Raw genomic sequence first — 230686 nt, forward strand, 5'->3', positions numbered from 1 at the left:
GATTCCAATGAAAAGACTGGACAACCCAAAAACAGTGCCGGCGAAACGAACAACCAGAATACCGAACAAGCGGAAACACCCCCTGCAGGAAAGCTGATTAAAGGAAACATCAATTCCAAAGGGGATAAAATCTATCATGTGCCTGGGTCGCGAAATTACGACCAGACCAAGGCGGAAGTCTGGTTTGCAACAGAAGAGGAAGCGCAAGCAGCGGGCTATCGTGCGCCAAAGCGCTGACCATCAGGAATACGGCAACGCAGGTTAGGGAAAAATGGGGATGATTGTCTCTGAAAGGAGTGTCCCCATGAAAAAAGAAAAATCCATGCGTCTGGTTTATCGCCTGCTGCTCCTGATTGGTGTCGTCGCCGTGATCGAGTTTGCCCTCTACGGCACGCGAGATGCGGAGACGGGAGGAGTCAAACAAGCGGCGGAACAGCCCGAGAAGGCCCCTACGCTAGAGGTGACGCACAGTCTGCAGAAAAACGACCTCCACCTGAAGATGAAGGTGACAGGCTTCACGTATTCAATCGAGAATATGGGCAAGGAAAACCGGCCTGGCGAGGGCCATATTCACATCTATCTGGATGGGAAAAAAGTCGCCAAAGCGTTTGAAGACAATTATATCGTAAAAAATATTCCCAGCGGCTCGCATGACGTCGTCGTAGAGCTGGCGCATAACAATCACGAGTCCTACGGCATCAAGCAAGAGTTCCGGGTTGAGGTAAAGCCCTAGAGGAAGGCGCAAATAATCGGGCACAAAAGCAGAAAGCCGACATCCGGCACTGGCGCTGGATCGTCGGCTTTTCTATTCTCGTGATTCCTAAAAACTAGCGGAACAATACGGTTACTTGTGCTTGCTTGTCTGGGACAGAAACGACCAAGGTCGGATAGCTGATGACCTGCGTCGCCATGGAACCGGCAGCAGGCTTTTGCTCGCGGACATGGATGACATACCCGTGTGTCCCTTTGCGTTCCACCTTGTCAGCAACCAATCGGTACCCGCCTGTAGGACGTTTTCCGGCACCGATGACGACATACGTTTTTTGATCGGCGCGGACGACAGAGTGACCGCCGTTTTTCCGAACCGAACGAAGCGCATCCTGTACCGCTGGCGGATACGGGGCCGATACGCTTTGCAATTCATCTGCGCCTACCACAGCAGCTTGTGTTGGGGTAGGATGATCTATATGGAACGGTTGGCCTGTCAATGACAAAGATGCAGCCAAAAGTAAACTGTACCATGCGTGTAACACAGGCATCCCTCCTAGATGTAGTTTTATCAATTGAGCAAACGAGGTGAACGGCGTGCGCATCCTGCAGGGTGTCGAGTTTCTTTCACAAACAACCCAAGAGCATATGCTAGAAGAGCATGCCAAACGTTTCGGCATCAAGGACGGTCGGACATTGACTGACCTGTTGACCGATCCGCTCTTTATCGATACATACTGGAAACAAGCCGACGATAGCGAAAAAAAGGTAATCCGTCTTTTTGTCACTACTGCGGCAAGAGGATTTTTGCGTAAAAAAGACTGGGAAAAGATCGTTTTGCACCAGGGGCGAATACTGTCGGTCGGGTTAAATAAGCTTCGCCGACTCGGATTCATTCTCACCGTCCGAAAAATGTGGGGTGAGATCGGCTACATGATGCCGAAGGAAGTGAGAGAAAGGCTTACCCTTTGTCTCATCACCGAACGTCATTGTACGCCTGCTCCTGCAAAGACGCTCCCTTATTATATAACGGCAGGCAGGGGGATACATCTGGATCTTTTTGGCGTCCTCTCCTTTTTACGGGAAACGGATGTTCCTCTGACCGTGAAGGGCAGTATTCACCGGCGAATTCTCCAGAAAATGACGCCGCTGCTTACACTTTCCGATGAACATGTCGAGGGATGGGCAAGCTATTCGATCCCCGAATCAAAGGAAGGTGAAATGGCGCTTGCGGTCGTGATCGACTTGGCGATCCGGCTTGGATTGATTCGCGCCCGGGGAGGTCAGCTTGTCCTGGAGAAGCTAAGCGTTGCCAAGTGGCTGGAAAAAGGCCAGGAGGCAAGGTGGAACGAGCTTTTTCAACTGATTGCGGAGGAGTATTTGCCGCATGACAGCTGGTGGGATGGACTGCTTGTACTGATGATGGAGAGTAAATCCGACGAATGGCATAGTATAAATGATCAGATCAAGACATTAGCTGACACAGGCTTCCGCGTTCCGGATGATGCTGCCAGCTTGGCAGTAACCAGATGGCTCCACCTGCTGCTCGGTTTCGGTTGGCTGCATATGGGAACGACAGCCGAGGGAGAGGTGTACTGGCGTTGGAACAGCCTGCCTCGCCTGGCGATTGAGGAGCGCTGGTTTATCGATCCTGCAGGAGTCTTGACGATACCGCCGCTCGTTCCGCTGAAAGCTGTGTGGGAGGTCAGCAGGTTTTGCCCGCTGGTCTTCACCGGGGATTTGATTCAAGGCGAGCTGCAGGCAAAGCCGCTGCAGTCCTATCTGGCGGCTGGGGGAAAAGAAGAAGATGCCATGGACATCCTGCAGCAGTATTGCGCTCATCCACTGCCTGAATCGATCGGGCAGATGATCCGGCAGTGGGGAAGGGAGGCCCGTCAGATTCAGTTCGAACCGATGGTCAGGGTCCGTACTGCACATCCCGGGATTTTGGAGGAGCTGAAGACCCTTGAACAGTTTCGTCCTTTCCTCGGATTCCCAATTTCCTCGACCGATTTTCTGATCGCACCGGAGCAGGAAAAGGAAGTAACCGCGCTGTTGCGAAAATACGGATACACTCCGTATATGCCCAAAAAATCTACAGAAGATCAGGCTGCTCGCAGTCATGCCGCGGAAGGGGGGCCTGACGGGCTATTCACGATCCCCCGCCCTTGGGATGGGTTTGCTGTTGAAAATACCTTCCCGGATAGCCTGGAGGGCATGCATCAGCTTTCTTCGTTGCCGAAGATGTGGACCCAGCATTTTCAATCATACCACCCGCAGACGATGCGCACGCTGCTGCAGCGGGCATCCGAGCTGGGATTGGAGATCGAAGCGGAGATGCAGGACAAAAAGGTAAGGGCGGGAATTCCGCGCCAAGTATCGATTGAAATGGGTTATTGGTATGTTTTTCTGGAAGTGGGAAACAAAAAACAAAGATGCCGTCTGGACGACATTCATCGGGTGCGCATTGTACTGCCCGAATATCTGTACTAGCCCGCTTGCTTCGTGGTACAATAAGAGGCGACTTACGTATAAACAAAGGAGGTCTCGATGATGGAAGCGTTGAAAACAGTGGATATGACTGAGCTCATTATCCATTCGCATGAGCTGTCGACGATGATCAACCAGTCCCGCGAGGTCTCAGAATATATCCTTGCCAAACAGGCCATGGAGGCAGACGAGGAAGCGCAAAGGCTGCTCGCCCTGTTTGAGCGGAAAAAAGACCAGTACGAGGATGTGCAGCGGTTCGGGAAATATCATCCCGATTACGATCAAATATCGAAAGAAATCCGGCAGTTGAAGCGTTCGATCGAAATGCTGGATTCTGTCCAGGCATTCAAACGAGCAGAGGACAGCCTTGACCAGCTTTTGTACGAGGTCAGCCGAACCATCGCGGATTCCGTGTCGAGCTCGATTAAAGTGCCCAGCAATAATCCGTTTCTGGAAGCGAAGAGCAGCGGTTGCGGCGGCGGCGGAAGCTGCGGCTGCAGCATCAAGAAACATTCATGACCATTTAGAGCGCAAGAGGTAGCAATCGTCACACAAATTTCCGCAGCAAAATTTCTTGTCCTCGGGAATGAGAAAACGAAATCGGAAGACCCGCTCCATACCCGCCGTCCGGACATACGTACATTCTGGGTGTATGATTGTCCCGGATGCAATTCGCTCCCCCGCCTCCGTCAAATAATCGCCAAGCTGCGGAGGAGGGAGCGGACTGGTTACATACAAAAAGCGGTTGCCGGCGTATTCGCGAAAGTAGGCATGAAGGACGACACCCTCATCTCGAAGCAAGCAAACAAGTTGAGCATAAAGCTGATCGATAAGCATGTGATGATCTACCTCCGTTTTCATGGAGCCGATACATCCTATTCTACCTTGCAAGGAAAGGAGCACGACGACCGTTATGAGAGAAAGACGTCTGGGAGTTGCGGTATGGGTAAAAAACCCGCGTGCTGCCAAGAATTTACGCAAATTTGGAACCATTCATTACATCTCCAAGCGGTTAAATTACGTCTCGATGTATGTGGATGCCGACCAAATCGACGACATCATCCGCACGATGGAACGGCTTCATTTTGTGACGAAGATCGAGCGTTCCCATCGTCACGAGATTCCGATTGAATACAACAATGCCAAGCCAGACAAGGCGAAGGAATACGATTATAAGCAAGAGAAGCATCAGTTGATGGCCCTGGCCGATACCCTTCTGGGGGAAGACAGTTTGCAGCCGGCAGGAGCCTCGACAGAATCAGTGCACTAAGCTGCCACATTTCGGCAGCTTTTTTGCTTTTGCTGGACCCCCGTACGTGATATGCTAAACAATAGATACAACCCTGTAATGATGCGAATGTTTGCGCTTTCATTGGCATCAAATAGAGAGAAAAGGGAAGGGCGGGTGCGTGATGATACGTTTGGATATTAACTGCGACCTGGCAGAAGGATACGGTCGGGGACGCCAAGCTGAAGATTTGGGGATCATGAAGTGGATAACGTCCGTGAACATTGCATGCGGACTTCATGCCGGAGATCCTCATATTATTGCCAGGACCGTAGAGGCGGCGATTCGGAACGGAGTCAAGATCGGTGCCCATCCAGGCTATCCGGATGTTCAGGGCTTTGGCCGCCGTTCGATGAATCTGTCTGTACGAGAAGTATACGAGCTGGTTCTGTATCAAGTGTCTGCTCTCGACGGAGTCAGCCGCGCGCTTGGCGGGGAGCTTCACCACGTAAAACTTCACGGGGCGCTCTACAACGAAGCGGCGGAAAGCCCGGAGCTGGCCGAGGCGGTGGCTCGTGCTGTTTCTGATATTAATGAAGAACTGATTTTGTACGCCTTGTCGGGAAGTGCTCTGGTCGAAGCTGGTCTGGAATACGGCCTCCAGGTGGCAGAAGAAGTATTTGCTGATCGAGCGTATTTGCCAAATGGACGACTGGCGCCGCGTGAATTGGAAGGCAGTGTGCTGATCAGCAAAGAAGAGCAGATGGAGCAGACCAGGCAACTGGTTCTGAATCAAAAGGTGCAGACGGTCGATGGAACGAGCATCGCATTGGCCGCGGATACGCTGTGTGTGCACTGCGAGAGTCCGGACGTGCTCCAATTTTTGATCGAACTGCATCGTTGGGCTAAACAAAACGATGTGAAGCTGGAAGCGATCACCCCACGCTAACATAAAGAAGCTCAGAATTGGAAAAAGCAAAGCCATGCCTGCTCTGTGCCGTCTTAGGACGGCTGGGGCTGGCATGGCTTTTTTAATCGAGGCTCCAGTGGCCGTCTCTATTGGTCAGGATGAGATCACCCAGCCGTTCCGCTTCGTCCCGGTCGTGGGTCACCAAAAGAAAGGGGATGCGCCACTTCTCGTGAATGCGCAGCAATTCAGCCTGACACTGGCGTCTCGTATCCGCGTCCAGGGCTGATAGCGGCTCATCCAACAACAAAATATCGGGCTTGGTCGCGAGCGCTCTGACCAAGGCCACTCTTTGCTTCTGTCCGCCCGACAATTGATGGGGATATTTTTGCAGGAGATGGTCAATCCCTACCGACTGCAGCAGCTCCTCTACTTGCCCCTGAGCATCCCGCTGCATGCCGTAGCGGATATTTTTTTCCACCGTCATATGCGGAAAGAGGGCGTAATCCTGAAACAGGTAGCCGACATTCCGCTTCTGTACAGGCAGCTTGATGTTGTCTTTGTGATCGAAAAAAAGACGGTCAGCCAGCCGGATCGTTCCATACTCGGGGTGAGCAAGCCCGGCTATGCAATTCAGGATCGTTGTTTTTCCCGAGCCCGACGGTCCGAACAAGACGAGAATCTCATCCTTTACCGCAAACCGGGCGGACAACTGAAATTCCGGCAGACTTTTTTGAAAGTCGACTTGCAGCATGTTCCATCCCTCTCTCCTCACTTCGTGTTGGCAAAACGGCGCATGCTTCGGCGGCTCCACCAATTCAGCCAGACGGTTGTCCCCATACCAAGCGCGACGATGACGATCACCCAGAACATGGCCTTGTCCATCTGTCCGGCTTCAACCGCAAAGTAAATCGCTACCGGGATCGTGTCTGTTTTTCCCGGGATGTAGCCGGCCAGCATCAGCGTCGCTCCGAATTCACCCAAGCCTCTGGCAAAAGAAAGGACAAGCCCCGCCAGCAGACCGGGCCAGGCGAGGGGGAAGGAGATGGTCCAAAAGACGCGCCATTCCGAGGAGCCCATCGTCCGTGCTGCATCCTCAAACCGGCGATCAATTCCTGTAAAGGCAGCCTGGGCACTCTGATACATCAACGGAAACGAAACGACAATAGATGCGATCACAGCTCCGGTGAGGGTAAACACAATCTGTATCCCGAACATGTCGTAGAGCAGCTGGCCGAGAAAGCCGTTTTTTCCAAAAGCGAGCAAGAGTCCAAAACCGACAACGGTCGGCGGGAGGACGATCGGCAGCAAAATGAGCGATTCCAGAAAATGTTTTCCCCAGAACTCCTTTTGCGTCAGAAGCCGTGCCATCAACAAACCAACAACAAACACAACAGAAGTGGAGATGGCGGCCACTTTTAGGGAGAGAAGCAAGGGTGTCAGATTGGAATCCACGTACCGTCCATCTCCTTTAGCTGAATCCGCATGATCTATTATTGAAACCCGTATTTCTGCAAAATCTCTTTTCCTTTTTCACTGCTCAGGTAAGCGATGAATGCTTTGGCAAGATCAGCATGCTCCGTAGAGGAAGTGATTGCACCCGGGTAGACAATCGGCTTGTGCCATTCCTCATTTGCTTTGGCCGCAACCTTGACTTTTTCCGAGATGGCGGCGTCGCTGGCATACACGATACCGGCTTCGGCGTTCCCCGACTCGACGAAGGTCAGCACCTGGCGGACGTCGCTTCCGAATACGAGCCGGTCTGCAAGAGGCTCCCAGAGCTTCAGATGCTCCAGCGCTTCCTTTGCATAGCGTCCGGCTGGTACGCTATCCGGCTGTCCGACTGCCAGATGTTTGATCTCGTCCTTGGTCAGGTCCTCGAAGGAGCCCACAGAAAGCGTACTTTCTTTTCCAACCACGAGAACCAACGCATTTTTGGCGAAATCGGTGCGGCTGTCTTTCTGTATCAATTGTTTCTCTTCCAGCTTGTCCATGTCCTTCTTGCTGGCGGAAAGAAAGACATCGGTCGGGGCTCCTTGTTCGATCTGGGTAGCCAGCTTGCCAGAGCTGCCCAGCACGTATGTAAGGGTTACACCGGGATGCTCCTGCTCAAACAGCGGCTTGATCTCGTTTAAGGCGTCCGTCAAGCTAGCGGCTGCAGAGACCATCAACTCGATTTGGAGCGGTTTTTCTGCCGGCTGGGAAGCGGTATCCGGCTGTTGACTTTGCGGCTGAGCGGTCTGTGTCGAACAGCCGGCCGCCATAAGCAAGAGAATAGCAAATAGCAGAGTCGAGAGATATTTCCTAAATTGCGGGTACATAAAAGAACCTCCAATTCATATTTGGTTATAATTAAATATAACTAGTTATAACTAGATTATATGGAATTGAACTGGATAATCAATTGCGAATTTCAAAAAGTTAAAGGAAAATAGAAAGAACGACGATAGGAATAAGAGGGAGTTCGAGCGATGAAATACGGGAGGCAAGCATGACTCACGATAATTCATATACGACAGAAGAAATAGCCAAGCTGCTGCGGATATCCAAATTGACCGTCTATGATTTGATCAAAAAAGGAGAGCTTCCGGCCTACCGGGTAGGCAGACAAATGCGCGTGGACGCGTCTGATCTGGAAGCCTACAAGCAACGGGCCAAAGGGGAATACCGGAGTGTACATCCATACCCGCACCAGTCGGCAAGCACTCCGGCAGGCACGACCTCCCACGTTCCGACTCAGCACGGGCAGGCGACACGTTCTGTCATTATCAGCGGGCAGGACGTCAGTCTGGACATGCTGGCCAATCATTTGGAAAGGAATGGAGACAGCATTAGGCCGCTCCGCTCCTACGTGGGAAGCATCAACAGCTTGTGGGCCATGTACAGAGGAGAGGCGGACATCGTCAGCACCCACCTGTTCGATGGAGACACGGGAGAATACAACATCCCGTATGTACGGAGAATGCTGATCGGTCACAGGTACCTCGTTATCAATTTGCTTTCGCGCTGGGCCGGTTTTTACGTCCAGCCAGGCAACCCGAAAAAGCTGTCTGTCTGGGAGGATTTCCGCCGAGCCGGGGTTCGCATGGTCAATCGGGAGAAGGGCTCGGGGATTCGGACCTTGATCGAAGAACAATTCCGTCTCCACGGCATCGCCGGTCATGAGGTAGCAGGGTATGAACGGGAGGAAGGGAATCATCTTGCTGTTGCCGGGGCTGTCGCAAGGGGAGAAGCGGACATTGGCGTTGGCATTGAAAAAGCCGGGCAGCTCGTCGGGGTCGATTTTTTGCCTGTCATTCAGGAACGATATGATCTGGTCATGCTAAAGACAGATGAAAACAAAGCGCTGATTCGACAGGTGCGTGAAACCCTGCTCTCCGAAGAATTTCAAAATGAATTGGCTGCGATTGGAGGCTATGATCTGGCTTCCACCGGAAAGATTATGTACGAGACTTGGTGAGAAGCGGGCGCGCTAGCTGGAATCGATTGTCTACGATTTCTGCACAGTTCTGCAAATTTCTACTCAGTTGAATTGTTATTTGATACAATAGCAGGATAAAAATAGACGCTTGTCGCTCAAAAGTTGGGGGCTGGCATGAAACCTTTGCATAAAACAAGCTTGTTGATTTGTTTAGCCATATTGATCCCGTTTGCCTCGGCAGCAGTGGTTCTCAATTGGCAGACGATTGCCACCTGGATCTCCGCTCTGGAAAAACCGGAGGTAAGGCCGGAGACCGGTGTAGACCCGTTTTCCTATGATCCTCCGATTCCGTCACTCGTGAAGGATTTGAAGCCTCATTACCGGATACGAGCCGAGCTTCATACATCGGAAGCGAAAATCAAGGGGACCGTTACTCTTGATTTTGACAACCCGGGAACGAAGGATCTCCGATTATTCATCTACGATTATAAGTGGAGCCCGATGTCGATAACCTCGATTCGATACAAGGACAAGTCCTTGCCATTTAACAGGCGCCAGGCGGTTGTCCAATTCGCAAATCCGCTGGGGCAGGAGAAGAGAGGCACGCTCACCATCCAGTTTGAAAACTCTGTTCCGCGCCGCGGTACAAGATTTGGGGTAAAGGACGACATTTGGACGCTGACCACCTGGTATCCGATGCTGGGTGCTCAGAATCAAAGCGGGCAGTGGTACGAGCCTCCGCAGCGTATCGACTTCGGAGATCCGTTTGTCTATCATTACGGCGATTACGACATTTCATTCATATCTCCGCAAGGCTACAAGTGGGTAAGCACGGTCGGGATCGGCGAATCCAAGCCGCTGGAAGGAAACAGGCAGGAAGTGCATTACAACGGGAAAAAGCTGCTTAACTTTGCCTTGGTAGGCAGCCCGCTGTACCAGATCGAGACAGTCACGTTTGCGCCGAATCTCACCGTCGATATTGCCTCGATCGACAAACGCAACATCGCTCGGATCAAGAATATCGCGGAAACGGTCATTCCGACCTATACGGAATGGTACGGTCCGCTGCCGTACCAGCGCGTCTCGATCGCCGAGACGAGTACGGGAACGACCTACGCCATGGAATACGCCAACATGGCAATCTTTAAAAGGGACCTGCAAAGAAACAGCTTGATCGAGCACTGGCTGCCCCATGAGATTGCCCATCTCTGGTGGTACAACAGTGTAGCAACATTGGAGGCCCGCTACGGCTGGCTTGACGAAGGACTCGTCGAACGCAGTGTTGTCCACTATCAGCAGGCGCGGTACGGCGATTCGCAAGCGGAATCCTTGCTTGCTGATTACAGAAAAGACGTCGAGAGGCTCTCGCAGCGCTTTCCATACGGCAAGCTGGGGAAAGAGCTTCATCAATTTACGACTCAGGACGAATTTCATTGGACCTGGTATTCCAGAGGAGCGCTCCTGTATGAAAACCTTCGTCAGCAAGTGGGGGATGACGCGTACAAACGCTTCTTGCAGCGGGTACAGCGCTCCTATCACGGCAGCGTGATCGGTCCTGAGCATCTGGATCAGGCTTTGGGACAGGTTCTGCAAGGGGAAGCCCGCTATTTCGTTCCCAATATTGAAAAGCACAACAACGAGCCGTTTGCGCCCGTAACCTTGGTTCCTTATGTGACCACGGTCGTAAATGGCGTGAGCTTCTACCCGCAGGTCCCTTCGCGCATAACGGACCAAACTGCGTACTTGCCGCTCCGCGATGTTGCCGAAGAGCTCGGTTACAAAGTCAACTGGTCGGAGGAAAAGGCAGCGATTGAAGTAAAGGGGTACGGACGAACCATCTGGATCAAGGAAAAAAGTACATACGCCGAGCTGGACGGAAGAAAAGTGGAGTTCGGGAAACGGATGATCGAAATCGAAGGACGAACATTGGCGCCGCTTGCCTTTTTTGATCAGGTACTGGGCAGCGAAGCCGAATTGGACGAAAAGTCCAGGACGGTAAAATTGCGGTTTCCATCCGGAAAAACAGGTGGAGGGAGGTAGGCCATGCGAAACAATCTGATTCTTGTCGGTTTTATGGGGACGGGCAAGACGACTGTAGGAGCCGCTCTGTCGGAGGAGCTGGGCATGATTCATCGGGATCTGGACGAGGGGATTGTAGAGCGCGCGGGTTGTACGATTCCGCAGCTCTTTGAACAAAAGGGAGAGGCATTTTTTCGCGACATGGAGGCGGCTGTGCTCGCCGATCTCCTGAAGCAGCATGGTTTGGTGCTGACGACCGGAGGAGGGGCCGTTCTGCGGGCGGAAAATGTGCAGCGAATGCTCGAGGGAGGGCTGGTCGTCGCCCTGTCCGCGACAGAAGAAGAGCTGGTGCGGAGACTGGAGCGGGATCAAAACCGACCGCTTTTGGCCGGGGGAGTAGCACAGCGGGTAAAAGCATTGCTTGAGCAGCGCAAGGACTCATACACATTCGCACCGGTTCAGATCGATACGACTGGAAAAGAGGTAGCTGAGATTGTAGCTGAAATCCGCCTGGCGATGGTTGAAAAGGGTCTCATCGGGAAAGACTAGGGAAAGGAAGCGCTCTTCTGTTAGTACGGGGCGATCCGCGCGTACGAAGGAGGCACGTGCGATGTCGTTTCAAGAATACCTGAAATTTTTGACCCGCCTGTTTGTCCAGTACGTGGAAACGCCGAAAACGGAGCGGAAGATGAAAAAGGCTCCGCGCGAGTCTTGGTCTGCCCGCTGGTTTGGGGCGATTCCGATGTCCATCAAGCTTCTGTGGCGCAAGTAACCATCCAAACGGAGGTAGCAAAATGGCGAGAGTTGCTGTGGAAGGTTCCCTTACCCAAATTTCCAAGATGCTTCGTGACAATGGGTATCAGGTCGTCGAACTGGGTAACTGGCAAAATACAGTGGATGCCGTCGTCATTACAGGTCAGGATGTCAATGTGCTGAATGACCAGAGCAAGACGATTACTGGCGCCCCTGTGATCAATGCGTCGGGCATGACCCCGCAGGAAGTATTTCATGCGGTACACGTCAGATTGTCTCCTACCGAACATCACTGATGATCGGGGCGGGTCTGCGATTTTTCCAAACAGGCCTCCTCGGGAAAAATGTTGAAAGCTCTCTGCGAATGATTCGACAGAGAGCTTTTTCGTTTGCAGACATTTACTTTTGAATATGAAATTTTCCCACCTTGCTCGCATAGGCGTATGGGAGAAAACGCAATCCCTCGTCCCAGACGCCGATGTACGGTTTTTGCCCATTCCACACATGCAAAGACCCGACAGAGAAAGGGGAGAGCACCTCGGAGTGGTACAAGCTGACTGCCAACGTAATGTCCTTCGCGTTCTTTTGCCACAAATCTTCCCATGTTACGGTCTTGCCGGGAGTGGGAGCATAGACAAGGGGAGTAAACCAGCTGATATTGTCAAACGGATTCACTGCTTCAGCGTGAATGACACGGGTAGCCACGAGTTTCTGTCCAGGAGCAGCCAAATCCTGCTCCTGCAAGCTTTGAATGACGGATTCCTCAGTACGAGTCGTGCTTAGATACCGCTCACCCGTCTTGGCATCGACAACTTGCTTTTCTTTTGGCAGCGAGACCAGCCAGTGCGAGGCAAAGCCGTCGTACACCGGCTCGGCGGCAACTTCACGCGGGGCAAATGTATCGTCGAATAAAATGTACTCGCCTAGCCCGTACTCGAGCAGGACGAACGTTGGATTGCCTTCCGTCGAAGGAACTTCTCCCACGACCATGTACCCCACCTGCTTGCTGCCTTGCGTCAAGCTGACCAGCCACTGATGTTGATTGGCACCGAGCGTTTGGACGTCGATGCGGGCATTCCTCCAGTCGGCAAACTGGGGATCTTGTCCGACTATGCTATTTTTCCATTCTCCGATTTGTGTTTGAAAACGTTGATCCCATTGCCCTTCTTCCGCCAAGACGGTTGTCTGTCCGGGCAAGCAAAGGGCCAGTGCGACAAGCAATGCGCACAGAGAGCGGGAAACGGAGGTTTTTCCAGTCACAGTCAAGCACCACCTTTGTGGAAAGGCTTTCTATGGTACCTATTGTAACCAGAATGGGAGAAAAGATTTGTTGGTTATTGTCTCTTGCCGTTCGTATTTTCTCGCTGTCCTTTTACATTTTTCGCCCGTTGCCGTGCGGAGGGGCTGAGGGCGGAGCGGATTGCAGATAAAAAAGGCCGCCATTGATGAACTGAACCGATATTCTCGGCTCGTATTGCCAGCGCATCTCTTCCATGCGACGCCGCTTTTCCTCCTCGGGTGTACTGGCCACCCATTCGGTCTGGTCGATCTTCTCGCGGGGCGTCTCTTGAAAGCTGTTGGCCCGCAAAAAGTCGAGAATTCTTCCGCCTGCCGAGCGATGCTCCTCCAATGACGGACTGACCGCTTGAATCGCAGTCGTTTGGCGTTCGGTTTCCTGTTCCAGGAGAAGGTTCAGGGAGCCATTTGGCTCGGCTGCAGCACTCTCAACATTATCTGCTGCGCTGCTTGCTGAACCTGTTGATTTCCCGGAGTGCCCGTCTTGCAGCTCGTCCCCGCCCTTATCAGCTTCGTTGGCAGCCTCATTCCCATCATCAGCCGTTCGGCGTTGCCTCTCCTCCAGCTCCCGGTAATACGCCTCCAGGATTTGCAGCTCTTCTTCCAGTCGCTGTTTCGCTGCTGCCGCCCATGTCTGGTCTTCCTGAGCCAGAATGCGGCGGATCTCTGCTTCCATCATCGCAAACGCCTGGCTGATCGTAATGCGGCGGTCAAGCGTATAGTGATAATCCGGGATGGAGGGGGCAAGTTGACGCTGCAGCAGGAACGGATAAAAGTCCCGTACGATGTGCGGCTGGTGTAAATTCACCCCGAAATGCAGGATGAGATCACGCTTTTTGTCGCAAATAAATGAGACCTTCCAATTCACCCCAAGCCAGGGGACCAGCGGCACCGATTGGCGGGAAGAGGCTTGAGCGCGGGTTTGCGGCAGCGTTTCGTACATGCAGACAAAGCTGCCGTGTTTGCGCGTCGACTGAAAAATCTGCTGCAGACGAGCTGCGCCCAAATGCAAATGCTCCGCCCGCCTGTCGTCCGGCATGCGGTCTGGATCGAAGCAAAAAGTCAGCACCAGCGGCTGGTAGGGCAGGTTCATCTTTTCGACCCAGCTCCAGTAGAAAGGGCGGTTTCCGATATCCTTGTCTACCTCGACCGGCAGTTTGACAGTCAGAAAATCTGGATGTGTCTCCATGATGTGTGAAGAAAAGGCGGACAAGTACTGCTCCACATACTTGCGGACTCGCTGCTGGTTCATCGTTCTATCCCTCCCGAGACTGCAGGTTGCAAGATGAGCTTACTGTTCGGCTGTTTCCGGCAGCGGCTCCTTGGTTTTCCTGGCCAACCGCATGGCACGGATGGCTTGGCCCATGTTGTCCAGCTTGAGAGCCATCTCTTTCTCCGACGAAGAGTCCATGATGATGCTGATCAGATTTTCCTCCAGGGATTGCTTGAGGTTCAGCCGTTCGACGATGTCATCGAGCTCGCCGATCACCATTTCAAACAGGTCGATTTTTTCATAGAGGAGCTGGAGGATATGCTCTTCGATGGTGCCTACTGTAGACAAATTGTAGATGTGTACGTCCCGCTGCTGGCCCAAGCGATGGACCCGGCCGATCCGCTGCTCGACCCGCATCGGATTCCAGGGCATGTCATAATTGATGACCTGATTGCAGAACTGCAGGTTGATCCCCTCGCCGCCGGCTTCCGTGGCGATCAATACCTGTGCGCGATTTTGAAACAGCTCGGTCATCCAGTCCTTTTTGCTCCGTTTGAATCCTCCGCGAAACGGAACAGAGGTGATGCCGTGATCGTGCAAGTATTTTTGCAAGTAGTTTTGCGTGGCCCGGTACTCGGTAAAGATGATGACCTTGTCGTTGATTTGCTGAATGAGCTCGACTGCCTTGGCAGCTTTGGAATGTGACTCGATTTTCTTGATCATCTCGACGAGCTCCATGATTTCCGCGCGGACAGGGGAGTCTTCTGCTGCCCGTTGATGCATGTTGTAGAGCGTGAGAAAGGCGGCTTCCCGGCTGGAGCAAACCTCGCGCTGCAGCGTGATCAACGCAAGCGAGTTATAGCCGCCCGATCCGGTGTGATACTGTTCTTTGACGAAGCGCGTTACGCCCTGATACAACGCGGCTTCCTCGGGGGAAAGCTCGATCGGAATGGACTGGACGCGTCTGCTGGTGAAATGCACGCCTCCGTCGCTGCGTCTGTTCCGGATCATCACTTTGTCCAGTTCGGTCTTGAGCTGCTCATTGTTTTTTGCCTGCCGCTTGCCTTCCACATAGGTTGTGGAGAAGCTGGACGTGTGTCCGAGATGGCCGGGCTTTAAGAGGTTGATCAGATTGTAGAGCTCATCCATCTCGTTCTGGATCGGAGTAGCGGTCAGCAGCAGGCAGTATTTTTTGCGAATCTCCTTGACGAACTGGTAGTTGCGCGTTTTTTTGTTTTTCAGCTTATGGGCTTCGTCAATGATCAGCATGTCGTAATCGATGTCCAGGACGTGACGGCGGTGGGGATCGCGTTTGGCTGTATCGATCGAGGCAACCACGACGTCGTATTGCCGCCACATATACTCCTTCTTTTGGGCGACAGCGGGTATGCCGAATTTTTGATTCAATTCTTTCGTCCACTGGATTACGAGCGATGCCGGCACGAGGATAAGTATTTTTTTCGCCAGCCCGCGGATCATGTACTCTTTCATGATCAGCCCGGCTTCGATTGTTTTGCCCAGGCCCACCTCGTCAGCGAGAATGGCCCTGCCGCGCATTTCGTTCAAAACGCGCTCCGCCGTCTGCAGCTGATGGGGAAACGGTTGGAGCGTAGGCAGGTATTGCAAGCACTGAAGCTGGTCAAACTCGCGGATAGCCATCGCCTCTTCGGCTTCCAAAGTAAGCTGGAACAGCTCCCATTTGTCCCAGGGGCCGTCCTGCTTCATTCGTTCATTTAGCAAATCCATCCAATCGGTATCGAAGGAAACGGGAACGTTCGGCATATGACTACCTCCGCTTTGGGGTTTTGTCATGAAAATGCTATATCGTAAATCAAAGGTGAACGTTATTCTTTTTGATCAAAAAATTTGTTAGTGATTTTCCGAGTTAATTCGCAATTTGCATATTTTCAAGAATGCGCTCACGTGGTAGGATAAAGAAGGAGTTCATTCAACTAGTATGGAATGTATTTGGAACATTTATGTATCACCCAGTATCCACCGCGAATGAAAGTAGCAGGGAGAGACTGCTTGTAAGGCAGCGCCGAAGGAGCAAGCCGGGTATGGTGAATCTCTCAGGCAAAAGTACCTCTACTGGACGCATCTCTGGAGAGAGCTTCTTCGGGAGCCACCAAAGGGGAAACTTGCAAGCGATGCCAAAGGAACGGCTCGCATCAAGCGAGGCAACTCTCAGGTACCAAGGACAGAGGAGGAGAAATGGGCGCCTTATTTGGCGTATTCATTTCTCTTGTTCTGTCCTTTTTTGCATGAAAAAAACAGGAGGTGCCCGAAATGACGACACTGAAACGCACGCCGCTGTTCCCTGTCTATGAAAAATACGGGGCCAAAACGATTGATTTCGGCGGATGGGATTTGCCCGTGCAATTTTCCAGTATCACGCAGGAGCATGAAGCAGTGCGGACGAAAGCAGGCTTGTTTGACGTCTCTCATATGGGAGAGGTTGAGGTAAAAGGGGAGGGAGCCTATCTCTACCTGCAACGCCTTACAACCAACGATCTTTCCAAGCTGGAAGCAGGGCAAGCGCAATACAGCGTGTTCTGCTATCCGGACGGGGGCACGGTGGACGACCTTCTTGTCTACAAATACGCCGACGATCACTACCTCTTGGTGATTAACGCGGGAAATATCGACAAGGACTACGCATGGATGCAGCAGCATCTGAGCGAGGGTGTACAGATCGAGAATATCTCACCGCAAACAGCACAGCTGGCGATCCAGGGGCCGCTTGCCGAATCGATCCTGCAAAAGCTGACCGACACGAACCTGACGGAAATCGGTGTTTTCCGTTTCAAGCGGAATGTCGTGATCGACGGCATTGCGACTCTCGTTTCGCGCACCGGCTATACCGGAGAAGACGGATTTGAGATCTACCTGGACAGCGACAAAGCGATTCAGCTATGGGACCGCCTCCTCGAGGTCGGCAAGCCGGAAGGGCTGGTACCATGCGGCCTCGGCGCCAGGGACACGCTTCGTTTTGAAGCGAAGCTGCCGCTCTACGGTCAAGAGCTCGGCAAAGACATCTCGCCGATCGAAGCGGGTATCGGCTTTGCAGTAAAGGTAGACAAAGAAGTGCCGTTCATCGGACAGGAAGCCCTCAAGGCGCAAAAGGAAAACGGCGCTCCCCGCAAGCTCGTTGGGATTGAAATGATCGACCGCGGCATCCCGCGTACGCATTACCCTGTTTTTGTCGGGGAAGAGCAGATCGGCGAGGTTACGACGGGCACTCAGTCTCCGACGTTGAAAAAGAATGTGGGACTCGCGCTGATCAAATCCGAGTATGCAGCTGTAGGCACCGAACTGGAAGTAGAAATTCGCGGCAAGCGGCTGAAGGCTGTCGTGGCAGCCACACCGTTCTACAAACGTCCCAAAAAGTAAACCAACCAATCCAAGATCCGATAAACAAGGAGGACAACGTTCGTGAAATACCGTTACCTGCCTCAAACCGATCAGGATAAACGCGAGATGTTGGACACCCTGGGCATTTCCCGGGTGGAAGAGCTGTTCGCGGATATTCCGGAAGAAGTTCGTTTCAAAGGTTCCCTGCAAATTCCCGAGGCTCTGTCCGAACCGGAGCTGGTCAAATATTTTTCCGGTCTTGCTAATAAAAACGCCAACTTCAGTACGCATGCAAACTTCCTGGGAGCGGGTGTGTACCAGCATCATATCCCGAGTGTCGTCAACCACATGCTGCTGCGGGGCGAATTTTTTACCGCATACACCCCGTATCAGCCGGAAATCAGCCAAGGGGAGCTGCAGGCTATTTTTGAGTTTCAGACGATGGTATGCGAAATGACGGGCATGGAAGTGGCCAACTCCTCGATGTACGACGGCGCTACTTCTTTGGCAGAGGCAGCAATGATGGCGGCAGGCCACACGAACAAGAGCAAGGTCGTGGTTTCCCGTTCCGTCCATCCGGAAGCGCGGAGCGTGCTGAAAACATACGCGTACGGCCAAGGCGTAGAGGTCGTGGAAGCAGACCTGAAGGACAATGGAACCGACACGGCAGCACTGGACGCGCTTGTTGACGACCAGACGGCAGCTGTCATCGTTCAATACCCGAACTTTTTCGGTCAAGTAGAAGACCTGTCCTCCATTGAGCCGATTGCACATGGAAAAGGAGCGCTTCTGATCGTTTCCTCCAATCCGCTCTCGCTCGGCGTGTTGGAAGCGCCGGGACGTTTGGGCGCAGACATCGTTGTTGGCGATATGCAGCCATTCGGAATTTTCGCTTCATTCGGTGGACCGCACTGCGGGTATTTGGCCACCACCTCCAAGCTGATGCGCAAAATGCCCGGCCGGATCGTCGGACAGACGAAAGACGAAAACGGCAAGCGCGGATTCGTTTTGACCCTGCAAGCGCGCGAGCAGCACATTCGCCGCGAAAAAGCGACATCCAACATCTGTTCCAACCAGGCTCTCCTGGCTCTCGCGGCCTCTATCGCGATGAGCGCGTACGGAAAGCAGGGCGTACAGGAAATCGCCATGCTCAACCTGCAGAAAGCTCATTACGCCAAGCAAGCATTGGCAGCAAAAGGACTTGAGATCGTAGGCAGCGCACCTACCTTCAATGAATTTGTAGTGAAATTGAATAAACCGGTAGCGGAAGTAAACAAGAAGCTGCTGAAAAAAGGGATTATCGGCGGCTACGACCTTGGAATCGATTATCCCGAGCTTTCCGGCCATATGCTGCTTGCCGTAACGGAACTCCGAACAAAAGCAGAAATCGACGATCTCGCGCAGGAATTGGAGGCGATCACCCGTGCATAACGACAAAGAAAAAGCGTTGATCTTTGAATCGAGCAAGCCTGGTCGCGTAGGGTACAATCTCCCGGCGCTTGATGTGCCGGAGGTAGAGGTAACCGATTTGCTGCCGAAGCACTTGATTCGCGAAACCCCAGCAGAACTGCCGGAAGTATCCGAACTGCAGCTAGTTCGTCACTACACGGAGCTGTCCCGCAGAAATCACGGGATTGACAACGGCTTTTATCCGCTCGGCTCCTGCACCATGAAATACAATCCGAAAATCAATGAAGACGTTGCCCGTTACGCGGGCTTTGCCCAAACCCATCCGTACCAGCCGGAAGAATCTGTGCAAGGCGCGCTGGAACTGATGTATAACCTGCAAAACGAACTGGCGGAGATCACGGGCATGGATGCCGTCACTTTGCAGCCGGCAGCAGGGGCAGCAGGCGAATGGACGGGACTATTGATGATCCGCGCTTACCATGAAAGCCGCGGCGAAAAAGGGCGGACCAAGGTAATCGTACCGAACTCCGCACACGGAACGAATCCGGCTTCCGCTGCTGTAGCGGGCTTGGAGACAGTTACGATTCCGTCCGACGACCGCGGGCTGGTAGACATCGAAGCTTTGCGCCAGGCAGTAGGACCGGACACGGCGGCATTGATGCTGACCAATCCGAACACGCTTGGATTGTTTGAAGAGGACATCGTCGAGATGGCAAAGATTGTACACGAAGCTGGCGGCCTTCTCTACTACGACGGCGCCAACGCCAACGCCATCCTGGGCATCGCTCGTCCCGGCGACATGGGCTTTGACGTCGTTCACCTCAATTTGCACAAGACCTTTACCGGCCCTCATGGCGGCGGCGGTCCCGGTGCCGGCCCTGTCGGTGTGAAAAAGATTCTGGAACCGTTCATGCCAGCTCCAATCGTAGGCAAAAAGGCAGATGGCACTTTCTTCTGGGACAACGACCGTCCGCAATCGATCGGCCGCGTAAAAGGGTACCATGGCAACTTCGGCATTCTCGTTCGCGCGTATGCCTATATTCGCTCCATGGGACCAGAAGGTCTGTTGCAGGTTTCGCAAAATGCGGTGCTGAACGCAAACTACATGATGCGCAAGCTTGCAGAAGCCTACGAGCTTCCCTATGACCGTGTTTGCAAGCATGAGTTTGTCCTGTCCGGCGTTCGCCAGAAGAAGCTGGGCGTGCGGACGCTGGATATTGCAAAACGCTTGCTTGATTTCGGGTTCCATCCGCCGACTGTCTACTTCCCGCTGATCGTAGACGAGTGCCTGATGATCGAACCGACAGAGACTGAATCCAAAGAAACACTCGATGAGTTTATTGACGTAATGCTGCAGATCGCTCGCGAGTGCGAAGAAACACCGGAACTCGTGCAGGAGGCTCCTCATACGACAATCGTGAAGCGTCTGGATGAAGCCACTGCTGCACGCAAGCCGGTACTCCGCTACCAGCCGGAATAAGAACGCAAACGAGGCTGCCGAATGTTTCGGCGGCCTTTTTGCATGCCGCATTGTTGCCGTTTCATCATCGGGAGAAGTACAATGGAGAGGGTGAGAGGAGGACATGCGCAGCATGGAAAAATGGCGATTTATCGTGACCGAGGGGATGTCCCCGGCAATGAATATGGCAGTAGATGAAGCAATCCTGCAGCTTCACAGCGAGGGCAAGGTTCCTCCAACCGTCCGGTTTTACACATGGAACCCGGCAACCTTGTCGATTGGGTATTTTCAAAAAGCGGCAAAGGAAATCAATTTGGAGCTTGTTCAAGAAAAGGGCATCGGTTTTGTGAGGCGTGCTACGGGAGGAAGGGCTGTCCTGCACGACCAGGAGCTGACTTACAGTGTTGTCGTGTCGGAAAGCCACCCCGAGATGCCTTCCAGTGTCACCGAGGCGTACAAGGTGATCAGTCTGGGACTGCTACACGGTTTTCAAAACCTCGGCCTGGATGCGGAAATGGTTTCACTGGCAAGCGAAGAAGAAAAAGAAAAGTACAGCTCGCCGGGATCGTCCGCCTGCTTTGATTCCCCCTCCTGGTACGAATTGGTGGTGGAAGGGAAAAAGGTGGCAGGCAGTGCGCAGACCAGGCAAAAGGGCGTCATCCTTCAGCACGGCTCCATTTTGCTGGATATGGATGTCGAGCTGCTGTTCTCCTTGCTTCACTTCTCCTCAGACAGGCTAAAGGAACGCATGATGGAGAGCTTCCGGAAAAAAGCGGTGACGATCAACGAGGTGAGCAATAGACCGGTATCGCTTCAGGAAGCGATGGAGGCATTTCGCGACGGCTTTGCCACAGGCTTGAAGGTAGAGCTCGTAAAAGGCGAATTGACTCCAGAGGAGAGGGCGCTCGCCGAAGAGCTGGCCGCTTCGCGCTACTCGACCGACGAATGGAACCTCCGCCGATAGTTCAATATGCGAAAGGTAAGTGGATAAACAAAGAAGGCTCTCTAGGAGCGAAACTCCTGTGAGAGCCATTTTTTCGGATTAGACCAATGCGTTTGCGTAAATATGTTCTTCAAACAGCTGTTGCAGCTTTTCCACGACGGGTCCGATCTTTCCGCCGCCTACAGCCTGGCCGTCGACAGAGATAATGGGCATAACCTCGACAGTTGTCCCTGTCGCAAAGACTTCATCCGCCTGCTTCAGGAAGTCGACAGTAAACGGCTCCTCATGAACGATAATGCCGTTTGCTTTCGCGAGGGCGATGACGTCCAGCCGGGTAATGCCGTTCAGAATCAGGTGGTTGGCGGGATGCGTGTACAGCTCGTTGTCTTTTACGACAAACACGTTGGCTGCGCTGCACTCAGTGACGATGCCGCTGCGGTGCAGGATCGACTCCTGGGCGCCGGCGTCTTTGGCGTACTGCTTGACCATGACAGCGCCAAGCAGGTTCAACGTTTTGATGTCGCAGCGGAGCCAGCGAATATCCTCGACCAGCTGAGCGCTCAGTCCCTTTTTCATATCGGCCAGCGGGCGTTCCTTGCGGCGGACAAAGCCCATGATCACAGGGCGAATGCCTTTTGGTATATCGTGTACACGTGGAGACACACCGCGGGTCACCTGCAGGTACAGGGTGGCATCGTCTGCGGATGTAATGTTGTTTTTCGCAAGCAGCTCATGCGCAATCGCCGACAGTTCTTCTGCCGTCCACGGCAGGTCGAGCATGATCTCGCGAGCGCTGCGGAACAGCCTGGTCAAATGACCTTCCCATTGATACATGTTCCCTTTGTAAATGCGAACCACTTCGTAAACACCGTCACCAAAATTGTAGCCGCGGTCTTCCGGGTGAACAGTCAGCTCGTCTGTGCCGACCCATTTGCCATCCACGTAAAGCATGGTGAATCCTCCTTCTTCAGTTACGCAAATATTATGTCTTTTTTCGTTTGAACCTGCCAGTTGCAAACGTACAGCCCCCGCCGCCTTTTCCTGAAATCAGCGTCGAGTGATGTATGAGACAACCTTAACAAATACTGGGTCGAGGGTCAATTTCAAAATGAATGGAGGGGAAACTTGTCACACTTCGGTTGCTTGCTGTCGTCAGATGGCGCCACGTATCTTTATTTGACGGACTATTCTGACTAGACGTTTTCCTGAATTGCCGCCCATAATAAAAAGAGGCCATTTGGAAAGGGGAATGGGATGAGAGCCGAAATGAAATGGTTGATCACTGTCTTCATCGCATGGGGATCGTTGATGTTCTTCCCAGGTCCGGCGGGTGCGGAAGCCGGAGGGCAAGCGGACACGGATCGCCTCCTCGAACACGTGGAAAAACTGTCGACAGCCCCGCGAATTCCAGCAACAGAATCGGAGTTTCGCGCCGTAGTTTACATAGAAGAGTGGCTCCGCATTTTCGGTTATCAGACAAAGCTGCTGCCTTTCTCCTATTACGTTTATACGGAACCCAAACAGATCTCCTTGCAGATCCCCGAGATCCGCGGGAAGACATGGGCCCCCAGAAGCGTTTTGTTCGGGCCGGCAGGAGAGGCGACGGGAGCAGTTCTCGACGTCGGTACAGGGACACAACAGGATTTCGCGAGAGCCGATATCGAGGGCAAGATCGTCTTCGTACGTCCGGGGGGAATGTCAGAGGCGGAAAAAGTGCGTCACGCAGCGGCGGCGGGGGCCAAAGGGATCATTTTGACGCAGGGAGCAAATGCACCAAGGCCATCTCTCGGGGGACCGCTTGATATGCATGTACCCGTACTGGCCGTCTCACCAGCCGAGGGAGAGCAGCTCGGACAGCTGCTGCAAAAAGGGGAGAAACTGACAGCCACCTTGAAGGTGTCGGGCGCTTCGATCATCAAGAAAACGTCCTACAATCTCACTGCGGAGTTGAAACCCAATAACGGGAACACCGGACAGATTGTGCTGGTGGCTGCCCATCACGACGCTTCCTTCGCCGCGCGGGAGGAAAATGATGCTTCAGGAATCGCTGTGCTGCTGGAAACGGCACGCCTGCTGACTGCGCAACAGCGAGATACCGAAGTGCGTTTTGTCAGCCTTGGCGCCGCCTCTGACGGAGGGCGGGGGCTCGACGATTATGTGCGGTCTCTGACGGATGCAGAGAGAACCAAAATAGCGGCATTTTTGTATCTCGGCAATGTGAGGCAGCAAGACGGTGAACTGGCGGTGTACACCTCAAATGGCAAGCGCAATCTGGCAGCAGATCTGCTGGACGCAAAAGGAGCCGGCTTTTCCTCTGCCGCTCCGCAAGAGGTGCTGAGCCGGTTGGGTCGAATCGCTCAAGCTAACATCCCAAATGCGGTGCAGATCGTACGTGTTGCAGCTTCACAGAGCGGGAAAAACGTTCCTGAAAAAAAGAGCGATGGCGAGAAACTGACAGACGCGGTCCGTACCGTGGTCGATGCGATTACAACGATGACAGATCCGGGGTCGGGTCCTTATCCATTGCCAGACTCCCGTTGAAAAAAGCATATGGGAAACAAGCAGCAGCCTTCTGCCCCCTGCAGAAGGTTTTTTTGTCTAAGAATGTCATGATCTGTCGATTAGTAAAGAATGGTAAGAAGCGCTGCAAGGGAGTATAATTTTTACGAATACTTTGACAAAAGAATAAATCGTGCAGAATGGAATGCCTTACAACCTCATCATCTCGACCTACAAGCTATCATTTACGAGATCTAAGTCATGGAGGTATGGATGAAACGAACTGGTATCCAACTCGTTGTCGTGTATGGGTTCGCATCTCTTGCTTGGCTGGCGCTAACTGCTGCATGGCTTGTCCATCATACGGAAGGCATTCAATATTGGGGATTGGCTGTGCTTTGGACAGGTTTTGTTGTAGGCACATATTTTTTCATCAGATCGTGCGTTCGTTCCATCCGTCAATCAGAACAGGACGTCCAGATGAAATCAAAGGATCGGACTGCAGAGGGCGGAGACAAAGAAGGAGTCAGCATGCATTGGGACGACCTGGCCTCAAAGGATTTGCTTGAATCCTTTATGAGGCAAACGCCAGACGCTATCTCCATGCTGGACGTTCACGGAAATGTTTTTCGCGTAAATGAGGCTTCGGAAATGATTTTTGGATACACGGAAGAAGAATTGATCGGAGCACCGATGCCATTTGTCCCGGAATATTTGAAAGAAGAAGTCGATTACTATCACCGGCAGGTGCTCGCTGGAAAGAGAATCATCGGACTTGAGACAGTCCGCTACCACAAGGACGGACGGCTTCTTCACATATCGCTGTCGATGAGTCCGATTTATTCGGATAACGGGCAGGTGATCGGCATTGCAGGGAGCGCCCGAGACATTACCGAGCAAAAGAAAGTAGAGCAGCGTTTGAGGCAAAAGGAAGCGAAGTATCGTCTGATCACGGAAAATATGACGGATATGATTTGCATTTATCAGCCGGACGGTACAGTCGCGTACGCTTCGCCTTCACATGAAGCTGTCCTGGGATACCCGAACGAGAGGTACAAGGAGTTGTACAGACGGTTTGAGCTTGTACATCCTGACGACTTGGAAATGGTCAGGAAAGCCTTTCGAAATATACAGACACAGAACGAGATGATTACCCTTGAATATCGTTTCAAACACAAGCTGGGGCACTGGGTTCATCTGGAGACGAGAACGAAGCCGATTGTCGACGAGTCTGGCCGGCTGTTGGGCGCATTGATGGTAACGCGGGATATATCGGAAAACAAGCGGGCTGAAGAGCTGCTTCGCCAGTCGGACAAGCTTTCGGTCATCGGCAAACTGGCGGCTGGCATCGCTCACGAGATACGCAATCCGTTGACCGCTTTACGAGGCTTTATCCAGTTGATGCAGTCTACTGCGGAGGACAAGCGCTACGGGGAAATCATGCTTGCGGAGATGGACCGGATCAATGGCATCGTCAGCGAGCTTTTGATGCTGGCCAAGCCGCAGGCTGTCAAATATCAGGCGCGAGACATCAGAGACATTATCAGAAACGTGCTCTCTCTGTTGGATAGTCAGGCGATTCTCAACGACATCCAGATTCACACACATTTTGACAAGGAACTTCCCTTGATCTCCTGCGAAGATAATCAGCTAAAGCAGGTATTGATCAACCTCTGCAAAAACGCGATTGAATCGATGCCAGAGGGAGGCGACCTGCATGTGGAAGCGAAATCGCTGTCAGATGGGACGGTCAAGGTACGAATCCGCGATACGGGTTATGGCATCGAGTCTGCACGGATACCAAAGCTGGGGGAACCCTTTTTCACCACGAAGGAGAACGGAACGGGACTTGGCTTGATGGTATCATACAAGATTATCGAGGAGCATGGCGGCAGCATCAAGATACACAGCGAGCCGATGCAAGGTACGATGGTGGAGGTTATCTTGCCGGCCTTATCATCTGTCCCCATTTTTCCATTAAAAGATGAAGCCCTGGATGCAGTCTGATCCAGGGCTTTACGTTTTGCTCATTTTCCAGCATAGCCAAACGACCAGGAAAAGTCCGGAGTAGGTGAGGGCGCTTGCAATCACATATCCGACGCTTGGCCAGGCGACTCCAAGGAAAGCGAAGATGGAAACGGCGATCATCATGACAACGAACAAGGCGGTCAGGCTGATGTCGTAACGCAAGGCTACAGGTGAAGCGAGGGCGTAAACGGTGATTGCCAGCACGATTCCGGAGCAGCCGAGAACTGCAAGGGCATGGATCCATTGTCCGCCTGGCCAGATAGATGCAAGCACGGTCTGGAGCGGCAGCGAAGAGGAGTGGATATCATGCCAGTAGCCGAGCAAGATCCCCTGCATCAGCAATGTGGTGAAGAAAAAGAGAAGACTGCCGAGGACAACGCCGTGTGAAATGAAGTGTGCACGGGATGCCCGTGAAGCCAATGGAAGGCAAATGACCAAGATCGAAATGAAGTGAAGCGAAAAATAATAGAGGGAATGAACCAACCACTGGAGGTTTAATTGATAGCCAAGGGATGGAACATCGATATGCCTCTGCTCGATGTAGGCGGATGCGATCATGAGAAGTCCGATCCCAAGAAAAATAGTTACGCCGCGAATGAATACCGGCCAGCCTTTTCCCAACAGAAACACGGCCACAAGGACAGGGACGAGTGCAAAAGCCCAGGCGGTGTTGCCGTTGTTTAAAAGTAGTGCCATTTCTCCAAGCGAAGTACCTGCCCAGGCCAGCAGGAGCAAATGCAGCAGCACAGACAAGCCAGGTGCTGCCTTTTCGCCGAACCAGTAACAGAGCAAATCATGAAGCGAACGAAAACCGAGATGATGACTGAGAGTCAGGATTCGGTAGCTGAGCCACCCCAAGCCCCCACTGACCAATAAGATTCCCAGTATGCCCCATGAGCCGAAATATGCAAAAAAACGCAGGCCGTCAGCCCCTCCCAAGTATGTCCCGCCAAGTGCAGCAGCTGCAAATAGAACGGCGATTCGCCAGGAACCTCTGTCCATGAGCATCATCCTTTTCCCAACCTTGGTACAAGTGTATGTGGAAAGGGGGCTTGTTCAGAACATCAAGCAATTTAATAAACATAACTATTTACTAAGTGTGATAAATGGGATATACTAACAGTAATCAGCTATAATAGGGTATGAGGTGAAAAATAATGAAAATTCTCGGCATTTCTGGAAGCATGAATCCCGATTCTACCACAAAAAAAGCAGTGGCGATCGTACTTGCCGCAGCACAAAAAGCTGGGGCTGATACGGAGCTGATCCATCTGGCGGAATGGCCGATGCCCATTTATGATGTGAGAGATGATTTCTCCACCTATCCGGAAACTGTCCATCGCTTCGTTCGCAAGGTAACGGAAGCGGACGGGTTGATTATCGCTTCTCCCGAGTATCACGGCACCATCAGTGGAGCGTTAAAGAATGCGCTCGATTTCTTGGAAGGACGTTATCTGCGGGATAAACCGGTCGCTGTCCTGGGTGTAGCCGGGGGCAGCATGGGGGCGACTAACACGGTAAACACGCTGCATTTGATTATGAGAAATTTGCACGCCTGGGCACTGCCGGCAAGTCCTAGTGTTCCGAATGCATACAGCGCTTTTGATGCCGATGGAAAACTGAAAGATCCGCGTCTTCAGGAGCGATTGGAGACCTTGGGCGGTCAACTCGTGCAGACCGTAAATCTAAAGAGTGCGGAAAAACAGCTAAAATAGAGTTTTTCCTTGCAACTCATCCTCAATCCACGGTATGATAAATCTACGTGCTTTTTTTGCCATGCCGAAATACCGTTTGGAAACGAGGGATACATATGCCAACTCCCAGCATGGAAGACTATTTGGAACGTATTTACAGCTTAATCGAGGAAAAAGGATATGCTCGTGTCTCCGATATCGCGGAAGCGTTGGAGGTGCATCCCTCTTCTGTCACGAAAATGGTTCAAAAGCTTGATAAAGACAAGTACCTCGTCTATGAGAAATATCGCGGTCTGATTCTTACGCCAAAGGGTAAGAAAATCGGAAAACGGCTTGTCGATCGCCACAGTCTCCTGGAGGAGTTCATGCGTTTGATCGGCGTAGACGAAGAACATATTTATAAAGATGTGGAAGGAATCGAACACCATCTGAGCTGGGAGTCAATCTCGTGCTTTGAGTATCTGGTCCGCTACTTTCAGGAGGATCCGAAGCGTGTCGAGGATCTTCGCCGGATCCAGCAGGAAGAGGAACAAAAAGAAGAAGAGTTGTCCTAGAAACGCAGGCCTTCGGGCTTGCGTTTTTTCTGTGAAGCGTGCCCAGCAAGCCGTTAATTGCTAGTTGGTGAAAGTCCAACCGAGGCAGGAGCCAAGTCACCTCGTAGCTGACAGGCAACTGGTGGAGAAATCCTAAGGTTGAAGCCCTGTGACAAAGTAACTCGAAAGAGTGCGAGCAAATCAGCAGGCCGTAACATAAAGTGAATCCTGCAGCCTCGTTAAGAAAGACCACCGAGAGGTGGACAAAGGGAAGCCGAGCTTGTTTCATATGGGCGAAGGCCAAGGACGGTGTGGAGAACTTGGAATACAGCACCTATGAATCCCTCGGGGTATGGGGAGCGGTATGTTGAGAAAGTAGTTAACGGAACTGGGGAGACCCTACTCTGCACGCCCCGTCAGGAGCGTAAAACGGAAACCTATAACCGTAAGGGAAGTGGTGGATGGCAGAGAGGGAGTCGGAGGGGTTCATAGTACCGATGAACATAAGGACAACACAACCTTATGGAGGGAAGGAGCCCTGCTTTGTTCACGGGTCGAAGGAGGTAAGAGTGAGTGAATGCAAGTAAACTTGCTAACTACACCGATGTAAAAGCTCGACAACTTTGGACAACCCTATATCTTTGTGCCAAGGCAAACTCAAAACGGCGATTTCATGCCTTGTATGACAAAATCTACCGCCCGGATATTCTAGCGACAGCTTGGAGGAGAGTAAAAGCAAATAAAGGGAGCGGAGGAATCGACGGACAATCCATCGCACAGATTGTGGAGGAGTATGGGGAGAGCCGTTTTCTTAACGAGATCTATCTAGATTTAAAAGAAAAGCGGTATCGTCCACATCCGGTTCGTCGAACTTACATCCCTAAACCGGATGGCAAGAAACGTCCACTCGGCATCCCGACGATCAAGGATCGGGTGGTCCAAATGGCTACTAAGCTAGTCATTGAACCGATCTTTGAAGCTGATTTTCGGGACTGTTCTTATGGCTTTCGGCCAGGAAGAAATGCTCACCAGGCAATTGCACAGATACGCAAAGCAAGCAAGAGGTGTTATTGGGTCGTAGATGTTGACATTAAAGGGTATTTCGACAACATCAACCATGAGAAGTTGATGAAACTGGTCGAAATGAGAATCAGCGACAGACGTGTTCTGAAACTTATCCGACAATGGCTGCAGGCTGGGGTCATGGAAAATGATCAATTCCATGAAACAGAACTGGGAACTCCGCAAGGAGGGGTAATCTCGCCTCTTCTTTCAAACATCTATCTAAACTACATGGACACCATTTGGGAAAATCAATTCTCCCATCTTGGCACACTTATCCGCTATGCGGATGACTTCGTTATCATGTGCAGAACCAAACAAGAAGCATTGGAAAGCATTCAAGTGCTGATGGCTATTCTAAACAAGCTGGAGCTTAGTCTCAGTAAAGAGAAATCTAGACTCGTTAATATTTGGGACAATTCCACTGGGTTTGACTTTCTTGGGCTGCACCATCGCAAATTCCCCGTGTTCAACAAAGGGGGGAGCAAGGTATTTGCTATGTCTCATGTACCAGCTAAGAAAGCAATGAAGGAAATGAGACGTAAAATTAAGGAATACACTGCACCAAGGAACAAACTGTTTCTGTCTCTAGAAGAGCTAGTGAAAGGGCTAAATCGCAAGCTAAGGGGGTTCAAGAACTACTACTTCATCTCGCCCATCGCCAAACGATGGGCAAGACGGATAGACTGGTATGTGATTGAACGCCTTACAATCTTCTGCAACAAGAAAAGAAGCAAGCGGAATAAACATGCCGGAAAGCTGAAGGTCATACAAAACACGCAGGGTAGTTTATTGAAATTAGCCGGATAAAGTAAGCCGAATGCCAAAGAAAGAAGAACATCGGAAAGCCGTATGAGGGAAAACCTCACGTACGGTTTGATGAGGGGGAGCTGAAATGAGCAAGGCGACCATACGGTCGCCCGAAAGTTTCAGTTCTCTACTCTACCGAACAGTCGAAATCCGGTGATGACTTACGGATGTGTTCAAGGTATCGCCAAATAGCGCATGCATAACCAGCTTTCGAATCGCATTCGACAAGCACTTCGTCTATATATTGGTAAAAGGGGGGCAGTGAAGGTCCGAGGAGGAATCAGGATGAAGGCGGATGCAGTGTTTGAAGGAGGCGGAGTAAAGGGCATAGCCTTTATTGGCGCCTTGCAGGTGATGGAAGAGCACGGCTTTGTCTGGGAAAGGTTGGCGGGGACTTCGGCCGGGTCCATCGTGGCGGCATTGCTCAGTGCCGGCTACACAAGCAGGGAATTGCGTCCCATTTTTGAAAAGCTGGACTACTTGTTTTTTCTTGAACGGAGAGGATTGGGACGTCTGCCGATAGTCGGACCCTTATACGAATTGCTATTCCGTGAAGGGATATACCGGACTGACAGGCTGGAGAGATTTATCGATGATTTGCTTCGCCAAAAGGGGATTCGGACCTTTGGAGACTTGCCAAAGGATAAGCTCCGCATCATCGCTTCTGACATTACGGGCGGAAAGATGCTGATATTGCCGGAGGACTTGAGCCATTTCGATATTGTCCCCGAACGATTTTCCATCGCACGCGCTGTTCGCATGTCGTCATCGATCCCCTTCTTTTTTCAGCCGACCCGTTTGACCAAAGACGGTGAAGTCCATTTGATCGTGGATGGAGCGCTTTTGAGCAATTATCCGGTCTGGCTGTTCGATGTGCCGGGGGTTCCCCTCTGGCCGACCATCGGCTTCCGGCTCCATGACAGCAAGGTGGATCGGGAGGCCTACCGGATCAGGGGATTGTTTTCATTCTCCAAGCAGTTGATCGCTACTATGCTGGATGCCCATGACCGGCTTTACGTCGATCGGGCCCAAGCTCTCCGCACCGTGTTCATCAATACATTGGGAGTGCGGACGACGCAGTTCCAGCTCTCAAACGAACTTCGGAATCGACTGTACGAGTCCGGACTGCAATCCGCAACCCGCTTTTTGGAACAGTGGAGCTTTGAACAATACGTAGAGGTATTCCAAAAAGGTACACCCCCGACAGACAAAACAGGCTACCTTGTATAGGCAGCCTGTTTTCTTTATTGCGAAATATGATTATGAGGATCTTGGTCGCCTTGATTTTCCTTCGATTTGCCTTTGTTTCCGTCAATCACCCGGAACGGATGGTTTCGCCTTGCCTGTTGTGCATTCTTTTTCAGGGGAGCTCTCGAAACCGGCGTTTTCGGTTTTGCCTGTTTTTGCTGCTTGGGAGCTCCGGGAAGGAATTTGCCGCTCCTCAAATAGTTTCTGACCACCACGAACAAAAGGACAGACAAACCGATGATGACCAAGGTTTGCAGAGGCTTCTCAATGATCCGATTCAACAGACCGTATACAGCAAACAACAAGATGATCAAGATGATTGGGGGAATCCGGGGAAACATAGCGCCTCACCTCATCGTTATCTAAATGCTTAACCGGCAGAAACCAACCCTGGATTGGTCATCTCATGGTCGCGTTCGCGCATTTTGTTAAATGCGGCAATCGCCACCTCCACCTGGCTGTCATCAGGTTCCCGTGTTGTGATTTTTTGCAGCCACAACCCCGGATAACCGAGAAACCGCAGTACGGGCGTGTCACGCAATTTGTTGGTAAATTGCAGGACCTCATAGGATACACCGAGTACAACGGGCAGGAGCACGATCCGCTGAACCACTCGCTCCCATAAGCTGTCATACGAGAAGAATGAATAGATCACGACACCGATGATCACGGTGAAGATCAAAAAGCTGCTTCCGCAACGGTAGTGCAGGGTGGAAAATTTTTGCACATTCTCTACGGTTAAGTCTACCCCTGATTCATAGGCGTTAATCACCTTATGCTCAGCTCCGTGGTATTGGAACAGCCGTTTAATGAGCGGAGCCTGCGCGATCGCGGTGATATAGCCCAGGAGCAGAATCAGCTTGATTACGCCTTCCAAGATGTTTTGGGCGTATTGATTGGTGATCCACTTCCCGAACAGAAAATCGGCGAGGAACACGGGTACCAGGGTGAATACAAATTTCCCGAATAGAAACGACAAAATACCCACGACGGCCACACCCAAAATCATCTGCAGTCTGGACGGACCAGCCGAAACCTCTTCATCTGATTCCATGCTGTATCGGTCGGAGGCGAAATTCAGGTGCTTTGCTCCGTTGGCGCTTGCTTCAATCAGGCCGACGATTCCCCGCAGGAAAGGAATTTTCTTCAGTGCCTTGACCCACGGGATCTCGTTCCGCGGAGCTTCGAAGTATTCAATCTCTTGGTTTTTTCTGCGTATCGCTGTGACGGTTACCTGCTTACCGCCAAACATGACGCCTTCTATGACGGCTTGACCGCCGTAGCTAGGTACGTTTTGTTGCGCCAATCCTATCACCATCCTTATTACATATTCTAACGGAAACGGAGCGCGGAGGCTACTGGCAGTTCCAATCCCCGTCAAAATGTCAACCGTAAGTGAAAATAATAGGTTCGGCACATACTAGATACGGGGTGATGACGATGGGTTTGACAAAGACAAGAGGGCACCTGCGGGGCAGGTTTACAGAGGAAAGAAGAACTGCCCGTGCCGATGTGCCTGGCAAAGCGAAGACGCTGCCTTTTGCAAAGCTGGTTGAAATTGCTTTTTGGGGAACGGTATTTTGGGGAATCGTCAGGCTGGCTGCACACTTTCTCAATTTTACGCCTTACGGTTTGGGAGCCTATGCCCGTCCCTTTCTCTGGGAGGCAGATGAGGACTCCTGGTCTGCCACTGGCCTGGGAGTGATCCTGCTGTTTTTTGAAAGTGTGATCGCAGTGTTTTTCTACTCTCTGCTGTTCCAAAGGAGCAAAATGTGGTGGAGCGGCTTGCTCTACGGCCTGATGCTGTTAGTAGTGGCAGGTTTCTTCTTTCGCATGGGCAATTGGGACGTGGCGACGCTTGCCACGGAAGCGGCCTGGTTTCTCTCCTTCGGGATGTTCGTGGGCATGACCATCACGCTGGAGAGCCATGACGAGGCTTGAGGCTATTCAAGCTCTTTTCCCTTATGGTAAAATTATTCTCTAGTAAAAATGTTTTTACAAAAAGGGAAGCGGAAGTGTCATAAGGGAGGAATGAACCGTGCTATCCGTCCTGTTGCTCAATGGCCCCAACCTCAACCTGCTGGGGCAAAGGGAGCCCGATGTGTATGGAAGAGAGACACTTCAAGACGTTGTCGCTCGGCTCGAAAAGGTCATGGAAGAGTGGAACGGTCGCCTCGAGCATTGCCAGTCCAATCATGAAGGCGTTCTCATCGATGCCATTCACCGGGCAAAAGGCGTGCATGACGGCATCATCATCAATCCGGGTGCATTTACGCATTACAGCTATGCGATTCGGGATGCGATCTCAGCCGTGGAATTGCCGACGATTGAAGTCCATATTTCCAATGTACACGCGCGCGAATCATTCCGGCACCATTCAGTCATTGCTCCTGTTGTTATCGGTCAAATCGTCGGTCTTGGCATCGACGGTTATGAGTGGGCGCTGAGATCGCTGGCAAACAAAATCGGCAAGAAATGAACGGAACCGGGCAAGTGAGCCGGTCTGTTCGGGAAGCGACAGATCGGTTGAACGGCAGACAAAGAAAGGGAGAGGAAAATGAACAATCGCTTGAGCAAATTGCGCGATGCCTTGGCACAGATCGGGGCTGACGCACTGATTACGGAAGAAACGGTGAACCGTCGTTATCTGAGCGGTTTTACCGGCTCGACGGGATGGGTTATCGTCACCGAAAAAGAAGCGTTTTTGGTAACGGATTTCCGCTATGTCGATCAAGCCCAGGAGGAGTGCCCGCACTTTACCGTGGTCAACAATGAGCGCAAGCCTCTGGAAGCGATCGCGCAAGTCCTGAAAAAGGCCGGCGTCAAACGGCTTGCTTTTGAAAGCAGCCTGTCTTTCGGAACCTATTCCAATTGGAGCAAGAGCTTTGAAGGTGTCGAGCTGGTTCCGACCAGCGGCTTTATGGAAAAGCTGCGGATGTACAAGGAAGAGTCCGAAGTGCAGGTGATCAGACAGGCGGTGAAAATCGCCGAAGATGCCTTTGAGCACATTCTCGGATATATCAGGCCTGGCGTGACGGAAATCGAAGTGGCGCTGGAGCTGGAGTTTTTCATGAGAAGACAGGGGGCGTCTGCTTCCGCGTTTGACATTATCGTCGCTTCAGGCCACCGCGGTGCGCTGCCGCATGGAAGAGCGAGCGAAAAGGTGATTGCAGCCGGTGAAATGGTGACGCTCGATTTTGGCGCGGCCTATCAGGGCTACAACTCCGATATTACCCGGACGGTCTCTGTCGGGGAGCCCCATCCTCGCATGAAAGAAATTTACGAGATTGTCCTCAAGGCTCAGATCGCTGGTGTCGAAGCTTTAAGACCGGGAATTTCGGGTAAAGAAGCCGATGCGGTTACCCGCGATATCATCACGGCTGCCGGCTATGGAGATGCGTACGGACACAGTGCGGGACATGGCCTTGGCATGGACGTTCACGAACTGCCAAACTTGTCGACCGCAAGTCCGTTTATCCTTGAGCCGGGAATGCTGGTCACGATGGAACCAGGCATTTACATCAGCGGCTTGGGCGGCGTTCGGATCGAGGACGACGTATTGATTACGGCGGATGGTCATGATGTCTTGACCCAATCCACGAAAGAGTTGCTCATTTTGCCCGTCTAATTTATACTATTTGTGTTATTTGTTGATTTGGGAGGACTAACATGATCTCTGTTAATGATTTTCGTACCGGCCTGACCATCGAAGTGGATGGCAATATCTACCAAGTGCTCGAATTCCAACACGTGAAACCAGGAAAAGGTGCAGCCTTTGTTCGTTCCAAACTGCGCAACCTGCGTAACGGCAACGTGGCAGAGATGACGTTCCGCGGCGGTGAAAAAGTAAGTCCTGCCCGCATCGAAACCTCTACCATGCAATATCTGTATGCCAGCGGCGATGAGCATACCTTTATGAACACAGAAACGTATGAGCAGCTCACCTTTACAAGCAAGCAGATCGAGCGCGAGCTTAACTTCCTGAAAGAAAACATGAACGTGCAAATCATGCAGTACAACGGCGAAACCCTCGGGGTGCAATTGCCGAATACAGTTGAACTGACTGTTACTGAATGTGAGCCGGGCGTAAAAGGAGATACTGCCTCCAACGTTACGAAAAAAGCAACCCTGGAAACGGGTTTTGTGGTAAACGTGCCGCTTTTCGTAGAACAAGGAGACAAGTTGATCATCGATACGCGTACCGAAGCATACGTATCTCGCGCATAAAGACGAGAGAACGAATAGCGAGCGACGGAAACGAGCCGTACCTGCCATGGGTACGGCTCTTTTCGTTTCTCTTGGGAACCTTGCGTCAAGACGAAGCGTCCGCCGCTCAGCGTCCGCCAAACCACTCCCACAGCTTCAAGACAAAGGCGGTAATGCCGGCGGCCATTAGCGGGCCGACGGGAATTCCGCGCAAAAAGACAATTCCAATGATCGACCCAATGACCAAACCAACGATGATGGACGGCTCAGTTCGAAGCAAATCGAGTCCCTTTCCGTTCATCCAGGTGGCGATTGCCCCTCCGGCGAGTGCCATCATTCCGATCACCGTCGTGAAGAGCGGAGTAATGTCACGCCACGATATTTTTTCGCTGGCGAACGGAACAAGTACGGAGATCGTCAAAAACAAAAGACCCAGCTCAAGCCCCCGCCGCTCAACTACAGGAAACAGGCGTTCGAGTGCGGTCAGCTTCAAAACAAGCAGAATGCTCGCTGCAGTCGCAATAATTGGCGATCGCCCGATCAAGCCTATGACGATCAAGATGACAAGCATGATTTCCCCTGATACCATCGGCATCAAAACCCCTGTCCACGTCCCTAGTCTTCTTTCACTTTATGAGACAAGGTGGGGAAGTATTCGCTTCTCTCGTACAATCGGGACCAGGCGATAGTGGTCAATCTGTGCACAAAAGGCAAGATCATCGGCAAAATGATGCTGGACCAGTCTTCTGCCCGTCGTCGTGTGGGGCAAAAGCTGCGGCAATCGGTCCGACAGATGCAAATAGCTGGCCCGGAGCGCTTCTCCCAAATCGCAGAGTTGAACCTGCGGCTGCAGCAGCTTTGCTCTGTGAATCATGAGGCCAGCAGCCAGACCGTCTTCGAGAGCAAATTCGGATCGTGTTCCGGCACAGTACAGGGTGATGTCCAGACGTTGTGACAGTGCGTACTGGATACAAGCGGTTGCGTTGAGAAAACAGCCGATCAACAGGGAGGAGGCACGTTCCGCTTTTTGGATCGCACGTGTTCCATTCGTGGTAGTGAGGATAAGAACGCTCCCTTTTTGCGAGTGGCCAGCCAGTTCGGTAGGAGAGTTGTTGTAGTCGAAGTCAGGGATTTTCCGACAATGTCTTTCACCGGCAAGAAAGCAGTTTTCTGTCCGCAGCGCGTTGGCCTGCCCGATGGTCTCTACGGGAACGACAACCGAAAAGCCGGTTCCCAGCGCGGTCACGATCGAACTAGACGCACGCAGTACATCGATGACGATGACGACGCGGTTGCCGATCTGATCGTAGCGAATTTCTTCAACGGTGGGAACGACATCTATTCGCACGTAGCGGCCCTCCTTTCGGCCATCATCGCGGCAGTGTCACCCCTCAGCCCCCTTCGCAGCGTCTCGACGGCTAATACGTCGGCACCAGCAATATTCCCCAGATTTACGCTGGCGCCCAGCGTCTGAATCAAGGCGACCTGCTGTTCCTTTTGGGGAGCTTCCCAGATTAGCCGGTCTGCCAGGGAGCCGGCGGACTTATGAATATCCAGCAAAAAGCTGGTCTCCACTTTTCCTTTCCCATCAAATACGCCTACCGTCCCACTCTCGCGGGCTTCTACGATCACGTAGCTGGCGCCTGCTAGAAGATCAGCCTCCAGTGTACGCAGCAGCTCGTCTTGCTCGGCACGGAAATCTGCCGATTTTTTGCCAAATTCCGAGTAGACGATCAGTCCGGCATCTGCCGCCGTACTGATCGCCCTTTTTCTGAGGTCGGCGGGGAGGGGGAAGGTTCCGTCGGAGATTTCGACCGCATTAAACCCGATTGCTTTCACTTGTTCGATATATGCCTCCAGAGTGGATTGGCAAAGGGCAATTTCAAAAAGGGTTCCGCCTGGCATGATGTGCAGATTCCACGTTTTGGCCTCTTCCACTTTTTGTTGCAGAAATTTGCCGGGGTAGAGGACGGATGTACCAAAGCCCAGCTTGTAAATGTCGATGTAAGGGGCAGCCAGCTCCATCAGGTCGTAAAATGCTGCGCGACCCATTCCTTTATCGATGACCATGGTTAATCCGGTCGCGCGTGGTTTGGGTTGTCTTCGCCGGGACGGGTCCGACCATCCATCGGGCCAGAAGGGAAGATCGCGGTTAAACATGGCTGTTTTCCTCATTTCTTCTAGGCGTTTGCTTTTAGTCTATGTGCGGGTGAGGTTGGGAGTGAGCCGCAAGCCTATAGGCGATTGCCCAGCTTTCAGTGATGAATCTGCCCGGGACGAGCATAGAGTGATAGGGAGGAGGGCGAGGAGTGATGTGGGAAAAAGCGATCATAGGGATGGCTACACTAAGAGTGATGTCTGGTACCATTGAAGTGCTGGCGGCCCTGTTTATTTTAAAAGTAAACGAGGTGGAGAAGGCGCTGCTGATCAATTCGGGACTTGCCATTGTAGGTCCGCTTGTACTGCTGTCGACTACGACAATCGGACTGATCGGCATGTCGGACCGGATCAGCTTCGCAAAAATCATGTGGATATTTGCGGGCATCGTCTGTATATTCATCGGGGTCAGAAAATGACGGATACGATTTGGCATTAGTAACCCTCCCGACTTTCGGGAACAATAGCGAAAGTAAACGGATAAAGGAGGGTTCCTCGTGCTTGAATCATTGGCTAATCGAATTTCGTATCTGCGCGGCTTGGCAGATGGGTTGGACCTGACACAGAACAGCAATGAGGGAAAGGTACTGTCGGAAGTAATTGAGGTACTGGACGAAATGTACGGTCAGTTCAGGGAATTGCACGCCAGGATCGAGGAAACCGAAGATTACGTAGAGGCAATTGACGATGATCTCGACGATGTGGAGTTGTACCTTTTCGGCGATGAGGATGATCTGTACGAGATGGTGGATGACTGTGACGAAGACGACGACAGCGTCCTCTATGATAAATTTGCGGATCAGGACGACGAGGATGCCTCCACTTACGAGCTGGATTCTGACGACAATGTGATAGCCTCTTATGAAATCGAGTGTCCCTCGTGCCATGAGATCATGTTCTTTCAAGAGGGGGAGGATGATGAAGGGTACCATCATTACATCATCGAACCCTATCCGCAGGACAGGCAATATGAACCGATCAATGCCACCTGAAAAACATCGAGCGAACAAATGGTGAACTGGCTTTCATCCGGACCGACCGGTATGGAAGCCGGTTTTTTTGTTTGAGAAATGATTGCGTTGATACGCGTAGTACTCGTGCGGTTCCCGCGACTTTCGCTAGCAAGCGTTTCTCTGGCGTTTTCTTGGCATAAAACTCGTCCAGACCCGCATAGGATGGAGGTAAGTCGACGTGGACAAAGGCTGAAGTGTCAAAGACACGAAGGAGGGATAAGTCGTGAACGAGATCATGGCGATTTTGCCGGCGACCATCCGCAGCATTCTGACTGCATTGCCCTCCGCCGTCAGAGAGCATCTGGAGGAAATCCGCCTACGGCAAAATCAGCCGCTGGAAATAAGATTTGGGCAGCAGTCGAGCTACGTGACAGCCGCAGGACAGCTGACAGCCAATGCCAGACAAGGGTGGACCTTCACTGAAGAACAGTCGGTCAAGCTGTTGAACCTGGTCAGCCAGCACTCTCTGTACACTCTGGAAGAAGAGCTGAAACGCGGCTACATCACTGTTACAGGGGGACACCGGATCGGCATTGCCGGCAAGGTCGTCCTGGAACGGGGAGAAGTAAAAGGGATTCGCGACGTTACCAGCTTTAACATCCGGATCGCTCGCGAGAAAAAAGGGACGGCACAGAAGGTCCTGCCCTATCTGTTCGAAAACGGACGAATCCTGAATGCCCTGATCATCTCGCCTCCACAGTGCGGAAAAACAACGCTCCTGCGAGATATTGCCCGCTCCATCAGCTATGGGAACGAATGGTCCTCCAGCCGCAAAGTGGGCATTGTGGACGAGCGTTCCGAGCTTGCCGGCTGCTTGAACGGTGTTCCGCAGCGGGATGTCGGCCCGAGAACGGACGTGCTGGATGCTTGCCCAAAAGCAGCAGGAATGATGATGCTGATCCGTTCGATGTCACCCGATGTCCTGATCGTGGATGAGGTGGGGCGGCCGGAAGACGGCGAAGCCGTATGGGAAGCCGTCCATGCCGGTGTTTCCGTAATCTGTTCTGCGCACGGCGCAGAGATCGAAGAGGTGGCGAGGCGTCCGGCACTGGGAAAATTGATTCAAAGCGGCGTCTTCTCCCGCTATTTTGTTCTGAGCCGCTCGAAGGGCGTAGGGACGATTCAAGGCGTCTACGACCGGAGTCTCGAACCGGTCGATAAGGGGGAGGTCGCATGGTTAAGCTGATCGGAGCCGTGCTGATCCTGTTCTCGGCTTCCATGGTAGGGTGGCAAATTGGTCGGTTTTATGCGTATCGTCCCGTGCAGCTCAGAGCCCTTCTCGTAGGGCTGCAGATGCTGGAGACGGAGATCGTGTACGGCCTGACCCCGTTGCAGCCTGCCCTGCTCAAAGTGGGAAACCGGCTGCCGACAGAGATTGGACAGCTGTTCCAGACCGCTGCGGGCAGCCTTCGCGAGGAGCGGGCACAGAACGCCGACGAAGCGCTCAGACTGGCCATCGATAGACACTGGCAGCAAACGTCGCTTCGCAAGCAAGAGCGGGATGTGTTGACCAGTCTGGGACAGGTGCTCGGATCATCTGATCGGGAAGACCAGCAAAAGCATTTGCGTCTCGCCGTTACACACCTTCGCGGGTTGGAGGAAGAGGCGCGAGCGGAACAAAACAGGTACGAGAAAATGTACAAAAGCCTCGGCTTCCTGTGCGGGTTGTTGGTCGTCATCCTGATGTTCTAAAGGCGAGGTGTTCACTGTGGATTTTGATTTGACACCTGTTTTTCAGATCGGGGCGGTGGGATTTATTACAGCCATTCTGCACACGGTTCTGAAGCAGGCTGGCAAGGAGGACATCGCACACTGGGCGACGCTGGTGGGGTTTATCATCGTGCTGTACATGGTAGCTCACTATGTCGGCGACCTGTTTTCCGAGGTAAAACGCGTCTTCCTGTTTAATTGAGGAGGGAAGGCGAATGGAGATCGTACAAATCGTCGGACTGGGATTGGTGGCTACGATTCTCGCGCTGGTCATCAAGGAACAAAAACCGATGTTCGCCTACCTGCTGGCCATCGCGAGCGGCGTTGTCATCTTTTACTTTCTGATCGGTAAAATAGCGGAGGTCATCAGGATTCTGGAGCGTCTGGCGGTACAAGCTGACCTCAATCTCGTATTTTTGGAAACCATCTTGAAAATCATCGGAATTGCCTATATCGCTGAATTCGGGGCACAAATGACCAGAGACGCCGGTCAGGGAGCCATCGCTTCCAAAATCGAGCTGGCTGGGAAAGTGTTGATTCTGATCATGGCCGTTCCGATCATTCAGATCATTATCGAAACGGTCATAGACCTGTTGCCGGCGTAGTTGGGGGAGGGGTGCAAGTGACTCGTGCGGGCTGGTCGCTCTTCTTGTTTCTGCTGTTTGTCTTCCTGCCGTCAACCTCTCTCTCGGCTGCCGTGACGACACCAGCACCTTCTGTCGATTACCTGATCAAGCAGCAGGTAGACGATTTGCAGGTTGACCGGGTCGAAAGGTTTTGGACAGAGCTGCAGCGCGATTACAAAGGGTATCTTCCTGATCTGCAGGCTCCCGGTTTTCTCCAGTTGTTGATGCAGCAGGGGGACTTTAGTCTCTCCGGGTTTCTCAAGGGCTTCGGCAAATTTGTTTTCCATGAAATTTTGATGAATGGCAAACTGCTCAGCTCGATCATCATTATTACGGTTTTTGCCATGATTCTGGAGACGATGCAAAACGCCTTTGAACGCAACACCGTGACGACGGTAGCCTATTCGATTGCCTATCTCGTGCTGATGGTGCTCGCCATTAACAGCTTCCATGTGGCCATCACGTACGCCAAAGAAGCGATCAGCGACATGTCCGACTTTATGCTGGCCATGATTCCTCTGGTCATCGCTCTGCTCGCTTCTGTAGGAAATTTGGCGTCAGCGACGATGTTTCACCCGCTCATCATCTTTCTCATCAATACCAGCGGGATACTCATTTCCTACGTCATATTTCCGCTCCTGTTTCTGTCCGCCATGCTGTCGATCGCAAGCCTCTTTTCGGAAAGATACCAGGTCACGCAGCTTGCTTCCCTCTTGCGCAATATTGCAATGGGAGCGCTCGGGTCCTTTCTTACCATATTTCTGTCGATCATCTCCATCCAGGGGGCTACGTCGGCAGTAGCTGACGGGGTAACCCTGAGGACGGCCAAATACATTACCGGCAATTTCATCCCGATTGTCGGCAGGATGTTCTCAGATGCGGCAGACACAGTGCTCAATGCTTCTCTTCTGGTCAAGAACGCAGTCGGATTGGCAGGGGTCCTGATTCTGCTCCTCCTGTGCGCATTCCCGGCCCTCAAGATCCTGATTTTGGCCATGATCTACAATCTTTCCTCCGCCGTCCTGCAGCCTTTGGGCAATAGTCCGATCATCGCGGCACTCGGAGCGATCGGGAAAAATCTAATCTTTGTCTTTGCGGCTTTGGCCACGGTAGGGCTGATGTTCTTTTTGGCCATCACCATTATCATTGCGGCGGGCAATATCTCCATGATGGTTCGGTAGGTGAAGCAGATGACATGGCTTACGCTCTGGCTGAAAAAGATCATCTTACTTGTTCTCCTGGCTGCGTTCCTCGACCTCATTTTGCCCAATACCAGCATGCAGCGCTACGTCAAAATGGTGATGGGACTGATTATTTTGATGACGATCATCTCCCCTGTGTTCGCCCTGTTTCAGCTCTCTCAGGATGATCTGGCGCTTAAGCTGGACCGCTACCAGGAGCAGATGAACCGGCCCTCCGACACCGAGTGGAAGCGCATCGCCGAGAGGCTGGCCGGAAAGCAGGAAAAGCAAATAGACGCCTACGTGCAAAGTCAGGTGGAGGCATCCATTCGAACGAAGCTCAAGGAGGATCACGGAGTGGAGGTAACGGCAGTCAAGGTTCTGTTGGACAACAAGAATGCAGACCAGGCAAAATTGCAGCGCATCGAGGTAGCGATCGCCCCAGAAGGGAGCAGCGGGGAAACAGCAAGCGCGATCAAGCCGGTCGAACCGATCGAACCGATACGCATCGAGGTAAACAGTCAAAGCCAGGGGCAAGAAGAAAAGGAGCTGCCGGCTGCTGCAAAGCAGAAAGATGCCCTGTCCAAACGGATTGCCAGTGATCTGGCAGCGCAATGGGGCTTAAGCGAGGATATGGTAGTCGTTACCAGGGATCAGGACAAGATTGAGAAGCGGTGACATGCAGTCGTTCAAGGTGAGGTGAGCAGGGGTGTTTGGGAAGCTGAAGCAATGGTTGGCCGCAGATTCAGATAAAAAGAAGCTGAAGCCGATCCACTATTTTATCGTCATATTGGGAATCGGGATGGCCATCATGATTTTGACCGATTTCCTGAATGTTGAACGCGATCAGCCGATGGGTTTCGGGATTGGAGGCAATGAACCGACCGGACCGCCTGGAACCGAACAGTCGGCGCCGATGCTCGGAGGAGCCAATCCGCCCGACATCATCGCAGAATACGAAAACATGTATCAAACGCAGCTGAAGGAAATATTGGCCAGCGTAGTTGGTGTGGGAGAGGTTGAAGTCATGGTCAATCTGGATTCGACGCCGGAGCTGGTCGTCGGGAAAAACACCAATACCCGTTCCTCTACCAATCAGGAAACGGACAAGGAGCGAGCCACGCGGAATCAAAATGACCAATCCCGCGATGAACAAGTGGTCGTGGTCCAGGGAGGCAAACAGGATCAGCCCGTTATCCTCAAAACGCTAAAGCCAAAGGTAAGAGGGGTTTTGGTGGTGGCAAAAGGCGCCGACAACATACAAGTCAAAGCGTGGATCACCGAAGCGGTTCAAAAAGTATTGGATGTGCCTGCCTACAAAATTTCGATATTGCCTAAAAAAGGTTAGGAGGTAATGACAAATGATGCTTCGCAAGCAAACGGTATGGTTGTTGACAATGCTGGCCGTGATGGTGGTCCTCTCGGGCTACTATTTGGTCAAAGGGCCGGACAGTCAAGTGTCGACGCTGGGGCAGCAACAGTTGCAGCAGCTGCAGCCTGAGCAGGACTCGCTTTCTGGTGTCGTGGTTGAGAGCAAACAGACAGAGACGCCAGCCACTGACGCAGCTCCTGTCGAGGGCAAGCCAAAAACGGAACCTGCGGCAGCAGATACGGCAAATGCCAACAAGGAGCAGCAGACAGATACCAAGGAAACGGCGACGCTGGCTGATACCCCGAGCGAAATTTTCACCGGGTACAAAATGAAGCGGGAAGCCCAACTCCAGCAGCAAAAAGACGAGCAGATGAGCATCATGGGCAGCCCGGATGCGACCCCGCAGGCAGTAGCAGAGGCGAAAGCGAAGTACGAAGAGCTCTCTACGATGGAGAGCGCCACAATGGCCGTAGAAGAAATGCTGAAAACAAGCGGCTACAAAGACGCTGTCGTGTTCACGCAAAATGACAAGGTGACAGTAATCGTGCAAAAAGACAAACTGGGCGCAGATGAAGTGGTGGACATCATCTCCAATGTAAAACAGCATCTGAACGTCCCGGCAACCAATATCACCGTACAATTCAAAGCTTCCTGACGAGGTACTAAGGATCATTGAAAACGGGCATGCTGGTAAGGGTTTCTCCTCGTTTTTCGCTGGAAATGAGGGGAAATCCTTTCTTGACGTTGGGGTGGTGACAAGCTACCATGATTGTTAGACCTCGATACATACCATACTCCCTGGTTATCTTTCGAAATGAAGGAGTGCTTACCTGTGTTCAAAATTCATGAAATCCGTGAAATTATCAAGTTGATTGATCAGTCGTCCATTAACGAATTCGAGCTTGAAATCGATGGAGCAAAGGTAACAATGAAAAAATCGGCCGGGGAAACCGTCTACGTTTCGCAACCGGTCGTACAGGCTCCAGTGGCTCCGGTCGCCCAAGCAGCGGCTCCCGTAGCAGCTGCACCGGCAGTGGCAGAAGCTCCTGCGGCGCCGGTTGAGGCTCCGAAGCCGGCAGCAGCAGCCGTAGATGAGTCGAACCTGCACAAAATCGTGTCCCCGATGGTGGGAACATTCTACCGTTCCCCTGAGCCGGGCAAGCCTGCCTACGTCCAAGCGGGCGACAAGGTGACCCCGAACAAGGTTGTTTGCATCGTGGAAGCGATGAAGCTGTTCAACGAGATCGAGGCAGAAGTATCCGGGGAGATCGTGAAAGTGCTGGTTGAGGATGGTCAGCTGGTGGAATACGGCCAGCCGCTGTTTTTGGTGAAGCCAGAATAGGTTGGAGGAGAGCGTAATGTTTCAAAAAGTATTGATTGCCAACCGGGGCGAAATTGCTGTCCGTGTCATTCGCGCCTGCCGCGAGTTGGGCATTCGTACGGTAGCTGTGTACTCCGAAGCAGATCGCGAAGCGCTGCACGTAAAATTGGCTGACGAAGCTTACTGCATTGGACCCACAGCATCGAAAGAAAGCTACCTCAACATTGCGAGCATCATGAGTGTAGCCACCAAGGTTGGGGCAGACGCCATCCATCCCGGCTACGGGTTTTTGGCAGAGAACGCCGACTTTGCCGAGATTTGTGCCGCTTGCAACATCACATTTATCGGGCCTGACCCGGAGGCCATCGTCAAGATGGGCGATAAATCCACCGCCAAGGATACGATGAAATCAGCCGGTGTACCGACTGTTCCGGGAACAGATGGCCTTGTCGAGGATATCGCCGATGCGATCAAGACGGCCAATGAAATCGGCTATCCGGTGATGGTAAAGGCAACCGCCGGCGGCGGAGGCCGCGGGATGCGCGTTGCTGTAGACGATGAGGATCTGGAAAAGGCGATCCGTCAAGCGCAAAACGAGGCGAAAACTGCCTTTGGCAACCCGGGCGTTTATCTCGAAAAATTCGTCGAAGGACCGCGCCACGTCGAAATTCAGATCATGGCAGATAAGCACGGCAATGTCGTGTATTTGGGTGAGCGCGACTGTTCCATTCAGCGACGCCATCAAAAATTGATTGAGGAAGCGCCATCTCCCGCCCTGAGCGAGGAACTGCGGAGAGAGATGGGGGAAGCGGCCGTAGCTGCAGCCAAAGCGGTAAATTACCACGGCGCAGGAACGGTTGAATTCCTTCTGGACAAACACGGGAAGTTCTACTTTATGGAGATGAACACCCGCATTCAGGTTGAACATCCGGTGACAGAGCTTGTAACCGGATTTGATTTGATTAAAGAACAGCTCACGGTAGCTGCAGGCCAGCCGCTGTCGTTTACACAGGACGACATCAAGCTGAATGGCTGGGCCATCGAATGCCGGATCAATGCGGAAAATCCGGTCAAGAATTTCATGCCATCCCCTGGGAAAATCACGACGTATCTCGCTCCGGGCGGATTCGGTGTGCGCGTCGACAGCGCCGCTTATACCGGCTATGTCATCCCGCCTTATTACGACTCGATGATCGCGAAGCTGATCGTCTGGGGCAAAGACCGCACGGAAGCGATCGAACGCATGAAGCGGGCGCTCGGCGAGTTTGTCGTGGAGGGTGTGCACACGACGATTCCGTTCCATCTCAAGGTGCTTGACCACGAAGTGTTCGCCAGCGGTCAGTTTGACACGAAATTCCTGGAGATTCATGAACTGAATCTGGACGAAGCTTGATTTGTAAAAGTGGAAGCTGCTTGTTATAATGGGTTACAAAACCATAGGGAGGTGCGAAGCGTGGAAGAGTTTACACCGGATCTAGAAAGAACAGAGCTTGGTAAGGTGCAGATCGCTCCCGAAGTCCTGGAAGTAATCGCCGGTATGGCTGCCTCTGAGGTAGAGGGTGTAGCACAAATGAGCGGTGGTTTCGTAGGTGAGATTGTCGAACGGCTCGGCCGTAAAAATATAGCTCGCGGCGTACGCGTAGAGGTAGGCTCGCGCGAAGCGGCAGTTGATGTATCGATTATCGTAAAATATGGACACCGTATCCCGGATGTCGCTCGAAATATTCAAGATAGTGTGCGCAACGCCATCGAAAGCATGACGGGTCTGTCGGTCGTGGAAGTAAACGTACATATTGTGGACGTAGAGCTGAAGCCCGAAGAAAAAGCGCCGGCTGCCGTGGAAGATTTCCAGCGCGTCCGCTAGTTCATCAGCAAGTTTGGATGCCCCCTATGCCTCAGGGGGCATTTTTCCTCATCTAAGAGTAACGGCCTCCTTGTTACCTTTGCACCAAAGGAGAGATGCTTGTGAATTTGTTTGACCGCTTTATCCTGACTTTGTACAGTTTTGCGCTGATCGTCCTCTCTGTCGGCGTGATCGGAGCCTCGAGCGGACTGATCCCAGCTGAATACATACGCCCCTATTTAGAGCAGCTGCTTGGCGGTTTCCAGCCTGCCTATCTGATCACGGCGGTGATTTTTTTAATTGTCAGCTTGCGGTTCTTTTTCAGTTCTTTCCGCCGCTCCAAGAAACCGAAAACGGAGAAGGGCATTCGCCAGCGCAGCGACTTGGGTGAAGTAAACATAACCCTGCAAACCATTCAGACAATCGCCGAGAGGGCGGCCAGAAGAGTGAAGGGGGTCCGCGATTTAAAGACTGTCGTACGGGCGCTGGAAAGCGGAAACACGATCACAGTCCGCGTCTCTGTCGACGGAGAGACGCCCTTGCCGGAGCTGACCCAGAAGCTGCAGACCGATATCAAGGAGCAGGTGGAGGGTATTGCCGGCGTCATCATCTCCGAGGTGGCGGTCGTTGTGACGGAAGTAGCCCAGCATGAGAATTACGCGGCTCGCAAACGAGTGGAATAGTAGGTGAAAGTCATGATATGGGAGTTGTTGTGGGAACACAAGGGGAAACTACTGGGGGTAGCCGCCGGACTTTTTTTCGGCATCATCTACCTTCTCGTCGGTTTTTGGGATACACTGGTGTTTGTCGTCTTTGTCTCCACCGGTTATTACATTGGACGCAAACTGGATCACAAAGAGGATTTGCGCGAAATTCTTGATCGTATCCTCCCTGGGAAGTTTCGCTAAGCGGGGCAGGGACCTCAATTTTATGAGTAGGTGAACGTGATGAAACGTAGGACAGCACGAGAAAAAGCAGTTCAATGCTTGTTTCAGATCGACATGGCAGATGTAAGTATGGAAGCTGCCCTCGAACTGGTTATGGAAGATAGCGAAGAAGACGCCTCTTACCTTCATTTTCTGGTAAAGGGCGTACTTGATCGTCTGCAAGAGATCGATGCCGAGATCCAAAAATATCTTCGCGGCTGGCGTCTGGAGCGAATCGCCAATGTAGACCGGGCCATCCTTCGTCTTGCATTTTTTGAAATCATGTTTGAAGAGGACATTCCGGATAAAGTGGCGTTGAATGAGGCGATCGAGATTGCCAAACTGTTCAGCGACGAACAATCTTATCGGTATATTAACGGCGTTTTGTCCAGTTATTTGAAAGCTCGCCAAACTGCGAACGCGTAGAGATGGGTGAAGCAGCATGACAAAGGTATTGTTGGGAATTGATACGAGCAACTACCGGACATCGTTGTGCTTGGCAGCGGAAGACGGCCGGATTGTGGCAGAAGCGAAACGACTTCTTCGAGTAAAAGAAGGCAAGCGTGGTCTGCAGCAATCAGAAGCCGTCTTTCAGCATGTGATGAACCTCCCCGAGCTGAGCAATGAGATGAGATGGACCGAATACGATATCGTTGCCGTCTGTGCAAGCGAAAAGCCGCGTCCGGTGGATGGCTCGTACATGCCGGTGTTTAAAGTGGGGGAAGGCTTGGCGAAGTCACTGTCAGCCTACATGAAGGTACCCGCCTTTTTGACGACTCATCAGGAGGGGCATATCGCAGCGGGCGAGTATACCGCAGCAGAGCGGCCGCGTGAAAACCGGTTTCTCGCGGTTCATTTGTCTGGGGGAACGAGCGAACTGCTCTTGTGCGAAAGAAAGGAAGACGGATACCAGATCGAGAAAGTGGGCGGAACGACGGATCTGCACGCAGGTCAACTGGTTGATCGGATCGGCGTGGCGCTGGGGATGTCTTTCCCGGCCGGACCACAGTTGGAAAAGCTCGCCTTGCAGGCGTCCGGAGATTTTCGCGTCTCCTCCTCAGTGCAGGGGAAATCATTCAGCTTCTCTGGACCGGAAGCGGCACTGTTGCGGGCGATTGAGGGCGGAAGCGTACCGGCCGCAGAGATTGCCAGGGCGACGGAGCAATGTATAGCAAGCACGCTGGAAAAAGTGCTCCGTCATGCCGTAGAGGAGGGTCTTCCTCGGGAAATTCTGATCGTTGGCGGTGTAGCGGCAAATCAGTACATACGAGAGCGGTTGACCAAGCGTTTGGAACATCCTGCCGTCAAGGCGCGCTTGTACTTTTGCGATCCAGTCTATTCTGGAGACAATGCGTACGGAGTGGCCATGTTGGGCTGGCAAAAACTAAAACACGAACATTAAACAATTGTTAACTTTATAAAATTCGGCTTTACATCATCTCCTTGAATCGGTACACTTAACGTAGTGATCCAAACGAAGGAGGGTTCTTCGCCATGGCAGCAACTATTTTGTATGGCAAGGAAATTGCAAAAGATATTCGGGAACAATTGGCTGGCGAAGTTGCAGAACTGAAGCAAAATGGAATCGTGCCGGGATTGACCGTCGTTCTTGTGGGAGATGATCCCGCTTCGCATTCCTATGTCAGAGGGAAAGCTCGCGGTTGTGAAGAAGTGGGAATCCGCTCGGAAATCATTTATAAGGACGCATCCATCACCGAAAAGGAATTGTTGGAGATCGTCTATCAATTGAATGAAAATCCGAACGTTCACGGCATTTTGGTACAGTTGCCGCTTCCGGCTCATATCTCTGAAAAGGCAGTCATCGAGGCGATAAGTTCGGAAAAAGACGTCGACGGGTTCCACCCGGTCAATGTCGGGAACATGATGATCGGATACGATTCTTTGCTGCCTTGTACAGCCAACGGTGTAGTCGAGCTGATCAAGCGCACTGGCATGACGATCGAAGGCAAACACGCAGTCGTCATCGGCCGCAGCAACATCGTCGGAAAACCGGTATCGTATTTATTGCAGCGAGAAAATGCGACGGTGACGATGTGCCACTCGCGGACTGTTGATTTGCCGTCCTACACACGTCAGGCAGATATTTTGATCGTCGCGGCCGGCAAGGCGCACATGATCGGAAAAGAGGACGTGAAACCGGGAGCAGTGGTGATTGACGTCGGGGTAAACCGCATTGAGAGCGGCAAGCTCGTCGGAGATGTCCGCTTTGATGAAGTAAAGGAAGTAGCGAGCTACCTCACACCCGTTCCGGGCGGTGTCGGTCCGATGACGATTACAATGCTGCTGAAAAATACAATTGAAGCGGCCAGAAATCTCGCCAGGTAGTTTCTGCAGACGATTACAGGTACAGCTACCACGAAGCATGCAGAAAAAACGGTTCAGGCGAGCGATTTTTGCGTCCGTGATGAAACTTACCAAAACGGGAGGTACGCATGACGAGTCGTCAAATTTTTTCAGTCAGCGACCTGAACCGCTGCATTAAGCAGGTGTTGGAGCAGGATGTCCGCTTGCAGGACATTTGGGTGCGCGGTGAAATCTCCAACTTTGTTCATCATACAAGCGGTCACATGTACTTTACCTTAAAGGACAGCCAGTCGCGGGTCAAGGTGGTCATGTTCGCCGGCTACAATCGTTTTCTTCGCTTTCTGCCCAAGGATGGAACCAAGGTGATCGTGCGCGGTTCCATTTCTGCCTATGAACGGGACGGCGCTTATCAATTTTATGCCAAGGAAATGCAGCCGGACGGAATCGGTTCTCTTTATCTTGCCTTTGAGCAATTAAAAGCAAAGCTTGCGGGAGAAGGGTTGTTTGCCGCAGAGAGAAAACGTCCGCTGCCAGCCTTTCCGAGAAGAGTCGGGGTAGTCACGTCGCCTACCGGAGCGGCCATCCGCGACATTTGCACGACGATCAGGCGCCGCTATCCACAGGCGGAAATCGTCTTGTCCCCGGCTGTCGTCCAAGGGACAGAAGCGCCTGCTTCCATCGTTGCAGCGATTCGGATTATGAACAGTCAGCCAGACATCGATGTTCTCATCGTCGGACGTGGAGGCGGGTCGATCGAGGAGCTGTGGGCGTTTAACGAGGAGCAGGTCGCCCGTGCCATTGCAGCTTCCTCGATTCCCGTCATTTCCGCAGTCGGGCATGAAACCGATGTCACAATCGCCGATTTTGTAGCAGATGTTCGCGCTGCGACGCCTACAGCGGCAGCCGAGCTTGCTGTTCCCCATTACCTCGAATGGCTGGAGCGGGTGAAGCAGCTGGACACCCGGATGAGTCGAGCGCTGCATGGACGGCTGGCCTCGGAGCGAAAGCGTCTGGAGGGACTTGCCCAATCCTATGCGATGCGGCGACCACAGAGACGGGTGGAAGAAGCGCAGCAACGGCTCGATGAGGTTTCCCTGCGGCTGGGTCAAGCGGTCAAACACCTGATGAAAGGACGCAGGGATCGGTACAATCAGCTGTCCGATCGGGTCAGGCGGTATCGGCTTACAGATGTGGTCGAACGACAGAAAAAGGCGATTGGGCTGAGCCGTGCCCGGCTTGACGAGTTGATGAAGCAGCGTCTGGTCAAGAGCAGGATGTCTTTTGCTTCATCCGTTGCGCAGCTGGATGCATTAAGCCCGCTGAAAGTCATGCAGCGCGGATTTTCGCTCGTGTACGCTTCCGGACAACTGGTAAAATCGGTTGAGCAATTTGCTCCAGGCGAAGAACTCATGTTACGATTAAAGGATGGAAGTGCTACTGCACGCGTGGAACAGATTTACCGGGAGGAGAAGCGAGATGGCACGGAAAAAGACGGACCAAGAGGCTGACATTCAGTTTGAAGAAGCGATGAAACGGCTTGAAGAAGTGGTGAATCGGCTGGAGGAAGGAGAGATTCCTCTGGAGGAAGCGATCCAGCTTTATCAGGAAGGCGTTACGCTCTCCCGAATCTGCGGCCAAAAGCTGGATGCGATCGAAGCCAAAATCACACAACTGATCGAAGAAGACGGCCAGCTGAAGCAAAAGCCGTTTCGTGTGGAGGGGGAAATCTGATGGCCGTATCCCTCCAATCCTATCTGGAAGAAAAGACAAGCTTCATCGAGCAGCATCTGACATCGCTGTTGGAGCGGGAGGGTGTTCCGGCTACACTGTACGAATCCATGGCGTATTCGCTGATGGCAGGGGGAAAACGCCTGCGCCCGATGCTGGTTCTGGCCGTTCTGGAAGCCCTGGACAAGCCCGTAAAGCGCGGCATCCCCTATGCGGCTGCTTTGGAAATGATACATACGTATTCGCTCATTCACGATGATTTGCCTGCGATGGATGATGACGACCTGAGGAGAGGCAAACCGACGAATCATAAAGTGTTCGGCGAAGCAACAGCAATCCTGGCCGGCGACGCCTTGCTGACGCGCGCCTTCGGTTTGATTGCCGAGCGGTATCTGAACGATCCCGATGTAAAGGCGGAGACGGTTGTACGACTGGTTGCGGAGCTTGGAAAACGGGCGGGAGCAACCGGCATGGTCGGCGGACAGATGGCTGATATTGAGGGCGAAGGCAAACAGCTGAGTCTGGCGGAACTGGAGTACATCCACAAGCATAAGACAGGCGATTTGCTGATTGCTGCGCTGCGGGGCGGAGGCTATTTGGCGGAAGCGACAGAGAAGCAGATGGATGCTTTGACCCAATACGGAAGAAACATCGGACTGGCCTTCCAAATTCAGGACGATATTTTGAATGTAGAAGGGGATTCCTCTCAGCTCGGCAAAGCCGTCGGAAGCGATGCGGATCGGCAAAAGGCTACCTATCCGGCGCTGATCGGCATGGATGAATCGAAGGCGCGTTTGCTGCAGCTTGTCGCCGAAGCCAAGCAAGTGTTGAGAAGCGCTGGAATGGATCACTCGGCCCTCATGCCACTGGCTGATTACGTCATGGAACGGAAAAAGTAAAAGACGCGGAGCAGTTGCTTCCGCGTCTTTTTTTCGTCATTAGATTGACAAGGTTGTTACACCTACAAAGCCTTGTCATCCACGCCGTCCAACCATTTTTTGATATCCCCGATCACGGAAGACACACAGCCGTCCTCAAACGGCGAATCCAGCTTCGCTACTTTTACCAGCTCGGTAAACGACTTGCTGCCGCCCTCCTTGCAAAGGGTAAGGTAATCGTCCCACGCCTCTGCCGGATTATGCTGGGCCCGCTTCCAGAATTGGAAGGCGCAGATTTGCGCAAGCGTATAATCGATGTAATAGAAGGGGTCCATGAAAATATGGCCCTGCTGTTGCCAGTACCCTCCGTTTTCGAGGAAATCATTGTCTTCATAATTGAGATGAGGCAGATACTTGCGCTCGATTTCGCGCCATGTCTGTTTCCGCTGCGCGGGAGTCATATCCGGATTTTCATAGATGGCGTGCTGGAATTCGTCAACCGTTACGCCGTAAGGAATGAACTGAAGCGCATCGGCGAGATGGGAAAACTTGTACTTTTCCGTATCTTCCTGAAAAAACAGCTCCATCCACGGCCAGGTCAAAAACTCCATGCTCATGGAGTGAATTTCACAAGCCTCATAGGTAGGGAAATGGTACTCCGGAACGGCGAAGTCCCTGCTCATGTAAACCTGAAAAGCGTGTCCGGCCTCGTGTGTCAAGACATCGATGTCGCCGGAAGTGCCGTTGAAATTGGCAAAGATATAAGGGAGTCGGTATTGGCTGATGTACGTGCAATAACCGCCTGTCGCTTTGCCCTTCTTGCTCAACAGATCCATGCAATCGTTCTCAAGCATGAAAGAGTAGAACTCCCCGGTTTCCTTGGAAAGCTCATTGTACATTCGCTTGCCGTTTTCCACGATCCATTCGGGAGAGCCCTTGGGCGTAGGATTTCCGGTAGCGAACTGGAACGGCTTGTCATAGTAGCGCAAAGTCTCCACGCCAATTCTTTCACGCTGTCTTTCATACAAGCTGCTGGCGACAGGAACGATATGCTCCAGCACCTGTTTGCGGAAGACGGCCACCATTTCTGCATTGTAATCCGTCCGATTCAGACGGGCATAGGCCAGCTCTGTAAAGCTTTGATAGCCGAGCTTGCGGGCGATTCGGGTACGCACCTTCACAAGCTCGTCATAGATGCGATCAAGCTCTTCGCCATGCTCGCGGAAAAAGCTGTAGCGAGCCTCGTGCGCTCTCTTTCTCATCTGCCGGTCGGTAGATGTCTGGAACGGGATCAATTGCGGCAGTGTCCGCTCTTCGCCCTCGAACTGAATGCGGGCCGAAGCGATCAAAGCCATGTATTGGCTGCTTAGCCGGTTTTCCTCCTGCAAGTCGAGAACCACCTCGGGAGAAAAGGTGCGAATCTTGGTTTCGGCGATGCGGAAGAGCTGCGCTCCCCATTTGGCCTCCAGCTCCTTGCGGAAACGGGACTGGACAATCGCCTCATAATACTTTGTCACCAATCCTTGATACTGTGGTCCTGCTTCATCCCAATAATCCTGTTCGTCCTTGTAAAACGAATCGGTTGTGTCGATCGTGTGTCTGATGTGAGAAATTTCACGTGCAGACTCTACCTCCTGACGGATCTCCTGGATGCGGAGCATCGCCTCGTCTTGCTCCTGCCAGGTGGACGCCCGCTGGAAGGCAGCAAGCTGCTCTTCAAATCGGGCTTCGATCGCTGCCAGCGGGATGCGTTCATAGTTGATTTGTGAAAAAGGTACTGCTGTGCTCATGGACGAAACCCTCCCATAAAAGGTTTGATGGATTGATTTTATTTTACCAGAAGCTGGACGCGATTTCTCTTGAAAACAGATGAAAGTGGAGTTTTTATGAAGAAACCGTTATAATGAAGCAAGCTAAATGAACCAAGGTTATCCGAAAGTGATTCGGATTGCAGCATACCCAATGACCCAAGAATGAGTGAAAGTGAGGAATAGTAATGCTGCTAACTAGCATCAACAATCCTCAAGATCTGAAGAAATGCTCATTGCCTGAGCTATACGCACTGGCAGACGAGATCCGACAGTTCCTTGTGGAAAACTTGTCCAAAACGGGCGGCCATCTGGCACCTAATCTTGGTGTAGTGGAATTGACGCTCGCCCTACACTATGTATTTAACAGCCCGGTAGATAAGTTGATTTGGGACGTAGGACATCAAGCCTATGTACATAAAATTTTGACGGGCCGGCGCGAAATGTTTCCGACGCTTCGCCAGTATAAAGGATTGTGCGGCTTTCCGAAAATGTGCGAAAGCCCGCATGACGTCTGGGAAACAGGGCACAGCAGTACGTCCCTGTCCGCCGCTATGGGAATGGCAACCGCACGCGATTTGAAAAAGGAAAAGAACCACGTCGTGGCGATCATCGGCGACGGTGCCCTGACTGGCGGTATGGCGCTGGAAGCGATGAACCACATCGGCCATGAAGGCAAAAATGTCATCGTTGTGCTCAACGACAATGAAATGTCCATCGCGCCAAACGTGGGTGCCCTGCACAATTATTTGGGCAAATTGCGCTCCGCGACCAATTACAAACGAGCAAAGGAAGAGCTTGAGCATTTGCTGAAATCGATTCCGGCGGTAGGCGGAAGGCTTGCCCATATGGCGGAGCGATTCAAGGACAGCATGAAGTATTTGCTCGTCTCCGGCATCTTGTTTGAAGAACTGGGCTTTACCTATATCGGTCCGATTGATGGACACAACATGGAGCTCATGCTCGACACCCTGAAAACGGCGAAACAGACGAAGGGGCCGGTGCTGATCCATGCCATCACCAAAAAAGGCAAAGGCTACGCGCCTGCAGAAGCGGATTCGGTCAAATGGCACGGTATCGGCACGTACAAAATCGAGTCTGGCGATACCCCGAAATCGGCACCTATGTATACGAAGGTGTTCGCGGACACGATGATCAGTCTGGCCGAAGAGGACGAGCGGATCGTGGCGGTAACACCGGCTATGCCCGCGGGCTCCGGTCTGATCCCGTTTGGCGAGCGCTTCCCGGATCGGCTGTTTGACGTAGGGATTGCAGAGCAGCACGCATGCACGTTTGCCGCAGGCTTGGCAACACAAGGCTTGAAGCCTGTCTTCGCGGTTTACTCGACATTCCTGCAGCGGGCCTACGACCAGTTGATTCACGACGTGGCCCGGCAAAAGCTGAACGTGATCTTTGCCGTTGACCGGGCAGGCCTGGTCGGTGCTGACGGGGAGACGCATCAGGGCGTGTATGACATCGCATTTATGAGGGCCATCCCGAATATGGTCATCATGGCGCCGAAGGATGAAAACGAGCTGCGCCATATGATGAAAACGGCGGTCGCGTACGAGGACGGTCCGATATCCTTCCGCTATCCCCGCCTAAGCGTCCGAGGCGTAAAGATCGATGACGAGATGAAGCCGCTTCCGATCGGAAAGGCTGAAATCGTCCGCGAAGGAAGAGACGTCGCGATCCTGTCATTTGGTCATATTTTCGAAATCGCGGAACACGCGGTGGAACAGCTCAGCCGCGAAGGGATCCATCCGATGCTGGTAAATGCCCGCTTCTGCAAGCCGCTTGATGCGGAGCTGCTGACCAGGCTGGCACGGGAAGGCTATGACCTCATTACAGTTGAGGAAGGCTCCGAGATGGGCGGCTTTGGAAGTGCTGTCCGTGAGTTTTTGGCTGAAGCGGGGTACCATCATATCCGAGTCAAAACAATAGGCGTTCCCGACTATTTCGTCGAGCATGGCAGCGTGAAAGAACAACGGCTGGAGGTCGGATTGACGGCTGAGCAAATCGTCGCCTGTGTCCGCGCATTTTTGCCCGTATCGAAAGGCGTTGTCGAGGCATGAAAAAGGAACGGCTGGACGTTCTGCTGGTAGAACGCGGATTGTATGACACCAGAGAAAAGGCAAAAGCGGCAGTAATGGCCGGTCTCGTACAGGTGAAAGGGGAGCGGTGCGACAAGCCGGGCACCAAATTTCCCGAGGATATTGCCATCACGGTAAAGGGTGAGGTTCACCCGTATGTGAGCCGCGGCGGATTAAAGCTGGAAAAAGCATTGAACATATTCGACCTCGTCATAGACGGCAAAGTCATGATGGATATCGGTTCCTCAACAGGCGGATTTACGGATTGCGCACTGCAAAATGGCGCGAGAAAAGTGTATGCGATTGATGTTGGCTACAATCAGCTCGCCTGGTCGCTGAGGAAGGACGAGCGGGTCGTGGTGATGGAACGAACGAATTTCCGTCACATGGACCCCGACAGCTTTGAAGATGAGCGGCCGGAAGTCGCTTCCATTGATGTGTCCTTCATTTCGTTGAAACTGATATTGCCGGTCTTGTATCGTTTTTTGGAACAAGGCGGCGACGTCGTTGCCCTCGTAAAGCCACAGTTCGAGGCAGGCAAGGAAAACGTCGGGAAAAACGGCATTGTTCGTGACCCGGACATTCACGAGGCTGTGTTGATCGACATTGGACAAGCCGCGATGCAAATCGGCTTTTCGTTGCACGGTCTTTCTTACTCGCCCATTACCGGAGGAGAAGGAAACATCGAGTTTTTGCTGCACGCAAAAAAGGCAGGCGGAGGCTTCGCTTCGGAGGAATGGCTGAAAAAGGTGAGTGAGACTGTGGCTATCGCTCACCGCGAATTGAAGTGAAAGTAGGACAAAAAGCCTCGATGCGGGAAGTCGAGGCTTTTTTTGTATGCATGAAAAGTTGTATACTTGTATAAGGATTTCCAACCGACGAAGTTTTGGGGTGGGCCATGTTGAAGACGTTTGGTATCGTAGCGAATAAAGGAAAACCTGAGGCCCGCATTGTGGCCAGAGAATTGGTATATTTGCTGGAGGAAAAAGGAGCCAGAGTCCTTCTGGATGAACAGATGGCTTCTTACGTAGGCAGAGGGGATATCGGGACAAGCCTGGAAGCGATCGGCTCTGAAGCTCAGCTTTTGTGTGTCCTGGGCGGAGACGGCACCTTGCTTGGCATCGCGCGCCGCTTGGCAGGACGCTCCTTGCCGATTTTGGGCATCAATCTGGGAACGCTCGGGTTTCTCTCGGAAGCCGACCCGGAGCATTTGCCCCACGCCGTCGACAATCTGCTTTCTGGACAATACTACATTGAAGAACGCTCCATGCTGGAGGCAGAGCTGGTCCGAAACAAATCCACGCTTGCCCGCTATACGGCGATGAATGACATCGGGATTGCCAAAGGGTCGTTCTGCCGCATTATTCAATGTGCGGTTTATTTGGACGATGTGTATGTGGCAACCTTCAGCGGCGATGGGGTGATCGTATCGAGTCCGACAGGCTCTACAGCGTATTCTCTATCTGCCGGCGGTCCGATTGTGGCGCCGAATGTCGATATGCTGCTGCTGACGCCTGTAGCGCCGCATTCTTTGACTGCCCGCCCGATGGTGCTATCGCCCAATCAGGTTATTCGGATTGAGGTGGATGCCATTCATCACGAAATGGGCTTGTCTATAGATGGGCAATTCGGATACAAGCTGGAGGGTGGCGATCAGATTTTCATCCGCAAGTCGCCATATGTGACCCCATTGGTCAAATGGAAAAAAGGCGGCTTTTTTGAAACAATTCGCACCAAATTACAAGGGGAATGGGAGTAATCGCATGAATAAAGGACAAAGGCATATTCGCATTCGTGAAATTATCGGAAATAACGAGGTGGAGACGCAGGATGAGTTGGTAGACCGTTTGCGCCAAGCGGGTTTTAACGTGACCCAGGCGACAGTCTCCCGAGACATCAAGGAGCTTCATCTGGTGAAGGTTCCGTTGCCGGATGGCCGCTACAAATACTCGCTCCCTGTCGAGCAGAAGTTCAATCCGATCCAGAAGCTGCGCCGCATGCTGGTTGATTCGTTTGTCAGCATGGATCACGCCGATCACTTTATCCTGCTGAAGACGCTGTCCGGGCATGCCAATGCAGTAGCGGAGCTGATCGACAATTTGCCTTGGGAAGAAATCATGGGCACCATCAGCGGCGACAATACCATTTTGATTATTTGCCGCTCCAAGGAAAACTCTGAAGAAGTGACCAAGCGGCTCATGGAAATGCTGTAAGGAGTGGGGAAACAGTATGCTGCTGGAGCTTTCCATACGCAATTTTGCGATCATCAAATCCGTAACCATTTCTTTTCAAAAAGGCTTAAACATTTTGACCGGGGAGACCGGTGCGGGAAAATCGATTATTATTGATGCGCTCGGCCTGCTGCTGGGAGGCCGGGCCTCGACTGATTTTGTCCGGTACGGGGAAACGCGGGCAGAAGTCGAGGGTCTGTTTGAGCTGCCCAGCGGCCATCCGGCCTTTTCGGTTTGCGAGAGCTTCGGTGTTCAGGTAGAGCAGGACAACACGCTTGTCGTCAGGCGCGATATTTCCAGTCAGGGAAAAAGCATCATCCGCATCAACGGACAGCTTGTCACCCTTGCCATGCTCAGGGAGCTGGGCCCCTGGCTGGTGACCGTCCACGGACAGCATGACACTCATATGCTGATGCAGGCGGACAAGCACATACACTGGCTCGATTCCTACGGCGAAAAAGAAATGGGATCGGCCAAACAGGAGTATGCACAGTTGTTTGGCCTCTATTCAAAGACGAGACAGGATCTGGAACGGATGTCCAAAAACGAACGGGAGCTCGTTCAGCGGATCGATCTGCTGCAATACCAGTTAAACGAAATCGAGGCAGCATCCCTGGCGCCCGGAGAGGACGAAAAGCTGCTTCAGCAGAGAAAGAAATGGATGAACATTGAGAAGGTATTTGCAGGCATCCAGGACGCCTACCGGGCCCTGCACGGCGACCAGCGCGGAAGCGAGTGGCTTGGACATGCCATGAGCGAGCTGGAACGAATTGTCTCCTATGATGATCAGTTGGGACCGATACTCGAGACGGTCCAAAGCGCATACTATCAGGTAGAAGATGCAGTGCACCAGCTCAGACAGCTCTCCGACCGGCTCGATTTTGAACCGGAGCAGCTTCAGGAAGTAGAGAGAAGGCTGGATTTGATCCAGACGCTGAAGAGAAAATACGGGAAAAATGTAGACGATATTCTGGAATATGCGGCAACGATTCAGGATGAATTGGACGAAATGCATCATTACGATGACCGTCTGCAGCAACTGGAAAAACGGCTGGTTGAGCTGGCTGCCGATCTCGCCGTCGAGGCACTGGAGCTGTCCATGATCCGCCGCAGCTGTGCAGACCGGCTTGCCAAGGAAATTGAGCAGCAGCTTCGCGAATTACATATGGAGCGCGCCCGCTTCGCCATCGATGTCCGGCAAATTCCCGATGAAAACGGGGTGGAAATCGAGGGAGCCAAATGGCGCGTCGATGCCAACGGAATCGATACCGTCGAGTTTTTAATTTCGCCCAATCCCGGAGAGCCGCTGCGCCCTTTGGCCAAAATCGCTTCCGGCGGTGAGCTGTCGCGGGTCATGCTGGCGATCAAGACGATTTTGGCCGGTACCGACCAGGTGCAGACCTTGATTTTCGACGAGGTCGATACAGGGGTAAGCGGAAGGGCTGCCCAAGCCATTGCTGAAAAGCTTGCACGTGTCGCGCTCCAGCGTCAGGTGTTGTGCATTACACACCTTCCGCAGGTAGCTTCTCTCGCGGATGCCCATTTCCTGATTCAAAAGGAGATGAGCGAGAACGAAACGATGACGCTCGTTCACAGCTTACGCGAGGAGGAGCGGGTCACCGAGCTGGCTCGCATGCTGAGCGGAGCCGAGGTTACAGCAAAAACAGAAGAGCACGCGCGCGAGATGATCACGCTCGGGCGACAACGAAAAGCTGCCAAGTAATCGGGCAGCTTTTTTGTTTGCTGTTGTACCGAAATGCGGAGCGTTTCAGGTAAGGTTTACGCAGCAAATAGCAATTGATACACCCATTGACAGCTCCCTGTCCACCGAGGTTTTCAGTGCTGTATTCTTGCGACTGGTGTTAGATTTTCCTGACATAATCCATTGCCGCGCAGGCAATAGTATAACTACACAAGGTGGAGGTGTTATCTGTAGGTGTAGGTAGGGAACGGTAGGAGTGATTGCTGGTGATCCGTCACAACAGAAGAAAATGGATGGGAAGTCTCCTTCTCCTTATCACGGCGCTTGTCGTGAGTTCCACCCCGTTCCACGACCTGTCTTCTTTTCCCCATGAATTACGCCTGATGGAAGGCTCCTTGAAGCAACTGCGCGTCTCTATGCCCGTCATGGGTACGTTGGTCAACAGCAACCCGGAAATTCTGCATGTCAATGGAACGGAAGCCCGGGAAGTTTCTGTGGATCTGAGTCAGCCAGTTTCGGTAGAACCGAAGAGGGCGGGAGAAGCCAATTTGCAGGTAAAGTGGCGCAACATCCCGCTGAAAGCGGTCAAGGTAAATGTGCTGCCTGATTTGCGGGTGATTCCGGGCGGTCAGTCTATCGGCGTCAAATTGCAGACTGCTGGCGTTCTTGTCGTTGGTCATCATCTGGTTGACACAGGAAAAGAAAAAGTCTCACCAGGGGAACAAGCGGGTGTACATGTCGGGGACAGTATCATTAAAATGAATGACTTGTACATCAATGACATGAACGATGTCAAAAAGCTGGTAAGTGAAGCCGGCGAAAAGCAGACACCTTTGCAGCTCCTCATCGTCCGGGGCAAAGAGAAAGTAAATGTGACGCTGAGGCCTGCTAAAGACAAGAAGGATGAGGAGTACCGGATGGGTTTATACATTCGTGATTCGGCTGCAGGTGTCGGTACGCTTACTTTTTACGAGCCGAATTCGAAAGCTTACGGAGCATTGGGCCATGTCATCTCCGACGTGGACACTGGACAGGCCATCGTTGTCGGCGACGGTCAAATCGTACGGGCGAGTGTGACCTCGATTGAAAAAGGGCAGAGCGGGAATCCGGGAGAAAAGTTTGCCCGTTTTTACAATGAAAGCGAAGTGTTGGGCAACATTACGAAAAATTCGCCGTTTGGCATATTCGGGAAAATGAACGAGGAGCCAAAAAGAAGCTTTTATCCCGAGCCCATTCCCATCGCTCTGGCCGAACAGGTAAAAGAGGGACCAGCCAAAATCCTTACCGTGGTAGAAGGTCAAAAGGTAGAAGAGTACTCCATTGAGATCGTGAATGTCGTGAAGCAGCATTTCCCTGCCACGAAAGGCATGATCATCAAGGTGACAGATAAGCGATTGCTCGAAAAAACCGGTGGGATCGTACAGGGAATGAGCGGAAGCCCGATTATCCAGGATGGAAAGATGGTCGGTGCGGTTACCCATGTATTTGTGAATGATCCGACCTCCGGCTATGGTTGCTATATCGAATGGATGCTGCAGGATGCAGGATTGCAGGTTCGTCCGGGACAGCAATCCAAACCGTCCGGAAGTGCAGCGTAAGCAAAGACGAGGTCGTCTCGCCAAAAGGTGAGCCGGCCTTTCACTTTTTGAGCAAAACGTGGAAATCATTGTCGAAATATCGGAAAAATCATTCAATCTTTCGTCATTGGCAGGAATGCCACTGGCATTGTCGAATTATTTTTGGAGTGAAAAGATGGTATGGGCATATGTTGAGGGATTCATTACTTCTGAGAATACTTCCACCTTTTTTCCCAAACAGACCGTTGATTGTAAGGAGGAATGACCTTGAGCAAGATTGAAGTGTTGTTGGCGGATGACAATCGGGAATTTGTGAACCTGCTGGAAGAGTACATAAGCAGCCAGCATGATATGAACGTGATCGGTGTGGCGTATAACGGAAATGATGTCATTCGCCTGCTCCAAGAACGCATTCCGGATGTCCTTATTTTGGATATTATCATGCCTCATCTGGATGGATTGGCCGTATTGGAACAAATCCAAGCCATGAGACTCACTTCTCAACCAAAAATTATTATGCTGACGGCATTCGGGCAAGAGGAAATCACCAAAAAGGCAGTCGAATTGGGGGCCGCCTATTACATCCTGAAGCCTTTTGACATGGAGGTCTTGGCACAGCGAATCCGTCAGATGACGAATAGCAAGCCTTCAAGCTCTTTTGTGACCGCTGTCAAGTCGCAAAACCCATTGCAGATCAGAGGGCGCAATCTTGACGCCAGCATCACCAGCATTATCCACGAGATCGGGGTTCCAGCGCATATTAAAGGATATCTGTATCTGCGGGAAGCGATCACGATGGTGTACAACGACGTGGAATTGCTGGGGTCCATCACGAAAGTGCTGTACCCTGATATCGCCAAGAAGTTTAATACGACTGCAAGCCGTGTAGAGCGTGCCATCCGTCATGCGATCGAGGTGGCCTGGTCCCGCGGAAATCTGGATTCCATCTCCAGCCTGTTCGGCTACACGATTTCCAACACCAAGGCGAAGCCGACGAATAGTGAATTTATCGCCATGGTGGCGGACAAGCTGCGGATTGAGGCGAAGATCTCATAATTGCGATATTACAAAAGGTAATGACCGCAAGCCTTCCGCTGTTTGGCGCAACTTTTATGTTGAGCATTGCGAGGATTCCGCTAAACCGTTACCGGGAAATGTATGGTATTTGATGGCGTGCCGACCGGAAGGCTTTGCGCGATTGAAGACCCCGTATGGGTGTCCGTAACGTACGAAGGCATATCTGTGGCCTTGCAGTACAAACGGACCTGATACGGGGCTTTTTATCGAACTTGGGGCGATTGCATGCTATTTCGTCTTTCTTAAAGAAAGGGCGAGGAAGATGACAGCCAATGAAAGACAGAACCAAGAAAAAACAAGTAGAAAAGTTTGTATTTACCAACTGCTTACTATGATAAACCAGTTTTCAGCGATTAAGTTTTTCAAGTACCTGTGTTTTTAATTAGCTGTACTGTTTATCATTGGTATCACAGAATGCTTCCTCTCGATTGGAAGGAATGTCTTGGTAGTGAGGTATTTCAGAAAATTGAGATTCTGTAAAATCACAACGTATTCCGTCAATTTTGTTGTAATAATGCCATCCTTCAGGGGTTTTCGTTTTCAAGATTTCTCCACCAAAAAGATCGTTTACAACCAGTGCAGTTACTCCACATTGTCCATTGGCAGGGTTTTGGGAGGACCATTTTGAACTAGATTCAATCGACCAAACCTTTAGGAATATTTTTGATAAATCGCTAAAACGTTCTTCAATAAGCACAGTAGATTCTCCTTCACAGTGTAAATGGTCCGCGCAATCCCAATATAACACATTGTGTATCGTGTCGATCCAAATCTTAAGATTTACTGTTCTGGAGGATGAGAGTAAAGGCGTAAGCCAAGACTATCCCACTTTCTGGAGGTTCCACATGAGACTGGCTGTCCTGTCAGATACACATGGAAATGCAATTGCTTTTGAAGCCGTTATCCAAGACTTAAACAGTCAAAGCCCCGATGCCATCGTATTTCTCGGAGATATCGTCATGCGGGGACCTCAGCCAAGCGAATGTATACACATGGTAAGGTCATTGGAGCCTCTAGCCGTTATTCGCGGAAATTACGACGATATGTTTACCCGATTCCCAGCACCTGGGTGGGTCCCAAGCAACGACAAGGAAGAGCTGGTCTTGCGGGCCTACGAGTACGACTGTAAACGGATTGCGCACGATGATCAGGAATGGTTGGCAAACCTTCCTGTGGAGCGAGCCTGGACATTTGAAGACGTCCCTACGGAGATGTATCATGCTGGACCCGATTCGCTGGTCAATGTCGTCTATCCGTGGGCAAGCCTGGATGAAATGGACATATTAAACCGGAGTGAGCATACCAGGCTTGTCCTGTTTGGACATGTACACCATGCGTATGCGCGTCAGGGAAAGGGAAGATTGATCGTCAATTGCGGGAGTGTCGGCCTGCCGTTTGATGGCGATAATCGAGCAAGCTACGCCATTGTGGACTTTAACAAAAGGGACATTGCCGTTCAACTCAGAAGAGTTGCCTACGACATCGAAAAAGCGCTTGCCACCGCAAAAGCATTGAAAATGCCGGACGTGGAAGCGTATGAATACGCTCTCAGATTGGCTCGTTATCCGTACAACGATTATAAGAAATTGATACAAACGGCTTCATCATGAATGAAAGTGATTTTCTTACAGCAGATGGCGATCGTGCAAAAAAACGGCTGAACGAATGAAGAATGAAAAGGGAATATCCTTCGAGCAATCGGGATGAATATGCAATACGGTTGCACACCGGGAAGAACCATGTAAAATAAAAATGAGAAAAACGGGAAAGGCAGGTGCCGACCAGTGAACATCATTGACGAAATTCTGGCGCATAACCGGGCATTTATCGAGAACAAGGAATACGAGAAATATCAGACAACGAAATTCCCTGACAAGCGATTAGTCGTGCTGTCCTGCATGGATACCCGGCTGGAAGAATTGCTTCCAAAGGCAATGAATTTGCGAAACGGCGATTTCAAGCACGTAAAAAGTGCGGGAGCTGTCGTTTCTCATCCGTTCGGCAGTATCATGCGGAGTATTTTGGTTGCGATCTACGAGCTGAACGCTGAAGAAGTGGTCGTGGTAGGTCACTACGATTGCGGGATGAGCGTGATCAATGCCGACAATATGATGGCGAAAATGAAAGCAAGAGGGATCACAGAGGAAACCTTCAATATCATCAAACATTCTGGCTTCCGCCTGCACTCCTGGCTGCGCGGCTTTGACCACGTGGAGGATAGTGTGAAACAAAGTGTGGAAGTGATTAAAAACCATCCGCTGCTGCCAAAAGAGGTTCCGGTTCACGGCCTCTTGATCGATCCGGTTACAGGCAGACTGGATCGGGTAGTAGATGGATATGAACTGGCAACCCCGGTTAAGTAATGCCAACGCTTCGCATGTTACGCGCAGAACCTTTATGCAAAAAGCGGCACGCTGGTTTTTCGGGGCAATTGGGCTGGGAATAGCGACGACAGGTTACGCCTATGGTGTAGAGAGACACAGGCTCGAGGTAGTCAGTCAACCGGTTGCCATTCCGTATCTTCCGGAGCAATGGAAGGGCGTGCGTATCGTTCATTTCAGCGATTTGCATTTGGGACACTACCTGGGCGTTGAAGAACTTGAAAAGGTTGTTGACCGGATTAATGAACAACAGCCGGATCTGATCTGTTTTACCGGAGATTTGGTAGACAAAAGCACTAGATTGCTGTCTACCGCGATCCCGATCCTGGCTCGGCTGCACGCGCCTCTCGGCAAATTTGCTGTTCTCGGAAATCACGATTGGCGATACGGAGAACAGGGAATCGTCCGTCAAGCTCTTCTGGATTCAGGATTTTCGGTTCTGATCAATGAGCACATCAAGCTACAAAAAGAAGGCGACGCACTTTTTGTAGCGGGGATGGACAACGTGCTGCACGGCGTTCCCGATCCGCGGAAGGCTCTGGACGGAATAGCTGAGGGAGATACGGTGATTTTGCTCGTCCACGAGCCTGATTTCGCGGAAGAAGCAGCCAAGCACCCTTTTGCCCTGCAGCTTTCCGGCCACAGCCATGGCGGGCAGGTGAGGCTGCCGCTCCTGGGACATGTCATTACGCCCCCCATGGGACAAAAATTTGTGCAGGGACTGCAACACGCGGGAGATGGCAAGCTGCCGGTGTATATCAATCGGGGAATCGGTACGACGATATTGCCGGTAAGACTTTTCTGCCGGCCGGAAATTACTGTACTCACTCTTGTTTAATAGACTTGCTTGATCCATTGGACGAATGGCATGAATGCCTCGTCCTCTTTTTTTGCATGCAGATAAGCAATTAGCGTGGGGCGGGTAAATTCGCCGTGAGAGATATCGAGTGCAGCAAGTCTGCCTGCACGCACCTCATCCTGAACCGTCCGCTCGGGAAGCATCGTCACGCCCAACTGCTGCTGCACCATTTTGATGACGGCGCTAAAGCTGTCCAGCTCCATAATCACATTGGGAAAGACGCCATGCTGAGCGAGGAACCGATCGACGCGCTGGCGAAAAGGAGCGCTTTGACTGCCAAATGCGATGACGGGCTCCGAACCCCAGCGCCCAAATCCGGGAAATGTGTCCGCCCATGGATGTTCGGGTGAGGTGACCAGCATGACGCGATCGCTCGGCAAAAATTCCTGGTGTATGTGGGGATGGTAGACTTCGTGGCCGAGGAAGGCGATGTCTGCCGTACCAGTCAACAGGGAAGAGATGGATTCCTCGTAGAGGGTAGAGCGGACGTAGCAGGTAAAATGCGGATGCTCCTTGCGATACTGCCCGAGCAGGCGGGGCAGTTCGTAGGAGGCAAACGCTTTTCCGGCAACTACGGTGAGGGACTGACGTTCTTCGCGATGAGTCGAAAAGGCGCGAAGCTGTTCCACTACGGTCGCGGCAACAGGCAACAGGCGTCGTCCTTCAGCTGTCAGGCTTACCCCGGTGCTTGTACGGGTGAACAAGGGAGTTCCTACCTGTCTCTCCAATTGCTTCAGCCTGTGCGTTACCGTAGACTGCGCCAAAAAGAGTGCGTGGGCTGCTCGATTCAGCGAGCCGTGCCGGGCAATTGCCAAAAAAATCTCCAGACTGTCCAGATCCATACGGCTTCCTCCCGCAGAATGATTGGTTATCTGATTTCTCGATAACCTGCTATCGATATTCTATAACAAATGGCTGAAAAAAGGGAATATTATGGATGCAGGAGGTGGTCTTCGTGGAGAAAGAAGCGAAAATCAAGCGACAAGTCCAAGAGCAGTTCGGCAAAAACGCCAATGCCTATGTAACGAGCGAGACGCACGCAAAAGGGGAGGATCTTCCGCTCATCATCGAATGGACGCAGCCTCAACCGGAATGGGTGGTGCTGGATGTCGCGACTGGGGGAGGACATGTAGCCAAGACATTGGCTCCTCACTGCAAATGGGTAGTTGCTACCGATCTGACCGGACCGATGCTGGAAGCAGCGAGGGCGGCTCATCAAGCAGCGGGGTTGAGAAACATCGGCTATACGGTGGCTGACGCCGAACGCCTGCCTTTTCTCGCGGACTCCTTTGACGCTGTCTTGTGCCGAATTGCCGCCCATCACTTTCCCAACCCGGGAGCTTTTGTCCAGGAGGCAGCACGTGTACTTCGACCCGGCGGCGTGTTTGTCTTCATAGATAATATCGTTCCCGATTCAGAGGAAATAAGCAGCTTCATCAACCGTTTTGAGGCGATGCGAGACCCGAGTCACGTCCGCTGTCTCTCCCGCACGGAATGGATCAGCCTGGTGGAACAAGCAGGTCTGTCGGTCCAAAGGGAGCGGCAGCGAAAAAAACGGTTTTCCTTTCCCGAGTGGGTAGCACGGACGTCTGAATCGCGGGAGCAGGAAAAAGCCGTTGAACAGTTGCTCATACATGCTTCCAAGGACATTCACGACTATATGGGTGTGACGTTAATCGATGGGCGCGTAGCCGGGCATGAGATCGATGAATGGATGGCAGTCTGCAAAAAGGAAGTCTAAGGAAAAACGAGGAGAGATGCGAGATGCACACATGGTTGGGATTGGATCATGTACAATTGGCAGCGCCGGTCGGATGTGAGGAAGAGGCGCGAAGCTTTTTCAGCGGGATATTGGGAATGAAAGAGGTGCCCAAGCCGGAAGCACTGCGCAAACGGGGAGGGGTCTGGTTTCAATGCGGGCCGCAGACCATTCACATCGGGGCAGAGGAGGGGTTCACCCCAGCGAAAAAAGCGCATCCGGCCTTCCTTGTAAAAAATATCGAGGGATTGCGCCATCGTTTGCTCGAGGCGGGGGTGACGATAAAGCAGGGAGAAGAAATTCCGGGTGTCATTCGCTTTTTTGCAGATGATCCCTTCGGCAGCAGGCTGGAGTTTATGGAGGTGACGACAGAATGAGCATTGATTTCCATGCATCCGAAAATCGAAGCTCGTATATCGGCCGTTCAGCCGACAAAGGCTGGCTGAAAGCGATGGCGGAAATCGTCAACCCTGTCGGCAAGAACGTGATCGATATCGGTTGTGGCGGCGGCATTTATACGGCAGGCTGGGCTGAGCTGGGAGCAGAGCGCGTCATGGGAGTCGACTTTTCTCAAGTCATGCTGGAAACCGCACGGGAGAACACCGCTCATTTGCCTCAAGTCTCCTTTCATTGGGGGGATGCTTGTCAGACTGGTCTTGCCGCCGGCTGTGCAGATATTGTCTTCGCCCGTGCCTTGATCCACCACCTGGACAGTGTAGACAGCTTTGTGGCGGAGGTGAACCGGATTTTGGCGCCGGGGGGGATGTGCATCATTCAGGATCGGACGATGGATGATGTATCCGTCCCCGGGTCGACAGAGCATTTGCGAGGATATTTCTTTGAAGCGTTTCCCCGTCTGCTGCAGAAGGAGGAAAAGCGCCGCCCGTCTTTGACCGAGGTGCAAGCAGCTTTGAAAAATGCGGGCTTCTTCTCTGTACATACAAGCCAGATGTGGGAGATTCGGAAGAGATACAGCACTTGGACGGAGCTGGAAAGCGATCTTCGAAAAAGGACTGGACGCTCGATCCTCCACGAGCTGAATGATGACGAACTGGAAAAGCTCATCTCCTTCGTCAAAGAGAAGATGGGCGGTCTGCTGCCGATCGTCGAACAGGATCGCTGGACCATTTGGAGGGGAGTAAAGGGATAAATGGCATAATTGTGAAATCGTCTGTCACAATTCCTGATTCGACTTGTATACGTCTGGGGTATTCTATATAATGAAGGTGCTATTCTCTTCCCGTACGTTTTACTTTTTGCCAAAGGAGTTGTGTAGTTCATGAAAGTAACTCTGTTTGATTTTCTCATGTTCGTGTTCACGTTCTTCATCGCGATGGGTGTTTTCCGTTCGATCCGGGCGAAAAATAAATTCGCGGTTGGCTTTGGAATCATTGCCCTCGCCGTATTCCTCTTTGCAGATGGCTTGATCATTTACTTTGCAACGAAAGGCGCGTAAAGCCGGAGGATACATATGTTCAAGAGACTGTGCGCATACTCGCACAGTCTCTTTTTCATTTTCTGGAAAAACCTGCATGGCCATCCTCCATTTTTCGCATAATAAGGATGGAGGTGGGACAGGTGGGCAAGCAGCGATGGCCTCACAGGTTTTCATACGTCGGGAAGATTGCGGCAGACCGGAAAACGAAGAACCTTTGCAACCGGATCAATCCTTCAGACATTGCTGTCGTCGATCACCCGGATATGGATGAGATTGCCGCTCTGGCACTTGTGAGAGCGAATGTGCGAGCCGTCATAAACCTCTCACCGTTTTTGACAGGGACATACCCGGCTGAAGGCGCCAGACGCCTGTTGGAGGCTGGCATCCCTCTCTATGAAACAGCCAGCGCAGACAAAAGCATATTGGATCAAGCAGATGGCAGACCCGGGGCTGTATGGAAAGAACAACTGTGGGTTTGCTCTGACAAGGGCTGGTTTCGTCAAGCTGAGCTGAGACGGCTGACCACAAAGGAGATCGGCCAGCGATGGCAAGAAGCAAATGAGCGATTGGATGACGTCCTGTCCGCTTTTATCGACAATACGTTGAGATACGCGAGTGCAGAAAAAGAGTGGTTTTTGCGCCCGCTGAAAAAACTCCCGCTGCGTACGAGGCTTTCTGACCGCCATGTCGTCGTGGTCGTCAGAGGCCGGCATTATCGGGAAGATTTGCGGATGCTTTCCTCTTACATTCGCGATTACAATCCTGTTTTGATTGCGGTGGACGGGGGAGCGGATGCTTTGCTGGAAAACGGCTACATCCCCGATATGATCGTAGGGGATATGGATAGTGTCACAGATCAAGCATTGCTGTCAGGTGCAGAGATAGTCGTGCACGCTTTTCAAGACGGGCAGGCTCCCGGGAAGGCAAGAGTGGAGAGGCTGGGGATCAGCTGCCATTTGCTGCCCGCACCGGGGACGAGCGAAGACATTGCCATGCTGCTCGCCTTTGAGGAAAAAGCCAAATTGATTGTTACGATCGGTACACATTCCACGATGATCGATTTTCTCGAAAAAGGGAGAAAGGGCATGGCGAGCACGCTGCTGGTAAGGACCAAAATCGGTTCCAGGCTGATCGATGCCAAAGGCGTCAGCCAATTGTATCAGCCGCGCTGGTCATGGAATTGGACCGGGTGGCTGGTAGCGGCCACACTCGTGCCGGTCATGGCGGTTCTCTCGCTTCATCCCATCACCCGTCATGTCATGCAGTTGTGGTGGATGCAGTGGAGGAGCTGGGCATTTTTAGGAGGGTAGGCATGATTCCTTTTCGTCATCACCTGATTTCGCTTGTGGCCGTATTCTTTAGTCTCGGGATTGGCATTTTGCTCGGAGGAATGACAGGCCACTCGTGGTTTTCCGTCGAGGAGCAGGCTGTGCTCAGCAAAATGGAGACGAGGTATAGCCAGGCTCTCAAAAGCAACAATGAACTGAAGCAGCAGTTAAATCGGCTTTTGATCGAGATGGAGCGAAACAATGAAGAGGCTGCCCATCTGATGGCAGTCCGTTACGCTGACGCCATGCAGGGCAACAAGGTGTATGTCTGGCAGTCCCCGGAGCTCCAAATCGGCAGACTACTGCGGTTGTTTGAGCAGGTCGGCGTTGAGATCGTTCCGTACGGTCAAGGCAGTGTTCCGTTGGATGGACCGATTCTCGCGCTGGGGAAAACGAAGCCAGACTGGTTGGAACAGCTTCCGGGCGAATGCCGCTGGTTATTTGTGGACAAGGTGCCAGAGACCTTCTCCCAGCAATGGGGGCTGTTGGATCGGGTGCAAAAACTGATGGCGGAGATGAGAGTGGAACGTGAAAAGAGTTAGTGTCATCGTCCCGGCTTACAATGAGGCAGAGTGGATTGTCCCGACTCTGGCGGCGATACGGCAGCGCCTTGTTTGCGACGAGGTGATCGTTGTCGATGACGGGAGCGCGGATCAGACTGCGTTACTGGCCGAGGAGTGGGCAGACCGCGTCATCCGGCATCCGGTCAATCTGGGAAAAGGGGCGGCTCTGCAAACCGGCTGGAGACAGTCCAGCGGCGAGGTGCTTTTGTTTTTGGACGGAGATTTGAAAGAGAGCGCGGGGGAAGCCAACCTGCTGCTTGCCCCGGTCATAAACGATGAATGCGACATGGCTATCGCCGTGCTGCCGGCGCTGCGGCGGAAGGTCGGCTTGGGCCTGGCAAAGGGATTGGCCCGAGGGGGGATACGGGCACTCACCGGATTTTCTTCGGAGGCGCCGCTATCCGGTCAACGGGCAGTGAAACGACAGGTGCTGGAACGCATTGGCCAATTGGAAGGAGGCTTTGGAATCGAAGTGGGACTGACCATCGAAGCGCTCCGCTGCGGGTACCGCTTGACCGAAGTTCCTGTACCTTTTACGCACCGGCAGACGGAAAATGATTGGACAGGCTATCGGCATCGGGGAAAGGAATTCGTCGAAATCGGAAAGGCATTGGGGAGAAAATGGTGGGAGGGAGTGCGTTGGACACGAACCTGACAAGCGCCTGGGTCCTGGGAGTGGCAGGGCCTTTTTTGTTGCACCGGTTCTATTTTCGCGCCGCATGGGAAAAGCTGCATAATGCCGCTATCACCAGAACCAACTACAGAGGCGAACAAGTGGTTACGGCTGGAGGAGTGATACTGGCTGGGTATGCGGGATTAATCCAATTTGCCCTGTTGGCCTGGGGAGCGGCTTCGGGCTGGAGCTACCAAATGCTTGAATCCGGGCTGCTGCTTTTCTTCGGATCTCTCGCCGTGGCATTATGCGGCTGGCTTGACGACTGTTCGGCAGATAAAGCGCCGAAAGGCTTTCGCGGGCATCTGGGGGTTCTCTGGCGGGAACGGCGAATGACGAGCGGCATGTGGAAGGCATTCGGGGGAGGCGGGACCGCTTTGGCCGTCAGCCTGTTCCTTTTTACCGGCATACCGGGGATTATCGTCGGAACCGGTCTTTTGGCGCTTTCCCCCAACCTGTTAAACCTGTTTGACGTCAGGCCAGCCCGGGCGATTAAGGTGTTTTGGCTTTTGATCGCCGCAGCTGCCTTGTGCATGCCGATGTCCGCGGCTGCTGCAGCTTGCTGGATCTGGATATTGCCGGTCTTGACCGCAAGTGTCCTCTTGTTTCCGTACGATGCACAGGCTTGCTTGATGCAAGGGGACACGGGAGCCAATTATCTCGGGTTTGTTGCGGGCTTTGCGCTCGTGACAAGCGTTCCGTTCGGTGGACAGCTGGCGCTTTTGCTATTTTTCGCAGGGCTGCACCTTTTGGCCGAGTTCGTTTCGTTTTCCCGGGTGATCGAAAACACGCGCTGGCTCAATCGATTGGATGAGTGGGGAAGATCTGCGGAGACAAAATAAAAAAACCGGGAAGCATACCCGGTTTCTGACGTTTGGTCTGTTGCTCGATCATATCCTAATCTTCTTCCGGCTCGCGCTTCATAAACCGGGGTTGGACGCGGTTGCGCTTGCGGTCGTGATGCAGGACAAAGCCGGCGATGAACAGGACCGGAACGACAAACAACAACACGCCCAAGACGAACTGTCCCCAGAGAAATCCGGTCTCCGATGATACCGAGTAGAAAAATGCATCGCGGATGAGCTTTATCCCAAACATGGCGATCAGTGCCGGGACGACCATGATCAACAGAGCTACCAGTTTCTGACCGATCAAGGGTGTTTCTCCCCTTTCCATCATGCTACCTTTCCATCATATCGGATGGGTAGCTCCTTGTCCAACATCTCCTGTGCATTCCAGCCGGGTTGAGTTACAATGGAAACAGTTTGATTCACTGGAAAGAGGGATTGTTTGCATGCACAAGCTGCTCATCGTTGGAGCCGGCCAGGGAGGAACAGCGCTCTTGAAAATGCTTAGCAATATGGAGCGGATGAAAATCGTGGCCGTCGTGGATGAGCGGGCGGATGCGCCAGGACTTGTCCTCGCCCGCTCTTTGGGAATTGAAGTGGGAACTGACTTTCGTCCGTATTTGTCGAGCGACATCGACGTGATACTGGAGGCGACCGGAGACTCTGCGGCATTCGAAGAAATTTTGCGTCTCAAACAGGAAAAAACGGTGTTAATCCCCGGAACATTTACAGCTATCATCATGAAATTGATAAGTGAACGGGACGAATTGATTGCAGCCTTGACGCAAAACCAGCGCGAGCGGGAAATCATGCTGAACTCTACCCATGACGCGATCATCGCGGTCAACAGGGAAGGGATCGTCACTCTTTTCAACAGAGCGGCAGAACGCCTGATGGGCATTGAAGCCCACGCTGTATTGGGAACGGCAGTTTCCGAGCGCATACCCAATACCCGATTACATATTGTATTAGAGACGGGACAGCCAGAGTTGAACCAGGAGCAGATCCTGCCGAATCAGACGCGGATCATCACCAACCGGGTACCTGTTCGAAACGAACGGGGCGAGGTGGCGGGAGCAGTCGCGATCTTCCGGGATATTACCGATATCATGGCGCTGGCCGAGGAAGTAACCGATCTGAAGGAATTGAAAAGCATGCTTCAGGCGATCATCAATTCTTCGGATGAGGCCATTTCCGTTGTGGATGCAAAAGGAAACGGCCTTTTGATCAACCCGGCGTACACGCGGATTACCGGTTTGACTCATCAGGACGTGATCGGCAAGCCAGCCACTGTCGACATTTCCGAAGGCGACAGCATGCACATGCAGGTGCTGAAAACAAAGAAGCCTGTGCGCGGCGTACATATGAAGCTGGGACCGAAGAGCAGAGACGTGGTGGTAAACGTCGCTCCAGTCATGGTAGACGGAGAATTAAAGGGAAGCGTCGGGGTCATCCATGACGTCTCGGAGATTAAGCGTTTGACCGAAGAACTGGAGACGGCCCACCGGATCATCAGGACGCTGGAAGCGAAGTACAGCTTTGAAGACATCATCGGGTACAGCGAGCCGATGCAGGCGGCGCTCGAGCAAGCGCAAAAAGCGGCATTGACACCTGCCACAGTGCTGCTGCGCGGCGAATCCGGCACGGGCAAGGAGCTGTTTGCCCACGCCATCCACAATGCGAGCAGCCGCAAGTATAAACAGTTTATTCGCGTCAACTGCGCAGCCATTTCCGAGAATCTTTTGGAAAGCGAGCTGTTCGGATACGAAGAGGGCGCATTTACCGGAGCCAAACGAGGCGGCAAGCGCGGATTGTTCGAGGAGGCCAGCGGCGGGACCATTTTCCTTGATGAGATCGGCGAGCTGTCGATGAGCATGCAGGTAAAGCTGCTGCGCGTTCTCCAGGAGCGGGAAGTAGTCAGGGTTGGTGGTACGAAGGCGGTTGAAATCGATGTGAGGGTCATCGCGGCTACACATGTCAATTTGGAATCTGCGATTTCGTCCGGCCGTTTTCGCGAGGATTTGTACTACCGGCTTCATGTCGTCCCCATTTACATACCGCCGCTCCGTCAGCGATTGGAGGACATCCAGCCGCTGGCCAAGCATCTGGTGCGAAAATACAACCAGGAATACGGAAGAAATGTGGAGGACATCGCGGCAGGCACTTTGCAAATGCTGCTTGCCTACCAGTGGCCGGGCAACGTCAGGGAGCTGGAAAATGTGCTGGGGCGGGCCATGATCCACATGAAGTTCGGCGAGCGGGTCATTCTGCCAGAGCACTTGCCCCCCTTGGAGAGAAGGAGCGTACAGTCCGCCGCTTTGACACCGCATTTGCAGATGGAACAGGCTTCCGGCAAGACATTGAAGGAAGCGATGGATGAAGCGGAGCGGGCACATATTTTGCGAGAGCTTGCCGCAGCAAAGGGAAACCGGACGCTGGCGGCGAAGAGGCTCGGGATTTCGATCCGCAGTCTTTACTACAAGCTGGACAAGTGCGGCATATCTGATGAACAGCCGTAATGAACAATAAGTGCAGGCGAATATCCGTGATCAAATTGTGAGCAATCGGGCTGAACAGAGACATAACTGCAATTTTTTGCATGCAAAACATTGCTTGATCCTGCAAAAATGTGCAGAATAGAGGGCAGGCCCAAAAAACAACTGTAGAAAAATGAAGCGCTTTCAAACCGGGGATTTTTTGGCACGATAATTGCAACGTGGTACATTGCTGGGAAATTCTCCAATAGGAGACCTCAGACAAGCAGCACGATCGACGCAAATGAACAAACTAGGGAGGTTTCTTCATGAACATCTTTGACTACATGCAAAAGTACGACTACGAACAGCTTGTTTTTTGCCAGGATGAGAATTCCGGACTGAAAGCAATCATCTGCATTCACGATACAACATTGGGGCCTGCACTGGGCGGCACCCGCATGTGGCCGTACAAAACGGAAGAGGAAGCGATTATCGACGTGCTCCGCTTGGCTCGCGGCATGACCTATAAAAATGCCGGAGCCGGCCTGAACATCGGCGGCGGAAAAGCGGTCATCATCGGCGATCCGCGCAAAGACAAGAGCGAAGAGCTGTTCCGTGCCTTTGGCCGTTACATTCAAGGCTTGAATGGCCGCTACATTACAGCCGAAGACGTAGGTACGACTGTTGCCGATATGGATATGATCCACCTTGAGACTGATTATGTAACAGGCGTATCCCCAGCCTTTGGCTCCAGCGGCAACCCTTCTCCTGTGACTGCCTACGGCGTGTACCGCGGGATGAAAGCCGCTGCCAAGCTCGCGTATGGCAGCGACGACCTGTCTGGCCGCGTAGTAGCGGTTCAGGGCGTGGGGAACGTAGCCTACAACCTCTGCCGCCATCTGCACGAAGAAGGCGCACACCTGATTGTTACCGACATCAATGAAGAAAACGTAAACCGCGCTGTCAACGATTTTGGCGCCAAAGCAGTAGGCGTGGACGAAATTTTCGGCGTGGACTGCGATATTTTCTCTCCATGCGCCCTGGGAGCCATCGTCAACGACGACACGATCCCGCTTTTGAAGGCGAAAGTAATTGCAGGAGCGGCCAACAATCAGTTGAAAGAAGAAAGACATGGCGATATGATTCATGAGATGGGCATCATCTACGCACCCGATTACATCATCAATGCCGGCGGCGTGATCAATGTAGCCGACGAGCTGCAAGGCTACAACCGCGAGCGCGCACTGAAAAAGGTAGAGACGGTTTACGACAACATCCTGAAAGTATTTGAAATCGCTGAACGCGACGGGGTGCCTTCCTACAAAGCGGCAGACCGCATGGCCGAAGAACGCATCGCCAGCCTGGCCAAATCGCGCAGCACCTTTTTGCAAAATGGAAAATCGGTTTACTACCGGTAAGCTGATCGTATAAAAAGTACTTATTTCCGGGGCCGCACCTGCTCGCAAAGCAGGCGGTTCCGGTATACATAACCTACTTGTACCTGTTATTATGATCTAGTCATATGAGCAGCCATTTACTGATCGTCCAGCAAGCCACTGACGGTCATGGCGCGTTCACAAGCAATGCAGTTTGTCATCAGAGGGGGAAGAAAAACATGTCGCAGGAATATGATCTCGTCGTGTTGGGAGGAGGAACGGGCGGCTACGTAGCAGCAATCCGTGCCTCACAGCTGGGAATGAAGGTAGCTGTCGTGGAAAAGGGCAAAATGGGTGGCACCTGCCTTCATCGCGGCTGCATTCCCTCCAAGGCGCTGCTTAGAAGTGCGGAAGTATTTGCTACGCTGAAAGAGGGAGACAAATACGGAGTCACGGCTGAAAAGATCGGCCTTGATTTTGCGCGCGTTCAAGCTCGCAAAGAGGGAATCGTCGAGCAATTGCACAAAGGCATCCAGTATTTGATGAAAAAAGGCAACATTACGGTAATCGAAGGATTTGGCCGCGTCATGGGTCCCTCTATCTTTTCGCCGCAGGCAGGCGCAGTCCGGATCGAAACGCCGTCTGGCGAACAGGAAATGCTGGTGCCGCGCTTTTTGCTTCTCGCTACCGGTTCGAGACCCCGTACGCTTCCAGGACTGACGATCGACGGAAAGCAAGTTGTGACCAGCGACGAAGCGCTGCAATGGGAGCAGCTACCCTCTTCGGTGGTCATTGTCGGCGGTGGTGTCATCGGGATCGAATGGGCCTCGATGCTGAATGATTTCGGCGTTGAGGTCACAGTCGTCGAGTACGCAGACAGGATTTTGCCGACCGAAGATGAGGAAATCAGCAAGGAAATGGCACGTCTGCTGAAGAAACGGAAAATAAACATCGTGACAGGAGCCAGGGTGCTGCCGGAATCACTGGAAACATCAGAGGGAAAGGTAGCCATTCAAGCTGAAACCGCAGGCGGCGTGCAGAGCTTTTCTGCCGAAAAACTGCTCGTGTCCGTTGGCAGACAGGCCAACGTGGAAAATATCGGCCTGGAAGCGACAGAAATCAAGGTGGAAAACGGCTTTATCAGCGTGAACGAATACTTCCAGACCGCCGAGTCCCATATTTACGCGATCGGCGATGTGATCGGCGGTCTGCAGCTCGCTCATGTGGCATCGCACGAAGGGATTCTCGCCGTCGAGCACATGGCAGGTCTAGCTGTCGAGCCGCTTGATTACACCAAGGTGCCGAAATGCACGTACGGCAGGCCCGAAGTTGCGAATGTCGGCTTGACCGAGGCGGAGGCCCGCAGTCAGGGCTTTGACGTAAAAGTGGGCAAATTCAGTTTCAAGCCGCTCGGAAAAGCGCTGGTGCACGGTGAAAACGACGGCTTTGTCAAAATCATAGCCGATGCGAAGACAAACGATTTGCTCGGCGTGCACATGATCGGTCCGCATGTCACCGACATGATTTCCGAGGCCGGGCTGGCACGCGTGCTGGACGCGACGCCATGGGAAATCGGACATACCATACATCCCCATCCGACTTTGTCGGAAGCCATCATGGAGGCTGCTTTGGCAGTAGACGGAAAGGCAATTCACAGCTAGCGAAAATGATAAGGAGGGTATCCGAACATGACAAGCAAACGGCATGAAGAAGTAGGCTTGACTGACGCGCAAGTGCTGGAAATGTATTATTACATGCTGCTGGCTCGCAAAATCGATGAGCGTCAGTGGCTGTTGAACCGGGCGGGAAAAGTGCCATTCGTCATTTCCTGCCAGGGGCAGGAGGCTGCACAGGTTGGCGCTGCGTTTGCGCTGGAAAAAGGGAAGGACTACCTGTGTCCTTACTACCGTGATCTCGGATTAGTCCTGGTATTTGGTCAATCAGCAAGAGATTGCATGCTTTCCGCATTTGCCAAAGCCGAGGACCCGAACAGCGGCGGCCGGCAGATGCCAGGTCACTTCGGTGGCAAAAAATGGAATATCCTGACAGGCTCGAGCCCTGTGACCACGCAGGTACCTCATGCAGTCGGAATCGCACTGGCCGGCAAAATGCAAAAGAAAGACCACGTTGTCTACACCTCGTTCGGAGAAGGCTCCAGCAACCAGGGGGATTTTCACGAAGGAGCAAACTTTGCGGGTGTGCACAAGCTTCCCGTCATCTTTTTCTGTGAGAATAACAAATACGCCATTTCCGTTCCGCTGAAAAAGCAGTTGGGCTGCGAAAGTGTGGCTGACCGTGCGATCGGCTACGGCTTCCCTGGTGTCAGCGTCGACGGCAATGATCCGATCGAGGTCTACCGCGTCACGAAGGAAGCGGTGGAGCGAGCTCGTTCCGGCCAGGGCCCGACTCTGATCGAAGCAGTCATGTACCGTCTGGTCCCTCATTCCAGCGATGACGATGATCGCACCTATCGCACGCGGGAAGAAGTGGAAGAAGCGAAGAAAAAGGACCCGATCCTCGTATTTGGCAACTATCTGAAAGAGGTAGGACTTCTCGATGATGCCAAGGAACAGGAGCTGCTGTCCCGTGTTCAGAAGGAAGTCGACGAGGCTACAGATTATGCCGAACAGGCGCCTTATCCGACACCTGAATCTACGCTTACCCACGTATACGGGGAATAAGGGGGAATCCAAATGGCAGTCATCTCATTTATTGATGCGATCACTATGGCGATGCGTGAGGAAATGCGCCGCGATCCGGGTGTGTTTGTCCTGGGGGAAGACGTCGGCGTTCGGGGTGGCGTCTTTCGGGCCACAGTGGGACTGATCGAGGAATTCGGCGAAGAACGCGTGATTGACACGCCGCTCGCCGAGTCGGCAATTGTCGGTGTTGGAATTGGCGCTGCCGCATACGGGATGCGTCCGATCGCCGAAATTCAGTTTGCTGATTTTATCATGCCTGCTGTCAACCAGATCGTCAGCGAAGCGGCGAAAATGCGCTACCGCTCCAATGGCGACTGGACCTGCCCGATTACCATCCGCGCTCCATTTGGAGGCGGGGTGCACGGTGCACTGTACCATTCCCAATCGGTGGAAGCGATGTTTACGAATGTACCCGGGCTAAAGGTAGTGGCGCCTTCTACGCCGTACGATGCAAAAGGCCTGCTGAAGGCGGCCATCCGCGATAACGATCCCGTCCTCTTTTTCGAGCACAAGCGCTGCTATCGCTTGATAAAAGGAGAAGTGCCGGAAGAAGATTACGTGCTGCCGATCGGCAAGGCGGATGTCAAACGGGAAGGAACGGACATTACAGTCATCTCCTACGGCCTGACGCTGCATTTTTGCTTGCAGGCCGCTGAAAAGCTGGCTCAGGAAGGCATCAGCGCGCATGTACTCGACTTGCGGACACTGTACCCGCTCGACAAGGAAGCTATCGTCGAAGCCGCTTCCAAGACCGGAAAAGTATTGATTGTTCACGAGGACAACAAAGAGGGCGGCGTAGGCGGTGAAGTGGCTGCGATCATTGCGGAGCATTGCCTGTTTGACCTCGATGCTCCGATCAAACGTCTGTGCGGTCCTGATGTGCCGGCCATGCCATACAGTCCGCCAATGGAAAAATACTTTATGTTGAATCCGGACAAAGTGCTGGAAGCAATGCGGGACCTGGCCCACTTTTAAAACCAAGGAGGACCATCGAACATGGCGACAAAAGTGCTAATGCCCCAACTGGGAGAAAGTGTGACAGAGGGCACCATTACCAAGTGGCTGGTGAAAGTGGGAGATCAGGTCAAAAAATACGATCCGCTTGCTGAAGTCTCCACGGACAAGGTAAATGCGGAAGTGCCTTCCACGGTTGCCGGCCGCGTGACGGAGATCGTTGTGCCCGAAGGTGACACGGTTGCGATCGGTACCTTGATCTTGTACATCGAAGAAGAGGGGGGAGGGGCCGATCAGCCGGAAAATACCCCCGCTGTCAACAGTGCTGACACCAGCCAGCAGGCAAAAACGGTTCCTGCTCAAGCGGCAGAAGGCAGGGCGGCTGTTTCGGCCAATCTGGCGGCCAATGCTGCTCCAGCTGCAGCAGGGCAGGCTGTTTCCGGAGTAGGTCCGGACACGAACGGTCAACAGGCCCAGCGCGGAAAACAACGCTTTTCCCCAGCCGTGATGAGGCTTGCCCAGGAGCATGGAATTGATCTGTCCCGCGTGCAGGGAACGGGGATGGAAGGGCGCGTGACGCGCAAGGATATTCAAGCGATCATTGACAACGGCGGACAGCCGGCTGCGGCAGCCCCAGAGGCAGCGCCGGTTGTGAATACGCCAGTAGGGGTGCCGGCTTCCGCGGCAGTGGGGCAAAGCCCGCAGCCCGTCCAGGCAGCAGCAAGGGAAGTTCCCGCAGCCGCAGGCGATCAGATCATCCCGGTCACGCCCATTCGCAAGACGATCGCAAACCGCATGGTGCAGAGCAAACACGAGGCACCCCATGCGTGGACGATGGTAGAAGTAGACGTGACCAAGCTCGTCGCTTTCCGCAATCAGGTAAAAGACGAATTTAAACGCAAAGAAGGAGTAAACCTCACCTTCCTGCCGTTCTTTATCAAGGCGGTAGTCGAAGCGCTGAAGGAGTACCCGATGATCAATTCCACCTGGGCTGGGGATAAAATCATCGTCAAGAAAAACATCAACATCTCGATCGCCGTGGCGACAGAGGATGCTCTGTTCGTTCCGGTCATCAAGGACGCGGATCAGAAGTCGATTCTCGGCATCGCCAAGTCGATCGAAGATTTGGCGGCGAAGACGAGGGCAGGCAAATTGTCCGTAGATGACATGTCCGGAGGGACGTTTACGGTAAACAATACGGGCTCGTTTGGCTCGGTCCTGTCGATGCCGATCATCAATTCGCCGCAGGCGGCGATCCTCAGCGTCGAGTCGATCGTGAAGCGGCCTGTCGTGATCGATGACATGATTGCCGTCCGCTCGATGGTGAACCTGTGCCTCTCGCTGGATCACCGGGTTCTCGACGGACTGGTGTGCGGCCGTTTCCTGCAAAGCGTCAAGCAAAAGCTGGAGGCGATCGGGCCGGATACAAAGCTGTACTGATCGACAAAAACAACGCTGTGCCAGCAGCAGGAGGGATGGACTTCTCTCTTGCTGCTGGCTTTTTATTTTTTCGTGTAACTGCTTTGTAACCTTTTGCCATGTTGCTTCGTCATACCATATGAATGCTGTCATGCCTATCATTTTTATGCGAATAGATTCCCTCTATTTCGTAAATATGGTAAACTGATAGCGTTTCGACAAGAAAAGTTTGATCGATTTCAAGAGAAGTATGGGAGGAAGAACATGGAGAAGAGCAAAAAAGCACTTCCAATTATGCTGGCTACAGCCTTGGCAACGACGCCGTTTGTCATCGCTCCGCAGTCCGCTAGTGCAATCACCGATATCTCGATTGATCCAGACGATGACGAGGAAGGTGCGGACAGCAAATATACGATTGACTTTACGATTGAAAAAGCTTTGGATTCCGGAGACAAAATTTATATCACGTTCCCAAAAGGCTTTGATGTCGACAGCAGCATGGACGAAGACGATATCGATGCTGATTTTGAAGTGAAAAGCGTTAGTGTCAGCGGGAGAGAAATTACAATCAAGGTCGACGAAGAACTTAGTAAAGGCTCGGACCTAAGGATAAAAATCACGGACGGAATTACGAACCCCGATAAAAAGGGTACATACTCTATCGACATCAGCACTTCGGCTGAGAGCGAAGAGTCTGAGGATGTGAAAATTACAAGTGGAAGCAGCAGTAGCAAAGGAAGCTCCGATGACTACTCTGTCGATATCGACGACAAAACCGAAAAGAAAGAAACCGAGTATGAAATCGGTCCAATCAAGCTGAAAGACAAATTGACCAAAGGCGACTATATCACTGTTACGTTCCCAAGCTCGGATATGCTGCCAAGCAAGATTTCCAAGGATGACATCGATATTAATGAATACACACCTGATTCTGTAAGCGTCTCCGGCAAAAAAGTAGAGATCAAGGTTCCGTCTAAAGCAGACGGAAAAAAAGAACTGACGCTTAAGTTTTACAAAAGCGCACGAATCACTAACCCATCTGCTGGCGATAAATATACCATTGATGTGAAATGGGATGGAACAACCTATACATCTAAGAAGTTTGACATTAAAAAATCTGGTTCTTCTTCCAGCTCTTCCACTGCGAGTGATTTTACTGTATCCCTTTCTGACAGTTCAGCAGGTGCTCGCACCAGCTTCAGCTTCGAAGCTGACTTCGGAAAGACAGAATTGAAGGCGGACAGTGATGTCATTATCGAGTTCCCATCGTCTGGTATGATTCCAGGGTATTTGAATCCAGATGATTTCAAAATCAACGGAAAGACGCCTAAAAGAGTCGGTTTTGCCGGAAACAGTATTGCATTGACTGCGCCGTCCAACTTTTCTTCCAGCAAAAATGTAAAAGTAGATATCGACTACAACGCTTGGATTACCAACCCGAAAGCTGCGGGCGATTATACGCTCAAGATGACGGTTGACGGCAAAACGGCAACGTCCAAAACGTTCCGGATCAATGGTGCAGGGGCGGTAACGCCGACACCAACTCCAACGCCAACGACACCTGGCACTCCTGCACCGGCAAACAACAGCACGGCAACAATCACCTTGACCAACACAGCGGTAGGGAAGCAAACTGGCGTCAACATCGCCGTGAAAGCATTTGGCGCTCCGCTGGTGAAACAGCGCGATTTCATTGAAGTCGTATTCCCGGTTGGGTACAAGGTGCCAGCATACATCGCACCGGCAAGCGTTTCTGTAAACGGCGTTGCCGCCAGCTTTGTTGCCGTTCGCGGACAAAACGTGCTGGTTTACCCGGCTCAAGACATCGCTGCAGGAACTGGAGCCAACATCGTGATCGGGGCAGCAGCCAACATCGTGAACCCTGCGGCGAAAAACACGTACACGATCAATGTCTTCAGCTCTGAGGAAAAAGGATTGCTGTTTGGACGTGCAGTTGGAGTGGGCGTGCCTCAACCGGCGCAGCCAGCTCAACCGGCTCCGCAGCAGCCGCAACAGCCACAGCAGCCACAGCAGCCGCAGACAGCAGTCCCGGCGAACGCTGCACTGTTTAAAGTAAACAACAAATCGTTTACGTTGCATGGAAAAGTATATCCGTTGCAGGAAGCTCCTTATCTGGCGAACGGAAATACAACAATGGTGCCAGCTCAGTTCTTCAAGGAAGCCATGGCGTTGACTACCCAATGGAACAACCAGACGGTAGCGATCATTAAAGGCAGAACAGTGGTCCGTTTTACAGTTGACTCCAACAAGGCATACGTAGGAAGTCAGGAATTTACCCTGCCAGCGCCAGTTGCGTTGAAAAACGGAATGCCGATGGTTCCGATCCGCTTTGTAACCGACAATCTGGGCTACAAAGTAGGCTGGGATGCCAAAACATCCAGCGTATTCGTCTACCAATAAACAGCAAAAAACCCTTCCCGGTCGGGAGGGGTTTTTCTTATGATGAACCGTCTGGCTGCCCAGAGGGCCTCTGATCATCGGAAGTAAAAGAACGTTGGAACCACGAGAGCGGCAATCATAATAAAGACCATGATTTTTACCAGTGTTGAATGTTTCGGCATATCGAACCTCCTGAATAGCGCGATTGAAAAATTTACTGCACGAAAAGTGGAAATTGTCGCGTTATTGTGTAACTCGCTGTGCTAGAATTATTGGAAGGAGGAGAAGTTCCTTCCTTCGTTTAGACGATCGGTCATTACATGGAAAACGAGGTGTTTGCAGGTGACTACTAAAGATTGTACCGAACTGTACCGAAAGTGGCAACAAGAGCTGAATGAACGGCTGGCCAAGTCGCCCGAAAGAAAACAGCAGTTTGCCACCTCGTCCGCGATCGAGATCGATCCGCTGTATGTGCCGGATCAGATCGATGATGCTTATATGGAAAATGTCGGATTCCCGGGAGAGTATCCGTATACGCGGGGCGTTCAACCCAATATGTATCGAGGAAGACTGTGGACGATGCGGCAATACGCCGGCTTTGGTTCTGCCGAGGAAACGAATAAGCGGTTCCGCTATCTTCTTGAACAGGGGCAGACCGGGCTGAGCGTTGCCTTTGACCTGCCGACACAGATTGGATACGACTCGGATGACCCGATGGCAACAGGCGAAGTCGGGAAGGTCGGTGTAGCCATCGATTCGCTGGAGGACATGGAAGTGCTGCTGAACGGCATACCGCTCGACAAGGTAAGCACCTCGATGACGATCAATGCACCAGCATCTGTTTTGCTTGCCATGTATATCGTAGTAGGAGAAAAACAGGGCGTACCGGCAGAGAAGCTGTCAGGTACGATTCAAAATGACATATTGAAGGAATACATTGCCCGGGGCACATATATTTTTCCGCCGCAGCCGTCCATGCGTTTGATTACGGACATCTTTGCCTACTGTGCAGAGAACGTGCCCAAATGGAACACCATTTCCATCAGCGGCTATCACATTCGGGAAGCCGGGTCGACTGCCGTTCAGGAAGTCGCGTTTACGATCGCGGACGGCATCGCATACGTGGAAGCTGCGCTCCAGGCCGGTCTCGACATTGACCGTTTTGCTCCACAGCTATCGTTTTTCTTCAACGGACACAATCACTTTTTCGAAGAGATTGCCAAATTCCGTGCAGCCCGGAGAATGTGGGCTCGCTTGATGAAAGAGAGATACGGAGCAAAAAATCCGAAGTCGTGGCAATTTCGCGTTCATACCCAAACGGGCGGTTCCACGCTGACGGCGCAGCAGCCTGACAATAACATCGTTCGCGTCACCCTGCAGGCACTGGCAGCAGTCCTTGGCGGCACGCAAAGCCTGCATACGAATTCCCGCGACGAGGCGCTCGCCTTGCCGACGGAAGAATCTGCCCGTATCGCGCTTCGGACACAACAGATCATCGCGTTTGAAAGCGGAGTAACGGATACAGTCGACCCTATGGCGGGTTCCTACTTTGTGGAGTATTTGACAGACCAAATAGAGGCCAAAGCTCTTTCCTACTTGGAGAAAATCGAGCAAATGGGAGGCGCTGTAGCTGCTGTGGAAGCGGGCTATATGCAGCGGGAGATTCACAAGCAAGCCTATGAAACGCAGCGAAAAATAGAATCCGGCGAGGAAAAGGTAGTGGGAATGAACTGCTTTCAGCTTGAAAACGAGCCACAGCCGGAGCTGCTTCGCGTAGACCCTGAGCTTGGCAGGAAACAAAAAGAGCGGCTAGATGCACTGCGGGCAAAAAGGAATCAGCAATCAGTTGAACAAACGCTCAATCAGTTGCGCGAAGCAGCACAGGGCAAAGACAACCTGATGCCGTACATTATCGAATGCGTCCGCCATTATGCCACGATTGGAGAGGTCTGCGGCGTATTGCGAAGCGTATTTGGCGAGTACCGGGCGGTTTAGTCAGCAAACAGGAAGGTTCTAGTGACAAGGGGGAGCTATTGATGGAACAGAGGATTCGCGTACTGGTTGCCAAACCAGGGCTCGACGGACACGATCGGGGTGCATTGGTAGTGGCGCAGGCCCTTCGCGACGAAGGGATGGAAGTAGTGTACACGGGGCTCCGTCAGACACCGGCCCAGATCGCCGCAGCTGCGATACAGGAGGATGTCGATTGCGTGGGACTCTCCTGTCTTTCAGGGGCTCACAATGAGCTCTTTCCAGAGGTTGTCCGTCTGCTCAGGGAACAGGGAGCGGATGACATCTTGGTCGTTGGGGGAGGCGTAATTCCACAGGAAGATATCCCCTACTTGAAAGAACACGGAGTAGCGGAAGTTTTCACGCCAGGCACGCCTACCAGTGTGACCGCTGACTTTATCCGTGCCCATGTGAAAAGAAAGCAGTTGACCTTTCAAAAAGCCCCGAAAAAGATTGCCCATATCGGCATAGCTGTGAAAAATCTCGATAAGGCTCTGCCATTTTACACCGAGCAGCTTGGGCTTAACCTGCTCGGGACAGAAGCGGTGGAGAGCGAGCAGGTTCGTGTCGCTTTCCTCGGGGTCGGAGAAAGCCGGATCGAACTGTTGGAGCCGATGAGTGCGGACAGTCCGATCGCCAAATTTATTGACAAGCGCGGCGAAGGCATTCACCATATCGCCTTTGATGTCGAGAACGTGGCGGAGCGTCTGCACCATTTGCAGGCAAACGGCATTCCGCTTATAAATGAAGTGCCCAAGCCGGGAGCGCATGGCGCGCAAATCGCCTTTATCCATCCAAAGGCGGCTGGCGGAGTTCTGTTCGAATTGTGTGAGTATCCGGATACATCTGCAGGTAAGGAGGAAGGCAACGATGAGTGAAGCGATGTTCGAAAAAATCGACGAGATGTACGAGCGAAAACGGAAAGTCGAGATGGGCGGCGGAGACGAGCGCATCGCTGCCCAGCACAATCGCGGCAAGCTGACGGCACGGGAGCGTATCTCGCTTCTGCTCGATCCGGACACGTTTGTCGAGCTGCAGCCATTTGTCAAACACCGGGCGACCAACTTCGGGATGGACAAACTCGACGCTCCAGGCGAAGGGGTAGTGACAGGCTACGGCAAAATCAACGGCCGGCTCGTCTATCTGTTCGCCCAGGACTTTACGGTTTTTGGTGGAGCGCTTGGGGAAATGCATGCCAAAAAAATCGCCAACATTATGGATCTCGCGGCCAAAAACGGCGCACCTGTCATTGGTCTTAACGACTCAGGCGGGGCGCGGATTCAGGAGGGGGTCGTCTCCCTCGACGGTTACGGGCATATCTTCTACCGGAACTCGATCTATTCAGGCGTGATTCCGCAAATCTCCGTCATTCTGGGACCTTGCGCGGGCGGGGCAGTCTATTCCCCGGCGATTACCGATTTCGTTTTTATGGTGGAAAAGACGTCACAGATGTTTATTACGGGACCGAAAGTCATTGAAACGGTAACGGGCGAAAAAATATCCAGCGAAGATCTGGGCGGCGCTTCTGTCCACTCTGCCATCAGTGGAAACGCGCATTTTACCGCCGCAACAGAAGAAGAGGTGTTGCTGCAAGTGCGCAACCTGCTGAGCTTCCTGCCGCAAAATTACCGGGAAGAACCGCCGGTAAAAGCATATAGCGGGGATGAGGGGGACTGGCTGGAAGAGCTGATCGACCTGGTCCCGGTAGCGGGCACCAAGGTGTATGACGTAAAAAAAGTGCTGGAAAAGATTGTGGATCATGGAGAGTTTTTAGAAGTACAGCCGGATTTCGCCCGCAATATCGTGGTCGGCTTTGGGCGTATCGACGGACAAAGCGTGGGGCTGATCGCCAACCAGCCAAAGGTGATGGCAGGCGGTTTGGATATCGACTCATCCGACAAGCTGGCACGGTTTATCCGGACATGTGACTGCTACAACATTCCGTTGATTACATTCGTCGATGTGACCGGCTTTTTCCCCGGCATTAACCAGGAACACGGCGGGATCATCAGGCATGGTGCAAAAATATTGTTTGCTTACTCCGAGGCGACAGTGCCGAAAATCAGTGTCATTACGCGAAAAGCGTACGGCGGTGCTTACGTGGCCCTCAATTCCAAGGCCATCGGTGCAGACGTCGTCTATGCCTGGCCGAATGCCGAGATCGCGGTCATGGGCCCGGAAGGAGCGGCCAACGTGATCTTTGCCCGCGACATCGAACAGAGCGCTGATCCGGTGGCTACCCGCCAGGCCAAGATTGCCGAGTATCGCGAGCGCTTTGCCAATCCGTATGTGGCAGCAGAAAACGGAATGGTGGATGACGTGATCGATCCGCGGGAAACCCGCAAATATTTAAAACGGTCGCTGGAAATGCTGAGAAACAAAGAAGAGCGCCGTCCTTCCAAGAAACACGGAAATATCCCCCTGTAAACAAGCAGAAAAAGGCTGGCACGACATGGTAGAAAAAATTTTTTTGCTGTATACTTGTAACAGGTAGACAATGCTATCATCTGGCATTTTCATTAGACAAGCCCCGCGGGTTGCCGTATTGGCCCTGCGGGGGCTTTATTCGGGAGGAATTGTCGTGATCAACCAGGAGCGATTGCTAAACGAGTTTTTGGAGCTCGTTCAAATCGACAGTGAAACCAAAAACGAAGCGCAAATCAACAAAGTGCTGAAGGACAAGCTGATTGAAATGGGCTTCACCGTTGAGGAAGACGACGCAGCGGCCAAGACGGGCCACGGCGGAAACAACCTCATTGCCACGCTGGAGGGAAATGCCAAAGGTCCGGCTATTCTGTTCAGCAGCCACATGGATACGGTCGTTCCAGGCAACGGCGTCAAACCGCAAGTTCGTGACGGCTACGTCTACTCCGACGGGACTACGATTTTGGGTGCGGACGACAAAGCCGGGATCGCAGCGATTTTTGAAGCGATTCGGACACTGAAGGAAAAAAATCTGCCGCATCCGACTATCCAGGTTGTCCTGACTGTCGGTGAAGAATCCGGTCTCGTCGGTTCACGCGCCATGGATTCCAGCCTGCTGAAGGCCGAGATGGGCTTCATCCTCGATTCGGAAGGTCCGGTCGGAGCGATTACGGTAGCAGGGGCTGGACAGTATCGTATCGTGACCAAAATTCACGGAAAAGCCGCTCACGCAGGGGTAAATCCGGAAGACGGAATCAGTGCGATCACGATTGCCAGCAAAGCCATTTCCCGCATGTCCCTGGGTCGCATTGACGCCGATACGACGGCCAATATCGGCCGATTTGAAGGCGGCAAGGCATACAACATCGTGACGGACTATGTAGAGGTATGGTCGGAAGCGCGCAGCCTTGTAATGGATAAGCTGGAGGCGCAGGTAAAAAGCATGACTACCGCTTTTGAAGAGGCAGCTGCGGAAATGGGCGGGAAGTGCGAAAACGATGTCATTTTTATGTATCACGGCTACAAGTTTAATGAAGAAACGCCTGTTGTTCAAAAAGCGATTGGCGCAGTGAAGCGCATCGGCCGCAATCCCGAGCTGGTATCGAGCGGTGGCGGCAGCGACGGCAACGTCTTTAACGGCTACAACATCCCGAGCGTAAACTTTGCGATCGGCTACGAAGACATCCATACCAAGAACGAGCGGATGCCGATTGCTGAGCTCAACAAAGCGTCCGAACTCGTGTTGGCGGTTATTGCAGAAGTTCTTGAGTAAAGCGAAAACGATACAATTAAAATGAAGAAGCACAACGCGAAGTGCCGGGTCTTCCATGGGGAGACCTGGTTCTTTTTTTTGCCTGATTCCCATAATTTATCAAAAAGGTACTGGTCTTTGCCGAATTGGTGTTTTGATCAAGGAAGCTGGCGAAAGCGGGGGGATGTGCAGTGCTTCGCCTGGAATCGGGGGTTGTGAAGCAGGTTCTGCTCAAAAGACAAGGCATGCAGGTTCTGGAGGTTTTTTTGCCTGAAACCAGCCAAACCGAACACGCTATTTCATACTCGCAGGAGCATTACGAGGAAGGCGAGGAGCTCCTGATAAATACGACAGCCATTCGACTCCAATTGGGTACGGGAGGGTATCATATTGTAGTAGGAAAATCGGCAGAGAAAAATCCGGTCGATGTATATCCGAGCACGTGGGGCCACGTCATGAAAATGCGGTATGCTCCGTGGCAATTAGCTGTGGATAGCGTGGAAGAGCAGCATAGCCCCTATCACGCGCTGTTCAACAATGAACAGGTCTCATTGGAGGGGACCCCTGTATTGATCGGAGAGCTTCACAGTCTGCTGCCGGCAGTGGCGTCAGCAATCAAACAAACCGACTCAGACCTGAGAGCTGTCTATGTCATGCCCGATGCGGCATCATTGCCAATCGGCTTGAGCCAACAGGCAGACCATTTAAAGCGGAAAGGGCTGCTTGGCAGCACGGTCACGACCGGACATGCGTGGGGCGGAGATTTGGAAACCGTTTCGATTCACAACGGTTTATTAGCTGCCCGTCACGTAGCACAAGCTGACATCATTCTATGCATCTTGGGGCCCGGTGTGGTAGGGACGGCCACTACATTCGGCTTTTCAGGAATGCAGTTGGCTGAAGTAACGCATGCTGTCAGCCTGCTTGGAGGCGTCCCGTTTTTTATACCGCGCATCAGTTTTTCCGACCCTAGGGAGCGGCATCTGGGCGTAAGCCATCACACGATTACGGTGCTGAAAAGGTTTGCGCTTCGTCCAGCCATCGTACCCGTCCCCGTATGGGATGACGAACGCGATAGCCGTATCGCGAGGCAAATGGACGGCATCTGCCAACAGACAGACCATCTTGTCCTGCGTGCAGCCGCACCAGCAGAGGAAGAATTGGATGAGCTGGAGCGCATGTATGACCTGCACTTTTCCACGATGGGCCGAGGCTGGCGGCAAGACCCGGCACCGTTTCAGACAGCTGCTTTGGCCGGGGTGCTTGCGGCAAAGAGCATTCCCTACATAAAAGACAGCATTAGCGACGCGACGAATTGCTGCGTCGGGCGAGATATTCTTGCAAGGTTAGGTCTTTTTTTGACCAGGAGCGGAGTGTAGCGCGAATTTCCCACGCTTTTCCTACCATCCGAATCTGCTTTTCGTCCACATAGGTTTTCATCCTCTCTCTCCTCCTATACAATATGGATTGGACAAGTGTCTTGCTCAAAGCATATGGAGAGACATTCCTGTTTAGAACCAGCCAAACGCAAAGGGTGATGAACCGATGAAGGATACACAGCATTTGTACGAGAAAACGATTTCCAGCCAGACGATTTATGAAGGCAAGGTCATTACGTTGAAAGTGGATGAAGTGCTGCTGCCCAACGGCCATACAGCGAAGCGGGAGATTGTCACCCATCAGGGGGCCGTTGCCGTTATGGCTTTGACCGATGAAGGAAAATTGGTAGCGGTCCGCCAGTTCCGCAAGCCGCTGGAGCAAGTGATCGTCGAGCTTCCTGCTGGAAAGCTTGAGCCCGGCGAGGAGCCGCTTGCATGTGCCAAGCGCGAATTGCAGGAGGAGACGGGGTACCAGGCCAAAGATTATACCCTTCTCAGTTCTTTTTTCACCTCTCCTGGGTTTGCCAATGAAATTCTCCACCTCTACCTGGCAACCGGACTGACAAAGGGAGAGAGTCAACCCGATGAAGACGAGTTTGTAGAGGTTTTGGAGCTTACATTGGAAGAGGCCCACGAGCTTCATCGACTCGGGGAGATTCGGGATGCAAAAACAGTAGCGGCATTGTTCGCGTGGGAAAATCGGTTGTTGCATGGCAAAAAATAAGCAGAGCGCGCTGCCGGAGTTTTTTTGTGACATGCATATCCACGTCGGGGGGACATGGACCGGAAAGCCCGTCAAAATCACGGCTTCGCGGCAAATGACTTTGACGAGAATCCTGGAAGAGGCGTCGGAGCGAAAAGGCATGGATATGATCGGGATTATCGACGCCCATTCGCCGGAGGTGCAGGAGGAACTCCAGCATCTCATCGACCAAGGACATGCAGCAGAGCACAAGGATGGAGGCGTGCTGTACAAACAGACCATGCTGATCCTAGGCTGTGAGGTGGAGATCAAGGAGACAGCCAGAGGAGAAGCGCATTTTCTCTGCTATCTGCCCGATCTGGCAAGGATGAGGCTGTTTACGAAATGGCTTTCCCAGCGCTGCAAAAATGTGCAGCTCAGCTCGCAGCGCATTCGTACGACATTGCGGGAGCTGCAGCAGGTGATTGCCGATTGGGGCGGAGTCGTTGTTCCCGCACATATTTTCACCCCGCATAAAGGCTTATACGGAAGCTGTACGGATTCGCTGGCTGAATTGATGGATCCGAGCCTGATTTATGCGGTGGAATTGGGGCTTAGCGCCAATACGAAAATGGCGGATCGCTTGCTGGAGCTGCATGAAAAGACGTTTTTGACCAATTCCGATGCACATTCCTTGGCGAAAATCGGCAGGGAGTACCAATCCATTGCACTGGGTGAACGCTCGTTCCTGGAATGGGTGAAGGCGCTGCGCAGGGAAGAAGGGCGCGGGGTCAGCGTAAACTATGGCCTTCATCCCCAGCTCGGGAAGTACCATCAGACTGCCTGTCAATCGTGCCAATCGACACAGCCGGCGAACGAGCAGGGACGCTGTCCGCAATGCGGATTCAAGCGTGTGGTTCGAGGTGTATACGACCGGATCGCCCAACTGGCAGATGCGCCTGCAGGAGTGCATCCTCCGTTTCGGCCGCCGTATATAGAGCAGGTCCCGCTGGAGTTTATCCCTGGAGTAGGTCCGAAGCTGCGGGAAAAACTCTATGAGCGCTTTGGAACGGAAATGTCCATCTTGCATCGGACAAGGCAGGAGGAGCTCGCGAGCATTACAGGAGACCGTATTGCAGAGCTGATCGTTTTGGCCAGAGAGGGGCGGCTGGTGGTAAAAGCAGGTGGGGCCGGCACGTATGGCAAGATCCTCCCTTTGCGCGAGGACAAGTCATAGGCGACAGCCCGTCCGCATAAGCTGTATAAGAATCAGCGAAGCGGGAGGCGAGCTGCTGTGCGGTCGCGAATTGGACAAACAATCCACGTATATGCGAAAGAGCACCAATCACTCTACTGGTTTACGATCGTTCTGTTTACGATGGGAATTATTTTTGGCGCGGTTATCGTCAATTCACTGCCGCTCGCGCAAAGGCAAGAGCTGTTCGGATTTCTCCAGTTTTTTTTCAGCAGTATCGGGGAAAAGGGCATTCCCGAACCGAACATGCATTTTCAGCAGTCGTTCGGCTACTATGCAAAAACAGTCGGGATCATGTGGGTGCTGGGGTTGTCCATAATCGGCCTGCCGATGATTTTGCTCCTTCTGTTTTTAAAAGGCGTAGTCATCGGCTTTACGGTCGGTTTTCTCGTCAACCAGCTGCAATGGCAAGGAGTCACCTTTGCGCTGATGGGCGTATTGCCGCAAAATCTGTTGGTTGTTCCGGCCTTGATGATCGTGGGAGTAAGCGGGATTTCTTTTTCACTCAGGTTGATCAGAACGAGGTTGTTATCCAAACGAGATGTGATCATGCCTCATTTCATGGGGTATTCCTTGCTCGTGCTTGCGATGCTGGCGGTTCTGACGATTGCGGCGATGTTTGAAACCTTTGTCTCGCCGAAGCTGATGCAGATCGTGCTCAATCAATAATTATTCTCAAGTAAGAACTTATGTATTTGACTTCTAGGATGCCCCTCTACTATAATAGGAGCAGGTTTCATGTGAGCGGGGAGGGGCAAGCATGTTGGAAGAAAAGTTAGAGAAGATCAAGCAGCAACTTCATTCCCAAAACTATAAACTGACGCCACAACGTGAAGCCACTGTTCGCGTGTTGCTGGAGAACGAGGAAGATCATCTGAGTGCGGAAGACGTCTATCTGCTCGTGAAAGAAAAAGCCCCTGAAATAGGCTTGGCTACGGTCTATCGTACGCTGGAATTGCTGAGTGAGTTGAAGATCATCCACAAGATGAACTTTGGAGACGGAGTCGCCAGGTACGACCTGCGTGACGATAATTCTGAGTATCACCATCATCACTTGATCTGCAACAACTGTGGCTCGGTAGATGAAATTTTTGAGGACCTCCTTGTATCCGCAGAAGAAAAGGTAAAGAATGTTTACAACTTTTATATTACCGATCACCGCCTGTCATTCTACGGCATTTGCAGCCGCTGTATCGACAAGGTCAACGTGGAGGACTTCAAGTAAAAAACTTCTCTTTCAAAAGGAGAAGTTTTTCTTGTTTTGACGCTTTTGGCTGTTAGAGATTCACTTCGGGAGGCATCATAAGGAAAGTGAATGCCAAGTGAAGGAGGCGGCAAAAGCGTGATTATTGGAGTCCCAAAAGAGCTGAAGAACAACGAAAACAGGGTAGGATTGACCCCGGCAGGCGTAAGCGCCTACAGGCAGGCGGGACATCGGGTACTCGTGGAGACACTGGCTGGAGCGGGCTCTGGCTTTTTTGATGAGGACTATCTCGCGGCCGGTGCGGAAATCTTCAGCAGCGCCAGGGAAGTTTGGCAGCATGCAGAGATGATCTGCAAGGTAAAGGAACCGTTGCCGGAGGAATACGCATATTTTCGGGAAAATCTGATCCTGTTTACATATTTGCATCTCGCACCGGAAAGAGAGCTGACAGCAGAGCTGTGCGCCAAAAAAGTGGTGGCGATCGCTTATGAAACGATCCAGACCGATGACGGGTCGCTGCCGCTGCTCATGCCGATGAGCGAGGTGGCAGGACGGATGTCTGTACAGATCGGCGCCCAATTTTTGGAGAAGCCTCACGGCGGAAAGGGCATCCTTTTGGGAGGGGTGCCAGGTGTTCCGCCGGCGCACGTAGTCATTGTCGGTGGCGGCATTGTCGGGACGAATGCGGCCAGAATGGCTGTCGGAATGGGGGCAAGGGTAACGCTGCTTGATATTCATGCAGGCAGGCTGCGTGAGCTGGATGACCTGTTCCGGGGGCGTCTGCATACGCTCATGTCCAATCACTACAATATTGCCGAGGCTGTACAATCAGCGGACCTTTTGATCGGTGCGGTCCTGATTCCGGGAGCAAGGGCTCCCAAACTGGTCACGGAGGAAATGGTAAAATCGATGGCTCCCGGTTCCGTCATCGTGGATGTGGCGATTGACCAGGGGGGATCGATCGAGACAATCGACCGGATTACGACCCACAGCGATCCGACCTACGTAAAGCATGGAGTCGTCCATTATGCGGTTGCCAACATGCCTGGAGCGGTTCCCCGCACCTCAACCATCGCCTTGACCAATGTCACCATTCCCTACGGGCTGATGATTGCCAACAAAGGGTACCGCACTGCTATCGCCCAAAGCCGGGCGCTCGCTCGCGGGGTCAATGTGCTCAACGGCCACGTCGTGTATGAAGCAGTAGCCAGATCCTTGAACGTTCCCTTTGTACCGCTTGACGACGTCCTCCAAGACCTTCCCACATAAGCGGGCTGAATGGATTTTTCAATGGCGCATATATATGGAAGGAACGATAACAGGGAGGAAGTCGGCACATGCGAATACCGGTTCGACGATTCATGGAGATCTTGCGCTTTTTTCTCCTGTTTGTCACCTGCACATTGATTTCGTACGGGATTATCTCTCTGCTTACCGATAAACTGTGGTCCGGGAACCAATACCGGGAGCCAAACGGCAATGCGGTAAAAGTCGTGAAGCTCGTCAATACATCTGCTCCAAAGGATTTGGACGGATATATGGCGAGGCTGCAGCTGTTCTATCTGACAGGGGAATAGAGGGGCATTTTTCCTCCAAAAAAGAGGACTTTTCCTTTTCGTGTGGAAAGCAATACGAGATACTTTTCACCTGAAGGGGACAACTTCATGGACATGCTGATTGATCATTTTATCCATTTTCTTTCCGTCGAAAAGGGGCTTTCACCAAATACACTGGAATCATATCAACGGGATATGGTTGCCTATACCAACTATCTGCGGGAGCAGGGAATCACCCGGATAGAAGACTCTACCCGGACACAGATCATCGGGTATTTGATGAGTTTGCAGGAAAAAGGCAGGGCTACGGCGACACTTTCCCGTAATATGGCTTCGATACGGGCCTTTTATCAATTTCTCGTACGCGACAAGTTTATCGACAAAGACCCGTCGATTCATTTGGAAACGCCCAAAATTGAAAAAAGGCTGCCCAAGGTATTATCGGTGGAAGAGGTGGAGCGTCTGCTCGACAGCCCGCCCATGAATCATCCCGCAGGTCTACGCGACAAAGCGATGCTGGAGCTTCTGTACGCGACAGGCATCCGCGTGTCGGAATTGGTGAATCTCAGCGTCTTGGATGTGAATCTGGAGATGGGGTTTGTCAAATGCATGGGCAAAGGGTCAAAGGAACGCATCATCCCGCTCGGTTCGGTCGCCATTCAAATGGTACGGCATTATTTGCAGGCAGGGCGGCCCCGGCTTGTAAAAGAGCAGGGGGAGACTGCGCTGTTCCTGAACCATGTGGGCAAGCAGATTACCAGGCAGGGCTTTTGGAAAATTATTAAGCGATATGCGCAAAAAGCAAATGTCAGAGCAGAAATTACTCCGCATACCCTGCGCCATTCCTTTGCCACGCATCTGCTCGAGAACGGTGCAGATCTCCGTTCCGTGCAGGAAATGCTCGGCCATGCAGACATTTCTACGACCCAGATTTACACGCACGTGACCAGAACCCGGATTAAGGATATTTACGCAAAAACCCACCCGAGAGCATAGTCTCTCTTTTTTTCCTCGTCAGACGTCTGACGACTATCCTTACACCTGGGTGCATTCTTCATACTTACTTGTAGGAGGCGGTTTTTTTGCCACGTTTTTCTCGTGTTTTCTTGATTGTGATGGACAGCGTCGGGATCGGCGAATTGCCTGACGCCCCCCGTTTTCAAGACGAGGGTGCCCATACGCTCGGCCATATTGCCGAACGAGTAGAAGGCTTTGCTCTTCCGCATTTGCAAGCACTGGGCCTGGGGAATATCGCTCCTTTGGCCAATGTCCCTGCTGCGCAGCAGCCAAAAGCCCATTATGGGAAAATGAATGAAGTTTCTATCGGAAAGGACACAACGACAGGGCATTGGGAAATTATGGGTCTGCACGTATCCACACCGTTCCGCACATACCCGGATGGTTTTCCGACCGAGCTGATCCACGAGTTCGAAGAGAGGATCGGACGCAAGGTGCTGGGCAACAAGGTCGCTTCCGGCACAGACATTCTCGATGAGCTGGGCGAAGAGCATATGCGGACTGGCAACGTCATTGTCTACACTTCTGCGGACAGTGTGTTCCAGGTGGCAGCCCACGAGGAAGTGGTCCCGCTGGAAGAATTGTATCGCATCTGTCAGGTTGCCCGGGAGCTGACTTTGCGTGACGAGTTTGCCGTCACCCGCGTCATCGCCCGCCCGTTCGTAGGCCAGCCCGGCTCCTTTGTCCGTACAGCCAATCGGCATGATTACTCCGTTAAGCCGTTCGCGCCGACAGTGATGAACCGGCTCCAGGATGCGGGACTGGCTTCTATTGCGATCGGTAAAATCAGTGATATTTACGCAGATGAAGGGGTTACGAAAGCGATTCGGACCAAGGACAATATGGATGGGGTCGATCAATTGCTGGGTACGATGAAAGAGTCGTTTACCGGCCTCAGCTTCGTAAACCTGGTCGACTTCGATGCGAAATTCGGACATCGCCGCGATCCGGAAGGGTATGGCAAGGCGCTGATGGAATTTGACGCACGCATCCCTGAGCTTATCTCTTCCCTGGGGGAGGAAGATCTGCTGATCATCACTGCCGATCACGGAAATGATCCGGTTCATCACGGAACCGACCATACGCGCGAATACGTTCCGCTGCTCGTTTACCACAAAGGGATAGCCACAGGCAGCCATTTGGGCATTCGCAGCACATTTGCCGACATCGGCGCAACCATCGCGGACAATTTTGGCGTCCAGCCGCCAGCCATTGGGGAAAGCTTTCTTTCCAAACTGTAAATGCGGGCATGCAATACGCAATCATTTCGATAGTATGAGAGGAGTTTGACAGATGACAACATATCAAGACGCAATCCGCTACATCGAACCAAAGCTGAGCGAGAAGCCTACCATTGGGCTTGTTCTCGGGTCTGGTCTGGGCGTACTGGCAGACGAGATCGAAAATCCGGTGATCATTCCGTATCATGAGATTCCTGGCTTCACGGTTTCTACCGTCGTCGGACACAAAGGCCAGCTTGTCATCGGCAAGCTGCAGGGCAAACAAGTGGTCGCGATGCAGGGCCGCTTCCATTACTACGAGGGACACGGGCTTGATGCGGTCGTCTTCCCGATCCGCGTCATGAAAATGCTCGGTGTTGAAACGATTATTGTTACGAATGCCGCAGGGGGCATTAATGAAAACTACCAGCCCGGAAACCTGATGCTGATTGCCGATCATATCAATATGACGTTCCGCAACCCGCTCATCGGACCAAACGACGAGCAATTGGGAGCGCGCTTCCCGGATATGTCAGAGGCGTATTCGAAGGCGCTGCGCGGATTGGCAAAAGAGGTAGCTGCCGAGCAAGGCATCGAGCTTCAGGAAGGGGTCTATGTCGGACTGCTCGGCCCATCCTACGAGACTCCGGCAGAAATCCGCATGCTGCGCATTCTCGGCGGAGATGCGGTCGGAATGTCGACAGTACCGGAAGTGATTGTGGCGAAACACATGAAAATGAACGTTCTCGGCATCTCCTGCATCAGCAACATGGCTGCCGGAATTCTGGAGCAACCGCTGTCTCACGAGGAAGTCATGGAAACGACGGAAAAAGTGAAAGCGCAGTTCCTGTCGCTGATTAACGGCATTGTCGCAAAGCTGTAAGAGCGGTGGAAAGGAGGGTATGTTCATGCTTCATACCCTTCTTTCCTGTTGCTCCCTGGGCTTGGGGAAAGACTGTCTACGAGGTGAATAATCATGCGCATGGTCGATATCATTGCGAAAAAAAGAGATGGCCTGGAGCTTTCCAGCGAGGAAATTCAATTCCTGGTTAGCGGTTATACAGACGGAAGCATTCCGGATTATCAGATGTCCGCTTGGGCGATGGCAGTCCTGCTGCGCGGCATGACTCCGCGTGAAACGGGCGACCTGACGCTGGCTATGGCGGGTTCGGGCGAGCAGCTTGATTTGTCCTCTCTGAAAGGAATCAAAGTTGACAAGCACAGTACAGGCGGCGTTGGTGATAAAACGACGCTTGTTGTGGCTCCTCTCGTTGCCGCGGCCGGGATTCCCGTTGCCAAAATGTCAGGACGAGGCCTGGGGCACTCCGGAGGGACGATTGACAAGCTGGAGTCGTTTGCCGGCTTCCAGGTGGAACGGACGAGAGAACAATTTTTGCAGCAAGTACGGGAAATCGGCGTATCGGTGATCGGCCAATCGGGGAATCTGACCCCGGCAGACAAGAAGCTATATGCCTTGCGGGACGTGACCGCAACGGTAGAAGCGGTTCCGCTGATCGCGAGCTCCATCATGTCCAAAAAAATAGCGGCCGGGGCCGATGCGATCCTGCTGGACGTAAAGGTCGGCAAAGGCGCTTTCATGAAGACGCTGGAACAGGCGGAAACGCTTGCATCAGCCATGGTCCAAATCGGCACGCAGGTAGGAAGAAGGACGGTCGCAGTCATCAGTGATATGAATCAACCTCTCGGCTTTGCTGTGGGCAACGCATTAGAGGTCAAAGAAGCGATTGACACACTCGCTGGAAGAGGACCGAAGGATTTGACCGAGCTGGCGCTTGCGATCGGAGCGCATATGCTCGTACTCGGCGAGCTCGTGGCAGACGTCGAAGAGGGCCGAAAGCGCCTGGAAGAGATTATGGACAGCGGGAAAGCCGTGGAAAAGCTCGCCCAGATGATCGAGGCCCAGGGTGGTAACAAAGAGGATGTATACAACCCTGACCGACTGCCCAAGGCGTCTTTGACAGCCGAGGTGAAAGCGAGCCAGGACGGTTATATCTCTGCAATTGATGCGGAGACAGTCGGGCATGCGTCGGTAGTGTTGGGGGCGGGCAGACTGACCAAGGAAATGCCGATTGATCTGGCTGTCGGCATCGTGCTGGCCAAGAAGCGGGGCGATCAAGTGCGCAAGGGCGATGTACTGGCTACCGTACATGCCAATGACGAGATATTGCTCAAGCAAGCGGTAGAAGAGTTGAAAGGCGCATATACTTATGATAGCGAGTCATTGATCGATCAACCATTAATTTACAAAATCATAACCGAATAGGTTTCCTGTAAAACAAATAACGTCGGACGAAATGTCCGGCGTTTGTTCTCCAGGAGATTTGCTGAAAACGCTTTCCTAAACTTTGGAAAATCGAGTGAAGACACTGGTTTATGCGCATTTCGAAGAGCAGGCCTCGAAAAAAGGCATCGTTCGGAAATAAATATGCTAGCATTCGATAAAAAATACGTCTTTCTCGATAAATTTTTATTGATTAATCAACTGAATTGCGGTTCAATAGAGTAAAAGATAGTAAGTGTGAAATGTTAAAAAATTATTTATTGTTCGGATTCACTTTATAATTTTTTATAATTCTACTTGTCAAATTTCGTTGACACCGCTATCATTTCGGATTATGTTTAAAGTGACAGGCAAATTGTAAAAGATTTTTGCGAATTTCGTAAAAAACCAATGGAGGTTCTTAAAAAATCGTATTTATGAAAAAGCTAGACCATGTTGATATGCAGATCTTGCAAATTTTACAAGAAGACGGCAGACGAGCATACACCGATATTGCTCATCAACTTGGCTTGAGCGAAGGGACCATCCGTTCACGGATTACACGCCTGTTACAAGATGGAGTGTTTCAGTTTGTTATTCACCCTGACCCAGAAAAGCTGGGCTTACATGTACAGGCGATCATCGGATTGACCACCAAGCTCGGGCTGCAAAACAGCGTCGCTGAGGAACTGAGCAAATTTCCGGAGGTACGCTTTGTAGGTGCATTCAGCGGTAAGCACGACTTGATCATTCAAGCGTGTTTCCATAATAATGAAGAATTGATCACCTTTGTCAACGAACGTCTCTCACAATGTGAAGGAATTCTGGCGGCGGATGTGTCGCTGGAGCTAAAACAATATAAAGATTCCTTCTCGTTCGTTCGTGATGAAGATGTGGCCATATAAGGAAAGGGGTTGGTAAGCGCCGGTAACAAAGAGGGAAAAAACGGTTTTTTCTTTCCTAATTTTCTGAAAACATACAAAAAAAGAAACAGACAAAAAAGACAATGACATTGGGGGTTATTGCGTTGAAAAAAAGCGTATTTGCTCTTGTCAGTTCCGTTGCCGTTCTCGGTACAGCATTGGCTGGTTGCGGTGGAGGCCAACAGGCTACTACCACAGAACAGAAGCCGGCTGAGAACACAGGCCAGACCCAACAGCCAGCAGCGGCGCCTGCGGAGAAAAAGCCACAAGTGCTGAAACTGAATCTCCATTCGGAACCACCAACGGCAGATCCGGGACTCTCCGAAGATACGACATCTGCCGCGATTATCCGCGCTACCTTTGACGGTCTCACCCGCATCGGTCCGGATAACAAGCCGCAGCCGTCTGTGGCTGAAAGCTACGAGCTTTCCGAGGACATGTTGACGTATACGTTCAAGCTGCGTGATACCAAATGGGCAAACGGTGAACCGTTGACGGCACATGACTTCGAATACGCATGGAAACGCGCTTTGGATCCAAATACGGCATCCAACTACGCTTATCAGCTATACTATGTAAAGAATGGTGAAGCCTACAACAAAGGCAAAGCAAGCCGCGACGAAGTCGGTGTGAAAGCACTTGACGACAAAACATTGGAAGTAAAACTGGAAAACCCGACTCCATTCTTCCTGGAGCTGACTGCATTCCCAACCTATTTCCCTGTTAACAAAGCCCTCCTTGAATCCAATCCGAAGTGGGCAGGGGAAGCAAAGACTCACTTGGGCAACGGTCCCTTCAAGATGGAGAGCTGGGAGCATAAGAGCAAGCTAGTGCTCGTCAAAAACGAAAATTACTGGGACAAAGATTCTGTAAAACTTGATCGCATCGAGTTTGCCATGGTAGAAGACGAGAACACCGAGCTGTCCATGTTTGAAAACGGCGAAATCGATTGGGCTGGTGCTCCGACAAGCGCATTGCCGACGGATGCCATCCCGGCTCTGAAAGAGCAGAACAAAATTACGACTCAGCCAATCGCGGGTACGTACTGGTATAAATTCAACGTAGAAAAACCGCCGTTTAATAATGTGAAAATTCGCAAGGCGTTCGCGTATGCTATCGATCGTCAGTCCCTGATTGACAATATCCTGCAAACTGGCCAAATTCCTGCCACAGGTGCAGTCCCGCCGTCCATGGCGCTGAAACCTGATGGCTACTTCAAGGACAATGATGTTGAAACAGCGAAAAAGCTGTTGGAAGAAGGCATGAAGGAGCTCGGCATTTCCAAGCTTCCGCCAATCACCCTGTCCTACAATACGTCTGAGGCCCACCAAAAAATCGCTGCGGCGATTCAAGACCAGTGGAAGAAAAATCTCGGCGTAGAAGTGAAGCTGGAAAACAAAGAATGGAAAGTCTACCTCGAAGACATGCACCAAGGAAACTTCCAGGTTGGCCGTATGGGATGGCTGGGTGACTTTAACGACCCTATCAACTTCCTCGAGCTGTACAGAGACAAGGATGGCGGAAACAACGACACGCGTTGGGAGCATCCAAAGTACAAGGAACTGTTGATCAAATCCAACACGGAAAGCGATCCGGAAGCACGCAAGAAGATTCTGGCAGAAGCGGAGCAAATCCTCATGGATGAAATGCCGATCATGCCGATCTACTTCTATACAAACTCCTGGGTGCAAAAGGAAAACGTCAAAGGCGTCGTTATCGGCGGTCTGGGCGATGTCGACTGGAAATGGGCTTCGGTAGAGTAATTTTGTTTTCCGCATTGGCATAAAGGAAATCGGTTTGCAGAGATAGGGTATATGGTCGTCCATATACCTTATCTTATGCCGACCGTTCCGATATATATAAAGATGGCGCATAGCCAACAGAAAAAGAGAGAGAAATCCGCAAGAGATTCGAACAACGGGGAATTATTTACACAGTCGATTTTTGCACTGGATCCAGAATGCTGCAGTGTAAAGATGGGACGTGAAAGCAAAAAAATTGTAAGGGGGTAAGTTTGTTGATCCGTTATCTTGGTAAGCGTATCATCTTCATGATTCTTTCGCTTTTCTTGATCGTAACGGCCACCTTCTTCATTATGAAAGCGGTGCCGGGCGGTCCATTCACTTCCGAAAAGAACGTACCAGATGAAATCAAGGCAGCTCTGGAAGCAAAGTACAAACTGAACCTGCCGCTCCACGAGCAGTATCTGGACTATCTGAAAGGTGTCATTACGTGGGATTTGGGCCCATCCTTTGTTGAGAAGTCTTCCACAGTAAATGACATGATCAGCCGGGGCTTCCCCGTATCCGCCCATTTAGGAGCACAGGCCTTGCTGCTCGCGATCTTCGGAGGGATCACGCTAGGCGTTGTCGCAGCGCTCAAGCACAATAAATGGCAGGACTACTCAGCCATGCTTATCGCCGTTCTCGGCCTGTCCGTCCCTGGATTTATTTTGGCATCATTTTATCAATATTTCTTTGCAATCAAATGGGGCATCTTTCCCATTGCAAAGTGGGAAGGTTTTGAATATACCGTACTGCCTTCCTTGGCTCTCGCCGCGATGCCGATCGCTTTCATCGCCCGTCTGACTCGTTCCAACATGCTGGAGGTTCTCGGGCAAGACTACATCAAAACGGCTAAAGCCAAAGGCTTGAATACAGTGACGATTACTGTCAAACACGCTATTCGCAACGCTCTTCTGCCTGTTATTACTTATCTCGGGCCGCTGCTTGCAAACATCCTCACCGGTGCATTCGTAATCGAGCGAATCTTCGGTATCCCTGGTTTGGGTCGCGAGTTCGTTATCTCGATTACAAACCGTGACTACACCGTTATTATGGGGACCACGGTGTTCTATGCGATCATTCTGGTTGTAGGAATTTTGCTGGTTGATATCGCTTATACGCTGGTTGACCCGCGGATCAAGCTAAGCGATGCAGGAAGGGAGTAATGATACATGCAACTGACGAAAGAGCATTTTGAGCCGATTTCTGTCGACCTTCGCCAGGCAGAATCCATTAAGCGCCCGAGCCTTTCCTTCTGGGCGGACGTATGGCGCCGATTGAAAATGAACAAGGTAGCGATGGCGTCCCTTGTCTTTATCTTGATTTTGGTCGCTTGTGCGATCCTGATTCCGATCCTTAGCTCCAATGACTATTTTACGACTGATTTGGCAGGTAAGAACAAAAAACCTTCTGCTGAACACTGGTTTGGTACCGATGACCTGGGTCGCGACGTCTTCGTCCGCGTATGGTACGGGGCACGCATTTCTTTGGAAGTAGGCTTCGCCGCAGCGTTTATCGACCTGATCATCGGCGTAATTTGGGGCGGTCTTGCTGGTTTCTACGGCGGTAAAGTCGATGAAATCATGATGCGTATTGCCGATATTCTGTATGCGATTCCTTATCTTCTGGTGGTTATTTTGCTCATGGTCGTCTTAGAGCCCGGGGTCGGGACGATTATTATCGCCTTAACGATAACGGGCTGGATTGGGATGGCGCGGATCGTCCGCGGTCAGATTCTCCAGTTGAAAGCGCAGGAGTTTGTATTGGCAGCCCGCTCTCTCGGTGCTGACAACAACCGTCTGATCTTCAAACACTTGATCCCGAACGCTTTGGGCCCGATCATCGTAACGCTCAGCTTGACTGTTCCATCTGCCATTTTTGCCGAGTCGTTCCTCTCCTTTATCGGTCTTGGGGTATCCGCTCCGGTAGCATCTTGGGGAACGATGTCCAACGAAGGTTTGTCGGCGATGAAATACTACCCGTGGCGCTTGATGTTCCCGGCTCTGTTCATCTCGATAACGATGTTGGCATTTAACTTGCTTGGCGACGGTCTGCGTGACGCCGTAGACCCACGCTTGCGGAAATAGGAGGGATCACAGTCATGGAAGAACGCATTCTCGAAGTAAAAGACCTGCACGTCTCCTTCCATACCTATGCGGGGGAAGTCAAAGCTGTACGCGGCGTCAATTTTCACGTGAAGCGCGGAGAAGCTGTTGCGATCGTAGGGGAGTCCGGCTGCGGCAAGTCTGTAACCGCCCAAACCTTGATGAAGCTTATCCCGATGCCGCCAGGCGAGATCAAAAAAGGCGAAATTCTCTTTAACGGAGTCAACCTTGTCAATAAATCAAACAAGGAAATGGAATCTATCCGCGGTAAAGACATCGGGATGATTTTCCAGGACCCGATGACTTCATTGAACCCGACTTTAACGATCGGCAACCAGATCATGGAGGGTTTGATCAAGCACCAGAACATGTCGCGTTCCGATGCCCGCAATCGTGCCATCGAACTGCTGACGTTGGTAGGAATTCCGCAACCGGAAAAACGTGTCGATCAATATCCGCACGAATTCTCCGGCGGGATGCGCCAGCGTGCGATGATTGCGATCGCGCTGGCTTGCTCTCCGCAGCTTCTGATCGCTGACGAGCCGACAACAGCGCTCGACGTGACGATTCAGGCGCAAATTCTGGATCTGATGAAAGAGCTGCAAAAGAAAATGAATACGTCGATTATCCTGATTACGCATGACCTTGGCGTCGTGGCTGAAATGTGCGATCGCGTCATCGTTATGTACGCAGGCAAGGTAATCGAGACCGGTACCGTAGACGATATCTTCTACAACCCGCAGCACCCTTACACAAAAGGCCTGCTGCGCTCGGTACCTCGACTGGACCTGAACCGCGACGAACCGCTCACTCCGATCTTTGGTACGCCGCCGGATCTGCTTCGTCCGCCGGTTGGATGCGGCTTTACCGCGCGTTGTGAATCAGCGATGCGCGTCTGCCAGGAGTACGATCCTGAACTGAATGACATTAGCTCGACACAGCGGGCTGCTTGCTGGCTCCAGCACCCGTTGGCACAGAATCGCGCAGGATCGTAAGAGGGGGGAGAAGACAAGTGGATAATCGTGATACATTGTTAGAAGTTCGCAACCTGAAAAAATTCTTTAAAATCGGCGACAATACGTTGAAAGCCGTGAACGACATTTCGTTCGAGATCAAGCGTGGGGAAACTCTCGGTGTGGTAGGCGAGTCCGGCTGCGGAAAATCGACAGCCGGGCGGACCATTCTCCGCTTGTATGATGCTACCGCAGGGGACGTCTTGTTTGAAGGCAAAAGCATCATGAAGCTGAACAACCAAGAGATGAAAGCCATGCGCCGCAACATGCAGATGATCTTCCAGGACCCGTATGCTTCCTTGAACCCGCGGATGACAGTCGGGGATATTATCGGAGAAGCTCTGGATATCCACGGTCTTGCCGCCGGACAAAAGCGCAAAGAGCGTATCCAGGAGCTGCTTTCGCTGGTCAGCTTGAACCCGGAGCATATGAACCGCTTTCCGCATGAGTTTTCCGGTGGTCAACGCCAGCGGATTGGTATTGCCCGTGCACTGGCGGTAGAGCCCAAGTTCATCGTTTGTGACGAACCGATCTCTGCCCTCGACGTTTCCGTACAAGCGCAGGTCGTAAACCTCCTGGAGCAGCTGCAGGAAAAAATGGGCCTTACCTACATGTTTATTGCCCACGATTTGTCGATGGTTAAATACATTTCCGACCGTGTAGCAGTTATGTACCTCGGAAAAATGGTAGAGCTTGCAGAGAGTGACAAGCTGTATGAAAAGCCGCTTCACCCATATACACAAGCGCTTCTGTCTGCTATCCCGATTCCTGATCCAGAGGTAGAGCGCCAGCGTGAGCGCATCGTTCTGCAAGGCGATGTTCCAAGTCCGATGAATCCTCCGAGCGGTTGCCACTTCCGCACGCGTTGCCCGAAAGCAATGCCCGAATGTGCTGCAGCTGAGCCCGTATGGAAAGAAGTAGAGCCTGGTCATTTCGCTGCCTGCCATTTGTACAACTAGATTACAGCGACAGGATTTCCACCATATGGGGAATCCTGTCTTTCCATCATGCGAGATACTGTGGCCTCCGCGAATGGATGGGGGAATCGCCCCATTCTTTGCGTCCGGGGCCTCTTTTCATTTTTCCATCTGAGTATTCAGGACGTCAAAAGAGAGAAGGGGGTAGTTACCATGCGGAAATTCCGATTGCCGCGTTTTCGCCCAAAAAATCTGTCAGCACCGCAAAAGCTGGCTGACGTGGTTGGCAGTCTCAACAAGCAACTGCAGGGTTCCATGGCCAAAAAAATGATTACCTTTGGAATTATTCTTGTTATCGTGATCATTGGTGCATTGCAATACATAGCACTTTCTTTTTCCAAAAGCACGTTGATTGACATTACTTCCAACCAGGCGAAAATGCTGGCGGAGCAGTATGCCGAAAGCATGGAAGACTGGATCGATGACCTGAAAAGCTCGTCTCTGGAGACAGCGGCCAAAAGGGTCATGACCACGGATCTGGAGCCGCTTATTATGGAACAGTTCCGGCTCTTGCGTCAAAGCCATAAAGAGGTCTCAAAAATATATTTGGTTGATCCCGGCACAGGCAAATCGTTGTATTCGTTGACCGGCAAAAATGAGATCGACTTCAAGCAGAAGCAATATGTGCAAAATGCGCTCTCTTCTGGGGGACCTGTTTTTTCTGATGAGGAAGTCGTACTTGGGACGGAAAGAAGCTTCATTTACTTGGCTACTCCGGTAGGGGAGAAGAATAAAGACACCTCCCGCCTTCTCGTGGTTGGTTTTCAGATCGACCCAATCGTAAAAAAGGCAGAAGAAATTCCATTCATGCAAAACGGCTATGCGTACGTCGTTCGCAAGGATGGGTTGGTCGTTGCCCACAAGGACTCGGCGCAAAACAACAAGCTGTCGCTGGCAGAAAACAGAGATTATACAGAATTGCTTGCATTGGTGCAAAACGGCACAAGCCAGAGTCTGGAATATGAAGCGGATGGCGTGGATTCGTTTGCAGCCGTCGCTCCCATCGCCTCGCTGGGCTGGGCGCTTGTCCTGACGACAGCTTCCTCGGAGGTTTACGGCGAGTTGAATGGCATGGGAATTACATTCGGGCTGATCAGTATTCCCATCATCGCTGTGGCCGCCTTTTCCATCTGGTGGTTTGCACAGCGGATTCGCAAATCGCTCCTGGCGATCGCGCAAGACATGGAGAAAATCGGGTCCGGCCGTTTTGACGTGCAGGTGCAGGTAAAAGGAAAAGACGAGATTGCCATGGTCGGGCACAAGATGAACGAAATGGCGGGCGAGCTCAGAAAGCTCGTATCCCTTGTCCAGGGACAAGCGAATCGCCTGAACATCGCGGCGGAAGAGCTGAATCAATCGGCTCAGGAAAACACCGGCTCCATTCATTTTATTACGGAGAATATCTCTTCGATTTCCGAGAGAGTTTCGCAGCAGACAAAAGAGGTGCTTTCCGCTGCCACGACCGTTTCAGAAATTTCCCAAGGCGTCGAGCAGGTGGCGATTGCGGCAGAATCGACGACCAGGGCGACGAGTCGCACTTTTGAGCGAGCCCAGGACGGCATGAAGCTGGTCGAAAACGTCATCTCTACCGTCAGACAAGCAAATGGTGAAGTAGAGCGTACGGCCCAGCAAATGCATGGATTGCGAGAGCGGGCCAGACAGATCACAAGCATTGTCGAGATGATCAGCAGCATCGCCTCCCAGACGAACCTGCTTGCCTTAAATGCGGCAATTGAAGCTGCGAGAGCGGGCGAGGCCGGCAGAGGCTTCTCTGTTGTCGCCACCGAAGTGAGGAAATTGGCAGAGGAGAGCAGCTCCTTTTCTGAGCGGATCGCGTCGATCGCGCACTCGATCAACGACGAAGCCATGGATATGAGCAAGCATATGGATGAGATCGTCGCCATGGTCAGCACCGGTCTCCAGTCCGTCGAGACCGTAGGTACGGCCTTCCAGCATATCGTATCCGATATTCAATCTGCTGCAGAGCAGAGCGAATCCATGTCTGCCGCTTCTGAGGAGATGGCAGCAGGCAATCAGGTTGTCACAAGCTCGATGCAGCGTCTTTCCGAAGTATCGGATGAAATCAATCAATCACTGAGCGGCGTTGTGGCGACTGTCGACGAACAGCTGCAGTCCATTGCGCGAATCAGTGAAAATGTAGAAGAATTGAAAAAGCTTGCGGATGATTTGTCGGAAAATGTAAGCAAGTTTAAGATCTAGATGGGTAAAACACGTGAAACTCCCTCTGTTGTCAATTCGGAGGGAGTTTTTTTGCTGCTTACGGAGGCAGTTTTAATCTAACAAGGCAGCTTTTAATCGAACAAAGGCAGTTTTGTTTTTGAGAAGTAGCTGCCCCGGTTCGGCACGATTTTCTCTCAATCATATTTTTCAGAGTGCGAAAACCCCGTTTTTTTCTGTGAATATTTTCCTTTCTGTTTGGTGAGAATAGAACCATGAATGGAGGGAAGAGTTTGCTATGAAAAGGAGTCTGTATCTGAGCTTATGCTTCATCTTGTGCGTTGCGTTCTTTTCTCCGATAGCGACGGCAGCCAAGGAAAACACGCCGGCGAAAGACGGACAGATGAATTTTGCACCGCATGCAACCTCCGCCATATTGATGGAAGCGGATACGGGAACCGTCTTGTTCGAAAAAAACGCAAGCGAAAAGCTGCCTCCTGCTAGTATTACCAAGGTCATGACGCTTCTATTGATCATGGAAGCGCTGGAGCGCGGAGAAATCAAGCTGACGGACAAGATTCGTACGAGCGAACGAGCTGCATCCATGGGTGGTTCGCAGATTTTTCTCCAGCCTGGCGAGGAAATGACGGTAGAAGACATGATCAAGGGGATCGCGATTGCCTCGGGGAATGACGCTTCCGTCGCAATGGCCGAGCATTTGGCGGGAACGGAAGAAGCGTTCGTAGCCAAAATGAATGAGCGGGCCAAGCAGCTTGGAATGAAGCAAACGCATTTCGTCAATTCCAACGGGTTGCCTGCACCGGAGCATGTCTCCTCCGCATTGGACATTGCAATTATGTCCCGCGAACTTTTGAAACATGAAGCGATTACCAAATATACAGGAATTTATCAGGACTATTTGCGAAAAGAAACGTCCAACCCGTTCTGGTTGGTGAATACGAACCGGCTCGTTCGCTTTTATGAAGGCGTAGATGGTCTGAAAACAGGCTATACAAGCGAAGCCAAATACTGTTTGACGGCTACGGCCAAACGAAATAACATGAGGGTCATTGCCGTCGTTATGGGCGAGCCCGATACAAAAACGAGAAACGCCGAAGTGTCGACACTGTTCAATTACGCTTTTGCTCATTATCAGGTAGCTCCCTTGTACAAAAAAGGGGAGGTTGTGCAAGGCTTGAGCGTGGACAAAGGAAGACAGCCAACGGTTAACGCGGTCACGCCGCACGCTGTCAGCCTGTTGATGAAGCGCGGGGAGTCTGCCGACCAATATGACCGCGAAGTCGTGTTGCAGTCTGACATCAGCGCTCCGCTCGATAAGAACCAAGTGATCGGACATATTTTTATCCGCACGAAAGACGGCAAGGAAGTAAACCGGATCGACCTGTTCCCGGAACAAACGGTCGACAAAGCAGGCATGTGGGAGATTCTCAAGCGGACAACGAGAAACGTATTGATTAGCTATTAACCTGACAGCGAGAACGCGAAAAGAATCGAGTTGCCTCGAATTGTACCATGTGGCCGCTCGATTTTTTTGTTCTTTTGTCGGCTGGCAGGAAATGGAACAGAGAGAGAAGAAATGAGAGTGTACTACGGGATGAAGGAGTGTTTCAGCCATGAGTCTACGCATCATCATGGAAACAAAACAGGACGTCTTGGTTGTCCGTTTGCAAGGAGAACTGGACCATCATACAGCAGAGGAATTGCGCGGGAAAGTAGACGACCTTTTGCGCCAATCGTCTATTCGCCATATCGTGCTCAGCCTGGCAGAGCTCTCATTTATGGACAGCTCCGGCATTGGAGTCATCCTGGGGCGGTACAAGCAGATTTCGGCTCGCTCCGGTGAAATGGTGGTGTGCTCGATCAATCCAACCATCTACCGGATTTTCGAGATGTCCGGGCTGTTTAAGGTGATCAAGTTTCGCGAGAACGAAGCGGAAGCACTGCACGTATTGGGGGTGGCGTAATGATGGCCAAACGCAATTTTATGAGCGTGGCGTTTGCTGCCGTAAGTCAGAATGAAGCGTTCGCCCGTGTCGCGGTTGCCTCGTTCATCTCTCAGCTTGACATCTCGGTTGAGGAACTGGAAGAGATCAAGACCGTTGTTTCGGAAGCAGTGACCAATTCCATCATCCACGGGTACGACGAAAACCCGGATGGTGTTGTCCGCATCTCGGTCAGCATCGATGAGGGTGTCGTGGAATTGGTAGTGGAGGATGAAGGCAAGGGAATCGAGGACGTCGACCAGGCAATGCAGCCGCTGTTCACCAGCAAGCCCGAGCTGGAGCGTTCGGGAATGGGCTTTACGATTATGGAAAATTTTATGGACTCGCTTGAAGTGGCAACTGCTGTCGGGAAAGGGACGACTGTCCGCCTGACAAAACGCCTTTCCTTTGCCAAAGCATTACAGAATTAGGAGTAGTGCCTATGGGTGCCGATATTAAAAACGCCAGTCAGCCGTTTCTTACCAACGACCAAGTAAAAGAACTGATTGCCCAGAGCCAGGATGGGGATGCACAAGCGCGAGAGCTGCTTGTAAACAGCAATATTCGGCTTGTCTGGTCAGTTGTTCAGCGTTTCATCAATCGTGGTTATGAAGCCGACGACCTGTTTCAGATCGGGTGTATCGGACTTTTGAAAGCCGTGGACAAGTTCGACCTGAATTACGATGTGAAGTTCTCCACGTATGCCGTTCCCATGATCATCGGTGAGATACAGCGCTTTTTGCGGGACGACGGCACTGTAAAAGTAAGCAGGTCGCTAAAGGAAACCGCAAACAGGGTAAGGCGGGCGAAAGACGAGCTGTACAAGCAGTTCGGACGGGCTCCTACGATCTCTGAAGTGGCGGAAGCGGTAGGAATTACACCGGAGGAAGTGGTGTTTGCCCAGGAGGCAAGCAGGGCCCCTTCGTCGATCCATGAAACTGTATTTGAAAATGATGGCGATCCGATTACACTGATTGACCAGATCGCAGATGAAAGTGTCAACAAATGGTTTGAAAAAATCGCGCTGAAGGATGCGATCAGCCGTTTGACAGAAAGAGAACAGCTGATTGTCTACTTGCGCTATTACAAGGATCAGACCCAATCAGAGGTGGCTGAGCGGCTGGGTATATCTCAGGTCCAGGTGTCCCGGTTGGAAAAGCGAATCCTGCAAACGATCAAAGACCAGATTGAGCATTAGCTCAGCCTGGTCTTTTCTTATGTGCATGGCTTTTGTCCACACGCACATACTAGCAGGACATAGTCTTTGAAAGGAGGGGGAGCAGATGAACCAGCCGCTGTTTCTCAAGCTGCGCAAACGGTTGGCTGTCAAGCCGAACGCGACGATTACGCTGGGAGATATTTGCCAGTTGTATTGGGATGGCGACCGTGAAAAAGCATTGGCCCGTCTGCCTGTCTATCAGGTGAAACCTGCTGATGGAAACCTCATTATCATTGATATTATGCAGGTCATCAAACAAATCCGGCGCGTGCACCCCGAGCTGGCATTGGAGGTACAGGGCGCGGCTCATATTGTCGTAGAAGTTTTGAACCCTCGCAAAAAGGCAAATCTCCTCATGGTTACACTGGTATGGGTCCTGCTCTTCGTCGGTGCCGGTCTTGCGATTATGAACTTCCACACGGACGTCAGCATGCTGCAGGTCCATCAGCGCATCCACTATTTGATCACCGGACAGGCAAGCGACCAGCCCCTTTGGTTGCAAATCCCTTATTCCATCGGGATTGGTCTGGGGATGATCCTGTTTTTCAACCATATTTTTCAGAAGCGAATCAACGAAGAACCCAGTCCGTTGGAGGTTGAGCTGTTCTTGTACCAGCAAAATCTCGATCAGTATTACATTCAGCATGAAAATAAGGAGAATGAGCGGATCAAGCCATGAGCAGCTTGTGGCAGCATATCTTGCTGGCAATCATCGGACTGGGTGGAGGGCTCGCTGTAGGCAGCGGGTTCGTTGCTTTTATTACGGTTCTGGACATTATCCCCCGGCTGGCTCAGCTCACCAACGCGCATCGCTACATACGAGCACTGGAATGGTCACTGGTTAGCGGCGCTCTGTTTTTTACGCTGGCCGATTTTTTTCAATGGGTGGCCGCATTGCCTATCTTGTTTACTTCTATCTACGGCGTATTTGCAGGTGTCTTCGTAGGCACATTGGCCGCCGGACTGACCGAAGCACTCAACGTCTTTCCGATCTTGGCAAAAAGGCTCAACATGGACTCGAAATTGATTTTCTTGTTGATGGCGATGGTTCTCGGGAAAATCATCGGATCTCTTCTTCAGTGGTGGCTGAAGCTTTGACCCGCCGACTGGTAAATTCAGCCAAGCATAGAATGGAGACGAGGAGACAAGATATGGATATGTGAGTATGTTGACCAGACAGGACGAGTGGGAGGAACAAAGATGGCGACAAAATCGAAGTCCAATGGTTCGAATCAAATGACGAAGCAGCTCTATCAGCAGCAGGCGGCGAAGTACCAGCCAAAACGGAACGTCCTGCTCAATTCGATACGCGCTTTTTGGGTTGGGGGGGCCATCTGTCTGCTGGGCCAGGTGCTGCAAAACATCTATATCAACTTCTTCGGATTTTCGGAAAAGGCTGCGAGCAATCCTACCGTTGCCACGCTCATTTTCCTCTCTGTGCTTCTGACCGGACTAGGCATTTACGACAATATTGGACAGTACGCAGGTGCGGGCTCAGCGGTACCTGTCACCGGATTCGCCAACTCGATCGCTTCTGCAGCGATTGAGCATCGAAGCGAAGGATTCGTTCTTGGAGTAGGAGGAAATATGTTTAAGCTGGCCGGCTCCGTCATTGTTTTTGGCGTGGTCGCCGCTTTCATAGCCGGCGTGTTGAAAACGGTTTGGAAGATGATCGTGTGAGGGGAGCTGCTATGAATAATGGATCCAGCGATTTTCGGGTAAGCCGGCAGACCTGGCACTTCCCGCATGACGTCCGCATTCTATCAACAGCCACTGCTGTCGGACCAAAAGAAGGGGAGGGACCTCTGGGAGCCTTGTTCGACAAGGTCTACGACGATATGTATGCCGGACAGGACTCGTGGGAGAACGCGGAAAGACAGCTGCTGGAGGATGCCGTTAATCTTGCTTTGGACAAAGCGAATCTGAGCGGACAGGACATTGACGTGTTTTTCGCCGGGGATTTGCTGAACCAAAACATTACGACCAGCTTTACTGCCGAGAAGGTGTCGATTCCGCTCATGGGCATGTACGGGGCTTGCTCGACTTCGATGCTCACCCTGGCCAATGCCGCTGCCCAGATCAACGCCGGGTATGCGAATAAAGCATTAGCCGCTTGCAGCAGCCACAATGCGACAGCCGAGCGGCAATACCGTTATCCAACCGAGTACGGCGGACAGAAGCCGCCATCGGCACAATGGACGGTGACAGGAGCGGGTGCTGCCGTTGTCGGTACTGGCGGGAGCGGGCCGCGGATTACGTACGCCACGATCGGCAAAGTCGTCGATATGGGGATTAAAGACCCATTTGACATGGGATCGGCGATGGCGCCTGCTGCAGCATCTACCTTGCAGACACATTTCAAGGATACCGGCCGCAATCCGAATGATTACGATTTGATTGTAACAGGAGATCTCGCAGCCGTCGGATTTCCCATCCTCAAGGACCTGATGAAAATGGATGGGTACGATTTGGACCGGGTTTACAACGACTGCGGTCTGATGGTGTACTCGCCGGATCAGGAGGTTTTTGCCGGCGGCAGCGGATGTGCCAGCAGTGCAGTAGTGACGTACAGCTATATCATGGACCAGTTGAACAAAGGAAAGCTAAACAAGGTTTTGGTATGTGCAACTGGTGCATTGCTAAGCCCGGTCAGCTATCAGCAGGGCAACTCCATTCCCTGCATAGCCCATGCGGTTTCGATAGAAGGAGGAGGAAGCTGATGGAATATGTGATCGCCTTTGTTGTTGGCGGATTGATTTGCGTGATCGGTCAGTTGTTGCTGGACGTGGCGAAGCTGACCCCCGCCCACGTGATGAGCACGCTGGTCGTCGCCGGGGTTGCGCTCGATTTTATTGGCGTCTATGACAAGTTGATTGATTTTGCCGGTGCGGGAGCGACTGTTCCGATCACCAGCTTCGGCCATTCCCTATACCATGGCGCCATATCGGAAGCGGAGCAGCACGGCCTGATCGGAGTCGTTACGGGAATCTTTGAAGTTACGAGTGCGGGCATCTCCGCCGCTATCGCGTTCGGGTTCCTGGCGTCGCTAGTCTTTAAACCAAAGGGATGATCCCCCCGTGAAGAGGAAGGGGAGAGGTGCATGCCAGAAAAGCGACGGAAGGTCATTCTGATCACAGACGGTGATCATGTAGCGCAAAGAGTGGTAGAAATGATAGCCAGAAAGATTGGGGGACGAGCGGTTTCGTTGTCGGCGGGGAATCCGACGCCGCTGAGCGGAAGCCAAATGGTCGAGCTGATCAAAATGACGCCGCAAGACCCCGTTCTGATCATGTTTGACGACAACGGAGACAGGGGCCGGGGCCGCGGAGAGCAGGCAATCGAATACGTTGTCAAACATCCCGATATCGAAGTGCTGGGTGCGATTGCAGTGGCATCCAATACAAAGTGGGTGAACGGGGCTGCGGTCAAGGTTTCCGTGGACAACCTCGGCCGGATTGTCAATGAGGCTGTTGACAAACACGGTTATGCGGAAACAGAGCTGGAGAACCGAATCTACGGAGATACCGTCGATATCCTGAACAAGCTTAATGTGCCCAATATCATCGGAATCGGCGATATTGGAAAAATGCAAGGGAGGGACAGCTTGCGCAATGGTTGCCCGATTACCATGGCTGCAGTGAATTGGATATTGGAAAGGAGCGGGTTCCATGCCGGAAACCAAGAGTGAGAAGAAGCGGCTGATCGTGGAAGATCTGGATGAAAACAAGGAATACCTAAACGACAAGCTTGGCATTGGAGTTAGCTTTGACGTCGGGGTTCACGAATTTACAGTTGGCCGGACTCGCATTTTGTTGTACTACATCAATGGCTTTGCGAGCGACAACATCATTACGCAGGTTCTCCGGGATTTGAATGACTTGCGGGAGAGAGAGCTGCCTGCCGATGTTTTTGAGCACTTGTACCACAGATATATTCCTTACTTTCAAATGGCCAAGGTGGCAACGGCAAATGAGTTCATCGATAAACTGCTCGTCGGTCAGGTAGGACTCGTCATCGAAGGTTCACACAATGCCATCATCATGGACGCAAAAGTGTTGCCGACACGCTCGCCAGAGGAGCCGGATACGGAACGGATTGTACGCGGTGCGCATGACGGTTTTACCGAAACGCTTGTGCTCAACACCGTACTGACACGCAGGCGTATCCGGGATGAACGCTTGCGGTTTGAGATCATGCAAATCGGAGAAAGGACAAAAACGGATGTAGCCATCGCCTATATCAAGGGTGTGGCCAATACAGAGCTGATTGATAAATTAAAACACCGGCTGCAAAATATCCAGATTGACGGCATCCCGATGGCCGAGAAGACGGTGGAAGAGTTCATCATCGGCAAGACCTTTAATCCGTTTCCGCTCGTACGCTATACGGAGAGGCCGGATGTGGCCGCCGTCCATTTGCTGGAAGGGCATGTGCTGATCTACGTGGATACCTCGCCGAGTGTCATGATTACACCGGCCACGTATTTTCACCATGTACAGCACGCAGAAGAATACAGACAGACCCCCGTCGTTGGAGCGTACCTTCGCTGGGTGCGTTTCTTTGGCATCTTTGCTTCGGTATTTTTGCTCCCCGTCTGGCTGTTGTTGGCCATGCATCCATCGCTCATCCCCGAACCGCTGCATTTCATCGGGATCAAGGACAAAGGGAGCATACCGCTGCTGGCACAATTTTTGATGGCGGAGGTTGGACTTGATCTGATGAGGATGGCTGCCATACATACGCCTTCCCCTCTGTCAATCGCGATGGGTCTGCTGGCTGCGATCTTGGTCGGGGATGTCGCCATCGACGTCGGGCTGTTTGCCCCTGAAGTCATTTTGTACCTGGCCGTCGCAGCTGTCGGTATGTTCGCGACTCCCAGCTACGAGCTGAGCTTGGCAAATCGGCTGGTACGGATATTCTTGATCCTGATGGTCGGATTTTTCTCGACTGCGGGTCTGATGATCGGCTTGCTTGTCGTTCTCATCGGTCTCGCTGTGACACGCTCTCTCGATACGCCGTATCTGTGGCCGTTCATTCCCTTCAACTTTAAAGCCATGAAGGATATCTTGGTGAGGATGGCTGTCCCGATGAAAAACAGACGGCCGAGCATTGTCCGTTCACCCAACTCTTCCCGGCAATAAATATTCTGACAATGAAGGCTTCACCCATTGTCAAATGCGCTTTATTATAGTAAATTGATTGATAAGCCAAAGCAGGTAGAGGTGGCAACTGTAAGGTCATACAGTTGCCTTTCTATATAGAGAAGCGGCGCTACACGAACATTTATCCAGCAGCGTATCGGGGAGGATTTGGGGATGTATCTACACGGAACTAGTCGAGTCAATGAGAAGGGCCACTTGGAAATTGGAGGTTGCGACGTCACGGATTTGGCTGCTGAGTATGGAACGCCTTTATACGTGTACGATGAAGCGCTGATTCGCAGCAAGTGTCGAGCCTTCGTGGACGCTTTTCGCGAATCGGGATTTTCATTTCAAGTAGCATACGCCAGCAAAGCGTTTTGTACGATGGCGATGTGCAAGCTGATTGAAGAGGAAGGGCTGTCCCTTGACGTCGTGTCGGGGGGAGAATTGTTCACGGCTCTCCAGGCTGGCTTCCCAGTGGAGCGTATCCACTTTCATGGCAATAACAAGTCCATAGAAGAAATAGAGATGGCTCTGGATGCCCGGATCGGCTGCTTTGTCGTTGACAACTTTTATGAGCTTTCGCTGCTGGCCCAGCTCGGCGAGGAAAGACAGGAGAAGGTAGCTGTACTGCTGCGCGTGACGCCAGGCGTAGAGGCGCATACGCATGAGTACATCTCCACTGGGCAGCAGGATTCGAAATTCGGGTTTGACGTAAAGAGCGGGCAGGCTTTGGAAGCGATCCGCCAGGCGAACGAAAGCAAGTGGCTGCATCTGCTCGGTGTCCACAGCCATATCGGTTCGCAGATTTTTGAAACAGACGGATTTTTGGTCGCGATCAAACGTTTGGTGGAATTGCTTGAAGAGGCCAAAGAAAAATTCGGTTTTATTTCCCAAGTGCTGAATGTCGGCGGCGGGTTTGGCATTCGTTATGTAGAAGGCGATACACCGCTGGCGCCGGGCGATTATGTCAAAGCGATCACGGCTGCGGTTCGGGCCGAGCTTTCCGACCGGCAAATGCCGCTGCCTGAGCTGTGGATTGAGCCGGGCCGAAGCATTATCGGCGATGCAGGAACCACTTTGTATCACATCGGGTCCCAAAAGGAAATTCCCAATGTTCGCAAGTACGTCGCTGTCAATGGCGGGATGACCGACAACCTGAGACCGGCTCTCTACCAGGCCCAGTATGAAGCAGCAATTGCCAATCGGATGAACGAGGCTGACACGGAAACGGTCTCCATCGCGGGAAAGTGCTGCGAAACCGGCGACATGCTCATCAGGGACATTGCCTTGCCTCGAGCGAAAGCCGGCGACATTTTGGCTGTCAGCAGCACAGGCGCATACGGCTACGCCATGTCCAACAATTACAATCGCATTCCGCGCCCCGCCGTTGTCTTTGTTCATGACGGTACGGCGGAACTGGTCGTAAAACGAGAAACATTTGCCGATGTGGTAAGTCAGGACGTACTGCCCAAAGGCTCGAAAGTGTTGCGCTAACTTACATCAGACCAAGACCTTCCCTGCTGTACGGGGGAAGGTCTTTTCTATTCGTCCTCTGATCCATTCGTTCTCAAGACTGCTGCATTTATAAAATGTTCATTAACTCTTTACATGGCCTTAAGAGTCCCTTGTCATAATGAGGGGGCGAGGAGGCAAGAGCCATGATGTGGTCTAAATTGCGAAAGCGATTCCGCCGATTTTCCGTCTTCGCTCTGGACAAACGTCGAACGATCACGTCGATGATTGCCGAGGAAGTGGGCAACGGTGCGACGGTCGTCCTGTTTTACGTAGACATCGTCAAATTGACGGACATCGAAAATCGCTATGGGGATTTGATCGCGAAAAGAGTGCTGCATATATTTGAGCGGACGCTGCCCACGGTCTGCCAGGATGTACTGGAGATCAAGGGGCGGGTATTAGCCATTCAAAAGCTGTGGGGAGACGATTTTGCCATCTATGTTTCCTTTCCGAAAGGCTCCCATGAGGAGGAATGCCGGCTTCTCTCGATCAGCTTTCAGGAGCAGGCCGAATTGCAGCTCAATCGGCATGTGAGCTTTGTCAACCGGGAGGACCTGCGGGTGCATATCGGCTATGCGGCATTTCCTGGCCAGGACGTCGTCAAAGAGATGTACACGTCTGTCAAGCATGCCGTCCACATGGCGAAATACGGGATTTCTTCTGAGAAGTATACATTCGTGACACAGTACCACAAGCTGCTGCAGGATGAAGACATTCACACGCAGTTCATGCCGATCGTCGACCTGCGGGACGGCATGCCGCTCGGGTGGGAGGCTTTGGCCAGAGGACCGGAGAACACGCCTTTTTTCTCTCCCGCTGCCTTGTTTGGCTATGCCGAGGAGACGGATACCGTGTTTCGGCTGGAGCATATTTGCAGGAAGCGGGCATTGGAGCATCTCCGATATCTAAAGCCGCACCAAAAGATGTTTATCAACATTGATCCGAGAGCGATTGACGACCCGTATTTATTGCGCGGGGACCTGATCAAGCTGCTGGAGCAGACCAAGCTGAATCCGCATAATATCGTACTTGAGATTACCGAGCGGCATGCCATCAGCAATTACAGCGTCTTTCGCAAAATTATCGAGGAATACCGGAAAAAGGGGTATCTGGTGGCGGTCGACGACGCCGGAGCGGGCTATTCCAGTCTGGAATCCATCACCGAAATCTATCCCGATTTCATCAAGCTGGATATGTCGCTCATCCGCAATATTGACGTCGATCCGATCAAACAGGCGCTGCTGGAAACGATTGTGCAATTCGCTGAAAAGGTGAAGTGCAAAATCATCGCCGAAGGCATCGAGACGGAACGGGAGCTGGAGTCGCTGATGGAGCTGGGGGTTACATACGGACAAGGCTTCTATCTCGGATCTCCGGCAAAAGGGATGGCACACATCTCGGGCCAGGCCATGAATTTTCTTCGCCGTGTCCGCGAAGCAAGCGCCAAAACAGATCGGGAGCCGCGAATTCACGCCCCCGTCATGACTGACATTGTGACCAAGACGATCTGTGTGGGAAAACAGACAAAAGTGCGTCAGGTCCATCAAATCTTTGAACAGAACCAGCGAATCGAAAGTGTCGTCGTGCTGGAAGAAGGCAAACCGATCGGGCTGGTGATGCGATTTCAGCTCTATCAAATTTTGGGAGGGCAATACGGGATCGCACTTTACTATGAACGGCCGATTTCGCAAATCATGAATACGAATCCGCTCACGGTCAAAAAAGACGACCAGATAGATGAGGTGTCCAAAAGGGCAATGGCCCGGGATGCCTATCACCTCTACGACGTCGTGGTGATCACCGGTGACAATGGGGAATACATCGGAATTATTACGGTTCAGAGCTTGCTTGATAAAATGGCGTCCATCAAGCTCGAGATGGCCAGCTCTGCCAATCCGTTGACAGGGCTGCCGGGAAACGTCCAGATCGAACGGGAGCTGCAGGCGAGGATCAAAAGAAGCGAGCAGCAGGTCGTCATTTACTGTGATCTGGACAGGTTCAAATGGTTCAATGATCGCTACGGGTTTGAAGTGGGCGATCAAATTATCGTGAGAACGGCCAGAATGTTAAAGGAAGCGGTGCAGCACTATGGCAATGAGCGCGATTTTCTCGGACACATCGGCGGGGATGATTTCATCGTCATGACAACGCCAAATTGTCTGGATGCGATGACTGCTTTCATAATCCAGGCGTTTTCATCCTATTTCTTAGATATTTATCACAGGCGCAATCTCACAGACGCGAATGGACTGTCGATGTCGATGGCAGGTGTGCGGCTTTCACCAGGACGATTTGGCAGTGTCGAGGAGCTCGCCCAGCAAGCCGCTGCGATGAAAAAAATCGCCAAAAGCATTCCGGGAACCGTATTTGTCGCCGACAAAGCGGAGGAGCACGGGGTCAGTTTTTCTGACGCAGTCCAGGAGTGTTAAGGCATTCTGTCGGATATTCGAACTGCTTGCTTGTCCGCGGTGTGTCAGGGAAATAAGCGTGTCACTGCGCTCGGGGCATTGCACCTTTGATCTACTGTTTTCCTTTTTTGTCTGATTCGCGTATAATCGTAGTCGTACATATTTCGAGACTGAAAGGGGTCCTTACATATGAGCAAGTATGCAACAATCGAATTGGAAAACGGCGGAACCGTAAAGCTGGAGCTGTTTGAAAAGGAAGCGCCCGGCACGGTAGCCAACTTTGAAAAATTGTCCAAAGAGGGTTTCTATAACGGCCTGACGTTCCACCGCGTAATCCCTGGCTTCGTTGCCCAAGGCGGCTGCCCGCATGGCACTGGTACTGGCGGCCCTGGCTACACCATCAAATGCGAAACCAAAGGAAACCCGCACAAACACGTTCGCGGCGCTCTGTCCATGGCTCACGCAGGCAAGGACACCGGCGGCAGCCAGTTCTTCATCTGCTACGATGCTTTCCCGCATCTGGACGGGGTTCACACCGTTTTCGGACAAGTGGTGGAAGGCATGGAGCACGTAGACAAAATCAAGCAGGGCGACAAAATGAAGGAAGTAACGATTTCTGAATAAAAAACGCCGAATGTGGCACAAAACCCGCGAATCGATGACGCGGGTTTTTTTATGAAGACCGGCCAGCAGAATATACCGAGGCTGCAATCAACCAAGAAGACCGAATCAAGGATTGACATATATTGGCGGTTTGTGATAAATAGTAGTTATAAGTCAAACTACTAACGGAGCAATCATGGAAGAAATCTACAGAGAACTGCAAAAACTGAACTTTTCCTTGTACGAGTGCAAAGCTTATGTCGGCTTGCTGCAAGGGTCGCCGATTACCGGATACGAGCTTAGCAAGCGCACCGGAGTGCCCCGTTCGATGATTTATGAGGTGCTCGGCAAGCTGCTGGACAGAGAGGCCGTTCACACCGTTCCTTCCGATCCGGTCAAATACGCTCCAGTCCCTGCCAAGGAGTTGATTGGCCGTCTGCGAAAAGGCATGGAAGAGACGCTCGATTACCTGGAGCAGGCCTTGGAATCTGTAGGAAATACGACGGAAATGGACGTGATCTGGCATATTCGAGGCAAGCAGGCAGTGTTAAACGAGATGCTGGCCGTTATGGAGCGAAGCAAGCAGGAATGCTGGCTGTCGGTCTGGGAGCAGCAGTACGAGGCTTTACTTCCTTGCGTGCAGACACTGCTGAAGCGGGGCGTTTCGGTTTACTCGATCCTGTTCGGCAGCGAGGATAAACGCTTGGGGAGTACCTTCCACCACAATTATATGCCGCCAGAAGTGGTTGAGGAGCGGATGGGCGGAAGACTGACGATCGCGGCTCGGGACGGAGAAGAAGTGGTCATTGCCCACTTTTCGGAAAAGGGCGTGGCATGGGCTGTCAAAACGACCGATCCTGCACTCGTTCAGGTTGCAGTCGAGTACATCAGGCATGACATCATGATCGAAGAGCTGACGAGAGAATTTGGCTCTGAAAAACTGGAAAAGCTTTGGCGCAGCAATCGGATTTTGTCCGAGGTAGTGACCGGCAAGCGGTTCATGGAAGAGTGAACCGTTTTTTACCGGCACTATATTAGTCGTTAGTATACTAACTTCATAAACAGGAGGAAACAGAAATGACCCAGACATTGTTTTTGGAGGACAGCTACAATCAGGAATGCACCGTTTTGATTAAACGGGTAGACGGCGAAAAAGTCATTTTGGATCAGACCATCTTTTATCCGACTGGCGGGGGCCAGGAATGCGATACAGGTGTATTGATGCAAAATGGGCACGCATATGAAGTCTATCAGGTCAAAAAGGAAGCTGGCCAAATCGTTCATTACGTAAAGGGTGCCGAGACGCTGAACGAAGGAGAGGCAGTAGTAAAGATCGACTGGCAGCGCCGGTACGGGTTGATGCGGCATCACAGTCTGCTGCATGTGCTCGGAGCGGTCGTTTATGAAAAATACGGCGCTCTTTGCACCGGAAACCAAATATATCCCGAGCGTGCGCGCATTGATTTCAACCAATTGCAGGACTTGTCCTCAGAAGAGGTGGAGGAGATTGTCAGAGAAGCGAACCGCATCATTGCCGAAGATCATCTGATCACGTACCGGACTGTCAGCAGGGAGGAGGCCGAGGCGACTTCCGGCATGATCAAAACGATGATCAGCCTGCTGCCTCCAGCCGTCCGTGAGGTGCGGCTTGTGGCGATCGGCTCAATCGATGAGCAGGCTTGCGGGGGCACGCATGTAAAGCGAACGAGTGAAATCGGGTCATTGGTGATCACCGATATAAAAAGCAAAGGGAAAAACAACAAGCGGATGGAAGTAAGGGCCGTGCTGCCGGCCGCGGTGGAAAGCTGATGAACGAGCAACAACAGATGGCCTCGTGGAAGCAAGGAATCCGGGATTCCGTCCCCGTCGGCATGAGCTTTCTGGTCTTTGGCGGGATATTCGGCATGCTGGCTCTGCAGACTGGCATGAGCACAGCAGAAAGCGTATGGATGTCCTTTTTTGTACATGCGGGCTCGTCGCAATTTGCGGTTCTGCCCATGCTGGTGGAAGGGGCTGGCTTTTGGACGATGGTCATGGTCACCTTTTTCATGAATTCGAGGCATTTTCTTATGGCGATGTCTCTGGCTCCCTACTATTCCAGGCAAAACAAAAGATTTGCCGATCTCATCGCGTTTTTCCTGTCAGACGAACAGTATGCGATCACCTACAACCGGATTCAGCAGTACGGCTTCGACAAGTCCTACATTTTATCCGTAAGCCTTTTTCTGCATTTGTTCTGGGCGCTGGGTACATGGCTGGGCAGCTTGTTCGGGTACTTGCTGCCGGACCCGCAAAGGTTTGGGCTTGAGTACAGCTTCACCGCCATGTTTCTTGCGCTGTCAGTCGGCATGCTGTCTTCGCCAATCCGCGTAGCGATTTTCCTCGGCTGCGGTGCTGTGGCCTGTCTTTTGAGCATGGCCTCAACCAGCGGCCTGCATGTCCTGGGAGCCGGACTGCTCGCATTTGCAGTCGGATTTATCCGAAAGCCCGCAGACGGAGGCAAGGGAGCGCAAGGAGAGGAGCGAAAAGCGGGATGAACGGCGATTTGCGTATGTTTTTGCTAATCCTGGCGATGGGCATCGTGACTTATTTTACGCGCAGGGCGTTTCTTACCTTGCCGGAGTCTTTTTTCACTGCGCGGCTTAAAAACGGCCTGGACATGATTCCGCTGGGCATATTCGCTGCTTTGATTTTTCCCTCCCTGTTTGTCAAGGGAGGGGAGTGGACCTTTAATCCGTTGTATGCGGGAGCAAGCGTCATTTGTGTACTTGTCATGATCCGCTGGAAAAATGTGTTCCTCGGCTTCGGGATCAGTCTTTTTCTCGTGCTTCTCGTCAAATTCCTGGCGCCAGTCTCGGCTTGATTCCTTCTCCTCCGCGAACAGACAGGCTTGTAAGCCCGGCGCTCTGCTGGTATGCTAGAAGATAGCCTTTTTACGGAGGAGAACGGAATGGACTTTGGGAATTTGTTTCACTTTGATTGGGAGACGGTGCCCTTTCGCCTGATTGCATTTGTCATCGCCTTTACGTTGCATGAATGGGCACACGCCTTTGTCGCCTGGAAACTGGGAGACGACACCGCGAAACAAATGGGGCGTCTTACGCTAAACCCTGTTCCGCACATCGATCCCTTCGGATTGATTTTGATCTTGTTCGGTCCTTTTGGCTGGGCCAAGCCCGTACCGTTCAATCCGATTAACTTTCGCGGCAACAAACGGCTGGGGATCGTCTATGTTGCAGCGGCGGGACCGCTCGTGAACTTTATTTTGGCCGTCTTTTTCATGGTCATTTTCGTCGTGGTGATGCAATCCGGCGTACTGCTGGACATGAGCGACAAAATGAGCCTCGCCATCAGATTGACGCTCGTCAACTGTGTGGTCATCAACTGCGCGCTGTTTGTATTTAACCTGCTGCCGATCCACCCGCTGGACGGGTCGAAGATCGTCCGGTTTTTATCGCCGCGCCGGTGGGACAGCTTCTTTTACAAATGGGAGATTTACGGCCCGTGGCTGTTGCTGTTGTTAATTTTCTTGCCTGCGATCAGGGGGCTGATCCTGGGAGTGCCGCTGGAATTAGCCCTGAAGAGCGTGGAAGAAATTGCTTTTTCAATTTTAGCGCTGTTCTAGTCAAGAAACGAGGGAGAAGTCGTGTCTTACAGCATCAAACTTGATTCCTTTGAAGGGCCGCTTGACCTCCTCTTGCATCTGATCGACAAGGCGGAAGTGGATATTTACGACATTCCCATCGCGGAGATCACCGAGCAGTACTTGGCGACGATCGACACGATGCAAGAGCTTCAGCTGGACGTGGCCAGCGAGTTCGTGGTAATGGCAGCGACGCTGTTGTCGATCAAGAGCAAGATGCTATTGCCGCGCAAGGAAGAGCATGTCTTCCAGCCTCATCTGGATATGGAAATGGAAGAGATCGATCCCCGCGAAGAGCTCGTTCAGCGACTGCTTGAGTACAAACGATATAAAATGCTGGCGGAGAATTTGCGTGAGATGGAAGTAGGCCGCAACCAGGTGTTCACCCGTCCGGCGGAAAATTTGGCCCCCTATGTGCGCGAAGAGGAAAATACGGTGAAGGACGTAACGCTGTACGATCTGCTTCACGCCTTGGAGAAGCTGGTAAAAAGGGTAACCCAGACAGACCCGGTGGCCAAAGTATCCCGTGATGAAATTTCGATCAAGGACAGGATGCAGGAAATCCGCCAATTGTTGAAGGTTGGCGGAGGGATGGTTCGTTTCTTTCAGTTGTTTTCAGCGAATGCCACGCGCACGGAAATCGTCACGACATTTCTCGCCTTGCTGGAGCTGATGAAGTCCAAGCACATTACATGCGTACAAACCAAGCTGTTTCATGACATCATGATCTGTGAACAATCGAAAGAAGGGGGCCTTTAGCTGATGGATTATGACAAGCTGAAAGGCGTCATTGAGGGGCTGCTGTTCATTTCGGGCGATGAGGGAATCGACGCCAAGCAAATTAGCGAAATCGTCGAAGTGCCCGAAGAGACGATTGTCGATCTGATCGAGGATATGAAGGCGGATTTTCGCCGAGCCGGGCGAGGGATCCAAATTGTCGAGGTAGCCAGAGCGTATCAATTGACGACACTGCCTGAGCATGTTCCCTACTTTGAACGACTCGCTACTTCCCCCAGTCAGTCGACCCTTTCCCAGGCAGCCTTGGAGACGCTGGCAATCGTGGCCTACAGACAGCCGATTACGCGTTCGGAAATCGAGGAAATTCGCGGGGTAAAATGCGAGAAGGCGCTGAATACGCTGCTCTCCAAGCAGTTGATCCGGGAGGCTGGCAGAGCCGAAGGCGTAGGGCGTCCCATCTTGTATGCCACGACGAAAGAATTTCTCGAGCATTTCGGGCTGCGCGAACTGAGCGATTTGCCGGAACCGCCGGTCAGTTTAAATATTGAAGAAGCGAGAATGGAGGCTGCAGCACTCTTTGGCAGCCCGGAAGAACCCGTAAACGACTAGCTTCGTCCAGGACAGATTCGGTACTATTGAATAACTCGTCCCCATATACTGGTACAAACACTGGTATCGCAAAATGGGGAGGACGTTATGAACGTACGGAAATATCTGTCCGGCGCGCTCGTCGTTTTTCTTTTTTTCCTGCTAGGGACGCCGAATGTCGCAAGTGTGAAAGCCGCATCCAAAGCACCCGGAATCTCAGCGGAAGCGGCAGCCCTGATCGATGTAGCCAGCGGTCGGATTCTGTATTCCAAAAACGGTTCGAAAAAAATGAGGATTGCCAGCTTGACGAAGACGATGACAGCCATTGTTGCGATTGAAAACGGCCGGTTGGAGGATATCGTGAGCGTGCCGAAGGAAGCTGTCGGCGTGGAGGGCTCCTCGATTTATTTGAAAAATGGCGAGAAGCTGACGCTGGAGGAACTGCTGTACGGACTGATGCTTCGCTCCGGAAATGACGCAGCGGTTACTGTAGCGCATCACATTGGCGGTTCGGTGCCCGGTTTTGTCTACCTGATGAACGAGAAAGCGGCCATGATCGGGATGAGTCACACCAATTTCACCAATCCGCATGGACTTGATGACAGCAACATGCACTACTCTACAGCGGAAGACATGGCAAAGCTGTCCGCCTATGCGCTGAAAAATCCCGTCTTTCGGCAGATCGTTTCCACGAAAGTAAAAAACATCTCCTGGGAAGGCGAGGAGTACGACCGCCGGCTGCAAAACAAGAACAAATTGCTCCATCTGTACCAGGGCGCAGACGGCGTGAAGACAGGCTATACCAAGCTGGCGAAAAGATGTCTCGCATCCTCGGCGACCAGAGACGGAAGGCAGTTGGCAACGATTACGCTCAATGCACCGGATGACTGGAATGATTCGATGGCGTTGATGGATTGGGGCTTTCAGCAGTTTTCCAATGTCACCGTGGTAGAAAAAGGGGAGATCGTGGAGACAGCGTTGTCCGACAGGGGCCAGGGGATCAGGCTGGCGGCGCTCAACGAATGGATTTATCCGCTGCGAAAAGAGGAAACCGCACAGATCAAGAAAAAGGTTGTCTTGACCGAGAAGCAGGTCAGCCAAGCGGTCGCGGGGAGTCATGCCGGCTTTTTGCAAATATTTATCGGCGACCGGCAGATCGGGCAGGTTCCGCTCGCGGTTCTGGGCGACTCGCCGACCATGGCGAAAAGCGGCCATCATCCAACCTTCTGGGAGAGGGTATGGAAGATCATCGCAGGGGGAATGTGGAGTGCTTAACTACATCTGGCTTGCCTTGATCGTGATCAGTATCGTCGTTGGTGCGCTCAACGGCCGGATCGAAGCGGTGAACCAGGCGGCTTTCGAGGGTGCCAAGACGGGGGTGACCGTCTGCTTTGGCCTGTTGAGTGTCCTGGCGTTCTGGATGGGGATGATGCGGATAGCGGAGAAGAGCGGCCTTTTGGAAGGGCTGGCCAGGCTGCTTTCGCCCATTATCAGCCGCCTGTTTCCCGACGTGCCGAAAGGCCATCCGGCGATGGGATACATTCTGTCCAATATGAGCGCCAACCTGCTGGGGCTGGGAAATGCCGCTACTCCCATGGGACTGAAGGCGATGGAAGAGCTTCAGAAGCTGAACCCTGACAAGCAGAAGGCCACTCCTGCCATGTGTACGCTGCTTGCGATTAATACCGCCAGTATTACGCTGATACCGACGACGATGATTGCTATTCGCATGCAATACGGCTCAGCCAATCCTGTAGAAATTGTCGGCACGACCTTGCTTGCATCCTTTGGCGCTACTGTTGTCGCCCTCACACTCGACCGCCTGTACCGCTACCGTCACGAACGCAAAACAAGATAAGGGGGCGCAGCCATGTACCAATGGATTTCCATGATCTCTCTGTGGGCTATCCCGGTCATGATCGCCTTTATTTTGGTTTATGGCTGGAGCAGGAGCGTTCCTGTATATGAGACGTTTGTAGACGGGGCAAAGGGGGGCCTGACCACCACAGTCCGGATATTGCCCCACTTGGTTGCGATGATGGTAGCTGTCACGATGTTTCGCGAGTCGGGTGCGCTGGAATGGCTGCTCTCCCTGATGTCGCCGCTGCTGGAGCTGCTGCATGTCCCGGAGGAAATCGTCCCGCTCGCCTTGCTTCGTCCGATTACCGGGACAGGATCGCTTGCCGTAGCGACGGATATGATTGCACAGTACGGCCCGGACTCATTTTTGGGAAGATTGGCAGCGACTATGCAAGGAAGTACAGATACGACCCTGTATGTGCTGACTGTCTATTTCGGAGCGGTGGGCATTCGCAATTCCGCTTATGCTCTGCGCGTGGGTCTATGGTCCGACCTGGCCGGGGTCATTTTTTCTTTGGTGATCGTATCCTACGTGTTTGGATAAAATGCTTCGCTGCACGCTGATGTATCCGTGTTTTGTCTGATTAAAAGAAAAGCCAAACACTCTGAAGGCTGCAGAGCGTTTGGCTTTTTTCGTCCTGGATGATCAAGCGAGGTGACATGCGGTTAACTGCGCTGATTGACCGTTTTTGCTATATCGACAAGCTTCTTCATCGTCCGTACGACCTGCTGAAGCTCGTCGAGATCGACCTTTGAATAGTAGCTATTGATGAGTCGCATATCGATCGACTCAAGTACCTTTTTATACTGCTCACCCTCTGCGGTCAGCTTGAGAAAAAACTCGCGCTTGTTCGCGGGATTGGGCTGGCGGTATATCAGCTGGCGGCTTTCCAGCTTCGAGATGACCTGGCTGACTGCGCTTTTGGAGATGTTGAAGCTGTTGGCCAGCTCATTGGAGGTGATCTCGTCCCTTTGAATGATTTGCAGCATGATAATCTCCTGCTGCGCAGTCAGCTTATACTGATCCAGCTCTTTGGTATCGTTTAAAATCAAGGCGTTAAACTCGTCAATCGCCTTGTGCAATTCGGTTGTTACCTGCTGATATTGCTCGAACATCCGCAACACTCCTGAGAAAAGTAGAATGAACGGCATAAGTGAAGAACATAACCATCCTTATTATTGTAACGATAAGGTCATGGTTCGTACAGGCTTTCCATTGAAACATCATCAGCAACGAAGACAATGCGACGTGGCGGTCATTGCTTGCTGCCCCAGCCTGCAGCGACAGTAGAACTGGTCGGCACCGGCTGTTGCAATCGGTTTATGAAAACAACTGCGAGAGCGGTAACTGCCTGAACGGCAGGGTAGACAAACCAGATCCCGTCTACTCCAAACCATTTCGGGAACAGCCATAGAAACGGAGGGACGAGAAGCAATCCCTGGCTGGCAATGATCACTAGCGATTTTTTTATTTGTCCAATAGACTGGAAATATTCGGCGTAAACCAGGTTGTATCCGAGAAACAGGTACGCCAGAAAGAACATGCCTATCCCTTTTACCGTAAGAGTAAAGAGCTCTTCAGACTGGACGTCGAACAAATTGACGAGCGGGCCGGCAAATACAAATCCGCAGCAGACGGCGACAACTCCGGCAACCAAGGCGGTCTGCACACCGAGCCTCAGGCTTTTTTTCAGCCTTCCGAAAAGACCTGCTCCAAAATGGAAGCTGGCGATCGGCTGCAGCGCTGCGCCAATGCCCAGGAACAACAGAACCATGACGGCGTGGATGTAGTTCACGATCGCGTAGGAAGCGACACCAGTTTCACCCATCGCTTTCATGAAAGCGATGTTGAACCCGATGGTCACGATTGCTGTCGACGCTTCAGCGACAAAGCTGGGAAATCCGATGCTCAGGATGTCTTTGAAGATTTTCGGCTGCAAGCGGAAGGCAACGACGCGCAGAGTGCTGCTCCTTCTGAGAAAATGGGTCAGCAAGACGAGAAAGCCGACTGCCGCAGACAGGACCGTAGCAGCCGCCGCCCCTTTCACACCCATGCCCCAAATGAAAATGAACACATAGTTGAACAAAATGTTCAGGATCGCTGTGACGATCAATGAAGCCATCGAAAGAGTCGGGTTTCCGTCATTGCGGACAAAGACACTCAAGATATTTTCCAGTACGTAGACAAAGCCAAAGGCCAGGAGCACAGTCAAATAATCCCGAACGTAGGGAAGGATGACTTCGTTTGCTCCGAACAGATAGGCAATCTCATCGAGCTTCCATAGACAAAGGGCGGTAATGGAAGCTACGAGGAAAACAGCAAGTGCTATGGCGTGAGAAAAGATCGTTCTCGCTTGCTTGATTTCATTTTGTCCCAGAGCGATCGAGTACATGGTAGCCCCGCCCATCCCGATCCAGAGTGAGATGGAGAGAAAGATAGAGAAAGCGGGGACCGCGATATTGACCCCGGCCAAACCGTTAGGTCCCACACCGTGCCCGACAAAGATGCCATCGACGACGATATTGATCGACATCAGCAGCATGCCGAGGACAGAGGGAATCAAATACGAAATGAAAAGCTTTCTGATAGGTGTTTCTCGCAATTTTACGCTAGTATCTGTCATGATAAACAAGCTCCTGTTTCTATATTGTTAAGTTAACTTAACTAAACTCTAATATGTTTATGTCTCGTTGTCAACCCACTTGAAGAAACTTGCAAACCAGCAGGGAGATTTTCCGTTGTTCTTGTCCACACTGGTAAGAATGGGTATGATGTTGTAGAGGTGATTCGACATGGAACGTTTACAGAAGGTGCTGGCAAATGCAGGAGTTGCCTCTCGTCGACATTGCGAGGAGCTGATCGTCCAAGGCAGGGTTCAAGTCAACGGTCAGATCGTGAAGGAACTGGGGACACGGGTTGATCCGGATAATGACAAGATCAAGGTCGATGGAAAGCTGGTGCATCTCGAAAGGAAGATATACGTCTTGCTGTACAAGCCCACCGGCTACATCACCAGCGTCTCGGATCCGCAGGGAAGACGGGTCGTGGTCGATTTGCTAAAAGGAATCAAAGAGCGCGTCTATCCAGTCGGGCGTCTCGATTACGATACGTCAGGTCTGCTGCTCTTGACGAACGACGGAGAAATGGCTCATATGCTCACCCATCCCTCCTATGAGATGGACAAAGTGTACAGGGCATGGGTCAAAGGGGTTCCTGCCAGAGAGAAAGTGAGCCAGCTCGAGAGCGGGATCAGGCTGGAGGACGGAATGACCGCGCCGGCACAGGCCAAGCTGCTGAAAACAACTTCGGCTCGTGACCGTTCACTGCTGGAGCTCACCATCCACGAAGGACGAAATCGGCAGGTGCGCCGGATGTGCGAAGCGATAGGCCATCCGGTATTGAGTCTGGAGCGCATCCAGTTGGGTTTTTTGACATTGGAGGGCTTGCAGCCGGGGCAGTATCGGCCGCTTACTTCTGCTGAGGTAGAGAAAATAAAGAGCGGACTTTCGGCGGGTCCAAAAAGAAGGAAACGGCATCGTTAAGCCGTTTTTTGCGACGTTCAAAATCTGTTCATATGTTGTAGGCTGTCAGAAAAAAAAGCAAGGCTATAATAGAAGGGAAATATGGGTAACAAACGAGAGTTGCATACCGCCGAACCGTTTATCTGGTTACCCAAAAGATGCAGGATGGGAGCTAGGGCAGAATGGACAAAAAGAATCGTACATACATCAGGGTGGCGATCCTGGGTGTTTTGCTGGCGGCGCTCGTCTTCGCCGTTTATACCAGTTTCGTCAAGGACCCCAATGCAGTCAAAGTAGGGAAGGAAGCCCCCAACTTCAGCCTGGAGCAGTTGAACGGCCCGGCTGTCACGTTGTCGGATTTCAGAGGAAAAGGCGTCATCCTCAACTTCTGGGGTACCTGGTGCGAACCATGCAAAAAAGAGATGCCAGATCTTCAGAAGCAGTATGAGGCTTACAAGGACAAAGGCTTGGTCATCCTCGGGGTGAATATCGGAGAATCTCCTGTTACAGTTGAGCCGTTTACGAAGCAATTCGGGATTACGTTCCCGATCCTGATGGATAAGCAATCGGAGATTACCAAGCTCTATCGAATCGTTCCAATTCCCAGCACATTTTTCATCGACCCGGATGGAAAGGTGCAGGAAATCTTTTTGGGACCGCTCAACGAGGACATGATTACACAAAAAGTGGCAAAAATCTTGCCTAAGTGAGGAGCAATATGGATCAGATAAAATGCGAATGCGGTCATGCCAATCCGGTCGGAACCATGCTCTGCGAGTCGTGCGGCAGGCCGCTGGAATTGGAGATCAAAGGAGAAGCATCGTTCCCGGACATGCGCTATGAAGGGATGGCTCGCCGTTCACAGACGTACTCCCGGACCATCATCGACCGTATCTGGAACTACTTCTCCTCGGTAAAGGTTGCTATCGGCATTATCGTTATTATTTTAGTCGCTTCGGCAATTGGAACCGTTTTCCCCCAACAGCAATATATTCCTGTTCCGGTTCCGACAGAGCCGGACGTCGCGAGGTTTTACACCGAAACATACGGAAAGCTGGGAACGATCTACTATACCCTGGGCTTCCACAATATGTACTCATCCTGGTGGTACGTCACGCTCTTGGTAGCGCTGGGTACGTCGCTTGTGATCTGCAGTCTGGACCGGGTTATCCCTTTGTACAAGGCGCTGAGCAAACCGCGCGTCAATCAGCACAAGTCCTTTTTGAAAGGACAGAAATTTTACGGCGAAGCCGAATTGCCTGCAGAAACAGACTCCGCCGCATTGGTGGAAGCCGCTTCGGCAGCATTGCGGAAAAAGGGATACCGGATATTCCAAAACGATCAAGCGATGATGGCGGAAAAAGGCCGTTTCAGCCGATGGGGCCCGTACATCAACCACATCGGTCTGATCATCTTCTTGCTTGGTGTGCTGCTTCGGAATGTCCCGGGCTTCTATCTGGACGAATTCGTCTGGGTACGCGAAGGGCAGACCATAGCGATCCCGGACACGCCGTACTACGTCAAAAATGTTCAGTATCACACAGAGTACTGGAAAGAGGAGGAAATGGCTCAGGAGCTGGATCTCAAAGGCGGAGCCGTCGTAAAGAGTTACCAGACAGACGCCATCCTCTACCTCAACAAAAATGCTGATCTGCCAGGGGCCAACCCGGATCTGGTCGAGATCAAAAGCGGTCCGATCATCGTCAACCACCCGATGGAACACGAAGGACTGGCCCTTTATCAAACTGGCGTTCAGGAAATGCAGCTGGGAGCCTTGAATTTTGTTCTGGTCGACAAAAAGGCCGGCAACAAGGAGATCGGACCGATCAAGCTGGATCTCTACAATGTCCCGGCTGAGCAACAGGTCGCAGATGGTGTCAAGGTTCGCGTCCTGGATTACTTCCCTGACTTTGTGATGGGAAAAGACGGGAAGCCGGCGACCCAGACGAATTTGCCGAAAAACCCGATGTTTGCGCTCGAAGTTGTCTCGGAGGCGGACAACGCTTCAGAAAAGCTGGTCTATCTGAGCGGATCGATTATTACGGAAAAAGACGACTCCCGCTATACACTTGAAATAAAAATGCCGGATCTGATCGACATCAGCGGTTTGATGGTTCGCAAGGACAAGGCTGTTCCGCTCATCTATTTCGGCTCCTTTATCTTCATGATCGGCGTGGCGATGGGATTCTTTTGGCAGCACCGACGCATCTGGCTCCAGTTCCATGGCACCAGAGTCATGTTGGCCGGACATACCAACAAGAACTGGTACGGTTTGAAACAGGAGGCGGGGGCGATGATCGAGCAAGCCAAACTGCCGATTGCGATCGAAGATAAATCAAAAGCGTAAACAGCTTTGAGGAGGTTTTTAGACGTGCAGCTTGTACAATTAAGTGATTGGTTGCTGGATATTGCTTTCGTGCTGTACGTGTTGGCGTCCATCGTTTTTGTCGTAGCCATGACGGGGAAAAATTGGGCGGGACGCGATCCCAAGCAGCATGAATTAAAATACGGCCGGATCGCCTATTGGCTGGCGCTCATCGGCTTTATCGCCCAGACCGGGTACGTCATTTTCCGTTGGATCGCAGGGGGCCACAGCCCGACGAGCAACATGTTTGAATTTATGGCCTTCCTGGATTACTGTATTATCCTTGCGTATCTGATTATTTATCGTATTTACAAGCTTACCGTGATCGGCGCGTTCGTTCTGCCGCTCGGTGTTATCATGCTTGCTTATTCCTACGTTTTTCCAAAGGAAATCACGCCTTTGATTCCTGCTCTGCAAAGCTACTGGCTGCATATTCACGTGACGACGGCAGCTTTGGGAGAAGGGATTCTCGCTGTCGGCTTTGCCGCAGGCTTGATGTATCTGGTGCGTACGGTACCGCAAGAAGCGGCTACCAAAAGCACGCGCTGGCTTGAAATTGTTCTGGCAGTCGTCATGATGCTGGTGGGCTTTATCGGTATGGAATCTACTTTTTCGCGCCTGGATCACAAAACAGTATTCGAATTGCCAAAAGAACAATTGAACTTTCAGGGTGAAATGGAGAAAATGAAGGTAGAGTATACGCTGCCTGCAATCGTCGCTCCGGAAGGATCGAAGATTATCCAGGCAGGTCCCATGACACCGCTGTTTACAGCTCCGAGCTGGATGGAAGGAAAAGACGCGGCTCGAAAGCTCAACACGATGATCTGGTCCGTGATTTCCGGTTTGGTTTTGTACGGGGGATTGCGCTTGATCCTGCGCAAACGGTTGGGGGCGGCTATGCAGCCAGCCGTCAAAGACATTGACCCCGAGTTGATCGATGAGATCAGCTACCGGGCGATCAGTATCGGATACCCCGTATTTACGCTGGGCGCCTTGATCTTCGCGATGATCTGGGCAGAAGAAGCCTGGGGACGCTTCTGGGGCTGGGACCCTAAAGAGGTATGGGCGCTGATCGTATGGCTGTTCTACAGCGCATACCTGCATTTGCGCTTGTCGCGGGGATGGATCGGGGCGAAATCCGCCTGGATGTCTGTCATCGGATTTGTCATCATTTTAATAACGCTTGTCGTCGTCAATCTGGTGATTGCCGGATTGCATTCTTACGCAGGCGTGTAAGGGAAAACTGGATGTCTAAAAAGCTGGTTTTGATGCCAGCTTTTTAGACTATCATCCGGTTGTTGAAACAGATCGAATTTAAAGGGAGCCACGAGGTGATCTTATGGAAAAAACAGCAAGCATTTTGGTCGTTGACGACGAGGAGCGCATTCGTCGCCTGCTGAGAATGTATTTGGAGCGCGAATCTTTTCTGATTGACGAGGCCGATAACGGCGAACAGGCATTGGAGATGGCTTTGACATCCGATTACGATATTATTTTGCTTGATCTGATGCTGCCTGGGATGGATGGAATTGAAGTATGCCAAAAGATCCGCGAGCGAAAAGCGACGCCGATCATCATGCTTACGGCAAAAGGCGAGGAAACGAATCGCGTTCACGGCTTCGAGGCTGGCGTAGATGACTATGTGATCAAACCGTTCAGCCCGCGTGAAGTCGTTTATCGTGTAAAAGCGATCCTCCGCCGTTCTTCAGCAACGGCTTATCTCAAGACAGAGACCTATAACAGCCACTCCGTTCTCGTTTTTCCGGAGCTGACGATTGATCACGACGCGCATAAGGTGATTGCAAGCGGACAGGAGGTCAGCTTGACACCAAAGGAATACGAGCTGCTGCATTATTTGGCGCTTTCACCCGACAAGGTGTTCACTCGCGAAGAGCTGCTGAAAGACGTCTGGCACTACGAGTTTTTTGGCGATTTGCGCACAGTGGACACGCATATCAAACGGCTTCGGGAAAAACTGAACCGCGTGTCGCCGGCAGCCGCACAGATGATCGCGACGGTCTGGGGCGTCGGCTACAAGCTTGAGGTGCCAAAGTAAGTGGATATTGTTCGCAGCGTAGTTGGAAAACTATGGATGACCATCATCGCGCTTTTCGCTCTCGTACTGACGCTGTTCAGTCTGATGATCGTACAGTCCTTTGACAGCTTTTACTTTCAACGACAAACGAAAAATTTGCAAAACGTGGCAGAAGGCCTCTCGCAAACCTTGTCGGCCTATACCGATAAAACGACGGCTCTCTCAGTAGCAGCCAGCTTTTCCGCCGTGCATCGCACCGGACTGATCATGGTGGACGAAAAAGGGAAGCCGATCGGGGCGAGCGAGGGAAACGATTTTTCGTTTATCCCTGTTGAGCAGCTGCTGGAAGCGCCGGAGCTGAAGCTGGGCGAAGCGCTGCAGGGCAAGCACCATACGCCTGAACGAATTATCTTTTCGCACAATCCGGCGGACCGAAATGGAGCCGTGCAGCTATTGGCTGTGGCTGTTCCGATCGAGCTGTCGAAGGACAAGCAGGGCGCACTTGTTATGTATCAGGCGATTGAAGATTTTGACGATACCGTGAAGGAAGTCAGAAAGCTGATATTCGTAGTAGGCGTGATCGGTTTTATTTCGACAACGGTCTTTGCCTTCTTCCTGTCTTCGCGGATTACCTTTCCGCTTCGGCAGATGAAAGAGACAGCCCACCGCATCGCGGAAGGCGACTTCCATGCCGAAATCCCCATCCGCACGAACGACGAGATCGGGGAGTTGGCGGCTTCTTTCAACAGCATGGCTAGTCATCTGAACAAGCTGGTCGACGCCTTGTCCAAGGAAAAGGAACAGCTCGCAAGTGTTTTGAGGAGCATGGTTGACGGTGTCATCATGATCGACGAGCAAGGAAAAATTGCCGTTACGAACCCTCCGGCCGAGCACTTTTTGCGGGACTGGACTTATGAGCATCCAGACGAGCCTATCCCATTGTTCCCGTTCTATCAAATGGTTGTACAGACAGGGCAGGAAGTGACAGATGAAATCCCGGCACAGGGGCGAATCTGGTCACTGGTGATGATTCCGCTCACGGATCGCGAGCAAATCCGCGGGGCGGTTGCCGTCGTCCGCGAGGTGACCCGTGAGCGCAAGCTGGACAAGATGCGCAATGACTTCGTGGCCAATGTTTCACATGAGCTGCGAACGCCGCTGTCGATGCTTCAAGGGTATAGCGAAGCGATCGTGGATGACATCGCCGCTACCCCCGAGGAGCACAAGGAACTGGCACAGATCATTTACGACGAGTCCGTACGCATGACCAAGCTGGTAAATGAGCTTCTCAATCTGGCAAGGATGGAGGCCGGCCATGTGGAGGTCTCGCTGGAAAAGGTCGAGGTCAGCCCGTATCTGGAACGGATTCAGCGCAAGTTTGTCAATCTGGCCAGGGAGCAAAAGATTCACCTCCTCCTGGAAATCAACACATCTGTCACGAGCATCTGGATCGATCCGGACAAAATGGAGCAGGTGCTGACCAATTTGATCGACAACGCGATCCGCCATACCCCGGAGAACGGTAATGTCACGTTGCGGGCGCGCGGCGATCGGACACTCCTCCTGGAAGTAAACGATACAGGCAGCGGCATTCCCCAGGAAGACCTTCCGTTTGTCTTCGAACGCTTTTACAAGGCAGACAAGGCTCGCACCCGGGGAAAAGCCGGGGGGACGGGTCTGGGCCTGGCAATCGCCAAGAACATTGTCGAGGCGCACGGAGGCACGATTGGCGTACAGAGCAAGCTGGGAGAAGGGACGACCTTTACGATAGCCCTGCCTGACAAACAGAAACAGAAATAATTTAGAGGAGTGAGAGAGAATGATCAAAACCATCCTGTTTGATGTAGACGGTGTTATGTTGAGCGAAGAGCGCTATTTTGACGCCTCGGCGTTAACCGTGTGGGAATTTCTGCACAGCCCTCTCTATCTCGGGTTGAGCGGCGATATCTTTACCGCTTCACCGGAAGAAAAAGACATCCGCCGCGTCCGCGAACTCGTTTTTGCGAATGACGAAGTGCTCAATTTCATCAAGTCGCGAGGGATCAACTCCAACTGGGATATGGTCTACTTGACTGTTGCCTACCAGATCATCAGACTCTGTGAGCGGCTGAAAGCGGAATTGGGCCAAAAGGTCACCGATCTTTTGACTGGACAAATCAATCGTGCAGAGCTGGCGCGTCTGGCTGAATGGGCGAAAGAGTACGCTCCGGACTTTGCGATCGAGTATGCGAAGTTTACTACCGACTTTTCCCGCGGGAATGCCCAGAAGGCGGAAATGCTCCTGTATCTCAACCAGATCGCCCGCGAACGGTGTGGTGTCGTCACCAACGTCTTTTCCAGAAACAGCGACCTCTGGCAGCTCTGCCAGGAGACCTTTCAGGAGTGGTACCTGGGTGATGACCGTATCGCGGCTTCGATTGGCCGTGAAACGATGCAGCCCGGCAAGAAAGGCTTTCTGAATGATGAAATCCCGATTGTCAGCCCGGAAGAGATGATTCAGCTGTTCCGGACACTAAAAGAGAAGGGCTACACATTGGGAATCGGCACAGGCCGTCCGTCTATCGAAACGCACGTGCCGCTGGGAGAGCTGAAGCTGCTGGAGTGGTTTGATCCCAACCGTGTCGTGACGGCGACACATGTGCTGGAAGCAGAAAAGGAATCACCGGCCCACGCGCCTTTGTCCAAGCCGCATCCATTCTGCTATGTAAAAGGACTGCTCGGCCTGGATACGCCAAACAGCGAAGTTCATAGCTTTGCACTGCCTGTTCCAAACGGGGACGAAGTGTTGATCGTCGGAGATTCCCCCGCAGATATGCTGGCTGCACAGGCGATGGGATGCCGTTTTGCTGCAACACTGACAGGTTTGTCCGGAAAGGCGGCACGGAGCAAATTCGAAAGCGCAAAAGCGGACTATATTTTAGACGATGTTCGCGACATTCTCTCGATTCTTGAATAATGGCAAGTGTTTGGCTCCGTCAGCAGTGGTTGGCGGGGCTTTTTAAATGAGGATCAGGGGCTGTTAGGGTCATTTCCAGCCGTCTCCCAGCTTGCGTCGCGGCGCTGCATGGATGCAGTCAGACAGTAAAAAAAGGTTGCTTGGGACTCATCGCAAGCGATGACGAATGCGTGAAAAAATAAAAAAAGCCGGGTCGCAGAGAACCGGCTTTTCGTATGCTTTCAATCAATTGCTTTCAATTAATAGTGAAATTCGTTGATTACTTCCATTGAAGAGATTCCAGACAGCGGAAGCGGAAGGCTTGTACGAGGAAAGGAATAACCGCATCCTTACGCACGATCACTTCGTAAGAGCCGCCTTGACGGGAGTAGAAAAAGGCATCGGTATAGTCCTTGTTGTCCTCAAAATAGGAGCGAACCTGCTTCAGACGATTGCGCATGTCTTCGGACTTCACTTCGATGGAGAAGGTAACATCGTTTTCATTTTCCGTTTCCTGAATCTCGATCAGGGACTGATCAAACGTATATGCAACCATACCCGATCCTCCTTATTAGAAAAAGTAGCGCAGGAAAATGTATGCGTGCGACAGGATGATGGACATGATCATCAGCGGAAAAGCGACCTTCAGGAAGCCGACGAAACTGATGTGATGTCCTTCCTTGGCCGCCAAGCCGGCCACAATCACGTTTGCACTCGCGCCAATCAGCGTACCGTTGCCGCCGAGACACGCACCCAATGCCAGGCTCCACCAGAGCGGCTCCAGATTGGTAATTCCCAGTGCGCCCATCTCCTTGATCATCGGAATCATCGTGGCGACAAACGGGATATTGTCGACGAACGCCGATGCAATCGCACTCAACCAGAGGATCAAAAACGAAGTCTTCATGGCATCTCCGCCAGTCAGGTTGATCGCTTCTGCGGCCAGCTTCGCGATTACGCCTGTTTCCACCAATCCGGAGACGAGTACGAACAGACCTACGAAGAAGAAGATGGTTGTCCATTCCACTTTGCTGATAGCCTCTTCCAAATAGTGCTCACCAGTGATGAGCAGGAGCAGGAAGGCGCCGGTAAGGGCAATCGTTGCGGATTCGAGATGCAGCATTCCGTGGAGCATGAAGCCGACAATCGTAAGTCCAAGGACGGTGAGCGATTTTTTGAGCAGCTTGGAGTCTGTGATCTCATCCAGCTCATTGAGGCTCATAATTTTTGTTTTCAGTTCCGGCGTCGTCTTGAGATCCTTTCGATAGATCAGAGCAAAACAGAAAACGGTTACAATCATAATGACGATAACGACTGGAGCCAGGTTTGTCAGAAACGCCATGAAATCCAGCTCAGGCACAGAGCTTCCGATCATGATGTTCGGTGGGTCGCCGATCAGCGTTGCCGTTCCTCCGACGTTCGAGGCAATGATCTCCGAGATCAGATAGGGGAGAGGATTGACCTGCAGTTGTCTTGCAATGCTGAATGTGACCGGTACGATCAGCAGAACAGTCGTCACGTTGTCGAGGAAAGCAGATGCGGCTGCTGTAATGAGACTCAGATAGATCAGGATACGCAGGGGATCTCCCTTCGCGGCCTTGGCAGCACGAATCGCCATGTACTTGAACACGCCTGTTTGCGCTGTAATGGCGACAAGGATCATCATGCCGATCAAAAGGCCGAGGGTGTTGAAATCAATGTGATGCACGGCCTGCTCCTGATCGATGACGCCAAACAGGATCATCAGGATTCCGCCAAACATGGCGACAATGGTACGGTGAAGCTTTTCGCTGATAATGAAGGCATATGTAACCAAAAAGATGCCGATTGCGATTATCGCTTGTGTGGCCATAAGAATCTCCTCTCGGTGAATGGATTAGTCTGGATATAATTATAACGATAACTTTAATATGGGTAAAGGAAGAGCCTGGTCAATAGACCAGGCCGTGTGGATGGAAAAGCAAGCATAAGGCGGCTACAGCTCGATTTGGGTCACACTCTTCACTTCAGCAAGTTCGCCCATTGTGTCCAACAGTTCGGCGGTAATCGGTTTATCCACAGACAGCATCATGATCGCATCCCCGCCCATGTCACGGCGTCCTACCTGCATCGTGGCGATGTTGACGCCGTTTTCACCGAGGATGGAACCGACGCGCCCGATGACACCGGGACGGTCGTTGTGGTGAATGTAGAGCAGGTAGCCTTCTGGAGCCACGTCGATGGCAAACTCGTCGATTTTCACGATGCGCGCTCCGTAACCGTTGAGCCGGGTGCCGGCGACCTTGCGCGACTGCTGAGTCGTTTTGAGCGTAACGGTCAACAGATTGGTAAAACCTTTGTTCTGAGCCGCTTTTTGTTCGGTGACGGTGATATCGCGAACCTTTGCGAGCAGAGGCGCGTTTACGAAATTGACCTCCTCGCCCAGGTGGAACGAAAGCACGCCTTTCACGACTGTCCGGGTGAGTGGAGCAGTGTCGACGTCGGTCAATTCTCCACTGTACGTAATGGCTATTTCCTGAACAGAACCAACCGTTACTTGAGCCAGGAAATGACCCAGTTTTTCGCCCAAGGTGAAGTAAGGCTGGAGGCGCTCCATTACATGAGGCGGCATGGAAGGCAGGTTGACCGCATTTTTAAACGGCTCGCCGCGAAGCACCTTCAAAATTTCCCCCGATACGTCGACAGCGACGTTTTCCTGCGCCTCGACAGTGGATGCTCCCAAGTGTGGCGTTACGACTACCTGGGGCAGTCCGATCAGCGGGTTGTCGACAGGCGGCTCCACTTCAAATACGTCAAGCGCGGCTCCGGCTACTTTTCCTGTCAGGATCGCTTCGTAGAGTGCTTTTTCGTCGATAATGCCGCCACGTGCGCAGTTGATCAGGCGAACGCCATTCTTCATTTTGGCAAATTCTCTGCTGCTGATCAGGTAGCGCGTTTCCTTTGTCAGCGGAGTGTGGACGGTAATGAAATCAGCCTGGCGGCAAATTTCGTCCACCGTTGCGTTGGCAACACCCAGCTTTTGGGCACGCTCCTCAGTCAGAAATGGATCGTAACCGAGCACGGTCATCCCGAACGCTTTTGCCCTTTTGGCTACCTCGGTCCCGATACGTCCCATGCCGATGACACCCAGCACTTTGTTGTTCAGTTCAACACCTTGGAAGCTTTTCCGATCCCACGTGCCGTCAGCAAGTTTTCGGTAGGCTTGCGGAATATTGCGGGCGACAGCCATGAGCATGGCAAAAGAGTGTTCCGCAGTAGAGATCGTATTTCCGTCTGGTGCGTTGATGACGACGACACCGGCTTCCGTAGCTGCATTGACATCAATATTATCCACACCGACACCGGCGCGTCCGACAGCCTTCAGGCGTTTGCCGGCTGCCAGCACTTCTGCTGTGACCTGTGTCTGGCTGCGAACGAGCAGCGCATCGTAATCTCCGATGACCGTTAGCAGGTCGGTAGGGGAGAGGCTTGTGTTGCGGACAACTTCTACATCTGGTGCGTCCAACAGCTGTTGGATGCCGTATTCGCTGAGCGGATCCGTAATCAATACTTTATACATGAGTAAGGAGCACCTCCTGGGCAGCTTTTACACCGGCTCCCAATTCTGCGGGAGCGCCGATTTGGCGAAGCGACAATTCAATGGCGGCAACGACCTGAAGGACATCAAGCGGTTCGCAATAACCCATATGGCCGATGCGGAAGATCTTTCCTTTCAGATGCTGCTGACCGCCGGCAATTACGATGTTGTGATGATTTTTCAGCACCTTTCTCAACTGCTCGGGGTCGAATGCATCCTGCGGATGGCAAGAAGTAACGGTAGCGGCAGCGAATTCATCCTGGGCCATCAATGGGATGTTCAGCGCACGCATCGCTGCACGGGTCATATCACGCATGAGCTCGTGACGTTTGATGATCGCCGGCAATCCCTCTTCCTCGAGCATATTGCATACCTCTGCCAGGCCAAAAACGAGCGAGACGGCTGGTGTGTACGGAGTTGTTTTGTCAGCGAAGCTCTTCCGGTACGCTTTGAGATCCAGGTAAAAGGCGAGTGGCTTTTTCCTGTCAATCACTTCCCATGCCCGCTTGCTCGCTGCCAGAAAAGCAAGTCCCGTAGGCAGCATGAATGCCTTTTGCGAGCCGGTAACCACGATGTCTACGCCCCATTCGTCCATTTCGCAAGCGACCGCGCCAAGGCAGCTGACTGCATCGACGATAAAGAGGGCATCGGATTTTTCGCGAACGACTTGTGCAAGCTCGCGGATTGGATTTTGTACCCCTGTTGAGGTTTCGCAATATGTTGCAAATACCGCTTGCACAGACGGTTTATTCGCCAGGAACGTCGCCAGCTTTTCTGCTGTGACAGCCTCGCCCCAAGGAACCTCCAGGCGATGCACCACGATGCCGTATCGCTCGCAAATTTTGGCAAAACGCTCGCCGAATGCGCCGCTGACCAGTACGGCGGCCTCTTCGCCAGGCTGAAGCGTATTCACCACGCTCATTTCCAGTGCGCTCGTACCGCTGCCGGCCAGGATAAAGACGTCTCCCGATGTCCCGAAGTAGGGACGCAGCCGCTCTGCCGTACTGGCAAACAAATCGGAAAATTGTCCGCTGCGATGGCCGATCATCGGCTGATTCATCGCTTGTTGGACACGGGGCGGGATCGGGGTAGGACCTGGTATTCTCAAAATCATTTTGTCTGCAAACATGGTTTCTCTCCTCCTTGGTTATCGATCTGTGAGTGGAAAGTAAGCAACATGACGGTTCGAGCATCGAAGATCGCCATGAAAATAGCAAATCGAAAGTGCAGGCAAACATTTGCTGAATGCAAAAAAGCCTCCCGTTCCCACACTGCTCCCAGCTTGGAAACAGTGAGGGACGAGAGGCTATGCTTCGCGGTGCCACCCTCATTTGTCCTTCTTCTCGCAAAGAAAGACCTTGGCAGGTACAAGACCTGAGAGATAACGGATCTACCGTTCGCGCCTACTGCGATACCCGGGATATCGGTTCAGCGCAACAACTCGGAAGTGCTCATCCTAGTGCGGAACCACCGATTCGCAGCTACCATCGGCTCTCTGAGGGTTTCCGGGCTAGGCCTATCTTCGTCACCGTTGTTGAAGTATTCGCTAAGATTTGTATCTACGATAACACGGGTAATTATAGTCGTCAAGCACAAAAAACAGAAAAAAAGAACATTGATACAAAAAAACAATATATAGTTCGTGAAATATAGGAGGTTTTACCAAAAGGGATTAATGAAAATAACCTAAAACCGAACGTTAAGTAATAAGTTTCCTATAAAATGGGTTTTTGCGCGGAAAATGTTCGGGTTTTGCTTGATCGAATGCCCATTGAAGAAAAATGCCCTTTACCGTCAGCTCACAGAAGGGTACAGGGCATTTTTCTCAAGTGCTTACGAAAGGAAGTGATGCAGGGGAGAGTGGTTACATGTTGGTCAGCGTATCCGTCAGAACAGGTACGATTTGTTTTTTCCGTGACACGACGCCTTTCAGTACCGCCTGATTATCAACAAGGCTGACGTTGTATGCCTTTTCTACCGCATTCGAAGCGCGTCCAAGAGCAAGGCCGATGGAATCGTTGTTCAAAATATCGGTTACCACGAACAGGAACAAATCCAGGCCCTTGTCGGAAATAATTGCAGAAAGTGCTTCTTCCAGCTCCGCTTTGCGTGCCAGAACGTCGTTCACATCGACTGCATTTACCTGAGCAATTTCCACCTTGTAGCTGCCCATCTGGAATTCCTTCGAGTCAAGAGAGATCAGCTGGGCGATCGATTTCGTACTCAAATCGGCACCGGCTTTCAGCATATCCAGGCCGTACGCATTCAGATCGACTCCGGCAATCTCCGCCAATTCATGGGCTGCCGCTACGTCCTGCTCCGTGCAAGTAGGGGATTTCAACAGCAGCGTATCGGAAATAATCGCAGACAGCATCAGCCCAGCCATTGTCTTCGAAATTTCAACGCCGTGTTCCTTGTACAGCTTTTTCAGGATGGTCGTTGTGCAGCCGACTGGTTCGGCCCGGTAATACAGAGGATTGCTCGTTTCAAAGTTGGCGATGCGATGGTGGTCGATGACTTCGACTACTTGGACCTTATCAATGTCGTTTGCACTTTGCTGGCGCTCGTTATGGTCTACCAGGATGACCTCGTTTGCTTCGTTTGCCACGGTCTCGACCAGGCGGGGGGCATCTACTTTGAACGTATCCAGCACAAATTGCGTTTCGCTGCTGATCTCGCCCAGGCGAACGGGCTCCACATCTGCACCCAGCTTGGTTTTGAGATCCGCATATACGATTGCAGAACAAATGGAATCAGTGTCCGGATTTTTATGTCCGAAAATAAGTGTTTTTCCCATTCTAATGCTCCTTCGTTGTTTTTGGCGAGAAAATTATACCATGAAAAGGGGGAGAAATGCGATGAAAATGAAAAAACCCCCACAGCTGAAGAGCGGTGAGCGGTTTTTTGTGAGCTGGGAATCTTACTCTTCCACTTTAATGGAATCAGTAGGGCATCCTTCAGCCGCGTCGCGAACGTCGTCAAAAAGGATTTCCGGAATCTCAGCACTATTGGTGTTATCGTCGATCTTGTTGAAAGCAAGGCCTTCGTCATCGTAATCGAAAACGTCAGGAGCCGTTGCGCCACAAGCACCGCAAGCGATACAGGTTTCTTTATCTACCCATGTGGTCATCGTGGTTTCACCTCCCATACCTGATGGTACGTCCACTGTCATAACTCATTGTATGCTCTGTCTGGAAAGATTTCAAGAATGAATCGTATCTAAAAATGTACGACTATCGATAAAGCGGTATCTCAGGTGCCTTCAGGCTGCTGTAATGCTTGCCTTGTACCTCTTTAAAATCTCCGCTGTGCACCGCATCAGTCGCTGTCAACAGGCGAACTGCGGCGTCAACGTCTTTTATACCCAAGTTCTTGGCATCGTCAGAACCAAACAGCAAGTCGAGACGAGCGGTCAAATCCTCCGGGCTGTAGCTCTCCCATTTTTTATGGGCGCTGATGGAATGAGCCGCGATGTACGTCTTGTAGTGGAACGGCAACTGCTTCCATTGGTCTGCGCTCACATTGGCTGGGACGTCTTTTGGGAGCGTCTGCTTTGTAACGTACGCCGACTCCCAAACGGCCAATGAATGGTAGAACTGCTCGCTTCCCTTGAACCAGCCGTCCAAGGACAGCCGAGAAGAGATTGCAGCCGGAGAGAGAGCATTACTATTCTGATCGGAGAGCAATTGCTTCATACCATCCAAATAAGCCCGCACCCCAGTATTAAATTGGCTGTGTGCCTGAACGAGAAGAGGAGAGGTTGGCAAGGGAACTTCTTTGTCCAACTGTTTGCCAGTCTGCTTTGCGGCTTCGACCAGTTGCTCCAACGCATCCTTTTGCGCGGACTTGTCCAGATTCGGCCAAGCTGCCATCTTCTCAAAATGCGCTCGTTTCAATTCCTGCACAGGAGCATAAACGGCGTAGTAAAAACGGATAAAGTCCTGTTCGCTGTACAGCTTTTGCTCGCGCAACTGGCGTTCCCGTTCTGCTTCCAGCTTCTGCTGTTCGAGAACGGCTGCTTGCTGTGCTTCAATCTTTGATTTCATATAGTAGGCACCGAAAAAAAATCCGCCAACAAAGCAAGCAAGTGTTATGATGATCATGTAGGCAAAGATAAATTCTGACTTCGACAGACGCTTGTTCATACAATCCTCCACAGTTGTTGGTACGATTAAGGGATGAGTCTCGTGTTGGCAGCAGGAGAGCAATCATACACGGGTCTGTATCCCGATATGGAAAAGGAGTACCCATGAGCAGTTCAACTCTTCATGATCGGGAATGGGCTTTCATACGTTCGCTGACCATTACAGGGATGCTTCCCTTGGCAGGCGAGCGGACGGTTCAGGCCCTTTATTACATATTGCGTGGCAGAAAAGCAAACCAGACCCTGCAGGACGTTCATTTATACAGCCTTTATCCGTATTATCGGATGTTTCCCCGTCTTTTGAAAGAGGATTGGGAGAAAATTGTTTATAAATTGCAGGAGGAGTCTTTGCTGATCCCGATGCAGAGGGCGGAAAGTGGAAGAAAACCGTCATTTGTCTTGACGGAAAAAGCTCTTCAAATCGCGTCCGAAAGCGAAAGAGAGTACAACTTTTCGTACTGGTTTGAACCCTTTACCGCCGCAGATATCGCCGAGCAGATTGATTTGTTTTGGCTGCGGCTGCATCTGATCGTTCAGACGGTTTCCCACTTATTGGAAGGCGATCTTTCCTTTCAGCCGATCGTCCAGGAAAAACGCACCCAGCGCTGGGTAAAAGAGTGTCTGGCGGACAAGGAGCGGCGGGCTCGCTGGACAGAAGGCTTGGCACAGGAGCTGTTCTGTTCCATGTCTCCGCTTTCTGAGTCCGTCCAGGAAATGATCTTCCAGCGTTTTTCGGGCGTTTCCCAGTCGGGACTCACGCTGTCACAACTGAGTTTGCGAAAACGGGAAGCTCCAGCTTATATTCACATGCAGATTCGCTGCGGGCTGGCTCGGATGATCCGTACGATTCAGGACAATCGCGCTGAGTTCCCCCTGCTGTCTGCTTTGCTGAAAAATGAGGGGGGAAAAGACCCGCGTCTGACTGAAAGCGCATCTTTGACATACGTATTGGCCAAACAGGGAAGCAGCATCGAGCAGATTGCCAATAGGCGGGGCATCAAGCCGGGTACGGTCGAAGACCACCTGGTGGAAATCGCTTTGCGCTGCCCGGAGTGGGACGGCTCGCGATATCTTTCAGCTGAACTGGCAGAAGAAATTGTCAAAATCAGTGAGCGGCTTGGGACGAGCAGGTTGAGACTCATTAAAGACCAGCTCGGCCCGGGCGTTTCGTATCTGCAAATCCGACTGGCGCTGGCAAGAAAGAAAGGAGGAGAAGAAGATGCAAAAAGAGACGCTTGACCTAAGACTCGGGGATCTTCTGAAGCGTCATTTCGGCTACTCCTCTTTTCGTCCGGGACAGTGGGAAATCATCGAGCGGATTCTCCGAGGCGAAAACGTGCTGGGACTGATGGCTACGGGGGGAGGCAAGTCCGTGACATATCAGCTTCCTGCGCTTTATTTGCCAGGGACGGCAGTCGTCGTTTCCCCGCTAATCTCTTTGATGACCGATCAGGTGCAGCAGCTTCGCGGGAAGAGAAAAATCCCCGCTGCGTACATCAATAGCACTATGGAGCCTGCAGAGACGCGGGAGCGCCTGTTTGAAATCAGCCGCGGAGCGTACAAGCTCATTTATGTATCACCGGAAAAATTGCAAAATTCCGCAGTTCAAAAAGCGCTGGTCCGCGCTGGCGTATCTATGCTCGCGATTGATGAAGCCCATTGCATTTCGCAGTGGGGCCATGATTTTCGCACTGATTATTTGCGTCTGCCACAGGTGGTCCAAAGCTTGGGATCGCCTCCTGTGCTGGCAGTGACGGCAACGGCGACGCCAGGGGTGAAAGCGGAGATTTGCGATCTCTTTGACATCAAGCAGGAAAATGTCATTACCCAGCCGCTCAATCGGGAAAATATCGCCATAGACGTCATCCTGGCTGAGTCCGAAGCGGATCGCAGACAGATGGTAAAAAAATCCATAGACGAATTGCAAGGACCGGGAATCGTTTATTGCAGTACCCGGCAAACAGTGGAACTGCTCGTTGCGGAGTATCAGCTTTCCGGGAAAAAAAGTGTGCATGGCTATCACGGCGGGATGAGCAGCATGGAGAGAATGGTTGTGCAAACGCAGTTTTTGCGGGGGGAGCTCGATGCCATCATAGCTACCAATGCGTTTGGCATGGGAATCGACAAATCCGATATCCGCTTTGTTCTGCACTATCACTTTCCGCCAAGTCTGGAAGCCTATGCGCAGGAAATCGGCAGAGTCGGAAGGGATGGAAAAGCAGGCTATGCCGGGCTTTACTACGTCCCGGAAGACAGGCTGATTCACACCCATCTGCAGGAGAAGGAGTATCCCACCACGGAGCAGGCGCTTCGGTTTTTGCAAGGGCTTTCCCAGGCAGGGACCAAGCCCATCTCCGAGCTTGCGATGCATGACATCCCGGAAGAGATGGCAGCTCTCTTATTTTTCTATGCAGAGCTAGCGGGGATCGTCAGTGACGTGGCAGCGGGACGAGAAGAATACCGCTATGAACTGAGTGATGCCTCGCAGATGGGGAACCTCGCCGAAAAAGCATCCCAAATGATCGAAGCGATGGAAAAGCCGAAATGGCTAAAGCGTCAAAAACTGTTGGAAATGCTTCGCTGGCTCGAAGGGAACGAATGCTATCGGATGCGATTAAATAGATACTTTGGCGAGCTCGATCATACTTCATCGGCTGCCTGCTGCAGTCATTGCGGGTTGGACAGATCCGCCTATTTGGACAAGTCCGGATCGCGAACGGAAAGAACAGGGAAAAACGCATGGAATCTGAGGAAGGCATTGGAAAAGCTTTTGCCGAATAAAAAGGGAGGAAGCATCTTTTGAAGCGCGTGCACCATGGTCTGGACGATGCGACATTGCGATTTAATCTCTGGCTGACACAAGTCGTCGTCATTGGTGTGGCCCTGATCGGCAGCCTCTTTGTCCACGGATGGGCAGACACGCTTTCCCTGTTTCGCTTTCCAGGCATCGGGTCGTTGATGTGGGCGATAGGGGTTGCTGCTGTCGTCGTCGGGTCAAGCATTGGCATGGACCGTTTTTTGCCTCCTCGCTGGCAGGACGACGGGAGTATCAATGAACGCATTTTTTCCGGGCTCTCTATCGGCGGCACGTTCGTTCTCTGCTGCGTCATTGGCATTGGCGAGGAATGGCTGTTTCGCGGTGTCGTCCAGCCGGTTATCGGCAATGTGTGGACGAGCGTTCTTTTTACGCTGGTTCACGTCCGCTATTTGTCCAAACCATTGCTTGTCGGGAGTGTATTTGTCACCAGCTGGCTGTTGGGGTGGCTGATGGAGACGAGCGGTTCCCTGCTTCCGTCCATTCTGGCCCACATCGTCATTGACCTTTTGTTGGCCTTCTATATTCAACATGGATATTCCCGTGAGAGGAGGAACCTGGAGTGACACCAAACGAGAACAAAAAACAGCCCGAGAGCATAGAAAGCTTTGAGTACGGAGCAAACGCTCAGCATGGAGGCTTGCCCCCCAGGAGAACAAAGCACAAGCAGGCCGGTCAGGTGAAGATGCCAGCCTTTTCTTACAGGACCATCCTGCAATCAGGGCTTGCTGTCTTTGGAACTTTGTTTTTGATTCTGATCGGATTCGAATTGTACAAGGCGTCACAAGCAGTGCCAGGTGCCGTTTCCTTTGTAGAGAGTTCGCAGGGAACAGAATCTTCGCAAGCAGAGAGGGGGCCAGTCGAAGCCTCAGCAGAGGGAGCGGTACATCCACAGGCAGATACGGCGTCGGGCCAAGACTCGTCAACCCCTGGGCAACAGCAAAATGCGGAAAACCAGTCGCCTGGATCACAAAAGCTCGGTTCTGCCTCCCAGTCTCCTTCTGCGAGCCAAGCGGAGACCAATGCTGTTGCGGGAGGAGAAAAACAAGCAGAGAAGGCTGCTTCGGAAGCCCATCAGGGAAGCGGCAGCAGTTCCCCGGCGACCAAACCGGAAGACAAGCCTGCCGCTGTGGAAAAGCAACAGGCTTCTTCGCCGCAATCCGAAGTAAAACAGCATAAAGTGAAAAAAGGGGAGACGCTGTTTCAGCTTTCCCGGATGTACTACGGCCATAACAGCGGGGTAAAGAAAATTGCAAGTTACAACGGGATCAGCGCGGAAGCACAGCTTTTGGAAGGGCAAATCGTACAAATTCCGCTTTCCCGGTAATGAGCCGGGGATGTCTGGGGAAAAATAACGGAAACCAGACAGACGAGGTGGAATGACCATTGACATTTGACACCGTGATAATTGGCGGCGGGATCGCTGGCTGGCAGGCTGCCATTCAATTGAGCCGAAGCCTGCGAAAGGTAGCGGTGATCGATGACGGTGGCGGGCGTTCGTCTGCGGCCAAGAGGTATCGAAACCTGTTGGGCTTTCCCGCCGGAATCAGTGGCGACGAATTGCGGCAGGCAGGACGGACGCATGCGATGCGCTATGGAGCGGAGTACTTCGAGGATGAAGTGGTCTCCCTTGTTCAGGATGCTGATCAGCTCTTTCGCGTAGAAACGAGACGTACGCGTAGTACAATCCGGGGGCGCACAATCGTGCTGGCAACGGGAATCGCAGACCCGTTCCCTGATATCGACGGATTGCACGAGTGCCTCGGCATCTCGGCTTTCATCTGTCCTGATTGTGACGGGTATGAAACCGTCGGCAAGCAAACAGGGGTGATCGGCCGGGCAAGGCAGGCAGTTCAGATGGCAAATGCGCTTTCTTATTATACGGACAAGCTGCAGCTTTTCATCTCGAGCACGGAGGAAGAAACAGCGGACGTTGACAGCGCCAAGAACTCTTCGTACCCCTGTTGCTTTGAACCGGTAGTGTCGCTTGAACATCAAGCCGGTGAAGTGCGGTGCTTGCATTTGGCAACCGGAGAGCAGGTCGAGCTGTCCAGAGTTTTTCTCGCATTCCCAGGAGCACGTGCACAATCCCATTTGCTGCGGGCGTTTCCGGTTGAGATGAATGAGAAAGGGCATGCAATCGTGAATCCCCGCACGAAAGAGACAAGCTATCCCGGCATTTGGGCGATCGGTGACGTTGCTGCCCATTCTCAGCAGGTAGCCATCGCTATGGGGGATGGTTCCCAGGCGGCCATTTGGATACATAAACGGTTGCTACAACAAGATTAGGTGTAGACGGATTGCATTTTGACAGGTGCAATCTTTTTTCATGGGTTGATAGGCACAAGTGAATAGGAACGCCATATAATTTGATAGCAAGTATGGTATTGAGGAGGATGGGGGAGAAGTGACGGCGTACCTGAAGGATTTGATAGCCGGCGTTCTTGCCTGGTGGTCTATGAATGGCGCTTACAAATTGTTTCCCGTCAAGGAGCTGGCTGCACGCGGCTTGGGAGAAGGGATGACATTACTGTTGTTTAAGCCCATCGAATTGATCATCTCTGTTTCCTTGTTTTTAATTGCTTCGCTCCTGTGGGGAAAACCATTTGTAGGCCATTTTCTCCGGTTGACGCAGCGGCCTCTCTCCATGGACAGCTTCTTGCATCTGATGATGTGCGGGTATTTCTCGCTGATTGCCTACATCCAGTATGTGAAGATGCCCGGCCCGACAGCTGTACTGCTCATCTTTCTCTTGTTGTTTTCAATAATCAAGCTCATACGGCGAAGGGCACTCTATACGGAAATCACTCAACTGACGCGAAAGAAATGAGTGCGAAAATCTTTCCTGGGAAAGCGCAGGAAGCGACATCCCCCAACCTTGCAAAGGTGACAGTTCGCTAGCTTTCGACACGGTCAAAGTGTTCTCCCCGATTGAAAAGACAGGTAGAGCGCTATGTACTTGTCCATAAATGTGATATGATATAGGTATGACCGAAATGTAGGAAATTGGGTCATCCGCTGCCAGGTATTCGTCGGAAAATGCGGAGAACTCTTACAGGCTTTCATTCATAATTTGTAGTACGACTGGATGGCGAGGAGGGGACGGTCATGCGTGTTGAACGCCTTGGTCAAGACAAGATACGAATCTTTCTCACGTTCGACGATTTGTCGGAACGAGGAATCGAAAAAGAGGACATGTGGCGTGACATTCCCAAAGTTCATGAACTGTTCAACGATATGATGGAGCAGGCTTACCAGGAACTTGGTTTCGAGGTGTCGGGTCCTGTCGCCGTTGAAGTGTTTGCCTTGCCAGCTCAGGGGATGGTCGTAATCGTAACTCGCGGAAAAACAGGCTCAAAGACTGAAAAAGATGAGGAAGAGTACGACGAGGACGATGTGTACGAACTCGAGGTCACACTCGAGGAAAGCGATCTTGTCATTTATTCTTTCCGCGACTTTGAGCACCTGGTTGAAGCCGCTCATCGTATAAACGCATTCCTGATCAACGGAGGCGCAGCTTATTTCTATCAAGGGAAATACTATTTGGTACTGGAAGAGCTCGACCTGGATCAGGACCGCTACCAGAAAATGATTGCGATCCTCTCGGAATATGGAGAGGCGACGCCAACGACCGTATACGTTTTGGAGGAATACGGGAAAGTGGTTGTCGCAGATGATGCTGTCAAGGAAATATGCAGGCACTTTACCTAACGAACTTCCGCATATACGCGTGAAAACAGCACCTAGTTGCGCAACTAGGTGCTTTTCCTGTTTTCATCAAAATGTAGGCTTCTACGTCGTTATGCCGCTGAAAAGGTCTGTTTCCTTTTCCTCTACAGAGGTTTCCCGGGGACGGTCGCCGACGAGAATGAAGTGATTGACTGTACGAACATAAGTCGTATCGCCCTGCAGGACGCCAGGGAAGACACGGCTGACGGACAGGTGCTGTGTCCGGTGGGCGGCCAGTGCTTGGGCTACCTGCGGTACATAAGCAGGCGCGGAAATAATCGTAGTGATGCTGTCGATCGGATCGGTATAGGGAGGTGACGCTATGCCGAAATTCTGGTCCGCAGCATGAGTAACATAATACAGTTTCTGGGTAACTGAGCCGGCAGGCAAGGCTTGAACCGCGCTCGTAGTTGCGGCTGATATCGCCTGATGGTCCGGATGGCCGGAGATGCCATGCGGAGCAAATGTAATGACGACCTGTGGCTTGATCCGCTCAATCGCTTCATTGATCTTCTGCTCTAGCTCCGCCGGAGGGATATTCGATAGTTCTTTGTCTCGGTAGCCCATGAATTCCACACGGGAAATGCCGAGGATGGAAGCAGCCTTTCGCAATTCGGCTTCCCGTACCGCCGGCAGCTCCTCCATCGTGCAGATGGGCGGATCTCCGGGCTTGCCTGCCTCTCCTCGGGTTGCGCACAAAAGATGTATGGATACATCGGGCTGGGATGCGTACTTGCAGATCGTGACGCCAGAGGTAAACGTTTCGTCATCGGGGTGAGCAAAAACGAACAAGATTCTTTTCTCTTTCATGATGAACCTCCGTTAGGCAGCATGGGGTGATAATCTATATTATGGCACAGAAAATCGGTTTTGACAGTCGGGGAAGTGCAGCAAAGGTAATGTTTTTCCAATAAAATGGGCAAGCTAACGACACGTCTGAAAGGAGGAGCAGCCTCCCTTGAATTTGCTGTCAGGACAGGCTTTCAAGCATATTTACCTGCTGAATAAACTGCTGAAAAAAACGTGCCGGGTCTAGCCCGAAAGTGCCTATTCCGCATGAAAAGGGAATTTTCATCTTCTCATCCCTGATACAAGCGTGTATACTTAACGATGGGTTTACCGACAACTATTTTGAGGTGAATAAGTAATGGGTAATCACGAAGTGGTAACCGAAAACACCCAAGGGAAAAAAGAACAACAAGAAAGCATGAACTTGCTGCATTCGACCCAAACGGTGATCAAAGAGGCACTGGAAAAGCTAGGTTACCAGGAAGCAATGTACGAACTCTTGAAGGAGCCGTTGCGCGTTCTGACCGTACGTATTCCGGTTCGCATGGACAACGGAGAAGTTAAGGTCTTTACAGGTTATCGCTCACAGCATAATGATGCAGTGGGTCCTGCCAAGGGGGGCATTCGTTTCCACCCGGAAGTTACAGAAGATGAAGTTAAAGCGCTTTCTATTTGGATGAGTTTGAAAGCGGGTATCGTCGACCTGCCATATGGTGGCGGTAAAGGCGGTATCATTTGTGACCCGCGTGAAATGTCGTTCCGCGAACTGGAGCGCCTGAGCCGCGGGTACGTCCGCGCGATCAGCCAAATCGTAGGCCCGACAAAAGACATTCCAGCACCAGACGTGTTCACCAACTCGCAAATTATGGCCTGGATGATGGACGAGTACAGCCGCATCCGCGAGTTTGATTCGCCAGGTTTCATTACAGGAAAACCGATTGCGCTGGGCGGTTCCCACGGCCGCGAAACAGCTACCGCCAAGGGTGTAACTATTTGCATCCGCGAAGCTGCAAAACGCCGCGGCATTCAACTGGAAGGAGCTCGCGTAGTCGTTCAAGGCTTCGGTAACGCAGGAAGCTACCTGTCCAAATTCATGCACGATGCAGGTGCAAAAGTCGTCGGTATTTCTGATGCTTACGGTGCCCTGTACGATCCGAACGGTCTTGATATCGACTATCTCCTCGACCGTCGCGATTCTTTCGGTACTGTTACAAAGCTGTTCAACAACACCATTTCCAATAAAGAATTGCTGGAACTGGAATGCGATATTCTCGTTCCTGCTGCGATTGAAAACCAAATCACGGCTGAAAATGCGCACAACATCAAAGCGCAGATCGTGGTGGAAGCAGCAAACGGACCAACCACACTCGAAGCTACAAAAATTCTCACAGAGCGCGGCATTCTGCTGGTACCAGACGTATTGGCGAGCTCTGGCGGGGTAACGGTTTCCTACTTCGAGTGGGTGCAAAACAACCAGGGCTACTACTGGTCCGAAGAAGAAGTTATTGAAAAGCTGGAAAAAGTTCTCGTAAAAGCGTTTGAGAATGTATACTCCCTCGCTCAAACACGCCGCATCGACATGCGTCTGGCCGCCTACATGGTGGGTGTACGCAAAATGGCAGAAGCTTCCCGCTTCCGCGGTTGGGTATAAGACAGGCTTTGTTCCGAAAAAAAAACCTCCTTGCGTATGCAGCAAGGAGGTTTCTTTATTGCTCGAACAATTGTTGAAGCTCTTGAAAGTCGCGGGTTTGCTGCAGGGCGACCATCAATTTCAGGCGTGCCTTCTGGCCATTCAAGCCATTTGAAAACAAGACGCCCATTTCCTTGAGCTGGCGGCCGCCGCCGGCGTAATCGTAGACATCCTGGACTTGGCCGTTGTAGCAGCGCGAGACGAGGACGATCGGGATTTTCTTGTCCAGCAGCTCTTGCAGGACAGGGACGATCGCGGGTGGCAGGTTTCCAAGCCCGAATGCCTCCAGAACAAGACCGTCAACCGGCTGCTCCAGCAAAAAGCCAAGCCAGCGAGGGTCCATCCCGGAAACAGCCTTCAGCAGCGGCACATCGGCCTGGGCGCTGGCGATCGGGTAGTATTCCCTGACCAGTGGAGCATGATGGTAACTGACGCTTTTTTTGGAAATAGTCCCGATCGGACCGTATTGCGGCGATTGAAAGGTAGCGACATTGCTGGTGTGGGTCTTGGTTACATGTCTGGCTGCGTGAATCTCATCGTTAAACACGACCAGTACACCTTTGTTCCTGCTCTGGGGATCAGCGGCAGTTCGTACGGAGGAGATCAGGTTTACAGGTCCGTCAGCTCCCAGCTCATTGCTGCTCCGCATGGCGCCGGTCACAACGACTGGCACGGTCACAGGCAAGGTTAGGTCGAGGAAATAAGCGGTTTCTTCCAATGTATCGGTTCCATGGGTGACCACGACCCCGTCATAGCCGTGCTGGCTCAACTCGTGTTGAATGAAAAGGCGAAGCTCATTCATAATCGCAGGAGTGATATGGGGACTTGGCAGATTGATGTGATTGATCATGGTTACATCGGCGTACCGATCCAAAAAAGGCAAAATTTTTTCGACAGCGTGATCTTCCAGAGGCTTGACTCCTTCTGATTCGTCGACGGACATGGCGATGGTGCCGCCTGTGTTAATGACTAAAATTTTCTTTTGCATAAAGTCTCTCTCCTGTAGCGGTTTTCAAGTAACCATTATTCATGGTACGATGAATAATAGTCTTGTGTAAAGGAGCAATACTCAGATGCTTGCTGTCATTGGGGCCGCTATCGCCCCCGGTATCGCCATCCTGAGTTATTTTTATCTCCGTGACAATTTGGAGCCCGAGCCGATATCCATGGTGATTCGGACCTTTATTTTCGGGGTTCTCTTAGTCTTTCCCGTGATGGTCCTGCAGCATATTATGCAGACCGAGTGGAACTGGCGAAGTGAGCTGTTTGCGAGTATTTTCCAGTCAGCGGTGGTAGAAGAATTTTTTAAATGGATGGTCCTGTATTTCACTGTCTATAAACACGTGGAGTTTGATGAGCCTTATGACGGAATTGTGTATGCGGTAGCCGTTTCCCTTGGGTTTGCCACATTGGAAAACTTTATTTACCTGATCATTAATGGGGTGGATATTGCCTTTTGGCGCGCTTTTTTGCCCGTTTCCAGTCACGCGCTGTTCGGCGTGTGGATGGGGTATTATTTAGGGAAAGCCAAGTTTTCGGGAAAAGCAAACCTGGAGCTGAGACGTTTGTTTGTCTCCCTTGCATTGCCGATCATTTTGCACGCGTTGTACAATTCCATCTTTTTGACGACAGAGCACTGGATTTGGATCATAGTTCCCTTTATGCTGCTTCTATGGTGGCAAGGGCTGAAAAAAGTGCAGAGGGCCCACGATTTCGGTTCTAAAACACTAACTTCCCGTCCACAATAAGTAGCGAGGAGGAGAAGAGACGTGTCTAGGAACCAACGAACGAAAGTGACGATTCGCTGCAATGAATGCGGAGAAAAGTTTACGCTCCGGGGACGGCGAGAGCCCAGCGGAGAAGTGGAGACCGGCTTTAAACAATGTCTTTGCAACAACGACAGACATTTCAGCATTCAGGAACAACCATAGTCTTTGCCCTAATCGAATAGCGTTAGCTTCGACGAGATCGCGGAGCAGAGAAGAATCGGCCATGATGCCGGTTCTTTTTTTCTGCCCGGAAAGGTGGATTCGTGAATAAACATTTCTAGCTCCACTAACACTATGCAAAGATTGCATGATATGTCAAGGAGGATGTGTACCGTGGGAACGAAGCTGATCGCAGGGGTACTGGCAGTGCTGGCTGCAGTTGCCGGGTACTGGATTTATTCAGACGAACCGGATAAACAGGTGGCGACTGCACAGGAAGTGGAAGTCGCTGCACCGGCAAAAGGAAAGGCGCAGGCAAAGACGCAAAGCTTCCATCCCTCCCGCTTGTCGGACAATGAGCTGAAGATGATGGCCAATGCTGTTTACGGTGAAGCCAGGGGAGAGCCGTATGAGGGGCAAGTAGCGATTGCGGCAGTCATTTTGAATCGGGTGGAAAGCCCTTCGTTTCCCGATACACCCTCCGGTGTCATTTTTGAGCCAAGAGCATTTACGGCCGTTGCAGACGGGCAAATCTGGCTGACTCCAAATGCCCAGGCGAAAAAAGCTGTCCGGGATGCCTTGAACGGCTGGGACCCGACAGGGGGCTGCACGTATTACTTCAATCCGGCGACCGCTACTTCAAAATGGATTTGGAGCCGACCGCAGGTAAAAAGAATCGGCAGACATATATTTTGTCGTTAACTAGTGAAGGGGGGACTATCACAACATGGTATATGGAGCAATTGCACGTGTTGCTTTGCCCGTTGCTCTCGTTGGCTTGGTAGGAGCGGGCATGTGGGGCTATCAGGAGCACAACGAAAAAAACTCGGTGCTGATCAAGGCCGAAAACCAGTATCAACGCGCATTCCATGACTTGAACCACCATATCGACAAGCTTCATGACGAACTGGGGAAATCTCTCGTAATCAACTCGCGGAGTCAGATGACCCCATCTTTGACAAACGTGTGGCGACTTGCTTATGCAGCTCAATCCGATGTCGGCCAATTGCCGCTGACACTGATGCCGTTCAACAATACAGAGGAATTTTTGGCCAAGGTAGCTGACTTTTCATACAGGGTAGCCGTGCGCGACCTGGACAAAAATCCGCTCACTAATCAGGAATATCAAACGTTAAAGAGCTTGTACAACAATTCCAAAAGCATTCAAAAGCAGCTTCAGCACGTACAGACGAAGGTGATCGACAAACGGTTGCGCTGGATGGATGTGGAGACCGCTCTTGCATCTGATGACAAAAAGACGGACAACACCATTATTGACGGTTTCCGAACGATTGAAAAGAAGGTACAGGAATTTCCGGAAGTAGACTGGGGCGTAGGCATCAAGAGCCTGGACAAGAAAAAGCAGCAGCGGATCAAAGGAATTGACGGAAACCCGGTTTCCAAGGAGGAGGCGCAAAAAATCGCTCTGTCCTTTACCGGTTTAGACCCGGCCAATACAAAGGTAGAGGTCGACGATAACGGCAAGGCGGAAACGTATTCGGCGTACAGCGTTCGCTTAACCTCCCCCCAGTCGCCGACACCTATTTACATGGATGTGACGAAGCGCGGCGGCAAGGTAGCATGGTTGATGAACGAACGGGATGTAGGGGAACAGCGGATGTCCATGGAGCAAGCGGAAGCGAGCGCCAAGAAATTTTTGGAGGCGCATGGCTTTTCGAATATGGTCGTAGCGGAAAAAGACGGTTATGAGGGCATGGCCGTTATGACCTTTGTCCCCGAGCAAGATGGCGTCCGCATCTATCCCGATGCAGTTGCGGTGAAAACGGCTTTGGACAATGGCACAGTAGTCAGCTTCAATTCGACCGAATATCTGTTTAACCACAAGCAGCGAATCCTTTCCAAGCCGAAAGTGACAGCTGAGCAAGCAAAGAAAAAAGTGAATCCCAGCGTAAAAGTCACCGACCAGCGGCTGGCGCTCATTGAAGGAAAAAACGATGGAAATGAAGTGCTGTGCTGGGAGCTGGCCTGCAGCTTTGAAGGGAATTCGTACATGGTCTACATCAATGCAATGACCGGCGAAGAGGAAGAAATTGTGAAAATGACCACAGGACAAGAAAGCAAAGCTACAGAATAGATGCTTCTTCAAAGGGAAAGCCGGCTGGCGACGGTTTTCCCTATTTGCCGTTTATTGGGCCCCCGGGTTATAATGGAAGGCATGAGGAGAAAAAGGGGGAAAAGCATGATCATGTTGCTGCCTAGAATCGGACAAACACTCCGCCTTAACCTCGTCGATGCCTGGGATGAGAACCGCGATCATACATTAAAAACAAGAGTTGCAGACCTTCGGGACGACACGGCAGTAATCGAGCTTCCCATTAGCGAGAAGACCGGAAGAACCGCCCCGCTGTTGACTGGTACTGAATGCGATGTGTGGTACATCGGAGAAGACGGCTCCCGCTATGAGTTTCGCTCAACGATCATCGGCAGGCAAACGGAAAACATTCCGGTCCTGCTAATGAGTCTCCCAAGTAAAGATGCGGTCATTCGGAATCAAAGGCGCAATTACCTCCGTATTCAAACGGCTGTAGAGATTGCAGTGAAAATGGACGATCCGCTGAGACAGTACCATTTTCTCGCTCGGACAGTCGACTTGAGTGGAGGCGGCCTCTCCTTTACATGCGAGGACAACATGCGCTTGCAGGAGAAGGATAGTCTGGAGATATGGCTGTCGCTGCCCAGCAAGGCAGGTCAGGTGCATCACGCTTTTGCCCTTGGAGAAATTGTGCGGCAAAAGCCTGCAGATGAAAAGGGGAAGCATCAATGGGTGTCAGTGAAATTCACGAAAATCAACGAATCCGATCGGGCAAAGATCGTTCGTACATGCTACGAGAGACAGTTGGAAATGAGAAAAAAAGGCGTACTGGAATAACAACTGCTGAAGGGTGATACCGGATGGCTGAAGACTTCGACCAGCAATTTGACCGTTTATCCAGGCGAGTAGAAAGAGCAATGGTCCTGCTTATTTTCGTCTGCGCAGCTTTGCTCATAGCTGGTGAACTGCTGCTTGCGGTTGATCCGCTGCGAGTCTTCCTGTTGGAAACAGAACGTCTGGAAGGCGTGTCGCATATTCCTTAAGGGTTTGCGCATGCTTCCATACTATGGTACTATTATAGACAACATAGAGAGTTGAGAAAGTTATGAAAGGGCTTCGACAGAAGCTTTTCTTGTTTTTGTATCTTTCCGGCACTCATACATAGCGGGTGAGAAACAGAATGAACATTGCAATAGACGGCCCAGCAGGAGCGGGGAAAAGCACCGTAGCCAAGATGGTTGCAGAACAGCTCGGCTACCTGTACATCGACACCGGCTCTATGTACCGGGCCTTGGCCTGGGCTGCCCAAGAGCACCAGATTGAAATAGAAGACGAGCAAGCCGTCTCCGAATTGTTGAAAAACAACGTTATTCACTTGAAGCGAGACTCTGCGCAGCAGCGCGTTTATTGGAATGACGAGGATATTACCGATCGAATCCGGACACCGCAGGTAAGTCAATACGCTTCTGTCGTAGCCAGCTATGGTGCGGTCAGAGAGCAAATGCTCGTTTTGCAGCGGCAACTGGCTCAGGTAGGCAATGTCGTCATGGATGGGCGGGACATTGGCACGCATGTGCTGCCCGATGCGGAAGTAAAGATCTTTTTGACCGCATCCATCCGTGAGCGGGCAGAGCGAAGATTGAAGGAATTGCAGCAAAAAGGGCATCAAACGGATCTGGCCGAGCTGGAAGCGGAGATCGCGCAGCGAGATAAACGCGATATGGAGCGGGAGGTTGCTCCGCTGCGACAGGCAGAGGATGCCGTTCTGTTGGATACGACAGGCATGACCATTCCGCAGGTTGTCGATCGGATCCTACAAATTTGCAAGCGATCGGGTGAGTAAGAACGTGAGTTACTATCGTGTATTTCGGGGCTTTTTCCGCTTTATATTTTCTACATTTTACCGTTGGCAAGTAATCGGTGCCGAACATATACCTAAGGAAGGCCCTGTAATTCTTTGCTGCAACCACCTCTCCTTGTGGGATCCGCCGTTGCTGGGCAGCGGGATCGACAGACAGGTGCATTTCATGGCAAAGGAAGAGCTGTTCCGGATCCCCGTCATTTCGTTTCTGATCACCAAATTCGGCGCCTTCCCCGTGAAAAGGGGAGCTGGCGACCGCGGAGCGATCCGCGCGACTCTCAAATTGCTGGAAGAGGGAAAAATCTTTGGAATTTTCCCGGAAGGAACTCGCAGCAAAACGGGAGAGTTGGGCGCTGGTATGCCCGGCGTCTCCATGTTTGCCCTCAAATCTGATGCTGCAGTCATACCAGTGGCCATCATCGGTCCATACAAGTTGTTCCGGCCGGTCAAGATCGTCTACGGACAGCCGATTGACCTCTCGGCTTTGCGGGAGAGAAAAACGGACTCCGAAACGTTGCGTGAGACGACTGACCTGATCATGAGCCATATCCAATCGCTGCTGGATCAACATCGATTCTCGCGCAAGGCGGAATAGAAACAGCAAAGGGTAGAATACTAACTTTGCTGGAACTTCCTGGCTTGTCAGCTAACTGTCAGCCATTTGGCGTCAGTTGCAAATATACATGTTCCCGGTTCTTATACAGTGGAGGTTTAAAAAGGAGGAGTAACCGGCTGGATGACAGTCTGTTTCCTGCAATCATGCAAAATTTTGGTTGCCTCGCTTTTTAAACAGCCTCTAAATAGACGCTTGGGACTTGATGGTATCGAAGGAGGTTTTACTCATGATGGAAGAAAGCAACGTAAGCCTGACGGATGCAACAGTGATTTCCGTGGGTGATGTAGTTAAGGCTACGGTTACCAAGGTGGAGGAAAAACAGGCATTGGTAGACGTCGGCTACAAATACGACGGGCTGATTCCGATCAGCGAACTTTCTCCGCTGCACGTGGAAAAGGTGTCCGATGTCGTTTCGGTAGGGGACACATTCGATGTAAAGGTAATCAAGCTCAACGATGAAAAAGAAGAACTGGTTGTCTCCAAAAAGGCTGTTGCCATGGAAACTTCTTGGAGCGATCTGGAGCAAAAAATGGCTTCTGGCGAAGTAATTGAAGCCGTTGTAAAGGAAATCGTCAAAGGCGGTCTCGTCGTAGATGTAGGGGTGCGCGGTTTTATCCCTGCCTCCATGGTTGAGCGTCACTTTGTTGAAGATTTCAGCGAGTACAAGGGCAAAAACCTTCGCTTGAAGGTTGTCGAAATGGATAAAGAAAAGAATAAGGTAATCCTCTCCCATAAAGCGGTTTTGGAGGACGAGGCGAAACAGCAGAAGAGCGCTGTTTTGGATCAACTGCAGCCCGGTCAGGTACTGGAAGGTACCGTGCAGCGAATGACTGATTTTGGCGTATTCGTTGACATCGGCGGAGTTGACGGACTGGTACACGTATCCGAGTTGGCCTGGAACCGTGTCGACAAGCCTTCTGATGTCGTCAAAGAAGGCGACAAAGTAAAGGTGAAGGTTCTGAAGGTTGACAAGGAAAACGAACGGATCAGCCTCAGCATCAAGGAAACGCAGCCAGGACCTTGGGCAGAAGCCGCTGAGAAATTCAAAGCTGGCGATGTGGTCGCCGGTACGGTAAAACGCCTCGTCTCCTTTGGAGCATTTGTAGAAGTGGCGCCAGGGATCGAAGGCCTCGTCCATATCTCCCAAATCGCGAACCGACGGGTAGCGACTCCAGGTGAGGTGCTGAAGGAAGGCCAAGAGGTTCAGGTGAAAATCCTGGATGTGGTGCCGAAAGAGCAGCGCATCAGTCTCAGCATTCGTGCCGTTGAAGAAGATCGTGTAGAGCAGGCAGAGCGTGCGAGCAAGCGCGAACAGCAGCAGTTCCAGCAAGAGAACAATCAACCTTTGGGTGTGACGCTGGGAGAACTGTTTGGAGACCTGAAAGATAAACTGAAGTAAGAATAAAAGGGGATGCGCATAGGCGTGTCCCTTTTTCTGTAGATACGGAGGTAATCCATGGATCGTTCGCGTCGGAAAATGGACCATATACAATTTGCATTAGAAACGAGAGAGGAAGAAAGCAGTATCTGGGATGACATATCCTTTGCGCCAAATAGTTTACCGAATATGTCTTATGGTAACTTCAATCTTGCTGCATCACTGCCTCCCCTCCAGCTTTCTTCTCCCCTGCTGATAAATGCCATGACCGGGGGTGCTCCTGCGGTCACCGCAATCAATCAGAAGCTTGCGGTCATCGCCCGCGAAAGAGGGTTGGCGATGGCAGTGGGGTCACAAATGGCGGCGTTGCGCGATCCTGCCGTCAGAGAAAGCTACCAGGTTGTCCGGCGCGAAAATCCGAAAGGGATGGTGTTTGCCAACCTGGGTGCGGAAGCAACTGTTGAACAAGCAGTACAAGCAGTGGAGATGATTGAAGCAAATGGCCTTCAGATTCACCTCAATGTCATGCAAGAACTCCTGATGCCGGAAGGAGACCGTGACTTCCGAGGTTATCTCGATAACATCAGGCGCATCAAGGAGCACGTTGGGGTCCCGGTGAGCGTAAAGGAAGTAGGGTTTGGCATGTCTGCAGAAAGCATGGAAAAACTCGCAGATGCCGGTATCACCCTCCTGGATGTAGGGGGCAGGGGAGGTACCAACTTTGCCAAAGTTGAGAACAGACGCCATCACACGCCGATGTTCATGTTCGAGGATTGGGGCTTTACAACACCGGAGAGTCTGTTGGAATCGGCCGAGCTTCAATCAAGGGGAATCACTTTTATTGCCTCGGGAGGCATTCGTCATGGGCTTGACGCTGTCAAAGCCATTGCTCTGGGAGCGTCCGCCGTTGGCATGGCCGGTTCTTTTTTGCGTCTTGTTCAGACGGTTTCCATAGAGGAGTGCCTGGCGACCGTCGACCTCTGGCATCATCAGATCCGCGTGGCCATGACAGCACTGGGAGCAGCCTCGATCAACGAACTGCAGCAGGTGACGGTAATGATCACAGGCAGAACGGCAGAGCGTGCTCGCCTGCGCGGAATAGCGCCTGAAAAATATGCGAGGAAAAGACTGGGCAAGCGAGATTCCTGATTCATGAAAGGATGAAAAATGAGGCATACTTGGGGAAGACAACCGCATCTAGAGGGAGATGGACATGAACGATGGAACGCTAGCGATCCTCATCCAGTGGTGCTTCCTCTGTCTGATATGGATGGGTGTCTGCGACGGAGTTTTTCACCGCTGGGGGATCAAGAGAGCTGGTGCGTTGGCTGTAGTGACCCTTTTTCTCGTCTGCACGTTCGTCAGCTGGCAGCTCTCCTTTTTTCCGGCTATTCGCGTAAGCGTCAGTGGAGCGATCCTGCCCTTTCTGTGCGCCGGTTGGCTGTATTCGAACCAGCAGCACGGGCGGAAGAGAATCTACGTGATCATCGGCGGATGTATCGGGATAGCGCTGTTTTGGTTTCGCTGGCTGCTCTTTACAGATCCGGTGCTCGCCGTCTGGGATGTAAGGTGGATGGTGCCTGTATGTGCTGTTTTTGCCGCTTTGACAGTGAGTCGTTCAAGCCTAACCCAGATGTTCTTGCTGCTCCTCTCCTTGCCTCTAAGCGATTTGCTGTATTCGCTTTATGAGTGGAAGCTGACTGGCTCCTGTCAAATTGGCAACGAGTATGCGCACGATTTGTTGTGGAGCGCAATTTCCTTGTGGGGAGTATGCGCCGGCGGCTGGGCGATGGCGAGAATGCTCTTCCGGTTTGGGGGGAGGAAGACTTCCAATTCAGACACGAACAGGTGATGCTCATTGTTTCAAGAACTGCTCTCCAATGAATATGTAATTCCGCTCTCGCTTGGCTTTGGATTCGGGATCGTTTGCCGCATATACCTGTTGCAAACGGATTATCGGCAGTACCCCACCTATCCGCACGGCAAGATTATACACGTTTCTCTGGGAGTCATTGCTTCTGCTCTCGGCGCTCTTGCAGTTCCCTCGCTGCTAAAGCAGGATTATACGGCGGTAACCTTTTTAACGGTTGCTGCCCAGCAGTTTCGCGATGTGCGCAACATGGAACGCACTACTTTGACGGAGATCGACAAGAGGGAGCTAATCCCCCGCGGAGGTCCCTATATCGAAGGTATTGCGATGGTGTTCGAGGGAAGAAACTATTTGGTTATCTTCACTTCCCTGCTGACGACCTTTGCAACGGTCCTGTTCGACTGGTGGGGCGGTGTTTTGGCGGGTATCGGTACTTTGCTGGTCTCCCGGTGGCTGAAATCAGGCAAGAACTTGTCCCATATCGTCGATGTCGTTCCCGCGGAGGTGCGAGTCGACGGAAAGGATTTGTATGTCGGCGATATCTATATCATGAACGTCGGACTTCGAGATGCACAGGACGTCATCAAGAAGCAGGGGCTGGGATTTATCCTTGTACCGAAAGACGCGAATGCCAGCGTTACGATTGCGCACCCGGGCCAGCGCCAGGCTATTTTGCATGACGTTGCTGTTCAGATGGGCCTGTTCACGGACGAGGGAGAGCCATCCCTGACCCCTTTAATCAAGAGAGATTTGGCTAGTGGTCGGCTGGGCGTATTTTTGCTGCCGCAGGTCATGGATCAGGAGCGGGCAAAAATCGTCATTGAGTCTGTGCCGATTTTGGAAAGCGTGTTCCGAAAGCCGCTGGAATCGCCTGCTGCGGCGGAGGGAGGCGCTCATGGCGGGTAAGATCATGGCCATCGTTACGATGAAGAAAGAGCAAGTAGCAGGCGGAGCCCCCATTTTCGCAGTAGAGGACAAGGAAAGTCTGCAGAAGACAGCCTTTGTTCTGGAAAAAATTTTGGATGCGATGGTCCACGAATTGAATGATGATACCCTGGTCATTGTGAGTCACAAGTAGTGTGTGGTATGATTGTCTAGTTAAAAACAGATACGAGAGAGAGTGTTGTCAACTATGGGATTGCCAGTGGTAGCCATTGTGGGGAGACCCAACGTGGGCAAATCCACGATATTTAATCGATTGGTCGGTGAACGTATTGCCATTGTAGAGGACAAGCCAGGCGTTACCCGGGACCGTTTGTACGGGAAAGGGGAATGGCTGGATCAATATTTTCACGTGATTGACACGGGAGGTATTGAGTTCGGCAAGACCGACGAGATTTTGACGCAAATGCGCCATCAGGCGGAGCTTGCCATCGATGAGGCGGACGTCATCATCATGATCGCAGACAGCCGTACTGGTGCGACAGACGCCGATCTGGAGCTTGCGCGCATGCTGAACCGCACGGGAAAACCCGTCGTATTGGCCGTAAATAAGGTAGACAATCCGGAGATGCGAGCGGAGATTTACGATTTCTATACGTTGGGGCTTGGAGAGCCGTTTCCCGTATCCGGCAGCCATGGTTTGGGACTCGGAGACGTGCTGGAGGAAGTGGTCCGTCATTTCCCTGCAAAAGAGGAAGAAGAGCAGGCCGACGACGTCATCCGCGTCTCGATCATCGGGCGCCCGAATGTGGGCAAGTCTTCTTTGACGAACGCCATTCTCGGCGAAGAACGCGTCATTGTCAGCGATGTTGCCGGAACTACGCGGGATGCGATTGATACTCCGTTCGAACGCGACGGACAGCAGTATGTGCTTGTGGATACGGCAGGTATGCGCAAGCGCGGAAAAGTGTACGAGACCACGGAAAAATACAGTGTGATGCGCGCTATGCGTGCCATTGAGGAATCTGACGTGGTATTGGTCGTTTTGAACGGGGAAGAAGGAATCATTGAGCAGGACAAAAAGATTGCCGGATATGCCCATGAAGCGGGACGTGCCGTCATTATCATCGTGAACAAATGGGATGCGCTCGAAAAAGACGACAAAACGATGAATCGCTTTACCGAGCTGATCCGCGAAGAGTTTAAATACCTCGACTACGCTCCGATCCTGTATGTGTCGGCGAAGACGAAGCAACGTGTTCACACCATCCTGCCAAAGGTAAACCAAGTGGCGGAAGCCCATTCGATGCGGGTGCCTACATCGGTTCTCAATGACCTGATTACCGATGCGACAATCATGACGCCGCCGCCTTCAGACCGCGGGAAACGCCTTAAAATCAACTATGCGACACAGGCGACGGTCAAACCGCCTACTTTCATCCTATTTGTCAACGATCCGGAACTCATGCATTTCTCCTATGAGCGTTACATAGAAAACAAAATACGAGAAGCGTTTGTCTTTGAGGGAACGCCGATTCGTATCTGGACGCGCAAAAAAACATAGGGAGAGGAAACGACCATGGTGTATTTGTCCTTGCTGATCAGCTATTTGATCGGATCAGTCAGCTTCAGTTACCTCATTGCCAAAAAAATCGCGGGTATCGATATACGTTCTCACGGCAGCGGCAATGCCGGCGCTACCAACACGCTGCGTGTCCTGGGGAAAGGACCCGCTGTCACCGTGCTGGTTTTGGATGCTTTGAAAGGTCTGGCCGCAATGGGACTTACCCATTTGTTGACTGATGGGAATGCACTGGCGTACGCTTTGTCCGGTTTGTTTGCCATCATTGGACACAATTGGCCTGTCTTTTTCGGATTCCGCGGAGGAAAGGGGATTGCCACAACCGTTGGGGTGGCATTCGGCTTTTCTCCGCTTGCCTTTCTGATTTCGGGCATTATTACGATTATTGTTATTGCGATTACGCGATACGTTTCCCTTGGTTCACTCGTGTTGGTGACGATGCTTCCAATTTTTCTATACGTATTTGCCAAGGAACCTGCCTTTATATGGGTGAGTACCGTACTCGCCATTTTCGCTTACATTCGTCATTACAGTAATATCCGAAATCTTCTCTCAGGCAAGGAACGAAGGCTGGGGGAATCTGCCCAGCGCCCGTTTAAGTAAGTTCCGAAACAATGTGTAGTGTGGAGGGGGAACTATTGAGTTTACAAGTTGCAGTCATAGGTGCGGGAAGTTGGGGAACGGCGCTGGCATCCGTTTTTGCATACAACGGCCATCAGGTCACTTTGTGGATGCGGGATGCAAAGCTGGCTGAGAAAGTAAATACGTTGCACGTAAACGAAAAGTATTTGCCGGAGGCTCGGTTGTCCCCGCAAATCGTCGCGACGACAGACATGAAGGAAGCGGTGCAAGGGAAGCCAGTCGTCCTGCTGGCTGTTCCGTCGCATGCCATGCGGCAGGTAACGCGTGAGCTGGTGCCTTACCTGGAACCAGACGTACTGCTGATTCATGCGACCAAAGGCTTTGAGATGGAAACGCTCAAACGGATGTCGGAGGTGATCGGTGAAGAAGTGCCGGCATCGATCGCCAGCGGACTGGTCGTGCTGAGCGGCCCCAGCCATGCCGAGGAAGTGATTCTTCGCTCTCCGACGACAGTAGTGGTAGCGTCTGCTTCAGATGAAAAGATGCTGCGAGCCCAAGACCTGTTGATGAACAACTATTTCCGCGTGTACACCAATCCGGATATGGTCGGGGCAGAAATTGCGGGGGCGCTCAAAAACATCATTGCGCTCGGAGCGGGGATGTCCGATGGACTGGGGTTCGGAGACAATGCAAAAGCCGCATTGCTGACGCGGGGCTTGGCGGAAATCACGAGGCTGGGCATCCAGCTCGGAGCAATGCCGCTTACCTTTGCCGGTCTTGCCGGAATTGGCGATCTTGTAGTTACGTGCACGAGCAAGCACAGCCGAAATTGGCGGGCAGGCTATTTGCTTGGACAAGGAAAGCCGCTTGACCAGGTGTTGGAACAAATGGGGATGGTCGTGGAAGGCGTCCGGACAACCAACGCTGCCTATGCGCTGGCGGGACGGGAAAATGTCAGCATGCCCATCACGGACGTTTTATACCGGATCTTGTTTGAAGGAACCTCCCCCCGGCAAGGAGTGGAGGAATTGATGGGACGCGGGCGCACACGTGAAAACGAATACCTCGGCCCATACAGTATCTAAGTCGATTCGCTCACCTTTTTAGGCTCCTGCACATACGTTAATGGTGTAATCCAAATGTTGCAAGGAGGGCTTTGAGCGATGAGCAATAGTATTTCTCGCCGTTTTTTGGAGAGGTTGCAAAAACAGGCTTCAGATAAAGTCGATGAAGGGAAATTGCGCTCGCTGGCCGGTCAATTCCAGCGCAGCGACTTTGAGGATGAAACCAAGCTGCGTCAAATCATTCGCTCGCTTGCAGCGCTGAGTGGGAAGACTTTGAATGAAGAGCGGGAAGACAAGATCGTGGAAATGTTCCGCAATCAGGAGATCAGCCTAAACGACATCCAGTCCCTTACAAAACTATTGCGCTCGTAGAGAAATGGGCGGTTATGACCGTTGCATGCTTGACAAAATGTCATACAGTATGACTAGGAACAATCATGGCTCTACAGGGACATGGCTGGTCTGCAGGATCAAGAAAAAAAAGAGGGAGATTATCCCTCTTTTTTTCGTTTTGCTGCGCCGTTTGTCGACTGGCTCAGCAGGTTTTGAACGAGAGGAGATTGCAAAAGCCCCAGAAGCTGTCCGATATCTATGTTTGCCAAAGGGTTTGATCCGCTGTTTTCTGCTTCGTCCCGCACGGTTTCAGGTTCCTGGCTGCTCTCTGCGGTTTGTTTTTTGGAAACGGGCCTGTCTGCGGGTCTTTCCACAGATTTTTCTGTGGCGTTTCCTTTGGCGCTGCGCTTGCCAATCGATTCAAACATCTCCATGGCACCGTAAAGCGTATCCATGGTTTCTTCGACTTGGCGGATCGTGCTGCTGATCCCCTTGATATTGGTGCGCATCTTTGATACGGATGTCCGGAGATCGACTGGCTGCACCACTTTCTTTGGCGTCACAGCCAAAGAAACATCGGTTATTTGATCGCTTAGCTTTTTACTCGGTATGGGGGCATAAGGATTGCGCCATTTTTTCGTACTCATCTGTATCCCTCCATTGGGCGGATTCATCAAAATAGTCTATGCGGGCGTCTAGTGCATGGTTCAGATGAAAAAGCGTGGAATACGGGAAGTATGGTATAATAAAGCAAAACTTAAAGAGAAAAGGATGCTGTCAAGACAATGCCTATCGATCCGATGACCAAGATGAACATCTCTTTGGTTGCGATTGCGCTGATGTTCATCTGTAATTTTTTGATGATTTTTGCACGAAAGACCGCAAACAACCTGGTTCGCTTCTTGTTGAAGACGGTTGCTTTTCTCATGCTATTGGTCACCTTCGTCATGATCATCATCGTTATATTTGCCTAAGGGGAGTGGCAGAAGTTGAAGGAATTGACATTACATACGCGCTCCGGCACGCACCAGATGCCTCTTGTGATGGGAAAAACAATCGTCGCTATCGCAAAGGAGCATAAGCTGAGCTGGGGCTATGCTTGCGAGCGGGGGATATGCGCGCAATGCCGAACGCATGTTGAGGCAGGCGCGGAACACTTGAATGAGATTACGGATGCGGAAAAGCTTCGTCTGAGAAAAGCGGAGCGGGCCGAAGGGTATCGGCTCGGTTGTCAAATCAAAGTGATTCACGAGGGCAATGTTACTCTGGCTCACCGTCCGTATTGACGGGAGAGTGGTGAAATGGCAAAAATTACGTTTCTGCCTGCGGGCAAGTCGATAAAAGCGAGGCCGGGGCAATCGATTACGAGCGTAGCGAAGGCGGCAAGAGTCGTCATTCCGCAGCGATGCGGGGGACATGCGTCCTGTCTCATGTGCCGGGTAGTTGTGGAAAGCGGGCAACTCAGTGAGCCGAGTACGCTGGAAAAGCGGAAAATGCCTGAAGCGGACCTTGGCAAAGGCATCCGGCTTGCCTGTCAGGCAAAGGTGATGGGGACCGATTGTTCCGTCCGGATTCCGGAGAGCAAATGGAAATCGGTCGTTCAGGCGGCGCTGGAGAGACAGCGCCTGGAGGAAGAAGAATGGTAGCTAGAGGAGTAGCGAGAGATGTTGCGTAAAATGAGAAACACAGGACTGTTGACAGCGCTGCTGGTGATGATCGCGGCACTGCTAGGCGGCTGTATGTATCCCGAGGAAAAAAAGCTGGAAAACCAGATCCCTAGTGAATTTTACCTGGAAGCGACCCAAAAGGCTGTCGAGCAGTTCCAGAAGGACACAGGGGTGCTTCCGATTGCTACAAAGGACATCAACACGCCGATCTTCGAAAAGTATGAGATCGATTTTCGGAAGCTGATGCCCAAATATTTGCCTGACGTACCTGCCAACGCGTTTGAAAAGGGCGGTATTTATATGTACACCCTGATCGATGTCGAGACAAAACCGACAGTGAGATTGATCCATCTCGGATCGGTGAGCAAGGTGGCGGACATCCAGGCTGCCGTCATCCGTTATCAACGAAATTACGAAAAGCTGCCGATTAAGGCAGACATCGGCAACGGTTACTATTCCATTGATTTTTCAAAGCTGAGCATGAAGGAAGTGCAGGTTCCGGGCACAGCAGGCAATTACCTGTTGCCACTGGTGATGAACGAAAAAGGAGAAGTAGGGATCGATTATGCGGCGGACATTGCGACGGTCCTGCGGAATTCAAAGGCGGAGGTCCCCAAGGCTACGGATCCGAGATACGTCATGGCTAGAAAATCTATGTTTGTCCCGGCAAAATCATTCCCCTACGAAATGGTCAATGGGGAACCGAAATTGCTCAAATTGAATAATTGAAATGATCGGGGCAGCTCAAGTTGAGCTGCTTTTTTTTGTTCTACGGAACTGATTCTCACATATATTTGTATTGTCCAAGATTCTAGTACGAGATTCACGGGAAAATGCTGGCGGTCAGGGATAATTCGGAAAAACGGTCATAGTGTAACAATAGACAAATAGAAGGAGGTCATCGATGGTGGAACGAGTCGATATCTTTAAAGACATTGCCGAACGGACGGGCGGGGATATCTACCTGGGGGTAGTTGGCCCGGTTCGCACGGGAAAATCGACCTTTATCAAAAGGTTTATGGAACAGGTCGTCATCCCCAACATTCACTCGGAGGCGGAACGTATTCGGGCGACAGATGAATTGCCTCAGAGCGCTTCCGGGCGAACAATCATGACTACGGAGCCGAAATTCGTTCCGAACCAAGCCGTCCAGGTAGACGTTACAGAAGGGCTCAGCATCAACGTTCGCCTCGTTGACTGCGTCGGCTATACGGTTCAAGGAGCCAAGGGCTTCGAGGACGACAACGGACCGCGCATGGTGCATACCCCTTGGTATGAGGAGCCGGTACCGTTCGAGGAAGCGGCCGAAGTGGGGACGCGAAAAGTAATCCAGGAGCACTCCACGATCGGTATCGTCGTCACAACGGATGGCAGTATCGCGGAGATCCCGAGGGCCGGTTATATCGAAGCGGAGGAGCGAGTCATCAACGAGTTGAAAGAAGTGGGGAAACCCTTTGTCATTATCGTCAACTCGACTCGGCCGCGCTCGGATGAAACTCAGAACCTGCGATTGGACTTGCAGGAGAAATACGATGTGCCTGTTGTGGCGTTGTCCGTCGATCACATGTCTGAGCAGGAAATATTGATGCTCATGAGAGAAGTGCTGTTTGAATTCCCTGTACATGAAGTAAACGTGAACCTGCCCAGTTGGGTGATGGTACTGGAAAATGGACACTGGCTGCGTCAAAACTACGAGGAAGCCGTCAGAGACACTGTACAGGACATCCGGCGCTTGCGCGATGTCGACAGGGTCGTAGGGTTCTTTAATGAATATGACTTTGTCGAGCGGGCTTCGCTTGCCGGTATGCATATGGGGCAGGGTATCGCTGAAATCGATCTGTATGCGCCGGATGAACTGTACGATCGGATTTTGATGGAGATCGTTGGTGTAGAGATAAACGGAAAAGACCACCTCTTGACGATTATGCAGGATTTCGCACATGCAAAACGCGAGTATGACCAGGTTGCCGAGGCGCTTCACATGGTTCGTACCACAGGCTACGGCATAGCGGCACCGTCCTTGCATGAGATGACCTTGGACGAACCTGAACTTATCCGACAGGGACCTCGCTTCGGTGTGAGGCTAAAAGCGACGGCTCCGTCGATTCACATGATTCGCGTTGATGTTGAATCGGAGTTTGCGCCGATCATCGGAACGGAAAAACAGAGTGAAGAGCTGGTCCGTTACCTGATGCAAGATTTTGATAAAGATCCGCTCTCCATCTGGAATTCGGATATATTCGGGCGTTCGCTCCATTCGATCGTCCGCGAAGGAATTCAGGCGAAAATCACCATGATGCCGGACAACGCACGCTACAAGCTGCAGGAAACACTCGGTCGCATCATCAACGAGGGCTCGGGCGGACTGATTGCTATTATCTTGTGAAAATAGGTATAAAGAACCAGAATATAGACAGGCAAAGGAGGCTCCCGGCATGACGGGAAGCCTTTTTTTCTTGGATTTCGTTTAAATTCGACATCAGGGGGCTTGAATTTACAAGAATGGTGTATTACTATAAGCTTGTCAGAGCGGTAAAAACACCCAATCGCGTATAAAACGCAGGGTTTCGGTAAAGAAAAGTAATACCTACGACTCAACCGTCATTGAGGGGAGGTGAACAATATGAACAAAACAGAACTGATCGCAAAAGTGGCTGAGACCACCGAGCTCACAAAGAAAGATGCAACGAAAGCTGTTGACGCGGTTCTCGATGCAATCGCTGAAGCGTTGAAAGACGGTGATAAAGTCCAACTGATCGGCTTCGGTAACTTCGAAGTTCGCGAGCGCGCGGCTCGTAAAGGTCGTAACCCGCAAACTGGTGAAGAAATCGAAATCGCATCCAGCAAAGTCCCTGCCTTCAAACCTGGCAAACAACTCAAGGACTCTATCAAGTAATAACGTCTGCTAAAGTTTCACTTACATAAAATCCACATTGAATAAATGTGGATTTTTTTACGTTTTATGCCTTTTTCGGTCAAAGTGTTTCTCAAGCACAGTTCGTTTTGTCTTTTCTGGGCTAATGTGGTAAGATGGGCTTGTTTCGCTGTGTGAGGAGGAGGTACGAGAATGAACGTCGATTTGGAAAAGATTCAGACTGCCGTTCGAATGATACTCGAAGCGATCGGTGAAAATCCGGACCGGGAAGGTCTGCTGGATACACCGAAGCGCGTAGCGAAGATGTACGCAGAGGCATTCGAAGGCCTTGGCATAGATGAAGAGAAGTATTTTGAGACGGTTTTCAGCGAAGACCATGAGGAAATGGTGCTTGTAAAGGATATTCCGTTTTACTCCATGTGCGAACACCACCTGGTTCCGTTTTTTGGCAAGGCGCATGTTGCCTATATTCCCCGCGGAGGTCGTGTCGTAGGATTGAGCAAGCTGGCTCGCGCCGTCGAGACTGTCGCTCGCAGGCCGCAGCTTCAGGAGCGCATTACGGCTCATGTAGCGGATGCGATCGTTCGCAAGCTGGACCCTCACGGAGTAGTTGTCGTCGTCGAAGCTGAGCATATGTGCATGACGATGCGCGGAGTGAAAAAGCCAGGCTCCAAAACAGTCACCTCGGCTGTACGAGGAATCTTTGCAAATGACCCCGCGGCACGGGCAGAGGTATTCAGTCTGATCAAGTAGACGGATGCTGAACGGAAATTTTTTCTTGACAATGTAATTAAAATTTTGTATAGTGATGATGTACAGTCGGGATGTGGCGCAGCCCGGTAGCGCGCACCCTTGGGGTGGGTGAGGTCCAGGGTTCAAATCCCTGCATTCCGACCATACACACAGCGAGCAGCTCGTTGTGAAAAGAAGCCTCTGATTGTGTATCGATCAGTCAGGCTTCTTTTTTTCTGTCAGTCAAAATGCCTCTTGGCTTCCTTATTTTTCTTCCCTATAATATGATAGAAGAATGACAAGCAGAAAGGTTGTTCACTGATGAAGATGTCACTGCCTATCCAACCCTATCTGTCGGCAATGAACAGGTATGATCTGAGCGAAAGCGAGCCTGCTTCTTATGTGCCTTCAGCAGAGATGCCTTTTTCTGAAGTGCTTCAAGCGGAACTAGCAAATGGTCAAAGGGTTATTCGGGCCGAGCAGATATTGGCCGAGCTAGACGGATCAACAGACTGGGATTTTACTGATGCTTCTGATACATATACAACCGGATCGAGCAGTCAAACACCGCAGAACGTGCAGGGAATATTGGACAAAATTAGCCGAGTCGCCCGTTCGTACGGCGTCGATGAAAATCTGGTTCGGGAGGTCGTTCGCGCAGAATCGAACTTCAATCCCAACGCAGTCTCTCGTGCTGGAGCCAAAGGCTTGATGCAGCTGATGGATGCCACGGCCAAGTCCTTGCATGTGCGAAACGTCTATAATCCGGACGACAATTTGGCCGGGGGAACAAAGTACTTGCGCGGCCTGCTTGACCGTTACGATGGCAACGTGAAGGTCGCTCTGGCTGCCTACAATGCCGGCCCCGGACGGATCAGCCGCCTGGGCATTGATACGGATGATGAGCTAGAGCAAAAGTACGAGCTTCTTCCACAGGAGACCCAGAGGTATGTTGACAAGATCATGAAACGCTTGGAACCAGGCGGGACATCCTAGAAACGAAAAACTACGGAAATTGCCAGTTAGGAGGAACTTAGGTGGCACAAACACCGAATGGGCAGCAAGAATATTTTGTGGTGAAGGCAAAAGAAAACGGGGTCCACGTGATCGGTTTGACAAGAGGCTCCGATACCCGTTTCCATCATACGGAGAAATTGGACAAGGGCGAGGTCATGCTGGCCCAGTTTACCGAGCACACCTCCGCGATCAAGGTAAGAGGAAAAGCCGTGATCTATACGCATCACGGGATTATCGATACGTCGGATGAAAAGCAGGCATAGCCTGCTCAGGCTGTCGAGAAACCCCACAATATGTTGGAGTTTCTTCTTTCATAACAATAAAATTGAGCACGAAGTGCTGGAAGTCTTAGATAGCACCACACCTAACATGCCTTTGCAAGGTGGAGTGCTATCTTTTTTATATTTTGAACGGTTGCTGTCAGCAACGCTTGCTCTTGGACATTTTCACGTCCGCGCAACCTACAATAGCGAAGTCCATGCAGTTCTTTGGCATCTGCAAAACTTCGCTCTATCGTTTGGTATCTCAACCTGTATAGGTATTTTCCTGACTTACTTAAGCGGTTCTGTCGAACCCATTCTTTACTCTCTTCCCATACATGCCTGGTTATCACCTTTTGGTGATTTTTTGACCGTGTACACATAGTGAGCATCGGACATGCCTTACATATTTCTTTATTTGACTTATACATTCTGTATCCGTTACGGTCAGTTGTCGAATAAGCAAGCTCATGTTTTTGGGGGCAAATATAGACATTCTTTTCGGGATCATATTTAAACCGCCATTTGGCGATAAGGCCTTTAACAGGTGAAAAAGCTCGATGGCCAATGACGGCAAAGATATTTAGATCGTGCAGAGCCTTGCAGATTGGAGTAGTTAAATAGCCAGCATCCAATGCAACGGCTTCAATGGTATCTGTAAACCCAAACTTCTCAATTTGGTGTTGTAGCCGATCTACATAAGGAACAGAATCATGAACGTTACCCGCAGTCACGTGTACATCAGTTATGATATTGTACTTATGATCGACTGTCCGATGATCGAGATAGAAAAAGCCTTCAGGCTTTCCGTCACGAACCATGTAACCACTGTCCGGATCAGTAGTACTCACCTTGATTTCCTTTTCTTCCTTCACATCCTCTCTAGGCTTCAATCCTTTTTTCCGTGTGCTTCACGGTCTTCATTAATGGCTGCTTCTAAATCACTAAGGTAGGCTCGACTAGATTTTTCAATAACATGCTTCTTAAATTTACGTTTGTTCGCATTTGCTTTCAGATGAGTGGAATCACTTATCAAAACACGTCCGCCAACCATGCGATGTTGGATAGCAAGGCGAACGATTTCATCAAAAATCTCTTGGAAAACATTTGTGTTTTTAAACTACGACTGACCAATTAACATACAGTAAGCATTTTCGGCCTGTTCCAGGTACACACTTGGATTCGTTCGGAATCGTCTGCGTTTGGTAGCTTCACTCAAACGAGCAGACCAACGCAGGCGTTCATTTTTAAAATCAAGGTAGTTTACAGACTGAAGTCTACTTAACACATTACTCTGGTGAAGTGCGTCATCGACAAATACGACCATTTCACCACTTCGGAGGATATATTCGTTCCAACTTCTCAGACCCGTCATCCGTCGATGCCGGGTCTTCGTCTGGCGGAAGAAACGCTCATGGTCGTTGTTCGTTCGTGGGACATGCGGATGGTCGTAACACGTAAACAGGCCTTTCCAAAACCCTCGGGAGTAGCTTTTCAGATTTGCAACCATTGGCAAGTCGTCTTTGCTGGTGTACGTCTGTTCAACCCAATCTAACAGATGCTGCATATGAAATCGAACCGTTTCACTTCGTTTATCTATGCTTGGATTCAAGATCCCGGCAACGTGGTGAATCGGTTTGGACCAGCGCATCACGGTAGCATATTGCTCTTCAAAATCATCCAATTTATCGAAAATTCTGATTAGGTTTTTGAGCAGAGAGGGCCCCTTTTTTACTCAGGCATCGTTCGAGGGAAGCCTGAATGGCTCTAGCATTTTCATAAACACGTATGCCCGGTAGATCGAGTGGGGGATTGCCGTCTTCGAGGAGCACAGAACGAATGGCCGCCACGTAATCTTTTGCCACCTCTGCTTCTGTAGAGGCATCGTTTTCGATTCGCTTCTCGACTTCGCGAATACCACGGAGGCTCTTCTTGATTCCTGTCTTGAGCTTGCGGTCTAAATCGACAACAGGCTTTGCAATGTCCTTTAGATAGTGGTATTGGCAGTATTGGTACGGCACGTCCGGCAGTAACGATTCCATGGCCATTCGGATGGATTGTTGACCATCCGTAACGATCCCGATGATGGGAAATCCCAGTTCGATAACAGGCAGGATGAGTTTCTTAAGTTCTTCTGCGGAGCTACTCTTTAGATTTTGTGCAGACAGGATCGTTCCGCTGAATACTTCTCGTATGACATAGAGCGTCTCATTGCCTTTCTCGGGCTGAACACCGTCCATGGAAATCATGATACCGCCACGGTCCTGAACAACTTGCTTGAGTGCTTGCTTGACGTGATCCGTCACGCTAGCGCGGAGCAAGGTAAGATAACGTTCGTACAACCGCTGAGAATTGCGTTCTGACGTGGTTACCCCGCGCTGATTCAACGTTTCCGTAATTTCGCCGATTGTCATATGTTGCTTAAACCGAAGCTGACCAACCAACGCTAGCACGTCAAAACCGTAGGAAGTGTGTTTCATGCTGAGAAGCTCAGCTTCAGCGGATTTGTAATAGGTTCTGGGGTATGAGCAATCTGCGTTGCTGCAAGCATAAGCCATACTCCAAGCTTGGATAACACCGGCAAGTGTGATGACATTCTTTTTCCATGCGGTATGATGTCGCCTGAGTTTCGTGCCACAGTGCGGGCAATGCTGTATCTCTGGCCGAAAGTATATTTTCTTTTCAGGAATGACACGATTCTTGGGTAAAGGCATGAGAAGACCTCCGTCAAATAGGCTAATGACTAACTTCGACAGAGGTCTTGGAAATCCTTGTTAGTTAATTGGTCAGTCGTAGTTTTAAAACGAGTTCGACGATTCCAACTGATGGTAGTGTGGTCTGGAACTCGATCTGTTAGTGAAAGGCCAAGAAACCAGCGGTAAGCGATATTCGTCTGAATTTCCTTTTCGAGTTGTCTTTCTGACCGGATACCGTAAAGGTATCCAATGAAAATCATTTTAAATAAAACCACCGGATCAATGGCTGGTCTACCGTTATCTTCACAATAGTATTGGCGTACTTTTTCTCGGATGAAAGAGAAGTCTACATGCTTTTGAATAACTCGTAGCAAATGGTCCTCCGGGACCAACTCATCAAGGCATACAAATTCATATTGCATTTGTTGCTTTTTTTCATTAGAGGAAAGCACAATAATCACCCGCCAGTAAATGTAATTACAAGAATATTATAACACATTAACGCGGTGTCGTCATAAAATACAGGGAAATAAAAATGGCTGTCGACTTTCTCGACAGCCTGAGCAGGCATAGCCTGCTTTTTTTATTTGTACAATGGTGGTGAGGAGGGATGTCTATGCCGCGCAGACTGTTTGTCGCCATCGCTATGTCCGCGTTCCTGGCCGCCATGTTGTCATGGGTTCCGACATTGTCCTGGAAACAGGAGGATGTGCCTGCTTTTCAAGCCGCCAGACCAGTAGAGCTGAGTGAACAAAATGTAGTGGATTTATTTACATTCATGACGACTCATTATAATATTAAGCGTGTAAAATGGGAAAATCCGTCGGTTTTTGTCGATCTGGCGGTGAGTCCAAAAGACCGGATAGATGCAAATCGGGTGTTTCATGATTTTTACGCAGTAACGTACGATCTCTTTCGATTGACCGGCAATGTGGAGCATGTATATTTTCGGCTGCTGGAAAAAGAAGAGGTAGAGAACACGAGCAAACTGCTTGTAGCCATCGAAGCGAATCGTCCGGATCGAGCAGCCTACTTCGTCTCACCGACGGATGTGGAGGATTATGAGACGCACGTCAAGACAAGATTCCCGGTGCGGGTAGAGCCTTATTTTTACGAGAGAGTTAGTCCTTGACGGGTGAAGTATGGTATGATGGTAGGGATGGTATTTTGCCGACACTCGGTAAAAGCATGAAACCGAACGGAACAGGTAATGACCAGGTTGTGGAGGAGGACGCATGAGCAAAGAAAAAAACCCATTCATCGACGAGATCCGTGCCATTATCGATCAGATCTACCAGCGAATATCCATTTCCTATGTGGAACAATACGTAGACGTACCGGCCATAGCTGAGAATCGGCTAGCGCTGTTGTACCTCTTTTTATTGAACCGGGGAATAGGCAAGGAACGCGCACGGACGTTCTCAATTACAACCGGCCTCATGCAATTAGGATTGGACATGCATGAAACTGTCAAAAATGCTTATGGCGATACACTTGTGGAAGAACGGAACAGGCAATTAACGGTTTTGGCAGGCGATTATTACAGCAGCCGTTACTACCAGTTGCTCGCTCATGCCGGTGAAGTAGAAGCCATTCGCGTCTTGGCGGATGCGATTCAGCATGTAAACGAGGCCAAGATGAAGCTTTATTTGGCAGATAAAGAGGGAAAATTGTCCTCCGAAGCGTATTTGGAGCTGCGAACTGTCATTGATACGGGCTTGTACGTCGCGATGGTTGACAAGTATGCCGAATCGGAGGAAGAACGCCGCTTCTGGACGTCGCTCCTAAAGGACACGTCAACGGTGGAAAGCATGATAAACGAATGGGAACAATTAAAGTGGCAAGACCAGGTTCCTGCCGGCTTTGCCCGTTTTTTGCTGCAAAAACCAGGGGCGACACTAGCCCAGGTACTGGCCGGGATTGAAACAAAAGCGACTGAACTGATCAACATGTGCGAACAGCTATTGCGTACCCTTCATCAGACTGAAGCCCAGGACGTGCTCGTTTGGTTTACATCTCGATATTCCCACCGCGTGAATCGTCTGAAACGGGTTATTGAGGAGATGTGATGGAAGTGAACGAGATGCAGATGAGAGAAAAAGCACAGCACGTGCACAGCGTGTTTGAAAGCATCGCGCAAGAGTACGACAAGATGAACAATGTCATCAGCTTTGGCAGCCACGTTGCCTGGCGCAACTATACGATGAAGCGAATGAATATCCAACCGGGCCAAACGGCGATTGATGTGGCTTGCGGCACGGGTGACTGGACGATCGCATTAGCGGATGCCGTTGGCAAGGATGGTCGTGTCGTCGGACTTGATTTCAGCCAGAATATGCTGGATGTAGGCGCATACAAGGTTGCGCAGAGGGGCGTGGGCGGAATCGTGCAACTGGTAAACGGTGACGCCATGAAGCTGCCGTACGAGGATAACTCCTTTGACTTTGCAACGATTGGCTTTGCGCTGCGGAACGTCCCTGATATCCAAACCGTGTTGAAAGAAATGGCTCGAGTGGTCAAGCCTGGGGGCAAAGTCGTGTCGTTGGAGGTGTCCAAGCCTCCTTTTTATCCGTATCGCCAGCTTTTCTATTTGTATTTCTACAAAATCTTGCCATTGATTGCGAAATGGACAGTTAACAAGTATGAGGAGTACGCCTGGCTGCCACAGTCACTGACGAATTTTCCCGATAGCCGAGAGCTTGCCCGCATGTTTCAGCAGGCAGGCCTTGACCCGGTTGAGGTGAAATTGTTCATGGGTGGAGTGGCTGCACTGCATATCGGGACCAAGCCCTGATCAATCATCGGGTATCTCTTCAGTGGATAGGAAGTGTATTTTGTGAGTCTCCGTAAATTAAAAATTATTTTGGAAATGATTAAATTCGAGCACTCTATTTTTGCGTTGCCGTTTGCTTTTATGGGTGCCGTATTGGGTAATATTGTAGTAGAGCAAACGTGGCCGACCTGGATGGAAATTTTATGGGTGACTGTCGCGATGGTAGGGGCACGAAGCGCGGCCATGTCGCTCAATCGGTTGATTGACCGGTTCATCGATGCGAAGAACCCGCGAACCGCGAACAGGGCGATTCCTGCCGGTTTGATCTCGATAGTAGAAGTTGTCGTCTTCATCGTCGTGTCTTTTGCTGTGTTGTTCTTTGCTGCCTTCCAGTTGAATTCACTTGCGGTAAAATTGTTGCCTTTAGCTGTTTTTGTACTCATTCTGTACTCCTATACGAAGCGCTTTACCTGGCTCTGCCATTTTGTACTGGGTGTAGCGATCGGGTTTGGGCCTCTGGGCGGTTGGGTGGCAACGACAGGGCAGGTAGACGGCACCGGTCTTCTGCTGTTTATCAGCGTGCTGTTCTGGACAGCCGGCTTTGATATTATGTACGCTTGTCAGGACGCGGACTTTGACCGCAAGGAAGGTTTGTACTCCATGCCAAGCCGGTTTGGCATCAGCAAAGCGCTGCTGATTGCCAGAGGCTGCCACGTGATTACGTTCTTCGGCCTTTTGTCGCTGTACATGATCGCAGATTTGTCCATTTGGTTCCTGGTCGGCGTTTTGATCTCCGGGGCCATTCTGCTGTACGAACACAGCTTGGTGAAGCCGACGGATTTGTCCAAGCTTGACGTCGCCTTTTTCAATATGAACGGAATACTCAGCATGGTTATGTTTACTTTTACCATGCTTGATCTGGTGATATCATGAGTACACAAGCATGGGCTGTTGGAATCACAGGTGCTAGTGGTGCGATTTATGGCGTGAGACTGGTTCAGGAGCTCTTGAAGAGCGGGCATACCGTGCACTTGATGGTGACGGAGGCAGGCTGGCAGGTGTTTCATGACGAACTGGACTGGAATACGGAAAACCGCGAAGGACTATTGGCGGAAAAGCTTCAGCAGGATTTTCCCGGAGAGCTTCGTTACTGGGGCTTGCGCGATTTTAATTGTCCCGCTGCGAGCGGATCGTACCGCTGCGAGGGGATGATTGTTGTGCCTTGTTCGATGGGAACTCTTTCCGGCATTGCGCACGGTGCCTCAGGCAACCTGCTTGAGCGTGTCGCAGATGTCATGTTGAAAGAAGGACGAAAGCTCGTACTCGTTCCCAGAGAAACGCCTTTGAACGCGATCCAGCTGGAGAACATGCTGCGATTGAGCAGGCTCGGTGTCAAGATATTGCCGGCCATGCCTGGTTTTTATCAAAAACCGCAGACGATGGATGACCTAGTCAATTTTGTCGTAGGCAAAGCATTGGACGCACTCGATGTGCCGCACGCTTTGTTTCGGCGCTGGGGGGAATAAGAATATGCAAAAGTCCTTGCGCATTGGACAAATCCTATACACCAACACCTTCCCTGTCACATTTCATTTTGACCAAGCCCGTTTTGAAGATCGGATTTCGTTTATCCGGCAGGTTCCTGCCCAGTTAAACGAGGCGATGGCCCGCGGCGAGATCGACCTTGGACCAATCTCTTCTTTCAGCTACGCAGAGCATGCGAAGGATTACCTGGTACTGCCGGACCTGTCCGTCAGCGCCAAAGGCCCAGTCGGCTCGATCTTTCTGTTCAGCAAAAAGCCGATCGAAGAGCTGAATGAGGCGCGAATTGCCTTGACCAATACGTCAGCTACTTCCATCAATTTGTTGAAAGTGATTCTGCAAAAGTTTTACGGGCTGCAAGTCTCTTACTCGATGCAAGCACCTGTACTTGAAGAAATGATGCTTGGTGCCGATGCGGCTCTCCTGATTGGAGACGATGCGATCAGGGCGATACGCCAGCGTGTTCCCTATATGATTTACGATCTAGGCGAACTTTGGTATCGCTTCACCGGATATTCCATGACCTTTGCTTTGTGGACAGTCCGCAAGGCGATTCTGGCCGAACATGCCGAATTGCTCAGCGAGGTGCACAATGCCTTTTTGGAGAGCAAACAGAAACATCTAAGCAATCCTGAACCGTTGATCGAGTACGTACATCAGCATTATGGCGGAGAAAAGGCTGATTGGCGCCAATACTTTCAAGGTCTGCAGCACGTTTTTGGCGATGAGCAAAGAACGGGGCTGGAGTACTACTATCGCTGCGCGGCGGAGCAGGGACTGCTTCCGGGACCGGTTACTGTGGAATTGTGGGAGAAGTCCGGACGGCAAAAACTACGTTGAACGAAAATAGGTGGAGCGGATGAACCTAGTCGATATATACTTTGAGATGAAAAAAGATGTGGAGTACATCGAAAATCAGTTGGAGCTGTCCATCGATACGGGAGTGCGGGAGCTGTATCAGTCGTCCACGCACCTGCTGAAGGCGGGAGGGAAGCGCATCCGTCCCGTATTTGTGTTGCTTGGTGGAAAGTGGGGGTCCTATGACGTGACCCGGCTCAAGTACGTGGCAGTTCCGCTCGAACTGATTCATATGGCCACGCTTGTGCACGACGATGTTGTCGACAATGCGGACAAGCGTAGAGGCCGGGATACGGTCAAAACAAAATGGGACAACAAAGTAGCGATGTACACCGGCGATTACATTCTTGCCCGGGCGCTGTCGATTGTGACGGAGCTGAAGATTCCTCAGCTCCACCAGATTTTGGCCAACGCGATCGTCGAAATGGTCAAGGGAGAGATCGAGCAGGTGCGGGCTCTGCACAGCTGGGATCAAAATTTCCGTATGTACCTGCGCAGAATCAAGCGCAAGACCGCTCTCTTGATCGCGATCAGCTGCCAGATGGGGGCGATTGCGAGCGGAGCGACAGAGGATCTCGTCCGCAGGATGTACTGGTACGGCTACAATGTCGGGATGGCTTTTCAAATCACGGATGACATCCTTGACTTTACCGGTACGGAAAAGCAATTGGGCAAGCCTGCGGGAAGCGATTTGCGCCAGGGCAACATTACCCTTCCCGCGATGTACACGGCTCATCACGGCATTGCTCGGGAACAGTTTCAAAAATGGATTCGGGAGGATACCTTCTGGAACCATGTGGACGAGGCGATCCAGCTGGTGAGAAAAGACGAAGGCATCGCTTTTTCGCAGAGGCTGGCGGAGCGCTATATCGCCAGAGCGCGCAGCATTATCGCCGACCTGCCGAACAATTCAACGAAAAAATCGCTGATCGGTGTGGCCGATTTTATTATCGATCGCAAATTTTAGCGTTTTTTGCTGAGGAGCAGGTTGATTGCCCCTCTATCTTTTGATAAAATTTCTGATGGTGTGTGAAATACCAATACATAGCTATACTGGAGGCAACCTTACGATGGAAAAAACGTTTCTGATGGTAAAACCTGATGGCGTACAACGCAACCTGATCGGAGAGATCGTTTCCCGCTTCGAGAAAAAAGGCTTCCAACTCGTTGGAGCAAAGCTGATGAATGTTAGCCGCGAGCTGGCTGAACAGCACTATGCTGAGCATAAAGAGCGCCCGTTCTTTGGTGAACTGGTTGACTTCATTACCTCCGGACCTGTATTCGCGATGGTATGGCAAGGCAACAACGTGATTTCCACCGCTCGTTCCATGATGGGCAAAACCAACCCTGCAGACGCTGCATCCGGAACAATCCGCGGCGACTTCGCAACTTCCGTTGGCATGAACATCATCCACGGTTCCGACTCTCCAGAAAGCGCTGAGCGCGAAATCGCTCTGTGGTTTGGCCAAGGAGAAGTTCTTTCCTACGAAAAGACGATCCAACGCTGGATCTAAGCTCTTGAACAAAGAGCAATCACGCAGATGGATAAAGACTCCGCTAAGGGGTCTTTTTCTTTTATTCGCGAATCTGCAACAAAATTCGGCAGGATTTTGTCAAAAAAACGCGAATCGCATGAGTAAGTCGTCGAAAGGGGATTTCGAAGTATGGAAGACAAGGATTTTCTCCAGTTCATCGCCAGCGTAAAAAAAATGACAGGAATTGACCTCGCACTCTACAAGGAAGCACAGATGAAACGGCGGCTTACTTCGCTCCGCTTGAAACGGGGTTATACGACATTCGCTCAGTACTTCGAGGCGATCGCAAAAGACAAAGAGCTGTTTTACGAGTTTCTCGATCGCATGACGATCAACGTGTCGGAGTTTTTTCGCAATCCGGGGCGTTGGGAAGTGCTTGAAAATAAGATCTTGCCCAGGCTGGTACGTCAGTCTCCGCGTCTGAAATGTTGGAGTGCCGCATGTTCGACGGGAGAAGAGCCTTACACACTGTCGCTCTTGCTGCTGCGCCATCGCTGGGACGCTTCGGTGCTGGCATCGGATATTGACGAAGGAGCGATCGCAAAAGCAAAGCAAGGGGTTTATACAGAAAGAGCCTTGCAGGATTGTCCAAAAGATTTGCTGGACAAATATTTTCAAAAGGACAGCTTGAGCTACCGCATTTCAGATGAAGTAAAAAAACGCGTGAATTTCCGCAAGCACAACCTTCTGGCCGATACGTTCGAATCCGGGTTTGACCTGATCATTTGCCGCAATGTGATGATCTACTTTACGGAAGAGGCCAAGCATGAGCTTTACCACAAATTCAGCCGTGCCCTAAAGCCTGGCGGCGTCCTGTTCGTCGGCAGCACGGAGCAGATTTTTCAGCCGCAGCAGTACCAGTTTGAAACAGAGGATACATTCTTTTACCGAAAATTAGGGTAAAAGGAGCCGAGCGGGTATATCCATGCTGTTTTTTCCCAACACTATGAATAACAAGCCGATAGGGAGGAAGCAGATGGATAAGCATAAGGTCATCGAGGCATATCGAAGAGGCTTGATCACTCTCCAGGAGTGCGGTCAAATTCTTGGTGCGGAAAAAACGCAGGTGGATGACCTCGTCCGCGCAGATCATAGCCGGCGTTCGGTTCCTTCGAATCCTTTGTTTTTGGCTGATTATTACTAAACTGGACGTGACAGCAGACGCTTCTCCGAAAAGAGAAGCGTTTTGTCTAGATTCAGAAAGTTTCCCACTTTTGTATTTCCTCGGGGTAATAGGTATGATATTATAACGCTTAAAAGTGATAAAGGACAGCGCCCCCGTTCGGGAAAAGAAAGTGCTGCCTGGAGGATGGAGGAAGCGAGAGATGCGTTATTTGACAGCAGGGGAATCGCACGGGCCGCAATTGACGGCGATAATCGAAGGGATTCCAAGCAACCTGCCGTTCTCTGTCGAGGCGATCAATGAACAATTGGCGAGACGGCAAAAAGGTCACGGTCGAGGCCGAAGAATGCAAATTGAAAAGGACCAGGTGAAGGTACTCTCCGGTGTCAGACACGGTTATACAACCGGGGCTCCGATCACGCTGGTCGTCGAAAATAAAGACTGGGCCCACTGGCAGGGCATCATGAGTGTCGAGCCGGTCGAGGGTGCTGAAGAAAAACGCCGTGTTTCCCGGCCGCGCCCTGGTCATGCAGACCTGAATGGAGCGATCAAGTACCATCAGCGCGATATGCGCAATATTCTGGAGCGGTCCAGCGCCCGTGAGACGACGATTCGTGTCGCTGTCGGGGCGGTAGCCAGACAATTGCTGGAGGCGTTCGGCATTCGCGTTGGCGGACAGGTGCTGCAGATCGGCAATGTCGTTGCCAAAAGAATCGATCTTCCTCTGGAAGAGCTGATTGCCCGCACGGAAGAATCCCCTGTTCGCTGTCTCGATGAGGAGGCTGCACAGCTGATGATGGCTGCGATCGATCAGGCGAAGCAGGACGGAGATTCGCTGGGCGGAATCGTCGAGGTGATCGTCGATGGCGTTCCGGTCGGCCTGGGCAGCCATGTTCAATGGGATCGAAAGCTCGATGGCCGTTTGGCGCAGGCAGTCATGAGCATCCAGGCGTTCAAAGGCGTCGAAATCGGGATCGGATTCGAAGCAGCAGGACGGCCGGGATCGCAGGTTCATGATGAAATCGTCTGGAGCGAAGAGACCGGATACAGCCGAAAATCCAATCGGGCAGGGGGGCTGGAAGGCGGCATGACGACCGGAATGCCTGTCGTGGTGCGTGGCGTCATGAAGCCGATTCCGACCCTGTACAAGCCGTTGATGAGCGTTGACATTGATAGCCGCGAAGCGTTTTCAGCCAGCATCGAGCGCTCCGACAGCTGCGCGGTCCCGGCCGCGAGCGTAGTGGCTGAAGCAGTGGTCGCTTGGGAAATCGCGTCGGCGATGTGCGAGAAGTTCCCATCCGATTCGCTCGATGACATGCTGGAAAACGTCCGCCAATACCGTGCTTATACGGAGAAATTCTGATGAATAGAGAAATCTTGCGAGTAGAACTGGGCGAACGCTCGTATCCGATCGTCATCGGCGACGGCCTCTTGCAGCAGGCGGGGCCCATGCTGCGGGAGGCGGGGCTGGCCCCGACGTCCAAGTTATTCGTGGTTACGGATGAAAACGTGGCACCGCTTTATCTGCAAACGCTGAAAACCGCCTTGGAAGCGGAGGGATACGCTGTCCATTCCTTTGTGATTGCGTCCGGAGAGCAGTCAAAAAGCCTCGCCGTGTATGAAGCAGTGATGACCGCAGCGATTTCTGCCGGATTGGACCGCAAATCGGCTGTCCTCGCCCTTGGCGGCGGGGTAGTAGGTGATCTGGCAGGCTTTGTCGCTGCGACTTACATGCGCGGCATCGCTTTTGTCCAAGTGCCGACAACACTTTTGGCGCACGACAGCTCTGTCGGAGGAAAGGTAGCGATCAACCATCCCCTCGGGAAAAATCTGATCGGCGCCTTTCACCAGCCGCGGCTCGTTCTATACGACACATCCACAATCCGCTCATTGCCGGAGAGGGAACGTGCTGCCGGTTTTGCGGAGGTGCTCAAGCACGGTTTGATTGCCGACGAGACGTTTGTTTCCTGGCTGGAGGCAAACGCAGAAAAGCTTTGGCAGCTAGATTCTGAATTGTTGAGCAAAGCGATTTATCGCGGCTGTGAAGTGAAGGCGAACATCGTTTCGGCAGATGAAACCGAGCAGAATCAGCGGGCGCTGCTTAATCTGGGGCATACGTTCGGGCATGCCTTTGAAGCCCTCTGCGAGTATTCGACGCTCAATCACGGTGAAGCGATCTCAATCGGGATGTGCCTCGCAGCGAAGGTGGCGGAGCGCATGGGGATTGCGCAGGCAGGCGTTCACGATCGTACCCGGAGGCTTCTGCGGCAGTATCAATTGCCGACAGAATGGCCGCACAAGCTCGATCCGGCAAAGGTGTTGGAAGTGATGAAGCGCGATAAAAAGGCTGTCGGCGGCAAACTGGCGCTTGTTTTGCCGCGGGCTATCGGCGCCGTAGAATTGTTTTCTCAGGTAGACGAAGAACTTATCTTGTCAGTCATGAATGAAGAATCGGGGGCGTAAGAGAAAATGGGAGTGCGAGGAATACGAGGAGCCATTACGATAGAAAAAGATACGAAAGAGGAGATTGTCTCTTCCACCAAGCTGTTGCTTGAAGAAATGGTCAAGCGAAATCACGTTTTACCAGATGACATCGCCAGCATCTTAATCACGACGACTGAGGATGTAAAGGCGGCGTTTCCTGCTCAAGCAGCCAGGCAGATCGAGGGCTGGCAATACGTTCCGTTGATGTGTGCCAGAGAGATACCGGTGCCGGGAAGCCTGCCTTCCTGTATCCGTGTCATGATGCTGGTCAACACCGATAAAGCAGCAGCCGAAATCGAGCACGTCTTTATGCGGGATGCCGTAAAATTGCGGCCGGATTTGGTAAAGTAGATTGACATCATGGGCACCCTCTTTTAGTATAGTAAAAAACGAGGGTGCCTCGTTTTACCGGTAACAAGCAAAACCGGCAGAGTAGAGATTGAGCAGAGTTGAGTGAAGAAGAGTTAGGCTGAGGAGAGAAGAGCAAGCTGGGATTGTGCATGCATACACAATCAATCCAGGGATCCTCCTGGTTTTTTTATTCTCCCCCTATCTCTTCCTCTAACACGCAGGTGTCAAAAGAGGAAGAGGATCAAGAGCCGTGGCGGGATCTGCCCATGCCCCGGGACAGAATCGGCCAGTGCACGCCCTGTGCATCGATAGCAGACAGCATACGAGGAAAAGGCGCACAATTTCGACGACTTGTGCTTGGGTTTCCTTTTGCTCTGCTTGCGAAGGCTTCTTCCCCCTTTACTCTTTTGGCACCTCGACAAAAGAGGTGAGAGTATTCATGTTTACCCCATCCTTGACAGAAGTCCAGTCACTGGCGAAGTCATACTCGCTGATTCCGGTTCGTATGACACTGCTGGCTGACCAAGAAACCCCCATCCGCTTGTATCAGAAGATTCGTACACCCCATTCTTTCCTGTTGGAAAGTGTGGAGGGAGGCTCCCGCTGGGCCCGCTACTCGTTCATCGGGCTCAATCCGTTTCAGACCGTCGAAGCAACCGGCAACCTGATTGCGGTCAAGAAACGAAACGGAGAGCAGTTTACGCTCGAAGGGAACCCAGTCCATTACCTGCGTGAGGAAATGGAGCGCTACAAGAGTCCGAAGCTAAGTCATTTTCCCCGTCTCAGCGGCGGAGCCGTCGGATTTTTTGGCTATAACACCCTGCATTACTTCGAACAATTGCCGCGCCATCGGCAAGACAGCCTGGAGCTGCCGGATATGCGCTTCTTGTTTGCCGACGAGATCATCGCTTTTGATCACTTGAAACAGGAGATCCAGCTGATCGTCAACCTCCACGTGGAGACGGATGACACCCCGGAGCGCATCAGTGAAAAGTATGCGGCAGTATGCAGCAGACTGGAGGAGCTGGCCGTCCGGGTGACAGCCCCGGGACAAGATAGGAATCAACGGCTTCCGTTGGGGGAAGTGCCGGCACGGAAAATAGCGGTTGAGAGCAACATGAGCCGCGAAGCTTACGAGAAGATGGTGGAAGCAGCGAAGTCGTATATTGCCGCAGGGGATATTTTCCAGGTGGTGCTCTCCCAGCGCTTCCGGGCCGCGACAGAGGTTGATCCGTTTTCCGTCTACAGAGTGCTGCGGACGCTAAATCCATCCCCGTACATGTACGTTCTGCAGTACGATCAGGAAACGATCGTCGGCACTTCTCCGGAGCTTTTGGTGAGGGTAGAGAACGGCAAGGTGGAAATGCGCCCGATCGCCGGTACGCGAAAGAGGGGCAGCTCTGCCGAGGAAGACGCCAGGCTGGCGGAAGACCTGTTGAATGACCCAAAAGAGCGGGCTGAACATTACATGCTGCTGGATCTTGGGAGAAATGACGTGGGCAGAGTGTCGCGCTACGGCAGCGTTCAGGTCGAAGAAGCACTTGTTATCGAAAACTATTCACATGTCATGCACATGGTCTCTCACGTAACGGGACAGCTGCGCGAGGACGCCCATCCCTTCGACGCTTTGCTGTCAGCCTTTCCGGCCGGAACGGTCTCGGGTGCGCCCAAGCTCAGGGCTATGGAAATTATCGCTGAATTGGAGCCGGATTCCCGCCATCTGTACGCCGGGGCAATTGGGTACCTGGCGTTTGACGGGACGATGGATACGTGCATTACAATCCGGACGCTGCTGTTCCAGGGAGGATACGCCTACGTCCAGGCAGGTGCAGGGATCGTAGCCGATTCCGATCCGGCGGCAGAGTACCAGGAATCCGTGAACAAGGCGGCGGCGATGCTGGCGGCTTTGGAAAAGGCAGAGCAGCTTTTCGCCCGGAAGGAGGAGCCGATATGCTGAAGAAAGCGTTGGAAAAAATCATTGGCGGATGCGATCTGGACCGAGTGCAAGCGGAAGCAGCCATGGGTGAGATCATGGATGGCAAAGCGACGGCGGCACAGATCGGTGCTTTTATGGCGGGCATGCGGATGAAAGGGGAAAGCGTCGAAGAAATCATCGGATTTGCAAAAGCGATGAGAGACCGAGCGGTGCAATTTCCTCTTGATGTCCCTGGCATGGTCGATACATGCGGTACCGGCGGAGACGGCAGCCACACCTTCAACATCTCGACAGCAGCGGCTATTGTGGCGGCCAGTGCAGGCGTGCCGATTGCCAAGCACGGGAACCGGGCCGTATCGAGCAAAAGCGGGAGCGCCGATGTGCTTGAGGCGTTAGGCGTGCCAATTACCCTTTCCCCGGAAGATGCAGCCGATTGCTTGCGAGCGACGAACCTTTGCTTTTTGTTCGCTCCGCTCTACCATCAGGCGATGAAGCATGCAGCCGGCCCGCGCAAAGAGCTGGCGGTCAGGACCGTTTTCAATCTGCTCGGCCCGCTGACCAACCCGGCGCGCGCAAAGTACCAGCTGCTCGGTATATATGACGCCAAGCTATTGCATACCGTTGCTGAAGTATTGCGTGAATTGGGTGTCGAGCGGGCGCTGGTCGTGGCTGGTGCGGATGGTCTCGACGAGCTGACAGTGACGGGGACCAGTTATATCTCCGAGCTTCGCGACGGCATCATTACCAATTACGAAATCGAGCCGGAGCAATTCGGACTAAAGCGATATTCCCTGGATGCCCTGCGGGGCGGGGACGCCAAGGAAAATGCGAAAATCATAGAGGACATCTACAACGGGAAGCGAGGCGCAGCCCGCGACATCGTACTCCTGAATGCGGGAGCAATCCTCTATCTTTCCGGCAGAGTCAGCAGTATCGGCCACGGTGTCATAACCGCTGCCGAATTGATCGACGATGGCATTGTGAAGGAAAAATTGGAACAATTTCGGCAAGTGGCAGGAGGGCTGATTCATGCTTCTTAAAATTGTGGAGAGAAAACGGGAGGAAGTGGCGCAGCTTCGGGCCGCCACCAGCATGGCAAAGCTGCTGCAGGAGGCAAAGGAAATGCAGCCGGCCAAGGGCTTCGGGAAAGCTTTGCTGCACAGCAGCCGCCCTGTCAGTGTGATTGCCGAGGTGAAAAAGGCTTCGCCGTCAAAAGGATTGATCCGGCCCGATTTTGATCCGGTAGCCATTGCCCAAAGCTATGCTGCTGCCGAAGTTGAATGCATGTCGGTGCTGACCGATACTCCTTTTTTTCAGGGAAGCAAAGCGTATCTGAAGGACATCAGAAAGGCCGTTTCCCAGCCTTTGCTGCGCAAGGATTTTATGATCGACCCACTGCAGGTAGTCGAAGCGAGAGCCTGCGGTGCCGATTGCATTTTGTTGATCGCTGCTATTCTTGATGGGCCACAGCTAAAGGAGCTGGCCGAGACGGCAACGGAGCTTGGCATGGACTATCTGATCGAGGTTCATGACAGGCGGGAGCTGGAATCGGTATTCCAAGTTGTCACACCGACTCTTTTGGGCATCAACAACCGTAATTTGCATACGTTTCAGACCGATCTGGCTGCTACCAGCGAGCTTGCGGCTCTGGTGCCTGCCGGGATTCCGATCATCAGCGAAAGCGGGATAAACAGCGTGGACTGCGTAGCTTATGTCCAAGAAGCCGGGGCGCGTGCGATTCTGGTAGGGGAGCATTTCATGCGCCAGAAGAACGTCACTCAGGCCGTGCTTGATCTGGTCGGGAAAAAAGCGGAGAACAGCGAGCAGGTGAGGTTATGACGAAGATCAAGATTTGCGGCATTAAACGAGCGGAGACACTTGCATGTCTCACAGCATTGGCTGTCGATTACGTCGGATTTGTTTTTGCGCAAAGCAGGCGTCAAGTGACGGCTGAACAAGCTGGAGCCATAATGAACGCAGTGCCGGGTCATCCACCTGCTGTCGGGGTGTTTGTAGATCCGACACTGGCCGAACTGGAAGAGGTTCTGGAACAGGCCGAACTTTCCGTGATCCAGCTCCACGGCCGTGAAACCCCAGATTTTTGCCAGCAAGTACAGGAACGCTTCTCCTTGCCGGTCTGGAAAGCAATGGCGGTGGGAAGCGACAACGGCGCTCATGCAGGGGCAGAACAGATAGAAGCGTACCTTGGCGTGACAAATGCCCTGCTGTTTGATACGTATGATCCGGCGCTGGCAGGAGGGACGGGGAAACGCTTTTCCTGGGAGCAAATCCCGCTTCTGCAACAATCGGCGTCGCCGCTCCCCTGTATTATTGCTGGCGGGATTCACGCAGAAAACGTCGGCGAGCTGATCAGGAATTACCGGCCGTCCGTGATTGACGTTTCGAGCGGTGTGGAAACAGAGGGAGAAAAGGACGAACAGAAAATACGAGAATTTGTCGGAAGGGTGAGAGAGGCATGACAACGACGGAAACGCAGGCAAAGCAAGTACCTGATCAGTACGGACGGTTTGGGGCTTTTGGGGGGAAATACGTTCCGGAGACGCTGATGAACGCTCTGGCTGAGCTGGAGGCAGCATTTGCCGATGCGCAGGCTGATCCGGCTTTCCGCAAAGAGCTGGGCGATTTGCTGCGCGAATATGCCGGCAGACCGACTCCGCTCACTTACGCCGATAAACTGACCGAACATCTCGGCGGTGCCCGGATTTATTTAAAACGCGAGGATTTGAACCATACCGGCGCCCACAAGCTCAACAACGCCTTGGGTCAAGGGCTGCTGGCCAAACGGATGGGCAAGACCTCCATTATCGCAGAGACGGGCGCTGGCCAGCACGGCGTTGCCAGTGCAACGGTAGCAGCGAAGCTGGGCTTGTCCTGCAAAGTGTTTATGGGAACGGAAGATATCAAGCGGCAAGCGCTGAACGTCTTTCGGATGAAGATGCTGGGAGCCGAAGTGATTCCGGCAGAATCGGGCTCGCGGACACTGAAGGATGCCACCAATGAAGCGATCCGATACTGGGTGTCCCATGTGGATCAAACCTTTTATGTCATCGGTTCGGTCGTCGGCCCGCATCCGTATCCTTACATGGTCCGGGAGTTTCAAAAAATCATCGGCGAAGAGACACGTGCACAAATACGGGAGATGCTCGGACGGCTTCCGGACGAAGTGATTGCCTGCGTCGGCGGAGGGAGCAACGCCATCGGGATGTTCTATCCGTTCATCCAGGACGATGCCGTTTCGTTGCGCGGAGTGGAAGCGGCAGGACACGGCATCCAGACAGACAAGCATGCCGCGACGCTCAGTCTCGGCAGGCCGGGTGTCATCCACGGGGCCATGACCTATCTATTGCAGGATGAGTACGGCCAGGTACAAGAGGCGCATTCGATTTCCGCCGGACTTGATTATCCGGGCGTAGGTCCGGAGCATTCGTACTTGAAAGATACGGGACGGGTGCATTACACGTCGGTTACGGATGACGAAGCTTTGCAGGCGGTAGAGCTGTTGTGCCGTACAGAGGGCATCATTCCTGCACTGGAGAGCGCCCATGCCGTAGCGGAAGCAATCAAGCGGGCGCCGCACATGTCCTCTGACCAGGTCCTGGTCATTTGTCTGTCGGGAAGAGGAGACAAAGACGTGGAAACGATTCAGCATGCATTGGAGACGAGAGCAGCAGGAGGGGAAGCAAAATGAGCCAGAGAGAAAATCGAATTGATCGCCTGTTTGCCGACCGTACACGCAAACGGTTCATCCCTTTTTTGACCGTGGGAGACCCTAGCCTGGAGGCTACATTCCAACTGGCGCACGGCCTTGTAGAAGCGGGGGCAGACCTTTTGGAGCTCGGCGTTCCCTACTCCGATCCGCTGGCAGATGGACCTACGATACAAAGAGCCTCGCAAAGGGCACTGGCCAACGGAGTGACGATCAAGGACGCGCTTGAACTGGTGGAGCGTCTGCGTCAATCCGGGATGGAGACGCCGCTCGTGCTCTTCACCTACATCAACCCGGTCCTGCAATACGGGATCGATCGCCTGTTCGCTGATTTGGCGGCGAAGGGAGCTGACGGGATCGTCATTCCCGATTTGCCCGTGGAGGAGAATGCCCCTGCAGTAAAAGCGGCTACGGCGCATGGACTCCACGTCATTTCACTGGTCGCTCCAACCTCGGAGGAACGCGTTCGAACAATTGGCGAGCAGGCCACCGGCTTTCTATACTGCGTCTCTTCGCTTGGCGTGACCGGCGCGAGAGCCAGCTTGAGCGAGGATTTGGCTGACTTCCTGCAGCGGGTCCGCTCTTCGACAAAGGCACCTACGGCCGTCGGTTTCGGCATTTCTACGCCGGAGCAGGTAAAGGCAGTTGCTCCTCACACGGACGGGATCATTGTCGGCAGCGCCATCGTGATGGAAATCGAGCGTCAGCGCGAGCTGTTGGCGGATCCAGATCGGGTAGAGGAAGGTGTCGAAAGAATAAAAACCTTTGTACATCAGCTGACGAGTGCGCTACAATAAGGGGAAAAATGTGACTGGAGTGAAGTGTGGATGCGACCCAAGCAGCGTATTCTCAGCGCCCCGGTTTACCAGCCGGGAAAGCCGATCGATGATGTGAAAAGAGAATTCGGCTTGACAGAAGTTATCAAACTGGCGTCCAACGAAAATCCTTACGGCTGTTCACCCAAGGCCAAAGAAGCGATTGCAGCGCAGTTGGATTCGCTCGCACTCTACCCGGACGGAGCAAGTCTCCAGCTTCGCTGGGATCTGGCAGACTTCCTCGGTGTAAAGCCAGAGCAGCTGATGTTTGGAAACGGATCGGATGAGATTGTTCTGATGATTTCCCGGGCTTATCTGGAACCGGGAACCAATACGGTAATGGCAACTCCGACGTTTTCCCAATACCGTTCCAACGCAATGGTGGAGGGTGCCGAGCTGATCGAGGTGCCGCTGAAAGACGGCGTTCACGATCTGGAGGCAATGGCGTCCGCGATCAACGGGCAGACGAGGGTAGTCTGGGTGTGCAACCCGAACAATCCGTCCGGAACGATTGTCGGCACGTCCGAGCTGGAGGCGTTTCTGAAGAAGGTGCCAAAAGACGTCCTCGTTGTGATGGATGAAGCGTACTACGAGTATGTCGTGGACGAAGCGTATCCGCAGACCATCCCGATGCTCGCACAGTATCCAAACCTGATCATTCTTCGCACTTTCTCCAAGATTTACGGTCTGGCTACGCTGCGTGTCGGCTATGGTATCGCATCCGAAGAGATCATCAGCCATTTGGACCACGTCCGCGAACCGTTCAACACCAGCTCGCTTGGCCAGGCTGCCGCTCGCGCTGCGTTGAAAGACCAGGAGTTCGTCAAGGAATGCAGCAGACGAAACCGGGAAGGCTTGAAGCAGCTCACAGACCGGTTTGACGAGTGGGGATTGTCCTACTACCCGTCTCAAACGAACTTCGTCCTGGTCAATCTGAACCTCGATTCCGATGAAGTGTTCAAACAACTTCTGCAGCAGGGAATCATCGTCCGCTCCGGCAAGGCGCTCGGCTTTCCGGGATATCAGCGCATCACAGTGGGAACGGCAGAGCAAAACGAAAAGGTATTGCAGGCTTTGGCCAATATCGTCGTGGGAGCAGGAAAATAAATGCAAGAATGCCGGTGTTCAGCATCCGGCATTTTTGTCTAGACATACACAGAGAGGATAGAGTGTGGAGATGAAGACCACCATCGCAATTATCGGGGTCGGTTTGATCGGCGGGTCCATCGCGCTTTCGCTGCGCCAGGACCCGCAGGTGAGTGTCGTCGGCTTCGACGTGCGCCAGGAGTGCCTGGACAAGGCGCTTACTTCCGGTGTCATACACGCCGGAACGACTGATCTGCAGACCGCCGTCAGAGAAGCAAACATTATTTTTATCGCTGCACCGGTGGAGCAAATTTACGCTACATTGGACAGGCTTCCGTCCTTGTCCCTGCAGCCGGGAGTCATCGTCACGGATGTGGGGAGCACAAAATCCGGCATTGTCCGCTACGCACGGGAGAAAATGCCAAGAGAAGTCACCTTCATCGGCGGGCACCCGATGGCGGGATCGCACAAGTCGGGGGTCGAGGCGGCGTCTGACCGGCTGTTTGAAAATGCCTATTACGTGTTGACTCCGGCATCTGATGTTCCGGAGGATCAGGTGGAGAAATTGGCCAGCTTGCTTGCTTTGACACGAGCCAAAGTGATTCGCATGGACCCGGATGAACACGATCAGGTTGTCGGTTCGGTCAGCCACTTCCCGCATATTTTGGCGTCGGCTCTGGTGAATCTCGTCGCCAGCTACGACGACAGCAATCCGTGGCACCATCGCTTGGCTGCTGGCGGCTTTCGCGACATTACGAGGATCGCATCAAGCAACCCGAGGATGTGGCGGGATGTTCTGCTGAACAACAGGGAGCATCTCCTGCGTATTGCCGAGGATTGGGCGAAAGCGCTGGATAATGTCATGGGGCTTGTAAAAGAAGGAGATGCCGAACAGATCGAGCATTTCTTCCGGACCGCCCGAGATTTCCGAGACGGCCTTCCCGAAAGAAAAAAGGGAGCAATGCCTCCGCTGTACGACTTGTATATCGATATCCCGGACCATCCGGGGGAAATCGGCCGGATTACGACTTTGCTTGGCGCGAAAAACATCAACATCACCAATCTCCAGATTCGGGAAACCCGCGAAGATATACTCGGTGTCCTGCGGATAACGTTTCGCAGTCAGCTCGAATTGGAAAAGGGCGAAGAGCTGCTCTGTTACTTCGGATATAACGTATACAGACGGGAGTAGTTTGCTCATACGATCCCGCTTTGGGGGATAGACGCTTTGCTGTGCGAATGCACGTGCGTGGACAGAATATAGCTACGATACGTAGAAATACAGAGAAAAAAGGGGAGAGTCACTGTGCTGCGCGTTCAACGAGCAAGTCAGATCAACGGAACCGTTCGAGTACCAGGAGATAAATCGATTTCCCATCGCGCCGTCATGTTTGGCGCGCTGGCAGAAGGAACAACAAGTATTGAAGGCTTCCTCCCGGGTGCCGATTGTTTGAGCACGATCAGCTGTTTTCGCAAGATGGGCATAGAGATTGAGCAGGACAAGGACCGGGTCACCGTTCACGGCCAGGGCTGGTACGGACTGCAGGAGCCTTCCCAGCACCTCGACGTAGGAAACTCCGGTACGACCATTCGGTTGATGGCCGGCATTCTCGCTACCCAACCGTTTCACAGTGTGATGGAAGGGGACGAATCCATCGCGAAACGCCCGATGCGCAGAGTAATCGGACCGCTCCGCCAGATGGGGGCAAAAATCGATGGGCGAAAGGATGGGGAATACACGCCGCTCTCCATACGTGGAGGGGAGCTGCAAGGGATATCGTATCAATCCCCTGTGGCCAGTGCCCAAATCAAATCGGCGATTTTGCTCGCCGGCATGCAGGCAAACGGCGTTACGAGTGTGACCGAGCCGCATCTATCCCGAGATCACACGGAGAGAATGCTGCAAGCGTTCGGCGTCAAGCTCGTCCGCGACGGCTTGACCGTTTCAATTGAAGGCGGGCAGAAATTGAAGGGGAGAGCCATTCAGGTCCCAGGAGACATTTCCTCTGCAGCCTACATGATTGCGGCAGTGATGATGGTGCCGGGCAGCTCTCTGCTGATCGAAAATGTGGGGATCAACCCAAGCCGCACCGGAATTTTGGATGTCGTAGACAGAATGGGCGGAAAAATTGAGCGGATCAACGAACGAGTGGTCAATGAAGAGCCGGTCGCAGACCTGCTCGTGACCTATTCCGAGCTGCAAGGAATCGAGATCAGCGGCGACATCATCCCCCGGCTGATCGATGAAATCCCCGTTATTGCTGTAATGGCGACGCAAGCTGGCGGACGCACCGTCATCAAGGACGCGGAGGAGTTAAAAGTAAAGGAAACGGACAGAATTGCCACTGTTGTGAGCGAACTGTCAAAGCTGGGAGCAAAGATCATCGCGACGGAGGATGGCATGATTATCGAGGGACCAACTCCGCTGAAGGGTGCAGTCATCGACAGCTTTGGCGATCATCGGATCGGAATGGCCATGGCGATCGCAGGGCTGGCAGCAGAAGGGGAAACGCTGATCGAGAATGACGACGCCATTTTGGTTTCATTCCCTGGCTTTCCTGACGTTCTCCAGAGCATCAGTAAATAGCGAAACGATGAAACAACGAGACGAACCCGTGCTGATCGCGGGTTCGTTTTTTGACTAGTGAAGACGGGATAAGCCTCGAAAAGAATGGACAGAAAAATAGGTAAAAAGTGTTTGACAAGCGCTTACATTCAGATATAATAAAGGTACAGTATGGTTTCTCTCCACTCCTATCCAATATAATAAAGCACAGATGTGCTGCCGCCGTTTGAATGCGCTTACATTGACGGTGGCTTTTTTTTGTCCTTTTTTCCTCCACCCATGCATATGCTCGTACTGGAAGAGCGTCCATCTGCGGATGGAGGAGGGACGAGCTATGGCAATGAACGAACTGGTTATTCGAAATGGAACTGTTGTAACCGCGAGCGGTATTGTCGAAGCAGACATTTGGATAGAGGACGGGAAAATCAAACGGGTGGCCAAGGAGCTGTTACGGGTGTACAGAGATACCGACCAGCCGCTTGAAGAGTGGGATGCCTCCGGAATGTACATTTTGCCGGGCTTTCTTGCCTTGCCCGATAAATCCTATGCGAAAATCAGAAGCTTGGAAGAATATCTGCATGCCGTCCGTTCTTTGGCAGCAAACGGCTACACCTGCATGACCGATGTGCTGCACGTAGATCCTTGGAAAAAATCCGATCAATGGCGGTATCAGGCTGCCATTCATTTCAACAATGTCATCGACTATACGATGGTGGTGGAGGTCTCCGCCAGCCAAATGGCGCATGGACTGGTTCGGCAGCTTTGCTTGGAAGGATACAGGTCGATCAGGGTGACCGTTCGCAAGCAGGAAGAAATTAACCGTCTGGAATGGGAAACGTTTTCCCCGATACTTACGTCTTATAGGGTGCTACTAACTTTGCACATACCGGACGATTCCGCTATTTCACGGGAGGAAAAGCGAAATATGCACAGGCAATGGCTCAGGCGCTGCCGCTTCTGGCAGATTCGCACATGGGTCAAGGCCGATTGGGCACAGGCTTTGGAGTCATTTGATGATTTCTACCATGTGTATCAAGTAAAGGGGATGACCGCAGATCATGCGCTCCGTTTTCTGGCCGAGCATCCTTTCCGCTCGCTTTCCGTAATGGCTTCGCTGGACAGCGTCCAGGTAGATCTGAGGCGTACGAAGTGGCTGGATGCGGAATTGCTCCGCTTACTCGTCAAGCTCTGTTCGACAAATACCGCCAAGGCATTGGGGCTTTACCCACGCAAAGGGTGCATCATTCCCGGTGCTGACGCAGATCTTTTATTCGTGAAAAAAGAACAATGGTTGACAAAATTTGATCTTTACACTATTCTCAATTTTAGCGAAATCCGCCTTCCAACATCTGTTATGTCGAACGGAAAGTGGATTTTTGCCGAGCAGCAATTTGCCGCAACCATAGGCATGGGACGATGCCATCTGGACATCAAGCCATACAATTTTGTCATGTGACCCCAGATTTGGGGGTTTTTTCGTAAAGGATTCCGGGTACCTGACGAGAAAAAGATTTGTCAGGTCAGCGCAACTTTTTACATCCCTGGCAGTCTAAACATACAAAGACTGCGGAGGGATCGGAATCGCAAGGAGGTAATCCTGATCATGACCGATTCCCAGCTTATCCGCGAAATAAAAGAAGGTAATCTCGAATGCTATGCCGAGTTGATACGTCGGTATGAAAAAAAGATTCTTGCATTTATCACGCATCTGCTCCGTCAGGCACATCTGGAGCATGTGGCAGAGGATTTATGCCAGGAGACTTTTTACAAGGCGTACAAGAGCATTCATTCGTTCCGTGATGTAGAAGCGACCTTTTCTACCTGGCTCTACACCATAGCCCGCAATTCCGTATTGAGCGAGCTGCGCAAGAGCCGGAATTCGGATGTGTATCTCGAAGATACTTTGCAGGTGCCGTTGGCTTCGTTTGAACGCTTGCCGGAGCAAGTGCTGCTTCGCAACGAGCGGGAGCATCTCGTTCGCCAGGCGATTAACAATTTGCCTGAAAAACAGCGCTCCGCCCTGATTTTGCGGGAATACGAGCAAATGGACTACAATGAGATAGCCGTGATCCTCGATTTGACAGTGAGTTCAGTGAAATCTTTGCTGTTTCGAGCGCGGCAGAGCATCAAGACTCAATTGGAAGCCTACATCCTGGACCCTCATTTGGATGAAGCTGAAGGGATGAATCGATGATGAGATGTGAAGATGTGCAAGATAAGTTGCCGGATTACGCAGATGGACAACTGCCCGATGTAACGCGGCGGCGTGTCGATCATCATTTGGCTGCATGTTCTTCCTGTCGCTCAGATTACGAACTGTGGAAGGACAGCAGCGAGTGGATGGAGACTGACAAAGAGCGGTACCATTCCATTGCGCCCACCAAGTCGATCGTGGATGCGGTCATGGCGCGTATTCTGTCAGAAGAGAAGTGGGCGATTCCGTTTGGCCGAAAGGTGTTTTCGGTTACAGCGAGAATGCGTCGCATCGGTGCGTGCGCCGCTGTCGTTTTGTTGATGCTTTGTACGTTTACGTTGTATGTAAACACAAGCAATGCAGAACAGGCAAACTCTCTTTTGATCGGCGGCGAGGTTTTGGCGGTGGGCAAACAGGCGCAAGTCGTGACCTCCTCCATGCAGACCGAAGACGGTACATATATCGTCGAATCGGATCAGTTAGTCTCTGAAGGACAGCCGCTTGCCAATGCGACGGCCTCTATTGTACCGATGGACGGAAAGCAGGGAGCCAGCGAGTATGAAAGCCCAAATTACGCCGTCGTCCTCAGTGTGTTTGGCATTTTGGTAACCGTTTTGACAATGAGCTGGTTTACGCGGGCTTAATGGTTTATCTTTATAGTATCGTCCTATTTGGGAAGACCGTCTTCGGACGGTCTTTTGCAGCTTGTTTTGATATAAAGCTTGTACATAAGAAATGCCACCATATAGATGAGGTGAACAAAAATGACGAAACAGTGGCTGTATGTGATCGACGAAGCGATCAAGCGGATTGAGAACGATGAAGTGGAGCTAGGGCTGCAAGCGCTCCAAAAGGTTCAGGAGCATGGCAAGGATTTGCCGGAAGTGATGCTGTATCTGGCGGAGGTGTGGTATCGATTGGGCCATCTGGATGAAGCGGCGGAATTGCTTGCAGAGGTCATGAAGGCAAATCCTGAGCTTGATCCGCCGCTGCGACGGGAGTGCCAGCTGCTCCTTGTGGAAATTGCGCTGGATGGGAACGATTTTGAAGCGGCGCAGCACATCTTGTACGAATTGAAGGAGTCCGGCTATGAGAACCTGCGGCTGGACCTATTGCTGACTGATCTGTACGCCATGCAAGGGCTGGATGAGGTCGCCATCAAGTACCTGGAACAGGCGCGCCAGAAGGAACCTGACAACAAGGAAATTCTCACGGCGCTTGGGAACATGTACTTCCAGATCGGCAAAGATGATGAAGCGATGAAAGCGCTGGAACAGGCCGGGGAGCAAAGTGTGGAGCTGCTCCTCTCGAAGTCCCGCGTTCTGGCTCAGAATGGAGACTTTGAGCAGGCTTATCATCTGTACCAGCATGCTCTCGAACAGGAGCAAAGCGCAGAGATTCTGTACGGCTGTGCCCTGATGGCTTTTCATACGGGCAATGTCGAAGAGGCAGCTGATTATGTGGGAAGATTGCTCGCGCTGGATGAAGAGTACGTCGCCGGGTATCCGTTGGCGGCTGACATTTTCCTCTCCATGGGGAAAACGGAAAAATCGATCGAAGCGCTTGAGCAATACGTGGAGCTGTCGGGCTTCGATCTCGATCAAATCCGCAGGCTGGTCGCCCTGTTGACGCAATCCGGACGCTATGAGGACGCAAAAGAATACCAGAAGCTGCTCGATGCGTGGAATGTAGACGAAGAGTAAATGCGGGCAAATTGCTTGTTTCCTAGGGAAGTCACTATTGTGGCTTCCTGTTTATTTTGCCGGAAATTGGACAAGAATGGTGGGTAACAAAAGCCTTCGTTAAGGAAGGGATGCCCAGATGAACTTGGCAGAGATTTTAGTCTACACCGACATCCGGCAGCTCAATCAGATGGCCGACCATTACGGCTGTGAATGCAATCCTCACTCAAAAAACGAATTGATCACTACGTTGCTGGCCAACTTGCGCCATAAGCAGACAATCTCCCGCGAGATCGAACAGCTGTCGCCGGAAGAGACGCATTTTTTTCTGCTCCTGTTCTTGGACAAGCGCACGGAGATGTCTCTGGAGGACCTTCTCGCAAAGGCCGGCGTAGCTTTGGATGCGAAGAAGGAAGGCAAGCAGGAGGAGGCCCGCAAATACGTAGCGAAAGCGATGAAGCGCGGCTGGATTTTTCCGGCAAAAAGCAGGACGATCGGACAGTACCAGGTGCCGCTGGACATCAGAGAGCCGCTTCTTCACACTTGGCTGCAAAAATGGCAGAAGGACGAAAATGCATTCGTTTTGGAGCCGGATGCGTATCGGGATGAAGGCACGGCCCTTGTTGACGATATCATGCAATTTTTGCGATTTCTTCAGCGGGAGCCCGTCCCATTGACTGCAGAAGGCGGGATGTACAAACGGTATCAGCAGCAGGTGCTTCAATTTTTGCAGGTGAAGGAGGAGCCGCTCACGCCGGAGCGCTGGCGCTTTGGCTACGGTCTGCATTTTGATCTGTATCCGGACAGGTTTTCTCTCATCTACGATTTTTGCTACTACCAGAGGTGGATCGAAGAGGTTCCGGGTCAGGTATCACTCACGGAAGCGGGCAATGAACAATTGCAGAAACCGTATAGTGACGCATTGTATCACGAAGTCATCCGCTTCTGGATGAGGCTGTACAAGCGTGCCGTACCGAATCTGCCCATGCTCGTCCAACTGATACCGATGATGGCAGCAAGCGGCTGGGTCACCCAGACGGCTCTTGCGAGAAGTCTTCTTCCCTGGATTCGCGCTTTTTACTATGATGATCCGAACAATATTCTGGTGAATCGGATTTTAAAAATGATGGTCCACCTTGGCTTGATTCGCGTCGGCCAGTCGGGTGAAGAGTGGATTTACTCCGGGACGTACGCCAGCCAATCTTGGCTTCGCAAATACAATGGATTCACAGAATCTACCATTTTATTGAAGTGAGGGATGTGCATGGAGTGGCCAAATTTTTATTCGAATACATATGGAACGAACAATCAGCAAGTATCCGGTTTGCTTTCCGAAATGCTGATCGACGAGCAAGTGCGGCTGTACCGGAAGAGAACGCTGTACCAGGAAATTGACGAAGCTTTAGCGGAAAAGGACAAGGAGCGCTTCCTCGTCTTGACGAACGAGCTGCGTGAAATCATGGCTTACGAAGCCACGTAGTTTGGGAAAGGACAATTGCTAGAGCTGCGGATTTCGTGATACGCTAGTCTCCAGAAAAAAACAGGAAAGAGGAGACGGCATATGCAATGGAACATACAGGAAATGGAAAAATGGGAGGAGTTGCAGCCCTTCGTGGATACTGCGCTGCTCCCTCTTTATTTGTACCGTCCGGACACAAAGCTCGTGGATCATGTGATGAGAACGAGTTATCTGTTAAATGTGGCAGCCTCGATTGAGCAGAAGCTGAAGGGGAGAGTGCTTCTGTTTCCACTCTGCTACCAATTTGGGCACGAACCGATCCCGCAGCAGTTTCCCGAGGGCTTTCAGCATTGCATCCTGCTTCAGTTCAGCGGAGATGATATCAAGCTGCTCGGTCAAGAAGCGCGCAGGCTGACAGTTGGCGATGAGGACCTCGATTCCCCCCTCCGGTTCGAGGTTACGGTCGACATTTTGACTCAGGAAGTCATCCGCATGTGGCAGGAGAAATAGAGGCATTAATGCTTGATATTTTTGGAGACACTAGGAAAATCAGAGAAGCAATATGCCATATTTGACAAAATGGTAACAATCTCTTCTACTTGCGCGATTGCCATGCGGCATGTCTATTGGACATTCTTGACATCTTTTTAGGCGTTAGCTATGATTGGGATTGACCTAGTGTATATGTATTGAAAACGCCATCGTTGTGCGATTCTACAGGATAAGGAGGGAAAAAGAGATGGGCGATAACAGAGAAATTTCCAGGCGAACATTTCTAAACTACGCACTTATGGGAACTGGCGGGTTCCTTGCTGCGGGTATGATCACACCTATGATCCGTTTTGCGGTCGACCCCTTGCTCAAGGGCCATGCGGGTGGAGATACAGTAGCTGTTGGTAGTGTCGATGATTTTGGTCCAGAGCCAAAGCTTGTGGAATTTAAGGTACATACCAAGGACGGTTGGTATGAATCCGAATCGACCTTGTCTGCATGGGTAACCAAGAATGAGAAGGGTGAGATTCTCGCTCTGTCCCCAATCTGTAAGCACTTGGGTTGCACGGTCAACTGGAATACCGACCCGAATCATCCAAACGAGTATTTCTGCCCGTGCCACCTTGGACGCTATGACATTGAAGGGGCACACATTCTGGGTACACCGCCGACAGCATCCCTCGATGAATACGAGACGGAAGTAAAAGACGGCAAGCTCTATCTGGGCAAACTGAAACCAAATCCACGTCCGGGGGTGAGTGGCTAACATGTTGCAAAAAATGTATGACTGGGTCGATGAACGCTTAAACATTACTCCGATGTGGCGGGATTTGGCCGACCATGAAGTACCAGAGCACGTAAACCCTGCTCACCATTTCTCTGCATTTGTTTACTGCTTTGGTGGCCTTACGTTCTTTATTACAGTCATTCAAATTCTGTCTGGTATGTTCTTGACCATGTACTATGTACCAGATATTATCAACGCGTACGAATCGGTAAAATACCTGCAGAACGAAGTAGCCTTTGGCGTAATCGTTCGCGGTATGCACCACTGGGGAGCCAGCTTGGTGATCGTAATGATGTTCCTACATACATTGCGCGTATTCTTTACCGGTTCCTACAAGCGTCCACGCGAACTGAACTGGGTAGTGGGCGTTCTGATCTTTTTCGTAATGCTCGGCCTCGGTTTCACCGGTTACCTGCTTCCTTGGGATAACACTGCGTACTTCGCAACAAAGGTAGGTCTGGAGATCGCAAACTCTGTTCCCCTGATCGGACCTTATTTGAAGACGCTGCTGACCGGTGGGGACATCGTAGGGGCGACGACGCTTTCTCGCTTCTTCGCGATTCACGTGTTCTTCCTCCCAGGCGCACTGCTTGGACTGTTGGGAGCTCACTTCGTTATGATTCGGGTGCAAGGTATTTCGGGCCCACTATAAGTTTTCGATACTAAGGAGGTATTAGCATGGCAAAACAGGACAAAGATGCTACCTTCGTCGGAGACTCCCGAATATCGGCGAAGCGCATCCCGAATATTGCCCCATCTTATTCGGATTTTCCGGGAAAATCCGAGCCGTTTTGGCCGAACTTCCTGCTGAAAGAATGGATGGTCGCAGCTGTTTGTTTGGTCGGTTTCCTGGTGTTAACGGTTTCACACCCATCGCCTTTGACCGATCTGGCAAACCCGAACGACACTTCGTTCATCCCGCTGCCTGACTGGTACTTCTTGTTCCTGTACCAATTGCTCAAGTATCCTTGGGCTGCAGGGGACTGGGTCGTCCTCGGAACAGTTGTCATCCCAGGTATTGCGTTCGGTGCTTTGATGCTGGCACCTTGGCTGGACACTGGTAAAGACCGCCGTCCGTCTCGTCGTCCTGTTGCGACAGGCCTGATGCTGACAGCGTTGGTTGGTATCTTTTACCTGACTTGGGCAGCTGACCATGAGCACTCTCTGAACCATGCCTCCAGCAAGGGCGGAAGCGGCGGACACGGCGGTGGCTCCGGCGCTGCTGCTCCTGCAGCACCAGCCGACCCAAGCTTCAAGCCAGATCCTCTCTGGACAGCACAAACGGGTTGCATGGGTTGCCACGGCAAAAACATGGAAGGCGCACTCGGACCGAATCTGCAAAAGATCGGTAGCCAGCTCGACGCTGCACAGATTGCAGAAGTCATCAAGAACGGTAAAGGACAGATGCCTGGCGGCCTGATTCAGGACGAGGCAGAGATCCAAAAACTTGCAGAGTACCTGGCATCCTTGAAATAAGCCTATAAAGAAAAAGCTGACTGTCGTTCGGTCAGCTTTTTCTTTAGCGGCGAACATAGCGGGAGACGATTTTCATGAGCTTGTTATGGGAGTGGTTTTGGCAGTCATTAGGGAAAAGGTGGTTTCTCTGGACCCTGTTTGTCGTAAACTTGCTAGGAACCATTTATGGATTCATCTGGTACGGCAATCAATTAGCTGACACACCGGCGTATCTTCGCTTGTTCGTCCCGGACAGCCCGACAGGCAGTGGTTTGTTTACCCTGGTGTTGCTAACGTATTTGCTCGGACGCCACATTCCTGTTTTGGAAGCCCTCGCTGGCATTACTAATTTTAAATACGGCATATGGGCGGTAGCGATTATCATTGCCGGCTGGATGATGGGGAATCCCATTCGCGGAACCGATATTATGCTGTTGGTTTCTCATACTGGAATGGCCGCCGAGTCCGTGTTGTATGCTCGTTTTTATAAATTGAGCTGGCTTCCTGTAGGAATTGCTGCACTATGGACATTGAACAATGATTTCCTCGATTATGTGATGGATATTCATCCGTGGCTGCCTGCCGTGCTCGATCCCTATACGGGTATCATCGGTTTTTGTACAGTGCTTCTCAGTATCGTTTCGATCTCGATTATTTGGTTTGCCAATATGCGATTCGGCAGAAACAAGGTCTAAACATGTCCTCCTTTCCATAGGTTGTACTAAGGGAAGGAGGGTTTTTGTGTGAAGAAGAACATCCGGTTCCTGCTGTTCTTCCTGGTGATCGGCTTGCTCTTATCGTGGCCGATTCATTCATTACTGACGAACCTTGAGCGGCCGGCGGAGGAAAAGCAGCTTGCCGCATTGGATGACATAGCTCATCAGATGTTGGACGCAGCACGAAAAGGGGACCTGGAGTCGGCCCGGCAGCGGGTCCGGATGCTGGCAGAGCAGTTCCCTCATCTGCAGCTGCCGGAAACGCTGAGAATCGAAAGCTTGAATGCGGTCACGCAATCAATTCTTGCTGCCAGGAACGGCTTGAACAACACGGCGCTCGATGAGCAGCAACTGCTGGAGCATGCTACTCGTGTACGAGTCGTTATCGACGCGCTGACACATGATCATCAGCCGATGTGGAGGGGCTATTACACGTCCGTTTCTGCACAGCTGCAGGATTTGTTGGAATCTGCGGTCAAGCGTGATTACGCTCATTTTCGCGAACAATTCGAAGAAAACTCTCGGTTGTATCACGTGATCAGACCAGCGATGACGATCCATCTTCCCGAACAACAGCTAAAGAAAATCGATTCGGCATATGACGCCATCTCCAAGGAAATGAGGAACAGCAAAATCGAATGGAATCAAATCCGGAGCGCTCTGCGGGAACTGCAAACCAGCATGCAGGAAGCTTTTATCGGCGAAGACAAGAGCACGATTGCCTACCTGATCAGCAGCGAATCGCCTTTTGGATTGATTTTCAGCATCGTAGCGGCTGTTTTGATGACCTTGGCCTACGTAGCGTGGAAAAAGTATCAGGGACAGTTCCGGACGGTATCGTAGCAGCGTGGAGGAGATAGATGCTGAAGCTAACCGCCTTATGCCTGCCCTCTTTTTCTTCTTATTAGGCTTTTATACTTTCCCGAAAAAAACACCTCGAGATGAAAAAATCCCGAGGTGTTTTCCCGTTGATTGGCTTAAATCGTTAACTCCGTATAGGCTGCTTGTTTTCGTCCAATGTAAAGCCTTCGCCAAGCACCTCATGAACATCATTGACGATCACAAACGCGTGAGGATCGATGCCCTGTACGATGCTTTTGTAGCGCATTACCTCATTTCGGCTAACGACGACATAGACGACTTGCTTTTCTGCGCCGGAGAATGCCCCTTTTCCCGCCAAAAGTGTTACGCCGCGGCCAAGGTCAAGAATTTGTTTGGCAATGTCGTCTGCGTGATCGGAAATGATGGTGAGCGCTTTTCCGGCATACGCTCCATCCTGAAAAAAGTCGATCACTCGCGCAGCGATAAATACCGCCACCAGCGTGTACATCGCGCTTTCCACATTCAAATAGACAAGGGATGCTCCGATGACGAGAATATCTCCGAAAAAGAGTGTACGTCCCATGCTAATTCCCATGTATTTTTGCAGCAATCGGGCAATGATGTCGACTCCACCCGTCGTTCCGTCGTATCGGAAAATGATCCCCAGTCCGACACCTACAGCAACCCCGGCAAACAGGGAGGCGAGCAGGCGGTCCTGCATCGGCATCGGGTAGACACCTTCAAACAAGGAGAGAAAAACGGATAACGAGACAGTTCCCAAAATGGTATAGATGAAAGCAGTCCGCCCCAAAACCTTCCAGCCGAGGATGAACAGGGGAATGTTCAGCAAGAAAAACACAATACCTTGGTCGACGCTCGGGAAAAGCAGCTTGATCAAGATACTGATCCCTGTGATTCCGCCTTCTGCCAGGTTATTGGGAATATTAAAGGCGTTAATGCCAAACCCCATGATGGCAGAACCAATGATGATGGCAATAATGCTTGTCAACCGAATTTTCATAAAGTCCTCCTTAAACTGGCGAAACTGCCTCGAATAAGCTTCCATGCGCAGCCAGATCCCGTGCCCTTCGGGTGCCTCCTTAAACTGGCGAAACTGCCTCGAATAAGCATCCATGCGCAGCCAGATCCCGTGCCCTTCGGGTGCCTCCTTCATACTGGCGAAACTTTGTTTATCATACCTAGTTGCTTTGATGTATACGACAGCCATTATAATTGAAGGCTGATGGAAATGTCCATATGCTGCCAGTCGCAGCGTATTGAGATTTGGCAAACGGCCCTGTTTCGGTTACGATAAAGGCAATGGCAAATCAAGGCTGCAAAAGGAGTGACCCGATGACTCAGCGCAAAACCCTGGAGGAAATCCAGCAAGAAGTAGATCAATACATATCACAGTTTAAAGAAGGTTATTTTTCCCCCTTGGCAATGATGGCCCGAATGACAGAAGAAGTGGGCGAGCTGGCAAGGGAGATCAATCATTTTTACGGCGAAAAGCCAAAGAAAAAGGATGAGGGCGAAAAAACGGTCGAAGAGGAGCTGGGTGATGTTTTCTTTATTGTGCTCTGTTTTGCCAATTCGCTCGGCATCGACCTGCAAGAGGCATTTGACCGTATCATGCATAAGTTCAACACACGGGATAAAGACCGGTGGACAAGAATAGAGGAGACGGAAGAATGATGGAAAAACAGATTCGTATCGCGGTTGCAGGAGCGCAAGGCCGAATGGGACAAGAAGTCGTCAAAATGCTTGGCGAGGATCAGGAGCTGGTCTATACTGGAGCATTGGACACGAGGGTGAGTGATGAAGAAATTGAGCGGCAGCTGGCAGAGATGAAGCCGGATGTGCTGGTTGACTTCACGACTCCGCATACGGTTTATCGGCATATGGAGCTGTGCTTGCGTCACAATGTAAGACCGGTTGTCGGGACGACCGGGCTTACTCCGGAGCAATTGGAAGACTTGACGGCCCGCTATAAAGAAGCGGGGCTTGGAGCCATTATTGCCCCGAACTTTGCGATCGGGGCCATTTTGTGCATGAAATTCGCGGCGATGGCAGCAAAATACATGCCGCATGTGGAAATTATCGAGCTTCACCACGATAAAAAGCTGGATGCACCAAGCGGAACCGCATTGAAAACAGCAGAAATGATCGCTGCTGTCCGGGAGAACATGAAGCAAGGGCATCCGGAAGAGAAAGAAACAATCGCTGGAGCCAGGGGCGCTGACTACGATGGTTTTCGCATCCACAGCGTTCGTTTGCCGGGGATGGTGGCTCATCAGGAAGTGCTGTTTGGAGCGACTGGTCAGACTCTTTCGATTCGGCACGATTCGATCAACCGCGAATCGTTCATGCCTGGCGTGAACATGGCCATTAAAGCCGTGATGAACCTCAATCAATTGGTCTATGGACTGGAGCATTTGATCGACTAGGTTGCATTTTTAAACGATCGTTTAATTCCTACTGACAGCAAGGGAGAGGTCTGATTGAAAATCGCATTGATTGCCCATGACCGGATGAAAGAAGAGATTGTAAACCTATCCATGGCGTACGAAGGCATTTTATCTGAACACGAGCTGTATGCAACCGGTACGACAGGTCTTCGGATCATGGAGGCGACCTCCTTGACCCTGACTCGTTTCCTTTCCGGACCGCTTGGTGGTGACCAACAGATTGGGGCCATGATCGCACGGAATGAAATGGATCTGATCATCTTCCTGCGCGACCCGCTGACGGCTCAGCCTCATGAGCCGGATATTATCGCTTTGCTGAGACTTTGCGACGTGCACAAAATCCCGTTTGCCACCAATCTGGGAACGGCTGAGGTCTTATTGAAAGCTCTGGAACGCGGTGAGCTTAGCTGGCGGGAAATTGTTCACAAGGAGTGAAACGCATGGATCGTGTAGATATCCTGGCAATCGGAGCGCATCCCGATGACGTGGAAATAGGCGCCGCAGGAACCTTGCTGCTCGCCACAAAACGAGGAGAGCGTGTCGGAATCCTGGACTTGACCTATGCAGAGCTCTCTTCCAATGGGACCGTAGAGCGCAGGCAGCAGGAAGCAGCGGCGGCAGACCGGGCTTTAGGGGGAATTACAAGGTACAATTTCGGGTTGCCTGACCGCGGCCTGGAAGCTGTAAAGGAAGAGGCTATCAGCCGGACGGTCGATTTGATTCGGCAGATCAAACCGCGCGTTGTGCTCGCTCCTTATTGGCAAGACCGGCATCCCGATCACGAAAGCGTGAGCAGAATCGTCCGCGAAGCCGTGTTTTCCGCGGGAATCCGCAAGTACCCGGCTGGCCTGTCGCTTCCTGCTTATCGTCCGGAAAAACTGTTGTACTACTTTATCAATACGACCGTGACACCAAATGTCGTTGTAGACATTACATCTGTCTACAAAGAAAAAATGGATGTGCTGCGCTGTTACCGGAGCCAATTTGAACGTGAAGAGGGGACAGTCGCTACCCCGTTGAATAACGGCTATCTGGAATCAGTGGAATACCGGGAGCGGTTATTCGGACAGCAGTCTGGTGTTATGTATGCCGAAGGGTTTGTCAGCGCCACACCCTATGTGCTGGATCGTTTGTAAACAGAGGTGAAATCAAGAATGAACATCGGAATTACCTGCTATCCGTCACTGGGAGGTTCTGGCGTTGTGGCGACAGAGCTGGGGAAGCTTCTTGCCGAACGCGGGCATCAGGTGCATTTCATTACATCAAGCATGCCGTTTCGCCTCGGGAAGTTTCACCCCAACATTTTTTATCACGAGGTAGAGGTCAGTCATTACGACGTCTTCAAATATCCGCCCTATGATCTGACGCTGGCGAACCGCATGGCACAAGTGGCAAAGAACGAGAAGCTGGACGTTCTGCATGTTCACTACGCCGTACCGCATGCTCTCTGTGCCTATCTGGCCAAACAGATGGTGGGCGAGCAGCTTAAAATCGTCACGACTTTGCACGGGACCGATATCACGGTGCTCGGTTACGATTCGAGCTTGAGCAGCCTGATCCGCTTTGGGATCGAACAAAGCGACATGGTCACGGCGGTATCCCATGATTTGATACGCCAGACAAAAGAATTGCTTCACGTGGAGAAAGACATTGTCCCTGTGTATAACTTCGTCGACAAGCGCCGGTACTACCCCAAGGAAGTAAGCGAAATCAAGCGGGTATTTGCCCCGAACGGCGAGAAAATTATCATGCATATTTCCAACTTCCGACCGGTCAAGCGTTCACAGGACGTGATTGAAGTCTTCGCAAGGGTCCGGGATCAGATGCCGGCAAAGCTGCTGTTGATCGGAGAAGGGCCTGATCTGAGCATGGTACGCCAGAAAATCGTTGAAAAAGGCCTGGAGGGAGACGTTCATTTCCTCGGGAAGCAGGAGGATGTTGCCGAAGTCATCTCGATGGCGGATGTGATGCTGCTTCCTTCCGAAAAAGAGAGCTTTGGACTCGTAGCCTTGGAAGCGATGGCATGTGGCGTACCTGTGGTCGCTACACTGGCTGGCGGCTTGCCGGAAGTCGTGTTGGACGGCGTGTGCGGGTTTCTCCGCCCAATCGGAGATGTGGCTGGAATGGCTGAACAGACGCTGCGTTTACTGCAGGATGAAGAATTGTACGCCCGCTTTTCCCGGAGCAGCATCGAGCGCTCATGTGAAACATTTTGTCACGACAAGATCGCTTCGGAGTACGAGTCGCTCTATCTGCAATTAATCAATCAATCTTGATTTATGGACGGAACGGACCGGACTGCTTTTTGCAAGCTGAAACAGCTTCGAAATCATAATAAATAAACCCATGAGAAATTTCATCAACTACGCCTCCTACTAACCAGGGCGGACGAAAACGGAGTGTAACGTGTGGGAAAGAAACAGGCAGAAATCATTTTGAAAATACTGGAGGAAAACGGGTACGAGGCTTATTTCGTCGGCGGTTGCGTCCGTGACTGGCTGCTGAATAGACCTGTGCATGATATAGACATATGTACCAATGCCCATCCAGGCGACGTGATGCGCTTGTTCCCCGACCATGTGCCGACAGGACTCAAGCATGGGACTGTTTCTGTCAAGCTGGACGGCTCGCTCTATGAAGTGACGACCTATCGCACTGAAGGAAGGTATGAAGATTTTCGCAGGCCGAGCGAAGTCAGTTTTGTCTCGGAGCTGCGAATCGATTTGGAGCGAAGGGACTTTACGATGAATGCCATTGCCATGGATCGGAATGGCTGTTTGAAAGACCCCCTTCAGGGCAAGGCTGATCTGGAAAACGGTCTGATTCGCGCGGTAGGCATACCGGTTCAACGCTTTCGAGAGGATGCGCTTCGTATTTTGCGGGCTGTTCGCTTTGCCGCACAATTACACTTTCAGATCGAGCCCGCAACTCTTGCAGCCATGAGCGAAACCTCTTTTCTGCTGTCCCATATCGCGATGGAGCGAGTTCGTGATGAACTGCATAAAATCATGGACAGTCCAGCGCCGGAGGTAGGGGCAAGGCTTTTGGCGGAGACGGCAGCACTGCACACATCACCTTTGCTGCAGCGCCTTTTCTCGGTGAGACAGGAGTATGTCTCGCGATTGCCTTTCCTTGCGAACCTTCCGCAAAAATGGGCATTGCTGATGTATGCGGCCGGGCTTGACCCCGATCAGGCAAGAGGCGTTTGCCATGAGCTGAAGCTGTCAAAACGGGAGACAGAAGCGGTCTGTTCCTTTGTCCAGCATATTACGCAATTGAAGCCGAAATGGGATGAACCAACTGTGATCGACTGGAGGCCCCTGCTCTTGCAAACGGGTTTGCCGTTCTGTCTGGAGCTGTCGAATCTTCTTGAGGCCGTATGGAAAAACATGCCGGCTCTTGATTTGAAAAAATCATTGGAAGATACCTGCGAAAAAATGCCTGTCAAATCGGTGCAGGAATTGGCCTTGAACGGAAAGCAACTGTATACGTTGCTGGACAAAAAGCCCGGCCAATGGGTACAGCACATGCTGCAGCATCTGTGGGAGCAGACGGCATTTTACGGTTTGGCGAATACGCCGGAGGCATTGCTTGAGGAAGCGAAGAAAGAGGTTGCCCGTCATGAATATTAAGCAAGAGATTATCAAGGCATTTCATGAAAAACCCGGGGAGTTCATCTCCGGGGAGGAGCTGAGTCAGACCTGTGGATGCTCGCGTACAGCGATCTGGAAGCATATCGAGGAGCTGCGCAAGGACGGGTATGAGTTTGAGGCTCTGCGGAAATCAGGCTATCGCTTGATCGCTGCACCCGACCGCCTTTCAGCGGAGGAGATCAGAGCCGGACTCAGCACCTATCGGATCGGCCAGCAGGTTCTGGCGTATGACACCGTTCTCTCGACGCAGCCATTGGCGCACGAGGCTGCCGCCAAAGGTGCGCCTGAGGGAACACTAGTGATCGCGGAGCAGCAAACGGGCGGAAAGGGACGACTTGGCCGCCCCTGGCATTCTCCGAGGGGGACCGGCATCTGGATGAGTCTGATCATCAGACCCGAAATTCCGCTGCCCAAAACTCCGCAAATGACGCTGTTGACCGCGGTAGCGTTGGCCAAGACGATGTGGGAAGCAACCGGCGTTGACATCAAAATAAAGTGGCCCAATGATCTTTTTATCGGCGACAAGAAGGTCAGCGGAGTTTTGACGGAATTGAATGCAGAGTCGGACCGCGTCAACTACCTGGTGATCGGAATGGGGATCAACGCCAATCTCGAGCAAAAGGACGTCCCGCCGGAGCTGTCCTCGATCGCGACTTCCCTTCGCATCGAATCGGGCAAGCCGATCAAGCGGGTCGCTTTCATCCAGCGCTTTTGCGAGAATTTTGAGCGGGAATACGATCACTATTTGCGGGAGGGCTTTGAGCGGGTCAAATCGGAATGGGAGCAGCACTCCTATACGATCGGCAAATGGATTACCGTGAGCACGATTCAGTATACGCTCGAAGGAAGGGCGATTGGCCTGGACGAGGAAGGCGTGCTGATCCTGGAAGACGCTACTGGAAAGAGGCACAAGGTGTACTCGGCAGACGTCAATTATGGTGCAAATTCCTGATTCTTTTGATATACTCCATGAGTGGAGGCTGTATCGGGTTTCCGACCGGCACTCCCGTATGTGGGGTTTTTCTTTTCATTCTGTGTAATGCTATGGACAACAATCTGCTCAGAGCCTGTGTGGACCGAGACAGAAGGAATCCGGCGACATTGATGATGTTGCCAGGTATTTGCGTGGACAACCTTCTCCCTTTATCGGCGAGAAGGTTTTTTTGTTTCCGTACTGGTCTCACGGGAAAGGGCGCATGTAGAGGTGGGAGAGAGATGACAAACAACCTGGCGCCGATCACAACGTCTGATCTGCGCGCAAAAAAACATGCGGGCGAACCAATCGCCATGATTACCGCTTACGATTTTCCCTCAGCCAAGCTGGTGGAAGAGGCCGGGGCCGAAATGATCCTTGTCGGTGATTCACTCGGCATGGTCGTACTCGGATACGACTCGACGCTGCCAGTGACAATGGATGACATGCTGCACCATACCAAAGCTGTGACCAGAGCGGCCAAGAGAGCGTTCGTCGTGGCGGATTTGCCGTTTCTCAGCTATCACGGTACCGTAGAAGAAGGCGTGAAAAATGCGGGCAGGCTCTTGCAGGAAGGGTTGGCAAAGGCCGTCAAAATGGAGGGGGGCACCGAACTTGTTCCGCTCGTAAAACGTTGCGTGCAGGCGGGCATACCCGTGATGGGTCATATCGGCTTGACCCCCCAGGCTGTTCATCAATTAGGCGGCTACAAGGTCCAGGGAAGGGATCTGGAAGCGGCGCGCCGGCTGATGGACGAGGCGGAAGCATTGCAGGAGGCAGGCATTTTCTCCCTCGTGCTGGAATGTGTGCCGGAAGAGGTGGCAGCGCTTATTTCCGCCAAACTGGACATTCCGGTTATCGGCATCGGCGCTGGCAGTTCTTGCGATGGACAAGTCCTCGTTTTTCATGACCTGGTGGGGTATGCGTCGCAATTGCAGCCGAAGTTCGTGAAACGGTACGCGGATGTCGGCACTTCCATCCGGGACGCAGTGCGTGATTATGTATCCGAAGTAAAGGAACGCCGTTTCCCTGCTCCGGAACATGTCTTTCATGCCAAAGAAGAAATGGTTTCGAAGCTGTACGGAGGAGGGGGATTACGGTCATGATGCAGACCATGCAGCAAGTAGTGACGATTGCCGAGCTGCGGCAGCATCTGAAAGAAGCTCGTCGTCAGGGAAAACGGGTTGGGCTCGTACCGACGATGGGTTACTTGCATGAGGGACACCTCAGTTTGGTGAATGAAGCAAAAAAACACTGTGAGATCGTCGTAATGAGCATTTTCGTCAATCCGCTGCAGTTTGGGCCAAACGAGGATTTTGACCGTTATCCTCGCGATATGGAGCGGGATTTGAAGATGGCGGCGTCTGCCGGTGTTGACTTTGTGTTCTCGCCCAGTGTAGGGGAAATGTACCCGCAGCAAGTAAAAACAAACGTCTCTGTCTCAGGCGTCTCGGAACCGCTCTGCGGCCGCTCCCGTCCCGGTCATTTTGACGGCGTGGCGACAGTCGTTTTGAAGCTGTTCCAGATCGTGCAGCCCGATTACGCCTTTTTTGGACAAAAGGATGCGCAGCAGGTTGCTGTTGTGGAGCAGATGGTACGGGATCTTTCCGTGCCTGTGACCATCATCCCTTGCCCGATTGTCCGCGAAGCAGACGGCGTGGCGATGAGCTCGCGAAATGTTTATCTCAGCGCCGAAGAACGAAAACAGGCTGCTGTCTTGTACCGCAGCCTGCAGCTAGCCGAAAAGAAAGTGGCGAGCGGAGCAGACCTCGATAGCGTCCGGGATGAGATGATCCGTACCATCGAGGCCGAGCCGCTGGCGGACATCGATTATGTAGAGCTGTTGCGATACCCTGATTTGACAAAGCCAGAAGCACCGGAAAAGGGAGACCGGGTATTGATCGCCCTGGCTGTGCGATTTGGCAAAACACGCTTGATTGACAACGTGATTGTGACAGTTTGATGCAGGAAAAGGAGGATTCCCCTTTGTTTCGTACGATGATGAAAGCAAAGATTCACCGGGCAACGGTAACGGAAGCGAATCTGAATTACGTAGGAAGTATTACGATTGACAAGGACATTCTCGATGCCTTGGACATCTTGCCGAATGAAAAAGTGCAGATTGTCAACAACAACAACGGAGCTCGTCTGGAGACGTACGTGATCGAGGGAGAACCGGGAAGCGGCGTTATTTGCCTGAATGGAGCGGCAGCCCGGTTGGTGCAGCCCGGCGATATCGTCATCATCATTTCCTATGCGCTGGTAAGCGATGAAGAAGCCCGCAGCCACAAACCGCGGGTTGCGATCATGGATGAGCACAATAAAATTGCACAGCTTCTCGCCGAGGAAGTACACGCCACCGTCTATTAATCGGGAGAATCTGCATAGAGCCCCATCCCTTGTGAAACAATGAGACTACACACGCCTCACAGGGGGTGGCTTTTTTTTGAAGCTGGAAGAATGGTTTGATACATTGCAAACAAAAGCGGAAACAATTGAACAAAGGTGGCCGGCGGCTTCCGAGCATGAAAAGCTTCAGCTTGCTGATCAGTTGTTTCAGCTTCGCCAGGTAAGCGACAGAGTCGTCGATCTGTGGCTGCAGTTTGAAGAGAAGCTGTCTGCTGCAATTCGGCAGATTAAAAAGATGGAAGGCCAGGATGATGAGCAGGAAGAAGCTTTTGGCGAGCCTCTTGCTGGACAATCGTATACATCACAGGACAAGCCGAAGACCGAGGGGAAACAGCCAAAAGCAGATCAAAACGCTTCCACATCTGCGTGGAAGGATTTGCAATCCGCTTTGACAGACGGCGCGACTACGGCCGAAGAGCAGTCCTTGGCACAAGCAGCTTCCCAGCAAAAGCAGGGTCACCTCGAGTTGCATCGGGAATATGAGCATATGTTTCGGAAAGGAGAGGGCTTTTACCACCTCCGGATGTACCAGGATGCCAAACGCTGTTTTGCCGAGCTGGTAGACCAGTCTCCGGACTGGGAAAGCGGGCGGTTGTATTACGGGTACAGTCTCTTGTTTTGCGGTGAAAAGGAAACGGCGCTGCGGGAATTTCGCCTCCTTAGCAGATCGGCCAGCTCCCCTGCGGTCACGGCGATCAGCTATAATGCCATCGGATGCATCCTGGCCGAAGAACGGCAGTGGCTGGAAGCTGCCCAAGCGTTCAAGGAAGCCGTTTCGATCAAGCCCGATCACCGGGATGCCTGGTTTAACTTGGCGCTGTGCTATCTGGAAGACGGATACATCCACGAGGCCATGGAGACGATCGAGAAGGTGCTCGATGAAGGAGAACAGGATTGGGAAGCGCAGATGCTTTGGCTGCGGGCAGCCCGTCTGCTGCAAATGAGCGACCCGGCAGCGGAGCTGGCGCCGCCTGGCGGACTTAGGCTGCCCAACCGCAATCTTGACAGCGCGACGCTGCAGGAGATGGCCTCCCTCTATGAATCGTTGGGGAATTACCACCGGGCACAGATCTGCTATCACTTCCTGACCGAGCGTTATCCGCAAGACGGCCATGCTTGGCATGGGCTGGCCTGGAACACGTGGCTCATCGCCGGAACGCGCCGCGCTTTGACATTGATGAAAAAGGCGATCGCCCTGGCCCCCGATCAGCTCGACTTTACCTTTAGCTATGGCTGGATGCTGTTATTTGACGGCAAAATCGAAGAGGCATTGGCAGCCTTCCGGTTCATTTTGCTGAAGCAGCGGGATCATCGCCTTGCCCAATCGGGAATGATCACGGCCTATGAATGGATGGGGGATATTTTGGCGGCCAAACAACTGGCAAAGCCGTTTACCGAAGACCAGGATCCATACGTCCGATCACTCGGATACTACCACCTGGGGCGGATCGCCTTGGCAGAGGAAAACTGGCGACTGGCCGAACAATATTTCCGCCGGGTATTGCCGCACAGCGATCACTTCAGGGAAATACCGTTTTATCTGCAAATGTGCGCAGGCAAGCTGGGGGAACCCGTAACCGAGAGCGAACTATTGCATCCTTGAACGGGGAGCAGGAAATTTCCCGGTCTTTGCCGAAGTGTTAGGGAAGCGGACATGATACGGGCCGCGCAAGTACGAGGTGACCATAGCTTGAATCGTTTCATCGTAGTAGACTTCGAAACCACGGGGAGCCATCCCAGACAGGGAGACAGCATCATTCAGATCGGTGCCGTTACGATTGACGACGGACATATTACCGAGTCATTTTCCACCCTGATCAAGCCGGGACAGGCGATTCCCCCTTTTATTAAGCAATTGACTGGCATTACCGACGAGATGGTAGCGGATGCGCCAACAATGGAGGAGGTCCTGCCGCGATTCCTTCGCATGCTGGAAGGACGGGCATTCGTCGCGCATAATGCCAGCTTCGATCTTCAGTTTTTGCAAGAAGCCCTGCTGAGCCAGGGCTATTATACGTTTGACGGATATGTACTGGACACGGTCGAGCTCTCTCGCTTCCTGTTGCCGATGCAAGGCAGCTATCGGTTGGGAGAATTGGCTGATGACCTGCACATTGAACATGATCGTCCGCACCAGGCGGACAGTGACGCTTTGGCTACGGCCCAGCTGTTTTTGCATCTGCTGGACATTATAAATGAGCTGCCTCTGGTGACCATCCAACGCCTGCAGATGCTGGTCTCTTCTTTTCGTTCCGATATTTCGGAGCTCTTGCGGTTCTTTGAGATGAAAAAATGGGGATCGATGGACCAGTTGGATACGCTCGGGCGGGACGCTGACGGGATGTCAGACCCGGACGATTCCGAAAAATGGGATGTGTACAGGCAGCTTGCTCTGCGCAAAAAGCCGGAACGCCTCAAAGCTTCTCTGAAAAGGGAAGAAAGCCCAGGCTTGCCGGCCACTTCTTCGTTTGAGGACATGATCGAACAGATGATTGGGGAAGAAGCCGCATTTTCCCGCAACCTTGCGGGGTACCAGCGGAGGGAGGCCCAAGAATCGATGATGCGGGCCATTTTTGACTCGATGGAGAAGGGATCTCACCTGCTAGTGGAAGCGGGGACCGGCACCGGCAAATCTCTCGCGTATTTGCTGCCGGCCATCCTCTGGTCGAAGCAGCGGCGCGAGCCTGTCGTCATCAGTACGAATACGATTCAGCTCCAGGAGCAGCTGTTTCACAAAGAAATCCCCGCGCTGCAGCAGTCGCTCCCGTTCTCCTTCCGGGCTTCCACGCTCAAGGGGAGAGGGAACTACCTCTGTCTGCGAAAATTTGAACAGAGTCTGGAAGAGTCCATGGAAGGCAGCAGCCAGGAGCTCCGGCTGGTGAAAGGCCAAATGGTGACCTGGCTGACCCAGACCGAGACCGGGGATGTCGAAGAATTAAGCATGCCGTCAACCGGCCAGTTGTACTGGCAGCAGGTGAAAAGCGATACGGATTCATGTCTTCACCGGAATTGTCCATGGTTTAGCCGCTGCTATTACTTTCAGGCGCGGGAAAGAGCCGCCGAAGCAGATGTTCTCATCGTCAATCACGCATTGCTCGTCAGCGATCTGCAGGCTGAGAAAAGAATCCTGCCTGCTCATGACATCACGATCATTGACGAGGCCCATCATTTGGAGAGTGTGGCAACCCACCATCTGGGCAAGCAATTTTCGACGGCCCAGCTCTTGTTTTTGCTGGAGCGAGCCAATCCGGAGGAGGGCAGCTATCTCCACCGTTTTGCCGAGCAGCTCTTGGCTTGGCCAGGAAATGAGAAGGCAGCGGCTGTCAATTCGGTGCGGGCAAGCATGAATGAGCATTTTCTCCGGCTCAAGGAAAAGGCCCAGCAACTGACGCAGTTGTTGTATCAGTGGGCGGCAGACCGAGGAGAAGAGACCTCCGATACCGGAAGAGATACGGTCCGTTACCAGACGCTGTCTTTTTCCGGCAAGCACGAGCGAATCCGAAAAACGGCCCGGCGGGTAATCGAATCGATGTCGATCTACGCGTCTGACCTGGAATCGCTTTTGTCTTCCATGCCATCCGGCGAAAAGCCGTCTTTTGAACTGCAAAGTCTTCATACCGATGCTGCAGGCTTGCTGAAGGAGTGGCAAGAAGGGATGGAAATGGTTCACTTCTTTCTCCTGGAGCCGGATGATGAGTATGTGTGCTGGATGGAAATCGAGTCTCGCACCCCGAAAAAGCAAGTGTACTTTCATGCTGCGCCGCTGCAAGTGGCAACACGCTTGGCGGAACCGCTTTTTGACGAGCGCAGAAGCGTGATTCTCACCTCGGCGACGCTGACAGTCAAAGACAGCTTTTCATATATTCTGGAAAGGATGGGGCTCGACCGGCTGCCAGAGGAGCGCGTCCGAACACTCCAGCTGCCGTCTCCGTTCTGTTATGAAAAGCAAGGGCTCCTGCTGATTCCATCCGATCTGCCTACATTGGGCAAAGAGAGCGAGCAGCAGTACCTCGAGGCCGTGATTCAGGGATGCGTGGATGCCATCAGGGCAGCAGGCGGCCGGACAATGATCCTGTTCACCTCCTATTCGATGCTGCGTGTGGTGTACCAAGGCTTGATGGAACAACTGGACAACGAGCCTTATACACTGCTCGGACACGGAATCGACAGCAACAACCGGACAAAGCTGGTGCGCATGTTCCAGAGAGAAACAAACAGCGTTCTCCTGGGGACGAGCAGCTTCTGGGAAGGGGTAGATATCCAGGGCGAGGCATTGAGCTGTCTGGTGATTGTACGCCTTCCGTTTACTCCGCCGAACCACCCGATTTATCAGGCGAGGGCAGAGCAGGTAAAAGAGCAGGGCAAAAACGCGTTTATGTCGATCGCTTTGCCTCAGGCTGTCATCCAATTCAAACAAGGGGTCGGAAGACTGATCCGCCACCAGGACGATCGCGGTGTAGTTGTCGTGCTTGATACACGCATCGTGGAATCCCGCTACGGACGCTCGTTTCTCAAATCGCTCCCACCTTTCGATACGAGAACAGGCCCCTGGACAACCCTGCGCGAAGACATCGCTCCGTTTCTTCGGGGCATGCAATCCCTGTCTGATTCATAAAATGAATCAATAGTCTCACAGGGATATAGGTGATAAAATAAATGCTGTGGAAAGCGGGAAGAGCTTGGCTGTTGGTGTTGGCTGTCACAATGCTTTTGATACCCGGCTGCTCGATCGACAACCACTTGCAAAAGGCGGTAAAAGTAGAAGATCCGTTCGCAAGTGAAGACGAGAGTGAATTCATCGGGCTTGTCATCCACTATCTGGAGCTGCCGCACGGGGAAGCAACCTTGATTCGATTGCCGAATGGAAAAAACATGCTCGTTGATACCGGAAGCGCTGAGGATTGGCCCCGCTTGTTTGCGGCGCTGACCGAACGGAAAATTACCCGGTTGGATTACGTGGTCTTGACAAATGATTTGCCGGGGCACGCAGGGGGCTTCGCTTTTCTTGTGGAGCGGGTGCTTGTAGAGAACATCATTTTGCCCCGTCCGATTGAGTCTTCGATTCGCAACGCGGCCCCGCTCAAAGCAGCAAAAAAGGCAGTGACTGTTACTGACGGAGAAGCAATCAGACTGGACGAAGACGTGATGCTCCAGGTCCTGCACCCGAGTGAACCGCTGTTCCTGTCTCCGCAAGACAACTCCCTTGTCTTTCAATTGCGGCATGACAAGTTGTCTTTTCTCTTCGCCAGTGCGATGAATGAAAAGGCCGAGGAGAGGCTGCTTGAGAAACACGCAGATCAATTGAAAGCAGCGGTTTTGAAGGTTGCTGCTCAAGGCAGCAATCAGGCTTCCTCGCAGCCATTTTTGAGCAAGGTGGATCCGCAAGTGGCGGTCATTTTAACCGGAAAGCCGAGAGAAAAGCTAAAGGATGGCCAGGAAGAAGTGCTGGAGCGGCTCGGCGAATCCTGGGCTGAGACCTACATTACCAGTCAGAACGGAACCATCACGATCCTCTCCAATGGAAAGGATTATCGCGTTTTGAAAAGAAAAAAGTAAGGAGGATCGACCGTACGTGGCCAAAAGTGAAAAGATTTCGGAAGCGGTTGTGCGCCGGTTGCCGATTTATCTGCGCTACCTAAGCTATCTGCAGCAAGTGGGCGTGACGACGGTGTCCTCCCAGCAGATGGGCAAAAATCTCGACGTCAACCCTGCGCAAATCAGAAAAGATCTCTCTTCCTTTGGGGATTTCGGCAAAAAGGGCATCGGCTATGACGTGAACTATTTGGTAGAAAAAATCCGTCAGATCTTAAAATTGAGCGAGGAAATTCGCGTGGCGCTGATCGGGGCCGGGCATCTGGGACACGCCATTAGCAATTACAATGCGCAGGTAGAGGATTACATGCGGATTGCGGCTATCTTTGACAATGACCCGGCCAAATGCGGAAAAGTGCTCGCGGGAATCACCATTCAGCCACTGGAAGAGCTGATTCAGACCGTGAAAGAGCAGAAAATTCGTCTTGCCATCCTAACAGTGCCAGCAGCGGCGGCCCAGTCGGTCGCCAACCTGCTGTTTGAGGCCGGGATTGAAGGGATTTTGAATTTTGCTCCCACCACGATTCGCACCGAACGCGATGTCAGGATCCACTATGCCGATGTGACATCCAGTTTGCAGAGCCTTGCTTATTACTTGACGTAAGAATGGAGTGTAACGATGAAAAAGACCATATTGACCCATGCAACGGTAATTACCGCAAATGACCAAAATGAAGTGATTCAGGACGGAGCTGTCGGATTTGAAGGAGCGGGTATTACGTACGTCGGTCCGACCCCCGATGATCTCTCCGGCTATGACGAAGTGATTGATCTGAAAGGGGATTATGTGCTGCCAGGCTTCATCAATACACACGGGCACGCAGGAATGTCGCTGCTCCGCGGTTATGCGGATGACTTGCCGCTCCAGCAGTGGCTCGAAGACAAAATGTGGCCGCTGGAGGCACAATTCACGTCCGAGCATGTGAAATGGGGCACATACATATCCCTTATCGAAATGATTCGGACCGGTACGACGACATTCGTCGATATGTATGATCATATGGATGAAGTGGCAAAAGCCGTGCAAGCGTCCGGGATGAGAGCGCGTCTCTGCCGCGGAATGATCGGCCTTTGCTCCGAGGAAGAGCGTCAGGCAAAGCTGCGGGATGCCGTTTCTTTCGCCCGTGAATGGCATAACCAGGCGGATGGACGCGTGACCGTCATGATGGCTCCACATGCTCCGTACACTTGCCCGCCGGAATTTATCACACAAATTGTGGAAAAAGCGGAGGAGCTGTCTCTGCCGATCCATATCCACATGTCGGAGACGGAGTGGGAAGTTGGTCAGAATGTAAAGGATTATGGGGTTCGCCCGGTTGCTCACCTGGAAAAGCTGGGTGTCTTCAATCGTCCAACTTTGCTCGCCCACGCCGTTCACCTCACGGATGAAGAGATCGACGTCTTGGCAAACTATCACGTGAAGGTATCGCATAATATCGTCAGCAACCTGAAGCTGGCAAGTGGAGTGGCGCCAGTACCGAAAATGCTGGCAAAAGGGATTCACGTTTCCCTCGGAACAGACAGCAGCGCGAGCAACAACAACCTCAACCTGTTTGAGGAGCTGAAGCTGGCTGCCATTTTGCACAAGGGCGTAAACAACGACCCCGTCGCAGTTCCAGCCGAGGAAGCGCTGCGCATGGCAACCCGTTATGGCGCAGAGGGCGTATTCCAGCCGGATACACTCGGAACGATCGAGACTGGGAAACAAGCGGATTTGATTGTGCTTGACAGTCATCAGGCGCATTTCCATCCGGCTCATGATCCCGTGTCCCATGTCGTGTACGCAGCAAATGGCCGCGATGTTAAGGATACGATTGTGGCCGGTTCTTTCCTGATGCGCAACAGAGAGCTTCTCACCGTCGACGAGGAGCGCGTTATTTTTGAAGCCAACCGGATGTTTCAGCAATTGAAGCGATAAGGGAAAAGGCTCCTGTCATGGGGGACAGGAGAAAGGTTGTAGGTGTAGGTAGAGGGATTTTGATTGGTCACCATGCCGACTTATTTTCGCCATACTTCCGCAAGCGAGGTATGGCGAAATTCCAGTGGGGATGAGTGAGACGATGCTCTTAGAGGTGAAGACAATGCTGCCCAGGAGACGCGATAATCCTGCAGCATAGACCCTAAGAGGTCAGGAGATGTCGTTTGGTTTGACAGCTTCACGCGCTCACCTCCTCGGGGTGTATCTGTAGTATGGCCCAGGTGCCGGGTCGTATGTTTAGCAAGTTTTCCGTCCTGTTCTAAAACCTTCCCAGAATTCATACGCATAAGGAAAAAGGGACAGGGGTGAACGGACTTGTATATTAAGCCCAAACAGCTCTGGTGGCTTCCGTCATTATTTCTCGTCCTGTTTGCCTTGGGCACCTTGCTTGGAGAACTTCACAATCGTCTGGATATAAAAGAAGCGCATGTAATCTCGACGACACAGCGAGAAGAGGCAGACCGGGCGATCGTTGCCAGTTTGCTGGATCAGGTAACCAAAGATACGGAGCGGCCATTCTCCGTTTTCGTAAAGGATTACGTTCTGAGCGGAAAGTACAAGGGTGAAAATTTTCAGCTGGCCGGGGAAATAGCCGGACATCGCTTTGAACTGCAAAAAGAAGCGGAACAGGTCAATGTCACGATTGACGGAGAAATTCAAGACCACCAGGCTTTGCCATACTCGCTATATACGCCCCAGCAGCATGCGGCTATCTTGAAAAGCAAGCTGGAGCGGGTTGCGCCGCTTCCGGTCGCAGATGGTTCCGGTCAGGGCTGGCAAGGCTATCGTCTCAGCGTGCCTTCTACAGAGGTGACCGATCTGTTGTCCATGTGGCTCGGACCATCCTTTCCGATCAAGGATATGACTCAGCGTCTGGCCAATCAGATTGCAGTCGAGTACCAATTATGGTACGATGGACCGACGCGTGAATTGCGGCAATTGGAGATCTATTTGCAAATGGAGACAGCTGCGGGACTCAAGCAGGATCAGCTTCGCTTTCGGTTGTAATGTAAGGGGATAAAGGAGTTTTACCGGTGTATGTAAAAATCGTTGCAGGAGTAATCGCCGTTATTCTTGTGCTCGTTCTGGGCTCGGCCTATCATCTGGGCGCAACCGTTGTGGGGAAGCAGGATGATTTTGAGGCCCAGGTACGGCAATGGGTCCAGGAGCGGACAACAGTCGCGCAGATCGATTCCATAGACGAGTATCGCGGGAATCAATCCTATGCGGTAGTGCTGGGAAAAAACCAGGCGGGCACCCCTGTGGTGGTCTGGTTGACGGCCGAAACAGTCGCATTTGATTCTCTGGAAAAAGCCGTTACCCGTGAAAGCGTGGAAGCGGCCGTTAAAAAAGGATTTCCAGATGGAGCGATTCGCCATATCGTTCCGGGTATTGACGAAAAGAATCGCTTTTGGGAAGTAACGTTGCAGGACCAACAGGGCCGTTTTCATTATTTGCACTACGATCTGTTTACAGGTGCCCTGCTTACCTCTTACGTCGTTTCTCCCAAAATAGTCAGATAGCCCTTCCATTTTCGGAAGGGCTTTTTTCATTTCCATCCAACAACTGTAAGCAAAAAATAATATATCAGTATGATATACTAAAACCGTTGACAAAAAGAGAAAAAGTTGATAGACCATAGCATTCTGAGATAGTTTGGGGGGAAAACTGTGCAAATGCGCAAAGGGGCAATCGGACTCTCACTGCTGGCGACCCTGCTGCTATTGTTCGGCGGTTGGTTTTTATATCAGAAAATAGAGGTCGAAGAGCCTATCCGCACCCAGATCGGACAATTGCAGTCGGCAGAGCTGGCTCATCTACACGTGGGAAAAGATCACATCCAAATAGATTTGAATGTAACGCATCCGGAGCTGTTCCCGCAGGAATATCGCAAGCTGATGCAGCAAGCAAAAGAAATGGCAGGGAGCAAAGAGATTCAGGTCACTCTTGGCAACCAGTCAAAAGAGCTGGAAAAGGTATGGATGAACGGCTTGTTTTCGTTCACGGAAGCCGTTGATTTGCATCAGTACAGCCGGATTCCGCAATTGGTGGGCGAATGGAAAACAGCTTATCAATTAGACCAAGCGATGGCGCAGATGGATGCAGAGCATGTATACGTATACCTGAAGCGAGGGGCAGACGACTATTACGCGATCGTCCCTCGTTCGTCCGGAAGCGAGGTGGCAGTTCGTGGGTAAGGAAATCGTCTGCGGAGCAATACCGGCCATACTGGTGTTTCTCTGGTTTTTAGGCATCAATGTAACGCCCCTTCTCGTCTTTGGTGTCGTTCTGCTCGCCCTTTATTTTTTGGTCGTCCGACAAAGCCAAGGAAATGTATCGTTCGGTGGCAAAGGCAAGCAAACGAAAAATGTGGTTCCCAAGTCGAATGTTCAGTTTGCGGAGATCGGGGGCCAGGAAAGAGCCAAAAACGAACTGAAGGAAGCACTTGATTTTTTGAAGCACAAGGATCAAATCGCCCAGTACGGCATCCGTCCATTGAAAGGCGTGCTGTTAACAGGACCGCCGGGGACAGGGAAGACACTGATGGCGAAGGCGGCGGCAAACTACACGAATTCCGCTTTTGTCGCAGCGTCCGGTTCCCAATTTGTGGAGATGTACGTGGGTGTCGGAGCCCAGCGTGTCCGTGATCTGTTCAAGGAAGTCAAGGCATTGGCTGAAAAGAACGGTCAGGACAGCGGCATCATTTTCATCGACGAGATCGATGTGATCGGCGGAAAGCGTGACGGACAGCAGCAGCGAGAGTACGATCAGACGCTGAACCAGCTGTTGACCGAGATGGATGGCATTGGAACGAGCGAAAAACCGCGCATCTTGATGATTGCGGCAACGAACCGGAAGGACATGCTGGACTCGGCGCTGCTGCGTCCGGGACGCTTCGACCGTCATATCAGTGTCGATTTGCCTGACAAGACGGCGCGGGAGCAAATCTTGGTGATTCATACGGCCAATAAACCGCTCGCACCCGATGTTTCCCTGGAGCAAGTCGCTCAGGAGACATTTGGCTTTTCAGGTGCCCAGCTTGAAAGCGTAGCCAATGAAGCAGCCATTTACGCAATGCGCGAGAAAAGCCCGCAAATTGAAGCGCGTCATTTTGCCTTTGCCGTAGACAAAGTCATGATGGGAGAAAAAGTAGACCGGGAAGCTTCGGCTGAAGAGAAAAAGCGTGTGGCTTTGCACGAATTGGG

At 51.9% G+C, this 230686-nt stretch carries 244 protein-coding genes, 1 tRNA gene, 3 pseudogenes, 1 riboswitch and 1 other annotated feature (2 of these 250 cut by a window edge); of the genes and pseudogenes, 212 read left to right on the forward strand and 36 right to left on the reverse strand.

Annotation, left to right across the window (positions count from 1 at the left end; translation table 11 throughout):
• Both NST96_RS11485 and NST96_RS11490 read left to right on the forward strand, forming a co-directional pair.
• Positions 1–237, forward strand: partial view of a thermonuclease family protein gene (locus NST96_RS11485; protein WP_003387322.1) — the 3' end only. It extends 576 nt beyond the left edge of the window; only the last 237 of its 813 coding nucleotides appear in the window; the start codon falls outside the window, past its left edge; it ends in the stop codon at positions 235–237.
• Positions 238–304: 67 nt separating this feature from the next.
• Positions 305–733, forward strand: coding sequence for a hypothetical protein (locus NST96_RS11490; protein ID WP_003387321.1), 429 nt, complete (start codon positions 305–307; stop codon positions 731–733).
• Between the two features lie 94 nt (positions 734–827).
• Here the strand turns inward: NST96_RS11490 and NST96_RS11495 are convergent, their stop codons facing one another.
• Entirely contained in the window at positions 828–1253 is a 426-nt protein-coding gene (locus NST96_RS11495; RefSeq protein WP_003387320.1) for a protease complex subunit PrcB family protein, read from the reverse strand.
• A 52-nt stretch (positions 1254–1305) separates the two neighbouring features.
• On the opposite strand from NST96_RS11495, the gene NST96_RS11500 reads away from it, so the two are divergent.
• Together NST96_RS11500 and NST96_RS11505 are read left to right on the forward strand one after the other, a co-directional pair.
• Positions 1306–3201, forward strand: a complete 1896-nt coding sequence (locus NST96_RS11500) for a helicase-associated domain-containing protein (RefSeq protein ID WP_243014061.1) — start codon at positions 1306–1308, stop codon at positions 3199–3201.
• 60 nt (positions 3202–3261) lie between these two features.
• Entirely contained in the window at positions 3262–3717 is a 456-nt protein-coding gene (locus NST96_RS11505; RefSeq protein ID WP_003387318.1) for a YlbF family regulator, read from the forward strand.
• Here NST96_RS11505 and NST96_RS11510 read toward each other — a convergent pair.
• Positions 3712–4059 (reverse strand): hypothetical protein, encoded by a 348-nt coding sequence (locus NST96_RS11510; protein WP_003387317.1) that lies wholly within the window; start codon positions 4057–4059, stop codon positions 3712–3714. The two genes, NST96_RS11505 and NST96_RS11510, sit on opposite strands and share 6 nt — an antisense overlap.
• Positions 4060–4111: 52 nt before the next feature.
• On the opposite strand from NST96_RS11510, the gene NST96_RS11515 reads away from it, so the two are divergent.
• Both NST96_RS11515 and NST96_RS11520 read left to right on the forward strand, forming a co-directional pair.
• Positions 4112–4468, forward strand: a complete 357-nt coding sequence (locus tag NST96_RS11515) for a DUF2129 domain-containing protein (RefSeq protein WP_003387315.1) — start codon at positions 4112–4114, stop codon at positions 4466–4468.
• A 142-nt stretch (positions 4469–4610) separates the two neighbouring features.
• Positions 4611–5375 (forward strand): 5-oxoprolinase subunit PxpA, encoded by a 765-nt coding sequence (locus tag NST96_RS11520; protein WP_024984885.1) that lies wholly within the window; start codon positions 4611–4613, stop codon positions 5373–5375.
• Positions 5376–5457: 82 nt separating this feature from the next.
• Here the strand turns inward: NST96_RS11520 and NST96_RS11525 are convergent, their stop codons facing one another.
• From NST96_RS11525 to modA, 3 genes are read right to left on the reverse strand one after another with little or no spacing between them, the layout of a single operon-like run.
• Positions 5458–6087, reverse strand: a complete 630-nt coding sequence (locus tag NST96_RS11525; RefSeq protein ID WP_003387313.1) for an ATP-binding cassette domain-containing protein — start codon at positions 6085–6087, stop codon at positions 5458–5460.
• A 17-nt stretch (positions 6088–6104) separates the two neighbouring features.
• Positions 6105–6788 (reverse strand): molybdate ABC transporter permease subunit, encoded by a 684-nt coding sequence (gene modB, locus NST96_RS11530; RefSeq protein ID WP_003387312.1) that lies wholly within the window; start codon positions 6786–6788, stop codon positions 6105–6107.
• A gap of 38 nt (positions 6789–6826) precedes the next feature.
• Positions 6827–7654, reverse strand: a complete 828-nt coding sequence (gene modA, locus NST96_RS11535; protein ID WP_243014062.1) for a molybdate ABC transporter substrate-binding protein — start codon at positions 7652–7654, stop codon at positions 6827–6829.
• Between the two features lie 170 nt (positions 7655–7824).
• Here modA and NST96_RS11540 point away from each other — a divergent pair, with 170 nt between their 5' ends.
• From NST96_RS11540 to NST96_RS11560, 5 genes are all read left to right on the forward strand, one after another.
• Positions 7825–8793 (forward strand): helix-turn-helix transcriptional regulator, encoded by a 969-nt coding sequence (locus NST96_RS11540; RefSeq protein WP_003387310.1) that lies wholly within the window; start codon positions 7825–7827, stop codon positions 8791–8793.
• 135 nt (positions 8794–8928) lie between these two features.
• Positions 8929–10794: a stalk domain-containing protein gene (locus NST96_RS11545; RefSeq protein ID WP_003387309.1), complete on the forward strand. Its 1866-nt coding sequence runs from the start codon at positions 8929–8931 to the stop codon at positions 10792–10794.
• A 3-nt stretch (positions 10795–10797) separates the two neighbouring features.
• Entirely contained in the window at positions 10798–11322 is a 525-nt protein-coding gene (locus tag NST96_RS11550) for a shikimate kinase (protein WP_003387308.1), read from the forward strand.
• Positions 11323–11383: 61 nt separating this feature from the next.
• Positions 11384–11545: a YqzE family protein gene (locus NST96_RS11555; RefSeq protein WP_003387307.1), complete on the forward strand. Its 162-nt coding sequence runs from the start codon at positions 11384–11386 to the stop codon at positions 11543–11545.
• A gap of 22 nt (positions 11546–11567) precedes the next feature.
• Positions 11568–11822, forward strand: coding sequence for a YkuS family protein (locus NST96_RS11560; protein WP_003387306.1), 255 nt, complete (start codon positions 11568–11570; stop codon positions 11820–11822).
• 103 nt (positions 11823–11925) lie between these two features.
• On the opposite strand, the gene NST96_RS11565 is transcribed toward NST96_RS11560, so the two are convergent.
• From NST96_RS11565 to NST96_RS11575, 3 genes are all read right to left on the reverse strand, one after another.
• The gene (locus tag NST96_RS11565; RefSeq protein WP_003387305.1) at positions 11926–12786 is read right to left on the reverse strand and encodes a hypothetical protein; all 861 of its coding nucleotides are present in this window, start codon (positions 12784–12786) and stop codon (positions 11926–11928) included.
• 112 nt (positions 12787–12898) lie between these two features.
• On the reverse strand, positions 12899–14074 hold the full coding sequence (locus tag NST96_RS11570; RefSeq protein ID WP_003387303.1) for a YqhG family protein: 1176 nt from the start codon (positions 14072–14074) through the stop codon (positions 12899–12901).
• A gap of 39 nt (positions 14075–14113) precedes the next feature.
• The gene (locus tag NST96_RS11575) at positions 14114–15817 is read right to left on the reverse strand and encodes an SNF2-related protein (protein ID WP_003387302.1); all 1704 of its coding nucleotides are present in this window, start codon (positions 15815–15817) and stop codon (positions 14114–14116) included.
• Between the two features lie 222 nt (positions 15818–16039).
• Positions 16040–16133: riboswitch (glycine riboswitch) on the forward strand.
• Positions 16134–16324: 191 nt separating this feature from the next.
• Here NST96_RS11575 and gcvT point away from each other — a divergent pair.
• From gcvT to NST96_RS11595, 4 genes are all read left to right on the forward strand, one after another.
• Positions 16325–17428, forward strand: a complete 1104-nt coding sequence (gene gcvT / locus NST96_RS11580) for a glycine cleavage system aminomethyltransferase GcvT (RefSeq protein ID WP_039071165.1) — start codon at positions 16325–16327, stop codon at positions 17426–17428.
• A 42-nt stretch (positions 17429–17470) separates the two neighbouring features.
• Complete coding sequence (gcvPA, locus tag NST96_RS11585) at positions 17471–18820, forward strand: aminomethyl-transferring glycine dehydrogenase subunit GcvPA (protein WP_003387300.1); 1350 nt, start codon at positions 17471–17473, stop codon at positions 18818–18820.
• Positions 18813–20279: an aminomethyl-transferring glycine dehydrogenase subunit GcvPB gene (gcvPB, locus tag NST96_RS11590; RefSeq protein WP_342406392.1), complete on the forward strand. Its 1467-nt coding sequence runs from the start codon at positions 18813–18815 to the stop codon at positions 20277–20279. The genes gcvPA and gcvPB overlap by 8 nt, the downstream gene beginning before the upstream one ends.
• A gap of 112 nt (positions 20280–20391) precedes the next feature.
• Positions 20392–21222, forward strand: coding sequence for a biotin/lipoate A/B protein ligase family protein (locus tag NST96_RS11595; RefSeq protein WP_003387298.1), 831 nt, complete (start codon positions 20392–20394; stop codon positions 21220–21222).
• 78 nt (positions 21223–21300) lie between these two features.
• Here the strand turns inward: NST96_RS11595 and dat are convergent, their stop codons facing one another.
• Positions 21301–22152 (reverse strand): D-amino-acid transaminase, encoded by an 852-nt coding sequence (dat, locus tag NST96_RS11600; RefSeq protein WP_003387297.1) that lies wholly within the window; start codon positions 22150–22152, stop codon positions 21301–21303.
• Positions 22153–22467: 315 nt separating this feature from the next.
• On the opposite strand from dat, the gene NST96_RS11605 reads away from it, so the two are divergent.
• Both NST96_RS11605 and NST96_RS11610 read left to right on the forward strand, forming a co-directional pair.
• The gene (locus tag NST96_RS11605; protein ID WP_197029801.1) at positions 22468–23742 is read left to right on the forward strand and encodes a PA domain-containing protein; all 1275 of its coding nucleotides are present in this window, start codon (positions 22468–22470) and stop codon (positions 23740–23742) included.
• 231 nt (positions 23743–23973) lie between these two features.
• Entirely contained in the window at positions 23974–25707 is a 1734-nt protein-coding gene (locus NST96_RS11610; RefSeq protein ID WP_024984892.1) for a PAS domain-containing sensor histidine kinase, read from the forward strand.
• Positions 25708–25716: 9 nt separating this feature from the next.
• Here the strand turns inward: NST96_RS11610 and NST96_RS11615 are convergent, their stop codons facing one another.
• Positions 25717–26730, reverse strand: a complete 1014-nt coding sequence (locus NST96_RS11615) for a hypothetical protein (protein ID WP_024984893.1) — start codon at positions 26728–26730, stop codon at positions 25717–25719.
• 155 nt (positions 26731–26885) lie between these two features.
• Here NST96_RS11615 and NST96_RS11620 point away from each other — a divergent pair, with 155 nt between their 5' ends.
• From NST96_RS11620 to NST96_RS11635, 4 genes are all read left to right on the forward strand, one after another.
• Entirely contained in the window at positions 26886–27443 is a 558-nt protein-coding gene (locus tag NST96_RS11620) for an NADPH-dependent FMN reductase (protein WP_003387293.1), read from the forward strand.
• A gap of 95 nt (positions 27444–27538) precedes the next feature.
• Positions 27539–27976, forward strand: a complete 438-nt coding sequence (gene mntR, locus NST96_RS11625) for a transcriptional regulator MntR (RefSeq protein ID WP_003387291.1) — start codon at positions 27539–27541, stop codon at positions 27974–27976.
• Positions 27977–28528: 552 nt separating this feature from the next.
• On the forward strand, positions 28529–29827 hold the full coding sequence (ltrA, locus tag NST96_RS11630; RefSeq protein WP_024985477.1) for a group II intron reverse transcriptase/maturase: 1299 nt from the start codon (positions 28529–28531) through the stop codon (positions 29825–29827).
• Positions 29828–30112: 285 nt separating this feature from the next.
• The gene (locus NST96_RS11635) at positions 30113–31057 is read left to right on the forward strand and encodes a patatin-like phospholipase family protein (protein ID WP_342406398.1); all 945 of its coding nucleotides are present in this window, start codon (positions 30113–30115) and stop codon (positions 31055–31057) included.
• 14 nt (positions 31058–31071) lie between these two features.
• Here the strand turns inward: NST96_RS11635 and NST96_RS11640 are convergent, their stop codons facing one another.
• Both NST96_RS11640 and NST96_RS11645 read right to left on the reverse strand, forming a co-directional pair.
• Entirely contained in the window at positions 31072–31416 is a 345-nt protein-coding gene (locus NST96_RS11640; RefSeq protein ID WP_003387289.1) for a hypothetical protein, read from the reverse strand.
• Positions 31417–31445: 29 nt separating this feature from the next.
• Positions 31446–32381: a DUF1385 domain-containing protein gene (locus NST96_RS11645; RefSeq protein ID WP_024984895.1), complete on the reverse strand. Its 936-nt coding sequence runs from the start codon at positions 32379–32381 to the stop codon at positions 31446–31448.
• 134 nt (positions 32382–32515) lie between these two features.
• Here NST96_RS11645 and NST96_RS11650 point away from each other — a divergent pair, with 134 nt between their 5' ends.
• The 4 genes from NST96_RS11650 to efp all read left to right on the forward strand — a co-directional run bounded on the left by NST96_RS11650 (position 32516) and on the right by efp (position 35302).
• Positions 32516–33016: a YqhR family membrane protein gene (locus NST96_RS11650; RefSeq protein ID WP_003387287.1), complete on the forward strand. Its 501-nt coding sequence runs from the start codon at positions 32516–32518 to the stop codon at positions 33014–33016.
• A 97-nt stretch (positions 33017–33113) separates the two neighbouring features.
• A complete protein-coding gene (gene aroQ / locus NST96_RS11655; RefSeq protein ID WP_003387286.1) occupies positions 33114–33554 on the forward strand; it encodes a type II 3-dehydroquinate dehydratase in 441 nt (146 codons plus the stop codon).
• Between the two features lie 78 nt (positions 33555–33632).
• Complete coding sequence (locus tag NST96_RS11660; protein WP_024984897.1) at positions 33633–34703, forward strand: Xaa-Pro peptidase family protein; 1071 nt, start codon at positions 33633–33635, stop codon at positions 34701–34703.
• Between the two features lie 41 nt (positions 34704–34744).
• The gene (gene efp / locus NST96_RS11665) at positions 34745–35302 is read left to right on the forward strand and encodes an elongation factor P (RefSeq protein WP_003387284.1); all 558 of its coding nucleotides are present in this window, start codon (positions 34745–34747) and stop codon (positions 35300–35302) included.
• Positions 35303–35408: 106 nt separating this feature from the next.
• Here efp and NST96_RS11670 read toward each other — a convergent pair whose 3' ends face one another.
• From NST96_RS11670 to NST96_RS11680, 3 genes are read right to left on the reverse strand one after another with little or no spacing between them, the layout of a single operon-like run.
• Positions 35409–35870: a DUF441 domain-containing protein gene (locus NST96_RS11670; protein WP_003387283.1), complete on the reverse strand. Its 462-nt coding sequence runs from the start codon at positions 35868–35870 to the stop codon at positions 35409–35411.
• Between the two features lie 42 nt (positions 35871–35912).
• Positions 35913–36629, reverse strand: a complete 717-nt coding sequence (locus tag NST96_RS11675) for a 2-phosphosulfolactate phosphatase (RefSeq protein WP_003387281.1) — start codon at positions 36627–36629, stop codon at positions 35913–35915.
• On the reverse strand, positions 36620–37441 hold the full coding sequence (locus NST96_RS11680) for a phosphosulfolactate synthase (protein ID WP_122958425.1): 822 nt from the start codon (positions 37439–37441) through the stop codon (positions 36620–36622). Before NST96_RS11680 ends, NST96_RS11675 begins: the two co-directional genes overlap by 10 nt.
• Before the next feature lie 152 nt (positions 37442–37593).
• Between NST96_RS11680 and NST96_RS11685 the strand changes: the two genes are divergently transcribed.
• The 21 genes from NST96_RS11685 to NST96_RS11785 all read left to right on the forward strand — a co-directional run bounded on the left by NST96_RS11685 (position 37594) and on the right by NST96_RS11785 (position 52382).
• Complete coding sequence (locus NST96_RS11685; RefSeq protein WP_003387278.1) at positions 37594–37857, forward strand: YqhV family protein; 264 nt, start codon at positions 37594–37596, stop codon at positions 37855–37857.
• 78 nt (positions 37858–37935) lie between these two features.
• Positions 37936–38430 carry a CD1247 N-terminal domain-containing protein gene (locus tag NST96_RS11690; protein ID WP_031931800.1) on the forward strand — a complete coding sequence of 165 codons (495 nt, stop codon included), beginning with the start codon at positions 37936–37938 and terminating at the stop codon, positions 38428–38430.
• 244 nt (positions 38431–38674) lie between these two features.
• Positions 38675–39637, forward strand: a complete 963-nt coding sequence (gene spoIIIAA / locus NST96_RS11695) for a stage III sporulation protein AA (protein WP_003387276.1) — start codon at positions 38675–38677, stop codon at positions 39635–39637.
• Positions 39625–40143, forward strand: coding sequence for a stage III sporulation protein SpoIIIAB (gene spoIIIAB / locus NST96_RS11700; RefSeq protein ID WP_003387275.1), 519 nt, complete (start codon positions 39625–39627; stop codon positions 40141–40143). Before spoIIIAA ends, spoIIIAB begins: the two co-directional genes overlap by 13 nt.
• Before the next feature lie 16 nt (positions 40144–40159).
• Positions 40160–40363: a stage III sporulation protein AC gene (gene spoIIIAC / locus NST96_RS11705; RefSeq protein ID WP_003387274.1), complete on the forward strand. Its 204-nt coding sequence runs from the start codon at positions 40160–40162 to the stop codon at positions 40361–40363.
• A 13-nt stretch (positions 40364–40376) separates the two neighbouring features.
• Complete coding sequence (gene spoIIIAD, locus NST96_RS11710; RefSeq protein ID WP_003387273.1) at positions 40377–40766, forward strand: stage III sporulation protein AD; 390 nt, start codon at positions 40377–40379, stop codon at positions 40764–40766.
• A 17-nt stretch (positions 40767–40783) separates the two neighbouring features.
• Entirely contained in the window at positions 40784–41968 is a 1185-nt protein-coding gene (gene spoIIIAE, locus NST96_RS11715) for a stage III sporulation protein AE (RefSeq protein WP_342406410.1), read from the forward strand.
• A gap of 9 nt (positions 41969–41977) precedes the next feature.
• A complete protein-coding gene (gene spoIIIAF / locus NST96_RS11720; protein ID WP_031931802.1) occupies positions 41978–42646 on the forward strand; it encodes a stage III sporulation protein AF in 669 nt (222 codons plus the stop codon).
• Positions 42647–42677: 31 nt separating this feature from the next.
• Complete coding sequence (gene spoIIIAG / locus NST96_RS11725) at positions 42678–43316, forward strand: stage III sporulation protein AG (protein ID WP_342406413.1); 639 nt, start codon at positions 42678–42680, stop codon at positions 43314–43316.
• 13 nt (positions 43317–43329) lie between these two features.
• Entirely contained in the window at positions 43330–43995 is a 666-nt protein-coding gene (locus tag NST96_RS11730) for a SpoIIIAH-like family protein (protein ID WP_003387268.1), read from the forward strand.
• Between the two features lie 177 nt (positions 43996–44172).
• Positions 44173–44682 carry an acetyl-CoA carboxylase biotin carboxyl carrier protein gene (accB, locus tag NST96_RS11735; protein ID WP_003387267.1) on the forward strand — a complete coding sequence of 170 codons (510 nt, stop codon included), beginning with the start codon at positions 44173–44175 and terminating at the stop codon, positions 44680–44682.
• Positions 44683–44698: 16 nt separating this feature from the next.
• Positions 44699–46054, forward strand: a complete 1356-nt coding sequence (accC, locus tag NST96_RS11740; protein WP_024984902.1) for an acetyl-CoA carboxylase biotin carboxylase subunit — start codon at positions 44699–44701, stop codon at positions 46052–46054.
• 60 nt (positions 46055–46114) lie between these two features.
• Positions 46115–46525: an Asp23/Gls24 family envelope stress response protein gene (locus NST96_RS11745; RefSeq protein WP_003387265.1), complete on the forward strand. Its 411-nt coding sequence runs from the start codon at positions 46115–46117 to the stop codon at positions 46523–46525.
• Between the two features lie 95 nt (positions 46526–46620).
• Positions 46621–47187, forward strand: coding sequence for an alkaline shock response membrane anchor protein AmaP (gene amaP / locus NST96_RS11750; protein WP_171506318.1), 567 nt, complete (start codon positions 46621–46623; stop codon positions 47185–47187).
• Positions 47188–47199: 12 nt separating this feature from the next.
• The gene (locus NST96_RS11755) at positions 47200–47412 is read left to right on the forward strand and encodes a DUF2273 domain-containing protein (protein ID WP_003387263.1); all 213 of its coding nucleotides are present in this window, start codon (positions 47200–47202) and stop codon (positions 47410–47412) included.
• 39 nt (positions 47413–47451) lie between these two features.
• Complete coding sequence (gene nusB / locus NST96_RS11760) at positions 47452–47856, forward strand: transcription antitermination factor NusB (RefSeq protein WP_003387262.1); 405 nt, start codon at positions 47452–47454, stop codon at positions 47854–47856.
• Between the two features lie 16 nt (positions 47857–47872).
• Positions 47873–48832: an O-sialoglycoprotein endopeptidase gene (locus NST96_RS11765; protein ID WP_024984903.1), complete on the forward strand. Its 960-nt coding sequence runs from the start codon at positions 47873–47875 to the stop codon at positions 48830–48832.
• Positions 48833–48924: 92 nt separating this feature from the next.
• Positions 48925–49776, forward strand: a complete 852-nt coding sequence (folD, locus tag NST96_RS11770) for a bifunctional methylenetetrahydrofolate dehydrogenase/methenyltetrahydrofolate cyclohydrolase FolD (protein WP_003387260.1) — start codon at positions 48925–48927, stop codon at positions 49774–49776.
• 107 nt (positions 49777–49883) lie between these two features.
• Positions 49884–51263, forward strand: coding sequence for an exodeoxyribonuclease VII large subunit (xseA, locus tag NST96_RS11775; protein ID WP_003387259.1), 1380 nt, complete (start codon positions 49884–49886; stop codon positions 51261–51263).
• Positions 51232–51486, forward strand: a complete 255-nt coding sequence (locus NST96_RS11780) for an exodeoxyribonuclease VII small subunit (protein ID WP_003387257.1) — start codon at positions 51232–51234, stop codon at positions 51484–51486. Before xseA ends, NST96_RS11780 begins: the two co-directional genes overlap by 32 nt.
• Positions 51486–52382 (forward strand): polyprenyl synthetase family protein, encoded by an 897-nt coding sequence (locus NST96_RS11785; protein ID WP_243014070.1) that lies wholly within the window; start codon positions 51486–51488, stop codon positions 52380–52382. The genes NST96_RS11780 and NST96_RS11785 overlap by 1 nt, the downstream gene beginning before the upstream one ends.
• A gap of 62 nt (positions 52383–52444) precedes the next feature.
• Here NST96_RS11785 and NST96_RS11790 read toward each other — a convergent pair whose 3' ends face one another.
• Complete coding sequence (locus NST96_RS11790; protein WP_342406422.1) at positions 52445–54151, reverse strand: M3 family oligoendopeptidase; 1707 nt, start codon at positions 54149–54151, stop codon at positions 52445–52447.
• Between the two features lie 206 nt (positions 54152–54357).
• Here NST96_RS11790 and dxs point away from each other — a divergent pair, with 206 nt between their 5' ends.
• The 7 genes from dxs (at position 54358) to spo0A (ending at position 62828) form a co-directional block, all read left to right on the forward strand.
• On the forward strand, positions 54358–56244 hold the full coding sequence (gene dxs, locus NST96_RS11795) for a 1-deoxy-D-xylulose-5-phosphate synthase (protein WP_024984905.1): 1887 nt from the start codon (positions 54358–54360) through the stop codon (positions 56242–56244).
• Positions 56241–57053, forward strand: a complete 813-nt coding sequence (locus NST96_RS11800; protein WP_172920381.1) for a TlyA family RNA methyltransferase — start codon at positions 56241–56243, stop codon at positions 57051–57053. Before dxs ends, NST96_RS11800 begins: the two co-directional genes overlap by 4 nt.
• A 110-nt stretch (positions 57054–57163) precedes the next feature.
• Positions 57164–58021: an NAD(+)/NADH kinase gene (locus NST96_RS11805; protein WP_024984906.1), complete on the forward strand. Its 858-nt coding sequence runs from the start codon at positions 57164–57166 to the stop codon at positions 58019–58021.
• Positions 58022–58025: 4 nt separating this feature from the next.
• A complete protein-coding gene (gene argR, locus NST96_RS11810) occupies positions 58026–58475 on the forward strand; it encodes a transcriptional regulator ArgR (RefSeq protein ID WP_031931805.1) in 450 nt (149 codons plus the stop codon).
• A 16-nt stretch (positions 58476–58491) separates the two neighbouring features.
• Positions 58492–60216 carry a DNA repair protein RecN gene (gene recN, locus NST96_RS11815; protein ID WP_003387245.1) on the forward strand — a complete coding sequence of 575 codons (1725 nt, stop codon included), beginning with the start codon at positions 58492–58494 and terminating at the stop codon, positions 60214–60216.
• A 245-nt stretch (positions 60217–60461) separates the two neighbouring features.
• Entirely contained in the window at positions 60462–61793 is a 1332-nt protein-coding gene (gene spoIVB, locus NST96_RS11820; RefSeq protein WP_003387243.1) for a SpoIVB peptidase, read from the forward strand.
• A 246-nt stretch (positions 61794–62039) separates the two neighbouring features.
• The gene (gene spo0A, locus NST96_RS11825) at positions 62040–62828 is read left to right on the forward strand and encodes a sporulation transcription factor Spo0A (RefSeq protein ID WP_003387242.1); all 789 of its coding nucleotides are present in this window, start codon (positions 62040–62042) and stop codon (positions 62826–62828) included.
• A 403-nt stretch (positions 62829–63231) separates the two neighbouring features.
• Here the strand turns inward: spo0A and NST96_RS11830 are convergent, their stop codons facing one another.
• The gene (locus tag NST96_RS11830) at positions 63232–63546 is read right to left on the reverse strand and encodes a hypothetical protein (protein WP_251246897.1); all 315 of its coding nucleotides are present in this window, start codon (positions 63544–63546) and stop codon (positions 63232–63234) included.
• Positions 63547–63694: 148 nt separating this feature from the next.
• On the opposite strand from NST96_RS11830, the gene NST96_RS11835 reads away from it, so the two are divergent.
• The 3 genes from NST96_RS11835 to NST96_RS11845 all read left to right on the forward strand — a co-directional run bounded on the left by NST96_RS11835 (position 63695) and on the right by NST96_RS11845 (position 66068).
• Positions 63695–64459 carry a metallophosphoesterase family protein gene (locus tag NST96_RS11835; protein WP_171506315.1) on the forward strand — a complete coding sequence of 255 codons (765 nt, stop codon included), beginning with the start codon at positions 63695–63697 and terminating at the stop codon, positions 64457–64459.
• A 174-nt stretch (positions 64460–64633) separates the two neighbouring features.
• On the forward strand, positions 64634–65212 hold the full coding sequence (locus NST96_RS11840) for a carbonic anhydrase (RefSeq protein WP_003387239.1): 579 nt from the start codon (positions 64634–64636) through the stop codon (positions 65210–65212).
• On the forward strand, positions 65187–66068 hold the full coding sequence (locus NST96_RS11845) for a metallophosphoesterase (RefSeq protein WP_227277462.1): 882 nt from the start codon (positions 65187–65189) through the stop codon (positions 66066–66068). The genes NST96_RS11840 and NST96_RS11845 overlap by 26 nt, the downstream gene beginning before the upstream one ends.
• Here NST96_RS11845 and NST96_RS11850 read toward each other — a convergent pair.
• The gene (locus tag NST96_RS11850) at positions 66065–66931 is read right to left on the reverse strand and encodes a LysR family transcriptional regulator (protein WP_031931810.1); all 867 of its coding nucleotides are present in this window, start codon (positions 66929–66931) and stop codon (positions 66065–66067) included. The two genes, NST96_RS11845 and NST96_RS11850, sit on opposite strands and share 4 nt — an antisense overlap.
• A 113-nt stretch (positions 66932–67044) precedes the next feature.
• Between NST96_RS11850 and NST96_RS11855 the strand changes: the two genes are divergently transcribed.
• The 8 genes from NST96_RS11855 to NST96_RS11890 all read left to right on the forward strand — a co-directional run bounded on the left by NST96_RS11855 (position 67045) and on the right by NST96_RS11890 (position 72692).
• Positions 67045–67830, forward strand: coding sequence for a class I SAM-dependent methyltransferase (locus tag NST96_RS11855; protein WP_024984910.1), 786 nt, complete (start codon positions 67045–67047; stop codon positions 67828–67830).
• 23 nt (positions 67831–67853) lie between these two features.
• Positions 67854–68225, forward strand: coding sequence for a VOC family protein (locus NST96_RS11860; RefSeq protein ID WP_024984911.1), 372 nt, complete (start codon positions 67854–67856; stop codon positions 68223–68225).
• On the forward strand, positions 68222–68998 hold the full coding sequence (locus NST96_RS11865; RefSeq protein ID WP_342406425.1) for a methyltransferase domain-containing protein: 777 nt from the start codon (positions 68222–68224) through the stop codon (positions 68996–68998). The genes NST96_RS11860 and NST96_RS11865 overlap by 4 nt, the downstream gene beginning before the upstream one ends.
• 129 nt (positions 68999–69127) lie before the next feature.
• On the forward strand, positions 69128–69304 hold the full coding sequence (locus NST96_RS11870) for a DUF2759 family protein (RefSeq protein ID WP_081607723.1): 177 nt from the start codon (positions 69128–69130) through the stop codon (positions 69302–69304).
• A 122-nt stretch (positions 69305–69426) separates the two neighbouring features.
• Positions 69427–70596 (forward strand): putative cytokinetic ring protein SteA, encoded by a 1170-nt coding sequence (gene steA / locus NST96_RS11875; protein WP_003387230.1) that lies wholly within the window; start codon positions 69427–69429, stop codon positions 70594–70596.
• 2 nt (positions 70597–70598) lie between these two features.
• On the forward strand, positions 70599–71156 hold the full coding sequence (locus NST96_RS11880) for a copper transporter (protein ID WP_003387229.1): 558 nt from the start codon (positions 70599–70601) through the stop codon (positions 71154–71156).
• Positions 71143–71832, forward strand: coding sequence for a glycosyltransferase family 2 protein (locus NST96_RS11885; RefSeq protein ID WP_003387228.1), 690 nt, complete (start codon positions 71143–71145; stop codon positions 71830–71832). Before NST96_RS11880 ends, NST96_RS11885 begins: the two co-directional genes overlap by 14 nt.
• Entirely contained in the window at positions 71817–72692 is an 876-nt protein-coding gene (locus tag NST96_RS11890) for a hypothetical protein (RefSeq protein ID WP_081787854.1), read from the forward strand. The genes NST96_RS11885 and NST96_RS11890 overlap by 16 nt, the downstream gene beginning before the upstream one ends.
• A 55-nt stretch (positions 72693–72747) precedes the next feature.
• Here NST96_RS11890 and NST96_RS11895 read toward each other — a convergent pair whose 3' ends face one another.
• Positions 72748–73005 carry a DUF2627 domain-containing protein gene (locus tag NST96_RS11895; protein ID WP_024984916.1) on the reverse strand — a complete coding sequence of 86 codons (258 nt, stop codon included), beginning with the start codon at positions 73003–73005 and terminating at the stop codon, positions 72748–72750.
• Positions 73006–73144: 139 nt separating this feature from the next.
• Here NST96_RS11895 and NST96_RS11900 point away from each other — a divergent pair, with 139 nt between their 5' ends.
• The 53 genes from NST96_RS11900 (at position 73145) to NST96_RS12160 (ending at position 129551) form a co-directional block, all read left to right on the forward strand.
• Positions 73145–75217 (forward strand): sigma-54-dependent Fis family transcriptional regulator, encoded by a 2073-nt coding sequence (locus NST96_RS11900; protein ID WP_003387225.1) that lies wholly within the window; start codon positions 73145–73147, stop codon positions 75215–75217.
• 284 nt (positions 75218–75501) lie between these two features.
• Positions 75502–76593 (forward strand): Glu/Leu/Phe/Val dehydrogenase dimerization domain-containing protein, encoded by a 1092-nt coding sequence (locus NST96_RS11905; protein ID WP_342406430.1) that lies wholly within the window; start codon positions 75502–75504, stop codon positions 76591–76593.
• 197 nt (positions 76594–76790) lie between these two features.
• Positions 76791–78212 (forward strand): dihydrolipoyl dehydrogenase, encoded by a 1422-nt coding sequence (gene lpdA, locus NST96_RS11910; protein ID WP_003387223.1) that lies wholly within the window; start codon positions 76791–76793, stop codon positions 78210–78212.
• 27 nt (positions 78213–78239) lie between these two features.
• On the forward strand, positions 78240–79232 hold the full coding sequence (locus NST96_RS11915) for a thiamine pyrophosphate-dependent dehydrogenase E1 component subunit alpha (RefSeq protein ID WP_003387221.1): 993 nt from the start codon (positions 78240–78242) through the stop codon (positions 79230–79232).
• A gap of 12 nt (positions 79233–79244) precedes the next feature.
• Complete coding sequence (locus NST96_RS11920) at positions 79245–80228, forward strand: alpha-ketoacid dehydrogenase subunit beta (RefSeq protein ID WP_003387220.1); 984 nt, start codon at positions 79245–79247, stop codon at positions 80226–80228.
• A gap of 21 nt (positions 80229–80249) precedes the next feature.
• Entirely contained in the window at positions 80250–81647 is a 1398-nt protein-coding gene (locus NST96_RS11925; RefSeq protein WP_122958418.1) for a dihydrolipoamide acetyltransferase family protein, read from the forward strand.
• Between the two features lie 243 nt (positions 81648–81890).
• Positions 81891–84047, forward strand: a complete 2157-nt coding sequence (locus NST96_RS11930; protein WP_342406434.1) for a copper amine oxidase N-terminal domain-containing protein — start codon at positions 81891–81893, stop codon at positions 84045–84047.
• Positions 84048–84368: 321 nt separating this feature from the next.
• Positions 84369–86021, forward strand: a complete 1653-nt coding sequence (locus NST96_RS11935) for a methylmalonyl-CoA mutase family protein (protein ID WP_024984919.1) — start codon at positions 84369–84371, stop codon at positions 86019–86021.
• A gap of 41 nt (positions 86022–86062) precedes the next feature.
• Positions 86063–86914: a methylmalonyl-CoA epimerase gene (gene mce / locus NST96_RS11940; RefSeq protein ID WP_003387216.1), complete on the forward strand. Its 852-nt coding sequence runs from the start codon at positions 86063–86065 to the stop codon at positions 86912–86914.
• Positions 86907–88463, forward strand: coding sequence for a carboxyl transferase domain-containing protein (locus NST96_RS11945; RefSeq protein ID WP_024984920.1), 1557 nt, complete (start codon positions 86907–86909; stop codon positions 88461–88463). The genes mce and NST96_RS11945 overlap by 8 nt, the downstream gene beginning before the upstream one ends.
• 148 nt (positions 88464–88611) lie before the next feature.
• Positions 88612–89733: a M20/M25/M40 family metallo-hydrolase gene (locus NST96_RS11950; RefSeq protein WP_085974950.1), complete on the forward strand. Its 1122-nt coding sequence runs from the start codon at positions 88612–88614 to the stop codon at positions 89731–89733.
• A gap of 170 nt (positions 89734–89903) precedes the next feature.
• Entirely contained in the window at positions 89904–91091 is a 1188-nt protein-coding gene (locus NST96_RS11955) for a DUF3866 family protein (protein ID WP_031931819.1), read from the forward strand.
• 166 nt (positions 91092–91257) lie between these two features.
• On the forward strand, positions 91258–91815 hold the full coding sequence (locus NST96_RS11960; protein ID WP_024984922.1) for an NUDIX hydrolase: 558 nt from the start codon (positions 91258–91260) through the stop codon (positions 91813–91815).
• Positions 91802–93010: an endonuclease Q family protein gene (locus NST96_RS11965; protein ID WP_024984923.1), complete on the forward strand. Its 1209-nt coding sequence runs from the start codon at positions 91802–91804 to the stop codon at positions 93008–93010. Before NST96_RS11960 ends, NST96_RS11965 begins: the two co-directional genes overlap by 14 nt.
• Positions 93011–93067: 57 nt before the next feature.
• Positions 93068–93697, forward strand: a complete 630-nt coding sequence (gene spoIIM, locus NST96_RS11970; protein ID WP_003387209.1) for a stage II sporulation protein M — start codon at positions 93068–93070, stop codon at positions 93695–93697.
• Between the two features lie 91 nt (positions 93698–93788).
• The gene (locus NST96_RS11975; RefSeq protein ID WP_003387207.1) at positions 93789–94253 is read left to right on the forward strand and encodes a Fur family transcriptional regulator; all 465 of its coding nucleotides are present in this window, start codon (positions 93789–93791) and stop codon (positions 94251–94253) included.
• Positions 94254–94370: 117 nt separating this feature from the next.
• Positions 94371–95501, forward strand: a complete 1131-nt coding sequence (gene ald / locus NST96_RS11980) for an alanine dehydrogenase (RefSeq protein WP_039070856.1) — start codon at positions 94371–94373, stop codon at positions 95499–95501.
• Positions 95502–95569: 68 nt separating this feature from the next.
• Positions 95570–95809 carry a DUF4227 family protein gene (locus tag NST96_RS11985; protein ID WP_003387205.1) on the forward strand — a complete coding sequence of 80 codons (240 nt, stop codon included), beginning with the start codon at positions 95570–95572 and terminating at the stop codon, positions 95807–95809.
• Positions 95810–95896: 87 nt separating this feature from the next.
• Positions 95897–96784, forward strand: a complete 888-nt coding sequence (gene xerD / locus NST96_RS11990) for a site-specific tyrosine recombinase XerD (protein ID WP_003387201.1) — start codon at positions 95897–95899, stop codon at positions 96782–96784.
• An 86-nt stretch (positions 96785–96870) separates the two neighbouring features.
• Positions 96871–98046, forward strand: a complete 1176-nt coding sequence (gene deoB / locus NST96_RS11995; protein ID WP_342406441.1) for a phosphopentomutase — start codon at positions 96871–96873, stop codon at positions 98044–98046.
• A gap of 52 nt (positions 98047–98098) precedes the next feature.
• Positions 98099–98908, forward strand: a complete 810-nt coding sequence (locus NST96_RS12000; protein WP_122958414.1) for a purine-nucleoside phosphorylase — start codon at positions 98099–98101, stop codon at positions 98906–98908.
• Between the two features lie 93 nt (positions 98909–99001).
• Positions 99002–100309: a pyrimidine-nucleoside phosphorylase gene (locus tag NST96_RS12005; RefSeq protein ID WP_003387198.1), complete on the forward strand. Its 1308-nt coding sequence runs from the start codon at positions 99002–99004 to the stop codon at positions 100307–100309.
• Positions 100310–100743: 434 nt separating this feature from the next.
• Positions 100744–101211 carry an Lrp/AsnC family transcriptional regulator gene (locus NST96_RS12010; protein WP_003387197.1) on the forward strand — a complete coding sequence of 156 codons (468 nt, stop codon included), beginning with the start codon at positions 100744–100746 and terminating at the stop codon, positions 101209–101211.
• Positions 101212–101333: 122 nt separating this feature from the next.
• Positions 101334–102992 (forward strand): peptide ABC transporter substrate-binding protein, encoded by a 1659-nt coding sequence (locus NST96_RS12015; protein ID WP_003387196.1) that lies wholly within the window; start codon positions 101334–101336, stop codon positions 102990–102992.
• Between the two features lie 254 nt (positions 102993–103246).
• On the forward strand, positions 103247–104179 hold the full coding sequence (locus NST96_RS12020) for an ABC transporter permease (protein WP_003387195.1): 933 nt from the start codon (positions 103247–103249) through the stop codon (positions 104177–104179).
• 6 nt (positions 104180–104185) lie between these two features.
• Positions 104186–105100: an ABC transporter permease gene (locus tag NST96_RS12025; protein ID WP_003387194.1), complete on the forward strand. Its 915-nt coding sequence runs from the start codon at positions 104186–104188 to the stop codon at positions 105098–105100.
• 14 nt (positions 105101–105114) lie between these two features.
• A complete protein-coding gene (locus tag NST96_RS12030) occupies positions 105115–106113 on the forward strand; it encodes an ABC transporter ATP-binding protein (protein WP_003387193.1) in 999 nt (332 codons plus the stop codon).
• 17 nt (positions 106114–106130) lie between these two features.
• On the forward strand, positions 106131–107090 hold the full coding sequence (locus NST96_RS12035; protein WP_003387192.1) for an oligopeptide/dipeptide ABC transporter ATP-binding protein: 960 nt from the start codon (positions 106131–106133) through the stop codon (positions 107088–107090).
• Positions 107091–107261: 171 nt separating this feature from the next.
• Positions 107262–109328, forward strand: a complete 2067-nt coding sequence (locus NST96_RS12040) for a methyl-accepting chemotaxis protein (RefSeq protein ID WP_342406449.1) — start codon at positions 107262–107264, stop codon at positions 109326–109328.
• A gap of 256 nt (positions 109329–109584) precedes the next feature.
• Entirely contained in the window at positions 109585–110772 is a 1188-nt protein-coding gene (locus NST96_RS12045; RefSeq protein ID WP_342406451.1) for a D-alanyl-D-alanine carboxypeptidase family protein, read from the forward strand.
• A 148-nt stretch (positions 110773–110920) separates the two neighbouring features.
• Positions 110921–111271, forward strand: coding sequence for an anti-sigma F factor antagonist (spoIIAA, locus tag NST96_RS12050; RefSeq protein ID WP_003387189.1), 351 nt, complete (start codon positions 110921–110923; stop codon positions 111269–111271).
• Positions 111271–111720: an anti-sigma F factor gene (spoIIAB, locus tag NST96_RS12055; protein WP_003387188.1), complete on the forward strand. Its 450-nt coding sequence runs from the start codon at positions 111271–111273 to the stop codon at positions 111718–111720. Before spoIIAA ends, spoIIAB begins: the two co-directional genes overlap by 1 nt.
• 11 nt (positions 111721–111731) lie before the next feature.
• The gene (sigF, locus tag NST96_RS12060; protein WP_003387187.1) at positions 111732–112487 is read left to right on the forward strand and encodes an RNA polymerase sporulation sigma factor SigF; all 756 of its coding nucleotides are present in this window, start codon (positions 111732–111734) and stop codon (positions 112485–112487) included.
• Between the two features lie 85 nt (positions 112488–112572).
• Complete coding sequence (locus tag NST96_RS12065; RefSeq protein WP_003387186.1) at positions 112573–113187, forward strand: stage V sporulation protein AA; 615 nt, start codon at positions 112573–112575, stop codon at positions 113185–113187.
• A complete protein-coding gene (locus NST96_RS12070; RefSeq protein WP_003387185.1) occupies positions 113184–113606 on the forward strand; it encodes a stage V sporulation protein AB in 423 nt (140 codons plus the stop codon). The genes NST96_RS12065 and NST96_RS12070 overlap by 4 nt, the downstream gene beginning before the upstream one ends.
• A gap of 102 nt (positions 113607–113708) precedes the next feature.
• Positions 113709–114188 carry a stage V sporulation protein AC gene (gene spoVAC, locus NST96_RS12075; RefSeq protein WP_003387184.1) on the forward strand — a complete coding sequence of 160 codons (480 nt, stop codon included), beginning with the start codon at positions 113709–113711 and terminating at the stop codon, positions 114186–114188.
• Positions 114189–114199: 11 nt separating this feature from the next.
• Positions 114200–115228, forward strand: a complete 1029-nt coding sequence (spoVAD, locus tag NST96_RS12080) for a stage V sporulation protein AD (protein ID WP_031931825.1) — start codon at positions 114200–114202, stop codon at positions 115226–115228.
• Positions 115228–115578 (forward strand): stage V sporulation protein AE, encoded by a 351-nt coding sequence (spoVAE, locus tag NST96_RS12085; protein ID WP_003387182.1) that lies wholly within the window; start codon positions 115228–115230, stop codon positions 115576–115578. Before spoVAD ends, spoVAE begins: the two co-directional genes overlap by 1 nt.
• A 30-nt stretch (positions 115579–115608) precedes the next feature.
• Positions 115609–116196 carry a stage V sporulation protein AE gene (locus NST96_RS12090; protein WP_003387181.1) on the forward strand — a complete coding sequence of 196 codons (588 nt, stop codon included), beginning with the start codon at positions 115609–115611 and terminating at the stop codon, positions 116194–116196.
• Positions 116177–117649 (forward strand): spore germination protein, encoded by a 1473-nt coding sequence (locus NST96_RS12095; RefSeq protein ID WP_003387176.1) that lies wholly within the window; start codon positions 116177–116179, stop codon positions 117647–117649. Before NST96_RS12090 ends, NST96_RS12095 begins: the two co-directional genes overlap by 20 nt.
• A 174-nt stretch (positions 117650–117823) precedes the next feature.
• The gene (gene lysA, locus NST96_RS12100) at positions 117824–119146 is read left to right on the forward strand and encodes a diaminopimelate decarboxylase (RefSeq protein WP_003387175.1); all 1323 of its coding nucleotides are present in this window, start codon (positions 117824–117826) and stop codon (positions 119144–119146) included.
• Between the two features lie 167 nt (positions 119147–119313).
• Positions 119314–121596, forward strand: a complete 2283-nt coding sequence (locus NST96_RS12105; protein ID WP_338463476.1) for a bifunctional diguanylate cyclase/phosphodiesterase — start codon at positions 119314–119316, stop codon at positions 121594–121596.
• Between the two features lie 168 nt (positions 121597–121764).
• The gene (locus NST96_RS12110; RefSeq protein WP_003387173.1) at positions 121765–122199 is read left to right on the forward strand and encodes a peptidylprolyl isomerase; all 435 of its coding nucleotides are present in this window, start codon (positions 121765–121767) and stop codon (positions 122197–122199) included.
• A gap of 175 nt (positions 122200–122374) precedes the next feature.
• Positions 122375–123190 (forward strand): helix-turn-helix domain-containing protein, encoded by an 816-nt coding sequence (locus NST96_RS12115; RefSeq protein WP_031931827.1) that lies wholly within the window; start codon positions 122375–122377, stop codon positions 123188–123190.
• Between the two features lie 65 nt (positions 123191–123255).
• A complete protein-coding gene (locus NST96_RS12120) occupies positions 123256–123987 on the forward strand; it encodes an alanyl-tRNA editing protein (RefSeq protein ID WP_003387171.1) in 732 nt (243 codons plus the stop codon).
• Positions 123987–124715 carry an AzlC family ABC transporter permease gene (locus NST96_RS12125; protein ID WP_003387170.1) on the forward strand — a complete coding sequence of 243 codons (729 nt, stop codon included), beginning with the start codon at positions 123987–123989 and terminating at the stop codon, positions 124713–124715. Before NST96_RS12120 ends, NST96_RS12125 begins: the two co-directional genes overlap by 1 nt.
• A complete protein-coding gene (locus NST96_RS12130; protein WP_003387169.1) occupies positions 124712–125041 on the forward strand; it encodes an AzlD domain-containing protein in 330 nt (109 codons plus the stop codon). Before NST96_RS12125 ends, NST96_RS12130 begins: the two co-directional genes overlap by 4 nt.
• 87 nt (positions 125042–125128) lie before the next feature.
• Positions 125129–125803 carry a site-2 protease family protein gene (locus NST96_RS12135; RefSeq protein ID WP_003387168.1) on the forward strand — a complete coding sequence of 225 codons (675 nt, stop codon included), beginning with the start codon at positions 125129–125131 and terminating at the stop codon, positions 125801–125803.
• A 21-nt stretch (positions 125804–125824) separates the two neighbouring features.
• Positions 125825–126580 (forward strand): segregation/condensation protein A, encoded by a 756-nt coding sequence (locus NST96_RS12140; RefSeq protein ID WP_003387167.1) that lies wholly within the window; start codon positions 125825–125827, stop codon positions 126578–126580.
• Positions 126581–126583: 3 nt separating this feature from the next.
• Positions 126584–127168: an SMC-Scp complex subunit ScpB gene (scpB, locus tag NST96_RS12145; protein WP_003387165.1), complete on the forward strand. Its 585-nt coding sequence runs from the start codon at positions 126584–126586 to the stop codon at positions 127166–127168.
• 87 nt (positions 127169–127255) lie between these two features.
• A complete protein-coding gene (locus tag NST96_RS12150) occupies positions 127256–128422 on the forward strand; it encodes a D-alanyl-D-alanine carboxypeptidase family protein (RefSeq protein WP_003387163.1) in 1167 nt (388 codons plus the stop codon).
• Positions 128415–129005, forward strand: a complete 591-nt coding sequence (locus NST96_RS12155) for a nucleoside recognition domain-containing protein (protein WP_003387162.1) — start codon at positions 128415–128417, stop codon at positions 129003–129005. Before NST96_RS12150 ends, NST96_RS12155 begins: the two co-directional genes overlap by 8 nt.
• A 12-nt stretch (positions 129006–129017) precedes the next feature.
• The gene (locus NST96_RS12160) at positions 129018–129551 is read left to right on the forward strand and encodes a spore maturation protein (RefSeq protein ID WP_003387161.1); all 534 of its coding nucleotides are present in this window, start codon (positions 129018–129020) and stop codon (positions 129549–129551) included.
• A 122-nt stretch (positions 129552–129673) separates the two neighbouring features.
• Here the strand turns inward: NST96_RS12160 and NST96_RS12165 are convergent, their stop codons facing one another.
• Both NST96_RS12165 and NST96_RS12170 read right to left on the reverse strand, forming a co-directional pair.
• Positions 129674–130123, reverse strand: coding sequence for a MarR family transcriptional regulator (locus NST96_RS12165; RefSeq protein WP_003387160.1), 450 nt, complete (start codon positions 130121–130123; stop codon positions 129674–129676).
• A gap of 140 nt (positions 130124–130263) precedes the next feature.
• Positions 130264–131631, reverse strand: coding sequence for an MATE family efflux transporter (locus tag NST96_RS12170; RefSeq protein WP_342406463.1), 1368 nt, complete (start codon positions 131629–131631; stop codon positions 130264–130266).
• Between the two features lie 169 nt (positions 131632–131800).
• Between NST96_RS12170 and NST96_RS12175 the strand changes: the two genes are divergently transcribed.
• The 7 genes from NST96_RS12175 to NST96_RS12205 all read left to right on the forward strand — a co-directional run bounded on the left by NST96_RS12175 (position 131801) and on the right by NST96_RS12205 (position 139885).
• Positions 131801–132550: a pseudouridine synthase gene (locus NST96_RS12175; RefSeq protein WP_003387157.1), complete on the forward strand. Its 750-nt coding sequence runs from the start codon at positions 131801–131803 to the stop codon at positions 132548–132550.
• Positions 132551–132711: 161 nt separating this feature from the next.
• Positions 132712–133239 (forward strand): thiol-disulfide oxidoreductase ResA, encoded by a 528-nt coding sequence (gene resA / locus NST96_RS12180; RefSeq protein ID WP_031931834.1) that lies wholly within the window; start codon positions 132712–132714, stop codon positions 133237–133239.
• A gap of 8 nt (positions 133240–133247) precedes the next feature.
• Positions 133248–134876, forward strand: a complete 1629-nt coding sequence (locus NST96_RS12185) for a cytochrome c biogenesis protein ResB (RefSeq protein WP_003387155.1) — start codon at positions 133248–133250, stop codon at positions 134874–134876.
• A gap of 24 nt (positions 134877–134900) precedes the next feature.
• The gene (gene ccsB, locus NST96_RS12190) at positions 134901–136130 is read left to right on the forward strand and encodes a c-type cytochrome biogenesis protein CcsB (RefSeq protein ID WP_003387154.1); all 1230 of its coding nucleotides are present in this window, start codon (positions 134901–134903) and stop codon (positions 136128–136130) included.
• Between the two features lie 103 nt (positions 136131–136233).
• Positions 136234–136950 (forward strand): response regulator transcription factor, encoded by a 717-nt coding sequence (locus NST96_RS12195; protein ID WP_003387153.1) that lies wholly within the window; start codon positions 136234–136236, stop codon positions 136948–136950.
• Positions 136951–138729, forward strand: a complete 1779-nt coding sequence (locus NST96_RS12200; protein WP_122958410.1) for an ATP-binding protein — start codon at positions 136951–136953, stop codon at positions 138727–138729.
• Positions 138730–138748: 19 nt separating this feature from the next.
• Complete coding sequence (locus NST96_RS12205; RefSeq protein WP_122958409.1) at positions 138749–139885, forward strand: HAD hydrolase-like protein; 1137 nt, start codon at positions 138749–138751, stop codon at positions 139883–139885.
• A 259-nt stretch (positions 139886–140144) separates the two neighbouring features.
• Here NST96_RS12205 and NST96_RS12210 read toward each other — a convergent pair whose 3' ends face one another.
• The 7 genes from NST96_RS12210 to NST96_RS12240 all read right to left on the reverse strand — a co-directional run bounded on the left by NST96_RS12210 (position 140145) and on the right by NST96_RS12240 (position 147586).
• Entirely contained in the window at positions 140145–140420 is a 276-nt protein-coding gene (locus tag NST96_RS12210) for a hypothetical protein (protein WP_003387149.1), read from the reverse strand.
• 15 nt (positions 140421–140435) lie between these two features.
• Positions 140436–141716 carry an ArsB/NhaD family transporter gene (locus tag NST96_RS12215; RefSeq protein WP_122958407.1) on the reverse strand — a complete coding sequence of 427 codons (1281 nt, stop codon included), beginning with the start codon at positions 141714–141716 and terminating at the stop codon, positions 140436–140438.
• A 123-nt stretch (positions 141717–141839) separates the two neighbouring features.
• Positions 141840–143423 carry a phosphoglycerate dehydrogenase gene (gene serA, locus NST96_RS12220; protein WP_003387147.1) on the reverse strand — a complete coding sequence of 528 codons (1584 nt, stop codon included), beginning with the start codon at positions 143421–143423 and terminating at the stop codon, positions 141840–141842.
• On the reverse strand, positions 143416–144570 hold the full coding sequence (locus tag NST96_RS12225) for an alanine--glyoxylate aminotransferase family protein (RefSeq protein ID WP_031933253.1): 1155 nt from the start codon (positions 144568–144570) through the stop codon (positions 143416–143418). The genes serA and NST96_RS12225 overlap by 8 nt, the downstream gene beginning before the upstream one ends.
• A 162-nt stretch (positions 144571–144732) precedes the next feature.
• Positions 144733–144979: a binding site (T-box leader), on the reverse strand.
• A 326-nt stretch (positions 144980–145305) separates the two neighbouring features.
• Positions 145306–146238, reverse strand: a complete 933-nt coding sequence (locus tag NST96_RS12230) for a manganese-dependent inorganic pyrophosphatase (protein ID WP_003387145.1) — start codon at positions 146236–146238, stop codon at positions 145306–145308.
• Positions 146239–146361: 123 nt separating this feature from the next.
• Positions 146362–146571: a ferredoxin gene (locus tag NST96_RS12235; protein WP_003387144.1), complete on the reverse strand. Its 210-nt coding sequence runs from the start codon at positions 146569–146571 to the stop codon at positions 146362–146364.
• A gap of 103 nt (positions 146572–146674) precedes the next feature.
• Positions 146675–147586 carry a hypothetical protein gene (locus NST96_RS12240; protein ID WP_003387143.1) on the reverse strand — a complete coding sequence of 304 codons (912 nt, stop codon included), beginning with the start codon at positions 147584–147586 and terminating at the stop codon, positions 146675–146677.
• A 104-nt stretch (positions 147587–147690) separates the two neighbouring features.
• Between NST96_RS12240 and NST96_RS12245 the strand changes: the two genes are divergently transcribed.
• The 7 genes from NST96_RS12245 (at position 147691) to NST96_RS12275 (ending at position 154111) form a co-directional block, all read left to right on the forward strand.
• Positions 147691–148824, forward strand: a complete 1134-nt coding sequence (locus NST96_RS12245) for a helix-turn-helix domain-containing protein (protein ID WP_122958406.1) — start codon at positions 147691–147693, stop codon at positions 148822–148824.
• Positions 148805–150388 (forward strand): ATP-dependent DNA helicase RecQ, encoded by a 1584-nt coding sequence (locus NST96_RS12250; protein ID WP_122958405.1) that lies wholly within the window; start codon positions 148805–148807, stop codon positions 150386–150388. The genes NST96_RS12245 and NST96_RS12250 overlap by 20 nt, the downstream gene beginning before the upstream one ends.
• A gap of 5 nt (positions 150389–150393) precedes the next feature.
• Complete coding sequence (locus tag NST96_RS12255; protein ID WP_227277478.1) at positions 150394–150966, forward strand: type II CAAX endopeptidase family protein; 573 nt, start codon at positions 150394–150396, stop codon at positions 150964–150966.
• On the forward strand, positions 150963–151727 hold the full coding sequence (locus NST96_RS12260) for a LysM peptidoglycan-binding domain-containing protein (protein WP_122958403.1): 765 nt from the start codon (positions 150963–150965) through the stop codon (positions 151725–151727). Before NST96_RS12255 ends, NST96_RS12260 begins: the two co-directional genes overlap by 4 nt.
• A gap of 59 nt (positions 151728–151786) precedes the next feature.
• Positions 151787–152689 (forward strand): NAD(P)/FAD-dependent oxidoreductase, encoded by a 903-nt coding sequence (locus tag NST96_RS12265; protein WP_003387130.1) that lies wholly within the window; start codon positions 151787–151789, stop codon positions 152687–152689.
• Positions 152690–152807: 118 nt separating this feature from the next.
• A complete protein-coding gene (locus NST96_RS12270) occupies positions 152808–153230 on the forward strand; it encodes a hypothetical protein (RefSeq protein WP_003387129.1) in 423 nt (140 codons plus the stop codon).
• Between the two features lie 278 nt (positions 153231–153508).
• Positions 153509–154111 carry a genetic competence negative regulator gene (locus tag NST96_RS12275; RefSeq protein WP_003387128.1) on the forward strand — a complete coding sequence of 201 codons (603 nt, stop codon included), beginning with the start codon at positions 153509–153511 and terminating at the stop codon, positions 154109–154111.
• Between the two features lie 81 nt (positions 154112–154192).
• On the opposite strand, the gene NST96_RS12280 is transcribed toward NST96_RS12275, so the two are convergent.
• Positions 154193–154939 (reverse strand): PIG-L deacetylase family protein, encoded by a 747-nt coding sequence (locus tag NST96_RS12280; protein WP_039070924.1) that lies wholly within the window; start codon positions 154937–154939, stop codon positions 154193–154195.
• A gap of 337 nt (positions 154940–155276) precedes the next feature.
• Here NST96_RS12280 and NST96_RS12285 point away from each other — a divergent pair, with 337 nt between their 5' ends.
• Positions 155277–156569, forward strand: a complete 1293-nt coding sequence (locus tag NST96_RS12285) for a Glu/Leu/Phe/Val dehydrogenase (RefSeq protein WP_003387126.1) — start codon at positions 155277–155279, stop codon at positions 156567–156569.
• Between the two features lie 55 nt (positions 156570–156624).
• On the opposite strand, the gene NST96_RS12290 is transcribed toward NST96_RS12285, so the two are convergent.
• Positions 156625–157596, reverse strand: a complete 972-nt coding sequence (locus NST96_RS12290; RefSeq protein WP_003387125.1) for an asparaginase — start codon at positions 157594–157596, stop codon at positions 156625–156627.
• Positions 157597–157681: 85 nt separating this feature from the next.
• Between NST96_RS12290 and prsW the strand changes: the two genes are divergently transcribed.
• From prsW to NST96_RS12375, 17 genes and pseudogenes are all read left to right on the forward strand, one after another.
• Positions 157682–158356: a glutamic-type intramembrane protease PrsW gene (gene prsW / locus NST96_RS12295; protein ID WP_003387124.1), complete on the forward strand. Its 675-nt coding sequence runs from the start codon at positions 157682–157684 to the stop codon at positions 158354–158356.
• A gap of 21 nt (positions 158357–158377) precedes the next feature.
• Positions 158378–158539 (forward strand): hypothetical protein, encoded by a 162-nt coding sequence (locus tag NST96_RS12300; protein WP_170208336.1) that lies wholly within the window; start codon positions 158378–158380, stop codon positions 158537–158539.
• 342 nt (positions 158540–158881) lie between these two features.
• Positions 158882–159238 (forward strand): annotated as a pseudogene (locus NST96_RS12305) (cell wall hydrolase); the annotation flags it as partial.
• A 25-nt stretch (positions 159239–159263) separates the two neighbouring features.
• A complete protein-coding gene (gene ypeB, locus NST96_RS12310; RefSeq protein WP_003387119.1) occupies positions 159264–160631 on the forward strand; it encodes a germination protein YpeB in 1368 nt (455 codons plus the stop codon).
• A 105-nt stretch (positions 160632–160736) separates the two neighbouring features.
• Complete coding sequence (locus tag NST96_RS12315; RefSeq protein ID WP_003387118.1) at positions 160737–161426, forward strand: flagellar brake domain-containing protein; 690 nt, start codon at positions 160737–160739, stop codon at positions 161424–161426.
• Between the two features lie 23 nt (positions 161427–161449).
• Complete coding sequence (locus NST96_RS12320) at positions 161450–161632, forward strand: hypothetical protein (protein WP_003387117.1); 183 nt, start codon at positions 161450–161452, stop codon at positions 161630–161632.
• A 137-nt stretch (positions 161633–161769) separates the two neighbouring features.
• Positions 161770–162432 carry a (d)CMP kinase gene (gene cmk, locus NST96_RS12325; protein WP_003387116.1) on the forward strand — a complete coding sequence of 221 codons (663 nt, stop codon included), beginning with the start codon at positions 161770–161772 and terminating at the stop codon, positions 162430–162432.
• Positions 162433–162436: 4 nt separating this feature from the next.
• A complete protein-coding gene (locus tag NST96_RS12330; protein WP_003387115.1) occupies positions 162437–163045 on the forward strand; it encodes a lysophospholipid acyltransferase family protein in 609 nt (202 codons plus the stop codon).
• A 247-nt stretch (positions 163046–163292) separates the two neighbouring features.
• A complete protein-coding gene (rpsA, locus tag NST96_RS12335) occupies positions 163293–164465 on the forward strand; it encodes a 30S ribosomal protein S1 (RefSeq protein WP_327926565.1) in 1173 nt (390 codons plus the stop codon).
• A gap of 57 nt (positions 164466–164522) precedes the next feature.
• Positions 164523–165593: a type 2 isopentenyl-diphosphate Delta-isomerase gene (gene fni, locus NST96_RS12340; protein ID WP_342406476.1), complete on the forward strand. Its 1071-nt coding sequence runs from the start codon at positions 164523–164525 to the stop codon at positions 165591–165593.
• Positions 165594–165657: 64 nt separating this feature from the next.
• Positions 165658–166296: a hypothetical protein gene (locus NST96_RS12345; protein WP_003387112.1), complete on the forward strand. Its 639-nt coding sequence runs from the start codon at positions 165658–165660 to the stop codon at positions 166294–166296.
• A 6-nt stretch (positions 166297–166302) separates the two neighbouring features.
• The gene (locus tag NST96_RS12350) at positions 166303–167220 is read left to right on the forward strand and encodes a YIEGIA family protein (protein WP_003387111.1); all 918 of its coding nucleotides are present in this window, start codon (positions 166303–166305) and stop codon (positions 167218–167220) included.
• The gene (locus NST96_RS12355; protein WP_003387109.1) at positions 167210–167392 is read left to right on the forward strand and encodes a hypothetical protein; all 183 of its coding nucleotides are present in this window, start codon (positions 167210–167212) and stop codon (positions 167390–167392) included. The genes NST96_RS12350 and NST96_RS12355 overlap by 11 nt, the downstream gene beginning before the upstream one ends.
• 54 nt (positions 167393–167446) lie before the next feature.
• Complete coding sequence (der, locus tag NST96_RS12360) at positions 167447–168760, forward strand: ribosome biogenesis GTPase Der (protein WP_342406479.1); 1314 nt, start codon at positions 167447–167449, stop codon at positions 168758–168760.
• A gap of 15 nt (positions 168761–168775) precedes the next feature.
• A complete protein-coding gene (gene plsY, locus NST96_RS12365; RefSeq protein ID WP_024984947.1) occupies positions 168776–169381 on the forward strand; it encodes a glycerol-3-phosphate 1-O-acyltransferase PlsY in 606 nt (201 codons plus the stop codon).
• Positions 169382–169416: 35 nt separating this feature from the next.
• Entirely contained in the window at positions 169417–170445 is a 1029-nt protein-coding gene (locus NST96_RS12370) for an NAD(P)H-dependent glycerol-3-phosphate dehydrogenase (protein WP_024984948.1), read from the forward strand.
• A gap of 78 nt (positions 170446–170523) precedes the next feature.
• Positions 170524–170796 carry a stage VI sporulation protein F gene (locus NST96_RS12375; RefSeq protein WP_003387105.1) on the forward strand — a complete coding sequence of 91 codons (273 nt, stop codon included), beginning with the start codon at positions 170524–170526 and terminating at the stop codon, positions 170794–170796.
• A 119-nt stretch (positions 170797–170915) separates the two neighbouring features.
• Here NST96_RS12375 and NST96_RS12380 read toward each other — a convergent pair whose 3' ends face one another.
• Positions 170916–171404, reverse strand: a complete 489-nt coding sequence (locus NST96_RS12380) for a hypothetical protein (RefSeq protein ID WP_003387104.1) — start codon at positions 171402–171404, stop codon at positions 170916–170918.
• A 138-nt stretch (positions 171405–171542) separates the two neighbouring features.
• On the opposite strand from NST96_RS12380, the gene NST96_RS12385 reads away from it, so the two are divergent.
• The 10 genes from NST96_RS12385 to mtrB all read left to right on the forward strand — a co-directional run bounded on the left by NST96_RS12385 (position 171543) and on the right by mtrB (position 177311).
• Positions 171543–171731 (forward strand): DUF2768 family protein, encoded by a 189-nt coding sequence (locus NST96_RS12385; protein WP_342406483.1) that lies wholly within the window; start codon positions 171543–171545, stop codon positions 171729–171731.
• Positions 171732–171746: 15 nt separating this feature from the next.
• Positions 171747–172043 carry a 2Fe-2S iron-sulfur cluster-binding protein gene (locus NST96_RS12390; RefSeq protein WP_003387102.1) on the forward strand — a complete coding sequence of 99 codons (297 nt, stop codon included), beginning with the start codon at positions 171747–171749 and terminating at the stop codon, positions 172041–172043.
• A 15-nt stretch (positions 172044–172058) separates the two neighbouring features.
• Positions 172059–172403 carry a 2Fe-2S iron-sulfur cluster-binding protein gene (locus NST96_RS12395; protein ID WP_003387100.1) on the forward strand — a complete coding sequence of 115 codons (345 nt, stop codon included), beginning with the start codon at positions 172059–172061 and terminating at the stop codon, positions 172401–172403.
• Positions 172404–172421: 18 nt separating this feature from the next.
• A complete protein-coding gene (locus NST96_RS12400; protein WP_003387099.1) occupies positions 172422–173153 on the forward strand; it encodes a hypothetical protein in 732 nt (243 codons plus the stop codon).
• Between the two features lie 178 nt (positions 173154–173331).
• A complete protein-coding gene (gene spoIVA, locus NST96_RS12405; RefSeq protein WP_003387098.1) occupies positions 173332–174810 on the forward strand; it encodes a stage IV sporulation protein A in 1479 nt (492 codons plus the stop codon).
• Positions 174811–175047: 237 nt separating this feature from the next.
• Positions 175048–175320 carry an HU family DNA-binding protein gene (locus tag NST96_RS12410; protein WP_003387097.1) on the forward strand — a complete coding sequence of 91 codons (273 nt, stop codon included), beginning with the start codon at positions 175048–175050 and terminating at the stop codon, positions 175318–175320.
• Between the two features lie 171 nt (positions 175321–175491).
• Entirely contained in the window at positions 175492–176052 is a 561-nt protein-coding gene (folE, locus tag NST96_RS12415; protein WP_003387096.1) for a GTP cyclohydrolase I FolE, read from the forward strand.
• 67 nt (positions 176053–176119) lie between these two features.
• Positions 176120–176196 (forward strand) — tRNA-Pro (locus tag NST96_RS12420).
• A gap of 156 nt (positions 176197–176352) precedes the next feature.
• Positions 176353–177027 carry a lytic transglycosylase domain-containing protein gene (locus NST96_RS12425; RefSeq protein WP_003387093.1) on the forward strand — a complete coding sequence of 225 codons (675 nt, stop codon included), beginning with the start codon at positions 176353–176355 and terminating at the stop codon, positions 177025–177027.
• A gap of 41 nt (positions 177028–177068) precedes the next feature.
• The gene (gene mtrB / locus NST96_RS12430) at positions 177069–177311 is read left to right on the forward strand and encodes a trp RNA-binding attenuation protein MtrB (RefSeq protein ID WP_003387092.1); all 243 of its coding nucleotides are present in this window, start codon (positions 177069–177071) and stop codon (positions 177309–177311) included.
• 101 nt (positions 177312–177412) lie between these two features.
• Here mtrB and NST96_RS12435 read toward each other — a convergent pair.
• The 4 genes and pseudogenes from NST96_RS12435 to NST96_RS12450 all read right to left on the reverse strand — a co-directional run.
• A pseudogene (locus tag NST96_RS12435) lies at positions 177413–178428 on the reverse strand (IS1182 family transposase); the annotation flags it as partial.
• A complete protein-coding gene (locus NST96_RS12440; protein WP_171506468.1) occupies positions 178429–178992 on the reverse strand; it encodes a transposase in 564 nt (187 codons plus the stop codon).
• A gap of 1 nt (position 178993) precedes the next feature.
• The gene (locus NST96_RS12445) at positions 178994–179788 is read right to left on the reverse strand and encodes a transposase (protein WP_251873633.1); all 795 of its coding nucleotides are present in this window, start codon (positions 179786–179788) and stop codon (positions 178994–178996) included.
• 308 nt (positions 179789–180096) lie between these two features.
• Positions 180097–180426, reverse strand: a pseudogene (locus NST96_RS12450) (transposase); the annotation flags it as partial.
• 194 nt (positions 180427–180620) lie between these two features.
• On the opposite strand from NST96_RS12450, the gene NST96_RS12455 reads away from it, so the two are divergent.
• The 34 genes from NST96_RS12455 to NST96_RS12620 all read left to right on the forward strand — a co-directional run bounded on the left by NST96_RS12455 (position 180621) and on the right by NST96_RS12620 (position 210428).
• On the forward strand, positions 180621–181136 hold the full coding sequence (locus NST96_RS12455) for a hypothetical protein (RefSeq protein WP_003387091.1): 516 nt from the start codon (positions 180621–180623) through the stop codon (positions 181134–181136).
• A 103-nt stretch (positions 181137–181239) separates the two neighbouring features.
• Positions 181240–182073, forward strand: a complete 834-nt coding sequence (locus tag NST96_RS12460; RefSeq protein ID WP_003387089.1) for a heptaprenyl diphosphate synthase component 1 — start codon at positions 181240–181242, stop codon at positions 182071–182073.
• Positions 182074–182078: 5 nt separating this feature from the next.
• On the forward strand, positions 182079–182798 hold the full coding sequence (locus tag NST96_RS12465; protein WP_024984991.1) for a demethylmenaquinone methyltransferase: 720 nt from the start codon (positions 182079–182081) through the stop codon (positions 182796–182798).
• Between the two features lie 42 nt (positions 182799–182840).
• Positions 182841–183710 carry a UbiA-like polyprenyltransferase gene (locus NST96_RS12470; RefSeq protein WP_003387086.1) on the forward strand — a complete coding sequence of 290 codons (870 nt, stop codon included), beginning with the start codon at positions 182841–182843 and terminating at the stop codon, positions 183708–183710.
• On the forward strand, positions 183707–184303 hold the full coding sequence (locus NST96_RS12475; RefSeq protein WP_024984992.1) for a flavin prenyltransferase UbiX: 597 nt from the start codon (positions 183707–183709) through the stop codon (positions 184301–184303). Before NST96_RS12470 ends, NST96_RS12475 begins: the two co-directional genes overlap by 4 nt.
• Before the next feature lie 4 nt (positions 184304–184307).
• Positions 184308–185159, forward strand: a complete 852-nt coding sequence (locus NST96_RS12480) for a menaquinone biosynthesis protein (protein WP_024984993.1) — start codon at positions 184308–184310, stop codon at positions 185157–185159.
• 19 nt (positions 185160–185178) lie between these two features.
• A complete protein-coding gene (locus tag NST96_RS12485) occupies positions 185179–186144 on the forward strand; it encodes a polyprenyl synthetase family protein (RefSeq protein WP_003387083.1) in 966 nt (321 codons plus the stop codon).
• Positions 186145–186247: 103 nt separating this feature from the next.
• Positions 186248–186691 (forward strand): nucleoside-diphosphate kinase, encoded by a 444-nt coding sequence (ndk, locus tag NST96_RS12490; RefSeq protein ID WP_003387082.1) that lies wholly within the window; start codon positions 186248–186250, stop codon positions 186689–186691.
• A gap of 150 nt (positions 186692–186841) precedes the next feature.
• Positions 186842–187615, forward strand: coding sequence for a protein-glutamate O-methyltransferase CheR (locus NST96_RS12495; RefSeq protein ID WP_003387081.1), 774 nt, complete (start codon positions 186842–186844; stop codon positions 187613–187615).
• Between the two features lie 73 nt (positions 187616–187688).
• Complete coding sequence (locus tag NST96_RS12500) at positions 187689–187856, forward strand: hypothetical protein (protein WP_170208335.1); 168 nt, start codon at positions 187689–187691, stop codon at positions 187854–187856.
• 181 nt (positions 187857–188037) lie between these two features.
• Positions 188038–189198, forward strand: coding sequence for a chorismate synthase (gene aroC / locus NST96_RS12505; RefSeq protein WP_003387080.1), 1161 nt, complete (start codon positions 188038–188040; stop codon positions 189196–189198).
• Entirely contained in the window at positions 189198–190298 is a 1101-nt protein-coding gene (gene aroB, locus NST96_RS12510) for a 3-dehydroquinate synthase (RefSeq protein WP_003387078.1), read from the forward strand. The genes aroC and aroB overlap by 1 nt, the downstream gene beginning before the upstream one ends.
• A gap of 6 nt (positions 190299–190304) precedes the next feature.
• Positions 190305–190670, forward strand: coding sequence for a chorismate mutase (gene aroH / locus NST96_RS12515; RefSeq protein ID WP_024984995.1), 366 nt, complete (start codon positions 190305–190307; stop codon positions 190668–190670).
• Between the two features lie 439 nt (positions 190671–191109).
• Positions 191110–192627: an anthranilate synthase component I gene (gene trpE / locus NST96_RS12520; protein WP_003387075.1), complete on the forward strand. Its 1518-nt coding sequence runs from the start codon at positions 191110–191112 to the stop codon at positions 192625–192627.
• Entirely contained in the window at positions 192621–193646 is a 1026-nt protein-coding gene (gene trpD / locus NST96_RS12525) for an anthranilate phosphoribosyltransferase (RefSeq protein WP_003387074.1), read from the forward strand. Before trpE ends, trpD begins: the two co-directional genes overlap by 7 nt.
• The gene (gene trpC / locus NST96_RS12530) at positions 193636–194445 is read left to right on the forward strand and encodes an indole-3-glycerol phosphate synthase TrpC (RefSeq protein WP_251237474.1); all 810 of its coding nucleotides are present in this window, start codon (positions 193636–193638) and stop codon (positions 194443–194445) included. Before trpD ends, trpC begins: the two co-directional genes overlap by 11 nt.
• A complete protein-coding gene (locus NST96_RS12535; protein WP_003387072.1) occupies positions 194442–195086 on the forward strand; it encodes a phosphoribosylanthranilate isomerase in 645 nt (214 codons plus the stop codon). Before trpC ends, NST96_RS12535 begins: the two co-directional genes overlap by 4 nt.
• On the forward strand, positions 195083–196315 hold the full coding sequence (gene trpB, locus NST96_RS12540; protein ID WP_003387071.1) for a tryptophan synthase subunit beta: 1233 nt from the start codon (positions 195083–195085) through the stop codon (positions 196313–196315). The genes NST96_RS12535 and trpB overlap by 4 nt, the downstream gene beginning before the upstream one ends.
• Complete coding sequence (trpA, locus tag NST96_RS12545) at positions 196312–197130, forward strand: tryptophan synthase subunit alpha (RefSeq protein WP_003387070.1); 819 nt, start codon at positions 196312–196314, stop codon at positions 197128–197130. The genes trpB and trpA overlap by 4 nt, the downstream gene beginning before the upstream one ends.
• 30 nt (positions 197131–197160) lie before the next feature.
• A complete protein-coding gene (gene hisC, locus NST96_RS12550) occupies positions 197161–198255 on the forward strand; it encodes a histidinol-phosphate transaminase (RefSeq protein ID WP_003387069.1) in 1095 nt (364 codons plus the stop codon).
• A 70-nt stretch (positions 198256–198325) separates the two neighbouring features.
• Positions 198326–199426, forward strand: a complete 1101-nt coding sequence (locus NST96_RS12555) for a prephenate dehydrogenase (RefSeq protein WP_024985000.1) — start codon at positions 198326–198328, stop codon at positions 199424–199426.
• A 114-nt stretch (positions 199427–199540) separates the two neighbouring features.
• Positions 199541–200821, forward strand: coding sequence for a 3-phosphoshikimate 1-carboxyvinyltransferase (aroA, locus tag NST96_RS12560; RefSeq protein ID WP_003387067.1), 1281 nt, complete (start codon positions 199541–199543; stop codon positions 200819–200821).
• Positions 200822–201134: 313 nt separating this feature from the next.
• Positions 201135–202256 carry an amidohydrolase family protein gene (locus NST96_RS12565; RefSeq protein WP_251237476.1) on the forward strand — a complete coding sequence of 374 codons (1122 nt, stop codon included), beginning with the start codon at positions 201135–201137 and terminating at the stop codon, positions 202254–202256.
• Positions 202257–202403: 147 nt separating this feature from the next.
• Positions 202404–202994 (forward strand): sigma-70 family RNA polymerase sigma factor, encoded by a 591-nt coding sequence (locus NST96_RS12570; protein ID WP_003387065.1) that lies wholly within the window; start codon positions 202404–202406, stop codon positions 202992–202994.
• 14 nt (positions 202995–203008) lie between these two features.
• On the forward strand, positions 203009–203638 hold the full coding sequence (locus NST96_RS12575) for a zf-HC2 domain-containing protein (RefSeq protein ID WP_251237477.1): 630 nt from the start codon (positions 203009–203011) through the stop codon (positions 203636–203638).
• A gap of 120 nt (positions 203639–203758) precedes the next feature.
• Complete coding sequence (locus NST96_RS12580; RefSeq protein ID WP_172921101.1) at positions 203759–204697, forward strand: tetratricopeptide repeat protein; 939 nt, start codon at positions 203759–203761, stop codon at positions 204695–204697.
• Between the two features lie 118 nt (positions 204698–204815).
• On the forward strand, positions 204816–205931 hold the full coding sequence (locus tag NST96_RS12585; protein WP_003387062.1) for a hypothetical protein: 1116 nt from the start codon (positions 204816–204818) through the stop codon (positions 205929–205931).
• Between the two features lie 9 nt (positions 205932–205940).
• Positions 205941–206156, forward strand: coding sequence for an IDEAL domain-containing protein (locus NST96_RS12590; protein WP_003387061.1), 216 nt, complete (start codon positions 205941–205943; stop codon positions 206154–206156).
• An 81-nt stretch (positions 206157–206237) separates the two neighbouring features.
• Positions 206238–206645, forward strand: coding sequence for a DUF2487 family protein (locus NST96_RS12595; protein WP_003387059.1), 408 nt, complete (start codon positions 206238–206240; stop codon positions 206643–206645).
• Between the two features lie 229 nt (positions 206646–206874).
• A complete protein-coding gene (locus tag NST96_RS12600; protein WP_003387058.1) occupies positions 206875–207393 on the forward strand; it encodes a ubiquinol-cytochrome c reductase iron-sulfur subunit in 519 nt (172 codons plus the stop codon).
• Position 207394: 1 nt separating this feature from the next.
• Positions 207395–208066, forward strand: coding sequence for a cytochrome b6 (locus NST96_RS12605; RefSeq protein WP_003387057.1), 672 nt, complete (start codon positions 207395–207397; stop codon positions 208064–208066).
• A gap of 26 nt (positions 208067–208092) precedes the next feature.
• A complete protein-coding gene (locus NST96_RS12610; protein ID WP_003387056.1) occupies positions 208093–208890 on the forward strand; it encodes a menaquinol-cytochrome c reductase cytochrome b/c subunit in 798 nt (265 codons plus the stop codon).
• A gap of 74 nt (positions 208891–208964) precedes the next feature.
• Entirely contained in the window at positions 208965–209564 is a 600-nt protein-coding gene (locus NST96_RS12615; protein ID WP_003387055.1) for a DUF1405 domain-containing protein, read from the forward strand.
• Between the two features lie 48 nt (positions 209565–209612).
• Positions 209613–210428, forward strand: coding sequence for a sporulation protein YpjB (locus tag NST96_RS12620; RefSeq protein WP_031933269.1), 816 nt, complete (start codon positions 209613–209615; stop codon positions 210426–210428).
• 142 nt (positions 210429–210570) lie between these two features.
• Here the strand turns inward: NST96_RS12620 and NST96_RS12625 are convergent, their stop codons facing one another.
• On the reverse strand, positions 210571–211428 hold the full coding sequence (locus NST96_RS12625) for a YitT family protein (protein WP_003387053.1): 858 nt from the start codon (positions 211426–211428) through the stop codon (positions 210571–210573).
• A gap of 332 nt (positions 211429–211760) precedes the next feature.
• On the opposite strand from NST96_RS12625, the gene NST96_RS12630 reads away from it, so the two are divergent.
• The 19 genes from NST96_RS12630 to NST96_RS12720 all read left to right on the forward strand — a co-directional run.
• Complete coding sequence (locus NST96_RS12630; RefSeq protein ID WP_003387052.1) at positions 211761–212102, forward strand: nucleotide pyrophosphohydrolase; 342 nt, start codon at positions 211761–211763, stop codon at positions 212100–212102.
• A complete protein-coding gene (dapB, locus tag NST96_RS12635) occupies positions 212102–212854 on the forward strand; it encodes a 4-hydroxy-tetrahydrodipicolinate reductase (RefSeq protein WP_003387051.1) in 753 nt (250 codons plus the stop codon). Before NST96_RS12630 ends, dapB begins: the two co-directional genes overlap by 1 nt.
• A 54-nt stretch (positions 212855–212908) precedes the next feature.
• A complete protein-coding gene (locus tag NST96_RS12640) occupies positions 212909–213310 on the forward strand; it encodes a methylglyoxal synthase (RefSeq protein ID WP_003387049.1) in 402 nt (133 codons plus the stop codon).
• 5 nt (positions 213311–213315) lie between these two features.
• Complete coding sequence (gene bshB1, locus NST96_RS12645) at positions 213316–214011, forward strand: bacillithiol biosynthesis deacetylase BshB1 (protein ID WP_003387048.1); 696 nt, start codon at positions 213316–213318, stop codon at positions 214009–214011.
• A gap of 18 nt (positions 214012–214029) precedes the next feature.
• On the forward strand, positions 214030–215151 hold the full coding sequence (gene bshA / locus NST96_RS12650) for an N-acetyl-alpha-D-glucosaminyl L-malate synthase BshA (RefSeq protein WP_031933270.1): 1122 nt from the start codon (positions 214030–214032) through the stop codon (positions 215149–215151).
• A 132-nt stretch (positions 215152–215283) separates the two neighbouring features.
• Entirely contained in the window at positions 215284–216507 is a 1224-nt protein-coding gene (locus tag NST96_RS12655; RefSeq protein ID WP_024985007.1) for a CCA tRNA nucleotidyltransferase, read from the forward strand.
• Positions 216497–217480 (forward strand): biotin--[acetyl-CoA-carboxylase] ligase, encoded by a 984-nt coding sequence (locus tag NST96_RS12660; RefSeq protein WP_311067559.1) that lies wholly within the window; start codon positions 216497–216499, stop codon positions 217478–217480. Before NST96_RS12655 ends, NST96_RS12660 begins: the two co-directional genes overlap by 11 nt.
• Before the next feature lie 263 nt (positions 217481–217743).
• Positions 217744–218607: a 3-methyl-2-oxobutanoate hydroxymethyltransferase gene (gene panB, locus NST96_RS12665; RefSeq protein ID WP_003387044.1), complete on the forward strand. Its 864-nt coding sequence runs from the start codon at positions 217744–217746 to the stop codon at positions 218605–218607.
• The gene (panC, locus tag NST96_RS12670; RefSeq protein ID WP_003387043.1) at positions 218604–219464 is read left to right on the forward strand and encodes a pantoate--beta-alanine ligase; all 861 of its coding nucleotides are present in this window, start codon (positions 218604–218606) and stop codon (positions 219462–219464) included. The genes panB and panC overlap by 4 nt, the downstream gene beginning before the upstream one ends.
• Before the next feature lie 23 nt (positions 219465–219487).
• The gene (panD, locus tag NST96_RS12675) at positions 219488–219871 is read left to right on the forward strand and encodes an aspartate 1-decarboxylase (RefSeq protein WP_003387042.1); all 384 of its coding nucleotides are present in this window, start codon (positions 219488–219490) and stop codon (positions 219869–219871) included.
• 76 nt (positions 219872–219947) lie between these two features.
• Positions 219948–221513 carry a tetratricopeptide repeat protein gene (locus tag NST96_RS12680; RefSeq protein WP_039070942.1) on the forward strand — a complete coding sequence of 522 codons (1566 nt, stop codon included), beginning with the start codon at positions 219948–219950 and terminating at the stop codon, positions 221511–221513.
• Between the two features lie 87 nt (positions 221514–221600).
• On the forward strand, positions 221601–224525 hold the full coding sequence (dinG, locus tag NST96_RS12685) for an ATP-dependent DNA helicase DinG (RefSeq protein WP_342406484.1): 2925 nt from the start codon (positions 221601–221603) through the stop codon (positions 224523–224525).
• Positions 224526–224566: 41 nt separating this feature from the next.
• Entirely contained in the window at positions 224567–225466 is a 900-nt protein-coding gene (locus NST96_RS12690) for an MBL fold metallo-hydrolase (protein ID WP_243014323.1), read from the forward strand.
• Between the two features lie 16 nt (positions 225467–225482).
• The gene (locus NST96_RS12695; protein ID WP_003387037.1) at positions 225483–226106 is read left to right on the forward strand and encodes a redox-sensing transcriptional repressor Rex; all 624 of its coding nucleotides are present in this window, start codon (positions 225483–225485) and stop codon (positions 226104–226106) included.
• 15 nt (positions 226107–226121) lie between these two features.
• Positions 226122–227420, forward strand: a complete 1299-nt coding sequence (locus NST96_RS12700; protein WP_024985013.1) for an amidohydrolase — start codon at positions 226122–226124, stop codon at positions 227418–227420.
• Between the two features lie 375 nt (positions 227421–227795).
• Positions 227796–228488 carry a hypothetical protein gene (locus tag NST96_RS12705; protein ID WP_003387035.1) on the forward strand — a complete coding sequence of 231 codons (693 nt, stop codon included), beginning with the start codon at positions 227796–227798 and terminating at the stop codon, positions 228486–228488.
• Between the two features lie 26 nt (positions 228489–228514).
• The gene (locus tag NST96_RS12710) at positions 228515–229003 is read left to right on the forward strand and encodes a DUF5590 domain-containing protein (protein ID WP_003387034.1); all 489 of its coding nucleotides are present in this window, start codon (positions 228515–228517) and stop codon (positions 229001–229003) included.
• A 153-nt stretch (positions 229004–229156) separates the two neighbouring features.
• A complete protein-coding gene (locus NST96_RS12715) occupies positions 229157–229678 on the forward strand; it encodes a hypothetical protein (RefSeq protein WP_342406537.1) in 522 nt (173 codons plus the stop codon).
• Positions 229671–230686 carry the 5' portion of an AAA family ATPase gene (locus NST96_RS12720; RefSeq protein WP_024985016.1) on the forward strand. The gene runs 496 nt beyond the window's last position, so 1016 of the gene's 1512 nt are visible here — the first part of the coding sequence; the start codon lies at positions 229671–229673; the stop codon falls past the right edge of the window. Before NST96_RS12715 ends, NST96_RS12720 begins: the two co-directional genes overlap by 8 nt.

The organism is Brevibacillus sp. FSL K6-2834, assembly GCF_038592925.1.
In the GTDB taxonomy this organism is placed as follows: Bacteria; Bacillota; Bacilli; order Brevibacillales; family Brevibacillaceae; genus Brevibacillus; species Brevibacillus borstelensis.

Coding starts and splice junctions, on each gene's coding strand:
- NST96_RS11490 (WP_003387321.1), top strand. CDS start 305: ATGAAAAAAGAAAAATCCATGCGTCTGGTTTATCGCCTGCTGCTCCTG.
- NST96_RS11505 (WP_003387318.1), top strand. CDS start 3,262: ATGGAAGCGTTGAAAACAGTGGATATGACTGAGCTCATTATCCATTCG.
- NST96_RS11510 (WP_003387317.1), bottom strand. CDS start 4,059: ATGAAAACGGAGGTAGATCATCACATGCTTATCGATCAGCTTTATGCT.
- NST96_RS11515 (WP_003387315.1), top strand. CDS start 4,112: ATGAGAGAAAGACGTCTGGGAGTTGCGGTATGGGTAAAAAACCCGCGT.
- NST96_RS11520 (WP_024984885.1), top strand. CDS start 4,611: ATGATACGTTTGGATATTAACTGCGACCTGGCAGAAGGATACGGTCGG.
- NST96_RS11525 (WP_003387313.1), bottom strand. CDS start 6,087: ATGCTGCAAGTCGACTTTCAAAAAAGTCTGCCGGAATTTCAGTTGTCC.
- modA (WP_243014062.1), bottom strand. CDS start 7,654: ATGTACCCGCAATTTAGGAAATATCTCTCGACTCTGCTATTTGCTATT.
- NST96_RS11540 (WP_003387310.1), top strand. CDS start 7,825: ATGACTCACGATAATTCATATACGACAGAAGAAATAGCCAAGCTGCTG.
- NST96_RS11545 (WP_003387309.1), top strand. CDS start 8,929: ATGAAACCTTTGCATAAAACAAGCTTGTTGATTTGTTTAGCCATATTG.
- NST96_RS11550 (WP_003387308.1), top strand. CDS start 10,798: ATGCGAAACAATCTGATTCTTGTCGGTTTTATGGGGACGGGCAAGACG.
- NST96_RS11555 (WP_003387307.1), top strand. CDS start 11,384: ATGTCGTTTCAAGAATACCTGAAATTTTTGACCCGCCTGTTTGTCCAG.
- NST96_RS11560 (WP_003387306.1), top strand. CDS start 11,568: ATGGCGAGAGTTGCTGTGGAAGGTTCCCTTACCCAAATTTCCAAGATG.
- NST96_RS11570 (WP_003387303.1), bottom strand. CDS start 14,074: ATGAACCAGCAGCGAGTCCGCAAGTATGTGGAGCAGTACTTGTCCGCC.
- NST96_RS11575 (WP_003387302.1), bottom strand. CDS start 15,817: ATGCCGAACGTTCCCGTTTCCTTCGATACCGATTGGATGGATTTGCTA.
- gcvT (WP_039071165.1), top strand. CDS start 16,325: ATGACGACACTGAAACGCACGCCGCTGTTCCCTGTCTATGAAAAATAC.
- NST96_RS11595 (WP_003387298.1), top strand. CDS start 20,392: ATGGAAAAATGGCGATTTATCGTGACCGAGGGGATGTCCCCGGCAATG.
- dat (WP_003387297.1), bottom strand. CDS start 22,152: ATGCTTTACGTGGATGGCAAATGGGTCGGCACAGACGAGCTGACTGTT.
- NST96_RS11605 (WP_197029801.1), top strand. CDS start 22,468: ATGAAATGGTTGATCACTGTCTTCATCGCATGGGGATCGTTGATGTTC.
- NST96_RS11610 (WP_024984892.1), top strand. CDS start 23,974: ATGAAACGAACTGGTATCCAACTCGTTGTCGTGTATGGGTTCGCATCT.
- NST96_RS11615 (WP_024984893.1), bottom strand. CDS start 26,730: ATGGACAGAGGTTCCTGGCGAATCGCCGTTCTATTTGCAGCTGCTGCA.
- NST96_RS11620 (WP_003387293.1), top strand. CDS start 26,886: ATGAAAATTCTCGGCATTTCTGGAAGCATGAATCCCGATTCTACCACA.
- mntR (WP_003387291.1), top strand. CDS start 27,539: ATGCCAACTCCCAGCATGGAAGACTATTTGGAACGTATTTACAGCTTA.
- NST96_RS11635 (WP_342406398.1), top strand. CDS start 30,113: ATGAAGGCGGATGCAGTGTTTGAAGGAGGCGGAGTAAAGGGCATAGCC.
- NST96_RS11640 (WP_003387289.1), bottom strand. CDS start 31,416: ATGTTTCCCCGGATTCCCCCAATCATCTTGATCATCTTGTTGTTTGCT.
- NST96_RS11650 (WP_003387287.1), top strand. CDS start 32,516: ATGGGTTTGACAAAGACAAGAGGGCACCTGCGGGGCAGGTTTACAGAG.
- NST96_RS11660 (WP_024984897.1), top strand. CDS start 33,633: ATGAACAATCGCTTGAGCAAATTGCGCGATGCCTTGGCACAGATCGGG.
- efp (WP_003387284.1), top strand. CDS start 34,745: ATGATCTCTGTTAATGATTTTCGTACCGGCCTGACCATCGAAGTGGAT.
- NST96_RS11670 (WP_003387283.1), bottom strand. CDS start 35,870: ATGGTATCAGGGGAAATCATGCTTGTCATCTTGATCGTCATAGGCTTG.
- NST96_RS11680 (WP_122958425.1), bottom strand. CDS start 37,441: ATGTTTAACCGCGATCTTCCCTTCTGGCCCGATGGATGGTCGGACCCG.
- NST96_RS11685 (WP_003387278.1), top strand. CDS start 37,594: ATGTGGGAAAAAGCGATCATAGGGATGGCTACACTAAGAGTGATGTCT.
- spoIIIAB (WP_003387275.1), top strand. CDS start 39,625: ATGGTTAAGCTGATCGGAGCCGTGCTGATCCTGTTCTCGGCTTCCATG.
- spoIIIAD (WP_003387273.1), top strand. CDS start 40,377: ATGGAGATCGTACAAATCGTCGGACTGGGATTGGTGGCTACGATTCTC.
- spoIIIAF (WP_031931802.1), top strand. CDS start 41,978: ATGACATGGCTTACGCTCTGGCTGAAAAAGATCATCTTACTTGTTCTC.
- NST96_RS11730 (WP_003387268.1), top strand. CDS start 43,330: ATGATGCTTCGCAAGCAAACGGTATGGTTGTTGACAATGCTGGCCGTG.
- accC (WP_024984902.1), top strand. CDS start 44,699: ATGTTTCAAAAAGTATTGATTGCCAACCGGGGCGAAATTGCTGTCCGT.
- amaP (WP_171506318.1), top strand. CDS start 46,621: ATGCTTGTGAATTTGTTTGACCGCTTTATCCTGACTTTGTACAGTTTT.
- NST96_RS11755 (WP_003387263.1), top strand. CDS start 47,200: ATGATATGGGAGTTGTTGTGGGAACACAAGGGGAAACTACTGGGGGTA.
- nusB (WP_003387262.1), top strand. CDS start 47,452: ATGAAACGTAGGACAGCACGAGAAAAAGCAGTTCAATGCTTGTTTCAG.
- NST96_RS11765 (WP_024984903.1), top strand. CDS start 47,873: ATGACAAAGGTATTGTTGGGAATTGATACGAGCAACTACCGGACATCG.
- folD (WP_003387260.1), top strand. CDS start 48,925: ATGGCAGCAACTATTTTGTATGGCAAGGAAATTGCAAAAGATATTCGG.
- xseA (WP_003387259.1), top strand. CDS start 49,884: ATGACGAGTCGTCAAATTTTTTCAGTCAGCGACCTGAACCGCTGCATT.
- NST96_RS11780 (WP_003387257.1), top strand. CDS start 51,232: ATGGCACGGAAAAAGACGGACCAAGAGGCTGACATTCAGTTTGAAGAA.
- NST96_RS11785 (WP_243014070.1), top strand. CDS start 51,486: ATGGCCGTATCCCTCCAATCCTATCTGGAAGAAAAGACAAGCTTCATC.
- NST96_RS11790 (WP_342406422.1), bottom strand. CDS start 54,151: ATGAGCACAGCAGTACCTTTTTCACAAATCAACTATGAACGCATCCCG.
- dxs (WP_024984905.1), top strand. CDS start 54,358: ATGCTGCTAACTAGCATCAACAATCCTCAAGATCTGAAGAAATGCTCA.
- NST96_RS11800 (WP_172920381.1), top strand. CDS start 56,241: ATGAAAAAGGAACGGCTGGACGTTCTGCTGGTAGAACGCGGATTGTAT.
- argR (WP_031931805.1), top strand. CDS start 58,026: ATGAATAAAGGACAAAGGCATATTCGCATTCGTGAAATTATCGGAAAT.
- recN (WP_003387245.1), top strand. CDS start 58,492: ATGCTGCTGGAGCTTTCCATACGCAATTTTGCGATCATCAAATCCGTA.
- NST96_RS11835 (WP_171506315.1), top strand. CDS start 63,695: ATGAGACTGGCTGTCCTGTCAGATACACATGGAAATGCAATTGCTTTT.
- NST96_RS11845 (WP_227277462.1), top strand. CDS start 65,187: ATGAACTGGCAACCCCGGTTAAGTAATGCCAACGCTTCGCATGTTACG.
- NST96_RS11850 (WP_031931810.1), bottom strand. CDS start 66,931: ATGGATCTGGACAGTCTGGAGATTTTTTTGGCAATTGCCCGGCACGGC.
- NST96_RS11860 (WP_024984911.1), top strand. CDS start 67,854: ATGCACACATGGTTGGGATTGGATCATGTACAATTGGCAGCGCCGGTC.
- NST96_RS11865 (WP_342406425.1), top strand. CDS start 68,222: ATGAGCATTGATTTCCATGCATCCGAAAATCGAAGCTCGTATATCGGC.
- NST96_RS11870 (WP_081607723.1), top strand. CDS start 69,128: ATGAAAGTAACTCTGTTTGATTTTCTCATGTTCGTGTTCACGTTCTTC.
- NST96_RS11880 (WP_003387229.1), top strand. CDS start 70,599: ATGATTCCTTTTCGTCATCACCTGATTTCGCTTGTGGCCGTATTCTTT.
- NST96_RS11900 (WP_003387225.1), top strand. CDS start 73,145: ATGCACAAGCTGCTCATCGTTGGAGCCGGCCAGGGAGGAACAGCGCTC.
- NST96_RS11905 (WP_342406430.1), top strand. CDS start 75,502: ATGAACATCTTTGACTACATGCAAAAGTACGACTACGAACAGCTTGTT.
- lpdA (WP_003387223.1), top strand. CDS start 76,791: ATGTCGCAGGAATATGATCTCGTCGTGTTGGGAGGAGGAACGGGCGGC.
- NST96_RS11915 (WP_003387221.1), top strand. CDS start 78,240: ATGACAAGCAAACGGCATGAAGAAGTAGGCTTGACTGACGCGCAAGTG.
- NST96_RS11920 (WP_003387220.1), top strand. CDS start 79,245: ATGGCAGTCATCTCATTTATTGATGCGATCACTATGGCGATGCGTGAG.
- NST96_RS11925 (WP_122958418.1), top strand. CDS start 80,250: ATGGCGACAAAAGTGCTAATGCCCCAACTGGGAGAAAGTGTGACAGAG.
- NST96_RS11930 (WP_342406434.1), top strand. CDS start 81,891: ATGGAGAAGAGCAAAAAAGCACTTCCAATTATGCTGGCTACAGCCTTG.
- mce (WP_003387216.1), top strand. CDS start 86,063: ATGGAACAGAGGATTCGCGTACTGGTTGCCAAACCAGGGCTCGACGGA.
- NST96_RS11945 (WP_024984920.1), top strand. CDS start 86,907: ATGAGTGAAGCGATGTTCGAAAAAATCGACGAGATGTACGAGCGAAAA.
- NST96_RS11960 (WP_024984922.1), top strand. CDS start 91,258: ATGAAGGATACACAGCATTTGTACGAGAAAACGATTTCCAGCCAGACG.
- NST96_RS11965 (WP_024984923.1), top strand. CDS start 91,802: ATGGCAAAAAATAAGCAGAGCGCGCTGCCGGAGTTTTTTTGTGACATG.
- NST96_RS11975 (WP_003387207.1), top strand. CDS start 93,789: ATGTTGGAAGAAAAGTTAGAGAAGATCAAGCAGCAACTTCATTCCCAA.
- NST96_RS11985 (WP_003387205.1), top strand. CDS start 95,570: ATGCGAATACCGGTTCGACGATTCATGGAGATCTTGCGCTTTTTTCTC.
- xerD (WP_003387201.1), top strand. CDS start 95,897: ATGGACATGCTGATTGATCATTTTATCCATTTTCTTTCCGTCGAAAAG.
- NST96_RS12000 (WP_122958414.1), top strand. CDS start 98,099: ATGACAACATATCAAGACGCAATCCGCTACATCGAACCAAAGCTGAGC.
- NST96_RS12005 (WP_003387198.1), top strand. CDS start 99,002: ATGCGCATGGTCGATATCATTGCGAAAAAAAGAGATGGCCTGGAGCTT.
- NST96_RS12010 (WP_003387197.1), top strand. CDS start 100,744: ATGAAAAAGCTAGACCATGTTGATATGCAGATCTTGCAAATTTTACAA.
- NST96_RS12025 (WP_003387194.1), top strand. CDS start 104,186: ATGCAACTGACGAAAGAGCATTTTGAGCCGATTTCTGTCGACCTTCGC.
- NST96_RS12030 (WP_003387193.1), top strand. CDS start 105,115: ATGGAAGAACGCATTCTCGAAGTAAAAGACCTGCACGTCTCCTTCCAT.
- NST96_RS12040 (WP_342406449.1), top strand. CDS start 107,262: ATGCGGAAATTCCGATTGCCGCGTTTTCGCCCAAAAAATCTGTCAGCA.
- NST96_RS12045 (WP_342406451.1), top strand. CDS start 109,585: ATGAAAAGGAGTCTGTATCTGAGCTTATGCTTCATCTTGTGCGTTGCG.
- spoIIAA (WP_003387189.1), top strand. CDS start 110,921: ATGAGTCTACGCATCATCATGGAAACAAAACAGGACGTCTTGGTTGTC.
- spoIIAB (WP_003387188.1), top strand. CDS start 111,271: ATGATGGCCAAACGCAATTTTATGAGCGTGGCGTTTGCTGCCGTAAGT.
- sigF (WP_003387187.1), top strand. CDS start 111,732: ATGGGTGCCGATATTAAAAACGCCAGTCAGCCGTTTCTTACCAACGAC.
- NST96_RS12065 (WP_003387186.1), top strand. CDS start 112,573: ATGAACCAGCCGCTGTTTCTCAAGCTGCGCAAACGGTTGGCTGTCAAG.
- NST96_RS12070 (WP_003387185.1), top strand. CDS start 113,184: ATGAGCAGCTTGTGGCAGCATATCTTGCTGGCAATCATCGGACTGGGT.
- spoVAC (WP_003387184.1), top strand. CDS start 113,709: ATGGCGACAAAATCGAAGTCCAATGGTTCGAATCAAATGACGAAGCAG.
- spoVAD (WP_031931825.1), top strand. CDS start 114,200: ATGAATAATGGATCCAGCGATTTTCGGGTAAGCCGGCAGACCTGGCAC.
- spoVAE (WP_003387182.1), top strand. CDS start 115,228: ATGGAATATGTGATCGCCTTTGTTGTTGGCGGATTGATTTGCGTGATC.
- NST96_RS12090 (WP_003387181.1), top strand. CDS start 115,609: ATGCCAGAAAAGCGACGGAAGGTCATTCTGATCACAGACGGTGATCAT.
- NST96_RS12095 (WP_003387176.1), top strand. CDS start 116,177: ATGCCGGAAACCAAGAGTGAGAAGAAGCGGCTGATCGTGGAAGATCTG.
- lysA (WP_003387175.1), top strand. CDS start 117,824: ATGTATCTACACGGAACTAGTCGAGTCAATGAGAAGGGCCACTTGGAA.
- NST96_RS12105 (WP_338463476.1), top strand. CDS start 119,314: ATGTGGTCTAAATTGCGAAAGCGATTCCGCCGATTTTCCGTCTTCGCT.
- NST96_RS12110 (WP_003387173.1), top strand. CDS start 121,765: ATGAGCAAGTATGCAACAATCGAATTGGAAAACGGCGGAACCGTAAAG.
- NST96_RS12115 (WP_031931827.1), top strand. CDS start 122,375: ATGGAAGAAATCTACAGAGAACTGCAAAAACTGAACTTTTCCTTGTAC.
- NST96_RS12120 (WP_003387171.1), top strand. CDS start 123,256: ATGACCCAGACATTGTTTTTGGAGGACAGCTACAATCAGGAATGCACC.
- NST96_RS12125 (WP_003387170.1), top strand. CDS start 123,987: ATGAACGAGCAACAACAGATGGCCTCGTGGAAGCAAGGAATCCGGGAT.
- NST96_RS12130 (WP_003387169.1), top strand. CDS start 124,712: ATGAACGGCGATTTGCGTATGTTTTTGCTAATCCTGGCGATGGGCATC.
- NST96_RS12135 (WP_003387168.1), top strand. CDS start 125,129: ATGGACTTTGGGAATTTGTTTCACTTTGATTGGGAGACGGTGCCCTTT.
- scpB (WP_003387165.1), top strand. CDS start 126,584: ATGGATTATGACAAGCTGAAAGGCGTCATTGAGGGGCTGCTGTTCATT.
- NST96_RS12150 (WP_003387163.1), top strand. CDS start 127,256: ATGAACGTACGGAAATATCTGTCCGGCGCGCTCGTCGTTTTTCTTTTT.
- NST96_RS12160 (WP_003387161.1), top strand. CDS start 129,018: ATGTACCAATGGATTTCCATGATCTCTCTGTGGGCTATCCCGGTCATG.
- NST96_RS12165 (WP_003387160.1), bottom strand. CDS start 130,123: ATGTTCGAGCAATATCAGCAGGTAACAACCGAATTGCACAAGGCGATT.
- NST96_RS12170 (WP_342406463.1), bottom strand. CDS start 131,631: ATGACAGATACTAGCGTAAAATTGCGAGAAACACCTATCAGAAAGCTT.
- NST96_RS12175 (WP_003387157.1), top strand. CDS start 131,801: ATGGAACGTTTACAGAAGGTGCTGGCAAATGCAGGAGTTGCCTCTCGT.
- resA (WP_031931834.1), top strand. CDS start 132,712: ATGGACAAAAAGAATCGTACATACATCAGGGTGGCGATCCTGGGTGTT.
- NST96_RS12185 (WP_003387155.1), top strand. CDS start 133,248: ATGGATCAGATAAAATGCGAATGCGGTCATGCCAATCCGGTCGGAACC.
- NST96_RS12195 (WP_003387153.1), top strand. CDS start 136,234: ATGGAAAAAACAGCAAGCATTTTGGTCGTTGACGACGAGGAGCGCATT.
- NST96_RS12205 (WP_122958409.1), top strand. CDS start 138,749: ATGATCAAAACCATCCTGTTTGATGTAGACGGTGTTATGTTGAGCGAA.
- NST96_RS12210 (WP_003387149.1), bottom strand. CDS start 140,420: ATGGTTGCATATACGTTTGATCAGTCCCTGATCGAGATTCAGGAAACG.
- NST96_RS12215 (WP_122958407.1), bottom strand. CDS start 141,716: ATGGCCACACAAGCGATAATCGCAATCGGCATCTTTTTGGTTACATAT.
- serA (WP_003387147.1), bottom strand. CDS start 143,423: ATGTATAAAGTATTGATTACGGATCCGCTCAGCGAATACGGCATCCAA.
- NST96_RS12225 (WP_031933253.1), bottom strand. CDS start 144,570: ATGTTTGCAGACAAAATGATTTTGAGAATACCAGGTCCTACCCCGATC.
- NST96_RS12230 (WP_003387145.1), bottom strand. CDS start 146,238: ATGGGAAAAACACTTATTTTCGGACATAAAAATCCGGACACTGATTCC.
- NST96_RS12235 (WP_003387144.1), bottom strand. CDS start 146,571: ATGACCACATGGGTAGATAAAGAAACCTGTATCGCTTGCGGTGCTTGT.
- NST96_RS12240 (WP_003387143.1), bottom strand. CDS start 147,586: ATGAACAAGCGTCTGTCGAAGTCAGAATTTATCTTTGCCTACATGATC.
- NST96_RS12245 (WP_122958406.1), top strand. CDS start 147,691: ATGAGCAGTTCAACTCTTCATGATCGGGAATGGGCTTTCATACGTTCG.
- NST96_RS12250 (WP_122958405.1), top strand. CDS start 148,805: ATGCAAAAAGAGACGCTTGACCTAAGACTCGGGGATCTTCTGAAGCGT.
- NST96_RS12275 (WP_003387128.1), top strand. CDS start 153,509: ATGCGTGTTGAACGCCTTGGTCAAGACAAGATACGAATCTTTCTCACG.
- NST96_RS12280 (WP_039070924.1), bottom strand. CDS start 154,939: ATGAAAGAGAAAAGAATCTTGTTCGTTTTTGCTCACCCCGATGACGAA.
- NST96_RS12285 (WP_003387126.1), top strand. CDS start 155,277: ATGGGTAATCACGAAGTGGTAACCGAAAACACCCAAGGGAAAAAAGAA.
- NST96_RS12290 (WP_003387125.1), bottom strand. CDS start 157,596: ATGCAAAAGAAAATTTTAGTCATTAACACAGGCGGCACCATCGCCATG.
- prsW (WP_003387124.1), top strand. CDS start 157,682: ATGCTTGCTGTCATTGGGGCCGCTATCGCCCCCGGTATCGCCATCCTG.
- ypeB (WP_003387119.1), top strand. CDS start 159,264: ATGGTATATGGAGCAATTGCACGTGTTGCTTTGCCCGTTGCTCTCGTT.
- NST96_RS12315 (WP_003387118.1), top strand. CDS start 160,737: ATGATCATGTTGCTGCCTAGAATCGGACAAACACTCCGCCTTAACCTC.
- NST96_RS12320 (WP_003387117.1), top strand. CDS start 161,450: ATGGCTGAAGACTTCGACCAGCAATTTGACCGTTTATCCAGGCGAGTA.
- cmk (WP_003387116.1), top strand. CDS start 161,770: ATGAACATTGCAATAGACGGCCCAGCAGGAGCGGGGAAAAGCACCGTA.
- rpsA (WP_327926565.1), top strand. CDS start 163,293: ATGATGGAAGAAAGCAACGTAAGCCTGACGGATGCAACAGTGATTTCC.
- fni (WP_342406476.1), top strand. CDS start 164,523: ATGGATCGTTCGCGTCGGAAAATGGACCATATACAATTTGCATTAGAA.
- NST96_RS12345 (WP_003387112.1), top strand. CDS start 165,658: ATGAACGATGGAACGCTAGCGATCCTCATCCAGTGGTGCTTCCTCTGT.
- NST96_RS12355 (WP_003387109.1), top strand. CDS start 167,210: ATGGCGGGTAAGATCATGGCCATCGTTACGATGAAGAAAGAGCAAGTA.
- der (WP_342406479.1), top strand. CDS start 167,447: ATGGGATTGCCAGTGGTAGCCATTGTGGGGAGACCCAACGTGGGCAAA.
- plsY (WP_024984947.1), top strand. CDS start 168,776: ATGGTGTATTTGTCCTTGCTGATCAGCTATTTGATCGGATCAGTCAGC.
- NST96_RS12375 (WP_003387105.1), top strand. CDS start 170,524: ATGAGCAATAGTATTTCTCGCCGTTTTTTGGAGAGGTTGCAAAAACAG.
- NST96_RS12380 (WP_003387104.1), bottom strand. CDS start 171,404: ATGAGTACGAAAAAATGGCGCAATCCTTATGCCCCCATACCGAGTAAA.
- NST96_RS12385 (WP_342406483.1), top strand. CDS start 171,543: ATGCCTATCGATCCGATGACCAAGATGAACATCTCTTTGGTTGCGATT.
- NST96_RS12395 (WP_003387100.1), top strand. CDS start 172,059: ATGGCAAAAATTACGTTTCTGCCTGCGGGCAAGTCGATAAAAGCGAGG.
- NST96_RS12400 (WP_003387099.1), top strand. CDS start 172,422: ATGTTGCGTAAAATGAGAAACACAGGACTGTTGACAGCGCTGCTGGTG.
- NST96_RS12410 (WP_003387097.1), top strand. CDS start 175,048: ATGAACAAAACAGAACTGATCGCAAAAGTGGCTGAGACCACCGAGCTC.
- folE (WP_003387096.1), top strand. CDS start 175,492: ATGAACGTCGATTTGGAAAAGATTCAGACTGCCGTTCGAATGATACTC.
- NST96_RS12425 (WP_003387093.1), top strand. CDS start 176,353: ATGAAGATGTCACTGCCTATCCAACCCTATCTGTCGGCAATGAACAGG.
- NST96_RS12445 (WP_251873633.1), bottom strand. CDS start 179,788: ATGAAACACACTTCCTACGGTTTTGACGTGCTAGCGTTGGTTGGTCAG.
- NST96_RS12455 (WP_003387091.1), top strand. CDS start 180,621: ATGCCGCGCAGACTGTTTGTCGCCATCGCTATGTCCGCGTTCCTGGCC.
- NST96_RS12460 (WP_003387089.1), top strand. CDS start 181,240: ATGAGCAAAGAAAAAAACCCATTCATCGACGAGATCCGTGCCATTATC.
- NST96_RS12475 (WP_024984992.1), top strand. CDS start 183,707: ATGAGTACACAAGCATGGGCTGTTGGAATCACAGGTGCTAGTGGTGCG.
- NST96_RS12480 (WP_024984993.1), top strand. CDS start 184,308: ATGCAAAAGTCCTTGCGCATTGGACAAATCCTATACACCAACACCTTC.
- NST96_RS12485 (WP_003387083.1), top strand. CDS start 185,179: ATGAACCTAGTCGATATATACTTTGAGATGAAAAAAGATGTGGAGTAC.
- ndk (WP_003387082.1), top strand. CDS start 186,248: ATGGAAAAAACGTTTCTGATGGTAAAACCTGATGGCGTACAACGCAAC.
- NST96_RS12495 (WP_003387081.1), top strand. CDS start 186,842: ATGGAAGACAAGGATTTTCTCCAGTTCATCGCCAGCGTAAAAAAAATG.
- NST96_RS12500 (WP_170208335.1), top strand. CDS start 187,689: ATGGATAAGCATAAGGTCATCGAGGCATATCGAAGAGGCTTGATCACT.
- aroC (WP_003387080.1), top strand. CDS start 188,038: ATGCGTTATTTGACAGCAGGGGAATCGCACGGGCCGCAATTGACGGCG.
- aroB (WP_003387078.1), top strand. CDS start 189,198: ATGAATAGAGAAATCTTGCGAGTAGAACTGGGCGAACGCTCGTATCCG.
- aroH (WP_024984995.1), top strand. CDS start 190,305: ATGGGAGTGCGAGGAATACGAGGAGCCATTACGATAGAAAAAGATACG.
- trpE (WP_003387075.1), top strand. CDS start 191,110: ATGTTTACCCCATCCTTGACAGAAGTCCAGTCACTGGCGAAGTCATAC.
- trpD (WP_003387074.1), top strand. CDS start 192,621: ATGCTGAAGAAAGCGTTGGAAAAAATCATTGGCGGATGCGATCTGGAC.
- trpC (WP_251237474.1), top strand. CDS start 193,636: ATGCTTCTTAAAATTGTGGAGAGAAAACGGGAGGAAGTGGCGCAGCTT.
- NST96_RS12535 (WP_003387072.1), top strand. CDS start 194,442: ATGACGAAGATCAAGATTTGCGGCATTAAACGAGCGGAGACACTTGCA.
- trpB (WP_003387071.1), top strand. CDS start 195,083: ATGACAACGACGGAAACGCAGGCAAAGCAAGTACCTGATCAGTACGGA.
- trpA (WP_003387070.1), top strand. CDS start 196,312: ATGAGCCAGAGAGAAAATCGAATTGATCGCCTGTTTGCCGACCGTACA.
- hisC (WP_003387069.1), top strand. CDS start 197,161: ATGCGACCCAAGCAGCGTATTCTCAGCGCCCCGGTTTACCAGCCGGGA.
- NST96_RS12555 (WP_024985000.1), top strand. CDS start 198,326: ATGAAGACCACCATCGCAATTATCGGGGTCGGTTTGATCGGCGGGTCC.
- NST96_RS12565 (WP_251237476.1), top strand. CDS start 201,135: ATGGCAATGAACGAACTGGTTATTCGAAATGGAACTGTTGTAACCGCG.
- NST96_RS12570 (WP_003387065.1), top strand. CDS start 202,404: ATGACCGATTCCCAGCTTATCCGCGAAATAAAAGAAGGTAATCTCGAA.
- NST96_RS12580 (WP_172921101.1), top strand. CDS start 203,759: ATGACGAAACAGTGGCTGTATGTGATCGACGAAGCGATCAAGCGGATT.
- NST96_RS12585 (WP_003387062.1), top strand. CDS start 204,816: ATGAACTTGGCAGAGATTTTAGTCTACACCGACATCCGGCAGCTCAAT.
- NST96_RS12590 (WP_003387061.1), top strand. CDS start 205,941: ATGGAGTGGCCAAATTTTTATTCGAATACATATGGAACGAACAATCAG.
- NST96_RS12595 (WP_003387059.1), top strand. CDS start 206,238: ATGCAATGGAACATACAGGAAATGGAAAAATGGGAGGAGTTGCAGCCC.
- NST96_RS12600 (WP_003387058.1), top strand. CDS start 206,875: ATGGGCGATAACAGAGAAATTTCCAGGCGAACATTTCTAAACTACGCA.
- NST96_RS12605 (WP_003387057.1), top strand. CDS start 207,395: ATGTTGCAAAAAATGTATGACTGGGTCGATGAACGCTTAAACATTACT.
- NST96_RS12610 (WP_003387056.1), top strand. CDS start 208,093: ATGGCAAAACAGGACAAAGATGCTACCTTCGTCGGAGACTCCCGAATA.
- NST96_RS12615 (WP_003387055.1), top strand. CDS start 208,965: ATGAGCTTGTTATGGGAGTGGTTTTGGCAGTCATTAGGGAAAAGGTGG.
- NST96_RS12625 (WP_003387053.1), bottom strand. CDS start 211,428: ATGAAAATTCGGTTGACAAGCATTATTGCCATCATCATTGGTTCTGCC.
- NST96_RS12630 (WP_003387052.1), top strand. CDS start 211,761: ATGACTCAGCGCAAAACCCTGGAGGAAATCCAGCAAGAAGTAGATCAA.
- dapB (WP_003387051.1), top strand. CDS start 212,102: ATGGAAAAACAGATTCGTATCGCGGTTGCAGGAGCGCAAGGCCGAATG.
- bshB1 (WP_003387048.1), top strand. CDS start 213,316: ATGGATCGTGTAGATATCCTGGCAATCGGAGCGCATCCCGATGACGTG.
- bshA (WP_031933270.1), top strand. CDS start 214,030: ATGAACATCGGAATTACCTGCTATCCGTCACTGGGAGGTTCTGGCGTT.
- NST96_RS12660 (WP_311067559.1), top strand. CDS start 216,497: ATGAATATTAAGCAAGAGATTATCAAGGCATTTCATGAAAAACCCGGG.
- panB (WP_003387044.1), top strand. CDS start 217,744: ATGACAAACAACCTGGCGCCGATCACAACGTCTGATCTGCGCGCAAAA.
- panC (WP_003387043.1), top strand. CDS start 218,604: ATGATGCAGACCATGCAGCAAGTAGTGACGATTGCCGAGCTGCGGCAG.
- NST96_RS12690 (WP_243014323.1), top strand. CDS start 224,567: ATGCTGTGGAAAGCGGGAAGAGCTTGGCTGTTGGTGTTGGCTGTCACA.
- NST96_RS12700 (WP_024985013.1), top strand. CDS start 226,122: ATGAAAAAGACCATATTGACCCATGCAACGGTAATTACCGCAAATGAC.
- NST96_RS12715 (WP_342406537.1), top strand. CDS start 229,157: ATGCGCAAAGGGGCAATCGGACTCTCACTGCTGGCGACCCTGCTGCTA.